228 protein-coding genes and 3 pseudogenes (1 of these 231 cut by a window edge) are annotated in these 224,942 nt (G+C 64.4%); 102 read left to right on the top strand and 129 right to left on the bottom strand.

Features of this window, described 5'->3' with window-relative positions:
- The 8 genes from HU230_RS11795 to HU230_RS11760 all read right to left on the bottom strand — a co-directional run.
- A protein-coding gene (locus tag HU230_RS11795; protein WP_224943211.1) for a hypothetical protein crosses the window boundary here: on the bottom strand, positions 1-163 show its 5' portion. Its footprint begins 83 nt before the window's first position; the window shows 163 of its 246 coding nt (coding positions 1-163); it begins with the start codon at positions 161-163; its stop codon lies beyond the left edge, outside the window.
- Between the two features lie 41 nt (positions 164-204).
- The gene (locus HU230_RS11790; RefSeq protein WP_176531522.1) at positions 205-381 is read right to left on the bottom strand and encodes a hypothetical protein; all 177 of its coding nucleotides are present in this window, start codon (positions 379-381) and stop codon (positions 205-207) included.
- A gap of 19 nt (positions 382-400) precedes the next feature.
- Entirely contained in the window at positions 401-883 is a 483-nt protein-coding gene (locus HU230_RS11785; protein WP_176531523.1) for a hypothetical protein, read from the bottom strand.
- A 3-nt stretch (positions 884-886) separates the two neighbouring features.
- On the bottom strand, positions 887-1,390 hold the full coding sequence (locus HU230_RS11780) for a lysozyme (protein WP_210284239.1): 504 nt from the start codon (positions 1,388-1,390) through the stop codon (positions 887-889).
- Positions 1,390-1,605: a hypothetical protein gene (locus HU230_RS11775; protein WP_176531525.1), complete on the bottom strand. Its 216-nt coding sequence runs from the start codon at positions 1,603-1,605 to the stop codon at positions 1,390-1,392. The genes HU230_RS11780 and HU230_RS11775 overlap by 1 nt, the downstream gene beginning before the upstream one ends.
- Positions 1,606-1,675: 70 nt before the next feature.
- Positions 1,676-2,824, bottom strand: coding sequence for an O-antigen ligase family protein (locus HU230_RS11770; RefSeq protein WP_176531526.1), 1,149 nt, complete (start codon positions 2,822-2,824; stop codon positions 1,676-1,678).
- A gap of 84 nt (positions 2,825-2,908) precedes the next feature.
- Entirely contained in the window at positions 2,909-3,913 is a 1,005-nt protein-coding gene (locus HU230_RS11765) for a phage tail protein (RefSeq protein ID WP_176531527.1), read from the bottom strand.
- Between the two features lie 3 nt (positions 3,914-3,916).
- Positions 3,917-4,504 (bottom strand): hypothetical protein, encoded by a 588-nt coding sequence (locus HU230_RS11760; protein ID WP_176531528.1) that lies wholly within the window; start codon positions 4,502-4,504, stop codon positions 3,917-3,919.
- On the opposite strand from HU230_RS11760, the gene HU230_RS11755 reads away from it, so the two are divergent.
- Positions 4,490-4,792 carry a hypothetical protein gene (locus HU230_RS11755; RefSeq protein ID WP_176531529.1) on the top strand — a complete coding sequence of 101 codons (303 nt, stop codon included), beginning with the start codon at positions 4,490-4,492 and terminating at the stop codon, positions 4,790-4,792. The genes HU230_RS11760 and HU230_RS11755 overlap by 15 nt on opposite strands.
- Here HU230_RS11755 and HU230_RS11750 read toward each other — a convergent pair.
- The 14 genes from HU230_RS11750 to HU230_RS11685 all read right to left on the bottom strand — a co-directional run bounded on the left by HU230_RS11750 (position 4,774) and on the right by HU230_RS11685 (position 20,213).
- Positions 4,774-8,100, bottom strand: a complete 3,327-nt coding sequence (locus HU230_RS11750) for a hypothetical protein (RefSeq protein WP_176531530.1) — start codon at positions 8,098-8,100, stop codon at positions 4,774-4,776. The genes HU230_RS11755 and HU230_RS11750 overlap by 19 nt on opposite strands.
- On the bottom strand, positions 8,101-9,615 hold the full coding sequence (locus HU230_RS11745; RefSeq protein ID WP_176531531.1) for a hypothetical protein: 1,515 nt from the start codon (positions 9,613-9,615) through the stop codon (positions 8,101-8,103).
- Positions 9,616-9,619: 4 nt separating this feature from the next.
- Positions 9,620-10,486 (bottom strand): tail fiber domain-containing protein, encoded by an 867-nt coding sequence (locus tag HU230_RS11740; protein ID WP_176531532.1) that lies wholly within the window; start codon positions 10,484-10,486, stop codon positions 9,620-9,622.
- Positions 10,486-10,809 (bottom strand): hypothetical protein, encoded by a 324-nt coding sequence (locus HU230_RS11735; RefSeq protein ID WP_224943210.1) that lies wholly within the window; start codon positions 10,807-10,809, stop codon positions 10,486-10,488. The genes HU230_RS11740 and HU230_RS11735 overlap by 1 nt, the downstream gene beginning before the upstream one ends.
- A 70-nt stretch (positions 10,810-10,879) precedes the next feature.
- Positions 10,880-11,188, bottom strand: a complete 309-nt coding sequence (locus tag HU230_RS11730; RefSeq protein WP_176531534.1) for a hypothetical protein — start codon at positions 11,186-11,188, stop codon at positions 10,880-10,882.
- On the bottom strand, positions 11,185-12,666 hold the full coding sequence (locus HU230_RS11725) for a hypothetical protein (protein ID WP_176531535.1): 1,482 nt from the start codon (positions 12,664-12,666) through the stop codon (positions 11,185-11,187). Before HU230_RS11725 ends, HU230_RS11730 begins: the two co-directional genes overlap by 4 nt.
- The gene (locus HU230_RS11720) at positions 12,666-13,295 is read right to left on the bottom strand and encodes a phage adaptor protein (RefSeq protein WP_176531536.1); all 630 of its coding nucleotides are present in this window, start codon (positions 13,293-13,295) and stop codon (positions 12,666-12,668) included. Before HU230_RS11720 ends, HU230_RS11725 begins: the two co-directional genes overlap by 1 nt.
- Before the next feature lie 100 nt (positions 13,296-13,395).
- Positions 13,396-13,815 carry a hypothetical protein gene (locus tag HU230_RS11715; protein WP_176531537.1) on the bottom strand — a complete coding sequence of 140 codons (420 nt, stop codon included), beginning with the start codon at positions 13,813-13,815 and terminating at the stop codon, positions 13,396-13,398.
- Positions 13,816-13,861: 46 nt separating this feature from the next.
- Positions 13,862-14,929, bottom strand: coding sequence for a N4-gp56 family major capsid protein (locus tag HU230_RS11710; RefSeq protein WP_176531538.1), 1,068 nt, complete (start codon positions 14,927-14,929; stop codon positions 13,862-13,864).
- A gap of 163 nt (positions 14,930-15,092) precedes the next feature.
- Positions 15,093-16,058 (bottom strand): hypothetical protein, encoded by a 966-nt coding sequence (locus HU230_RS11705; RefSeq protein ID WP_176531539.1) that lies wholly within the window; start codon positions 16,056-16,058, stop codon positions 15,093-15,095.
- A 75-nt stretch (positions 16,059-16,133) separates the two neighbouring features.
- On the bottom strand, positions 16,134-16,790 hold the full coding sequence (locus tag HU230_RS11700) for a hypothetical protein (RefSeq protein WP_176531540.1): 657 nt from the start codon (positions 16,788-16,790) through the stop codon (positions 16,134-16,136).
- A 10-nt stretch (positions 16,791-16,800) separates the two neighbouring features.
- On the bottom strand, positions 16,801-17,595 hold the full coding sequence (locus tag HU230_RS11695) for a hypothetical protein (RefSeq protein ID WP_176531541.1): 795 nt from the start codon (positions 17,593-17,595) through the stop codon (positions 16,801-16,803).
- Entirely contained in the window at positions 17,595-18,014 is a 420-nt protein-coding gene (locus HU230_RS11690) for a hypothetical protein (RefSeq protein ID WP_176531542.1), read from the bottom strand. The genes HU230_RS11695 and HU230_RS11690 overlap by 1 nt, the downstream gene beginning before the upstream one ends.
- Positions 18,015-20,213 carry a portal protein gene (locus HU230_RS11685; RefSeq protein WP_176531543.1) on the bottom strand — a complete coding sequence of 733 codons (2,199 nt, stop codon included), beginning with the start codon at positions 20,211-20,213 and terminating at the stop codon, positions 18,015-18,017.
- A gap of 131 nt (positions 20,214-20,344) precedes the next feature.
- Between HU230_RS11685 and HU230_RS11680 the strand changes: the two genes are divergently transcribed.
- A complete protein-coding gene (locus HU230_RS11680) occupies positions 20,345-21,082 on the top strand; it encodes a hypothetical protein (RefSeq protein WP_176531544.1) in 738 nt (245 codons plus the stop codon).
- 112 nt (positions 21,083-21,194) lie between these two features.
- On the opposite strand, the gene HU230_RS11675 is transcribed toward HU230_RS11680, so the two are convergent.
- From HU230_RS11675 to HU230_RS11615, 13 genes and pseudogenes are all read right to left on the bottom strand, one after another.
- Positions 21,195-22,187 carry an AbiTii domain-containing protein gene (locus tag HU230_RS11675; RefSeq protein ID WP_176531545.1) on the bottom strand — a complete coding sequence of 331 codons (993 nt, stop codon included), beginning with the start codon at positions 22,185-22,187 and terminating at the stop codon, positions 21,195-21,197.
- Between the two features lie 131 nt (positions 22,188-22,318).
- Positions 22,319-23,644 (bottom strand): PBSX family phage terminase large subunit, encoded by a 1,326-nt coding sequence (locus tag HU230_RS11670; protein WP_176531546.1) that lies wholly within the window; start codon positions 23,642-23,644, stop codon positions 22,319-22,321.
- Positions 23,645-23,763: 119 nt separating this feature from the next.
- Positions 23,764-24,237 carry a hypothetical protein gene (locus HU230_RS11665; protein ID WP_176531547.1) on the bottom strand — a complete coding sequence of 158 codons (474 nt, stop codon included), beginning with the start codon at positions 24,235-24,237 and terminating at the stop codon, positions 23,764-23,766.
- A 136-nt stretch (positions 24,238-24,373) separates the two neighbouring features.
- Positions 24,374-24,784: a terminase small subunit-like protein gene (locus tag HU230_RS11660; protein ID WP_210284240.1), complete on the bottom strand. Its 411-nt coding sequence runs from the start codon at positions 24,782-24,784 to the stop codon at positions 24,374-24,376.
- A 60-nt stretch (positions 24,785-24,844) separates the two neighbouring features.
- Complete coding sequence (locus HU230_RS11655) at positions 24,845-25,327, bottom strand: hypothetical protein (protein ID WP_176531549.1); 483 nt, start codon at positions 25,325-25,327, stop codon at positions 24,845-24,847.
- 73 nt (positions 25,328-25,400) lie between these two features.
- Positions 25,401-26,375: a hypothetical protein gene (locus HU230_RS11650; protein WP_176531550.1), complete on the bottom strand. Its 975-nt coding sequence runs from the start codon at positions 26,373-26,375 to the stop codon at positions 25,401-25,403.
- The gene (locus HU230_RS11645) at positions 26,372-26,569 is read right to left on the bottom strand and encodes a hypothetical protein (protein ID WP_176531551.1); all 198 of its coding nucleotides are present in this window, start codon (positions 26,567-26,569) and stop codon (positions 26,372-26,374) included. Before HU230_RS11645 ends, HU230_RS11650 begins: the two co-directional genes overlap by 4 nt.
- Positions 26,569-26,748, bottom strand: a complete 180-nt coding sequence (locus HU230_RS11640) for a hypothetical protein (protein WP_176531552.1) — start codon at positions 26,746-26,748, stop codon at positions 26,569-26,571. The genes HU230_RS11645 and HU230_RS11640 overlap by 1 nt, the downstream gene beginning before the upstream one ends.
- On the bottom strand, positions 26,745-26,984 hold the full coding sequence (locus HU230_RS11635) for a hypothetical protein (protein ID WP_176531553.1): 240 nt from the start codon (positions 26,982-26,984) through the stop codon (positions 26,745-26,747). Before HU230_RS11635 ends, HU230_RS11640 begins: the two co-directional genes overlap by 4 nt.
- A 53-nt stretch (positions 26,985-27,037) precedes the next feature.
- Positions 27,038-27,265: a hypothetical protein gene (locus HU230_RS11630; RefSeq protein ID WP_176531554.1), complete on the bottom strand. Its 228-nt coding sequence runs from the start codon at positions 27,263-27,265 to the stop codon at positions 27,038-27,040.
- A pseudogene (locus HU230_RS11625) lies at positions 27,262-27,582 on the bottom strand (helix-turn-helix domain-containing protein); the annotation flags it as partial. The pseudogene HU230_RS11625 and the gene HU230_RS11630, both read right to left, overlap by 4 nt.
- 264 nt (positions 27,583-27,846) lie before the next feature.
- On the bottom strand, positions 27,847-28,185 hold the full coding sequence (locus HU230_RS11620) for a hypothetical protein (protein WP_176531556.1): 339 nt from the start codon (positions 28,183-28,185) through the stop codon (positions 27,847-27,849).
- Positions 28,186-28,314: 129 nt separating this feature from the next.
- On the bottom strand, positions 28,315-28,488 hold the full coding sequence (locus HU230_RS11615) for a hypothetical protein (protein ID WP_176531557.1): 174 nt from the start codon (positions 28,486-28,488) through the stop codon (positions 28,315-28,317).
- Positions 28,489-28,574: 86 nt separating this feature from the next.
- On the opposite strand from HU230_RS11615, the gene HU230_RS11610 reads away from it, so the two are divergent.
- The 5 genes from HU230_RS11610 (at position 28,575) to HU230_RS11585 (ending at position 31,569) form a co-directional block, all read left to right on the top strand.
- Positions 28,575-28,751, top strand: coding sequence for a hypothetical protein (locus HU230_RS11610; RefSeq protein ID WP_176531558.1), 177 nt, complete (start codon positions 28,575-28,577; stop codon positions 28,749-28,751).
- A 107-nt stretch (positions 28,752-28,858) separates the two neighbouring features.
- Positions 28,859-29,566 carry a S24 family peptidase gene (locus HU230_RS11605; protein WP_176531559.1) on the top strand — a complete coding sequence of 236 codons (708 nt, stop codon included), beginning with the start codon at positions 28,859-28,861 and terminating at the stop codon, positions 29,564-29,566.
- Between the two features lie 65 nt (positions 29,567-29,631).
- Positions 29,632-30,351 (top strand): DUF433 domain-containing protein, encoded by a 720-nt coding sequence (locus tag HU230_RS11600; RefSeq protein ID WP_176531560.1) that lies wholly within the window; start codon positions 29,632-29,634, stop codon positions 30,349-30,351.
- On the top strand, positions 30,332-30,838 hold the full coding sequence (locus HU230_RS11595) for a PIN-like domain-containing protein (protein WP_176531561.1): 507 nt from the start codon (positions 30,332-30,334) through the stop codon (positions 30,836-30,838). Before HU230_RS11600 ends, HU230_RS11595 begins: the two co-directional genes overlap by 20 nt.
- 377 nt (positions 30,839-31,215) lie before the next feature.
- Positions 31,216-31,569 carry a hypothetical protein gene (locus HU230_RS11585; protein WP_176531563.1) on the top strand — a complete coding sequence of 118 codons (354 nt, stop codon included), beginning with the start codon at positions 31,216-31,218 and terminating at the stop codon, positions 31,567-31,569.
- Here the strand turns inward: HU230_RS11585 and HU230_RS11580 are convergent.
- Complete coding sequence (locus tag HU230_RS11580; protein WP_176531564.1) at positions 31,515-31,919, bottom strand: hypothetical protein; 405 nt, start codon at positions 31,917-31,919, stop codon at positions 31,515-31,517. The genes HU230_RS11585 and HU230_RS11580 overlap by 55 nt on opposite strands.
- Before the next feature lie 111 nt (positions 31,920-32,030).
- Here HU230_RS11580 and HU230_RS11575 point away from each other — a divergent pair, with 111 nt between their 5' ends.
- The 12 genes from HU230_RS11575 (at position 32,031) to HU230_RS11520 (ending at position 40,212) form a co-directional block, all read left to right on the top strand.
- A complete protein-coding gene (locus HU230_RS11575; protein WP_176531565.1) occupies positions 32,031-32,291 on the top strand; it encodes a hypothetical protein in 261 nt (86 codons plus the stop codon).
- Positions 32,291-32,608 (top strand): hypothetical protein, encoded by a 318-nt coding sequence (locus HU230_RS11570; RefSeq protein ID WP_176531566.1) that lies wholly within the window; start codon positions 32,291-32,293, stop codon positions 32,606-32,608. The genes HU230_RS11575 and HU230_RS11570 overlap by 1 nt, the downstream gene beginning before the upstream one ends.
- Positions 32,608-33,423 carry an ERF family protein gene (locus HU230_RS11565; RefSeq protein ID WP_176531567.1) on the top strand — a complete coding sequence of 272 codons (816 nt, stop codon included), beginning with the start codon at positions 32,608-32,610 and terminating at the stop codon, positions 33,421-33,423. The genes HU230_RS11570 and HU230_RS11565 overlap by 1 nt, the downstream gene beginning before the upstream one ends.
- 3 nt (positions 33,424-33,426) lie before the next feature.
- Positions 33,427-34,524, top strand: a complete 1,098-nt coding sequence (locus HU230_RS11560) for a coiled-coil domain-containing protein (RefSeq protein ID WP_176531568.1) — start codon at positions 33,427-33,429, stop codon at positions 34,522-34,524.
- A gap of 9 nt (positions 34,525-34,533) precedes the next feature.
- Positions 34,534-35,142 carry a lambda exonuclease family protein gene (locus HU230_RS11555; protein ID WP_176531569.1) on the top strand — a complete coding sequence of 203 codons (609 nt, stop codon included), beginning with the start codon at positions 34,534-34,536 and terminating at the stop codon, positions 35,140-35,142.
- Positions 35,139-35,543: a recombination protein NinB gene (locus HU230_RS11550; protein WP_176531570.1), complete on the top strand. Its 405-nt coding sequence runs from the start codon at positions 35,139-35,141 to the stop codon at positions 35,541-35,543. Before HU230_RS11555 ends, HU230_RS11550 begins: the two co-directional genes overlap by 4 nt.
- A complete protein-coding gene (locus HU230_RS11545) occupies positions 35,540-35,812 on the top strand; it encodes a hypothetical protein (RefSeq protein ID WP_176531571.1) in 273 nt (90 codons plus the stop codon). Before HU230_RS11550 ends, HU230_RS11545 begins: the two co-directional genes overlap by 4 nt.
- On the top strand, positions 35,809-36,201 hold the full coding sequence (locus tag HU230_RS11540) for an HNH endonuclease (protein WP_176531572.1): 393 nt from the start codon (positions 35,809-35,811) through the stop codon (positions 36,199-36,201). Before HU230_RS11545 ends, HU230_RS11540 begins: the two co-directional genes overlap by 4 nt.
- 3 nt (positions 36,202-36,204) lie before the next feature.
- Complete coding sequence (locus tag HU230_RS11535; protein WP_176531573.1) at positions 36,205-36,504, top strand: hypothetical protein; 300 nt, start codon at positions 36,205-36,207, stop codon at positions 36,502-36,504.
- A gap of 193 nt (positions 36,505-36,697) precedes the next feature.
- Positions 36,698-37,720 (top strand): tyrosine-type recombinase/integrase, encoded by a 1,023-nt coding sequence (locus HU230_RS11530; RefSeq protein WP_176531574.1) that lies wholly within the window; start codon positions 36,698-36,700, stop codon positions 37,718-37,720.
- A 181-nt stretch (positions 37,721-37,901) separates the two neighbouring features.
- Complete coding sequence (efp, locus tag HU230_RS11525) at positions 37,902-38,468, top strand: elongation factor P (RefSeq protein ID WP_173643398.1); 567 nt, start codon at positions 37,902-37,904, stop codon at positions 38,466-38,468.
- A 157-nt stretch (positions 38,469-38,625) separates the two neighbouring features.
- Positions 38,626-40,212: a M23 family peptidase gene (locus HU230_RS11520; protein ID WP_176531575.1), complete on the top strand. Its 1,587-nt coding sequence runs from the start codon at positions 38,626-38,628 to the stop codon at positions 40,210-40,212.
- 243 nt (positions 40,213-40,455) lie between these two features.
- Here HU230_RS11520 and HU230_RS11515 read toward each other — a convergent pair whose 3' ends face one another.
- From HU230_RS11515 to HU230_RS11500, 4 genes are all read right to left on the bottom strand, one after another.
- Positions 40,456-40,878 (bottom strand): chorismate mutase, encoded by a 423-nt coding sequence (locus HU230_RS11515; protein WP_176531576.1) that lies wholly within the window; start codon positions 40,876-40,878, stop codon positions 40,456-40,458.
- 113 nt (positions 40,879-40,991) lie between these two features.
- Positions 40,992-41,885 (bottom strand): dihydrodipicolinate synthase family protein, encoded by an 894-nt coding sequence (locus HU230_RS11510; RefSeq protein ID WP_176531577.1) that lies wholly within the window; start codon positions 41,883-41,885, stop codon positions 40,992-40,994.
- Positions 41,886-42,080: 195 nt separating this feature from the next.
- Positions 42,081-42,545 carry a cupin domain-containing protein gene (locus HU230_RS11505; protein ID WP_176531578.1) on the bottom strand — a complete coding sequence of 155 codons (465 nt, stop codon included), beginning with the start codon at positions 42,543-42,545 and terminating at the stop codon, positions 42,081-42,083.
- Positions 42,546-42,588: 43 nt separating this feature from the next.
- Positions 42,589-43,068 (bottom strand): carboxymuconolactone decarboxylase family protein, encoded by a 480-nt coding sequence (locus HU230_RS11500; RefSeq protein ID WP_176531579.1) that lies wholly within the window; start codon positions 43,066-43,068, stop codon positions 42,589-42,591.
- Between the two features lie 83 nt (positions 43,069-43,151).
- Here HU230_RS11500 and HU230_RS11495 point away from each other — a divergent pair, with 83 nt between their 5' ends.
- Both HU230_RS11495 and HU230_RS11490 read left to right on the top strand, forming a co-directional pair.
- Complete coding sequence (locus HU230_RS11495) at positions 43,152-43,724, top strand: MarR family winged helix-turn-helix transcriptional regulator (RefSeq protein WP_176531580.1); 573 nt, start codon at positions 43,152-43,154, stop codon at positions 43,722-43,724.
- A gap of 111 nt (positions 43,725-43,835) precedes the next feature.
- The gene (locus HU230_RS11490) at positions 43,836-45,071 is read left to right on the top strand and encodes a lytic murein transglycosylase (RefSeq protein ID WP_176531581.1); all 1,236 of its coding nucleotides are present in this window, start codon (positions 43,836-43,838) and stop codon (positions 45,069-45,071) included.
- 53 nt (positions 45,072-45,124) lie between these two features.
- Here HU230_RS11490 and HU230_RS11485 read toward each other — a convergent pair whose 3' ends face one another.
- The 8 genes from HU230_RS11485 to HU230_RS11450 form a co-directional block, all read right to left on the bottom strand.
- Positions 45,125-45,616, bottom strand: coding sequence for a DUF6714 family protein (locus HU230_RS11485; protein ID WP_176531582.1), 492 nt, complete (start codon positions 45,614-45,616; stop codon positions 45,125-45,127).
- Positions 45,617-45,638: 22 nt separating this feature from the next.
- Positions 45,639-46,448 (bottom strand): SDR family NAD(P)-dependent oxidoreductase, encoded by an 810-nt coding sequence (locus HU230_RS11480; protein WP_176531583.1) that lies wholly within the window; start codon positions 46,446-46,448, stop codon positions 45,639-45,641.
- 18 nt (positions 46,449-46,466) lie between these two features.
- Positions 46,467-48,308: a single-stranded-DNA-specific exonuclease RecJ gene (recJ, locus tag HU230_RS11475; protein ID WP_176531584.1), complete on the bottom strand. Its 1,842-nt coding sequence runs from the start codon at positions 48,306-48,308 to the stop codon at positions 46,467-46,469.
- Between the two features lie 154 nt (positions 48,309-48,462).
- Positions 48,463-49,182, bottom strand: a complete 720-nt coding sequence (locus HU230_RS11470) for a haloacid dehalogenase type II (RefSeq protein ID WP_176531585.1) — start codon at positions 49,180-49,182, stop codon at positions 48,463-48,465.
- 133 nt (positions 49,183-49,315) lie between these two features.
- Positions 49,316-50,314, bottom strand: coding sequence for a class II fructose-bisphosphatase (gene glpX / locus HU230_RS11465; RefSeq protein ID WP_092113864.1), 999 nt, complete (start codon positions 50,312-50,314; stop codon positions 49,316-49,318).
- Between the two features lie 80 nt (positions 50,315-50,394).
- Positions 50,395-51,714, bottom strand: coding sequence for a homoserine dehydrogenase (locus HU230_RS11460; protein ID WP_176531586.1), 1,320 nt, complete (start codon positions 51,712-51,714; stop codon positions 50,395-50,397).
- A 38-nt stretch (positions 51,715-51,752) separates the two neighbouring features.
- Positions 51,753-52,973: an LL-diaminopimelate aminotransferase gene (locus HU230_RS11455; RefSeq protein WP_092113857.1), complete on the bottom strand. Its 1,221-nt coding sequence runs from the start codon at positions 52,971-52,973 to the stop codon at positions 51,753-51,755.
- A gap of 215 nt (positions 52,974-53,188) precedes the next feature.
- On the bottom strand, positions 53,189-53,476 hold the full coding sequence (locus HU230_RS11450; protein WP_176535054.1) for a hypothetical protein: 288 nt from the start codon (positions 53,474-53,476) through the stop codon (positions 53,189-53,191).
- Between the two features lie 292 nt (positions 53,477-53,768).
- Here HU230_RS11450 and HU230_RS11445 point away from each other — a divergent pair, with 292 nt between their 5' ends.
- Both HU230_RS11445 and HU230_RS11440 read left to right on the top strand, forming a co-directional pair.
- Entirely contained in the window at positions 53,769-55,577 is a 1,809-nt protein-coding gene (locus HU230_RS11445; protein WP_176531587.1) for a PHA/PHB synthase family protein, read from the top strand.
- 91 nt (positions 55,578-55,668) lie between these two features.
- Positions 55,669-56,067: an MAPEG family protein gene (locus HU230_RS11440; RefSeq protein ID WP_176531588.1), complete on the top strand. Its 399-nt coding sequence runs from the start codon at positions 55,669-55,671 to the stop codon at positions 56,065-56,067.
- A 112-nt stretch (positions 56,068-56,179) separates the two neighbouring features.
- Here the strand turns inward: HU230_RS11440 and argC (HU230_RS11435) are convergent, their stop codons facing one another.
- From argC (HU230_RS11435) to HU230_RS11410, 6 genes are all read right to left on the bottom strand, one after another.
- Complete coding sequence (gene argC, locus HU230_RS11435; protein ID WP_176531589.1) at positions 56,180-57,157, bottom strand: N-acetyl-gamma-glutamyl-phosphate reductase; 978 nt, start codon at positions 57,155-57,157, stop codon at positions 56,180-56,182.
- A 34-nt stretch (positions 57,158-57,191) separates the two neighbouring features.
- On the bottom strand, positions 57,192-57,785 hold the full coding sequence (locus tag HU230_RS11430) for a class I SAM-dependent methyltransferase (RefSeq protein ID WP_176531590.1): 594 nt from the start codon (positions 57,783-57,785) through the stop codon (positions 57,192-57,194).
- Between the two features lie 16 nt (positions 57,786-57,801).
- Positions 57,802-58,782, bottom strand: coding sequence for an N-acetyl-gamma-glutamyl-phosphate reductase (argC, locus tag HU230_RS11425; protein ID WP_176531591.1), 981 nt, complete (start codon positions 58,780-58,782; stop codon positions 57,802-57,804).
- Complete coding sequence (locus tag HU230_RS11420) at positions 58,779-59,459, bottom strand: FMN-binding negative transcriptional regulator (protein ID WP_176531592.1); 681 nt, start codon at positions 59,457-59,459, stop codon at positions 58,779-58,781. Before HU230_RS11420 ends, argC (HU230_RS11425) begins: the two co-directional genes overlap by 4 nt.
- A 221-nt stretch (positions 59,460-59,680) precedes the next feature.
- Positions 59,681-60,670: an MBL fold metallo-hydrolase gene (locus HU230_RS11415; protein WP_176531593.1), complete on the bottom strand. Its 990-nt coding sequence runs from the start codon at positions 60,668-60,670 to the stop codon at positions 59,681-59,683.
- A gap of 153 nt (positions 60,671-60,823) precedes the next feature.
- Positions 60,824-61,354 (bottom strand): DedA family protein, encoded by a 531-nt coding sequence (locus HU230_RS11410; RefSeq protein ID WP_176531594.1) that lies wholly within the window; start codon positions 61,352-61,354, stop codon positions 60,824-60,826.
- A 188-nt stretch (positions 61,355-61,542) separates the two neighbouring features.
- On the opposite strand from HU230_RS11410, the gene HU230_RS11405 reads away from it, so the two are divergent.
- From HU230_RS11405 to HU230_RS11390, 4 genes are all read left to right on the top strand, one after another.
- The gene (locus HU230_RS11405; RefSeq protein ID WP_176531595.1) at positions 61,543-61,911 is read left to right on the top strand and encodes a hypothetical protein; all 369 of its coding nucleotides are present in this window, start codon (positions 61,543-61,545) and stop codon (positions 61,909-61,911) included.
- A gap of 128 nt (positions 61,912-62,039) precedes the next feature.
- On the top strand, positions 62,040-64,100 hold the full coding sequence (parE, locus tag HU230_RS11400; protein WP_176531596.1) for a DNA topoisomerase IV subunit B: 2,061 nt from the start codon (positions 62,040-62,042) through the stop codon (positions 64,098-64,100).
- Between the two features lie 227 nt (positions 64,101-64,327).
- Positions 64,328-65,119, top strand: coding sequence for an outer membrane protein (locus tag HU230_RS11395; protein ID WP_176531597.1), 792 nt, complete (start codon positions 64,328-64,330; stop codon positions 65,117-65,119).
- Between the two features lie 199 nt (positions 65,120-65,318).
- On the top strand, positions 65,319-66,089 hold the full coding sequence (locus HU230_RS11390) for a glucose 1-dehydrogenase (RefSeq protein ID WP_176531598.1): 771 nt from the start codon (positions 65,319-65,321) through the stop codon (positions 66,087-66,089).
- 74 nt (positions 66,090-66,163) lie between these two features.
- On the opposite strand, the gene HU230_RS11385 is transcribed toward HU230_RS11390, so the two are convergent.
- The 3 genes from HU230_RS11385 to HU230_RS11375 form a co-directional block, all read right to left on the bottom strand.
- The gene (locus HU230_RS11385) at positions 66,164-66,940 is read right to left on the bottom strand and encodes an outer membrane protein (protein WP_176531599.1); all 777 of its coding nucleotides are present in this window, start codon (positions 66,938-66,940) and stop codon (positions 66,164-66,166) included.
- Between the two features lie 198 nt (positions 66,941-67,138).
- The gene (locus HU230_RS11380) at positions 67,139-68,383 is read right to left on the bottom strand and encodes an FAD-dependent oxidoreductase (RefSeq protein WP_210284242.1); all 1,245 of its coding nucleotides are present in this window, start codon (positions 68,381-68,383) and stop codon (positions 67,139-67,141) included.
- Positions 68,384-68,444: 61 nt separating this feature from the next.
- A complete protein-coding gene (locus HU230_RS11375) occupies positions 68,445-69,941 on the bottom strand; it encodes a caspase family protein (RefSeq protein ID WP_176531600.1) in 1,497 nt (498 codons plus the stop codon).
- A 249-nt stretch (positions 69,942-70,190) separates the two neighbouring features.
- On the opposite strand from HU230_RS11375, the gene HU230_RS11370 reads away from it, so the two are divergent.
- From HU230_RS11370 to HU230_RS11360, 3 genes are all read left to right on the top strand, one after another.
- Positions 70,191-71,144 carry a helix-turn-helix transcriptional regulator gene (locus tag HU230_RS11370; protein ID WP_176531601.1) on the top strand — a complete coding sequence of 318 codons (954 nt, stop codon included), beginning with the start codon at positions 70,191-70,193 and terminating at the stop codon, positions 71,142-71,144.
- Positions 71,145-71,595: 451 nt separating this feature from the next.
- Entirely contained in the window at positions 71,596-73,089 is a 1,494-nt protein-coding gene (locus HU230_RS11365; protein WP_176531602.1) for a DEAD/DEAH box helicase, read from the top strand.
- A gap of 317 nt (positions 73,090-73,406) precedes the next feature.
- A complete protein-coding gene (locus HU230_RS11360; protein ID WP_176531603.1) occupies positions 73,407-74,474 on the top strand; it encodes a GGDEF domain-containing protein in 1,068 nt (355 codons plus the stop codon).
- 156 nt (positions 74,475-74,630) lie between these two features.
- Here HU230_RS11360 and HU230_RS11355 read toward each other — a convergent pair whose 3' ends face one another.
- The 8 genes from HU230_RS11355 to HU230_RS11320 form a co-directional block, all read right to left on the bottom strand.
- Positions 74,631-75,098, bottom strand: a complete 468-nt coding sequence (locus HU230_RS11355; RefSeq protein WP_176531604.1) for a TfoX/Sxy family protein — start codon at positions 75,096-75,098, stop codon at positions 74,631-74,633.
- Positions 75,099-75,248: 150 nt separating this feature from the next.
- Entirely contained in the window at positions 75,249-75,638 is a 390-nt protein-coding gene (locus tag HU230_RS11350) for a HesB/IscA family protein (RefSeq protein ID WP_092113811.1), read from the bottom strand.
- A 64-nt stretch (positions 75,639-75,702) separates the two neighbouring features.
- Positions 75,703-76,074: an SUF system Fe-S cluster assembly protein gene (locus HU230_RS11345; RefSeq protein WP_028342143.1), complete on the bottom strand. Its 372-nt coding sequence runs from the start codon at positions 76,072-76,074 to the stop codon at positions 75,703-75,705.
- Positions 76,071-77,318 (bottom strand): cysteine desulfurase, encoded by a 1,248-nt coding sequence (locus tag HU230_RS11340; RefSeq protein ID WP_176531605.1) that lies wholly within the window; start codon positions 77,316-77,318, stop codon positions 76,071-76,073. Before HU230_RS11340 ends, HU230_RS11345 begins: the two co-directional genes overlap by 4 nt.
- Positions 77,315-78,637, bottom strand: a complete 1,323-nt coding sequence (gene sufD / locus HU230_RS11335) for a Fe-S cluster assembly protein SufD (protein ID WP_176531606.1) — start codon at positions 78,635-78,637, stop codon at positions 77,315-77,317. Before sufD ends, HU230_RS11340 begins: the two co-directional genes overlap by 4 nt.
- 17 nt (positions 78,638-78,654) lie before the next feature.
- A complete protein-coding gene (sufC, locus tag HU230_RS11330) occupies positions 78,655-79,407 on the bottom strand; it encodes a Fe-S cluster assembly ATPase SufC (protein WP_176531607.1) in 753 nt (250 codons plus the stop codon).
- Between the two features lie 58 nt (positions 79,408-79,465).
- The gene (sufB, locus tag HU230_RS11325; RefSeq protein ID WP_176531608.1) at positions 79,466-80,962 is read right to left on the bottom strand and encodes a Fe-S cluster assembly protein SufB; all 1,497 of its coding nucleotides are present in this window, start codon (positions 80,960-80,962) and stop codon (positions 79,466-79,468) included.
- A gap of 96 nt (positions 80,963-81,058) precedes the next feature.
- On the bottom strand, positions 81,059-82,216 hold the full coding sequence (locus HU230_RS11320) for a cysteine desulfurase family protein (protein ID WP_176531609.1): 1,158 nt from the start codon (positions 82,214-82,216) through the stop codon (positions 81,059-81,061).
- 463 nt (positions 82,217-82,679) lie between these two features.
- On the opposite strand from HU230_RS11320, the gene HU230_RS11315 reads away from it, so the two are divergent.
- Complete coding sequence (locus tag HU230_RS11315; protein ID WP_016843213.1) at positions 82,680-83,327, top strand: alpha/beta hydrolase; 648 nt, start codon at positions 82,680-82,682, stop codon at positions 83,325-83,327.
- A gap of 145 nt (positions 83,328-83,472) precedes the next feature.
- On the opposite strand, the gene HU230_RS11310 is transcribed toward HU230_RS11315, so the two are convergent.
- From HU230_RS11310 to HU230_RS11300, 3 genes are all read right to left on the bottom strand, one after another.
- Entirely contained in the window at positions 83,473-83,802 is a 330-nt protein-coding gene (locus tag HU230_RS11310; RefSeq protein WP_176531610.1) for a DMT family transporter, read from the bottom strand.
- A 3-nt stretch (positions 83,803-83,805) separates the two neighbouring features.
- Positions 83,806-84,483: a glutathione S-transferase family protein gene (locus HU230_RS11305; RefSeq protein WP_176531611.1), complete on the bottom strand. Its 678-nt coding sequence runs from the start codon at positions 84,481-84,483 to the stop codon at positions 83,806-83,808.
- An 82-nt stretch (positions 84,484-84,565) separates the two neighbouring features.
- Entirely contained in the window at positions 84,566-85,669 is a 1,104-nt protein-coding gene (locus HU230_RS11300; protein ID WP_176531612.1) for an anhydro-N-acetylmuramic acid kinase, read from the bottom strand.
- A gap of 152 nt (positions 85,670-85,821) precedes the next feature.
- Here HU230_RS11300 and tyrS point away from each other — a divergent pair, with 152 nt between their 5' ends.
- A complete protein-coding gene (gene tyrS, locus HU230_RS11295) occupies positions 85,822-87,075 on the top strand; it encodes a tyrosine--tRNA ligase (protein WP_176531613.1) in 1,254 nt (417 codons plus the stop codon).
- 56 nt (positions 87,076-87,131) lie between these two features.
- Entirely contained in the window at positions 87,132-88,379 is a 1,248-nt protein-coding gene (locus HU230_RS11290; RefSeq protein ID WP_176531614.1) for an MFS transporter, read from the top strand.
- Between the two features lie 12 nt (positions 88,380-88,391).
- On the opposite strand, the gene HU230_RS11285 is transcribed toward HU230_RS11290, so the two are convergent.
- The 3 genes from HU230_RS11285 to HU230_RS11275 form a co-directional block, all read right to left on the bottom strand.
- A protein-coding gene (locus HU230_RS11285; RefSeq protein ID WP_176529724.1) for an IS630 family transposase occupies positions 88,392-89,343 on the bottom strand; the annotation gives its coding sequence in 2 pieces (ribosomal slippage) (positions 88,392-89,004 and positions 89,003-89,343; 954 coding nt in all).
- Positions 89,344-89,761: 418 nt separating this feature from the next.
- Complete coding sequence (locus HU230_RS11280) at positions 89,762-90,988, bottom strand: IS91 family transposase (RefSeq protein ID WP_176528572.1); 1,227 nt, start codon at positions 90,986-90,988, stop codon at positions 89,762-89,764.
- A 20-nt stretch (positions 90,989-91,008) separates the two neighbouring features.
- Positions 91,009-91,869: a tyrosine-type recombinase/integrase gene (locus HU230_RS11275; protein ID WP_029085027.1), complete on the bottom strand. Its 861-nt coding sequence runs from the start codon at positions 91,867-91,869 to the stop codon at positions 91,009-91,011.
- A gap of 236 nt (positions 91,870-92,105) precedes the next feature.
- Here HU230_RS11275 and HU230_RS11270 point away from each other — a divergent pair, with 236 nt between their 5' ends.
- A complete protein-coding gene (locus HU230_RS11270) occupies positions 92,106-92,909 on the top strand; it encodes a helix-turn-helix domain-containing protein (RefSeq protein WP_176531615.1) in 804 nt (267 codons plus the stop codon).
- 10 nt (positions 92,910-92,919) lie between these two features.
- Here HU230_RS11270 and HU230_RS11265 read toward each other — a convergent pair whose 3' ends face one another.
- A complete protein-coding gene (locus HU230_RS11265; protein ID WP_176528443.1) occupies positions 92,920-93,348 on the bottom strand; it encodes a hypothetical protein in 429 nt (142 codons plus the stop codon).
- Between HU230_RS11265 and HU230_RS44060 the strand changes: the two genes are divergently transcribed.
- Both HU230_RS44060 and HU230_RS11260 read left to right on the top strand, forming a co-directional pair.
- Positions 93,347-93,463, top strand: a complete 117-nt coding sequence (locus tag HU230_RS44060) for a hypothetical protein (protein WP_420840855.1) — start codon at positions 93,347-93,349, stop codon at positions 93,461-93,463. The two genes, HU230_RS11265 and HU230_RS44060, sit on opposite strands and share 2 nt — an antisense overlap.
- Before the next feature lie 24 nt (positions 93,464-93,487).
- Positions 93,488-94,114: a cupin domain-containing protein gene (locus tag HU230_RS11260; protein ID WP_224943209.1), complete on the top strand. Its 627-nt coding sequence runs from the start codon at positions 93,488-93,490 to the stop codon at positions 94,112-94,114.
- Between the two features lie 68 nt (positions 94,115-94,182).
- Here the strand turns inward: HU230_RS11260 and HU230_RS11255 are convergent, their stop codons facing one another.
- Positions 94,183-95,937 (bottom strand): hypothetical protein, encoded by a 1,755-nt coding sequence (locus HU230_RS11255; RefSeq protein WP_176531617.1) that lies wholly within the window; start codon positions 95,935-95,937, stop codon positions 94,183-94,185.
- Positions 95,938-96,080: 143 nt separating this feature from the next.
- Between HU230_RS11255 and HU230_RS11250 the strand changes: the two are divergent.
- Positions 96,081-96,273 (top strand): annotated as a pseudogene (locus tag HU230_RS11250) (MFS transporter); the annotation flags it as partial.
- 250 nt (positions 96,274-96,523) lie between these two features.
- The gene (locus HU230_RS11245) at positions 96,524-96,859 is read left to right on the top strand and encodes a c-type cytochrome (protein ID WP_224924408.1); all 336 of its coding nucleotides are present in this window, start codon (positions 96,524-96,526) and stop codon (positions 96,857-96,859) included.
- 1,281 nt (positions 96,860-98,140) lie between these two features.
- On the opposite strand, the gene HU230_RS11240 is transcribed toward HU230_RS11245, so the two are convergent.
- Positions 98,141-101,845, bottom strand: coding sequence for a YhdP family protein (locus HU230_RS11240; RefSeq protein WP_176531618.1), 3,705 nt, complete (start codon positions 101,843-101,845; stop codon positions 98,141-98,143).
- 226 nt (positions 101,846-102,071) lie between these two features.
- Here HU230_RS11240 and HU230_RS11235 point away from each other — a divergent pair, with 226 nt between their 5' ends.
- The 4 genes and pseudogenes from HU230_RS11235 to HU230_RS11225 all read left to right on the top strand — a co-directional run.
- Positions 102,072-102,806 carry a peroxiredoxin gene (locus HU230_RS11235; RefSeq protein ID WP_176535058.1) on the top strand — a complete coding sequence of 245 codons (735 nt, stop codon included), beginning with the start codon at positions 102,072-102,074 and terminating at the stop codon, positions 102,804-102,806.
- A gap of 99 nt (positions 102,807-102,905) precedes the next feature.
- On the top strand, positions 102,906-104,255 hold the full coding sequence (locus HU230_RS11230) for a M23 family metallopeptidase (RefSeq protein WP_176531619.1): 1,350 nt from the start codon (positions 102,906-102,908) through the stop codon (positions 104,253-104,255).
- Positions 104,256-104,374: 119 nt separating this feature from the next.
- Positions 104,375-104,929, top strand: coding sequence for a putative immunity protein (locus HU230_RS44055; RefSeq protein WP_420831810.1), 555 nt, complete (start codon positions 104,375-104,377; stop codon positions 104,927-104,929).
- 177 nt (positions 104,930-105,106) lie between these two features.
- Positions 105,107-105,518: pseudogene (locus HU230_RS11225) on the top strand (IS5 family transposase); the annotation flags it as partial.
- 113 nt (positions 105,519-105,631) lie between these two features.
- Here HU230_RS11225 and HU230_RS11220 read toward each other — a convergent pair.
- Both HU230_RS11220 and HU230_RS11215 read right to left on the bottom strand, forming a co-directional pair.
- A complete protein-coding gene (locus HU230_RS11220; protein ID WP_176531620.1) occupies positions 105,632-106,876 on the bottom strand; it encodes a DUF5666 domain-containing protein in 1,245 nt (414 codons plus the stop codon).
- Positions 106,873-107,748 carry a DUF6502 family protein gene (locus HU230_RS11215; protein WP_176531621.1) on the bottom strand — a complete coding sequence of 292 codons (876 nt, stop codon included), beginning with the start codon at positions 107,746-107,748 and terminating at the stop codon, positions 106,873-106,875. Before HU230_RS11215 ends, HU230_RS11220 begins: the two co-directional genes overlap by 4 nt.
- A 176-nt stretch (positions 107,749-107,924) precedes the next feature.
- On the opposite strand from HU230_RS11215, the gene HU230_RS11210 reads away from it, so the two are divergent.
- The 6 genes from HU230_RS11210 to HU230_RS11185 all read left to right on the top strand — a co-directional run bounded on the left by HU230_RS11210 (position 107,925) and on the right by HU230_RS11185 (position 114,161).
- Positions 107,925-108,359, top strand: a complete 435-nt coding sequence (locus tag HU230_RS11210; protein ID WP_176531622.1) for a hypothetical protein — start codon at positions 107,925-107,927, stop codon at positions 108,357-108,359.
- Positions 108,360-108,554: 195 nt separating this feature from the next.
- Entirely contained in the window at positions 108,555-108,722 is a 168-nt protein-coding gene (locus HU230_RS11205; RefSeq protein WP_176531623.1) for a hypothetical protein, read from the top strand.
- A 17-nt stretch (positions 108,723-108,739) separates the two neighbouring features.
- The gene (locus HU230_RS11200) at positions 108,740-110,677 is read left to right on the top strand and encodes a glycosyltransferase (RefSeq protein ID WP_224943208.1); all 1,938 of its coding nucleotides are present in this window, start codon (positions 108,740-108,742) and stop codon (positions 110,675-110,677) included.
- A 4-nt stretch (positions 110,678-110,681) separates the two neighbouring features.
- Positions 110,682-111,422, top strand: a complete 741-nt coding sequence (locus HU230_RS11195) for an ABC transporter ATP-binding protein (RefSeq protein ID WP_176531625.1) — start codon at positions 110,682-110,684, stop codon at positions 111,420-111,422.
- Positions 111,419-112,831 carry a glycosyltransferase family 4 protein gene (locus HU230_RS11190; RefSeq protein ID WP_176531626.1) on the top strand — a complete coding sequence of 471 codons (1,413 nt, stop codon included), beginning with the start codon at positions 111,419-111,421 and terminating at the stop codon, positions 112,829-112,831. The genes HU230_RS11195 and HU230_RS11190 overlap by 4 nt, the downstream gene beginning before the upstream one ends.
- Positions 112,832-112,838: 7 nt before the next feature.
- Positions 112,839-114,161, top strand: coding sequence for an O-antigen ligase family protein (locus HU230_RS11185; RefSeq protein ID WP_176531627.1), 1,323 nt, complete (start codon positions 112,839-112,841; stop codon positions 114,159-114,161).
- Between the two features lie 211 nt (positions 114,162-114,372).
- Here the strand turns inward: HU230_RS11185 and HU230_RS11180 are convergent, their stop codons facing one another.
- Positions 114,373-115,608 (bottom strand): ABC transporter substrate-binding protein, encoded by a 1,236-nt coding sequence (locus HU230_RS11180; RefSeq protein ID WP_176531628.1) that lies wholly within the window; start codon positions 115,606-115,608, stop codon positions 114,373-114,375.
- Between the two features lie 159 nt (positions 115,609-115,767).
- On the opposite strand from HU230_RS11180, the gene HU230_RS11175 reads away from it, so the two are divergent.
- Positions 115,768-117,921 (top strand): carbamoyltransferase C-terminal domain-containing protein, encoded by a 2,154-nt coding sequence (locus HU230_RS11175; protein ID WP_176531629.1) that lies wholly within the window; start codon positions 115,768-115,770, stop codon positions 117,919-117,921.
- Here HU230_RS11175 and HU230_RS11170 read toward each other — a convergent pair.
- The 5 genes from HU230_RS11170 to HU230_RS11150 all read right to left on the bottom strand — a co-directional run bounded on the left by HU230_RS11170 (position 117,881) and on the right by HU230_RS11150 (position 125,118).
- Positions 117,881-118,816, bottom strand: a complete 936-nt coding sequence (locus HU230_RS11170; protein WP_176531630.1) for a DMT family transporter — start codon at positions 118,814-118,816, stop codon at positions 117,881-117,883. The two genes, HU230_RS11175 and HU230_RS11170, sit on opposite strands and share 41 nt — an antisense overlap.
- A gap of 84 nt (positions 118,817-118,900) precedes the next feature.
- Positions 118,901-119,770 carry an NAD(P)-dependent oxidoreductase gene (locus HU230_RS11165; protein WP_176531631.1) on the bottom strand — a complete coding sequence of 290 codons (870 nt, stop codon included), beginning with the start codon at positions 119,768-119,770 and terminating at the stop codon, positions 118,901-118,903.
- A 3-nt stretch (positions 119,771-119,773) separates the two neighbouring features.
- A protein-coding gene (gene prfB / locus HU230_RS11160) for a peptide chain release factor 2 (protein ID WP_173643340.1) occupies positions 119,774-120,905 on the bottom strand; the annotation gives its coding sequence in 2 pieces (ribosomal slippage) (positions 119,774-120,835 and positions 120,837-120,905; 1,131 coding nt in all).
- Positions 120,906-121,011: 106 nt separating this feature from the next.
- Positions 121,012-123,513: a penicillin-binding protein 1A gene (locus HU230_RS11155; RefSeq protein ID WP_176531632.1), complete on the bottom strand. Its 2,502-nt coding sequence runs from the start codon at positions 123,511-123,513 to the stop codon at positions 121,012-121,014.
- A gap of 279 nt (positions 123,514-123,792) precedes the next feature.
- Complete coding sequence (locus HU230_RS11150; protein WP_176531633.1) at positions 123,793-125,118, bottom strand: N-acetylmuramoyl-L-alanine amidase; 1,326 nt, start codon at positions 125,116-125,118, stop codon at positions 123,793-123,795.
- Positions 125,119-125,823: 705 nt separating this feature from the next.
- Here HU230_RS11150 and HU230_RS11145 point away from each other — a divergent pair.
- Positions 125,824-129,042, top strand: coding sequence for an Rne/Rng family ribonuclease (locus HU230_RS11145; protein WP_176531634.1), 3,219 nt, complete (start codon positions 125,824-125,826; stop codon positions 129,040-129,042).
- Between the two features lie 105 nt (positions 129,043-129,147).
- A complete protein-coding gene (locus HU230_RS11140) occupies positions 129,148-130,380 on the top strand; it encodes an NAD(P)/FAD-dependent oxidoreductase (protein WP_176531635.1) in 1,233 nt (410 codons plus the stop codon).
- Between the two features lie 209 nt (positions 130,381-130,589).
- Here the strand turns inward: HU230_RS11140 and HU230_RS11135 are convergent, their stop codons facing one another.
- Together HU230_RS11135 and HU230_RS11130 are read right to left on the bottom strand one after the other, a co-directional pair.
- The gene (locus tag HU230_RS11135) at positions 130,590-131,924 is read right to left on the bottom strand and encodes a dicarboxylate/amino acid:cation symporter (protein ID WP_176531636.1); all 1,335 of its coding nucleotides are present in this window, start codon (positions 131,922-131,924) and stop codon (positions 130,590-130,592) included.
- A 185-nt stretch (positions 131,925-132,109) separates the two neighbouring features.
- The gene (locus HU230_RS11130) at positions 132,110-133,297 is read right to left on the bottom strand and encodes a pyridoxal phosphate-dependent aminotransferase (RefSeq protein WP_176531637.1); all 1,188 of its coding nucleotides are present in this window, start codon (positions 133,295-133,297) and stop codon (positions 132,110-132,112) included.
- 226 nt (positions 133,298-133,523) lie between these two features.
- On the opposite strand from HU230_RS11130, the gene HU230_RS11125 reads away from it, so the two are divergent.
- The 11 genes from HU230_RS11125 to HU230_RS11075 all read left to right on the top strand — a co-directional run bounded on the left by HU230_RS11125 (position 133,524) and on the right by HU230_RS11075 (position 144,522).
- Positions 133,524-134,945: a M48 family metalloprotease gene (locus HU230_RS11125; RefSeq protein WP_176531638.1), complete on the top strand. Its 1,422-nt coding sequence runs from the start codon at positions 133,524-133,526 to the stop codon at positions 134,943-134,945.
- A gap of 86 nt (positions 134,946-135,031) precedes the next feature.
- On the top strand, positions 135,032-135,799 hold the full coding sequence (locus HU230_RS11120; protein WP_176531639.1) for a DsbA family protein: 768 nt from the start codon (positions 135,032-135,034) through the stop codon (positions 135,797-135,799).
- 133 nt (positions 135,800-135,932) lie between these two features.
- Positions 135,933-136,877 (top strand): hypothetical protein, encoded by a 945-nt coding sequence (locus tag HU230_RS11115; protein WP_176531640.1) that lies wholly within the window; start codon positions 135,933-135,935, stop codon positions 136,875-136,877.
- Between the two features lie 125 nt (positions 136,878-137,002).
- Positions 137,003-137,848: a DUF1236 domain-containing protein gene (locus tag HU230_RS11110; protein ID WP_176531641.1), complete on the top strand. Its 846-nt coding sequence runs from the start codon at positions 137,003-137,005 to the stop codon at positions 137,846-137,848.
- 297 nt (positions 137,849-138,145) lie between these two features.
- Positions 138,146-138,607: a type II 3-dehydroquinate dehydratase gene (aroQ, locus tag HU230_RS11105; RefSeq protein ID WP_176531642.1), complete on the top strand. Its 462-nt coding sequence runs from the start codon at positions 138,146-138,148 to the stop codon at positions 138,605-138,607.
- Between the two features lie 52 nt (positions 138,608-138,659).
- On the top strand, positions 138,660-139,145 hold the full coding sequence (gene accB, locus HU230_RS11100; protein ID WP_176531643.1) for an acetyl-CoA carboxylase biotin carboxyl carrier protein: 486 nt from the start codon (positions 138,660-138,662) through the stop codon (positions 139,143-139,145).
- A 24-nt stretch (positions 139,146-139,169) separates the two neighbouring features.
- Positions 139,170-140,528, top strand: coding sequence for an acetyl-CoA carboxylase biotin carboxylase subunit (gene accC / locus HU230_RS11095; RefSeq protein WP_176531644.1), 1,359 nt, complete (start codon positions 139,170-139,172; stop codon positions 140,526-140,528).
- Between the two features lie 100 nt (positions 140,529-140,628).
- The gene (locus HU230_RS11090; RefSeq protein WP_176531645.1) at positions 140,629-142,167 is read left to right on the top strand and encodes a sensor histidine kinase; all 1,539 of its coding nucleotides are present in this window, start codon (positions 140,629-140,631) and stop codon (positions 142,165-142,167) included.
- The gene (locus HU230_RS11085) at positions 142,164-142,604 is read left to right on the top strand and encodes a response regulator (protein ID WP_176531646.1); all 441 of its coding nucleotides are present in this window, start codon (positions 142,164-142,166) and stop codon (positions 142,602-142,604) included. The genes HU230_RS11090 and HU230_RS11085 overlap by 4 nt, the downstream gene beginning before the upstream one ends.
- Positions 142,601-143,692, top strand: a complete 1,092-nt coding sequence (locus HU230_RS11080) for a sensor histidine kinase (protein WP_176531647.1) — start codon at positions 142,601-142,603, stop codon at positions 143,690-143,692. The genes HU230_RS11085 and HU230_RS11080 overlap by 4 nt, the downstream gene beginning before the upstream one ends.
- A 152-nt stretch (positions 143,693-143,844) precedes the next feature.
- Complete coding sequence (locus HU230_RS11075; protein WP_176531648.1) at positions 143,845-144,522, top strand: hypothetical protein; 678 nt, start codon at positions 143,845-143,847, stop codon at positions 144,520-144,522.
- A gap of 12 nt (positions 144,523-144,534) precedes the next feature.
- Here HU230_RS11075 and HU230_RS11070 read toward each other — a convergent pair.
- From HU230_RS11070 to HU230_RS11035, 8 genes are all read right to left on the bottom strand, one after another.
- Positions 144,535-145,486, bottom strand: a protein-coding gene (locus HU230_RS11070; RefSeq protein ID WP_176528729.1) for an IS630 family transposase whose coding sequence is annotated in 2 segments (ribosomal slippage) — positions 144,535-145,147 and positions 145,146-145,486 — 954 coding nt in all. Because the reading frame shifts where the segments join, the coding sequence is not laid out codon by codon here.
- 119 nt (positions 145,487-145,605) lie between these two features.
- A complete protein-coding gene (locus HU230_RS11065) occupies positions 145,606-145,944 on the bottom strand; it encodes a BA14K family protein (protein WP_224943207.1) in 339 nt (112 codons plus the stop codon).
- A gap of 11 nt (positions 145,945-145,955) precedes the next feature.
- Positions 145,956-146,267 (bottom strand): hypothetical protein, encoded by a 312-nt coding sequence (locus HU230_RS11060; protein ID WP_176531650.1) that lies wholly within the window; start codon positions 146,265-146,267, stop codon positions 145,956-145,958.
- An 8-nt stretch (positions 146,268-146,275) separates the two neighbouring features.
- Entirely contained in the window at positions 146,276-147,763 is a 1,488-nt protein-coding gene (locus tag HU230_RS11055; protein WP_210284244.1) for an efflux transporter outer membrane subunit, read from the bottom strand.
- Positions 147,764-151,048, bottom strand: coding sequence for an efflux RND transporter permease subunit (locus tag HU230_RS11050; protein ID WP_176531651.1), 3,285 nt, complete (start codon positions 151,046-151,048; stop codon positions 147,764-147,766).
- A gap of 3 nt (positions 151,049-151,051) precedes the next feature.
- Positions 151,052-154,159 carry an MdtB/MuxB family multidrug efflux RND transporter permease subunit gene (locus HU230_RS11045; protein WP_176531652.1) on the bottom strand — a complete coding sequence of 1,036 codons (3,108 nt, stop codon included), beginning with the start codon at positions 154,157-154,159 and terminating at the stop codon, positions 151,052-151,054.
- Positions 154,156-155,430, bottom strand: coding sequence for an MdtA/MuxA family multidrug efflux RND transporter periplasmic adaptor subunit (locus tag HU230_RS11040; RefSeq protein ID WP_224943206.1), 1,275 nt, complete (start codon positions 155,428-155,430; stop codon positions 154,156-154,158). The genes HU230_RS11045 and HU230_RS11040 overlap by 4 nt, the downstream gene beginning before the upstream one ends.
- Before the next feature lie 268 nt (positions 155,431-155,698).
- Positions 155,699-157,144, bottom strand: coding sequence for a DASS family sodium-coupled anion symporter (locus HU230_RS11035; RefSeq protein WP_176531653.1), 1,446 nt, complete (start codon positions 157,142-157,144; stop codon positions 155,699-155,701).
- A 216-nt stretch (positions 157,145-157,360) separates the two neighbouring features.
- On the opposite strand from HU230_RS11035, the gene aat reads away from it, so the two are divergent.
- Entirely contained in the window at positions 157,361-158,041 is a 681-nt protein-coding gene (aat, locus tag HU230_RS11030) for a leucyl/phenylalanyl-tRNA--protein transferase (protein WP_176531654.1), read from the top strand.
- 62 nt (positions 158,042-158,103) lie between these two features.
- On the opposite strand, the gene HU230_RS11025 is transcribed toward aat, so the two are convergent.
- A complete protein-coding gene (locus tag HU230_RS11025) occupies positions 158,104-159,117 on the bottom strand; it encodes a DUF2155 domain-containing protein (protein WP_176531655.1) in 1,014 nt (337 codons plus the stop codon).
- A gap of 256 nt (positions 159,118-159,373) precedes the next feature.
- Between HU230_RS11025 and HU230_RS11020 the strand changes: the two genes are divergently transcribed.
- The 5 genes from HU230_RS11020 to HU230_RS11000 all read left to right on the top strand — a co-directional run bounded on the left by HU230_RS11020 (position 159,374) and on the right by HU230_RS11000 (position 164,789).
- Positions 159,374-160,153 (top strand): SDR family NAD(P)-dependent oxidoreductase, encoded by a 780-nt coding sequence (locus tag HU230_RS11020; protein ID WP_176531656.1) that lies wholly within the window; start codon positions 159,374-159,376, stop codon positions 160,151-160,153.
- Positions 160,154-160,189: 36 nt separating this feature from the next.
- On the top strand, positions 160,190-161,131 hold the full coding sequence (locus HU230_RS11015) for an alpha/beta hydrolase (RefSeq protein ID WP_176531657.1): 942 nt from the start codon (positions 160,190-160,192) through the stop codon (positions 161,129-161,131).
- Positions 161,131-162,366: a cation:proton antiporter gene (locus HU230_RS11010; RefSeq protein WP_176531658.1), complete on the top strand. Its 1,236-nt coding sequence runs from the start codon at positions 161,131-161,133 to the stop codon at positions 162,364-162,366. The genes HU230_RS11015 and HU230_RS11010 overlap by 1 nt, the downstream gene beginning before the upstream one ends.
- Before the next feature lie 431 nt (positions 162,367-162,797).
- On the top strand, positions 162,798-164,159 hold the full coding sequence (gene nhaA, locus HU230_RS11005; RefSeq protein ID WP_176535061.1) for a Na+/H+ antiporter NhaA: 1,362 nt from the start codon (positions 162,798-162,800) through the stop codon (positions 164,157-164,159).
- 195 nt (positions 164,160-164,354) lie between these two features.
- A complete protein-coding gene (locus HU230_RS11000; protein WP_224943205.1) occupies positions 164,355-164,789 on the top strand; it encodes a hypothetical protein in 435 nt (144 codons plus the stop codon).
- A gap of 700 nt (positions 164,790-165,489) precedes the next feature.
- Here HU230_RS11000 and HU230_RS10995 read toward each other — a convergent pair.
- On the bottom strand, positions 165,490-166,428 hold the full coding sequence (locus HU230_RS10995) for a GlxA family transcriptional regulator (RefSeq protein WP_176531659.1): 939 nt from the start codon (positions 166,426-166,428) through the stop codon (positions 165,490-165,492).
- A 129-nt stretch (positions 166,429-166,557) separates the two neighbouring features.
- Here HU230_RS10995 and HU230_RS10990 point away from each other — a divergent pair, with 129 nt between their 5' ends.
- Positions 166,558-167,244 (top strand): DJ-1/PfpI family protein, encoded by a 687-nt coding sequence (locus HU230_RS10990; protein WP_176531660.1) that lies wholly within the window; start codon positions 166,558-166,560, stop codon positions 167,242-167,244.
- Between the two features lie 356 nt (positions 167,245-167,600).
- Here the strand turns inward: HU230_RS10990 and HU230_RS10985 are convergent, their stop codons facing one another.
- A complete protein-coding gene (locus tag HU230_RS10985) occupies positions 167,601-168,011 on the bottom strand; it encodes an NADH:ubiquinone oxidoreductase subunit NDUFA12 (RefSeq protein ID WP_176531661.1) in 411 nt (136 codons plus the stop codon).
- A 263-nt stretch (positions 168,012-168,274) separates the two neighbouring features.
- Between HU230_RS10985 and HU230_RS10980 the strand changes: the two genes are divergently transcribed.
- On the top strand, positions 168,275-168,862 hold the full coding sequence (locus tag HU230_RS10980) for a BA14K family protein (RefSeq protein ID WP_176531662.1): 588 nt from the start codon (positions 168,275-168,277) through the stop codon (positions 168,860-168,862).
- 63 nt (positions 168,863-168,925) lie between these two features.
- On the opposite strand, the gene HU230_RS10975 is transcribed toward HU230_RS10980, so the two are convergent.
- Positions 168,926-169,801, bottom strand: coding sequence for a DMT family transporter (locus tag HU230_RS10975; RefSeq protein WP_176531663.1), 876 nt, complete (start codon positions 169,799-169,801; stop codon positions 168,926-168,928).
- Between the two features lie 180 nt (positions 169,802-169,981).
- On the opposite strand from HU230_RS10975, the gene HU230_RS10970 reads away from it, so the two are divergent.
- Both HU230_RS10970 and HU230_RS10965 read left to right on the top strand, forming a co-directional pair.
- Complete coding sequence (locus HU230_RS10970) at positions 169,982-170,386, top strand: response regulator (protein WP_176531664.1); 405 nt, start codon at positions 169,982-169,984, stop codon at positions 170,384-170,386.
- Positions 170,387-170,405: 19 nt separating this feature from the next.
- A complete protein-coding gene (locus tag HU230_RS10965; RefSeq protein WP_176531665.1) occupies positions 170,406-172,643 on the top strand; it encodes a CHASE3 domain-containing protein in 2,238 nt (745 codons plus the stop codon).
- A 130-nt stretch (positions 172,644-172,773) separates the two neighbouring features.
- Here HU230_RS10965 and HU230_RS10960 read toward each other — a convergent pair whose 3' ends face one another.
- Entirely contained in the window at positions 172,774-173,667 is an 894-nt protein-coding gene (locus tag HU230_RS10960; RefSeq protein WP_176531666.1) for a DMT family transporter, read from the bottom strand.
- An 832-nt stretch (positions 173,668-174,499) separates the two neighbouring features.
- On the opposite strand from HU230_RS10960, the gene HU230_RS10955 reads away from it, so the two are divergent.
- The 4 genes from HU230_RS10955 (at position 174,500) to HU230_RS10940 (ending at position 180,227) form a co-directional block, all read left to right on the top strand.
- On the top strand, positions 174,500-178,276 hold the full coding sequence (locus HU230_RS10955) for a vitamin B12-dependent ribonucleotide reductase (RefSeq protein ID WP_176531667.1): 3,777 nt from the start codon (positions 174,500-174,502) through the stop codon (positions 178,274-178,276).
- An 11-nt stretch (positions 178,277-178,287) separates the two neighbouring features.
- On the top strand, positions 178,288-178,950 hold the full coding sequence (locus HU230_RS10950) for an ImmA/IrrE family metallo-endopeptidase (RefSeq protein WP_176531668.1): 663 nt from the start codon (positions 178,288-178,290) through the stop codon (positions 178,948-178,950).
- Between the two features lie 249 nt (positions 178,951-179,199).
- Positions 179,200-179,568: a helix-turn-helix domain-containing protein gene (locus tag HU230_RS10945; protein ID WP_176531669.1), complete on the top strand. Its 369-nt coding sequence runs from the start codon at positions 179,200-179,202 to the stop codon at positions 179,566-179,568.
- 221 nt (positions 179,569-179,789) lie between these two features.
- Complete coding sequence (locus HU230_RS10940) at positions 179,790-180,227, top strand: hypothetical protein (protein ID WP_166202962.1); 438 nt, start codon at positions 179,790-179,792, stop codon at positions 180,225-180,227.
- Here HU230_RS10940 and tnpC read toward each other — a convergent pair whose 3' ends face one another.
- The 3 genes from tnpC to tnpA all read right to left on the bottom strand — a co-directional run bounded on the left by tnpC (position 180,228) and on the right by tnpA (position 182,659).
- A complete protein-coding gene (gene tnpC, locus HU230_RS10935; RefSeq protein ID WP_176535063.1) occupies positions 180,228-181,811 on the bottom strand; it encodes an IS66 family transposase in 1,584 nt (527 codons plus the stop codon).
- Positions 181,812-181,910: 99 nt separating this feature from the next.
- Entirely contained in the window at positions 181,911-182,261 is a 351-nt protein-coding gene (gene tnpB / locus HU230_RS10930) for an IS66 family insertion sequence element accessory protein TnpB (protein ID WP_166202960.1), read from the bottom strand.
- Positions 182,258-182,659, bottom strand: coding sequence for an IS66-like element accessory protein TnpA (tnpA, locus tag HU230_RS44050; protein ID WP_166202958.1), 402 nt, complete (start codon positions 182,657-182,659; stop codon positions 182,258-182,260). Before tnpA ends, tnpB begins: the two co-directional genes overlap by 4 nt.
- Before the next feature lie 219 nt (positions 182,660-182,878).
- On the opposite strand from tnpA, the gene HU230_RS44045 reads away from it, so the two are divergent.
- Positions 182,879-183,325, top strand: a complete 447-nt coding sequence (locus HU230_RS44045; protein WP_224944139.1) for an ImmA/IrrE family metallo-endopeptidase — start codon at positions 182,879-182,881, stop codon at positions 183,323-183,325.
- Between the two features lie 50 nt (positions 183,326-183,375).
- On the opposite strand, the gene panD is transcribed toward HU230_RS44045, so the two are convergent.
- The 4 genes from panD to HU230_RS10905 all read right to left on the bottom strand — a co-directional run bounded on the left by panD (position 183,376) and on the right by HU230_RS10905 (position 185,907).
- Entirely contained in the window at positions 183,376-183,765 is a 390-nt protein-coding gene (panD, locus tag HU230_RS10920; protein ID WP_176531671.1) for an aspartate 1-decarboxylase, read from the bottom strand.
- Positions 183,766-184,197: 432 nt separating this feature from the next.
- A complete protein-coding gene (locus HU230_RS10915; protein ID WP_224943202.1) occupies positions 184,198-184,476 on the bottom strand; it encodes a lysozyme inhibitor LprI family protein in 279 nt (92 codons plus the stop codon).
- A 342-nt stretch (positions 184,477-184,818) separates the two neighbouring features.
- Positions 184,819-185,223 (bottom strand): carboxymuconolactone decarboxylase family protein, encoded by a 405-nt coding sequence (locus tag HU230_RS10910; RefSeq protein ID WP_176531672.1) that lies wholly within the window; start codon positions 185,221-185,223, stop codon positions 184,819-184,821.
- Between the two features lie 411 nt (positions 185,224-185,634).
- A complete protein-coding gene (locus HU230_RS10905; RefSeq protein WP_176531673.1) occupies positions 185,635-185,907 on the bottom strand; it encodes a DUF2312 domain-containing protein in 273 nt (90 codons plus the stop codon).
- A 205-nt stretch (positions 185,908-186,112) separates the two neighbouring features.
- On the opposite strand from HU230_RS10905, the gene HU230_RS10900 reads away from it, so the two are divergent.
- Positions 186,113-186,298, top strand: a complete 186-nt coding sequence (locus tag HU230_RS10900; protein ID WP_176531674.1) for a hypothetical protein — start codon at positions 186,113-186,115, stop codon at positions 186,296-186,298.
- Positions 186,299-186,349: 51 nt separating this feature from the next.
- Here HU230_RS10900 and HU230_RS10895 read toward each other — a convergent pair whose 3' ends face one another.
- The gene (locus HU230_RS10895) at positions 186,350-187,474 is read right to left on the bottom strand and encodes a metallophosphoesterase (protein WP_176535065.1); all 1,125 of its coding nucleotides are present in this window, start codon (positions 187,472-187,474) and stop codon (positions 186,350-186,352) included.
- Between the two features lie 168 nt (positions 187,475-187,642).
- Positions 187,643-188,221: a hypothetical protein gene (locus HU230_RS10890; protein WP_176531675.1), complete on the bottom strand. Its 579-nt coding sequence runs from the start codon at positions 188,219-188,221 to the stop codon at positions 187,643-187,645.
- Positions 188,222-188,434: 213 nt separating this feature from the next.
- On the opposite strand from HU230_RS10890, the gene HU230_RS10885 reads away from it, so the two are divergent.
- Complete coding sequence (locus HU230_RS10885) at positions 188,435-189,331, top strand: alkaline phytoceramidase (protein ID WP_176531676.1); 897 nt, start codon at positions 188,435-188,437, stop codon at positions 189,329-189,331.
- A 269-nt stretch (positions 189,332-189,600) separates the two neighbouring features.
- Complete coding sequence (locus HU230_RS10880) at positions 189,601-190,602, top strand: LLM class flavin-dependent oxidoreductase (RefSeq protein WP_176531677.1); 1,002 nt, start codon at positions 189,601-189,603, stop codon at positions 190,600-190,602.
- Positions 190,603-190,614: 12 nt separating this feature from the next.
- On the opposite strand, the gene HU230_RS10875 is transcribed toward HU230_RS10880, so the two are convergent.
- A complete protein-coding gene (locus HU230_RS10875; protein WP_176531678.1) occupies positions 190,615-191,526 on the bottom strand; it encodes a MarR family transcriptional regulator in 912 nt (303 codons plus the stop codon).
- 166 nt (positions 191,527-191,692) lie between these two features.
- On the opposite strand from HU230_RS10875, the gene HU230_RS10870 reads away from it, so the two are divergent.
- On the top strand, positions 191,693-192,409 hold the full coding sequence (locus tag HU230_RS10870) for a carbonic anhydrase (protein WP_176535066.1): 717 nt from the start codon (positions 191,693-191,695) through the stop codon (positions 192,407-192,409).
- 154 nt (positions 192,410-192,563) lie between these two features.
- Positions 192,564-192,914 carry a zinc ribbon domain-containing protein YjdM gene (locus tag HU230_RS10865; protein ID WP_176531679.1) on the top strand — a complete coding sequence of 117 codons (351 nt, stop codon included), beginning with the start codon at positions 192,564-192,566 and terminating at the stop codon, positions 192,912-192,914.
- Positions 192,915-192,934: 20 nt separating this feature from the next.
- Here HU230_RS10865 and HU230_RS10860 read toward each other — a convergent pair whose 3' ends face one another.
- The 5 genes from HU230_RS10860 to HU230_RS10840 form a co-directional block, all read right to left on the bottom strand.
- Complete coding sequence (locus HU230_RS10860) at positions 192,935-193,246, bottom strand: putative quinol monooxygenase (RefSeq protein ID WP_176531680.1); 312 nt, start codon at positions 193,244-193,246, stop codon at positions 192,935-192,937.
- Positions 193,247-193,387: 141 nt separating this feature from the next.
- A complete protein-coding gene (locus tag HU230_RS10855) occupies positions 193,388-194,671 on the bottom strand; it encodes a cystathionine gamma-synthase family protein (protein ID WP_176531681.1) in 1,284 nt (427 codons plus the stop codon).
- Positions 194,672-194,914: 243 nt separating this feature from the next.
- Positions 194,915-195,175, bottom strand: a complete 261-nt coding sequence (locus tag HU230_RS10850; RefSeq protein WP_176531682.1) for a PepSY domain-containing protein — start codon at positions 195,173-195,175, stop codon at positions 194,915-194,917.
- A gap of 129 nt (positions 195,176-195,304) precedes the next feature.
- A complete protein-coding gene (locus tag HU230_RS10845; protein ID WP_176531683.1) occupies positions 195,305-196,054 on the bottom strand; it encodes an ROK family protein in 750 nt (249 codons plus the stop codon).
- 462 nt (positions 196,055-196,516) lie between these two features.
- A complete protein-coding gene (locus tag HU230_RS10840; RefSeq protein ID WP_176531684.1) occupies positions 196,517-197,455 on the bottom strand; it encodes a LysR family transcriptional regulator in 939 nt (312 codons plus the stop codon).
- A 115-nt stretch (positions 197,456-197,570) separates the two neighbouring features.
- On the opposite strand from HU230_RS10840, the gene HU230_RS10835 reads away from it, so the two are divergent.
- Complete coding sequence (locus HU230_RS10835) at positions 197,571-198,371, top strand: alpha/beta fold hydrolase (protein WP_176531685.1); 801 nt, start codon at positions 197,571-197,573, stop codon at positions 198,369-198,371.
- 168 nt (positions 198,372-198,539) lie between these two features.
- Here the strand turns inward: HU230_RS10835 and HU230_RS10830 are convergent, their stop codons facing one another.
- Both HU230_RS10830 and HU230_RS10825 read right to left on the bottom strand, forming a co-directional pair.
- Complete coding sequence (locus tag HU230_RS10830; protein WP_176531686.1) at positions 198,540-199,208, bottom strand: FMN-binding negative transcriptional regulator; 669 nt, start codon at positions 199,206-199,208, stop codon at positions 198,540-198,542.
- Between the two features lie 85 nt (positions 199,209-199,293).
- Positions 199,294-199,536: a hypothetical protein gene (locus tag HU230_RS10825; protein ID WP_176531687.1), complete on the bottom strand. Its 243-nt coding sequence runs from the start codon at positions 199,534-199,536 to the stop codon at positions 199,294-199,296.
- Positions 199,537-200,166: 630 nt separating this feature from the next.
- Between HU230_RS10825 and HU230_RS10820 the strand changes: the two genes are divergently transcribed.
- From HU230_RS10820 to HU230_RS10790, 7 genes are all read left to right on the top strand, one after another.
- Positions 200,167-200,340 carry a hypothetical protein gene (locus HU230_RS10820; protein WP_166204622.1) on the top strand — a complete coding sequence of 58 codons (174 nt, stop codon included), beginning with the start codon at positions 200,167-200,169 and terminating at the stop codon, positions 200,338-200,340.
- Positions 200,341-200,350: 10 nt separating this feature from the next.
- The gene (gene pdxY, locus HU230_RS10815) at positions 200,351-201,223 is read left to right on the top strand and encodes a pyridoxal kinase PdxY (RefSeq protein WP_176531688.1); all 873 of its coding nucleotides are present in this window, start codon (positions 200,351-200,353) and stop codon (positions 201,221-201,223) included.
- Between the two features lie 16 nt (positions 201,224-201,239).
- On the top strand, positions 201,240-201,866 hold the full coding sequence (locus HU230_RS10810; RefSeq protein ID WP_176531689.1) for a LysE family translocator: 627 nt from the start codon (positions 201,240-201,242) through the stop codon (positions 201,864-201,866).
- Positions 201,866-202,210, top strand: a complete 345-nt coding sequence (locus HU230_RS10805) for a tRNA-binding protein (RefSeq protein WP_176531690.1) — start codon at positions 201,866-201,868, stop codon at positions 202,208-202,210. Before HU230_RS10810 ends, HU230_RS10805 begins: the two co-directional genes overlap by 1 nt.
- 231 nt (positions 202,211-202,441) lie before the next feature.
- Positions 202,442-202,582: a hypothetical protein gene (locus HU230_RS10800; protein WP_224943199.1), complete on the top strand. Its 141-nt coding sequence runs from the start codon at positions 202,442-202,444 to the stop codon at positions 202,580-202,582.
- A 9-nt stretch (positions 202,583-202,591) separates the two neighbouring features.
- Positions 202,592-202,765, top strand: coding sequence for a hypothetical protein (locus HU230_RS10795; RefSeq protein WP_176531691.1), 174 nt, complete (start codon positions 202,592-202,594; stop codon positions 202,763-202,765).
- Between the two features lie 322 nt (positions 202,766-203,087).
- Entirely contained in the window at positions 203,088-203,324 is a 237-nt protein-coding gene (locus HU230_RS10790; RefSeq protein WP_092113629.1) for a hypothetical protein, read from the top strand.
- A 115-nt stretch (positions 203,325-203,439) separates the two neighbouring features.
- Here HU230_RS10790 and HU230_RS10785 read toward each other — a convergent pair whose 3' ends face one another.
- Both HU230_RS10785 and HU230_RS10780 read right to left on the bottom strand, forming a co-directional pair.
- Complete coding sequence (locus HU230_RS10785) at positions 203,440-203,961, bottom strand: DUF1993 domain-containing protein (protein WP_176531692.1); 522 nt, start codon at positions 203,959-203,961, stop codon at positions 203,440-203,442.
- A gap of 153 nt (positions 203,962-204,114) precedes the next feature.
- The gene (locus HU230_RS10780; protein WP_092125583.1) at positions 204,115-204,300 is read right to left on the bottom strand and encodes a hypothetical protein; all 186 of its coding nucleotides are present in this window, start codon (positions 204,298-204,300) and stop codon (positions 204,115-204,117) included.
- 191 nt (positions 204,301-204,491) lie between these two features.
- Between HU230_RS10780 and HU230_RS10775 the strand changes: the two genes are divergently transcribed.
- On the top strand, positions 204,492-205,220 hold the full coding sequence (locus HU230_RS10775; protein ID WP_176535067.1) for a class I SAM-dependent methyltransferase: 729 nt from the start codon (positions 204,492-204,494) through the stop codon (positions 205,218-205,220).
- A gap of 64 nt (positions 205,221-205,284) precedes the next feature.
- Here the strand turns inward: HU230_RS10775 and HU230_RS10770 are convergent, their stop codons facing one another.
- Positions 205,285-205,464 (bottom strand): hypothetical protein, encoded by a 180-nt coding sequence (locus tag HU230_RS10770; protein WP_176528444.1) that lies wholly within the window; start codon positions 205,462-205,464, stop codon positions 205,285-205,287.
- 436 nt (positions 205,465-205,900) lie between these two features.
- Positions 205,901-206,482 carry a septal ring lytic transglycosylase RlpA family protein gene (locus HU230_RS10765; protein ID WP_176531693.1) on the bottom strand — a complete coding sequence of 194 codons (582 nt, stop codon included), beginning with the start codon at positions 206,480-206,482 and terminating at the stop codon, positions 205,901-205,903.
- Between the two features lie 377 nt (positions 206,483-206,859).
- Here HU230_RS10765 and HU230_RS10760 point away from each other — a divergent pair, with 377 nt between their 5' ends.
- A complete protein-coding gene (locus HU230_RS10760; RefSeq protein WP_176531694.1) occupies positions 206,860-207,927 on the top strand; it encodes a hypothetical protein in 1,068 nt (355 codons plus the stop codon).
- Between the two features lie 64 nt (positions 207,928-207,991).
- Here the strand turns inward: HU230_RS10760 and HU230_RS10755 are convergent, their stop codons facing one another.
- Positions 207,992-208,621, bottom strand: coding sequence for a L,D-transpeptidase (locus HU230_RS10755; protein WP_224943196.1), 630 nt, complete (start codon positions 208,619-208,621; stop codon positions 207,992-207,994).
- 176 nt (positions 208,622-208,797) lie between these two features.
- Here HU230_RS10755 and HU230_RS10750 point away from each other — a divergent pair, with 176 nt between their 5' ends.
- Positions 208,798-209,178 carry a hypothetical protein gene (locus HU230_RS10750; protein ID WP_176531695.1) on the top strand — a complete coding sequence of 127 codons (381 nt, stop codon included), beginning with the start codon at positions 208,798-208,800 and terminating at the stop codon, positions 209,176-209,178.
- Between the two features lie 12 nt (positions 209,179-209,190).
- On the opposite strand, the gene HU230_RS10745 is transcribed toward HU230_RS10750, so the two are convergent.
- Together HU230_RS10745 and HU230_RS10740 are read right to left on the bottom strand one after the other, a co-directional pair.
- Positions 209,191-209,973: an SDR family NAD(P)-dependent oxidoreductase gene (locus HU230_RS10745; RefSeq protein ID WP_176531696.1), complete on the bottom strand. Its 783-nt coding sequence runs from the start codon at positions 209,971-209,973 to the stop codon at positions 209,191-209,193.
- Positions 209,974-210,006: 33 nt separating this feature from the next.
- Positions 210,007-210,597: an NADPH-dependent FMN reductase gene (locus HU230_RS10740; RefSeq protein ID WP_176531697.1), complete on the bottom strand. Its 591-nt coding sequence runs from the start codon at positions 210,595-210,597 to the stop codon at positions 210,007-210,009.
- Positions 210,598-210,776: 179 nt separating this feature from the next.
- On the opposite strand from HU230_RS10740, the gene HU230_RS10735 reads away from it, so the two are divergent.
- On the top strand, positions 210,777-211,031 hold the full coding sequence (locus HU230_RS10735; RefSeq protein ID WP_176531698.1) for a hypothetical protein: 255 nt from the start codon (positions 210,777-210,779) through the stop codon (positions 211,029-211,031).
- A gap of 620 nt (positions 211,032-211,651) precedes the next feature.
- Entirely contained in the window at positions 211,652-213,733 is a 2,082-nt protein-coding gene (locus HU230_RS10730) for a methyl-accepting chemotaxis protein (RefSeq protein WP_176531699.1), read from the top strand.
- Between the two features lie 155 nt (positions 213,734-213,888).
- Here HU230_RS10730 and HU230_RS10725 read toward each other — a convergent pair whose 3' ends face one another.
- Entirely contained in the window at positions 213,889-215,052 is a 1,164-nt protein-coding gene (locus HU230_RS10725; RefSeq protein WP_176531700.1) for an acyl-CoA dehydrogenase family protein, read from the bottom strand.
- A 268-nt stretch (positions 215,053-215,320) separates the two neighbouring features.
- Positions 215,321-215,998, bottom strand: a complete 678-nt coding sequence (locus HU230_RS10720) for a nitroreductase (RefSeq protein WP_176531701.1) — start codon at positions 215,996-215,998, stop codon at positions 215,321-215,323.
- Positions 215,999-216,148: 150 nt separating this feature from the next.
- On the opposite strand from HU230_RS10720, the gene HU230_RS10715 reads away from it, so the two are divergent.
- On the top strand, positions 216,149-216,397 hold the full coding sequence (locus HU230_RS10715; RefSeq protein ID WP_076860250.1) for a hypothetical protein: 249 nt from the start codon (positions 216,149-216,151) through the stop codon (positions 216,395-216,397).
- Between the two features lie 103 nt (positions 216,398-216,500).
- Here HU230_RS10715 and HU230_RS10710 read toward each other — a convergent pair whose 3' ends face one another.
- The 3 genes from HU230_RS10710 to HU230_RS10700 all read right to left on the bottom strand — a co-directional run bounded on the left by HU230_RS10710 (position 216,501) and on the right by HU230_RS10700 (position 218,101).
- Positions 216,501-216,746 carry a PilZ domain-containing protein gene (locus tag HU230_RS10710; protein ID WP_171947549.1) on the bottom strand — a complete coding sequence of 82 codons (246 nt, stop codon included), beginning with the start codon at positions 216,744-216,746 and terminating at the stop codon, positions 216,501-216,503.
- Between the two features lie 70 nt (positions 216,747-216,816).
- Positions 216,817-217,788: an AraC family transcriptional regulator gene (locus HU230_RS10705; protein ID WP_224943193.1), complete on the bottom strand. Its 972-nt coding sequence runs from the start codon at positions 217,786-217,788 to the stop codon at positions 216,817-216,819.
- Complete coding sequence (locus tag HU230_RS10700; RefSeq protein ID WP_176531702.1) at positions 217,748-218,101, bottom strand: hypothetical protein; 354 nt, start codon at positions 218,099-218,101, stop codon at positions 217,748-217,750. The genes HU230_RS10705 and HU230_RS10700 overlap by 41 nt, the downstream gene beginning before the upstream one ends.
- Between HU230_RS10700 and HU230_RS10695 the strand changes: the two genes are divergently transcribed.
- Genes HU230_RS10695 through HU230_RS10685 form a run of 3 tightly spaced genes read left to right on the top strand, consistent with a single transcriptional unit; the run spans position 218,091 to position 219,350 of the window.
- Entirely contained in the window at positions 218,091-218,804 is a 714-nt protein-coding gene (locus HU230_RS10695; RefSeq protein WP_176531703.1) for a DUF2336 domain-containing protein, read from the top strand. The two genes, HU230_RS10700 and HU230_RS10695, sit on opposite strands and share 11 nt — an antisense overlap.
- Before the next feature lie 8 nt (positions 218,805-218,812).
- A complete protein-coding gene (locus tag HU230_RS10690; RefSeq protein WP_176531704.1) occupies positions 218,813-219,148 on the top strand; it encodes a PilZ domain-containing protein in 336 nt (111 codons plus the stop codon).
- A gap of 10 nt (positions 219,149-219,158) precedes the next feature.
- Positions 219,159-219,350 (top strand): hypothetical protein, encoded by a 192-nt coding sequence (locus HU230_RS10685; protein WP_224943190.1) that lies wholly within the window; start codon positions 219,159-219,161, stop codon positions 219,348-219,350.
- A gap of 25 nt (positions 219,351-219,375) precedes the next feature.
- Here the strand turns inward: HU230_RS10685 and HU230_RS10680 are convergent, their stop codons facing one another.
- Both HU230_RS10680 and HU230_RS10675 read right to left on the bottom strand, forming a co-directional pair.
- Positions 219,376-220,251 (bottom strand): MBL fold metallo-hydrolase, encoded by an 876-nt coding sequence (locus HU230_RS10680; RefSeq protein ID WP_176531706.1) that lies wholly within the window; start codon positions 220,249-220,251, stop codon positions 219,376-219,378.
- Positions 220,252-220,377: 126 nt separating this feature from the next.
- Complete coding sequence (locus tag HU230_RS10675; RefSeq protein ID WP_176531707.1) at positions 220,378-220,674, bottom strand: HU family DNA-binding protein; 297 nt, start codon at positions 220,672-220,674, stop codon at positions 220,378-220,380.
- A gap of 301 nt (positions 220,675-220,975) precedes the next feature.
- On the opposite strand from HU230_RS10675, the gene HU230_RS10670 reads away from it, so the two are divergent.
- Both HU230_RS10670 and HU230_RS10665 read left to right on the top strand, forming a co-directional pair.
- Positions 220,976-221,950, top strand: a complete 975-nt coding sequence (locus HU230_RS10670; protein ID WP_176531708.1) for a glycerophosphodiester phosphodiesterase family protein — start codon at positions 220,976-220,978, stop codon at positions 221,948-221,950.
- Positions 221,951-222,028: 78 nt separating this feature from the next.
- Positions 222,029-222,661 (top strand): DapH/DapD/GlmU-related protein, encoded by a 633-nt coding sequence (locus HU230_RS10665; protein ID WP_176531709.1) that lies wholly within the window; start codon positions 222,029-222,031, stop codon positions 222,659-222,661.
- A 1-nt stretch (position 222,662) separates the two neighbouring features.
- Here HU230_RS10665 and HU230_RS10660 read toward each other — a convergent pair whose 3' ends face one another.
- Entirely contained in the window at positions 222,663-224,285 is a 1,623-nt protein-coding gene (locus tag HU230_RS10660; protein ID WP_176531710.1) for an ABC-F family ATP-binding cassette domain-containing protein, read from the bottom strand.
- A 160-nt stretch (positions 224,286-224,445) separates the two neighbouring features.
- On the opposite strand from HU230_RS10660, the gene HU230_RS10655 reads away from it, so the two are divergent.
- The gene (locus HU230_RS10655; RefSeq protein WP_176531711.1) at positions 224,446-224,889 is read left to right on the top strand and encodes a DMT family transporter; all 444 of its coding nucleotides are present in this window, start codon (positions 224,446-224,448) and stop codon (positions 224,887-224,889) included.
- Positions 224,890-224,942: the final 53 nt, after the last annotated feature.

Genomic DNA, 224,942 nt, shown 5'->3' with positions numbered 1-224,942 from the left:
TCACGGCCGCGCCGAGCACGCCAGCAATGATCACGTTCCGAACGTGGCGCATCCCGTAGTGGATGTTACGGAGCGTCGCGAACTGGTTTTGAACGGAGATCGGGTCTTTCGTATCGAGCCCGAGCGTTAGAAACGTTTCTGAAACGGCCTCTTTCGCGGCCATCTTCGCAATCTTCTCAAGATCGGTGTGCGTCGTTGGCGGCATCACCGAGCCCCGTAGCTGCGGCGAACGCCGTCATACCAGGCGGGCACCGCGCCGAGCCGCGCTTGCAGCTCGATCGCGTACGAAGTCGTTAGCTCGAGCATCGCCCGCGCGTCCTTGTCCTTGCAGCCCGCGACGCCGCGCCAGGGGAAACGGCACTGCGTATCGAGGTACGGCACCGGCGGCGCTTTCGTGAGCTTATCGGGTGCCGGCGGCAGATCGCGCCGCACTTCCGGAGGCGGCGGTAGATCCTCGCGCGGCGCCGTCGCGCACCCTGCCAAAAGGATCAAACTTGCAACGGTCGTCAGCCTCAAGCTGTCCGATATAATCAACGTCCGCCTCATATTGTGCCCGTGCCCCTTCGGCGATTGCATCCGCGCGCGCAGCCTCATCAGCGCGTGATTTCCGTGAATTTTCCAAGTCGGCCTGCTGCGCTGCGATCGTTGCCCGCAGGCTTTTCGCCTCTTCGCGCTCATCGGAGACGCGAAAGCCGATCATGAAAAACAGGAGCGCAGCGACCAGGACGGACACCAGCCGGGCAACCGCGACGTAGGGCGCGAGCTGCGCGGAATACCGCAGCAGCGGGAAATGCCCGATGACGAAAGCCACGATGAAAACGAGCCCGTCGAGCCCGAGCGCGAAATATGACGTTGCAACATCCCAGAAGAGATCGCCGAACAAGGCTCAATCCTCCCGAAGACACCAGGGCCGCTCACCCCACATCGCATCGGTGCGGCGGTTGTAGAGGCCCTGCAGGAATTTGCCGTTTGCGGTGACGTACTTCACCATTGCGTCGCAGGCCTCTTTCACCCGGCCGGCGTTCAAATCGCGCGCGATCGACGTCCCGCAGATCTTGCCCGGCCCGAGATTGACGGCAAACGAGGCGATAGCCGCCTGACGGTGCGGCGGCATGGTCGGCAGCGACGGGACGCAAACCACCACCTTGTCGGCGTAGCGCTCCGCGACGTGCGAAAGCTCTTCCTGGCATTGCTCCTTGGTGAACTTCATGCCCACCTTGAGCCAAGGCCAATCGTAGTTCGTGATACCGCCGCAGACCGTGACGACGCCGGGCGGATCGAACGGCAGGTGAACCGCCGTCAGGTTCATGCCCTCCCAATGCGACACCAGCACGCCGGCGAGCACGGCGCCGGCGGCTGACAGTCCGACATGCTTTCGCGTAACGGCCATCACTGAGCCCCCGGGCGCTTGAGGTAAACCGCAACGCCGTTTGCGACCGACAGCAGGACGCCGCCGACGATGTAGGTTCCGGACGGAAGGGCGTCGGAAAGGTGCGGCCAGATCAGCAGGAGGCCGCCCACGGCGCTCCAGAACACGGCCTGTTCAATCGCGATGCGCCGACCATGCCGGCGGCGATATGCGTTGATGTTGCTGACCAGCTTCACATGGCACCCCTTTCCGAACGAGGAATTCCCGATCGGAAAAGGGCTACCGCGGCGCAGTTAGTGGATGTTTTTACTGGGCGGTCTGGACCGCCCGATACTCAGCGTCGGCGACGGGCGCCGTGGCGGGACGGGAAGCAAATTGAACGGCATACCCGACGAAGAATAGAAGGGCCCCGTCACGACTGATGCGGCCGTACGCCATCGAAATGGCAAGCTCGAACAAAAGCCCGGTCAATACAAACGGCGAGCGCACCGCCAGACTGCCAAAAATCAGCACGGCGAAAGCCGCGCCGCCTACCCAGCCGAACTCAATGACAGCCTGCAGGATCGAATTGTGGACTTCCGTAGCCTGCACGCAAGAATGGCTCATAAAAGCGTCCAAGCCGCGGCCAAACCATCCAGAAGATGGCAGCAGCCCGAACGCATCAACGTAGAGCTGCTTGCGAATTCCAATTGAGCTATCGCCATCACAGCCGGCAGCGCCCACCAGTTGTTGAAGGTATGCTAATGTGGTGTGCCAACGGACGACGAGCCCGAGTATCGCAAACGCAAGAAGCACGGCCCCGCAGAACATCACAGGGCGTGAAATTTTCGATGATCGGCCGAGAACAATAGCGACCGTCATTGCCACAAAGGCAAATCGCACCTGCGAGGCCGCAAAGATCATGAGCGAGATCGAACACAGCCCAAGTATGATTACCGCCTCAGCTCGGCTTAGCCTTCCGTTTATGGCTGCAAACAACAAGAATGCTGCGCATGTCATGAACTGAACGGGCGCAGCGTCGAATTTGTCGAACAGGAGCGGCTTCCCATGGCGGTCGTTCCACTGCACAATCAGCGCGTTCGCGACTAAGATGCTTCCGACCACCAGGACCAGCAACAAGGGCGCACGGAACCAACGATCGGGGGTTTCCAGTGGAAATGTTCGCCCGGCCACGTAAGCCCCAAGGGAGAGGCCGAGCAGAACGTACTCTTTCAGAGGCGCCGTTAACCCGTTACCCCAGGTTGAGCACCCAATCGCGGCTGCAAAAACAAGGAACGCGAGATCCGCCGGGAGCAGCGTCAACCCGCGCCAATTGCCGCTCATCAGCAGCAAAGCCAACGCCCCGATCATATAGACGGCTGAGACCCCGGAACCTGCCCCAAAACCATGAGCTAGCACCAAGATCGGCAACTGCCCCAGAAACAGAGCGAGAAAAATCCAATTCAACCGCGACATTTCAAAACTTGACCGCAATATTCCGAAACTCAACTAAAGGTTTAAGTTCGGCCAAGTCAATCGCTTCTTTGGTTGATAGGTGTCCTAGATAATCCTGATGATGTAGTTGCAGACGATCGACGGCTGGACGTTCAGATGCGAGCTGCCGCCGGTATTATTCGACGTCACCGCTACAGCGCCCGGAGCGAGGTTGCCACTTGCCGCGACTTGGCTAAGCGCGCCCCCCGAGCCCGGGTCTGCGGCCGTAACCTGCGTCCCGCCCGCTGCTGCCGACCCCTGATTGACGCCGTTCACAACCTTTTGGTTGGTGGTGACGTTAACTCCGATCGCGCTCGGGTTTACCGACGTAATCACCGGGATCTGGGTGGCAGTCAACGTAACACTTTCCAAACCACCAACGCCGCTGATACCGACCGAGTTGAACCCAGCTCCACTAATCCGGCCAGCGCCGGCATCAGCTGCAACAGAGGCGCGCCCGCGCTTGTCGGGCAAATTGAACGTGGTCGAACCATCACCTCCGCCGAAAGTCGTTCCGACCAGCGAAAAGAGCGACGCATAGGTAGTGCGAGAAACGGCCTGCCCGATCGGAAAAGCGAATGCGCTGTTCGGCGCCGAAAAGCCCCAATAGTCCATGCCAGCCGCAAGCGGAATGTTGTACGGGTTTCCCATGAACCCGCGAAGATAGAACGCCCCATCCGTGTTGTTGTAGAGGGCAACGTAGGGCGTCCCTTGGATGAGCACGCCTTGAAGCAACTCGGACCCGGGCGACGTGCGCAGCGGCTTCGCTCCGAGGGCATCGACGTTGAGGGTTACGGTTGCGCCGTTCGTCGCGTGAGGCGTGAATGCGATGGCGACGCCGTCCATGTGCGCGAAGCTATCAAAGCCCTGATAGCTCGAGACCGCGTAGGCATTCTGCGTCCCGGTAGTGATAATCGCGCCGGCCATGTCGTCGCGGTACTTCGCCGCAGCGGCCATCATGCCGCGCGTGCCGTCGTTCAGCGCCGAGGGCGCCATACCCTCTGGAAACGGGCAAGTGCTATCGGCCGTCGCATTCGCCCCTGCGGTACGGCTCCACTTCCAAAACGTCATTCCTCATCCCCTAAACGAAAACGGCGCGAGCTTTAGGCCGTAGACGTTAGGGCGTGCCGGCAAGAGATTTGTAACCTGCGGGACTGCCGTGAGCTGCGCGAGGTTCACCGCTGGCGCGGCCGATCCCGAGCCAGTGATTTGCACCGCCGGCGACGATTGAGCCGGCGCCGCCGGCGCGGCGGATGCTTGCGCGCCGGCGGGAGCGGCGGCCGGGCTCGGGCTGGCCACCGCCGGCCCAGCCATCGACATGGGCGCCGTACCCTTCCCGCCCATCTTGCGGTCTGCCCAGGCGGCAAGATCGCCGGCCGACATGTTGGCGACGAACGGATTTGCCTTGACCACCTTGGCGCCGAGCACCGCGCCGGCCGGTGTCGACGGGTCGGCGCTCAAGATCCCGACCGCCCCTTGAGGCCCGGCAAAATGCGCGAGGTATTGCGTTCCGGGCGTGACAGGAAGTCCGGCACCCTTTAGAATCCCGCCATTGTCAGCGGCGTATGCCGCCGTCATTTCGCGAGAGAGGGCCGGGTCTGTCTTGAGCGCTAGCAGTTCATCGCGTGAGCCGGTGAGGTCCGGCCGATGCTTCGCCAGCATGTCAAGCCAGGTGCCGTCGATGAATTGCCCGGGCCCTGCCGCGGAAGAATTCGGGTTTCGCGCGTTCGCGTCGCCGCCGCTTTCAACGCCAACAATCTGATTAACGAGGTCCATTTGCGCCCCAGATTACTTGCCTGCATCGCTCTTTTTGCCGTCGTCATGACCGGCGTACGGTTCGCCGCTCACGGCATTGTCGACAACTTCGGTATCATCGGCGCGTTAGCGACAATTGGCGCCATGATCTTTGCCGCGCATCTGGTCGACCAGCGTCAGCGCGAGCGCCCGTGATTGATCGCCGGTAGCGAGCCTTGAGAGAGTAGTCCCGCACCTCGCGCAAACCGCGGATCCACCGCGCGCCGCGGCTGCTCGCCGAAAAACAGCTCCGTAGCCTTGCGCGCCTGGTTCGCGTTCGCGAGCTTGCCCAAACCCTTGTCGACGCCGAGCGCCACAGCCGCGCCAGGAAGGCCGCCAGCGTTGAAGCCGAGCAGCGGCAGCAGCGACGATCGCGCACCATTCGCGATCCTTGCCAGCATCGGCGCCGTGCCCGACGGGTTCGTGGTGCCCTTGACGGGGATCATCTGCTTGTAGACGGCCGCAAGCTGTTTCATCAGCGCGCGTTCCTGGTCGGTGTAGAGCACGCCGGCGAGCTGCGAGCCCGAGCCGTTCAAGAATTCATGCAGCCGTTGCGACAGCGCTTGCGCCTCGTACTGAATTTTCCCCTCGCCGGCGTTCGTGAGCTTTTCCCACACGCCCTGACGTAGCGACGTCCAGCCTTCCGGCGAGAGCCGCTGTTTCAGCGCCGAGGCGATCAGCGGCGCGTTGACGCCGTTGCCCTTCCCGGTCGCGCCCATCAGGTCGTTGATGATCTTGTTAGCCGAGGCCGGCGGCCCGCCATCGGCGCCGCTGTAACGCCGCAGAACCGCAGCGACCGCGCCAGGTTCGGCCGGCTTTGGCGCGAGGCCGGCGAGCCGGTCGGCATAGCGGCCGAGCGAGGCGCGTTCCGCCGGCGACAGCACCGTTTGCGCGAGCAAGCGGCCTTTGCCGTCCAGGAAGGTGCGAATTCGCTCCGCGGCTACTTCCGGCTCGCCCGCGCGCAGATGCGCGAAAAGGCCCTGCTTATAGGCGCCGAATTCCGCCGAGTTGCGGCCGAAAATGCTTTCGATCCGCTGGGCAATCTGCACCGGCATTTGACCGCCCGGCGAGCTCGCCGAACCATAGGCCAGCTTGGCAACCTCGTCCGGCGTTGCGCGCGTGTCGGAGAATTTCCCCAGAATTTTTTCAACCGCCGCGCCGATCGTGTCGCCAGGACCGCGCTTTGCAAATTTCGCCTTGTAGTCCGCGAACGCGGCGCGCGCCTCTTGCTGCATCTTCAAGACCGCCGGCCCGTCGCCAGAGAACTTGCCTTCGGCGAGCATCTTTTCTACCCGCGCGTCGAATTGATCGCGGATATGCTCCAGCGCGTGGAGATCCGAGCCCGAGCCCCCGCCGAGCATGGCGCGGCGCGCGTCGCCGTACAGCGTCGAAATCTGCTTTCGGACCTGTTCGACGTCCCGCATGGTGAAGCCCGAGCCGGCCTCTTGCGGCGCCGCCGCGGCCGGCGCCCGATCGCCCGGGAAGTCCGCGGGGCGCATCGCAGCGCGCGCAGCGTCCTCTTGCTCCAGTTGGTGAAAAGCGTGCTCTACCGCGTCATCGGCGCCCATGCCCCGCTCTGACATCAATTTGACGGCGCGTTGCCTGACCTCGCCGCCCAATTCACCATGACCGGCGGCGTTTAGATCGTCCTCGAGGCCGCGCATGTGCGCGTCAAATTCGTGCTGTTCGCGCTCCGATCGCGCGACGGCCTCGCGCTTGCCGATGTGGCCCTCGAACCCGGCCGGATAGCGCTTTTGGCCGCGCATTTCCGCGTCGATCGCGTCGAGCAGATCGCTAACGGTCGACGTTCCGTTGTGGTTGCCGCTGAGATAGCCGGCCTCTTCCGCGGCCTCGCGCGCGTAATCGAGCGGCCAGCCGCCTTGCCGAACCAGCTTGCGGCGCCCGACGCCCTCGACGTTGACGGTATGACCCTCGCCGCCGATCGCCGCCAACTCAGCATCAGGCCCCAAACCGCCCTTTGACGCGATGAATTCGAGCAGGCTTTGCGCCTTTGGCGCCGCGGGAGCGGGCGCCGCCGGCGCGACCGCCGTTTTCTGCCGATCGTAGGCCGTCGCGACGTTATCGCCGAACTTCGCGCGGATGTCGGCGACGTCTTGCGCGTGCGTCGGCGAGACGCCGGGCAAATCGCGAGGCTGTCCCGGCGCCACGCCGTTCAAATGCTCATCAATGACGCGAAGCGCGTTCAGCGACTTCGGCGTGTTGGTCTGGTCGAGCGATACCGCCGCCGAGCGCAAGCCCTGTTGAACGTCGTTGCCGAAACCGCCGGCCGAGCCCGGCGCAAATTCACCCGGCGCAGCATCGACCGCCGCATATTTCCCGCGATAGTCCGCCTTTGCAGCGTCGCGCGCCGCCGCCATGCGTTCGGAGAGCACTTCGCCAGCGTCGATCGGCGAGGCCGCGCGCGACTGCCCATCAGGCGCCAGGGACCGCGCCATATCGGCGCCTTGCTGCGCCGGCGACATCGGCCCGGCGTGCACGCCAGCTGCAGCCGCTTGCTGCGCCTGTTCCTGCGCGATCAATTCGGCGGCGATCCGCTCCGCGGCCTCCTGTGGCGTAGCGCGCGCCGCGGCGCCAGTCAGATCGAGGCCGGCGGCGATTTGGTCGCTCGCCTGCCCTACCCGCTCGTCTTGAAGTTCCTTGAACGACTGCGCGCGCTGCTGGGCCGGCTCGCCGCGGCCGCCGCGAAGCAAAACCTGCTCTTCCGCCGAAAGAGCAGGATTTTGCGTGATTTGGGACTGCGACAGCGGCACATCGACGCCGCCGACATTGACGACGTTCCGAGGCGTCACCACCGCCGGGTTGAAGCGATCGGCGACCGCGGCAACCACCTTGCCGACGCCCTTCCCGACCGGGCCGGCCGCGCCGCCGATGATGCCGCCAACACCGGCCGCCGGCGCAATATCCTCGCCGCGCACCGCGGCATCAGCGCCAGAAAGAGCAGCGCCGGAAATTGCGCCATTCGTCGCCATCTGCCGCAGGGTGCCCGTAACTCCGAACGCCTTTGGAGCCATCGTGACCGCCGGCGCCATCGAGGCCAGACCGCCGGCGAGTTGGGCGGCCGTGTCAACAACCGGGTGCTCTGCCCCGAATTTCTTGTCCGCGCCGTCCTGGTCGCGCAGCGAATGCGCGTAACGCTCCCGAAACGTTTCCTCCGGGAGTTGGTCCTTTTCATCAAAGAACCGATTGAGCAGCGGCGCGAGCGCGGCGTTCGTCGCCGCATCGAGCTTGTTCAGCGCACCACCCAGGATCGGGACGCCGGTCGCGGCCGAGCGCGCGACGTTGTTGAGCGTGACGGGAGCCGCCGGCGGTTCGGCCGGCGCCGGCGCCTTCGCGCCGATCGAGGAAGCGATTTCCTCGACGGTCGCGTTTTGCTGGTCCGGCGAGAGCTTCAAGAACTCATCGCCAACCGTCACCGACTTGTCGCCGATCGTGAGAACAGCCATTTAGTTCACGCTCCAGGGAACACCGCTTGAGGTCTTGCCGCTCGCCGCCGGCGCCGCCGCAGTCGGCGGCTTGTAGCCAGGCCCGGCCGCGCGCTGCATTTGCTGGATTGCCGCGGCGCGCATCTGCGCCTTTTGCTGCACCACCGCCGGCGCGTCGCCAGGCTGCGGGAACATTTCCTTTTCGTAGCGCTCGAACTCGCTCTTGTTGATCGCCGCGCCGCTTTCCTGCCGCAGCATGGCGGTGATGAAAGCCGAGGCCGCGGTTTTGTACTTCTGATAATCGGTCGATTGCAGGTAGTTGCCGGCGAACGGGATCTCGCCCGCGATCTTTTGCCCCGCGCTCAAGCCCTGATTTTGCAGGCCACCCAAAATGCCTTCCGCCTGCTGCATGCGCGCGGCGAACGACGACGCCTTGGCCTGCGCCTCCGTGGCTTTGCCCGTCGCAGCATCCGCCGCCGTCTCGGACACCCGCTTGATGAACTCCTTGCGATTGACGCCCGGCGGGATCTGGATCGGCTTGCCGTCCGGACCGGTGACAATATCGCTCGCGCCGCCGCCCGCAGGCGCGCCGGCGATCGGCCGCAGCGTGCCGTCCACCTGGTTTTGCTGCATGAACTGCTTGCGGCCGTCGCCATCCTCGCCGACCTGGACCACGGACCACTTATCCTTGCCGTAATATTGGTCAATCAGCGCCTTCATGACAGCGGGATTACCGAGCGCGGCGCGCACTTCCGGGACCGTGGCGCCCTTGGCAATGAGCGCCTGCCCGGTCGCGTTCAGTTTGCCTTGCGCAATCGCGGTAGGGTCGGTTTCCTGCCCGGTGATCAGCGCGCCGGCGCCGCCGGCGAGCGCACCAATCGGGCCAGACGACAGATTGCCGAGGAAACCGCGCGTTGCCTTCATGAACCGATCGCCGAGGCCAGAGCCAGCACCGGCGAGCGAGAACGGCGCCGCGGCCGGCGCAGCGGGAGCAGCTGCGATCGGCGCGCGCGCAGCGGGAGCAGCTGCGATCGGCGCGCGCGCAGCGGGAGCAGCTGCCGGCGCGCCTTCCTCGTCGTCCGCCGAGGCAGCGGCGGGAGCCGGCGCACCACCCCGGAATGCCGGCATTTGGTAATTGCCGACCGGGATATAGTCATCCGGCGCGCGGTTTCGCGACGATGCATCCGTGGGAGCAGCAGCGGCGACAGGTGGCGCGGCCGGCGGCGGCGCAACGATCTGCGACGGCTTGACAACGTTCGAGCCAGGCCCGGCAAAGCTGAACGGCACGGCACCCTTGCCGAAACCATCGGCCGGCGCGGTCGGCGTCGGCTGCTGCCGCGAGAACGGATCAACAGGAGGCGTCGGCAGCGCAAACGCGGAAGGATCGACGCCGAGGCCGCCATAGGCCGCCGCATCGGTCGCGTTCGGCGCCTGTCCGGTCGCAACCGGCAGCGTGCCATAAAGCGGCGAAGGATACAGCGCACTAAAGGGCGACACGCCCGATTGCCCCGTGAGAAGGTCGAGAAGCCCCGGCATTCAGTTAGCTCCCAAAAGAAATGTTGCCCTTCGGCCAAAGCGAGCCGAGACCGCTCGCGATCGTCGCGAACTGCTGTGCACCCGACATCTGGCTTTCGGTGTTGGACGTGCCGTTTTGCGTGCCGAACTGAGCGGCGACCGGCGCGACGGCGCCAAGCAACGTCGTGAGCTGCGAGGCCGGAATTCCGAACCGCTGGGCTTCCGCCGCGAGCGTGGCGTTTGCGCCCCAGTTCTGGCTGTCGAGCGCCGTTCCGGCCGTGCCTACACCGTTGGTGAAGTTCTGATTTGCCGTCGCATTGTTGGCGTTCAGAATGCCGTAGGTCGTGTTGCCGGCGCCGTAGAGCGTGTTCGCGGCGTTGAGCGCGTTGGTCGTGTCCGTGTTGTACTGTTGCGCGATCACCGGGGCGATACCCGAGGCGACGCCGCGGCCGAGCGCCTGCGCGTTGCCCGGCGAGCCGTCGCGGCCGGCCGCGGCCCATGCCCCGTTCGTCTGGTTAGTGACGTCCGTGGTGATTTGGTCGAGCTGGGCTTTCAGCGCGGGATTGTTGCCGATGTTCGCGCCACTCGCGGTCTGCCCGACGATGCCGTTTTGCAGCATCCCGAGGTTCGACTTGATCGCAGCATCGTTTTTCGTCGCGCCGCCGCCATTGAGCAGCCCGAGCGTTCCGGACGTCATCGGCGAAGCAAACGGGTTATTGTTCGCGTTCGCCTCGATCGTGTTGAGCGCGCCGGTCTGTGCCGGCGTGGCGCTACCGGCAGAGCCGGCCAGGTTGGTCAGGCCACCGAGCAGGCCCGACAGTGCGCCAGATGCGCCGCTATACGGCGACAGCGACGACGATTGGGTGGTGGTGCTGCTGCTCTTGCCGCCCATCAGAGCGCCCTTTCCATGACGATGTTCGACACGTGGTAGTTTTTCAGCACGCGCGCCCAGCCGGCGCGGCCCATCAGCCGCAGCCGTTTGGCGCCTTCCGCCCTCGCCCAATCCTCGATTTGCTCGAGCAGCGGCACCCAACGTTCCCGGTTTTCGCCGCCGAGCGCGGTAATCAGGCAGACCAAATGCCGATCGGTTCGCGTCAGGAGCGTAATCGCCGCGGCCTCGATCTTTTCGCCGTCACAGGCCAGCCAGAGCAGCCCATCCCCCTCGAGGACATCACGCGCAATGTCGGCGGTGTGGCTGAGATCGGTGCGCAGCACCGCGCGTCCAAGCATCGCCTCGACACGCGGCCAGATTTCATGGACGCGCTGCGGCGGGACGCAAATGAGATCAGCCAAGGCAGACATAAAAGAACGTGCGATCCGTTTGAGCGTTGTTGGCGTGCGAGATCGTGAAAGACTGCTTGCCGACAGTCCCCACGAACGTTCCCGACAATGCCGCCGCGGCGTTAGCAGTTCGTGGAAAGAGGAAAACCGCGCTCCCCGGCGCGCAGTTGCTCGCGGAGACCGTCGTCGACGTCGCCCCGCTGGCGAGCGTCACCGAGCCCGTCGCGTTTGAGCGCCCGTTCGCCAATTGCTGGAGCGAGATCGCGTATTTCGAAAGGTCGCGCTCGTTGGTATCGGGGAGAAAAACGGTCATCGCTTGCCCTTCGCGGCCAGGTCGACCGGCTCAACGCCGTTGATGAACGTCCAAACCGTGCCCGCGGGGATCCGGCACCGGAAGCGGCTGTAACGGGTGTCAACCAGCGTGTTGCAGATGCCCGTCACGGCATTCACCAGGCGTTCAACGCCGGCCTGCACGGCCGCTTGCAGGTTTTCGCGGCGCGACGCCGAGCCATAGACCGCCGGCGCGTCGGAGACCGGCCGAAAACCGATCTTGAGCTTTACCCGGCGCCCATCGGTCCCCTGTTCGGCGGTCTCAAGCGTCGCCTCGAGGTTCGGGCCGCGGAAAAACGATGCCTTGTGATCGGTCGAGAACGCGGCCAGCTCCGGAACTATCACCGTCGACAGGCTGTCGAAGGACTGGACGATTGCGTCCAGGTTCGACCCGATGAGCGTATCGACCGCCTCGAGCGTGATGCCAGGCTGCGCCATCTTGAAAAGAAACTCACCCGAGATTTGCAGCGGCGTGAACTTGTCCAACACCTGGTCGTAGCAAAGCGCCTTGTCGAACTGGTTCACAACGCCATTGACCGACTTGTAAGCCCAGATGACGCGCGAACTGCGCGGATCTGCGAAGCCTTGGAAGAGCTGCGGATTGGTCGCGTCGAGGTCGGTTGAAAATGTGCGGTCGACGCGCTCGCGGCCGATCGGCACAGGCACTCCGCCGGGGTCGATGCGGTGGAAACCCTTCAGCGAGTAGAAGAAGATGCTCGAGCCCGAGCGCACAAGGCTCCCGGGCCCATAGATGCCGAGCCCTTCGGAGATCTTCTGGATTTGGAACACGCGCGGATCGCCCGGCAGGTAAATCATGCGCCGGATGATGTTGTCTTGGAGGATGACACCGGTTTCGCCGCCGGCGATGCCGCGGCAAAAGCCACCATCGGCGAGGTCTTGGAGATCAGCGGAGTTGATGCCAGGCGTCCACGAATTCGGGCCGTTCACATCATTGAGGCCTGACCATTGAACCCGGTTCGGGTTTGTCAGGAGGCCGCCGAGCACCACAAACCGGCCCACGACGTCGATATAGCGCGCCTGTGGCGGATTGCCGGCGAGGTTCGCGAAGGCCGTCGAGCTGGAAATGTCGAAAACCTGCGGAACGACGTTCGCTTGAACAGCGATCACCAGGTTGTTGAACTGGACAAACTGCCAATTATCGTTGGCCGAGATCGCAGCATAGGGACCACCGGCGAGCGACACCTTGGAAAACCCATAAGTGGTGTTGTTCATCAACCAAAGATCGGACGCCGTAGCCGCGAACACGACAACGGAGCCATCCGTTTTGTAGGCGGCGAACGCGCCGCGGCACTGCGCGCCGAGCGCCTGAGAGAGCGCCGTGAGGCTCGGAAACGGTCCGTAGCCGTCGCCGCGCGGCACCACATTGAGCACGTTGCGGCCGGTCTGCGCCTCGTAGTCGCCGAGATCGGGCTTATATTCTCCGAACGGGACAACGGGCATCAGAAATCCGTCCCTTGGATCTTGCCCGTCACTGTGCGCGCCGAGGTCTCATAATCGAGCTTGCCCTTGTAGGCCGGGATTTGGAGCTGCATGCGCTGCATCCCGTCCGTGTCCTCGATGACGTTGGTGTAGAGCAGCAATTTCGCGTGCGCCCGGATGAGCTGTTCGGCGTCATTCGTCCATGCGTTGCTGTCCGTATCCGCCGAGAGCGTCGCCAGGCTGTAATGCATGTGCGGCCGGATCGTGTAGACCGCGATCGGGATCGGCCACAGCATGATTTGGCCGTCGATGTAGGTGAAAACGTTCGGCTTGCCGGGCCCCGTGTTGTTGCCCTGCAGCCACTCGAACTCGTCCGGCTCGAGCCGCTCGAGATCGAACGTCGACACCGTGTCCCGCAAGAACAGGTGGTCAATCCGGATGATGTTGGGGATTTGTGCGAGGTCGGAGCCGGTATAGGCAACCTGCCCTATGACGGTCGGAAACGTCAGTGAGCGCGTGACGTTGAAATAGAAGCGATCACTTTCGTAGTTTTTGATCGCGTCGCCGATTGCGTCCTTGATTTGGCTTCCGAGATCGTCGCGCGTCAGATCGCCCGCGATCCTGGTTTGGAGGTCCAAATAGCTCGCCATAGTCCACCGCCGGGCGCTGATAGATGACAGGAGACGGAAGCGGCGCCGGCTCGTTGAGAACCAGCGCCGCGCCCGCGTAGTGCAGCCAAACGTCCACCGATCAGAGATCGTTGTTCGGAATGTACTTGATGACGATGGTTGCCTGACCGGCGGTCGCCGCGGCGCCGGTCTGGGTGTACTGGACGAACACCGGAGTATCGGCGGCGATCGGGCCGAGCATGGCGCCGGTCGGCGGGATATTCTGGGTCAGGCCGGTAGCGCCTTCGTTCGCCGCCGCACCGCTGATGATGTCGGCATTGGCGCCCGCAGCCGAGCCCACCGTCAAGACGTTGGTGGTGGCGGCGTTGAAGGCCGTACCGACGTGAATATCCGTGCCGATGATAAGCGCACCGGCCGGGAGCGTCTGTTTCCGGACGCCGGCAGCAATGCCGACATCGTTGAAGTTCACCGCGAACCGAAGATAGTGAACCATCTGCGCGGCGTTCCTGCGGGCAGTGGTGCCCAGGGTGTTGGTCGTCATGTCGCCAAGCCTTGTTTAAGTTTCGGGAAAGGTGGTACCGCCGCGCTTAGTGCGCGACGGCGTAGGTGGTGGCGACCAGGGCCGCGAAGTCGTTGCCGTTGAAAACGCTCTTCTTGATGCCCCACACGGTCTGGGCGGAAACACCAAGCTCGCGCTCGTAATCGAACAGCTCTTCCACCCACTTGAAGTGGGAGCCCTTCGAAAACTCCTTGCCGAAGCCGACCGCAGCCGCCTGTGCACCGCAGAACACGGCCCGGCGGGTGCTGGTCTGCTGCACGCCGGCGTTGGAAATGCCCATCGGCAGTCGGTTCCATTTGTGCAGCACGACGTTGTTGTACTCGCCGAGCGCGCCGGTATAGATCGGCGACTTGGAGCCGATGCCGCCGGCAAGCGCGGCCTTCTGGATGTCGAGCCACTGACCGGCGCCGGCGTCGGTGCGCAAGTCCGTCACCTGGTAGTCGTGCAGGAACATGACGAACTTCTTCTCGCCGCCAACCATGATCGGACGGACGAGCGGCGAAGCTACGCCGGCACGCTCCACCAAGGCGTCGATGATGCCGAGCTTGAACGTCTTGGTGTTGTCGCCGTTGATGGTCGCGTCGTCAGTCGCGCCGCCGCCGCGATAGATGTTGGTCGGCGCCGTGATCGCGTTGTTGCCGGTGAACCGGGGATCCACAACCAGGGTATTGCCGGCAAGATGGTTCGCCATGCAGGTATCGAAGCGATCGGAAAACCAATCGTTGAGACCGTCCTTGCTCTCGCTGCGCAGGTTGAAGGGCACGCGCTGGGCGTCGATCGTGTTCTTGTTGCGAACGCGGACCGCATGCGCCAGCTCGTTGATCTTGAACTTGTCCGAATAGGTGGACAGCGCCTCTTCGTTGCCCTGCAGGGTCTGGCCCTCGGTGGTGCCATCGCCCTTGAGCTGGACGCGCAGGCCGATCGTCAGCTCATCGCCGGCCGACTTTTCGAAGTCGGTCTTGAGCTGGATCATGTTGGACGATGCCTCGCCCATGAACTTGCCAAAATACGTCTGCTTGAGCGCTTCGACGTTGAGCTTTTTCGCCCAAAGCTTGTTGGAAAGAGTGTCGTTGATACCATACGAGGTGGTGGACATTTCGATGCCTCAGAAAGGGGTTTCTCGGTGCTGGGTTTTGACCGCGAGCCGCCGCGATCGAGCGCAACACCGAGATTTCCCGCCTTCGGTGGAGGCGTGGCGCGATGACGGGCGCCACTCGAAAACGGATTGAGGCTCCGCGGGCCTTCTCACGCGGGCGGTATCAGCCGCCCATCAAACGCTTTGCCTTCGCCGGGTTCTTCGCGGTCCAGGCCTCGAATTCTTCCATCGGCATCGCAATCAAAGCCTCCGCAGTCATATCCGCGTCGCCTGCGTTGCCGCCGGTACTGGACAGGCTCTTGTTGGCCGCCTGCCCTCGCTCGATTGCGTCGAGCTTTTCCGCGCCCTTGCCCTTGGAGGGATCGGCCGCGGCCGCCTTGTAGCCTCGCTGCTTCGCCAGCGAATACAGCATCTCGGCCGGGCTCTTGCCCTTGGAGAACGCCATTTCCGCGATGGCCGCCTCATCAGCGATCAAAGCCTGATGCAGCGCCTCCGGAGTGTCGTACCCGATCGCCTGCAACTCGGCTGCACGCGACTGTAGGAGGAAGTCATAAGCGGTTCGATAATCCGCGTTCGACCTCTGAAACGTTTCCGCATCGTCGCGGTAACGTTTCACGAAATCGGTTTGCGCCGCTGCATCCTCCTTGGCCTTCTTGTCGGCCGCGGCCTGGTCATCAAGCCGCTTCTGCATCTGGGCGACGGTCTCGCCCACATGCTTCACCGCGCCGAAAATATCCTCCTCGGGCGTCGGAGGCGCTGCGGGCTGCTCGGTACCGGGATCGGCGCCGGCCAGCTTGAGCCGGTCGATGATCGCGAACTTTCCTTTCAGTTCGGCGAGCTGCTGCTGCGTCTCGCGAAACTGCCGGTCGATCTCCTTGCGGGCCTTCTTCTCTTCCAGGAAGGTCGCGAGCGGGACGTGATCGTTCTTCGGCGCGCCGTCGCCGGGCTTGGCCTCACCACCGGCGGGCTTTCCCTCGCCGCCTTCGCCACCGCCAGCGGCGCCGCCAGCATCGGACCCGCCGCCATCGCCGGTCGGTATTTCCTTTTCGCCGCCGCTTGAGAAAAAAGCTTCTTCGTCCGCCGAGAGTGAGGGGCCGCCACTACCTTCCGTCGTTTCGAAATCGGTCATTGGTCGCTTTCTGGCGGTGCTGCCGCCACAGAGAACACGGAAACGCCGTGCGCGCGGATCAAGCGTTAACCGCGCCTAGCAAGCGAGAAGTAACAACGCCTCTTCATCACGCCGTTTTTTCTGTGCAGCCGCAGCCGTCATTTGGGCCGCCATGCGCTCGCGCTCGACCGCGCGCATATCCACCGCCGGCGCCGGCGGCGCGACCAGCGGCCGCCCGATCGGCTGGAAACGAGGCCGCGAACGGCGGTCGATCGGAACACCGGGATTGCGCGTGATCCGCTGGAGCTGGCGCGCGCGCTCCATTTCCTCGAGGTAATGGCCGATGCCGCCTTGCTGGACGTCATAGTCAAAGCCGGTCCGGATCAGCGGCGCATCGTTGCCCGTCCAGGTGAACGCGCCCGGGTCTGCATCCTCGACCACGGGTTCATTGGCGGCGTTGCCGGTAAGCGTGAAGGCGCCAGGCGCCGCGCCAAATGACGTTCCGAACGTCGCCGCCTTGAGCGAGAGCGCAAAGGCGCCCGGCGCCGCGGTTTCCGTGATCTTGCCACCCGCGGCAACGCCGGCCAGCACATAGCCGCCGACCGTGACGGCCTCTGACAGCTTGAACGTGGCGGCGACCCCGACGAGCGCGAAGCTGCCAGTTGCCGCCGGCAGGCTGATGTTGACCGGGCTGGCCTGCCTGACTTGCCCGAGGGCGAGGCGCCCTACCGCGTCGAAGCCGAGAAGGGACATGCTTTATCCCTTAGAGAACTGTGCCCATGATCCACGTCCAAGTGGTATTACCCTTGAACGTAGCCGTTCCGGACGTCGTGTTCACCTGACAGAAAAGCTCGTAATAGTCGGTGCCGTTGGCGCTATCCGTCATGCTGATCGATCCAACGCCATCGTTGGCCAAACCCGTGTCTATGAAACCGCCCCTGAACGCGACCCCATTCTTGTAGATAACGGCCGTGATTGGCGTTCCTGCCGGCCACGTTCCCGTCACCCAGACCGACGCATCGATGAGAACTATGCCTGCTGGCGGCGTCCACCTGCTATTGGTGACGGCATCAAACGTGTTGTCGACGTCGTAGAGCTTGGTGCCGAACGTGACCTTGGTGTAGGTTCCTGATGCAACACCAGTTTGGTCGGTGCCGTTCTTGTGGGCTGAAAATGCCCCTGCTGAAAGGTTTGACCGCGCCTTAGCCTTCTGCGCCACCGTTAGCGACATCGCGGCATTGAACAAAAGCAAATCCTCGGCGAGCGCGACAACCGCGACTTGCGGCGCGGCCGAGAAGTTGATTTTCGCGGTCGTTCCTGCGGAGTTGAAAAGCACCGTCGTTCGAGACAGCACGCCGGTTCCAGTGTTGTAGGCACCGAAACCAACCTCCCATTGCGAAAGGTCCGCGCTCTCGGCCCGGTAGCTGTAGATCGCACCATTGACCGCGCCCGCAGCCGCCGGCGACTGATAGCCGGTGACCGGGGTCGAATAGGTCCAATCCGTAGTACCGCCCGCGGTCGGATTGAAACGGCAGACGTCGAGAAATGAGCTTGCCATCAGGTGAGCGTCAGCGCGCCGTTAGTGGTGTCGAGCTGAACGGTGAAGCTGTTGCCGTTGGTCAAGTTGACCTCCGCGCCATAGTCCCACCATCCGATCAGGTTTCCGTTGACCGGCGTGGAGTTGTAGAGTGCGGCATACCGGAACTGCGCGATGTTTCCGCCGGCCGCGGTGAACAGGACCGGCTGCAAGACGAGCTTCCAGACGCCGGCCGCCTGCGTCCAAGACGTGAAGGACGCCGCGCCGCCGCCGGCGGTGTAGCCATTCCCCGCTGCGATTTCCGTCAGGTTGGCTTTGACCGTGTTCGTTGCGACCGGCGCAACGTCGGTAAGCAGGATCTTGAGCGCGTCGGCAGTCAGGTTGTGCACCTTGCTGCCGAGATCGCCCATGAAAACGTTGAACTTGTTGAAAGCGGCCATTTAGTTGGTCCCTACGGGTGCGATGCCGACGATTTCGCCGGTCTGCGGATCGCGGATCAGCTTTTTCGGCGTGTTGAGCGCGGTAGCGAGCGTGTTCATGTCGCGCCGCATTTCCTGCATGAAGGCCATGATCAGCGCTGCGGTCTCACCGCCGCCCGAGCCGGGCACCGGCTGGCCGGTCGCTGGGTCGACCGTGGGAGGCGCGGTCAAAGCCTTGAGCATGGCGCTATGCTGCGCCTCCTGCGCGGCGAGCTGCATCTTTGCCGCGCTTTCCTGCTGCATGGTCTGGACTTTGGCGTCCGAGGCGGCCTTGTCGTTGGCGATTTTCGCCTGCGCCTTGTCGTTCTCAAGCTTCAATTCCGCGTCGCGCTTCTGTTGCTCCGGATCGGGCTGCTGCTGGGACTGCTGGATGCTGTCCGAGATCGCCTTTTGCGCCGAGGTCGGCAGCGGCGAATACTTGAGCAGCGCGAGCCAGGTTGCCGGCGGCAGCATCTTGCCGATGACGGGCAACAGCTGTTGCAGCATCGACCAGGTCGCCTCTTTCTGGTTCGCCGACGTCGGGCTTTCGTCAACGATGACGTCATACTGCGACGCGCCGGTAGTCGCCTGTTGCTTGACGAGCGGCACATATTGCGCGTTTTCCTCGCCCTCGATCTTGATAAGGCGGCCGTCCGAAAGGTAATGCTCGATCAGGTACAGCATCAGCCGGCCCTGTGACTTGCGGTACCGGCGCAGGCTGTCAAACAGCGGTTGCAAGATGGTCAGTGCGGATTGCTTGCGCTGGAGATCGAGACTGGCCGCCTGCCCGGCAGCGCTCTGCATGCCGAGAATTTCGACGTTGACGCCCGAGACGTCGCGGAGCGAGGTGACGGCATACTGCATCAGTTCGAACGACGATTGCGGGAACTGAGACGTCGGTTTTTGAACGAATTTCGGGCTCGATCCGAGCGCGCCAGGCTTGAGGAACGTCACCGTGTCCTGTTTCGCCCAGGACGCCTCACCGTCCGCGTCGTTGTCGAAGAACTGGCCGCGCTCGACCGCCACGCCGCCCTTTGCGGTCGTATTCATGATGTGCATGGTCTGCGACATCCACTTGTTCGACCAGCGCGCCGGATCCTTCATGGCGCGGACCAGGCCGAAGAACGTGTTTTTGTTTCGGTCCCGCTTGCCGGTCATGCACTGGAACGAGAAATGGCCTTCGCAGGGCGCGTCGCCGATCTCGAGCAGCACCGAGCCAAGATAGGCCTGCCGGTAGACCTTCCGCGTCGACTTGGTGAAGCGCAGCGAGCCGCCGGCGAGCTTCGCCTTGGCGCTCAAATCCTCAAACTCGTCCTTATCCAGCGTCAGGATCTTCTCGCCGGTCGGGTCGGTCGGATCCAACACCAGATAGACCGGGACGCGCTCCCACCACTGCGCGCGCACCATCGTCACGCCGTCGCCGCTATCCTCGCCGTCGCCGGTGCTGTCCTTGTTATAGAACCGATTGTCGTTTTCGTGCGGCTTGCCCTCGTCCTTGGCGCCGACGTCATCGATCCATGAAGCGTTGTAATCCGCGTCCTCGAACGGCCGATCGGGATCGCCCGGGCAAAGCGCCCTCGCCTCATCCAGCGGCACACCGCGGCGGATGTGGAAAACCCGACGCATGTCGCGCAGGTTTCGCTTGGACGCGCCGCTATCCCACACCATTTCGAGCGGGTCGCGCCGCTCAATCTTGGGATCGCCCTCGGGATTGTCCTCATAGTCGAGGAGGGTTTCGGTCCAGCCCATGCCGCAAACAACCATGTCGCGGAAGGCGTCGCTTTCCTCGTCCTCAGCGTCGCACTGTTGCCGGAACCACTTCGCCGCCGACGTCAGCAGCTCGTTGACCTGTACATCACCCTCGGTGCGCGGCAGGAACTGGACTTCCTGCCTGTTGCCGACCTCTTGGCCGGCGACGCTATCGACCACGGGCCCAACGCGGTTGAAAATGACGATCGGGCGCTTTGCATCCTGCAGAATCGCCTTGTCATCTTCCGTTAGCTGCTCGCCGGCCTCAAAGTCGAAATCCTCGCGGGCCGCCGTGCGCCAGGCCGTTTGGCCCTTGCTGTTGAAGTCGGTTTTGCACCACTTTTGGAGCTTGGAGAAGATGCCGTCAGCATCGGTCGGCGCCTCCCGCTCGTCCTTTTCGCCCGGCCCGTAGCCGCCCGCGTCGTTCAGCATCAAAGTTCATCCGTCCGGATTGAATTTTGGTGGTACCACGCGCTCGGAAATGTTTTGTCTTGTCCCTGGGCCTGCTCCCGCTAGAATTGTGCTGATACGATCGTTCTTCGAACAATTGCAAGGGTACATTAATGCCGCTCGACCTCGGCCCATCTCGCATCAAAATTAGTGCGGCACGCGACAATATCGCTCGCTTTAAGGAAAAGACGAATCCGCTCTCCAAGGAATTTTATGAGATCTTGACTATCGAGATGTGGACATCGATCAACACGCGGACAATCGACCTGAACTATCAGCCCAAAGAGGCCATTTCCGAAAGGCTCGCGAGCATCGTCGGCGACGCACTAGGAAATCTTCGGAGCGCCCTCGACTTCGCGGCGGTTCGCATTGTCGAGCCCGGTACGAAAGTTTATTTCCCGGTCGCCCCTCGAAAAGACCTTGCTAGCCACACCAGCATAGCGCCGATAGACGCGAAACTGTCCGGCTTCAAAGATTTGCTTTTAGGGGAGATAAGGCCAGAAGGTGGCGCGAACGAGCCGCTATGGGATCTTCTCGGCAAAGCCAACAACGATAACAAGCATTCCGATTTCATCCCAACCGTCGCGATGGTGATGGTGAAAAATATCAACATTAAGCAGGGCACCAACACACTCAAGAATTGCAGTGTGGAAGGGAACGCCGCGTCTCCAATTAGACTAGTCAGGTCACTCTCTCACATTGAATATAGCTCCGACTGCAGTGCAATTGTGGACACAAAATTCGGACCCGGGACGTCGGTGCCGAACGCGGCTGTAGTAGAGACTCTGGATCGAGCCGTCTCTATGGTCGATGACGCCTTAACCAAAGTCGGTAAGTTGGCGAACGGCTAGGTTAGACACTTTGCCAAGAGCCACCGCCCGAGCTGGAGCGGCGCCCGTAGCGCTCCCGCGGAGGCGGCGCGCCGGCCGGCCGGCCGATCGAAGCGAATGCGCATCAGCGGCACTAACCGGCTGCGGTCGTCGCAGATGCGATCTCGCCGATAAAAAGGTAAGTATGGATCACTGCAAGCCGAGCTTCTTGCTCGGATACATCAACATGCACACCTTTGCACGTCTTGTCGTAGATCGCGTCCAACCGGGCCGCCAGATGCTCTAGGCCTGCGGTTACGACTGCTTGCGAACTATCTCGATGCGTAAGGTCGGCCAAATACGCCAATAGGCGGTTCTTGTATTGCTCCTGCCCCACTTTGCGAGCCTTTCCGCTCGCGTCCTTCCAATCCTCCGTCGTAGCTGGATAGAGCGAGTCGGCCACCGTCATCAGCAGACGCCGACAGGTCGTGAGAGCGGCCGTGCGAGACTCCGTAGAGTTGTCGGCCATCCGTTCGTTGATTGCAATCAGCTGTTCAGCCGCCTTAGGACAGTACGCCCGCACGAAATTGTCGACGTCGCGCCGCGCCGTCTCGAATATGTCTTGCGCGACATCTCCCAATTCTATGGCCAGGAACGCATCGGTGGCGTAGCTATGAATCGAAGATTTAACTGAGCTCAAAAGAGCTCTGTCATGGCGATATCCGTTTATCAGGGACTGCTCGATTTTACGTTGTCCAGCCAGAAAGTCTCCGGTGGCCCGGGCGACCAGGTAGTTTTCCATAGGCTGATTACTTTGCATGAGACTGCCCATGGTGCGCAGCCGAGCATCGCCGGTTCGGCAGCGAGCGTCCATCTCCGGTAGGCTCGTGGTGTAATATTTGTCGTCCGAGGTAATTCGGCCCCCACCTCGCACGTACTTCTCACAGGTACCGAGGCTAGAAAAGACGAACCCAGAGGGATATCCTGTCATTTCAAATTCCAGCCATCGCTGGGCATCGGCATCCCGCATGAGGCGAGCCAGGCGCTTAGCTTTCATAAGCGTGCCCTCTACCTCTCCCGTTCCGCCTTCCAAGTCGTCAAGCAGTGTCGAGGCGACACGTTTCAACTCGGCCAATTTATCTGACATAATATGTCTCGCGGATCGGAACGGGAATCTTGCCAAGTAATCAGTTCACGCCTGGACTGCAAGACCTTGCAGTGCCCAACCCTAGATCGTACACAACTAGGCCGAGGCCGTTCCGGTCTAGAAGATATGCTCTAGACACTCTGCCATGACCCGCCACCCGAGCTACGGCCCCGATCACGGTAACGTTCGCGCGGCGACGCTGCGCCGGCCGGCTGATCGTAATGAATGCACATTAGCCCAAAGCCATCAGCGCCGTGCGAACTCCAATCGTGATTTGGCCCGAGCCCGATGTTACGCTCATCGTTTGATTTCTTCTCATGGTACCAGCCGAGCGCGTCGCGGCCCGGCTCAGTGGTGTCAGCATTGAAGAATAACCGCGGGAAAAGCCGCCGGCCGGTCTCAATGCGCGCCGAGGCCGCGCCGGCGCCCTGGTTCGGGATCACCAGCACGTCAAACCCGGCTTCCCGGATCGCGCTTTCATAGGACGTCGCGAAAACCTTGTCCCCATGCGCGCCGTCGTGCGGCAAGATCACCCAGGCGTTGCCGTACCCGCGGGAGCGCATCCAGTCGATATGGACCGATAACGGCTGGCCCTGCGCCTCGTAGTAGTCCAGGACGTTGATTTTCTGCCCGACGAATTGAGCAATCCAGATCGCCACAGCGTCGGCGCGCGCGCCGGTCCCGCCGATGTCGAAATAGGCCCGCGTCTGCATGAGCGGGTCGCGCGGGACGAACGTAATCCGGCCCTGCTCTTTCGCCTCGAGCAGCCCTTTGGCGTAGTACGCGCCCTCGACCACAGTCCGGAAACCACCGTTCCAGACCCAATCGTATTGATCGGGCCGGTTTTTCTGGTCATCAAGCCGCGTGGTGTTGAGGATCTTCGGGAAGAACGGGTTATCCCGCCAGTTCAACTCAATGATTTTCGAGCCATCAGGCGGGTTTTCGCGGAAACGCTTGTGCGTCGCGCTCTTCTTGCGATCGGGATTCCAGGTGACCCAGATTTCGGCGCCCTCTTCGCGCACGGTCGGAATGGTGACGGTCCAAGCGTTGTCCGAGACCGGTTCGGCCTCATCGACCCAAAGCAGCAGGATCTTCGCTTTGGACTTGATGCTGTCCAGATTGTGCCGAAGGCCGGCGAACACGAAATAAATCCGCCGACATTTGGTCCGGATGTAGGTCTCACCGACATCGAAGAAGGCAGCAAGGAACGGCTCAGAAGCGATCGCGGCCTTCACCTCCGCGAACGAGCTGTCAGCCAGCGAATTCATGAACTCGCGACCGCAAAGAATGATGCCTTCGCGGCCTTCCGTTGCCCACATCATCGCGCGCACGGCCGCCATCTTTGCAAACGAGCGCGTTTTCGCCGAGCCGCGGCCACCATAGGCGCCGCGGTACATGGCCTCGCCGGTGAATACAGGAACGAGCTTGGGAGGCAGGAGGATTTGAGCCGCGGTCATGCGAAACGTTTATGAAACGTCAGAGGAAACGTTTCAGTCCGACAGAACCCAGAGGCAAAGCGCGATGAACGCCAGCCCCGGGCACTCGTTGAGGAAGCACAACAACGCCATAAACAGCATCACGCGCCCTCCAGGAACGCCACGCGGCGCTCGCGGATCTCTTCCCGCGCGCCAGGCGTCGGCATCGGAGACGGAGACGGCGCCGCGATCGGCGCTGCTGCGGGCGGCGGCTCGCGGCCTTCCATCATCGCGCGGAGCCTCGCCTTGTCGGCACGGGCGAGAGACCAGCCCCCGGCGCCCCATTCGGTGTGGACCACGATCCCGACTTTCTCGAGCGCGGCGCGCACTTTCACCATCTGCACGTCGATCAGCTTCATTTCCGGCTTGTCGCACTCAGGCCGAGCGCCAAAGAGCACCGTGAACATCGCCTCGCGGCCGGCAACGGCACGCTTGAGCATGAAGCCGACCATTTCGCATTGCTGCGGTGTGGCATCGAGCACCGTCAACAGCCGCGAAACGTCGTCGTTGCCGACGCCTAGCAGCGCCTCAAGCTCTTGTACGCGATCCTGCAACTGTTGTTCGGTAGAACTCAAATCATCCCCCTTATGTCAGTCCGCCGGAAACTGCCGGCTCAGCGTCACCCAAAAAAGTAGATGGCCGCCACAGCGGCACCGATCAGGATCAGGTAAGCCCAGATAAGGCACCCGCCGGCATGAGGCCCAACGTTCATCAGCCTTCCCCTATGTTCGAGGGGAACGGCGCCGCGACCAGCTCAATGCGGCTGATTTCCTGCTTAATCGGTCCGCCATCCGCGCCGGTGACTTCCGTGGTCAGCTTGTCGCCGTACTTCTTCGGAGACATGCGAGCCATCAGCCATTTTCGGGTATCGACCTTGAGCCGAGACCGGGCGACGAATTCAGCGTTGACCTTGACGGACCCGTCCTCGCCCTCGATCACATCACCGCTGGCATCGTCCGAGATTTGAAGGATTTCTTCCTCCATGACCGTCGAACGAGCGTCTATCGCGCGCGCGTATTGCTCCACAAAGGCCTTGTCCTTGGAAAGCCAGAGGAAAACGGTAGAGAGGCCGGGCATTTCCTCATCCCGGCAGATCGAGCGCAGACTTTCGCCCTCAGCCATGCGAGCACAGATCAGAGTGGCCAGTTCCGGATTGAAGTCAGTAGGACGTCCCATAGGGTCTTACTCGCCCCCAAGGTTGTTGGCGTACTGGCCCATGATGGATTTGAACTCATCGGTTTGAGCCGCGATCGTGTTGGCTACCGCTCCGACACCCGTTGCAACGGTCTGACGTTGGTCCGCCAGGTTCGAGCGCAGGATTTCGAGCTGCGCCGCGTGGATCTGGCCCATCAATTTGACGTGCTCGTCCATCATGGCTTTGACGGTTTGGCCTACGGATGCGGGATTGCTCGCGCTCATGGCGGCTTGTTCCTGTGGTGCGGCCGGCGAAGCTACCGGCGCGGGTTTGTCGGGGATCAGCGAGACCGGCGGCAGCTTGATCGCGTTTCGGATCGCGGCCTCTATTTCGTTGTCCGAGGCCGAGGCGTCGACCGCCGCGGTATAGGCACCCCACGAAAGCAGGATGCGACCGGCCTCAAGCCGCATTGTCAGCGTCTCGATGCCAGGAATGTCCGACATGCGGACCTTCAAATCAGCGATGCTCATGTCTCTAGCAATCTCCCGGCTGCGTTAATGCGCCTAGCGAAAAGCAAACGGTTTTAAGATTTCTCGGGATAACTCACGCTGCGACTACCTCGAGCCGGCGACCATCTGGCGCTAACCCGTACTTCGCGAGCAGTTCGGCGGATGCACGACAGCCCGGGAGATCCGGCGACGGTCCAGCGTGGCGCGACCAGAACCCATTTTTGGCGAACATCCTCACGGCGTCCTCGATCGGCATTTCATGCGCGGCCTCGCCGCCGATCGTTTGGAGCGCAAAGACCGCTGCATGATCCGACCAGCGCTGTTGATTGAGCCAGGTGCAGGCTTGCGGAATGAACCGCGTTCCGACGTTGCCGCGCGCCTGCTCATCGTTTGCCAGCTTGCGGGCCGCAGCGATTAGCATCGCCGGGTCTAGCCCGGTTTTCACCAGCGAGTTGAACCGGGTTTCCGCCGGCTTGCGCGGGTTCGGACCATCCCGGCGAGGATAGGCCTGCCAGAACTCATCGAAGCGCGAGGGCTCAGAGCTGCGCTTGGCCGCTATCGCTTCCTCAAGGTCGATTTGCTTTGGCTCGCTCGCCGAGCGGTCGACAGACCGAGAGCTTTGTTCTGTTCTGCTCTGCTCTGTTCTGTTCTGGGGCGTTACAGAAACGTTTCCACCGCCGTTACCTGAAACGTTTCCGGCAACGTTCCCCGGCGCATCGAATGCCGCGGCCTCTTCCGCCTCTCGTTTTAGCCTTTCGCGATGCTCGCGAACGCGGACCGTCGAGCTATCGGACTTGTACTGCCGACCCTCCCAATTGTGTGGAGCATAGGCGCCGGGCTCTGTCTCATCGAGCAAGCCGGCGGCGCACAGCTGGCGCACCGACGCCCCGGCATCATCGTCCGACATGCGCAGCGCGAACGCGATATCAGCGACCGGCGGCAACCTGCCCTTGTTCCGTGAAGCCAGGCATAGGAACGCCACCCAGCGCCAGCGCATCGCCTCCGGAAGCCGCATCACCTTGGGATCGTTGATGACGTCCCCATACATCCGAAACCAAGGATTGCTCACCCGGCCGCCCCTTCCCGTGTCATGTTGAACAGCGTGCAGCCGAGGCTTTCCCCGACCCTGACCGGCACGCATGCAATTCGATTTCGAGCCGCCATCTGGTCGGCAAGCTCGCGCGAGGCCCAGACAGTGCCGCACGCACCCATCAGCGGCCGATAGACGTTGACCCAGACAGTTTCAGGCGCAGCCGCGGTCATCAGCGCCCCGCGTCGCGCAGGGCCGCGAGTCGGTTCGCCACGTAGCTTTCGGGCTTGTCGACCGATCGGGCGATGTGCGCCGTGTCGAATTGCTTCTGCGCCCACATCGACAGAATGCGATCATCGAGCGCCGCGACCACGTCAGCAGGCGCAAACAGTCTGTTTTTGACAATGGTCACTCGTCTAGCCTTTCGCGCAGTTCAAAGAAGCCCTTGGCTTCCGGATGGATTTGGAGGAACCAGCGCGCAAGCGGCGCAGTCCAATGATCGTTGCAGCGGAAAGCGCGATTGCCGCGCTCAATCCGTTCATGCCAGCGGATCCGATGCAGGATCGCGTCCGCCGAATATCGGTCATAGCCAACGTTGCGGACCTCGAGCGCCAGGCGCTCGAATTGGGTGCAGACGTCGAGTGGCACGCCTTCCGGATAGAACGGTGAACGCGCCATCAGCTCGAGTAAGGGCTCATCACTCAAGCGGCAGGCCCCCGCGTCAGACGCAGCCGGCCGCGGCCCTTGCCGGCGGGATTGTAGAACTCGACCAGACCGACAGCGGCGAGCGCGTTCCAGGTCGATCGCATGAACGGCGCAAGCTCGCCGGCGGCGAGCAGCACGCCGTTTCGGTCAAAGCAGCCATCCCCGTTGCGTTCGGAGAGCCAGCGGAGCGCTTCGCGTTGGGAGTGGGTAAGCTGCGGTCTCAATTGCAATACTCCAGCTCTTCGCGGAGCGACCGCACGAGATCGGCAGTTTCGACGTCAAAGCAGTTCGGGTGCTTCGGATCCTCGCCGAGCAGGCGCCGAATTTTCCAGACCGCATGCAAGACCGTTGTGTGATCCTTGCCCCCGAACCGACGCCCGATTTCCGGCGTGCTCCGACCGGTCAACACCTTCGCGAGATACATCGCGACTTGCCGAGCGTGGACCAATGGAGCGTTGCGGCGCTCGCCGAGGAATTCCGCCAGCGTCATCCCGACGCGATCGCAGACAGCAACCTGGATATCCCGGATAGTCAGCGGCTTGACCAACGTCGCGCCCTCGATGGAAAACCAGGGCTCTTTCATCGGCGGGAAGTTCAGCGGCGCAGCCGCGGCCACCGGCGCAGCGTGGATCGGCGCGGGCTTGACCGGTGCAGGCCTCGGGCGCGCCGCCTCGAGAGCTGCCCGGAGCTTGGATGCCGCGAGTTCAGCGGCCCTTGTCTCGATCGAAGCCCGAAACGCTGCGCGCCGACGATGGGCGCGCAATGCCGTTTCAGTTGGTTGGTAAGCCGGGGCGGCTGCGCTCATTTAGCCCCCGTTCTGGCGAACCAAAGCCTTAGCCTGCACCACAGGATCCGATGCAGCGCCGCACGCCGCCTCGGTGATCGCAATTTCATGCTTGAGCATCCTCAATTGACGTTGGCACTCGGCCTGGTAGGCCGCCTTGAGGCGCATGTACGCGGTAACGCCGATGTCCTTGAGCTGAGATCGCCGATAGCGAAGCCGCCACAGAACCCCGTATTCCACCCCGTACTCACGCTCTATCGAACGCATCGCGCGCTCGGTGTCTCCAGGACCTCGAACACGCATTTTCGTAAGGTCTCTCGACCACTTGACCGCTTCATCCAGATACGCAGACCGCGGCATTTGCTTTCGCCTCCAAAACAATTTGCACACTTGCAAAAGGCGTCATGTTGCACTTCCGGCATGACGAACCCGGACAACGAGAACGACCCCTTCCCCTTCCAGCAGCTCGCGGTTTTCGCCGCGCGCGTGCTAGCTCCCCAGAACCAAAAGCAGAGCGACGACGTTGAGCGCGATCGAAGCGAGCCACGTCCCGACGAACAGAAGGCCGAACAGCACCGCGCCCACGTCGATCAGAGCTTGCGCCGCATTGCCGCGTTTGAACGACGCGCTCGTGGGTTGAAACGTTGGTGAAACGTTGCGCATCAGGCGGCGTCCCGCGCTACGGGAACGGCGGGCCGCTCAACCAAATCGGGCCAAGCAACGCCAGGCGCCCAATTCCGCGAGAACCAGTGCAAGATTTCGTCGTACTTGCGGACGGTGAAGCTGCGACCGCTATCGTGCATCTGCGAGAAGAACCGGCTGTCATTGACGACAATCCGGCCCAGGGTCGTAAGCTTGATATTTCGCTGCCTCGCGTATGCATCGGCACACGCCAACAGCTTTTTTTTGCAAACTTGTTCGAATGATTGCTGCATCACCCAAACAGGATAGTGGAATAAATCCTACTCTACAAGGGGATTTAGTGGGATTGTTTCCATTTGGAAAATCCTACCCTAAGTGGGATAATTTCCACATGAAGGACAAGGACTTAAAACCTGATATGCGTGCGCGGATGGCAGCTAGGCTCGCCGAGCTGGACCGTTCGCCGATCACGGCCGCGGCAAATGTTGGGCTCGAACGCACCTACATTCGCGACTTCATCAACGGGAAAAAGGCATCCATTCGCTCGGATAAGCACGAGCAAGTTGCCCGCGCCCTTGATTGGACGGTCGCGGACCTTTTGGGCGCGGGAACTTCGCCAATCAAGGTCACGCCAGGGTTTACGGCCGCCTTCGCCGAGCCGTCCCCGAGCACCTTTGTTCCCGGCAATCAGCTCGTTGGGGTTCGCGATTTCCCGATCTACGCCGCCGCACACGGTGGCGAAGGCTTCATGATTGTTCATACCGACGTGATGGAATGGGTAAAGCGGCCGGTGATCCTGGAGGGCGTTCCGGATAGCTACGGCGTTCTTGTTGTGGGCGAATCTATGGTACCGGCCTATCGGCCCGGCGATATGGCGCTAGTGCACCCTCGCCGACCACCCGAGCGGGACACAGACGTTATCCTGTACGATCACGATCCACGCACCGGCGACGCAAAATCGATGATCAAGCGTCTTGTAGGGTTCAATGATCGCAGCCTTAAACTCGAGCAATACAATCCGGCCAAGACGTTCTCGGAACATCGTGCGGATTGGCCGATCTGCCATCAGGTGGTGGGGATGTATAAGGGGCGACGCTAGGCCATACCCGTGACAACGTTTTTTGCGATAGTGTCTGATTAGAGGTTGGCGAGTACCCTTCGATCATGACCATGCATGTGAACCTGGACTGGCGGAAAGCAGGTGACATCGGCCTGTACACCGTCCCTATGGCGGCGCGCATTCTCCATGAAGAAGGGGGCCGCATTCGATCTTGGATCAACGGCGTCGGGAACAGCGATGCTCCGCCTATCATTCACCGTCAATTGCCTATGATTGGCGGCAAGACGGTGCTCGGCTTCCTCGATTTAATCGAAGCGCGATTCATAAAGCACTTCAAGGATCTCAGACTTTCCTCGCAGACGATCCGGAAAATCGCGGAGCGGCTGCGCGAGAGGCACGACACGGACCACCCTTTCGCGACCAACAAGGCTTTTCGGACGGATGGCAAAACGATCTTGATGGAAATCGCCGAGGAAGAAGAAAAGAAGATTTTGAACCTGCTCAACGACAACTTCGAAATGGAAGCCGTTGTTGAGCCCTCACTTTTCGACAGCATTCTTTATGCCGATGATCTCGCCTATCGCTGGCACCCGAGCCCAGTTCAACATCCGCGTGTCGTGCTCGATCCCAACTTCGCTTTCGGGCGTCCCGTGCTGGAAGGCATCTGGATCCCGACCGACACACTGATGGCAGCTTACAGCGCTGAGGGTGAGAGTGCTGCCGTTGCGGAGGATTTCGAGATTGCCGAGGAAGACGTTCTTGAAGCCGTTGCCTATGAGGGGAGCTTAGCCGCTTCACCGCCAATTGAAAATAAAACTGGATGAGTGCATCGCTAACCGTGTCGCTCAAGCGATAATTGCCTTCACCGGCAATCGAGAGGGATACGAGGTCTCTTATATCAGGCACGGAGATGGCTCGCCTGATCCTGATTGGATTCGTAAGTTTGCGGAGGACGGCGGTACTGCGATAGTTTCGGGCGATCACAATATCCTGCAGCATTGGCCGAACTTGGTTGCGTACACTGAATCCGGCCTGGTCTCATTTTTTCCGCCGAAAGAGTACGAACACCTGAAAGGTTTCGGTCGCGCTGCCTTCCTGATCCGCTGGTGGCCGGCTATCATCGAAAAGCTGAAGCTGTCTCAATCAGGTGATCGTTGGCGCCTCCCAATGAATTGGACGGCGATCGAGCATTCGAAGATGGTCGGTATTAAGGATCCCCGCGTTGATGACACTCCGGCGCCTCCCGACATCGCCAAGATGACACAGGATGAACTTGATCTATCACCGCACGCGCCCGCTTCACCCGAATAGATCGTCTGGCACCTGACCAAAGATACGAATGATCTTCGCGTCTTCGAAGTCGCCGGTTGACAGGTCACCCGTTCGACTGAACGCAATGGCCCCGCCCCTCCTTGCCAAGCTTTCGGCCGGCGGATCGCAGCCAATTCGCTCTGGGCCTGCTGCGGCAGGCCGGCGACAAGATGGCCACCCTTTGTCAGCTCAAACGGCTGAGCTACGTAATACGTCGTTGTACTCATAACGACTGCACTCCCCTTTTTGGTTTGGAAGATCGTGCCCCGTCGATAAGAACAAATCAAGAACTTCTAGAGGGGGCTTTTTTCCACTTTCCTATTATATAGTGGGATTTCTTCCACTATCTTGTTTCCCATCAGCACGGGGAAACGCCGATGTCCTACTACTCACCGAACCCACACTTTGCGCCCGACGATTTCAGCGCCGATCGCGAAAAGCTCGAGCGCGTCGAGGCCGAAGCCGGTTGGTATTTCAATTCCGCGACCAAGCAGCAGCAGGCCCGTTTCACGGACCGCATGTCCGCCGCATTTGCCTACAGGGGCTCGCCGCGCTGGGAGCGCGAGCGCGAAGCCGCCCAGAAGGAATTCACCGAAACCACCGCCGGCGCTTCCGCGCTATGCGCCGAGACCGTGCGCGAGCTGATGGAGACCGGCGAGGTTTCGGAAGCCCTCTCCTATCGCTGGGATGAGCTGGCGGTTGCCGGCGCAATGGCACAGGCCGCGGAGTAACCCTCATGAAACACTTTCGTTTTGACGTCCGCTGCATCGACGGTCGGCTTTTCCAGCACATCGCGCAACACGATGATCCCGATTTCGAGCGCGACATCGGCCGTTGCGAAGAATGCGAGGGTGCCGGCTGCGAACGCCTGCACCGCGAAGCCGCCGAGAAGAAGGTAGGCGACAAGATCGTATGCACCCACGTTTTCCCGCCGATCCCGGATCGCCGTTACGATTGGTGCGCGACGCGCGACAGCGACGAGCCCGACGACAACGGGCACATGTTCCAGGGTTTCGGCCGCACCGCGCAGGATGCAATTGACGATCTTGTGGCCGTCATCGAGGACGCGCGGGGCTGACATGATCCAGTTTCTTCGCCGTCACGGCTGCGACGCATCCGATATCCGCGACTTGTTCGTGATCGCCGCTTTCATCGGCGCCCTGTGCGTTTGGGCTGCGATCGGAGCCGGCGCGTGAACAACTCTCAAGGCCACGCCCTCGAGGTCGGCACGCTCGCGATGTTCGATCGCTTGCCCACGCCGGCCAGGCGAGCAATCGCCGGCGCCCGGTTCGATTGGGCGCTTGGCGAATGGCTGTCCGACTGGACGGCCGGAAAGATCAGTGCCCGCGGCCTCGCCGTGAAAATTCAGGCCGTCGACAAGGTGGCATCCGCTTCAGAGCGCGCCGCGACGTGGGGGCCCGATTACCCGATTTTGAAAGGTGAGCTTCCGTAATGGCAATCACGTTTGGCGACCGCCTCATTGACGCGGGTTACCACGACATCACCCCGGAGCAAGAGCGGGAGATTGACGACGCTCGGCACGCCGCCGAGGCCAACGCCGCCCGCAACAAGCGGATTGAAGGTTACGCCTCATGGCTCGCCGACGACGTGGACGGCCTGATTAGCGCCGTCGCGCCGCGCGACGCCGCGCCCTGCCAGCACTCGACCGCCATTCTCGCCGAGGCCCGCGCCGCTGTTGCGCTCGCCTTGTCGAAGATCGACCTCGCCATTGCGAGGGACAAAGAAGCCCACAGCCAGGAGGCCGCATAATGTCTGCCGAACCGCTCCCCGCCGACAACATCAAGCCGCTTGCGACGCGCCGCCCGCGCGCCGTGGCGACCGTCACCCAGCCTATGGACATTGTTCGCGCCGCGCTGGAGACCGGCAACGTCGAAATGTACCGCGAGGCCGTCGCGCTCGCGAAGGAAATGGATGCTCTCGCCGCCCGCAAGGCGTTTGACGTGGCAATGGCCGAGGCGAAGGCCGAAATCCCGGTTATCAGGAAGAACCGCCGGGTTGGGTTCGAGAGCCGCAAGGCCGGCGCCGCGCGCACCGACTACGCGCATGAGGATCTTGCCGAGATCGCCCGCACCGTCGACCCGATCTTGGGCCGGTTCGGCCTCTCGTATCGCTTCCGCGTTTCGTCCAAGCTCAACGAGCCGGTTTCGGTGACATGCGTCCTATCGCACCGTGATGGGCATTTTGAGGAAACGACGCTGCACGCCGGCCGCGATGAGAGCGGCAACAAGAACCACATCCAGGGCGTCGGCTCGACCGTCACTTATTTGCAGCGCTACACGCTCAAGGCCGCGCTTGGCCTCGCGGCCGCCGAGGATGACGACGGCCACGCCAGCGACCGGCCGGCCGAGGAAGCCGCATACACGCCGCCGGCCGGATCGATCACCCAGGACCAGGCGGACTACATCCGCGAAGCGCTGGAAGAGAAGGGCGCGAGCGTAACGGCGTTTCTCGGATGGGCCGCGAGCAAGGGCCATTTGAACGGCCGTCAGCGGAAAATCGAGGAACTGCCCGCCGCCAGCTATCCCGCCTGCATCAACGCCATTGCGAATTTCAAGAAGGCCTGACCCATGAACGCGATCGTAACCCTCGACAGCATTTTGGAGCCGTCACAGGCCATCACCCCCGCCGCCCTGTTCGGCACCGGGCAGATTGAAACCATCGTTTCGGCGATCGAGAGCCAGGTACGCGCCGAGGCCTACGACATCGCCACGCCGGAAGGCCGCGAGCGCATCAAGTCGGTTGCGTACAAGATTGCCCGGTCAAAAACGACGCTGGACGAGATCGGCAAGGAGCACGTTGCCGAGATCAAGGCGCAGTCCGCCGCCATCGACAAGGAGCGCAAGACGCTTCGCGATCGGCTCGACGCCCTCAAGGAGGAAGTGCGCAAGCCGGTCACCGATTGGGAGGAAGCCGAGGCGAACCGCACCAACGGCCACGAAAGCGCGATTGTCGCCGTGATCGAGGCCGCGCGTCAGGCGTCCGGCAAGCCGGCAAGCCTCATCCGTGAACTGGTTGTGATCGTTGAAGGCTACTCCGCGCGCGACTGGCAGGAATTCAAGGAACGTGCGGACGCGGCCATTGCCGAGGCGCTGGCGACGCTCAACCAGGCGCTCGCCGCCGCTGCGAAGGTGGAGGCCGAGCGCGCCGAACTGGAAGCGCTGCGCGCCGAGGCCGAAGCCCTGCGCGCCGAGAAGGCCGCCCGCGAGGTTGCCGAGGCCGAGGAACGCCGCCTTGTCGAGCAGCGTGCCGCGGCCGAGCGAGAGGCCGCAGCCGCGATCGAACGCGAGAAGGCCCGCGCCGAGCAGGCGAAGCGCGACCAGGAGGCCGCCGTTGCCCGCGCCGTCGAGCAGGAGCGCGAGCGCGCCGAAAGGGCCCGCATCGAGGCCGAGCAGCGCGCCGAGCGCGAGAAGGCCGAGGCGATCGAGGCCTTGCACCGCCGGCAAGAGCAGGAAGTCGCAGCCGCCGCAGCGAAGAAGGCCGCCGAGGAAGCCGCCGAGCGCAGGCGCCAGGAAAACACCCGGCACCGGAACAAGGTCCACGCGCAGATCGCGGCCGACTTCATGGGCAACGCGCACCCGATGAACCCCGTCACCCAGGAAGTCGCCGACATCCTGATTGACCTCATCACCCGCGGCAAAATCCGCAATCTCTCAATCACCTACTGAGGCCGCCCCGTGCAGATTATCAACGTCGAGCAGAATTCCCCCGAGTGGTTCGAAACGCGCCGCGGCATCCCGACCGCCTCGCAATTCAAGTCGATCCTTGCCAAGGGCGAAGGCAAGACCCGCCGCAGCTACATGCTGAAACTCGCCGGCGAGATCATCAGCGGCGAGAAGATGGAGAGCTTCTCCAACGACTACACCGAGCGCGGGCACGAATTCGAGCCGATCTTGCGCGACCTCTATTGCTTTGAGACCGGCGCGCAGCTCGAGCGCGTCGGGTTCATCCGAAACGGCCGCGTCGGTTGCTCGCCGGATAGCCTGATCGGCCCCGATGGCGGCTTGGAGATTAAGAGCCAGTCCCCGCACCTGTTGATTGAAACGATCCTCAAGGACGAATTCCCGCCCGAGCACAAGGCCCAGGTGCAGGGAACGCTCTGGGTCACCGGCCGCCAATGGTGGGACATCGCCGTAGGCTACAAGGGCATGCCGCTGTTCCGGAAGCGCGCGTTCCGGGACGAAAAATACATCCAGAGCCTCGCAACCGAAGTCGACCGGTTCAACGCCGAGCTTGACGCGGTGGTGGCGCAGATCCGCCGGCATGGCGAGGCCGTCGCAGCATGAGCGGCCGCGCCCTTCTTGTCCTCTCGTCCCGCCAGATCCGGGAGAAGGCCATTGACTGGATCATGCGCCTTCCCCCGGGAACGCGCGTCGAGTTCAAGGAGCCGCAGCGCACGCTTGAGCAGAACGACCGCATGTGGGCGATGCTGACCGACATCGCCCGCCAATGCACCCTCAACGGCCGCCGCTGGTCGACTGATCAGTGGAAGGTGATTTTCCTGCATGAGCTGGGCCGCGAAGCGCAATTCATCCCGTCGCTGACGGGCAGCTTCATTCCCTACGGGCAGTCCAGCTCTGACCTCGGCGTCAAGGAAATGTCCGACCTCATCGAAAGCATGTTCGCCTACGGCGCCGAGAACGGCGTTCGCTGGAGCGATCCGAAATTGCAGGAGAACGCCGCTTGACCGACACCGGGCAACTGACGTTCACGACGCTGGGCGGCGAAACCGTCACCGTGAAGAAGCGCGGCAAGCACTACATCCAGCCGCGTGGCTATATCCAGCGGCCAGGCACCGGCCCGGCCGGCGAGACGTGCGGCACCTGCGAGCACATCACCAAGAGCCGCCATTTCGCCAAATGCGAGCTTTCGCGCGGTCGCTGGACCCGGGGCCGCGGCACCGACATTTTGGTGAAGGCGCCGGCTTGTCGCCGCTGGGAGGCCGCGAGCGAATGAGCCGCACAGTCGCCGAGTGGATCGGAAAGACCGACGACAGCCGGCCGCCGCCGCATGTCCGACTGCGCATTTTCGAGCGCCACGGCGGCCGCTGCCACTTTTCAGACCGCCGCATCATGCCGGGCGACCATTGGGACGTCGACCACGTTAAGGCGCTCATCAATGGTGGCGAGAACCGCGAAAGCAATATGGCGCCGATCCTGCGCGGGAAGCCGCACAAGGAGAAAACGGCCCAGGACGTCGCCGAGAAATCCCGGAATTACCGGAAGCGCGCAAAGCACGTCGGCGCGCTGCCGCCGTCGCGCCAGAAGATCCAGAGCCGCGGTTTCGCGAAGGCGCCGGCCAAGTGCACGGCATCATCACCAATCGAAAAATGGAGGGGTTTCTAGAGTATGGGCGACATCCTCAGCGACAGCATAAGGACAGCGCGCAAGGCTTGCCCGTGCGATCAGTGCCACCGTCAAATCAAGATCGGCGAGCGCTACCGGCGCCAGGTCCACACATTCGATGGGCTTTGCACCTATCGAGCACATGAGGATTGCGACGCCGCCTCGCAGGAGCTGCACAAGCTCGCGGACCTCTATCCGGACGAGGGATATTGCCTCGCCGAGTACGCCGACGAGGACAAGGCCTTTTTGGTGGAGAAGTACCCGGCGGTTGCCGCTCGTTTCTGGCCCGAGGTGGCAGTATGAAGCGCGTTGCGCCGGCCGAGATCGGCGACGAGACCCCGATCACGCTGCGGGAAGCCTGCGAACTGGCTTTCCGTGGCATCATAACAGAGGCCAGCTTGCGCGCCGAGCACGCCCGCGGGATGCTTGAAATCTTCCGGGTTGGCAAGCAAGACTTTACTACCCTCCGTTTTGTCCGGGAAATGCAGGAAAGAAAATGCCGCGCCCAAAGTCCGGCCCTCGCCTCTGGCTCGACCCCGAGCGCGAAACCTTCACCGTCATCGACGGCCGAAAAACAGTCCGCACGGGCTGCGGCAAGAGCGAGCTTCAAGCAGCTCAAGACTTCCTCGCGGCGTACCTCGCAGCTAACCACAGCATAGCCGCCGGCAGCGATCCGCTCATTGCGGACATGCTCAAGGTCTATTCCGACGAGTGGTTGACCGGCAAACCGTCCGCCGCGTCCGTGGCGGCCGATATGGTCAACCTTGAGGAATGGTGGGGCGGCAAGCCAGCGAGCGCCATCACCCCGGAGAACTGCAAGCTCTACATTGCACACCGCAGCGCACCGACCATATGCCGGCGGGAAATCGGGATGCTGCACGCAGCGGCGATCTATTGGCACAAGAAGAGCGGCAAGGGCCCGCTCCGAGCGCTCCCGATCGTTGCGAAGCCGCCGACGCCACAGAAGCGAACGCGCTGGCTCACCAGGTCGGAGGCCGCCCAATTCCTCTGGCATGGCGTCCGGCGGCTCAATCCCGGACAGCGCAAGCGCCTGTTCCGGTTTTTCATCATCGGGTGGTACACAGGAACCCGCCACACGGCCATAGGCCGCACGTCCTGGAAGATGGCGGACCTGGAAACCGGCATCATGCAGAGGCGCCCTGACGGCCTCGCGGAGACGAAGAAGCGGACGCCGCCAGTACGGGCCGGTCGGCGGCTTTTATCGCACCTGCGCCGCTGGCGCCGGCTCGATGGGCCCAAGGCAAAGTACATCATGGAATACGGCGGCCGGCCGGTCCTCGACCACGGCGAAGGCTGGCGCGCCGCTCGCAAACTGGCCGGGCTATCGAAGGACGTCACCCCGCACACCTTGCGGCACTCCCGGGCCACCCACATGATGCGCCAGCGCGTCGACCCGTGGCAGGCCGCCCGATCCCTTGGAATGAGCCTTGAAATGCTCCAAACGACCTATGGGCACCACCATCCGGACTGGCAATCCGACGCTGCAGAAGCTAAGTGAAGGCGGCCAAAAACCGGGTAGACTTACCATAGGTTTACCCGTGGAAATCTAAGGGCTTGCGATGTAACGGGAATTGGACAACCCCGTCCAAATCAGTATGTTGCAGCCCGAAATCGCCGCCACGGCCGAGGGGCTGCCGGTCCGGTTTGCGCCCCCGCTTCTCAAATTCAGGAAAACACCTTTGAAAGTCATCGCCAGTTCCATCCGCAAGGGCAACATCATCGAGCAGGATGGCAAGCTCTATGTGGTCCTCTCCGCCGAAAACATTCATCCCGGCAAGGGCACCCCCGTCAGCCAGATCGAAATGCGCCGCATCGGCGACGGCGTGAAGGTGTCGGAGCGCTACAAGACCACCGACCAGGTCGAGAAGGCCACCGTCGAGGATCATAACTACAACTACCTCTATGAGGACGCCGACGGCTTCCACTTCATGAACAACGACAACTACGATCAGGTCCAGGTCTCCAAGGAGATCGTCGGTTCGTCTGCGCCGTATTTGCAGGAGAACATGACCGTGAAGCTGTCGATGCACGAGGGCAATCCAGTCGCGATCCAGCTGCCCCAGCGCGTGACGCTCGAAGTGGTCGAGACCGAGCCCGTCACCAAGGGCCAGACCGCCTCGTCGTCGTACAAGCCCGCGATGCTGTCCAACGGCATCCGCACTGGCGTGCCGCCGCACGTTTCCACCGGCACGCGCATCGTCGTGATGACCGAGGACGGCTCCTACGTTGAACGCGCCAAGGATTGAGCGGCCAAGGATTGAGGGGCCAGGCGCGGTGACGGTTGCAATAAAGCATCATCGCGCATCAGGTTGTTGTTTAACCTCAAACTTTCCGGAAAACTGCTACACACTTTTCCGGAACTTGCTCTAATCTCTCGCGATCAGACATGACCCGGGGAGTGCAGTGAACAGGAAGGTCGTCAGCTTCTTCAGTTGCTGGCTGGCAGCCCTGCTCTTGCCTCCTCCCGGCGCTCATGCCGACGAATTCCGGACGCCTTCGATCTCGGCCATGCGGGTCGAATGGCGCTCGGCGCTCGACCAGCTCCGGCAAGAGATCACCACCCGCCCGGCCATCGCCGCCAGCTTCACATTCGCCGGACAGCGCCGCGTTCCCGCCACCGATCCGCGCGCGACGCCCGCGCTGGTGCAGCTGAACGCAGCGACATCGCCGCTCTTCCCCGGCATTGCGCGCAGTCCGATCCCGGTGCTGCTGCCTTTCGACCCCGCAAGCTATCTCGACGCACGACAGAGCGGCGCACCGGACAGCCTGCCGGTCGCACGCTACCAGGCCGACTTCCGCGCGGCCGATGTCTTCCATGCCGGCGCGTCCGGCTATGACGCGGTGTTCTCGCTCGACCCGGGCGCCGGCGACGGCATGCCGCCGCGGACCTTTGCCAAACCGGTCGAGGTCCAGATCTCGGGCTCGATCCTGGTCTACGACCTCGCCGACCGGCTCGGCGGCAAGGGCGAGCCGGTCAAGACGCTGGCCGCGCAGTTTCCGGACCTGCGCCGCTTCATCCGCGAAGGCTACTTGCGCTACGCTTTCACCCGCTTCGGGATTCCCTATGTCGTCTCGATCCAGTGCCTCGACAGCGCGCCGCGGCCGAAGCGGCTCGCCTGCCGCGAGGCCTATCCGGTGGCCGAGCGGTTCCTGAAGGCGTTGCGCATCGCCGGCGGGCAACCGTCGCGACCGCGCAGCGACATCGCCTCCGACCTCGCCGAGCGGCCGATCGCGCAATCGGCGGACTTCACCTACCGCCCGAGCGGCGACATCGTCCCGGGCAGCGGCAGACGCAAGCAGCAGGGCGGCCACGCCGACTTCACGGTCTACTCGCAGATCCGCTTTCCGCTTGAGAAAGCGCCGGCCTTCGCGCACTCGCAATCCTTCGCAAGGCGCAAGGCGGGCGCGACCGTCGACGAGTATCCCTGGCAGGACAATTTCTGCGAGGCGCGCAGCTTCGAGGTCGGCCAATGCGCCAGCGGCTACGGCCATCAGGGCCAGGATATCAGGCCGGGCGCGTGTCCGGCCGACAGCAAGGACGGTTGCGATCCCAGACAGCAGGCGGTCGTCGCGGTGCGCGACAGTATCGTGATCCGCTCGACGCAGCAGCAGGCCGCGACATTGCAGGTCAACACAAGCACCGAGCACGTCCGTTTCCGCTACATGCACATGAACCCGTCCGTGATGGATGCCGACGGCCTGCTCAACGGACGCCGCCTCAGCGAGGGCGAGAAGATCGGCGTGGTCTCGAACTATCTCGACCATCCCAACGGCACGTCACGGCATCTGCATTTCGACGTGCAGTTGTTCACGCGCGACGGCTGGCTCTGGGTCAATCCCTACACCACGCTGGTGTCGGCCTATGAGCGGCTGATCCGCGGTCGCGGCCGCGAGATCGGACCGGAGCCCGGACCTGCGGCCGCGGTGGCGCACGCACTGCCCGACGACGTCGTGCATCGCATCGACACCCAGGAAGGCGGCGGCAATTAGGGCGAGCGACGCGGACACCGGTTCGAGGCGCACGGCCAAAATATCGAAAACAACCCCATGCAAAGTAGCCGGCGGCTGCCGTCATCAGGCACGACAACTTGACACGTCGGGCAAATCAGCGGCATTATTCCATTATTCCGAAATCGTGCAAACGCCGTTCGCCCTTGGGGCCATGGCGCTCCGTGCCACATCGGTCGCGTCATTGCGCGGATTGGGAAGCTGCACCGTGTTCCGATAGGCCGCCTATTTCTTCCAGGGCGCATCGCCGCGTGCGGCGGCATCCGCGAAGATGCCCTGCTCGTAGTCGATGAAAGCGCGGACCATTGCGCGATAGGCGGCTTCCGCAACCTTGGGCGACAGTCTGTCCGCTTCCGCAAGCGCCATCGCCTTCTTCACCACCGCCTCGGCGCGTTCCGGCGCTTCGACCTGCGCGGGGTTGGCCTTGAAGCGGGCGGCCTCATGGACGTAGCGGCCGCGCTCGGCCATCAGGCGCACGATCTCGCGGTCGAGCCGGTCGATATTGCTGCGCACCTCGCCAAGCGTCTTGCAGCAGGCGCCGTGGTCGACGGTGGGACTGCCCCACAACGCCGGCGCATTGGTCACAGGCTCCTCTGCCCACGCCACCGCAGGAACCAGAAGCGTCAACAGAACCACCGGCAATCGCATCGAACGGCTCCCAGTCAGCGAGCACCACGGGCGATTGTTAAGCTGATTTTACGCGCGGATGGAAGCCAGGATGGCGATGGAACCGAATTCCATCGCGAACCTGATTGATGCGATCAACCGATCTCCATTCCAGCCAACACCTCACTGACCTTCTTCTGGGCGTCCGGGGGCAATGGCAGGATCGGACGCGGAGGCTCGGCCGCGCAGGTCCCCCTGAGGTTGGCGATCGCGTAGGCGACCCGCAGGCTCGAAAATGTCTTGAACAGCTGCCAGACCGGTTGCAGACGCGCATCAAGCTGCCGTGCCCGGGCCGCATCTCCACTTTCCACGGCACGGACGATGTCAACGCAGACCTTGGGGAGAATTCCCGCGAGAACGCTGTACCAGGTCTCGCCACCCGCGAGCAGCGCTTCGGTGCAGTTCCAGTCGGCGCTGTAACCCAACGAGAAGACGCTCGGCACGACAGCCCGCAATTCGGCAATGTGGCCCGGCACCGTCGAAGCATCCAACGCCGGGCTTTTCACGGCGATGATCCCTTCCAGGCAACTGAGGCGACCGACCAGGGCCGGCGTGAATCGAAAATGCGTCGTGCCCGGATTGTCGTAGATGCAGATCGGCAATCCACTTTCACGCGCCACCGTTTGAAAGTGCTCGAAGACCTCATCATCGGTCAGCGGCGTATAGGACACCGGCGCCAGCAGGCCTGCCGCCGCGCCAGCATCCCGCGCATCCTGCGCAAGCTTCACCGCATCATCGGTGCGCAGCGCGCCGACACCGACCAGGATCGGCGTCTTGCCACCTGCCAGGGCGGCAGCCACCTGCACGGCACGCCGCCGCTCATCGCGGCTGAAATACGGATATGAGCCGGTGCTTCCGAGCAGCCCGATCGAATCCACCTTCGCCGCAATTAAGGGCTCCAGCAATGCGCGAAGCGCTCCCGCATCGACCTCCCCATCTCGATTCGAGGGCGTGATCGGGAAGGCGGAAAGCCCATTGAGATTGACCATCGGTTGCTCCTGTTCGGTGACCGCCGCGCGAGCGGGGAAATCGCATTGCGGTCGTCACCGCCGCGCCATCAATCACCGCGCCCAATTCCGCTTGCAAGGTCCAGTTTGCTGCGGACTTCACAGCAAACTGGTCCAATGCTTGAGGACGCGCGCGACCTGCGGAATTGGGCCGGCGTCGATCGGAATTGCCGGCGGCTATTCCAGCATCGTGGTCAGCTGCGCGCCTTCGTCCGCGACGAACACCGCGATCAGTTCCGCCGGCTCCGTGGTGCTGGCATTGGCCGAGACCATGTGGGTCTCGACCGGTCCGCCGCCGAGCTGGGAGCGGATCTCGCCCTTGGTGATGTAGGCCGTCACCGAGCCGGAATGGCGATGCGGCGGCGTGAAGCCGCCGGGCCCGTAGAATACGCGCACCACCGTGACGCGCTTGCCTGGCACGTTGGGCAACGCATGCGAGGTGATGATTTCGACCTTGTCGAGCGGCGATGCCGCATTGGCGCGCGCGCAGAGCGGCGCGATCACCGCGGAGATCGCATCCATCGGGGTCGGCAGCGCCTTGCCGATCACGAAGGCGCAGGCCAGTCCCGCGACCACGGCCAGCGAAACCGGCCGCGGCGGCCGCGCGAATGGAAGAGAGGGTGTCATCGTCATCGAGCTCATCGTTCGTCTCCCCTGGTCAGTTGCCGTTTCTTCGGTCTCGGCGTTACGAAGCCGCTGCGTCCGCCTTCTGCCGACGCGGCGGCGGGGTCCAGCGATAGGCGGCGCCGAACCGGTTCCAGACATTGATCGATGCGATCGCCGAAGTCAGATAGGTCAGCTCCTGCTCGGAGAATTCAGCGGTGACCGCGGCATAGATTTCGTCGCTGACGCCGTTCGGCATGGTCGTCAGCGCTTCGGTCCAGGCCAGCGCCGCGCGCTCGCGCGCCGAGAACTGCGGCGCCTCGCGCCACACCACGACGAGGTTCAGCTTGTCTGTGGGCACGCCGAGGCTCTCGCCTTGCAGGATGTGATACTGCACGCAGAAGGCGCAGCCGTTGATCTGCGAGGCGCGCAGCTTGACGAGCTCCAGCAGCTGCTTGTCGAGGCCAGCCTTGGCGGCAAACTGCCCGAGCGCGCGGACGGCGGCGAACACGTCAGGGGCGAGCTTCTCGAAGTCGGTGTATTCCTTACGGGCATGTGACATTGGCCTGGCCTCATGTTATCAGTGTACTGACATATTATCAGAGCTCTGATATTGGACAAGACGCGGACATTGGCGGCGGCAACATGGCGGGAATGCAGAAACGCGGGAAATCAGCTGCCGCCGAGCGGCGGCCGACGGGGAAACGGGCGACTGGCAAGGTTGCGATCGGGCCGGGATCGGCCGCAGACACCGTACTCGCCTCCCCGATCCCGCCGCCCGGCGAAGGCAAGCGCGGCGAACGGGGCTATCTCGCCTATCTGCTGCGCCAGGCGCATGCGGCCTCGCGGCTGTCGATGGAGCGCGCGCTCGCGCAGCTCGGCGTCACCTCGCCGCAATTCGTGGTGCTCACCATGCTGAAGGCCTATCCGGGCCTCTCGGGCGCCGATCTGGCGCGGGTGGCATTGCTGACGCCGCAGACCGTCAGCGTAATCATCCGCAACCTCGAGCGCGACGGCGCGATCCGCAAAACGCCGCACCCCGTCCACGGCCGGGTGCTGCAATGGACGCTGACCAGCCATGGAACCGCGCTGCTGGAGAAATGCCGCCATATCGCACAGGCCCAGGAGCGCCGGCTCGCCGCCAGCCTCGATGGCAAGTCAGAGCAAATTGTCCGGCAATGGCTGTCAAAAATCGCCACAGATTTGCAGGATACCTAGAGCATGCCCCGGAAAAGTGGGAACCGGTTTTCCAAAAAGGGCATGCTCAAATAATGCTCCTGCGGCGGCGTGGCTTTTGGCTCACCCGATCGGCGCCGCTACAGTGGCCCTATGAAACAGCCTGATTCTTTGAAATCCCCTGCCCGCCGCGCCGTCCTGAAGGCGGCGCTCGCGGCAGGCGTAACACTCGGCACTCCGCTCGACGCACTGGCGGCGTCCCCTCCGGGCTTCGACCAATGGCGCGACAATTTTCGTGCCCGCGCGTTGGCAAAAGGCATTTCGGAGGCGACCTGGAATCGCTGCATGGGTCGGGTCGAGCCCGACATGAGCGTGTTCAGGCAGATGCGCAACCAGCCTGAATTCCACGAGCAGATCTGGCAGTACATCAACCGCCGCGTCTCGGACTGGCGCGTCATCCACGGCCGCGAGGCGCTGAAGAAGAACGAGGCGCTGTTCGCCCGGATCGAGCGCGACTTCGGCGTCGAACGCGGCACGCTGCTCGCACTGTGGGGCGTTGAATCGGCCTATGGCGATCCGCTGGTGCAGCAGAACCATATGACGCCGGTGTTTCCCTCGCTCGCCGCGCTCGCCTGGAACGAGCCGCGCCGCAAGGCCTATTGGGAAACCGAGCTGATCAACGCGATGAAGATCGTGCAGCGCGGCTGGAGCACGCCGGAGGAGATGAACGGCTCTTGGGCCGGCGCGATGGGCCATTCGCAGTGGATGCCGGAAGTCTGGCTCAATGTCGGCTTCGACTATGACGGTGACGGCAAGGTCTCGCCGTTCGGCCGCCCCGACGACGCGCTCGGCTCGACCGCGAAATATCTCGTCAATCGGGGCAAGTGGCGTCGCGGCGAGCACTGGGGCTACGAGGTTCGCGCACCGGGCGGCGGCGCCGGCGGCAGCCGCACCTACGCGGCCTGGGCCGGCGCCGGCGTCGTCAGGGCCGACGGCCAGCCGTTTCCGCAGCCGAACGCGTCGGCGCAGCTCTGGATCCCGGTCGCGGGCGGCCCGGCCTTGCTGCTCGGCCCGAACTTCAATTCGGTGAAGAGCTACAATCCGTCGATGAACTACGCGCTGGCGATCTGCCATCTCGGCGACCGCTGTCTCGGCGGACCGCCCTTCATCCAGCCGTTCCCGGGGTCGGAGCGCGCGCTGACGCTCGCCGAGGTGCAGGAGATGCAGACGCGACTGACCAAGGCCGGCTTCGACACCGGCGGCACCGACGGCCGCGTCGGCAACGACACCATGCAGGCGATCAAGGATTTCCAGACCAAGACCGGCCTGTTGCCCGCCGACGGTTACGGCGGGCTCAAGGTGCTGGCGCGGCTAAGGCAAGGCGGGTAGTTCAAGCAACGACGGCATCGTCGGGACAAACGTCGCATGTGGGCACCGTCACCCTAGCCGGACCAAACTTTCTCGGCGTACTCCAATAGATGCTGATTTGCGGAGCCCACCTCGTCCCAAAGCGAATGCCGGACGGACGCAAGAAATGTCGAAAGTGCTGCCCGCTGAGGCGATGAAGCACCTGCCGAGAACTCAGACCACCAAGGTCCTCGCGGGACGTGACTTTTATTGTGGGGAATCATCGCCCCTAGCGCGAACTCGATAAATTCAGGCTCTCGAAATCCTCCCACGATTATCGAAGGCAAATAATACATGAAGGTCGTCGGTTCGAGATAACTTCTGCTGACGGCAGGCGACGCTCCCGTCATTCTCCAGTCCATGAGCGTCACGTCTGTCCACCGGCGACCCGATATTCTGTTCTCGAGCTCCTGTGGAATGTCGTAACCAAGTGAGACTTCTCCGCTCGCCCAAAAGAAACGATTGGGCAACGGCTCCACGGGGAAGGCCATCTCGATGGCACGCAGGAACTCCACGCCGTCGGTCATGGCCCCCTCCGAGTTGGATGGTCTACGCCGTCCGCACCACGCCGCCGGCATTCATGCCGCCGTCGATGACAAGCTCGGAGCCGGTGACGTAGCGCGATGCGTCCGAAGCGAGGTAGAGCACGCCCTGCGCGATCTCGATCGCCTGGCCGGCGCGGCCGAGCGGCGTGGCGAACCTTGCGCGCTCCTCCGGATCGATCGGCGCGTTCTGGCCGGCGCCCGTCGCGCCGGTCGGGATCTTGCCCCAGATCGGCGTGTCGATGATGCCGGGATGCACGGAGTTGACGCGGATGCCGTCGTTCACCTGCGCGCATTCCATCGCGATCGACTTGGCGAACAGCCGCACCGCGCCCTTGGTCGCGCTGTAGCCGGAGAGCGTCGCCGCACCGCGCAGGCCTGCCAGCGACGACATCATGATGATCGAGCCGCCGCCATGCCTGCGCATCAGCGGCAGGGAATGCTTCACCGACAGGAATACGCCATCGATATTGATGGCGGTCTGCCGGCGCCAGTCCGCGAGCGACATCTCGACAATCGAGGGCGCCCCGATGCCGATGCCGGCGTTGGAGACCATGATATCGAGGCGGCCATAGCGCTTGCCGATATCGGCGAGGACCTCGATCCAGCGCTCCTCGCTGGTGACATCCTGCGGCAGGAAGATCACCTCGCGACCAGCCTTCTTGAGCCGCGCGGCGAGCTCGGGTCCCCTCAACTCGTCGATGTCGGTCGCAACAACCGTCGCGCCTTCCTGCGCGAACAATTCGACGATCGCCTCGCCGATACCCGACGCGCCGCCGGTCACCAACGCGACCTTGCCTTCAACCTGTCCTGCCATGTCCACTCCCAACGTTTCTTATTTGATCACCGTCGGGCCCTGATCCGGTACCGCGACGTCGAGCACACGGAATTGCACACGTTCGGTGCCTTGCCAACGGTCGACTGCAAGAGAGCCCGCCACGTGCAATTGCTGGCCGCGATTTTGCGTCAAGGCGCTGCCGAGCTTCTGTCCGACCGAGCGGAATGCGATACCGTTGACGATGGAACCGTCGCCGGACTTGAAGCGCAGCCGCAGATGCGCCTGCCCGACCTCGTCGGCATAGACTAGCTGATGCGACGGCAGCGCGATCACCGGCTCGGGATTGGCGGCACCGAACGGACCTGCGCGATTGAGCGTCGCGGCGAATTCCGGCGTCACCGCGCGCGCAGTGACGGCGCCATCGATGAACAGCTCGTTCTCGTGACGCGAGTTGGCGACGTCGGCCGCCAGCGCGCTCTCCATGTAGGCGCGGAATTCGGCGAGCTTCTCCTTGCGCAGCGTGACGCCGGCTGCCATTGCGTGCCCGCCGCCTTTCATCAACAGGCCGTCATGCACCGCCTGCCGCACGGCCTTGCCGATATCGACGCCGCCGATCGAGCGGCCCGATCCGGTGCCGATGCCGCCCGGCTCGAGCGCGATCGCAAAGGCCGGCCGCGCGAACTTCTCCTTCAGACGCGCTGCGACCAGCCCGACCACGCCGGGATGCCAGCCTTCCGCCGCGGTGACGATCACCGCGCCCTTGTCCTCGAGCCCGAGCGAGGCCAGCGCTTCGGCTTCGGCCTGCGCCTCGGCCGCCTGCTCGATCACCCGCCGTTCGGCATTGAGGCGATCGAGCTCGGCCGCGATCCGCGCGGCCTCCGAGACATCGCCTTCGAGCAGCAGCCGCACGCCGAGATCGGCACGCCCGATGCGGCCTCCGGCATTGATGCGGGGGCCCAGCATGAAGCCGAGATGCCAGGCCTCCGGCGGGCCATTGAGCCGCGCCACATCCATCAGCGCGGTGTGGCCGACATGGTCGCGGCGGCGCATCGCGATCAGGCCCTTGGCGACAAAGGCCCGGTTCAGCCCGATCAGCGGCGCGACGTCGGCAACGGTGCCGAGCGCGACGTGATGCAGCACGCTGAGCAGGTCGGGCTCCGGCATCTCGCGGGTCCAGAAGCCGCGCTGGCGCAGCTCGCGGTTCACGGCGACCAATGTGACGAACACCAGGCCGACGGCCGCGAGATGGCCGAGCCCCGAGAGATCGTCGGGCCGGTTCGGATTCACCAGCGCGTCGACCTCGGGCAACTCATCGCCGGTCTGGTGATGATCGATCACCACGACCGACATGCCGAGCTGCTTGGCTTCCGCCAGCGGCTCGATGCTGGTGGTGCCGCAATCGACCGTGACGAGCAGCGTCGCACCCTTTGCCGCGAGGGCGCGGACGGCGTCGACGTTTGGCCCGTAGCCCTCGAAAATGCGGTCGGGAATGTGGATCAGCGGATCCAGCCCGCAATGGCGCAGATGCCAGGTCAGCAGCGCCGCCGAGGTCGCGCCGTCGACGTCGTAGTCGCCAAAGATCGCGACCTTCTCGCCGCGCGCAGCGGCATCCGCGATCCGCTTGGCAGCGGTCTCCATCTCCGTGACCGTGTGGGGATCAGGCATCAGCTTGCGAATGGTCGGGTCGAGGAAGTCGGCAACCTCGTCGATCGCGACGCCGCGCCCGGCCAGCACACGCGCCAGCATTTCCGGCAGATTGTGCCGCTGCACGATCGCGAGCGCCCGCGCCGCCCCGCGCGCGTCCAGCCGGTCGCGCCAGAGTTTTCCGGTCAGCGACCGCGCCACGCCGAGGAACGCCTGTGGCGCCTCGACGGGCAGTGCGGATGCGTGGAGCGTCATGATCCCTTCTGGAGCCAGAGCGTTTTCGAGCGAAGTGGGCAGCGGTTCGCGTGACGGCAACACGTCAAAACAAATCTAGGGCGTCGGCTCTGACCCAATCAGAACCGACGCTTCGGGCAGGAATCGTAGCGCTTCAATGAATAGCAGACCAGTTCTAGCAGCCCATCCGGGTGGCGATTTCCCCGAAATCCTTGGCCACAATGTCCCACGCGCCGGTGGCCTCGAAATCGACTTTCTGCAGCGGGCCGTATTCGGTCGGCCGCGCGACGAACGCCGTCTTCAGGCCGTGCTTTTGCGCGTGCTTGAGATCGTAATTATGCGCGGCAACCATCATCACCTGCTCCGGCGGCAGGCAGAGCAGCTTTGCCGCGCCGAGATAGGTTTCCGGGTCCGGCTTGTAGTGCTCGAACAGTTCCGCCGACATCACGAGGTCCCAGGGCAGGCCTGCGAACTTCGCCATGTTGGTCAGCAGCGCGACGTTGCCGTTCGACAGCGGCGAGATGATGTATTTGGTCTTCAGCCGGGTCAGGCCGGCGACGCTGTCGGGCCACCCGTGCAGGCGATGCCAGCCCAGCGTCAGGTGCTGCAGGTCGGCCTCGGTGAGACCCTTGATGTCGAATTGCGCGACCAGCTTCTCCAGCGAGCGGCGGTGCAGCACGTCGAGGATAACGTAGCCGTTCTGCGGATTCTTGCGCACCTCGTCCATCGAGGCCGCATAGACCGCGCGCCAGCCGTCGACCAGCGCAGTCCAGTCGGCCTTGATGCCGCGCGTCTCAGCCCATTTGGTGAAGTCGTTGATCAGGCTGGTGCGCCAGTCGACCACGGTCCCGAACACGTCGAACACCAGTGCCTTGACTCCGGAAAGATCGGACATGGGTGCCTCCCCTTTTTCTTGTTGTTGTTTATCCCGTCGTTCCGGGATGGTGCGAAGCACCACACCCGGAACCTCGAGATTCCGGGCTCGCGCTTCGCGCGCCCCGGAATGACGACCACTGTTGGGCTCGTTCTCAGTCCAGGTGGAACTTCTCCAACTGCCGGTGCTCGGCCTTGATGTAGCGCACGGTGCCGGTGACCGAGCGCATCACAACGGTCTCGGTCTCGATCACGTCCTTCTTGAACTTCACGCCTGAGAGCAGCGAGCCGGTGGTGACGCCGGTGGCGGCGAACAGGCAGTCGCCCCTCGCCAGATCCTCGATGCCGTAGATCATCTTCGGATCGGTGACGCCCATCTTGTGCGCGCGCTCGCGCTTCTCCTCGGTGTCGAGGATCAGGCGGCACTGCATCTGGCCGCCGATGCAGCGCAGCGCGACCGCTGCCAGCACGCCCTCGGGCGCGCCGCCGGTGCCGATATACATGTCGACGCCGGTCTCATCGGGCTTGGCGCAGTGGATGACGCCGGCGACGTCACCGTCGGTGATCAGCTGCACGGCAGCGCCGGTCGAGCGCACGCCGTTGATGATGTCGGCATGGCGCGGACGGTCGAGCACCAGCACGTTGATGGCGCTGGGATCGACGCCCTTGGCTTTGGCGAGCCGGCGGACGTTGTCGGCCGGCGGCGCGTCGAGCTCGATCACGTTCTTGGCGTAGCCCGGGCCGATCGCGATCTTCTGCATGTAGACGTCGGGTGCGTGCAGCAGCGTTCCGCCGTCGGCCATCGCCATGGTGGCGATCGAGCCCGGCATGTTCTTGGCGCACAGCGTGGTGCCTTCGAGCGGGTCGACGGCGATATCGACTTTCGGGCCGGCGTTGAGCCCAACCTTCTCGCCGATGAACAGCATCGGCGCCTCGTCGCGCTCGCCCTCGCCGATCACGATGGTGCCCTCGATCGGCAGCTTGTTGAGCTCGCGCCGCATCGCGTCGACCGCAGCCTTGTCTGCGGCCTTTTCCTGGCCGTGGCCGCGCAGCCGCGCGGCCGACACCGCCGCGCGCTCCGTCACGCGCACGATTTCGAGCGTCAGGATGCGCTCGAGCAGCATCTGCGGCGGAACGGAAATATGGGTCGACATCGGCGTACTCCTTAAAGCCTCGGGGACAGGCCAGCCTGCCCGCATCAATCGTCTCACGCCCGACCCGTTCAGGTCATGCGTTAGTTTTTCTCGATCCGGATCACCTGCGGCCGGCCGCTGATGACCTTATCGCGCTGCACTGCGGCCAGCGCACGATGCACCGCATCCTCGCTGGTCGCGTAGGTAATCAGAATGACCGGGACCGGTGAAGGTTTTTTGGCCGCACCGTTCACATCGACGCCATCCGGATGCCGTTGCACGATGGACTCCAGAGATATCTTCTGTTCCGCGAGCCGGGTGGCGATTGTTGCGGCAGTGCCTGCAAGATCGCGCGCCATCAGGCGGATATAGTAGCCACCCTCGTGACGTTCCATCGGCGCCTTGGTGGTGTCGCGCAACCGCTCCACCGGACGCCCGAACGGCTTGGCACGAATGCCGCGGGCGACGTCGGCGATGTCGGCGACCACGGCCGAGGCGGTCGCGCCGCCGCCGGCGCCGGGCCCGACCAGCGTGATCGGCGGAATCCCCTCGCCGTCGATCGCCACCGCGTTGGTGACGCCCATCACCTGCGCGATCGACGATGATTTCGGCACCATGGTCGGGTGCACGCGCTGCTCAATGCCCTTTGCCGTGCGCACGGCGACGCCGAGCAGCTTGACGCGGTAGCCGAGTTCCGCGGCGGCCTTGAGATCTTCCGGCGTGATCGAGGAAATGCCTTCGACATAGACCGCGCTTTCGGCGACCTTGGTTCCGAAGGCGAGGCTCGCCAGGATCGCAAGCTTCTGCGCGGTGTCGTGACCATCGACGTCGAATGACGGGTTGGCTTCCGCATAGCCGAGCCGCTGGGCGTCCTTCAGGCATTCCTCGAACGACAAACCCTCCTGCTCCATCCGGGTCAGGATGTAGTTGCAGGTGCCGTTGAGGATGCCGTAGACGCGGTTGATGCTGGTGCCGGCGAGGCCCTCGCGCAGCGTCTTGATGACCGGGATCGCCGCACCGACCGCCGCCTCGAAATTCAGCGCGCCGCCGTGCTTCTCGGCGGCAGCGGCAAGCCGCAGCCCGTGCTTGGCGATCAGCGCCTTGTTGGCTGTCACGACCGACTTGCCGGCCTTCAGCGCGGTCTCGATCGCGGAGAGAGCGGGATCGCCGGCGCCGCCCATCAACTCGACGAAGCAGTCGATATTGGGATCTTCGGCCAGTGCCTGCGGGCTCTTCGCCCAGGCGATGCCGCGCAGGTCGAGGCCGCGCTTCTTGACTTTCGAGCGCGCGGTGACGGCGACGACGCGGATGCCACGGCCGCTGCGCTCGGCCAGCGCCCGTCCTTGCGTTTCGATGAGGCGGACGACATCGGCACCGACGGTGCCGAGCCCCGCTATGCCCACGTTCAGGGGTGCGACCATGGATTTAAGGGACCTGGAGATTAAGCAACCTGGAAGGATTAGCGCCGGTTGGCGAGAGGAACGACGTTGTGCAACGTTTCGATGCCGCTTTCAAGGAAGCGGCGTACGCCGCGCGCGGCTTGCCGGATGCGCTGCTCGTTCTCCACCATCGCGATACGGACATAGCCTTCGCCATGCTCGCCGAACGCGACGCCCGGCGACACCACGACGCCGGATTTCTCCACCATCAGGGTCGCGAACTGCATGCTGCCGACCGCCTCGAACGCCTTGGGCAGCGGCGCCCAGGCGAACATCGAGGCCTGCGGCGGCGGAATGTCCCAGCCGGCGCGGCCAAATGACTCAACCAGCGCGTCGCGGCGCTTGCGGTAAGTGTCGCGCATCTCGCGGATGCAGTCGTCGGGGCCGTTCAGCGCGGCGGTGGCCGCCACCTGGACCGGCGTGAAGGCGCCGTAATCGAGATAGGATTTGACCCGCGCCAGTGCCGCGATGATGCGCTCATTGCCGACTGCGAAGCCCATGCGCCAGCCGGCCATCGAGAACGTCTTCGACATCGAGGTGAATTCGACGGTGACGTCGAGCGCACCGGGGACTTGCAGCACCGACGGCGGCGGATTGTTCTCGTCGAAATAGACTTCCGCGTAGGCCAGATCGGACAGGATGAAGATGTCGTGCTTCTTCGCGAACGCGACCAGATCCTTGTAGAAGTCGAGGTCCGCGACATAGGCGGTCGGGTTCGACGGATAGCAGACGATCAGCGCGATCGGCTTCGGAATCGAATGCTGGATCGCCCGTTCGACCGCCTCGAAGAACTGCGGCGTCGGCTCCGACGGCACCGAGCGAATCACGCCGCCCGCCATCAGGAAGCCGAACGCATGGATCGGGTAGCTCGGGTTCGGGCACAGCACGACATCGCCGGGCGCGGTGATCGCCTGCGCAACGTTGGCAAACCCCTCCTTCGAGCCGAGCGTCGCAACCACCTGGGTATCGGGGTTCAGCTTGACGCCGAAGCGGCGCCCATAATAGGCGGCCTGGGCCTTGCGCAGGCCGTTGATGCCACGGGAGGCCGAGTAGCGGTCGGTCCGCGGCTTGCCCAGCGTCTCCTTGAGCTTCTCGATGACGTGGGGCGGGGTCGGCAGATCCGGGTTCCCCATGCCCATGTCGATGATGTCGGCCCCGGCATTGCGCGCGGCCGCCTTGGCCTGGTTGACCTTTTCAAAGACGTAAGGCGGCAGACGGCGAATGCGGTAAAAATCTTCCATGGGACCCTTGCTCCGACAACCGCAATGCCAGAATCGTCCCCCTTGGTTGACTTGCGGAAGCCGGCTCGGCCTCTTACAGAAATCGCACTGAATCAATGATTTAGAGCGAATTCAGGCGCACGGTCTGGGGACAGCGGCCGGATCTGCGGTTGAATTGGGTTTCTTTTAGCACGGACGCCGGGCGGCGCCAGCGCTGATCGGCCAATCTCGCGCGCTCACTTCCCGCTTTGGGCTGCCGTCGCGGCCTGAGCCTGTGCCTGGCGATCACGCGCGGCAACCAGCTCCTGCTCGATCTTGGCCTGATCCGCCGGCTTGATCGTCGGATCGGCGCGATCGGGCGGAATATCGTGCACCGGGAGGTAGCCGTTGGCATCCTTTTGCCGCGCCGGCGCATCGGCCGGCATAGCCATATCGGCGATCGTGCTCGAGCACCCGCTCAGCGCCAGCATCGACGCGAGCAGCGCTGCGGCCGCGAGCCCCCTGTTCATTCGATCGATCGGCATGCGCCGAATTGTCCCCAACAAGCTAGCGCGCACGTCGCACATTGCCGACCCGGGTCGTACTGGTACGAGCCTTGCAGCGTCCCTGCTGCATTAATCCTGGCTTTAGCCGTTTCAAACCATTGTCGCCCGAAACGCGTAAAGCGTGAACAACAAATGCGACCCCTGAGGCTTCAATATGACGGAACAGAGATTTTTTATCGCACCGCAACAGAGCGAAACATCGGCTTTTGACTGATTCTCGTTGCCGCACCGCGCGATGACGCCCTCCAAACGACGCTATATGGTGCCTCAGATGAGCAACGTCAGTACCGACACCCAAGCCGCCCCGAAATTCAACGCCGAAGCCTTCGCCATGAACATCGCGCGAGCGATGGAGAGCAGCGGCCAAGCGCTGGCAGCCTATCTCAAGCCGCGCCAGACCGGGGAAGTCCGCGACAAGCCGCCGAACGAGCTCGGCGAGGTCATCAAGACCTTCAGCGTGATCGCCGAATACTGGCTGGCCGACAAGGAGCGCGCCTCCTCGCTGCAGATGCAGCTCGGCAAGGACTACCTCGATCTCTGGGGATCGGCCGTGCGCCGCATGGCCGGCGAAGCCGACGCCAAGCCGGCGATCGCGCCGGCCCCGCGCGACAAGCGCTTCCAGGATCCGGAGTGGAAGTCGAATCAGTTCTTCGACTTCATCCTCCAGCTTTATCTGCTGACCGCGAAGTGGGCGCAGCAGCTGGTCCACGACGCCGACGGAATCGATCCGCATACCCGCAAGAAGGCCGAATTCTACGTCCAGCAGATCACCAACGCGCTGGCGCCGTCGAATTTCGTGCTGACCAACCCGGAAGTGCTGCGCGCCACGGTCGAGACCAATGGCGACAATCTGGTCCGAGGCATGAAGATGCTGGCCGAGGATATCGAGGCCGGCCACGGCACGCTGCGGATCCGCCAGTCCGATTCGAGCAACCTCGAGGTCGGCGTCAACATGGCGACGACGCCAGGCAAGGTGATCTACCAGAACGAGCTGATGCAGCTGATCCAGTATTCGCCGGCGACGGAGAACGTGCTGCGCACGCCACTCCTGATCGTGCCGCCATGGATCAACAAGTTCTACATCCTCGATCTGCGCCCCGAGAAATCCTACGTCAAATGGTGCGTCGACCAGGGCATCACGGTGTTCGTGATCTCCTGGGTCAATCCGGACAAGGAGCTCGGCAAGAAGACCTGGGCCGATTATATGGCCGAAGGCCCGCTCACGGCGATGGACGTGATCGAGAAGGTCACCGGCGAGATGAAGGTGCACACTGCCGGCTATTGCGTCGGCGGCACCATGCTCGCCTCGACACTGGCCTACCTTGCCGAGAAGCGCCGCCAGCGCGTGACGTCGGCGACGTTCTTTGCCGCGCAGGTCGACTTCACCCACGCCGGCGACCTGCTGGTGTTCGTCGACGAGGACCAGATCTCGGCGCTGGAACGCGACATGCAGGAATCCGGCGTGCTCGAGGGCAGCAAGATGGCGATGGCCTTCAACATGCTGCGCTCGAACGACCTGATCTGGTCGTATGTCGTGAACAATTATCTGAAGGGCCAGCCGCCCTCCTCGTTCGACCTGCTGCACTGGAATTCGGACGCGACGAGGATGCCGTCGTCGAACCATTCCTACTATCTGCGCAACTGCTATCTGGAGAACCGGCTGTCGACCGGCACGATGGTGCTCGACAACACGCTGCTCGATCTGTCGAAGGTGAAGGTGCCGGTCTACAACCTCGCCGCACGCGAGGATCACATCGCGCCGGCGGAATCGGTGCTCTACGGTTCGCAGTTCTTCGGCGGCCCGGTGAGATACGTGCTGTCCGGCTCCGGCCACATCGCCGGCGTTGTCAATCCGCCCGCCTCGAAGAAGTACCAGTACTGGACCAACGACAACATCAAGGACATGAAGCTCGCCGACTGGCTGAAGGGCGCCGAGGAACACAAGGGATCGTGGTGGCCCGACTGGCGCGACTGGCTGGAAAGCCATGATCCGGAGACGGTGCCGGCGCGCATTGTGGGCTCGAACGGGGTGTCCGTGCTCGAGGACGCTCCGGGCAGCTATGTCCGCGTCCGCGCGTAGCGCCAAGTCTTCGCGTAGCGCCAGGTCTTCCGCTCAGCTATAAACAGATGGTCCCGACGGTCGGGAATCGAATTCACGTGAGGGGGAGACGATGACGCGCGAACTGTTCTGGCTGTCGCTGACGGTGATCCTGACCGGGCTGCTGTGGATTCCCTACATCATCAACCGCTGCCAGGTGCGCGGCCTCTCCGGCGCCATGGCCAACCCATCGCGCAACGACAAGCCGCACGCGGAATGGGCCAACCGGCTGATGTTCGCCCATGACAACGCGGTCGAAAATCTCGTGATCTTCGCGCCGCTGGTCTTGATCCTCAACGCGGCCGACTATTCCACCAAATGGACCGTGCTGGCCTGCGCCGTCTATTTCTGGGCCCGCGTCGCGCATCTGATCGTCTACACGCTCGGCCTGCCGGTGTTCCGCACGTTGGCCTTCACGGTCGGCTTCCTCGCGCAGGCGGTGCTGGCGCTCGCGATCTTCAAGGCTCTCTGAACCGCAAATTCCCGCCGGTCGCGGCACAGCCGCGCCGGCGGAAGCTAGGGTCGGAACTCATTTCTTTGAGATAGAAGGCAAACGACGGGACAGCACGGACTCGCAAACGATCTCACGGCCAAACGGGTACGCCGTCCAGTCCTGCGGTTTCTGGCAGGCCGCAGATCAGGTTCGCATTCTGCACGGCTTGGCCGGCCGCTCCCTTGCCGAGATTGTCGACCACGCCCATCGCGATCACCAAGTTGCGCTCTGGATCGGCCGCAAAACTAACGAACGCGAGGTTCGAGCCGGTAGCCCATTTGGTCTGCGGCGGCTTGTCGGTCACGCGGACGAACGCCCGCCCTGCGTAGAAGCGCCGGGCGGCGTCCAGGCACTGGCCCGTGGTGACGCGGCCACGGCAATAAATGGTGGCAAGTACGCCGCGGGTCATCGGCACCAAGTGCGGCGTGAACACGAGCCCGGCCGCGCTACCGCCACTCAGCCGTTCGATCGTCTTGGCTATCTCGGGCATGTGGACGTGCTTGAGCAGACCGTAGGGCAGCAAGTTCTCGTTGCTCTCGGCGTAGCCGAACTTGCTGTCGGCACCGCCCCGGCCGGCGCCGGAGATGCCGGTCTTGACGTCGATCACGATGTTGCCAGGCTCGATCAGCTTGTTGACCAATAGCGGCGCCAGCGCGTTCAGCGTCGCCGCGGGGAAGCAGCCGGGGTTGGCAACGCGGGTCTGCCCCTCGATCTCGGCCGGCCAGACGTCGGCCAAGCCGTACGCCCAACCCTCGACGTAGCGGTGGTCGCCGCCGATGTCGACGATCTTCACGTCCTTGGGGACGCGCGCCAGCGCCTCACCCGAGGCGCCCGTGGGCAGCGAGGCGAACAGCACGTCGAGCTTCGGCAGGGTCACAGGGTCCCACTTCTCGATCACCAGCTCGGAGAGCTTCGCCGGCACACCGGGGAAGCGGTCCACCAATCGGCTGCCGGCGCTGCCCTCGCCCGCGGCGTAGATGAGCTCGAAAGACGGGTGGCTCGCGACCAGGCGCATTGCCTCGCCGCCGCCAAAACCGCTGATCCCGACAATGCCGACGCGAATGCTCATGGTGGTGTCCTACTGCCGGAGTGAGCGAACAGGTTTAGTCTTGGCCCTTGCGCGCGACGACATGCAGCATCGTAGCGGGCGCTTCATCAAAGCTCTTGATCTCGCTGGTGTCGGACGACAGCTCCGTCCATCGCCCGGCGGACGCGTATGTCGCCTGCAGCCATTCCGGCGAGGGGTAGTTGTAGTAGCGGCCGATGCTGTCGCGGCCATCGCCATGGCCGATCTTGTAGCTCGCGTAGAAGATGCCGCCGGGTTTCAGCGCACGATGGATGCGGCCGAGGATGCCGGCCAATTCGTCGCGCGGCACATGCAGCAGGCACGCACTGGCCCAGACGCCGTCATAGGTGTCGAGATCCTCGAGTTCGTCGAACAGCATCGCCTCGACGGGATGGTTGATGCGCCGCGCGGCGACTTCAGCCATTTCCGGTGAACCGTCGGTCGCACGCAGCACGAAGCCTTCGGCGAGCATGACAGCGGCATGATTGCCGGCACCGCAGCCGAGCTCGAGAATCGCGCCGCCCGGAGGCAGCAGCTTGAGGAAGCCGATCAGCCGGGTGGACGGCGCTTTCGCCCACCCGGCATAGGCCTCGGCATTGCGCCGATAGAATTGCAGCGTGGCGTCATCCACGATGCGCACCTCGCCGTCAGCTGTCGGGAAGCCCGAGCATCAGCCGCATGTTCTGCACCGCGGCACCCGAGGCGCCCTTGCCCAGATTGTCGAGCCGGGCAACCAGCACCGCCTGATGGTGCTTGTCGCTGGCGAACACATAGAGCTCGAGCTGGTTGGTCTCGTTGAGTGCCTCCGGCTCGATCCGCCCGCCCTTGGCGGCCTCGTTCTGCAGCGGCATCGCCGAGACGTATTTGCTGCCGGCGTACCACTTCGCCAGTACGGCCTGCAGGTCAGCGCCGGTCGGCTTGCCCGGCAGCGTGTCGAGCTGCAGCGGCACCGAGACCAGCATGCCCTGCCGGTAGTTGCCGACCGACGGGATGAAGATCGGCCGCCGCGTCAGATGCGAGTAAAGCTGCATCTCCGGCAGGTGCTTGTGCTCGAAGCCGAGGCCATAGAGCTCGAAGGCCGGCGCGGAGCCGTCCTCGAAGCTTGCGATCATCGACTTGCCGCCGCCCGAATAGCCGCTCACCGCGTTGACGGTGACGGGATAATCCGCCGGCAGCAGGCCGGCATCGACGATCGGCCGCAGCAGCGCGATCGCACCGGTCGGATAGCAGCCCGGATTGGAGACCTTCTGCGCGTTGCTAATCTTGTCGGCCTGGTCGGGCGCGAGCTCCGCGAAACCGTAGGCCCAGTCGGGCGCGACGCGATAGGCGGTCGACGCATCGAGCACCTTCGGCGCCGAATTGCCCATCGTGTCGATCAGCGCAACCGTTTCCTTGGCGGCATCGTCAGGCAGGCAGAGGATCACGAGATCCACCTCCTCCATCAGCGCACGCTTGGCGCCTGCATCCTTCCGCTTGTCGTCGGCGATGTGCTTCACCGCGACGTCGCCGATCGCGTGCAGCCGCTCCTGGATGCCGAGGCCGGTGGTGCCGGACGCCCCGTCGACGAACACGGTGGCCTTGGTCGCACCGCTCTTGGTTTTCGGCTGATTGGTGTCCGTGACGGTCATGGCATGCTCCTTTCGAGCTCGTTCGTTTCGATAGCAAAGACATCCGGCCGCGCCTGCCGCATCAGATGCGCGATCTGTTGCGCGCCGGCATCCGCCTGCGCGGCAAGGTGACCTGCGACCGCCGCGTAGTCGGTCTCGGATTTGTGCTGGTTCAGCTTGAAGCTGCCCTCCACCTCTTCCACCGTCATCTCAAGGCCCACGATCGCCTTCTTCATGGCATCGAGCCGCGCGGCTGTCATCTTGCCTGACGTCCAGTTACTTGAAGTCCCGGGCTTCTTCGGCGACAGCCGATCCTCGAACTTGGCGCTCAGCGTGTCGATCTGAACGGCGAGTTCCTCGCCCGTCAGCGCCCGCACCGGCCCGGTCAGATGCACGGCCTGATAGAGCCAGGTCGGCACCTGATCGGGCGACACATACCAGTCCGGCGACACATAGGCATCCGCGCCGGTCACGGCCAGCAGCCAAGGGCCCCCGTGTGCCAGCTTTACCAGCGGATTGTGACGGGCAACATGAAGCAGCGCCCGCGGCGTGCCGTCGGCGGCGTAGCTCAAATAGAACGGCAGCGCGGAGGCGATCGGCTTGCCGCCGTCCCACGCGCAAGCGATGCCGAAACCGCGCGCTTCCGCAAAGCCGAGGCTCGCGGCGCGGTCAGGCTTGAAGGGCGGTGGCGTATACATGGTCGAAACTCCTGCGTGACGAAGGAGCCGCCAGATCGAACCGCGTGTCTTTTTTCAGGAGAGCGCCGCGGGAGGAGATCCGGCGGCAGAGGCGATGGTCTTAAACGCGAGCGACCGCCCATACCGCGAGAATGCGGCGGCGGCGGGCGATGATGATGGTCGCGGCGTTAATCATGGGCGCGGCTATAAGGCCGCGCCCGTTTTGCGTCAAGGAAAACCGTTCAGATCGCCGGATTCCACGGCGCCGGCACGACGCGGTAGCCGTTGCCGTCCTTGACCACGTTGCCGAGGCCCGGGAACGGATAGTGATAACCCTGCACCTGGAGCCGCTCTGCAACCACCATGTCGTAGATGCGGCGGCGGGTCTTCTCCGCGACGTCGCCGTCCTGGTCGAAGAACGCATGCCAGCCGGGATTGGCCGCGAACAGGTTGGGATTGTTGGTGACGTCGGACTGGATGAAGACCTTGTCCGCCCCCGAAGCCAGCACGTAGGAAGTGTGGCCCGGCGTGTGGCCGACGGTCTCGACCGAGGTCAGCCCCGGCGCGATCTCCTTGCCCCACTCGTAGGGCGTGACCTTCTTCTTCAGGCCGGCCTCGAAGATATTGCGGTTGTTCTTGAACAGGCCCTGCATGCGGCCGGCCGGCGCCCGGCTCATCTCGCCGTCGTCCATCCAGAACTTCCATTCGGTCGCCGGCACCAGCACTTCGGCATTCGGGAACGCCGGCGTGCCTTCGGCCGTCAGCAGGCCGTTCACGTGGTCGGTATGGAAGTGCGAGATCACGACCATGTCGACATTCTTCGGGTCGAAGCCGGCCGCGACGAAATTGTCGGCGAACTGGCCACTGGCGCCCTTTGTGCTGGCTTTCGCCAGCGCGCCATTGCCGGTGTCGATCACGACCAGCTTGCCGCCGGTGTTGAGCACGAGCGGCGCGTACCAGATCGACACCAAGTCGCGCGGCATGAAGGCCTTCTCCAGGGCCGCGTTGACATCGTCCCGCTTCGCGTTCGGGATGAAGGAATCTTCCAGCTTGAAGACATTCTTGCCGTCGGACACCGCGGTGACCAGGATGTCGCCGACCTTGTAGCGATAGAAGCCCGGCGCCTGCTTGTCGGCGGCGGGCGCGGCGGCTACCGCGGGAACAGCAGGCAACAACGGTGCGGCGGCGATGCCGGCAGCGCCTGCGAGAGCGTGACGTCGTGTCAAGTCCATCTGATGTCCTCCCAATGAAACGTTGATGCGCCCGGCGGAGCCACGTCTGCCGCGGTGAGTTTTGCTCAGCGTTTTGACAGTCGTGCGAAGACGGTTGTGCAAGCAATTGTTCTTCCGCCTAACCCCTGCATCGCGGCGATATTCCTGAAGTCGTTACACCGCCCGCCACATCCACTCGACGACCTGGCCGATAACGTCGCCGAACAGCAGCAGCGCTGCCGACCAGACCAGGGCGGAGACGAAATTGGCGATCTGGAATTGCCAGTACGACATCTCGAAAATGCCGGCGGCAAGCGGCACCGAGGCCCGCAGCGGGCCGAAGAAGCGGCCGATGAAGATGCTGGGCACGCCCCAGGATTTCACGAAGGCCTCGCCGCGCGGCAGAATCTCTGGATAGCGCGACAGCGGCCACATCTGGGCGACGTGCTCCTTGTAGCGATAGCCGAACCAGTAGGAGACCCAGTCGCCGAGTGCGGCCCCGATGCCGCCCGCGATCCAGATCGGCCAGAAACTGATCCCGCTGACGCCGATCAGGGCGCCGATCGCGACCAGCGCACCCCAGGCGGGCACCAGCAACGAGATGAAGGCGAGCGATTCAGCGAACGCCAGCAGCATGACGATCGGAGCGGCCCAAGCCTGGTGATGGCGGACGAATTCGGCCAGGGCCCGCGCAAAGTCTTCCATCTCGTCGAGTGCCCTCCGCTGCGTTGAAAACTGAATGAACCTTTGTAGCGGCACACAGCCTAAGAACAGGTAAGCCAGCCCATTGCGTGACATCAAGTCACAAAGGCGGGGATCAAACGTGATTTCCGGTAAGGCCCCTGCGGTCCGGGCTGGCTGGCACCTCCCTCATAAGAAAAAGGAATCACTGGATGATCGGGTCACTGATGATGTGCGTCGGCGTTCTCGTCTTGTTGTTCGGAATGCTCGCGGGCATCGTTATGGGTATCCAGCACGACTTCACGTTGGGGCCGGCGCATGCCCATCTCAATCTCGTCGGCGGCGTGCTGCTGTTCCTGTTCGGCCTGTACTACCGGCTGGTGCCGGCGGCAGGAACCATGTTGCTCGCCAGGATCCAGGGCTGGCTGCATATCGTCGGCGGCATCCTGTTTCCGGCCGGCGTGGCCGCGGTGTTGCTGAAGGGTCCCGCGTTCGAGGCGGCGCCGATCGTGGGATCGCTGATGGTGGTCGCCGCCATGGCCCTGTTCACGGTCGTTGTATTCCGCACCTCGCGGGCGTAATCGCAGGCTCCTATCTACACAGGCGGCCGGGCCCTAACGGTGCGGCCGCCCCCATTTGGCAGCCCATCCGTGGCATAGTCAGAGCAACCGATTCGCTGCGCCCAGACCGCCGCGCCACTTGAAGAACCATGTCCAAACCACTGAAATCGAACGCCAAAAGTAAATCTGCCGACGATCTGTTCGGCGTTCCGGAGCCGAAGGGTCGCGCCCCGGCGAAGGCTGCTTCCCGGCCCACAGGAAGCGCCGAAGCCGGCTATACGGCGGCTGATATCGAGGTGCTGGAAGGGCTGGAACCGGTCCGCCGGCGGCCCGGCATGTATATCGGCGGCACCGACGAAAAGGCGCTGCACCACCTGTTCGCCGAGGTGATCGACAACTGCATGGACGAGGCCCTCGCCGGCCACGCCACCTTCATCGACGTGGAGTTGACCACCGACGGCTTCCTGACCGTGACCGACAATGGCCGCGGCATTCCGGTCGATCCGCATCCGAAATTCCCGAAGAAGTCGGCGCTCGAAGTCATCATGTGCACGCTGCATTCGGGCGGCAAGTTCGACTCCAAGGTCTACGAGACCTCGGGCGGTCTGCACGGTGTCGGCGTCTCCGTGGTCAATGCCCTCTCCTCACGGCTCGAGGTCGAGGTCGCGCGCAGCGGGCAGCTGCACCGCATGACCTTCGAGCGCGGCCATCCCAAGGGCAAACTCGAAGACCTCGGCAAGATCAACAACCGCCGCGGCACGCGCATCCGCTTCAAACCGGACACCGATATTTTCGGCGCCAAGGCGGCCTTCAAGCCGCAGCGTCTGTTCAAGATGACGCGCTCGAAGGCGTATCTGTTCGGCGGCGTCGAAATCCGCTGGCGCTGCGACCAGGAGCTGCTGAAAGGCGTTGAAGACGTCCCGGCGGAAGCCAAGTTTCACTTCCCTGGCGGCCTGAAGGACTATCTGGCGGCGGCGATCCATGCCGACACGCTGGTGCATCAGGATATCTTCTCCGGCAAGTCCGGCCGCAGCGGCGCGCATGGCGCCTGCGAATGGGCGGTGGCCTGGACGGCCGATGCCGACGGCTTCCTGTCGTCCTACACCAACACGGTGCCGACGCCCGATGGCGGCACGCATGAATCCGGCCTGCGCAGCGCGCTGCTGCGCGGCCTGAAGGACCACGCCGAGCGCGCCGGTCAGGGCAAGCGCGCGGCCTCCATCACTTCGGAAGATGTGATGGTGGGCGCGGCCGTGATGCTCTCGGTGTTCGTGCGCGAGCCTGAATTCCAGGGCCAAACCAAGGACCGCCTCGCCACCGCCGAAGCGCAGCGCATCGTCGAACAGGCGATGAAGGACCCGTTCGACCACTGGCTGTCAGGCAATCCGAACCAGGCCAACCGGCTGCTCGACTTCGTGATCGATCGCGCCGAGGAACGGCTGCGCCGCCGCCAGGAAAAGGAAACCGCGCGCAAGACCGCCGGCAAGAAGCTGCGTCTTCCCGGCAAGCTTGCGGATTGCTCCGATGCCGGCACCGAAGGCTCCGAACTCTTCATCGTCGAAGGCGACTCGGCCGGCGGCAGCGCCAAGCAGGCACGCGATCGCAAGACGCAGGCCGTGCTGCCGCTGCGTGGCAAGATCCTCAACGTCGCCTCTGCCGGCAAGGACAAGCTGACCGCCAACGCGCAGCTCTCCGATCTCGTGCAGGCGATCGGCAGCGGCACGCTCGCGCACTACCGCGAAGAGGACTTGCGCTATCAGCGCATCATCATCATGACCGACGCTGACGTCGACGGCGCGCACATCGCATCGCTCCTGATCACCTTCTTCTACCGGCAGATGCCGCGGCTGATCGACGAGGGGCACCTCTATCTGGCGGTGCCGCCGCTCTACAAATTGAAGCACGGCACCAAGTCGGTTTACGCCCGCGACGACGCCCACAAGGAAGAGTTGCTCAAGAGCGAATTCAACGCCAATGCCAAGGTCGAGGTGAATCGCTTCAAGGGCCTCGGCGAGATGATGCCGGCGCAGCTGAAGGAGACCACGATGGATCCGGCCAAGCGCACGCTGCTTCGCGTGGTGCTGCTTGCCGACGATCGCGAGGGCACTGCCGACTCGGTCGAGCGGCTGATGGGCACCAAGGCGGAAGCCCGCTTCGCCTTCATCTCCGACAAGGCCGAATTCGCGAGCGACGATCTGCTCGACGTTTAGGGTCCAACCAACTGATTTGAAATGGTTTTCCGGTCGCCCTCAGATTGGGGCGGCGTTTTCATTCGCCCTTTCGGAGAGTGCCTGCGGTTTCGTTTTCGGGCGGTTGTGTCTCACCCGCAACAGCATTTCCGGCGGAACCACGTATAGTCCAGACATGAGTTTCGGGAATCGGTGCGATCGCGCTCCCGTCAGCGACCCGATCGAACGCTAAAGTCGAGGATTTGGATATGAAGAAGATTTTGCTCGCTCTGACCGCGGTTGCTGCGATGACGGGTACCGCGTCGGCTGCTGACTTGGCCGCCCGCCCCTACACCAAGGCTCCGGCCCCGATCGCAGTGGCGCCGAGCTGGACCGGCTTCTACATCTTCGGCGGCGGCGGCGGCGGCGTCTGGGACGCTGACACCGGCGTTCAGTCGACCGTCACGGGCGCACCGATCCTCGGCTTCAACCAGCGCCAGGGTGGCGACGGCTGGTACGGCACCGTCGGTGCCGGCTATGACTGGCAGACCGCCAACAGCTGGGTGATCGGCGTGTTCGCCGACGGCCAGTTCGGCAGCCTGAAGGGCACGATCCAGGATCAGGGCCTCGGAATCGCCGGCAACATCAAGAACGACTACAGCTGGGCCGCCGGTGCGCGCCTCGGTTATCTGGTCGCTCCGAACGTTCTGTCCTACGTCAACGCCGGCTATTCCAACTCGCACTGGAAGGGCACCACGCTGTTCAACACCGCCACTGCTCTCCCGGTGGGTGGACACACCGACGGCTTCGATCGCAGCGGCTGGTTCGTCGGCGGCGGTGTCGAGAACAACCTGAACATCTTCGGCATCACCGCGCCGGGCTGGTTCATGAAGACCGAGTACCGTGCTGCCTACTACGACAGCAAGAACATCTCGGAACTCGCCGACGTCACCAACATCTCGAACGGCCGCGACATCACCTTCAAGCCGCTCGTCCAGACCATCAGCACCTCGCTGGTCTACCGCTTCAACTGGACCGGTCCGGTCGTCGCCAAGTACTGAGCTGAGTACTGATCCCTGCTGACATAGCAGACGAAAAGCCCCGGCATTGTCCGGGGCTTTTTTGTTGCCTGAACACCTTCAAGAACAATCTCGCGCGAACGCCTCGCGGTGCAGGGCCGACCGGCCGCGCCCGATCTGGTCAGCGCCGTGGCGATCGGGCACTCTCGCGACCGGATTCAAACCACAGCGGACAACAACAATGAAAAACGGACAGTTTGATCTCTCTGGCCGGGTCGCGATCGTCACCGGCGGCAATGGCGGCATCGGGCTCGGGATGGCGCGCGGCCTGGCGGATGCCGGCGCGGCGGTTGCCGTGGTCGGCCGCAACGAGGCGAAATCGAAAGCCGCCGTCGAGGATCTCGGCAAGCGCGGCGTCAAGGCGATCGCGGTGGCAACCGACGTCACCGACAAGGCCGCGGTCACCGCGATGGTCGAGCGGGTCACCGGCGAGCTCGGCCGGATCGACATCCTCGTCAACAACGCCGGCATGAGCATCCGCAAGCCGCCGCACGAGCTCGAGCTCGACGAGTGGAGCAAGGTGATCGACACCAACCTCACCAGCGCCTTCCTGTGCTCGAAGGCGGCCTATCCGTCGCTCAAGGCCTCGGGCCACGGCAAGATCATCAATATCGGCTCGATGATGTCGATCTTCGGCGCGAGCTTCGCTGCGGCCTATGCTGCAAGCAAGGGCGGCATCGTGCAGTACACCCGCGCCTGCGCCAACGCCTGGGCCCCCGACAACATCCAGGTCAACGCCATCCTTCCCGGCTGGATCGACACCGATCTGACGAAGGGCGCGCGCGAGCAGGTCGCCGGGCTGCATGAACGCGTGCTCGCACGCACGCCGGCGGCCCGCTGGGGAGCCATCGACGACTTCGCGGGCATCGCCGTGTTCCTGGCCTCGCCGGCGTCGGACTTCATCACCGGCACCGCGATCCCCGTCGACGGCGGCTATTCGGTGATGGCCTGAAAACACAGGATCCATGAAACACAGGAGCCCCGGCATTTGCCGGGGCTCCTGCATCCTGTTCGCCTCAGTGTCGTTCAGTAGCGCGCGATGACCGGCGCGTCGAACTTGTAGTTCATCCGCACCACCGCCCATTGGATGTCGCGCGGCTTGGCGTCGAACGTGTAGGTGCCCGCGGCGGTGCCGGCGAGCTGATAGGTCTGACGCTCGAAGGCCGCGTAGTTGTATTCGACGCCGATGGTCCAGTTGCGGGTGATGCCGTATTCCCAGCCGGCGCCGACCGTCCAGCCGCTGGCCCAATGGGTCTGGCTGCCGGAGCCGGTTGACGGCGGAAGGTTGTCGACGACGGACAGGCGGTTGTTCACGCCAGCATAGCCGCCCTTGAAATAGAGCAGGTTGTTCTGGATCGCGTAGCCGGCACGACCGACGATCGTTGCCATGGCGTTCGACCGCCAACTGAATTGATCGTCGCGGCCGACGCCGAACACCGTGTTGGTGACGCGGCCGGAATTGTCGAGCCCGGTGATCGTGCCCTCGACGCCGAACACGAAGTTGTTGGCCTGCCAGTTGTAGCCGATCTGACCGCCACCCATGAAGCCCGAGCCACGCTGCCGAAAGCCCTGGCCGGGCGCGAGATCGCCGAACGCCGTCGTGTTCGCGCTGTTGACCCACTGCTCGTTGGTCCAGGCGCCGCCGAGATGGCCGCCAATGTAGAAGCCGGACCAGTTGTAGACCGTTTCCACATAGGCCGGCGCCTTGGTGTACGGACGGGCGGCAAGGTCGGCGGCCGACGCACCACCGACGCCGAGCGCCGTGGTCACGGTCAGCGCGGCAATGAATTTGGCATGAGACATGGTGGCATCCCCAAATTGTCTGATGGAGACGAGCTTTCCCAGAGAGACCCTTACCAAAAGCAAACCGCGGGAACCGGGCGCGCAGAATCCATGTGCGCCGGTTGCGAATCATGTCTGTCTGTTGCAATCACGCAACTTCTAACGGCTCCTTTAAGGAGCTGTTATCCTTGAAAATTCCCTTCCTGCGCGCGACGCCTGTCAGCCCGCCGCCGGCGAGTGCACGTGCTCCGGCCGCACCCCGATCGCGACAAGACGCGCCGTCAGCCCTTGTAGCCAGGGCATCGCGGTGATCAACCGCAACGCGAGCGGCACCGGCTGATCGCCACCCTTCAGCGCGGTGCTGATGATGTTGTTCTGCGCGATTACCTGCATGCGTTGCGTCACCCGCACCGGGAATTCGCGGCGACGCCGCACCGCATCGAGTTCGTCCTCCGACGGACAGCCTTGTACGAGCTTCGCCGCCAGGATGTTGGCGGTCGCGACTGCGTCCTGTACCGCGAGGTTGACGCCGACGCCGCCGATCGGCGACATCGCGTGCGCGGCGTCGCCGATACAGAGCAGGCCAGGACGGGTCCAGCGCGTCAGGCGATTGATCGCAACCGTAAGCAGCTTGACGTCGTCAAAACTCTTCACGTCGGCAATGCCGGCCTTGAGGATCGGCGCGAGCCGCAGCACATCGTCGAGCAGCGCCGGCAATCCCCTCGCCTTCACGGCCTCGTATTGTCCCTTGGCGATCACATAGGCGCATTGCCAATAGTCGCCGCGATCAAACGTCACCATCATCTTGCCGTCGTCGATGCGGGCGAACAGATTCTCGGTCTCGTCCCGACGCCGCCCGACGCGAAACCACAGCACGTCCATCGGCGCGCCGATCTCCTCGACGTCGAGGCCGGCATGCTCGCGCACGATCGAATGGCGGCCGTCGCAGCCGATCGTGAGATCAGCCTCGATCTCGATGGGGCCATCAGGCGTTTTCACGCGGACGCCTGCAACAGCGTCGCCGCGCCGGATCAGGTCGGTTGCCTCGGCGCTCATCAAAACCTGCAGCGAGGGGAAACGCTTGCCGCTCTCGCGCAGAAAGCTGAGGAAGTCCCACTGCGGCATCATCGCGATGAAAGGATATTTGACGCTGAGGCGGCTGAGGTCGGCGATCCGCACCGAGGTGCCGCCGAACATCCCCTCGAGCTTCTGGATGTCCTGGTGCGGCAGCTTCAGGAAGCCGTCGATCAGGCCGAGCTCGTCCATCACCTGCAGGGTCGACGGATGCACCGTATCGCCGCGGAAGTCGCGGAAGAAATCGGCGTGCTTCTCCAGCACCACGACATCGATCCCGGCGCGTCCGAGCAGATAGCCGAGCATCATGCCGGCCGGCCCGCCGCCGACGACGCAGCAGCGCACCTTCATCCGACGCGTCTTCGCCGTTGCCGGATTGCCTGCATCCATGATGCCGTCCTTATCGCTGCCTCGCCGACTGTAACGCAGACCGGATGACAAGGATGCTGTGCTATCGCCTGAACGTCTTGATTTCCGACACGCTGCCGTCGCGATAGGTCAGCTCCACCGAGACCGATTTGGTCTGCGGCGCGAGCTTCAGATAGGGCTGAGCGTCGGACGGGATCGCGCTCGGATCGCGCTGATTGCAGGGCGGCATCTTCAACACCTTGTCCGGCACCGCAGTGTCGATGCCGATCCGCACCTCGCGGATCGCACAGCGATACGACATCAGGTGCGTATAGTAGACGAGCAGCCCGTTGAACTCGCGGAACGACAGCCAGCTCGTCGCGGTCATGTCGAGGATCTTGCGCTGGTCGCGGATCAGCGCGGCGTCGGGATCGAACTTGATCGGGAATGGCCCCTGCATCTCGCCCTGCGTATCGACATAGCGAAGCTCGATCGTGGCCGCCGGCGCATCGGCCGGCAGCTCGATCGATGGATTGGGCACCCGCTTGCGCGTACGCGGATCGAGCGTGTCCATGAAGCCGGTTTCGCGGAAATCGCCGCTGTCGCCGATCCGCCAGGAGATGCCGAGCGTCGGATCGGCGATCGAGAACACGACGGTCCAGCCGCCATTGTGCCGCGAGAAGCTCGCGATCGGCGCGTTGATCGAGTCCTCCTTCGGCAGCTTCGGTACCGAGACCGGCGGCAGCGCGGCCACCTGCTGCGGCGGAGCCGACGGCTTGGCCGCCTCGGCCTGCCCCTTGGCGATCCCGTTCAGGAAGACGTCGTCCACCATCTGGTCGAAATAGACCGGGATCTGCTTGTGCTTCACGGTCTCGGCCATCTCGCTGACCAGGCGCCGCGTACGCTGGGCAACCTGCACCAGATTTTCACCGGGCTGCAGCAGCTCCCTGGCAAAGGTTCGCGTGAACACCGAATTGGGATTGGCGTCGTCGTTCGAGAGCCGGTCGAGCGCGGTCTGACGCGGCCCCGCCGAAAACACCGAGAACACGCCTTCGGGCAGCTGCGTCATCGGCGCGAGGCCACCGCCGCCGGCAACGGCGCGCGTGCCGGCGCGCTCGAACGGATTGTTGCGGCAGGCGTCGAACACCAGGATCGAGGTCCGCGCCTTCTTGTTCTGCAACCGCTCGATGATGCGGTCGGCGAGAACCGAAGCGTCGCGCACCAGCTCCTCCTGCCCCTCGGTGGCGGCCGGCACGTCGGTCGGCAGCAGGAAATTCTGACCCGCGATCTCAAAGCCGTGACCGGCATAGAAGAAGAACGCGGTGTCGCCGGGTTCTACGGCGCGGTCGAAAGCGAGCAGCGTCTCGGAGAACGCCTGCCGGTTCAAATTCTCCGCCACCATGACGTTGAAACCGAGCTGCTTCAGCGTGTCGCCCATGGTGCGGGCGTCGTTGACCGCCTTCTGCAGTTTGGGCACGTTCCTGTAATCATTGTTGCCGATCACCAGCGCGACGCGCCTTTCAGCCTGGGCGGGCGCCGCCGACGCGATAAATGCGACCGCCAACAGGGCCGCTGAAAGTCTCGAAAGCCAGCTCTTCATCCCAATTCCCGCCTGCACGACAAGTGCGCCGCTCGTGCGACCGCCGCCTAATAGTCGGATCAGCCGTTTGGCCGGTTCAAGGCCGACGCCGGATGGCCGTTGTGACCGCCCCATGGCGTGCCTCTCGGCCACCATGGGGCGTCCCGTCCGTCCCAGGTCAAGTTTCTTTTTACGACCCGCGTGATAGATTCCAGCTTCCATCCGGCGCGAGCTATCCGCACGTCCCAAGGGCATTCCAGGGGCTTTTCCGTGTACACATGGTCCACTGAGCAAGTCGATCCCCGGGATCGCTTCGACTATTGGCGCGAGGTGCGCGCCAAAGGGTTGTTCGGCGTCACCGCGGAACTAGAACCCGAGCAACGCCGCGACTTCTTCGGCGAATTCTCGCTGCGCCAGCTCGGCGATGCCGGGCTGGTCGAGCTGCGTGCCTCGCCCTACCGCGTCGAGCGGCGCGCCGGCGACATCGCAGACGCGCGCAGCGACAGCCTGTGCATCTACCAGCAACTCGGCGGTGGCGGCTGGTTCGGCGGCGCGCGGCTCGATGAATTCGCGGTGCGCGACGGCATGTTCGCGACCAGCTATTCGGACCTGCCCTATCGCACCGTTCCGCTGCACGATGACGGCTTCCACCTGCGCATCATCAAGATCCCGGTGACGAACATCGTCCCACCGGGTGCCGAGCTCGGCGAACTGGTCCCGAGGCCCATGCAGGATGAGACCGCGCTGCGGCCCCTGCTGGAATCCTGCTTCCGCGACCTCGTCGAAGGCCATGACGCCACCGCGGCGGACACGGCCCCGATGGTGCAGGCGCTCGCCCACATCGCGCTGATCGAGCGCGGCATCATGCGGCCAAAGAGCCGGCTCGCACAGCAGGCCCTGCGAAGCGCCCATCTGTCGCTGGCTCGCCGCCTGATCCGGCGGCATCTCGCGAACGCGGCGCTGACGCCAACCCTGATTGCCGGCCTGCTCGGCATCTCGGTGCGTCACCTGCACATCCTGTTCGAGGAGACTGAGATGAGCTTCTCGGAGACCGTCACCGCGCTTCGGCTCGCGCAAAGCCGCCGCCTGCTCCGCGAGCAGTCCGGGCAGACGATCGCCGAGGTCGCGTTTGCCTGCGGCTTCGAGAGTCTCGCGACGTTCTACCGCCTCTTCAATGCATCCGAATCGATGACCCCGGGCGATTACAGGGCGCGGCCGGCCTGAGCGCGCGGAGAGCGGTAATCCCGGCTGACCGGCTCAACCGCGCTCTTGCGGGTTACTAAGGCGCCGCCATCCCGTAAGCCGGATTCGCGCCAGCCCGAGGGTCTGACGCTCGGCGAGTACCGGGTGAAAACAGCGCGGACGCCTCCTCGGAGGCCTTGCTATCAGACACGGGGCCAGTGATTCATTTGACCGCCAAATGACGGAAGCGGCGCTTATTTTGGCGAAAACGTTAAGCTTTTTCGGCTATCGGCTGGTTCCAAGATTGACTTTACCGCTTTCGCCCCTATGTTGCGGGCAACGCGGCCCTCGGATCGAAACGCGATTCGTCAGGTTTGCCGTCCGTCAGCGTTAGCCAGAGCCCCCGAGCTTTATAGAAAAGCGAGCCGTTTCGGGGCCGAACGCGACAGCCTTTTACCTGCGATGCCGAACGGCGGTTTCGACCAGAGGCTCAATGTCTTTTTCCAATCTAGGCCTGTCCGATAAGGTCCTCGCCGCAGTTGCGGCCACCGGTTACACCACCCCCACTCCCATCCAGGAACAGGCAATCCCGCACGTCCTCGCCCGGCGCGACGTCCTCGGCATTGCCCAGACAGGCACCGGCAAGACCGCTGCCTTCGTTCTCCCGATGCTCACCCTTCTCGAGAAGGGCCGCGCGCGGGCACGCATGCCGCGCACCCTGATCCTCGAGCCGACCCGCGAGCTTGCCGCGCAGGTGAAGGAGCAGTTCGACAAATACGGCGCCGGCCAGAAATTGAACGTGGCGCTGCTGATCGGCGGCGTCTCGTTCGGCGACCAGGACTCCAAGCTGATGCGCGGCGTCGACGTCCTGATCGCAACGCCCGGCCGCCTGCTCGACCATACCGAACGCGGCGGATTGCTGCTCACCGGCGTCGAGCTGCTGGTGATCGACGAAGCCGACCGCATGCTCGACATGGGGTTCATTCCCGACATCGAACGCATCTGCAAGCTCGTGCCGTTCACGCGGCAGACCCTGTTCTTCACCGCGACGATGCCCCCGGAGATCAGCCGCATCACCGAGGCCTTCCTGCACAATCCTGCGCGGATCGAAGTCTCCAAACCCGCAACCACCGCCGTCACCGTCACGCAATTGCAGGTCCCGGCCGGTCGCGAGGCGCATGACAAGCGCGAGATCCTCCGCCGGCTGCTGCGGGACGCCAAGGACCTCAACAACGCGATTATCTTCTGCAATCGCAAGCGCGAAGTCGCCGTCCTTCACAAGTCACTCCAGAAGCACGGCTTCAGTGTCGGCGCCCTCCACGGCGATATGGATCAGTCCGCCCGCACCGCGGCGCTGGATCAATTCCGCAAGGGCGAGATTCCGTTGCTCGTCGCCTCCGACGTCGCCGCCCGTGGCCTCGATATTCCCGCGGTGAGCCACGTCTTCAATTTCGACGTGCCGCACCACCCCGATGATTACGTCCACCGCATCGGCCGCACCGGCCGCGCCGGACGCACCGGTACCGCGATCTCCATCGTCACATCGCTCGACAGCAAGTCGATGACGGCGATCGAGAAGCTGATCGGCCAGGCGATCCCGCGCGCCGAGGGCGACTTCACCGTTCACAGCGAAGCCTCGGACGACGACGCCGCGCCGCGCCGCGCGCGCGGCCGCGAAGGTTCGCGCGACGGTACCCGTGGCGGCCGCAAGCCGCGACGTGAACGCGAGCCGCGTCACGGTGAACGCGAAGCGCGTCACGGTGAACGCGAGCCGCGTCAGGACCAGGAGCCCCGCCAGGAGCGTGCAGCCAAGCCGGAGCGCGAACCGCGCCACGGCCGCGGCACCTCGCCCCGGGCCACCCCGTCGCACGTGCCGTCGATCGGGCGTGCCGAGCCATCGCGGCCGCAGCGCGAGGTGGACCACGAGCCCGCCGATCATTCGCACCTGCCCGCTTTCCTGCTGCGGCCTGTGCGCGCACGCGCCTAAGGCCGGCTCCGATGCCGCCGCGCCAGCGGCGGTTTTTCCCGGCAGCCGCGTCGCCGCGGGCGACCGACGCACACGCTGATCCCTCGCGTTTGAAGCAAATGCGCGCAGTTTTCGCGGCGCAATGGCGAGCAAGCGAAAAAGCTTGCGAAAGCCGAGCCCGACCCACGCCGGAATCGAGCTCGTATGACATTAGTCGCGGCGAAATCCCCGTAGTTCCACTGTTTACCTTGCCTTCATTCTCGTCCCGTACCTTCGCGCCAATAATTTAGTCATTGCTGCCGGGCATGACCGGCATCGCGTGTATTAAGGACGTGACAGTGGTCAAGCTACTGGACGAACACGAACGTACGTTGGCCTTTGCCGAAGTTGCGCTTGGTCAGATCCGCTCGCTTCGCCAGACCGCCGTGCCGCGCAACTACGAAATCTGGTACGTCTACGCGACCGGATACAACGCACCGCTCAACAAGGTCATCAACGAGACGCTGGCGCGAAGCGGCAAGCTCTCTGAATCCGACCTCGAGCAGATCTACGAAACCTACCTTTCGCACATCAAGACCTCGGACCGCATCGACAAGGTCGGCGCGCGCGTCATCGGCGAGATCGACGCCGTCATGCGGCTGATCACCGATGCGCTCGGCGTGTCCGCGACTTACGACGCGAGCCTCGTCGGCGCCAGCGACCGCCTCTCGACCGCGACCACGCGCGACCAGATCAAGAGCATCGTCGAGGGGCTGGCCAAATCGACGCGCGAGATGCGCGAGACCAATCAGGCATTGGAGAACCGGCTCGCGCTATCGAAGTCGGAGATCAGCGACCTGCAACACAGCCTTGAGGCGATCCGCGCCGAGAGCCTGACCGATCCGCTCACCGGCCTCGGCAACCGGAAATATTTCGACCGCTCGATCGACATGGCTGTGCAGGCCGCATTGGCCAGCGGCGAGCCGCTGTCGCTGCTGATGTTCGACATCGATCACTTCAAGTCGTTCAACGATTCCTACGGCCATCTCACCGGCGATCAGGTGCTGCGGCTGGTGGCACAAACGCTGAAGCAGACCATCAAGGGCCAGGACATCACCGCCCGCTATGGCGGCGAGGAATTCGCGGTGGTGCTGCCGAACACTGCGCTGCGCCAGGCGCTGACAGTCGCCGACCACATCCGCCGTGCCGTGATGGCCAAGGAGCTGAAGAAGAAGTCGACAGGCGAGATCCTCGGCCGTGTCACGATCTCGGTCGGCGTCTCCATACTGAAGCCGGTCGACGACACGGATTCCCTGATCGAGCGCGCCGACGCCTGCCTCTATGCCGCCAAGCGCGCCGGCCGCAACCGCGTGATCTGCGAAGCCGACCCGGAATACAGCGCCGAGACCCAGACCCGCGTAGCGTGACCGGTCCGCGTTCTTCTCCCCGCCGTCATTGCGAGCGAAGCGAAGCAATCCATCTGCCCGCAAATGCGAATAGATGGATTGCTTCGTCGCTTCAGCGCAAAATTGCCTTACAATTTTGTCGCGAGCTCCTGGCAATGACGTAGATGCATTTGGCCCTCAGGACGACGGCCGTTTCCTCGGCACGCGCTTCTTCTGAGCCGTGGACGACTTTGCGGTGATCTTCGTTCCCGCTGTCTTCTTCGCCGCGGCCTTCTTCACCGGCGTCTTCGACTTCGGCGCGGCCGGTCGTTTCCTCGGCCGCTTGCGCAGCGCGGCGCGCTGGGCGGCACCGAGCGCCGAGCGTGCCCAGACCGCGAGCTCCTCGGCATCGTCGAACAACCGAGCCGGCAGCTGCCAGTACGAGTTCACCGTCACCGTCTTGGCGCGCGTCTGGTACTGGAACGGCCCGCAGCCTTCGGCCTCGAATTGCGGGATGGTCTCCTCATCGGCGCGGAAGTAGAGCCCGGCGCGCAGCGCGAGCGCGAAATTAGTACCGTCAGCGGAGATGCCGTAACCGGAGAACATCCGGCGCAGCGTGACCGGGCCGAAATCGGCGAACAGGTCGGTCAGGAATTCGCGGTCCATATGCCCACCATTGTTCCAGCGCAGCCAAACGCGCCAGCCGCAGCCTGTTGGCAGCGCAGTATGGTCGACGACGGCGTCAACATGCAACGATGGTAGGTATAGGATCCAAAACGCGAGCGCGATTGCGCGCTCGCGAGGGCGCAGCGGCGATCAGACCGTCGCCGGCTTGAGCTGCACCGACTCGCCGCAACCGCAGGCGGAGACCTGATTCGGGTTGTTAAACACGAACTGGGCCTGCATCCTGTCGGCCACGTAGTCCATCTCGGTGCCAAGCAGGAACAGCACGGCCTTCGGATCGACCAGGATCTTCACGCCCTTGTCCTCGACCACTTCGTCGGTCGGACGGATCTCATGGGCGTATTCGACGGTGTAGGATTGTCCGGCGCAGCCGCCATTCTTGATGCCGACCCGCAGGCCGACGATCTCGGAATCGGCGCGCTTGGTCAGCTCGGTGATCCGGTCCGCCGCGGCATCGGTCAGTCTCATGACCTGCGGGCGCGGCCGCTTCGGCTTGGCTGGGGTCGGTGAGGCTTGTGTCATGTCATCCATGTGGTCAGTCCCAGCGACAATTCAATCTCGAGCTTAGGTTCAATCCCCTAACTCATCACCACATATTGAGGACGAGGCGCGCCTCGTCCGACATCCGGTCCGGCGTCCAGGCCGGATCCCACACCAGATTGACGTTGACGACGCCGACGCCGGGGACGCTGGCAACCGCGTTCTCGACCATCTGCGGCAACTCGCCGGCTGCCGGGCAGTTCGGGGTGGTCAGCGTCATCAGGATGTCGACCGAGCGGTCATCCTTGAGGTCGACCTTGTAGATCAGGCCGAGCTCGTAGATGTCGGCCGGGATTTCCGGGTCGAACACCGTCTTCAGCGCCGCGACGATCTCGCCGCTCATGCGCTCGGTCTCCTCCGCCGGCAGCGCCGAGGTGGTTTCCATGGTGGCCGTCTTGACTTCGGCTGTATCGGTCATGCGAACAATTCCCGCGCCTTGATCAGCGCTTGCGCCAGATGGTCGACTTCTTCCCTTGTATTATACATCCCGAAGGATGCGCGGCAGGTGGCCGTGACGTTGAACCGCTCTAAAAGCGGCATCACGCAATGGGTGCCGGCACGCACCGCAATGCCCTGCCGGTCGATCACAGTCGCGACATCGTGGGGATGCGCGCCCTTCATCTCGAAGGAGATCACCGGCCCCTTGTTGCGGGCGGTTCCGATCACGCGCAGCGAGTTAATCTCGCGCAAGCGGTCTTGCGCATAGGTCAGCAGCTCATGCTCATGCGCGGCGATCCGCTCCTTGCCGATCGAATTGACGTAGTCGATCGCAGCACCCAGCCCGATCGCCTCGACGATCGGCGGCGTCCCCGCCTCGAACTTGTGCGGCGGATCGCCATAGGTGACCCAGTCCTTGGCCACTTCACGGATCATCTCGCCGCCGCCGTTGAACGGCCGCATCGCCACCAGATGCTCGTGCTTGGCGTAGAGCGCGCCGATGCCGGTCGGCCCGTACACCTTGTGGCCGGTAAAGGCGTAGAAATCGCAATCGAGGTCCTGGACGTCGATCGGCAGATGCACCGCGCCTTGCGCGCCGTCGACCAGCACCGGAATGCCGCGGGCGTGCGCGAGCCGGACCACCTCCTTGACCGGAACCAGGGTGCCGAGCGCGTTCGACATCTGGGTGATCGCGACGATCTTGGTGCGCGGGCTCAGGAGCTTCTCGAACTCCTCGATCAGGAAATTGCCCTCGTCGTCGACCGGCGCCCACTTGATCACGGCACCATGGCGCTCCCGGAGGAAGTGCCACGGCACGATGTTGGAGTGGTGCTCCATGATCGAGAGGACGATCTCGTCGCCCTCCTTGATGTTCACCCCGCCCCAGGACGACGCCACCAGGTTGATCGCCTCGGTGACGTTGCGGGTGAAGACGATCTCTTCAGTGCGGCGGGCGTTGATGAACTGCGCGACCTTGCCGCGGGCGCCCTCATAAGCCTCAGTCGCGGCATTGGCGAGGTAATGCAGGCCGCGATGCACGTTGGCGTATTCGCTCTTGTAGGCCTCGGTCATGCGGTCGAGCACCGCATTCGGCTTCTGCGCCGAGGCCGCGTTGTCGAGATAGACCAGCGGCTTGCCATAGATCTGCATGGCGAGCGCCGGGAAATCCTGCCGCACCAGGGCGACGTCGTAGGAACCGTTGGCGACCGCCTTGTGCATGCTCACGCCCTCGCCTGAAGCCAGCGCTGCGCGGTGGCAATTGCGACCTCGCGCAACGCGTCGCTGGCAATCGTCTCGATCGCCTCGCCGACAAAGGCCTGGATCAGAAGCGCCTGCGCTTCCTTCTCGGGCAGTCCGCGGGCGCGCATGTAGAACAGCAGGCTCTCGTCGAGCGCACCGGTGGTCGCACCATGGCCGCAGGTGACGTCGTCGGCGAAGATCTCGAGCTCGGGCTTGTTGTCGGCTTCCGCGTCGTCGGACAGCAGCAGCGCGCGGGTCATCATCTTGGCGTCGGTCTTCTGGGCGTCGGGACGGACGATGATGCGGCCCTGGAACACGGAATGGGCACGGTCGTCGACGACGGCACGGAAGATCTCGCGGCTCGCGCAGTGCGGCACCGCATGATCCACGAACAGCGTGGTGTCGGCGTGCTGCTTGCCGTTGATCAGATTGACGCCGTTGGTCTCGACATTGGAGCCTTCGCCGGCGCAGGTGACCGTCAACTGATAGCGGCTGACATGACCGCCCGAGGTCAGACCGAACGTGTTGAAATGGGCGTGCGCGCCAAGCGTCACCGTCGCCGAGGAAATGTTGAAGGCATCGACGCTGTCTTCGACCAGACGCACATGATCGAGCCGCGCATTGTCGCCGATCGCGACAATCAGCCCATCATGGGTCTGGTAAGCCTTGGCGCCCTCGCCGGCGAGATAGCTCTCCACCAGCGTCACGCCGGTATCGCGGCCGAGCCGGAGCAGCGAGCGCGTGAACATCGCAGCCGGCGTCGCGCCGGATGCAACGTGGACGATGTGCAGCGGCTGGGCCAGCACCGTGCCATTGGCGATGTCGATAACGACGCCATCGGTCGCCATTGCGCCGTTCAGCGCAATCATCGGATTGGACGTGTCTGACGCAAAGGCCTGCGCGGAAAGCGCGTCCTCGCCGGCATCGAGCACCTCGCGCAGCGGGCGGATGCTCAGTCCCTTATCGAGATTACCGAGGTCGGAGAGGTCGGGCGCGAACGCGCCATCGACCAGCACCAGGCGGCGTACGCCGTCGATCGCCCGCAGCTTGACCGCAGCAGCAGCACGCCCCAGCGCCGCCGCATCCGGCGCAGGGGCCAGCGGCAGCACCTCGCGCATCAGCGCGCGCAGGTCGGTATATTTCCAGTCCTCGATCCGGCGATGCGGCAGACCAAGGCGCTCATAAGCCTCGAACGCCTCGCGGCGCTGATCGGCGATCTTGCCCTTGCCCGGCAGACGGTCGCGCGCAACGGCGAAAGCATCGCCCAGCGCGCGCCCGGTCTCGGTCTTTGCAACAACGTTCATCTGAGAACCCGCATTTGTCAGGCAGCGTCTTCGAACTGCGCGTAGCCGGACTCTTCCAGCTCCAGCGCCAGTTCCTTGCCGCCGCTCTTCACCACCCGGCCCTTCGACATCACGTGCACGAAATCGGGCACGATGTAGTTGAGCAGCCGCTGATAGTGGGTGATGACGACCATCGCGCGCTCCGGCGAGCGCAGTGCATTGACGCCGTCGGCGGCGATCCGCAGCGCGTCGATGTCGAGGCCGGAATCCATTTCGTCGAGGATGCAGACGGCCGGCTCGAACAGCGCCATCTGCAAGATCTCGTTGCGCTTCTTCTCGCCGCCGGAGAAGCCGACGTTGACGCCGCGCTTCAGCATGTCCTGCGGGATGCTCAACGACTTCGCCACTTCGCGGACCTTCTTGAGGAAGGCCGGCGACGAAATCTCATCCTCGCCGCGCGCCTTGCGCTGGGCGTTGAGCGCCGCATGGAGGAAATTCCAGGTGGTCACGCCGGGGATTTCCACCGGATACTGGAACGCCAGGAACACGCCCTTGGCGGCGCGCTCATTGGGCGCCATCTCCAGGAGGTCTTCGCCCTTGAACAGGATTTGGCCGCCGGTGACTTCATAGCCGGGCTTGCCGGCGATGACGTGGGAGAGCGTCGATTTGCCGGAACCGTTCGGCCCCATGATCGCGTGCACCTCGCCCGGGTTCACCGTGAGCGACAGCCCGTGGAGGATCTCGCGCTCCTCGACACGAACCTGCAGATCTTTCACTTCAAGCAGAGACATCTGATTTTTCCTGAGCATCATCCGCAAGGCGCGTTGGCCGCGCCGTTAGCGGGATGGATTAGCCAACCGAACCTTCAAGGCTGATGGAGATCAGCTTCTGCGCTTCCACCGCGAACTCCATCGGCAGTTGCTGCAGCACGTCCTTCACGAAGCCGTTGACGACGAGGCCGACGGCTTCCTCCTGCGAGAGCCCGCGCTGGATGCAGTAGAACAGCACGTCCTCGGAAATCTTCGACGTCGTCGCCTCATGCTCGAACGTCGCCGAGGAATTCTTGGCCTCGACATAGGGCACGGTGTGCGCGCCGCATTTGTCGCCGATCAGGAGCGAGTCGCAGGCGGTGTAGTTGCGCGCGCCGGTGGCTTTGCGGTGCGCGCTGACGAGGCCGCGATAGGTGTTCTGCGACTTGCCGGCGGCGATGCCCTTGGAGATGATCCGGCTCGACGTGTTCTTGCCGAGATGAATCATCTTGGTGCCGCTATCGACCTGCTGAAAACCGTTCGAGATCGCGATCGAGTAGAACTCGCCGCTCGAATTGTCGCCGCGCAGGATGCAGCTCGGATACTTCCAGGTGATCGCCGAACCGGTCTCGACCTGGGTCCAGGAGATTTTGGAATTCCAGCCGCGGCAGTCGCCACGCTTGGTGACGAAATTGTAGATGCCGCCCTTGCCTTCCGAATTGCCGGGGTACCAGTTTTGCACCGTCGAATACTTGATCTCGGCGTCATCGAGCGTGACGAGCTCGACCACGGCCGCGTGCAGCTGGTTCTCGTCGCGCTGCGGCGCGGTGCAGCCTTCGAGATAGGAGACGTAGGAGCCCTTGTCGGCGATGATCAGCGTGCGCTCGAACTGGCCGGTGTTGCGCTCGTTGATGCGGAAATAGGTCGACAGCTCCATCGGGCAACGCACGCCCGGCGGCACGTAGACGAACGAGCCGTCGGAGAACACCGCCGAGTTCAGCGTAGCGAAGTAATTGTCCGAGGTCGGCACCACGGTGCCGAGATATTTCTGCACCAGCTCGGGATGCTCGCGGATCGCCTCTGAGATCGGCATGAAGATCACGCCGGCGGCCTTCAGCTCCTTCTGGAAGGTGGTTGCGACCGACACCGAATCGAACACGGCATCGACCGCGATCTTGCGATTGGCCGACGGCGGGCCGCCGGGCGGCGGCTCGACGCCCTCGAGAACGGCGACTTCGCGGAGCGGGATGCCGAGCTTCTCATAGGTCTTGAGAATTTCCGGATCGATCTCGTCGATCGAGGACAGCGTTTTCTTCGGCTTCGGCGCCGAATAATAATAAAGATCCTGATAGTCGATCTTCGGATAGTTGACGCGCGCCCAAGTCGGCTCGGTCATGGTCAGCCAGCGGCGATACGCCTCCAGACGCCATTCCAGCATCCAGGCCGGTTCATTCTTCTTTGCAGAGATGAAGCGGACGGTGTCTTCCGACAGGCCTTTCGGGGCCTTGTCGGACTCGATCAGCGTCTCAAATCCATAACGATACTGGTCGACGTCGATGCGCCGGACGCGCTCGACCGTCTCTTGTACAGCAGGCATTCAATCCTCCGCTCGCGGTTTCAAGGACCGCGGTGGATCTCAAGTTCCGAAGTCTCTTACGATGCTTTGAAGACGAAATCACCCGCTTAGAACTGTTCAAGCTGTGTTTCGTCGCGCTCCCTTAACTAAGGTATCGGCGAGCTTTCGCCAAGCCTTGAGGGCCAAATCCACGTCTGTCTCCGTGGTAGACCAGCCAAGACTGAGCCGCACCGCTCCCTGGGACACCTCTTGACGGTATCCCATTGCCTCCAGGACGTGGGACGGCTGGACCTTGCCCGACGAGCAAGCGGAACCGGAAGACACCGCTACCCCCGCCAGGTCGAATCCGATGACCGCCGTTTCGGCCTTCATGCCGGGCGCCGTGAACAGAACGGTATTCGGCAACCGCTCTACGTTATCGGAGAAGACCACCACGTCCGGCGTCTGCCGCAGCCCGTGCTCGAGCCGGTCGCGCAGTCCCCTGACGCCGGCGGCGTCGGCCTTCAGCGCCACCATCGCGGCCTTCGCGGCCGCACCAAAGCCGGCAATCCCTGCGACGTTCTCGGTCCCTGCCCGTCGTCCGAGCTCCTGCCCGCCGCCGCGCAGGAACGCCTCCAGTCCTTCGACGCCTTCGGCAAGCACCAGTGCGCCTGCGCCCTTCGGTCCACCGATCTTGTGCGCCGACAGCGTCACCAGATCGGCCTGGGTCGAGGCGAGATCGAACGGAATCTTGCCGAACGCCTGGATCGCATCGACATGCGCCAGGCCACCGGCCGCGTGGACGATCTCGGCGACGTCAGCCACCGGCTGGATGGCGCCGGTCTCGTTGTTCGCCAGCATCACCGAGACCAATGCGGGCGCACCGTCGGCCAGCAGCGCACGCAGATGATCGAGATCGATCACCCCGGCGCGCGTGACATTGATCGCGAGGGTGGCCTCACGCGCAAACCGTCCGCCCGCGAGGACAGACGCATGCTCGATCGCGGACACCAGGAGCCGGCTGACCGGCGCGCCTGCACCGCGGCGCAGTCCCGGCGTCAATGCGAGCGCATTGGCTTCGGTCCCGCCGGAGAGAAACACGACGTCCTGCGGCCGGCCGCCGACCGCATTCGCCACCGCATTGCGGGCATCCTCGACCAGCCGGCGCGCGCGGCGTCCCTCGCTGTGCACCGAGGACGGATTGCCGCTCAATTCCCATGCAGCAGCCATCGCCGCCTTTGCCTCCTGGCGAAGTGGCGTTGTGGCATTCCAGTCGAGATAGACGCGATCGGCCATCGAGCTTGTCCGCGGCAACCACCGTGGTTGCGGCCTTCCATTGCGACATAACGACAGTCGGGCAGCGAGACCAGATCAGAGTCACCAATGCGGGAGATTTTTCACGCTCGGCCGGGAGTCCCATCGTGTTGCCTGGCAAGACATCTGCCTGCGCGCCGCGCGCGATAGCAATATGACAAACCAAAACTTCAGGTAGCCAACGAGCAATTCGGCGTGTTGATCCGGGTCGCCGCCGACGCGCCGGCTGCGCACGCGTCACGGAGCGGATTAGCCTCTGCCAAGCGGCACAATTTCCTTGATTTTTGCCCCTTGCGTCATGCTAGAAGGCCTTCCAGCGTGCCGCCCGGCGGCGCCTGCGCTGATTTCATCATGAGCCGCTCTGCTCGCGCCCGTCGCCGAAGATGGCTCCAACCGGTTGATTGATCGACGTCAATCAAGGGAACGCGTCAATCAAGGGAACACAATGCCTGAAGTCATTTTCACCGGCCCTGCTGGCCGTCTCGAGGGCCGCTATCACCCGGCCAAGCAGAAGAACGCGCCGATTGCGATGATCCTGCATCCGCATCCGCAGTTCCACGGCACGATGAACCACCAGATCGTCTACCAGTGCTATTACGCGTTCGCGCATCGCGGCTTCTCGGTGCTGCGCTTCAACTTCCGTGGCGTCGGTCGCAGCCAGGGCTCGTTCGATCACGGCACCGGCGAATTGTCCGATGCCGCGAGCGCGCTCGACTGGGCGCAGGCGATCAATCCGGAGGCGCGCGCTTGCTGGGTTGCGGGTTTCTCGTTCGGCGCATGGATCGGCATGCAGCTTCTGATGCGCCGGCCGGAGGTCGAGGGATTCATCTCGATCGCGCCACCCGCCAATCTCTACGACTTCTCGTTTCTCGCGCCCTGCCCGTCGTCGGGCCTGATCGTACACGGCGACAAGGATGCCGTGGTGCCGCCCAAGGACGTCAACACGCTGGTCGAGAAGCTGAAGACGCAGAAGGGCATCGTGATCGACCAGCAGGTCATCCCCGGCGCCAACCACTTCTTCGACGGCAAGCTCGAGCCGCTGATGGAGACGGTGACCGGCTATCTGGACATGCGCCTCGCCAACGTGCGCTGAGCGACGCCGCTCTGGTAGCCCGGATGGAGCCAACGGGTCGCGCGAACGCGCGCCCGATGACAGGCTCCGCGAAATCCGGGACCACTGCCTCCGCGGTTAGACCTGCCCCGGATTGCGCTTCGCTCCATCCGGGCTACGAAGCCACCTACTCCGGCGCGAATTTCAGTGCGGCGATGCCGACCAGCACCAGTGCGATCCCGGCGACCTTCATCGGGTTCAAGGCTTCGTTGAACAGCAACACGCCCATGGTCAGCGTGCCGACCGCGCCGATGCCGGTCCATACCGTGTAGGCGATGCCGACGCCGAGCACCTGCAACGCGCGCCCGAGCAGGAACACGAACGCGGCGAGCAGTGCGAGCGAGACCAGCGTCCAGCCGAGGCGCGTATAACCTTCGGCATATTTCATCGAGATGGCCCAGCCGACGTCGAGAAGACCGGCAACGACCAGCGCGATCCAGGCAATGGAGTGCGACATGGCTTACGCGGCAAGCTTCAGCATGTGCGCGCGGTGGCCGACCAGGAACGCATGCAGCAGCGCGGGATAATCAGGTGAAACGGCGCTGCGCACGCTCGGCCGCTGCGCCAGCGCACTGCGCCAGGCGCGAAGTTTTGGCGTGTGGGTGAAAACGGCGAGATCGGTCAGCTGGTCGAACAGATCGAAATAGCGGAAGACCGGCGCGAACACCGCATCCACCAGGCTGAACCTGTCGCCCGCGAAGAACGGACCCGCGCCGAGCGCAGCCTCCACGCGCGCGAACTTTGCGGCGACCGCCTGCCGCTTGCTCTCGAAGGTCGCGGCATCGGTCGCAGTCTCGAGCCCCCAGAGGTCGCCGAGAATGGCCGAGCCGAACTCCATCCAGGCGCGATGCTCGGCGCGCGTCAGCGCGTTCTCGGGATGCAGCTTGGCGCCACCTTGCGTCTCCTCGATGTACTCACAGATCACGTTGCTCTCGAACAGCGCGACTTCCTTGCCGTCGTCGCCGGTCACGACCAGCACCGGCACCTTGCCGAGCGGCGAGATCTTCAGGAACCAGTCGGGCTTGTTGGCGAGATCGATATCGATCCGCTCGAACGGCACGCCCTTCTCATGCAGCGCGATCACCGCGCGTTGCACATAGGGACAGAGCTTGTGGCTGATCAGCTTCAGGGCGGCCATGACGAACCTCGCGTTCAATGCAACTGCATCGAATTAAATGCTGCGGCATGGAACTGTCAAGGTAGATGCATTTGCATCTAAATCACGGTCGCGCGATGATGCCCCCGGTCATCGGGATCGGCACCCCCGTGGTGGCGGGGTAGCTCAGCGGCAGCCCCTTCATGCCGCGCGCGGCAAGGAAGCCGAAGGCCTGCGCCTCGATCGCGTCCGCCGCCCAGCCAAGCGCCTCGGCGGGCTCGACGGTTGCCGGCGCCAGGCGCTCGCGCAGCATCCGCATCATCGTGAGGTTGGAGGCGCCGCCGCCGCAGATGATCCAGCTCTTCGGCCGTTTCGGCAGCAGCGGCACGACGCGGGCGATCGCGGCAGCCGTGAAAGCGGTCAGCGTCGCCGCGCCATCGGCCGGCGCCACGGCACCGAGCTTCAGGCCGGCGAAGTCGTTGCGGTCGAGCGATTTCGGCGGTGGCAGCGCGAAGAACGGCAGCTTGAGCGCCCGTGCGATCCAGGCTTCGTCCGGTTTGCCCAGCGCCGCGAACTTGCCGGCGGTGTCGAACGGCTGATGCATCTGGCGGAACATGAAGTCGTCGAGCAGCGCATTGCCGGGCCCGGTGTCGCAGGCGATCAGCGTGTCGGTTCCGTCGATATAGGTGATGTTGGAGACGCCGCCGATATTGACCACGACGGTCGGCCCCTCGCGGTTCAGCGATTGCGCCAGCGCACGGTGGTAGACCGGCACGAGCGGAGCACCCTGCCCGCCGGCCTCGACGTCGGCGGCGCGGAAATCATGCATCACCGGAATGTGGATCGCTTTGGCGAGCGCCAGGGCATCGCCGATCTGGACCGTCAACCTCCGCTCGGGGCGATGCAGCACGGTCTGGCCATGGAACCCGACGATGTCGATGTCCTGGGCGGAGATCCGGGTCTGCGCCATGAAGCTGGCGACCGCCTCGGCATGGGCTGACGTGACAACCTGCTCGGCCTGCCGCAATATCCCCGGCCGGGCGTCGCGCTGTGTCAGATGGACGGCCTCGGTGAGCGCCTGGCGCAGCAGGCTGCGCTCGCTGTCGGTATAGGGGCGATAGCCCGTCGGCCCGAAGGCCTTGATCTGGCGGCCGTCGGTCTCGATCAGTGCCACGTCGACCCCGTCGAGCGAGGTCCCGCTCATCAGACCGAGTGCCGTTAACATCATTGTGGAAGCGCCCCAGCCGGGAACCCCCGGCTTGTCTCAAACAAGTACATCCTATAATGCCACTGCGCGTCCGCCTGCGGCAGCCTCAAGCATCAAGGTTCCGCAAATAGACGCAAAAACCGTAAAACAAGAATGATCTGGCTCGCCGACAAATGACTGCATTTAAATCGGATTTCCTGAACACTCTACAGGAACGCGGCTTCGTCCACCAGTGCTCCGATTTCGAGGGCCTCGACGCGCTTGCCGCGAAGGGCGAGGCGACCGCCTATGTCGGCTATGACTGCACCGCGCCGTCGCTGCACATCGGCAACTTCCTCACCATGATGATGCTGTACTGGCTGCAACAGAGCGGCAACAAGCCGATAACATTGATGGGCGGCGGCACCACGATGGTCGGCGACCCCTCCGGCAAGGACGAGACGCGCGCGATGCGCACGGTCGCAGAGATTGAAGCCAACAAGGCCTCGATCCGCGGCGTGTTCGCCAAGGTGCTGCGCTATGGCAATGGGCCTTCCGACGCCATCATGCTGGACAACGCCGAGTGGCTGACCAAGCTGAACTGGATCGAGATGCTGCGCGACATCGGCCGGCATTTCTCGGTCAACCGCATGCTGACGATGGATTCGGTGCGGCTCCGGCTCGAGCGCGAGCAGGAGATGAGCTTCATCGAATTCAACTACATGGTCTGCCAGGCCTACGACTTCGTCGAGCTGTCGCGCCGCGCCGGCTGCCGGCTGCAAATGGGCGGCTCCGATCAGTGGGGCAACATCGTCAATGGCGTCGATCTCGGCCGCCGCATGGGCTCGCCGCAACTGTTCGCACTGACCACGCCGTTGCTGACCACCGCCTCCGGCGACAAGATGGGCAAGACCGCCAAGGGCGCGGTGTGGCTCAACGCCGACCAGTTCTCGCCGTACGACTTCTGGCAGTATTGGCGCAATGTCGAGGACGCCGACGTCGTCAAATTCCTCAAGCTGTTCACGATCCTGCCGATGAGCGAGATCGGCAAGCTCGCGGCGCTCGGTGGCAGCGAGATCAACGAAGCCAAGAAGGTGTTGGCGACCGAGGCCACCGCCCTGCTCCATGGCCGCGACGCGGCCAGTGAAGCCGCCGAGACCGCGCGCCGGACCTTCGAGGAAGGCGCGCTGGCCGAAACCCTGCCGACGGTGGAAATTCCGCGCGGCGAATTTGAAGCCGGCGTCGGCGTGCTGGCCGCCTTCGTCAAGGCCGAGCTCGTCGCGTCCAACGGCGAAGCGCGGCGGCAGATCAAGGGCGGCGGCCTGCGCGTCAACGACGCCGCTGTCACCGACGAGAAGATGCTGCTGACGCCGGCCAATCTCACGCCGGAAGGCGTCGTCAAGCTGTCGCTCGGCAAGAAGCGGCACGTCCTGCTGAAGCCTGCATAGGCGCATTCGCATTTGTCGGTTGTAGGGAGTGCGGAAAGCGCGCTCCTTGCTTTCCGATGGATCAGACCACGCCTCCGAATGACACGCTTGCAGCGCCGGCGAAACAGTCGCGCGTCGCGCTGAACGTGCTCGCGCTCTGCTTCGTGCTGTCGGTGCTCGGGCGCGGTCTCAGCGACAGCTTCACGGTCTTCCTCAAACCGATCTCGGAAAATTTCGGCTGGGACCGCGCCTCTGTCGTGTCGGTCTATTCGCTGACCTGGCTCGCCAGCGGCCTCACCGCGCCCCTGGTCGGGCGCCTGTTCGACCGCTCCGGTCCGCGCGTGGTCTATGCGCTGGGCCTGTCGCTGCTCGGCTGCGCATTCCTGATCGCCTCGCGCGCCGAGCAGCTCTGGCAATTCCAGCTCAGCGTCGGCCTCTGTGTCGGCTTCGGCACCGCGCTGATCGGCAACGTCTCGAACTCGATCCTGCTCGGCCGCTGGTTCGGGCCAAAGCTGCCGACCGCCATGGCCGTGATGTATTCGGCGACCGGCGCCGGCCTCTTGGTGCTGCTGCCGCTGTCGCAGGTGCTGATCGACCGCATCGGCTGGCGCGAGGCCTATCAGGTGTTCGGCGTCAGTGCGCTCAGCCTGCTTGTCCCGCTGGTCTTCCTGCCGTGGCGGCTGCTCGCCGGCGGATCGCCACACATCGTGAAGAAGGCTCAAGCCGGCCTCGCCGAAGAAGGCTGGACGTTGCTGGCCGCGATGCGCCACCATGCCTTCTGGGCGCTGTTCTCGACCTTCTTCTTCACCGCGGTTGCGATGTATGCACTGACGGCGCAGATCGTCGCCTACCTGATCGATGTTGGCTTCCCGCCGCTGCAGGCCGCGACCGCCTGGGGCTTCTCCGGCGTCGCGCTGTTCGTCGGCATGCTCGGCGTGTCCACGCTTGACGGCATCATCGGCCGCCGTCCCAGCGTGCTGTTCAGCTACGGCGTCTCGATCGTCGGCATCATCCTGCTCTGGCTGTTGCAGTGGTATCCGAACTACTGGCTGCTGACCGGCTTCATCATCTCCTTCGGCAGCATGATCGGCTCGCGCGGCCCGCTGATCACCGCGACCGCGCTGAAAATCTTCCGCGGCGAGCGCGTCGGCACGATCTACGGGACGATCATGATCGGCAGCGGCCTCGGCTCGGCGCTTGGCTCCTGGGGCGGCGGCCTGATCCATGATTGGACCCACAGCTACAATCCGCTGATCGCCTTCGCCCTCGTCAATGTCGTGCTCGGCCTGATCCCGTTCCTGGTGGTGCCGGCGCTGCGGCGCTAGAGCAGATTCTGATCAGACACGGTCATAACCGGCTGCGGCGAAGAAGTTCAGGCACTTTTGGGCGGTGAAGGCGGTCAGGGCGGTGGCAATAGCGTTGTCCAAAGCCTCGATTGATCTGGCGGCGGCCTTTCGAAGTGCGGCTTTGAGCTTGGCGAAGGCCATTTCGATCGGATTGAGGTCGGGCGAATAAGGCGGCAAATAGAGGAGCTGGGCGCCCACGGCATCGATTGCGATGCCGACCTCGGCGCGCTTGTGTGCTGCGAGATTGTCCATCACCACGATGTCGCCGGGCCTGAGTGTCGGCACGAGGACTTGCGTCACGTAAGCCTCGAACGCCAGACCATCCATGGGACCGTCAAGGACCATCGGCGCAGTCATGCCGGTCGCTCTGAGCGCGCCGACGAAGGTCGTCGTCTTCCAATGACCATGCGGGAGCGCTGCGACACAGCGCTGGCCGTACGGCGAGCGGCCATAGCGCCGCGCCATCTTGGTCGAGGCTCCCGTCTCGTCGATAAACACCAACCGATGGATGCCGATCTCAGGCTGAGATGCCTTCCACGCCGCGCGTTCAGCGGCCACGTCCGGCCGATCCTGCTCGCTGGCGTGCGATGTTTTTTTTGAACGTGATGTTGCGGCGATCGAAGAATCGCCAGACCACGCTCGGCACGAAACGCTCGCCGTGGACTTTGAGGAGATGGTCAGCGATCTCGGCCAGCGTCATGTCAGGCGTAGCCTTGACCAGGGAGAGGATCTCCGCAGCATGACCCTCGATCCGAGCTGAACGTCTGTCTCCGCCCTGCGCTCCCGCCTCACAAGCGCCGGTGCTGCGCCATTCGTTGACCAGTTCGATCGCTGTCGATGGCGCTACGCCGAACCGGCCGGCGGCGCCCCGACAGCTCATGCCTTCCTCTTCCACAGCCCGAATAATGCGAAGGCGAAGGTCCGGCGAGAGCGGCTTAGCCATGGGGGCTGGCCTCCATCACCAGCCCTCAGGGTGAATCACGATTTGCCTCACAAGGGAATCTGGAGGGTTCTGTGAGGTCGCGCTCACGCGAGGGCGCGGCAGGCGCTTATGACGCGACCTCATTGAAGCCGGATTGAACGAAGGCGCGGGAGGCTATTCGCGGTTTTGCAGCTATGGGGATTGTTCGAGATCGCCATGCCCGATCTGCTGGCTCGGCGCGTGAGGCAGAGACACAGGAGTGCGCATCCTGGAAGAGTTGAGATCAGACGCGCTTCGCCTGAGATCGCGATAGGCCTTTTGCTGCATCGGACGGTTGTTGTCGCGCAGTGTGACAGCACGGATTCGACATCGTCCGCGATGATCGAGACGCTGGGAGCGAAATGACGAATGATGATCGTCGTGCACGACATGACTTGGCTCACGATGTGTCGCATCGGAACGGTGATGTTCGAGGGCTGGGGCGTCTGAAGCTATGTCGAAAGCGCTCAATGATGCGCATGACGCCACCACAATCGGGACAGGCAGGAACCTCGGCCCGGGTTTGAGCCTCCGAATCCACAGGCGACGGCTGGCCATCGTTTGGGGCTGTTCGCTCATGATCGAGAAGTTCGCGGCAAAGGGCGAGCTTGGCAGCGCGATGGCGGTTGGCCATGAAGCCGAAGTGGCGGATGCGGTGGAAGCCGTCAGGCAGCGTATGAAGCAGGAAACGGCGAATGAACTCATCGGGCTTGAGATTCATGATCTTTGTCGCGCTGTTTTGGCGATAGTCCTTCCATGAGAAGGCGACATGATCGTCGTCGAGTGCGACGAGCCGGCTGTTGGCGATCGCGACGCGATGGGTGTAGCGGCCGAGATAGGCCAGGACCTGTGCGGGTCCGCCGAAGGGCCGTTTGGCGTAAACAACCCAGTTGATGCGTCGCATGGCGTCGAGGTGGGCCGCAAAGGCAGCCGGCTCGGCCAGAGCTCCGAGATCGCCGAAGAAACGCAAGGCACCGGAGTTGAAGGCTGCCGACAGACGTTTGAGAAAAAGTGTGCGAAATAGTCTGGACAACGGTTTGACGGCCAGGAAGAAGTTCGGTCGGCAAGCGGTCCAGCGCGCGCCATCGGGCGAGAGGCCGCCACCCGGAACGACGCAATGGACGTGGGGATGATGCATCAGCGTCTGTCCCCAGGTGTGGAGGACGGCGACGCCGCCGATCGCACCGCCGAGCCGGCGTGGATTGGCGGCGAGCGTCGTCATCGCCTCGGCGGCAGCCTTGAACAGGATGGCATAGACGACGGCCTTGTTCTGGAAAGCGATCGCGGCGATCGGTGCGGGAAGTGTAAAGACGACGTGGAAATAGGGAACCGGAAGCAGGTCGGCTTGACGCGCGGCGAGCCACGCGGCTCGGGCTCTCCCCTGACACTTCGGACAGTGCCGATTGCGGCAGGAATTATAGGCAACGCGTGTCGTGCCGCAGTCGTCGCAAGCCTGCATGTGGCCGCCGAGCGCCTCGGTCCGGCACGCAACGATCGCGCTCATCACGCGCCGCTCGACCCGCCCCAGATGACCGGCATGTACACGGCGATAGGCGTCGCCATGCCGGCACAGAATATCGGCAATCTCGATGGCGGGCCTGTTGGAGCGGATGTCGGAGCGGGTCATGACCCGCATCCCGCTGCGGGTCATCCAGGTGGCGTCACCTCCAGCGACAGGCGATCGAGCGGGCTCTGCGTCGCTCGGATCGTATCGGTGGCGACCTGCGTGTAGCGCGCTGTCGACGACAAATTATTGTGCCCGAGCAAGACCTGGATGATCCGGATATCGGTTCCGTTCTCGAGAAGATGTGTCGCGAAGCTGTGGCGCAGCGTGTGCAGCGTGACGCGCTTGGTCAGGCCCGCAGCCTTCACCGCCGACCGGCAGGCGGCATGCAGCACGGTCTGATCGATCGGATGATCTTCGTCACGACCAGGGAACAGATAAAGCCGCGGCCGGGCGAGCCGCCAGTAGGTGCGCAGGATGCCCAGCAGCTGGGGCGACAGCATCACGTTGCGATCCTTCGCGCCCTTGCCGTGGCGCACCTGGATGACGCCGCGGGCGCTGTCGATGTCTTCGATCCGCAGTCCCGCAACCTCCGAGGCCCTGAGCCCGGCCGCATAGGCGGTGGTGAGCGCGGCGCGGCTCTTCAGGCTCGATACCGCTTCAAGAAACTGAACCACTTCGTCGGCGCTGAGAACGACCGGCAGCTTGCGCGGTTCTCGCGCATAGGGAATGCGCTCTGGGATGAGCGCCTCGCCGAGCGTGACGCCGTAGAAAAACCGTAGCGCACAGACGATCTGGTTCAGCGCCGGCCATGAGATGCCGGTCGAGACCAAATGCACCTGGAAGGCGCGGACGTCTTCCAGCTCTAACCGGTCAGGCGATCGGCCAAAATAGCGGCTGAACTTCGAAACCGCGCTGATGTAGGATCTTTGCGTCGCCGGCGACAGATTGCGGACGGTCATGTCTTCGATCATGCGGCGGCGAAGAGGGCTCAAATCGGCCATCTCGATACTCCTGTCTGAGGGGGTGGGCTCCAACACCCACATCCTCTCAGCCAGGAGGCGATCTATGCCACCTTGCCCCCTACGCCGCGGCAGCGGCTTAGTTCAATCCCTTCCGATTCCGCCAGGTCAGAAAATGCTCTAGTGCTCCGTTCGGAGCACACGCGGCAACTGCGCCGACAAGACAGATATTGTCGCAAGTCCCGGGTCGATCTAGGCTTCCGCCGCCGAGGTCCTCGATGGATATCAAGCGGGCGCTACCCCATCCCAAACTTCGCGGCGTCCTGCGCTCGTTCGAGGAACGGCGCGTGGAATTGGGGAGCGCCGTGCTGGCCTGGCCCGTCGCCGCACGGCCGCATCAGATCCTGGATATCCATCTGGCTGAACCATATCGCGTGCGCATCGACGGCGGCCGGCTCAGCACGACGCCAGATGTGGGTGTGGTTGGACCGCAGACCTATCGTCGCGCGCATGTCTGCCTGTCAGGCTCAGTCCATGTCTTCAACATTCTCTTTCAACCGCCCGGCTTGAACCGGTTGGTTGGGATCGACATGACCACTTTGGTCAACCAGGATCCGGCAGCCTCGGACGTTCTCGGCAAATCCGCCACGTCACTCGGCGATTCCGTGCGCATGGCGCCGGACTTCGATCTGCGCCTCGCCGCGGTCGAACGCTGGGTCGAGGCGATGCTCGAGAAGCGCGGCCCCGACTGCACGATCGCCGCCACATCACGCCGGATGATCGCCGTCCGGGGCCGTACGCGGATCGAGGACCTCGTTGCAAATTCCGGCCTCAGCACCAGCCAGTTCCAGCGTCGTTTCGCGACGCAGGTCGGAATGACGCCAAAGCTGTTTGCGCGAACGATCCGGTTCGACAGGGCGCTGGTCGCCCGCCGCGATGCCCCGAACCGGTCCTGGACCGACATTGTCCACGAACTCGGCTATTTCGATCAGGCCCATTTCATCCGCGAATGCCACGCTTTCGCCGGCTTGCCGCCCAGCAGCCTCATCGGCGACTGGGACAACGTCTTTTTCCCCGGCTGATGACCAAAATTTACAAGCGCCTTCGCCGGCGCTTCCCGCAAGGTCTGCCCTGGAGGCCGGCATGGCAGCGAGAATGACGCGGCGCGAATTCGGCGTCGTTGCGATTGGCATCGCGGTCGCCGGCCCGAGAGCTGGAGCGATGAACATGTCGACCAATCTGGAGCGCTTCAAGGCCATCGTCGAGCGCGGCTCTTCTCACGGCGACCTGACAGTCGCGGACGAAGTTTGCGCCGAGACGCTGATCGAGCATGAGTATCTGTCGAAAACGGATATTCCCGGCCCACAAATCCTGAAAGCGCAGATCGAGGACGCGCGGCGCAGCATCAAGGACTTGAAGCTCACGATCGAAGCGATCGTGAACGCGCGATACGGTGTGGGCGCGAAGCAAGGCAACGGGCGTCGACCCGCGCTCGGGAAAACCTGTTTCCATCGATGTCATGGACATCTGCCGATTTGCCGACGGCAGGCTCGTCGAACATTGGGGCGTGCCCGACCGGTTCGCGCTGCTTCATCAGATTGGCGCGCTACCGCCTCCGCCGCAAGGCCGGCCCTAGCGGGAAGCCGAGACGGCGACGAGAATGACGCCACGCGCGTTTGGCATCACGGCCGGCATCGCGGTCGCCATTGCCGGGCCGACAACCGGAGCGATGGACATGCCGACGAATCCGGATCCCTCCAGGAAGGACAACATGGTATCGCCGCGAATACTCGGCCCGCAAGATGGTCATCTCGCAATTCTCGGCGGTACCAGCGCCCGATTCATGATTGAAGAGGACGACGCCGGTGGGCGCTTCGCCCTTGTCGAACATCCGATGCAGCCGCGCGCTTTGGCAGCGCCCATGCACCGGCATCATCACGAGGACGAGTACAGCTTCGTCCTCGAGGGCCGCATCGGGGCGTTGCTCGGCGATACCGTCGCGATCGGCAATCCGGGAGACCTGATCTTCAAGCCGCGCGAGCAGTGGCACACGTTCTGGAATGCCGGGGACACGCCCGCCCGCGTATTGGAGATCATTTCACCGGCCGGCTTCGAGAACTATTTCCGTGAGCTCGGAGCAGAGTTGAGCAACGGTCCCCCTGATCCGCAGCGGCTGGCGACGCTCTGCGCGCGCTATGCACTCGACATGGATATGAGCAGCGTCCCCGGTCTGATCCAGCGCTTCGGGGTTCGCTTTCCAGGAGAGCCATCGCCCGCGCCGCAATGATTTGGCATGGTCGGCGGCCTCTCCCCACAGGCACGTGGAGAGAGGCCGAAGGCTGTGACGTCTTTCGTTCAATCGGTGTCGCGGCAATCGTCGCTGCGGTGGTCACGGCCACAGGAGCCGCGGTCATGGGCCTCCTCCCGGCCATCGCCGGTGCCCGGCGTGAACGACACGCCACGCAGCGCCTCGCCGGCGTTCGCGGTACGCAGCGTGACAAAGCGTTCGCCGGCCGGCAGCGTGGCCGCGGACAGCTTGTCGGTGATCATCACGAGCTTGTTCGGATCGGCACCCTGGTCGCCGCTGCCGCTCACCGTGGAGGTGATCGCCCAGATCGACACGCTGCCGTCGCGATTGACGCGGCCGGTGATGTTGCGCAGGCCGTCGGTCGCCGGCGACCACGGCTTGCCGGTCGCGGCGTTGTTGCCGGTCGGATAGCCCTGCACCGTGTAGGGGACGCCGAGGTCAAGTCCCGCCTGCAAGGTGTAGACCTGCTTCCACGCGCCGGCATTGCTGTCGAGCACCCACTTCTGCAATCCGGCTGATGTCTGCGCCTTGGCAGCAGTATAGCTGTTCGATGTCGGGTCGAATGTCGCGGTGCCGTTGCCTTCGTCGGCGACGTAGAGTGTATTCGCGTCGGCGAACCAGATGCCGAACGGGAACGCGGTCGTGCTCTTGAGCGCAGTCGGGAAACCACTCAGCACGCACATGTTATAGGGCGTGACGCCCTGCCCCGCCAACTTCGAGCCATCGTAGAAGATCTGCGTCGTCGGCAGCGACGCAGACGGAGCCGGCAGGCCGACGCCGTTCGGGCACGCCTTCGGACTGCCGTTGGCGGCGTTGCCGGTGGTGTCGATGAAGTAGACGGTGTTGATTCCGTTCCCGCCGCTGCCCTTGGTCGTGTAGATCACGTTGTTGAACACGGTGAGGCCGCGGAAATTGGTGTCCTTGCCGATCTTGTCGGCCTTCTGGCCGAGTTCGGTGATGTTGAAGCTGCCGAGCGGGAAAGGTCCGCCCGGGTCCGCCTGCCGCGCGAGCGGCGCGTCGGCCTCTCTCGCGATCTGCATGCCGGCGCCCGTGATGACGCCCGCAGGCTGCGGGTTGCCGCCATTGCCCGCGTTGCCGGCGGTGTAGAACACACCGGCACCATGCCGATCGTTGAAGATCGCAGCGCGGCCGTTGTTGCCGCTATAGCCGTTCACCTTGGTGAAGTGGAAGCGACCGTTCTCGTCGACTTCAGCGACCAGGCGATAATAGGTGCCGGGCACCGGATTGGTCGGATCGATGACGTCAGGGGTGTTGGAGTTCGACACGTCGATGGCGCCGATCGGAGCGAGATAGCCCATGAAGGTCACGCTGCGATGATCGAGCGACAGATTGAGCGCCAGCTCGGACTTTGACGAGAAGCTGGTGACCATCTGGTCCTTGTTTTGGGACACACCGCGCTGGGCGCTGTTCGGCACCTCGAGCGACTGCAAATGTCTGCCGTCGAGACGCAGTTCGTCGAGCAAGATTTTCGCAGTCAGGCCGAACGAGCCGTCGACACCGTCGTTGTTGAACACGGTCGGATAGGTGCCGTCCGCCGTGGCGGTCACGCAATTGGGCGACACGCAGTTCGGCGGCAACTGGGTCACGCCGGGCGTGATGGTGACGGCGTTGTTGACGAACACCGCACGGCTCAACAACAGATGACCTGGCCGGAAATGAACGTCATCGCCGTCGGCGTGCGCAAGACTGCCGGCCAGCGCCGTGGAGGCGAGCAGCGTCAATGCAAGAACCGGCCGAGACAGCGGAAGCCCCACAGGCGGGCGCAATCCTTTGGCGATCATTGCTTTTCTCCCAATGTAAGATTTTTTCAGAAAGTGAGGGCGGCGTAGCCGCCCGCCATGGCGGCGGTCGGCGCGCGCAATCTGCGGGCGGACTGTTACGGGCGTGCGACAATCGACCGCACGTTCACTGCGGCATCTCACGTCGGCGCATCGGCACGACCTACCGCGCCATCATGATCGGCAGCGCCCCGGGCTCTCGGCTCTGGCCATGGCTCCTGGGGCGGCGGCCTGATCCATGACTGGACCCACAGCTACAATCCGCTGATCGCCTTCGCGCTCGTCAATGTCGTGCTCGGCCTGATCCCGTTCCTGGTGGTACCGGCGCTGCGGCGCTGACTGCGGCAAACCCAAGTTTGGCAAGCTATGGAGAAGCCGCCAGTTTAGGCGGCCGAAAGCCAATGTAGGCGCATGCAAAAGGCACCAAAGTGATCGACCGCCGATGGAGCTTAGGGAATTCTCCGGAGTGACTCGGCGCGTCTGGCAAACTATGCCTAGATCTTCTCTCGCGGCCGCAGCGGGAGCCTCGCTGAGAACCTCGCGATGCTGGGATGACAGGATGATGCGACAAAACGGTGGAAAGACTGCGATGAAGCGTTTCTTGCTGATACTGACAATAGGTCTCTTGTGGAACGCCTTCGCCCACGCGCGAGCTGAGGAGCAACGGAGGGGCAAAGACATGTTGCAAAAGCTATGCGCCGGCTGCCATGCCATTGGCAGGACCGGCGCGAGCCCGAACAGGCTGGCGCCACCCTTTCGCAGCTTTAGTGAAACCAAACTCTACGACAGCGACTTCTTGCAACGACTGCAGGACGGCTATAGCAGCATTCATCCCTCCATGCCGACCTTCCGCTTCAACAAGGAGGATGCTGAGGAGGTCGTCAGCTATCTGAAGTCAATTCAGGAGCCATCCAAGCCGAAATAGCACCTATCGATCTCGCGGGAGCGCTGGGCGCCACATGGGCACGCGAGCACAAACGTTTGGACTTTGAAGCCGCCAGAGTCGGAGCGACTGATACGACGTCGGCCCATTGCTGACATTGCCGCCTAAACACACCATGTCCGCTTTGTGCCCGAGGCGGACGTTTGGCACACAGCTTCACCAAAGTTTTTCATTGGCTACGGGTTTGATCTCCGTCAACAGAAGCGGCCGCCAAGGGTCTAAACAGACAATGCGTAGACCCCCTACGCATCCCCACCCTGGAGCCGTCAGCTTCCCCAAGGCTGACGGCTTTCTCTTATCGGAAGCTCGCTCCCGATCGTCCTCGCGCGGAACATTGACCGAGAAGGCTGATCATACTCGATGCGGGAATGGTGCTCATTAGTGCGAGCGCTTGTTCTGAATCAATATGCTCCAAAAACAGAGGCCTAGCATTTCAACAAGCATTTGCCGAACGGCACAAGCGGGAGCCGTTCCGGCGATTGTGTTAGGGGCCCCGATCACCCCGTCCAGGCCTCGTTGAGCACGGCAACCCGTCACAAAAAGTCTTTGGCGGGGCCGTGTTCCTTTTGCCTCAAACGGGCCGCCAGACGCTCTCATGGTAAACTGAAGGAGATCAATAATGTCACGTCGAAGTATTATTTCGGTCGCAGCATCCATCATCATTGGCATCGGATGCATTGCGACCATTTCAACTGAGGCCTCCGCATATCGCGGCGGGGTTGGTCGCGCTGGCGTCCACCGCGGCGGCGTCTACCACGGTGGTGCTTACCGCGGTGCAGCAGTACGCCGGGGAGTTGCGGTCGGCGTCGGAGCTGCTGCAGTCGGAGCCGCTGCCTATGGCGCATCGCGCGCCTATCGCTGCGGTTACTATCCCTATCCACCCTGCTACTAGCACCGGTGCAAATCCCGGCCCTTCAGGGCCGGGGCGCTGGCGCTAGAGCAACAGCCCGTCGACATGGTCAAGCGCATATTACTAGGCGGCGGACGACAGGAGGCCCGGCAGCTTACCGAACGTCGATTGTACCGTCTGAGACGGCACCAATCTTTGCCCTGAGAGATCGGCCGACAAGACGTGTACGTGATCTACGGCGGCTCATTTGAGAACGCGACTGCAATTGCGTGTGCGAGGTGGCTTGGCCCCGGAAGCCATCGTTCGAAACGAGAGATGCGAAGCGACTGAAGCCAAATCCGCTTCGGGTCGAAAACGACGACGAGAGCGAGCGCGCGATCTCCACCTGCAGCGGACGTTGATGAGCGCGTGTCCTAATTGTTCGTCGTCGGCAGATCGTTGGGGCCGTACTGCTTGAACTCGAAGATCTTGCGCGTCAGGCCGGGCGCCAGTGCCGAGATCGGGTTGACGCGCAGCACCGGCTGGCTCGGCGTGCCGACCACTTCATAGGTCACGCCGATCAGGCCTTCGTTGCTGCCGGCGCCGAGGAAAATCCCGAAGAACGGGATCTGGCCGAACATGTTGTTCAGCCCGTACATCGGAATGAAGGTGCCGTTCATCCGCACCTGATTGCCGACATAGTCGATGCTGCCTTCGATCGTCGCGCCGATGCTCGGTCCCTTGACCACGCCGTTGCGGATCGAAAGCTGGCCGCTCTGGCGCGTGAACTCGGCGCGCAGCGCGTCGAACCCGATGCCGTTCTGGGTGCTGACCGGCCCGCCGGCGACGGCGCGGTCGAGCTGGGTTTCGCCCTTCACCGAGAAGCCGGTGATGTTGATGAGGCCTTCCCTCGGGCTCGGCTCGGGGATCGGCGGCTCCATCGCCAGCGTGAGCTGGCCGCCGACCACCTTCGAATAGGTGTCGATGAAGCGCAGGAACGCGCCGGCGTCGCCGGTTTGCAGGTAGATCACCTCGCGGCCCTGCTGGCGGCCGCGCATATCGACGCTGACGGGAGTATCGCGGCCGACCCTGCCGCTCAGCGTGAACGCCTTGAAGAACCCGTTGCGGCGCGAGATCTTGGAGTCGACGCCGCGCAGCGCCTCGCCGTTGAACCCGGCCACCGCGCCGAGCTTCAGATCGACATCGAAATCGGTCGTCTTGGTCTTGCTCTTGGGATCGCTGTCGCGGCCGGAGATCGCCGATTTCAGGAAGCCGCGGCCATCGAACACGTCGCCGCGCATCGTCACCTTGATCACGCCGTCGGGACCGCGATCGGCCCGCAGCGATGTCTTGTCGCCGTCCGACGGCGCATAGGTCGGGAAGTTCGCATTCATCAGGTCGCCGTTCTGGTCGACCTCAAGCGCGCCCTTGATCGAGACGCCGCTGCCTTCGATCGAGATATCCTCGAACCGCGTCGACTGCCCCTTCGGCACCACGTTGAAAGTCGCCTTGCCGGCCCTGCCCTGCGCCTTGACCCATCCGGGCAGGATGTTGTCGAGCTTGAGCTGGGTCAGGTCGGCCTCGACGCCCATCTTGGTGGTGGGATTGTCGCCGCTGCCGATCTTGCCGCTCAGCTTGATCGGGATCGCGCCCGACACTGCGGGGCCGAGATCAAGCCCGAGGCGCGCGCGGCTCGCGTCATCCAGCGTTGCCTGCAGCTTGACGTCGGCATCACCGTCGGCCGGCTTGCGGTAGTCGAGCGAGGCCGCCTGCCCGTTGATCTTGACGTCGCCCTTGACCTGGAAGCCGGCGTTGCTCGCAATCACCTTCAGCGTGTTGGCCTCGAGCTTCTGGTTCATGACCAGCTTGTCGACGGCAACGCCGGAGATGTCGGCGGTGACGGAATATTGCGTGTCGGCCTTGGTCAGTCCGCCCGTCACCGGCATGCCGAGATTGATCGTGGCCGTGACGTTGCCTTTGCTGGCGTTGGGATCGATCGGCGGACCGGAGAGATCGCTGAGCCGGTCGGATGCGAGGATCTCGGCGGCGGCCGGCACCGGACAGTCGACCCGGAACTTGACCTTCGACGGCGACGGTTTCGGCGCCATGTCCGGCACCTCGAAGCTGAAATCCGACAGCGTGATCTTGCGGCCTGCCGGCGTGTCGGCGATGCCCTGGTTGATGGTCACCGTCGCGGTGCGGCCGGTGACCCTGGCTTTCAGATCCGCGTCATGCACTGCGGGCATCTGATCCACCGGGCGCACCGTGACACCCGAGGCGACGATGTTGACCGAGAGACCGTCATCCGGGATCGGTGGTCCCTTGCGCGACAGATTATGTACCGGCGAATTGACGCCGACATCGATGCGCTGGAGCGTGCCGCGGTCGATCCGCTCGAGTACCCATTCACGCACCTCGGGCACGATGATGATCGGCCACATCCGCTTCAGCGCGGAGGCCGACATCGGGGTGCCGGCGAAGCCGAGTTGCAACCGCGGCTCGCCGGAATAGTCGATGCTGCCGGTGCCGGCGACGCCGATCTCGCCATTGGAGATGTCGGCCTGGGTCAGCAGCACCCGCTTCTTCTCGGTGTCGAACCGGAAGCCGACGTTGATGCGATTGAAGATCAGCGGCGGTTCATTCTTATCGGCGCCGGCCAGCACGATGGTGCCCCCCGACAGGCCCGCCTGCCAGTCGGTGACGTTGTCGTTCGGCGGCTCGAGATGGCCGAGCAGCGTGATGCGGTTGGCGCCCGAGACGATCTTGATCGGCGCCAGCAGCACGCGGCGCCCCGAATCCCACTCGACGCTCATCTCGGCCGAATCGACCGGCATCGGGTAGTCGGGCGTGTCGGTGTCGATGATGTTGCCGGCGCCGACATTGACCTTGCCGCGAAAATAGGTCGGCAGGCCGTCGCGGCCGAGCTCGCCCTTCATCTCGCCCGACAGCGGCAGGTCGGCGGTGTAGGTGAGATCCTTGGTCCGCATCGCGAGCAGGATGTTGCGGGTGGAGACCTTGTCGGCCTTGATGTCGACCGAGCGCACGCCGTTCTGCTGCGGTCCAACCAGGACACGGACCGACCAGGGCTTTGCGCCGTCCTCGCCGAAGCTGAGCGCAACCCCGCCGCCGCTCGGGCGCCGCAGGCTCAGGCTGATATTCTCAAAGCTCCATTTGTTGCCGCGCTGCTGGTCGTCGACGACGAGATTGCCGTTCTTCAGGCCGATCTCGTTGAGGTTCTGACCGTCGAGGCCGGTCATGCTGAGGCTATCGAGCCAGTCGAGGCCGGCGAGCAGCCCACTCTGGGCCGAATCGGGTGCAGACGCCGAGGGCCCGGAGGCAATCGGAGGCAATGCAACCGGTGGCGGCGGCGCAGCGGTCGTCGGCCGCGGGAATGTTGGCGGCAGCCCCGCCTCCCGCTTGGATGCAACGCCGGTGGCGAGCGGTTTTGCGGTGTCGCCGGCGGACACAGTGACATTGCCGTCGGGCGTGATGCGCACCGACAGTTCCGCATCGACCAGATTGAGGCTCTCCGCCCGCAACTGGCCCATCAGCAATGCCGTTCCCGACAAGCGCACTTCGGCTTTCGGCGCGCTGGCAACGACCGCGTGGTCGCGGTCGCGGACGATGATGTCACGGATGCGTACCGCGATCCTGATGCGGCCGGCGCGCTCGATCTGCGTTCCGCCGACCTCGACCGTGTTGCCGTGACCGATATTCTCCTCGATCGCCGCGGCCAGCCATGGCGTCGCCAAATCGAGATTGATCGGACCGGCGCCGAGCCGCCACCACAATGCGCCGAAGCAGGTCGCGAACATCACGACCAGCACCACGAGCACGAGCCCGATGCGACGGATCCAGCGCTCGCCGTGCAGCCAGCGCTGCATGCCGGAACAGAAATCGGTGAAACGATGCAGGTTGGGGTTGGAACGCGCCAGCAATTGCCGCGCACGGTTGCCCGCCGCCTCATCCTGCTCGTCCCACGCGGCGTCGTCTTCCCATTGCGAGAAGTCAGTCCCGGCGCGCGGATTTGGACCCTGCGGCGACGTGTTCCTTGCCATTGCCTCTCGGTGCTGACGGCGAAGCTGATCGCCGCCATAGGGGCGCCCGTCGACTGTTATCGAGCGCTCCCTTGCCGGCATCGCCGCCTATCCTCGCCTAATCATGTTACTCGCCGACGGCCCCGGAACGGACCAAAACAACCAATCAAAAGCCAATTCAGCAAGCGGACGGGTAACGCGTCGAATTCCTTGTCACCATACTCCGTGGCCATCAAACTTGCCCAGCAGCCGATGCGAATCCGGCCGCTGCGAATGAGACCGCAATACCCCAATGGTTGAGCTTCGGAAAGCGACGAAAGGAAGGCGTATGTCCAAGAAAACGCGCAAGAAATCCTCCAACACAACCGGAAAGCGGGTCGCAACAAAGGTTGCGCGCGCCGCAGGCGCAAGCACTGGGAAGTCCGCGACGAAAACCCGCACAACGGTTGCGAAGAAGGCCGCGGCCAAGAAAGCAACAAAGGCGAAGGCCAAGACCACCACCAAGACCGCAACGGGTGTTCAAGGCAAAGCCTCGCACAAGGCCGCATCGAAACCGTTAAAGCCTGCGCCGGCCGCGACCGTGACCAGGTCGTCCTCCGTCACACTCGCTGAGGGCGCCGCGGCACCAGCGTTTGACCTGCCGCGCGACGGCGGAGGCAGCGTTTCACTGAGGGATTTTGCCGGCAAGAAGCTGGTGCTGTTCTTCTATCCCCGCGCCGACACCCCCGGCTGCACCAGGGAGGCGATCGACTTCACGCGGCTCAAGAATGAGTTCGTGGCTTCAGGTGCCGAGGTGGTCGGCATTTCCGCCGATACGGTTAAGGCGCAGGAGTCATTTCGAGACAAACACCAGCTGTCGTTGCCGCTGGTCTCGGACCCGGCTCATCAGATGCTGGAGGCGTATGGCGCCTGGGGCGAAAAATCCATGTATGGCAGGACCTTCATGGGAATTATTCGCACCACGGTTCTGGTCGATTCCAGTGGAAAAGTCGCGCGGATCTGGCGTCATGTGAAGGTCGACGGCCATGCCGAAGCGGTATTGGAGGCCGCCCGATCGCTCTGACCGGAGGGTTCCGTTTCCTGAAAATTAACCATGGCGGGCTCAAATCGGCCCCGCAGATTAGCCGTACGGAGCTTGGTCCGACCGGCCGCGGGAGTACCGATGTCGAGCCGGTCCGGTCATCACCAGAAACACCATCATCCGCAAGACCATGGCCGGTCGCCGGCGCGCCGTCCGGTGGCCCAGCATGCCGCACAGACGGCGGCCGCCTCCGGCGAGGGTTATACGCTGGTCCATGCCGGCAAGCAGGTCCGGTTCGGACCGGTGGTGTTCTGGATCGCGGTCGGCACCGTGGTCCTGCTCGGCATGTGGTCGGCGGCGACTGCGACGTATTTCGCGTTCCGTGACGACGTCCTGACCCGGTTGATCGCGCGCCAGGCCGAGATGCAATACGCCTATGAGGACCGCATCTCGGAGCTGCGCGCCAAGGTTGACCGCACCACCAGCCGCCAGCTGCTCGATCAGGAACAGTTCGACCAGAAGCTCGACCAGATCATGAAGCGGCAGTCGGCGCTGGAATCACGCGCCACCGCGCTCGGCGCGATGCCTGATGTTGCGACCACCGGATCGATCAAGCCGCAGGGCCGCGCCGACGCCGCGCCGTCATCCGGTACGCCGAAGCCCTCCCCGATCAGCGACACCGTGATCTTCGTGGCGCCGCCGGATCGCGAGGCGCGGCTGGAATCGCGCGCGCCGCTGATCGCCAAGGCGCAGCCGAACCAGTTCGCCAAGGCCCAGGGCGTCGACAACGTCCTGGTCCGTCTGCAAACCTCGCTCGACCAGGTCGAGCGGCGCCAGGTCGCAGCACTCTCCTCGGTCGAGGACGGCATCGAATCGCGGGTGCGCCGGATGCGCGGCGTGATCTCCGATCTCGGCCTCAACATGGCGCAGCTCGAAGCCGCGACGCCGCGCTCCGGCATGGGGGGCCCCTATGTGCCGGTGAAGCTCGCGCCCGACGCCGGCGCGTTCGAGCGCCAGCTCTACCGCATCAACATCAACCGCGCGCAGATGCAGCGCCTGAACCAGACGCTGGCGCTGGTGCCTTATCGCAAGCCCGTGGTCGGCGAGGTCGAATTCACCAGCGGCTTCGGCGTTCGCTCCGATCCCTTCCTCGGCCGTCCGGCGATGCACACCGGGCTCGACTTCCGCGCCGCGCAGGGCGATCCGGTGCGCGTCACCGCCAACGGCAAGGTGGTGTCGGCGGGCTGGGCCGGCGGCTACGGCCGCATGGTCGAGGTCGATCACGGCAATGGGCTGTCGACCCGCTACGGCCATCTCTCCGAGATCGGCGTCAAGGTCGGTGAATACGTCAAGATCGGCCAGGTGATCGGCGCCGTCGGTTCGACCGGACGTTCCACCGGTCCGCATCTGCACTACGAGACCCGCATCGACGGCGAAGCGGTCGATCCGCAGAAATTCCTCCGCGCCGGCGTCCGACTCAGCGCGGGCTAGGCCGTGAACTCATAAATCGGGAACGACCGAGATTGCTGGGACTGTCGGCTTTTGGGTCACGTAGACCGCAAAGCGGTCATATTTGACTGAATGGTTGAGTTTCATTTTTAGAGTCTGAGATGGCGAAATCTTCGCAGGCATTGAGCGAATCCGACCGGCGACTTGTCGCTGCATGGGCCGCCGACTGTGCTGAACGAGTTCTGCGGATTTTTGAAGCTGAAAGGCCGACTGACGGTCGCCCTCGCGCTGCTATCGCCCGGACCCGAGCGTACTCCCGCGGGGAGTTGGACACCGCCGTAGAAATTCGCCAACGGTTTATGGGCGGCGGCGCTGCTAAAGAGGTGAAGTCTCCCGCAGCCGCAGCCGCCGCCAGAGCTGCGGGTCAAGCTGCCGCCGTTTGCCACATGGGTGCACACGCCTTGGGCGCCGCAGCGTATGCCGTTAAAGCCGCCAGCTTAGCGTCTCCCGACCGGCCACGAGCCGCCGATGACGAGGTTCGCTGGCAGCTCATGCATATGAAAGCGGAGGTGCGGACTGCACTGCGAGCGCTTCCACGTGTAGGCGAAGACCGTTCGGGTCCCTTAGGGCCAGGGCTCCTCGCCTCAGGCCAACTAGGCATCATAATCCGTGACCTTCAGGCCGGCCTTTCCCTGCCGGACCAAAAGCCAGATTGAGCAAAAGATCTAGCACTAAGCGCCCGTTCGGTCCGCTAAGAAAGCGTGGCTCTATTAGTGTTGACCTACGCCGGGCTACCGCTGTTGCGCTTCCCGGTTCGGCGGCAAATGCCGGACGTGGGGGCGTTTGCTGACTTGCCGCTTTCATATCGCGCCGAACTCTGATTCAAGCTCAATATGAGCCGATATGATCTGACCGACTTCGAATGGCGCGTGATCACGCCGCTGCTGCCCAACAAGCCGAGAGGCGCGCCCCACGTCGATGATCGGCGCGTGCTGAACGGCATTTTTGGTGCTTCGATCGGGAACACCATGACGCGACCTACCAGAACGCTATGGACCGCGTACCATCTGTTACAACCGCATTGTGCGATGGCGGAAGGCCGGCGTATGGGACCGACTGATAGCGTCCATCAGCGCCGCGCATAGTGGTAACATCCAGATGATCAGCACCTCCGTTCGTGCCCATCAGCAGGCTGCAATGGCAAAAGGAGGTGCAGATCATTGTCTCGGTCGATCACGCGGCGGGCTCACGACCAAGATCCACGTCGTCGTCGACGCTCACGGCCTCCCGATCCGGCTCTCGATCCGCAGAAATTCCTCCGCGCCGGCGTCCGGCTCAGCGCGGGCTAGCTCAATCTCGCAACGATTGATCTGAACATCGGCGCAAGCGGCCTCGCTTGCGCCGATCTCGTTTGCGGCTCAGCGGCGGCCGCCGCCGCCCATGCCGCCGGGCGGCCCGCCACCACCGAATCCGCCGCCGGGCCCGAACGGACCACCACCGCCACCGGGGCCGAATGGCCCGCCGGGCGAGCCGACGCCGCCCGGACCGGGGCCGGTCGTTCCGCCGTTCAGGGGATCGGGCGCAGGACCGGCACCACCTGGCGGCCCGCCGCCGGGCGCACCAGACGGCCCACCAGGGCTGCCGCCGGGGCCGCCGCCACCAGGCGCACCGCGCCCGCCCAGTCCGGATCCATGTCCCGGCCCGGAGCCACCGCCGCCGGAGCCGCGGCCCGGCGTGCCGGGGCTCCTCACCGACGAGCCCGGAAATCTAGTGACCGATTGCACCGACTCGACCCGCAGCTCGCGCGTCCCCGACAGCTGCGCGTTGACGACCACGCGCGTATCGGCGGCCGGCCAAAAGCGCGAGTGGTCGCGCGCGACGAAGCCGGAGCCGAGCTGCAGGTCATTGCCGACCCGCCGCACATAGGCCTCGATCAAGAGCCGCTTGGCGCCGGTGAGATCGGAGAAGTCATCGGCGCGGCTGCGCGAGACCTGCATCACGCCCTGCGCGACATGCCCTTCCGCCTGCACGCGCTGACCGACCAAAGCCGCATCGACGCCGCTGAGCTTGAGCTCGCCGATCCGGAACGCTCCGTTGCGGTCGCGCTCGAGTGGTCCTGCGACGCGCATCGCAGCGTCATGGCGCTCCTGCACCAGGCTTGCGACGACGACGCCATCGGTGCGGCGCAGCCCGAACACGGCGACATGCGCGCCGACCTTCAGCCAGCTCTCGCGGCCGCTCCACGCGACCTTCTGGCCGAGCACCGTCAGCTCGCCCGATTTCACCTGCTCGACCGGCCCTGTCACTTCGCTCGCCACGTCGATGCGCCTGGTCGACAGCGTGCCGCCGGCATCGCGCTCTGCCACCACGCGCGCGAGCTGGCCGATCCGCAGCGCTTTGGCGTTCGCCGCCTCGCCGTCGATCCGGACCGCCACATCGGCCGCATAGGCGACGCGCTCGCCGTTGACGTAGATCGAGCCGAACCGCTGGATCACGCCGACAATGCCGGTGCCACCGATGCCCTGGTCGGAGCCAGTGATCCCGGTGCCGCCGATACCCTGATCGTTGCCGCGCTTCTTGACCTGCGCGCCCGCGAGCGAGGTTCCACCGAGCCAGAAGCCGATCAGCAGCGCGCGGCGGGAAATGACGGGCGGACTTTTCACGACGCACCGCCTTCGTCGGCATCATCATCGACCGGACCGTCGGGGCCCTCGCGATAGATGTAGATGCCGAAATTCCAGCGGTAGTCGCCGCCCTTGTCCTTGGCCAAGGCGCGATTGGCCTCGCGGTTGGCGACCTTCAGCGCCTCCATCGCGAGCTCGCGCGAGCGGCCCTCGAGTCGTTTTGCCAGCTTGGCCGACAGCCCGTCGTAATGTACCGCGCGTTCAAGGAAGCGCGGTGTCGCCGACGACACGTTCATCTCGGCGGCCGCGACATGGTCGTGCAGGTTACGCCCGAGATAATGCCATTTACGATCGTCGTCGCCATGTGGGACGAAGGCCTCCTCGACCAGCATGATCTCGTCGTCGTCATTGATGGTGACGAGCTTGCGGTCGAGCCATTCGTCGAGCACGGCGCGCGGCCGCACGTCCTTGGTGATCGATTCGACCAGGGTCTCGAACGACGGCGCGCCGCCATCGGCGGTGCGCGGCAACGGCAGCGGATCGCCCTTGGCGTCGGTAAATTCGGGCGCCGCCAGCCAGCGCGCGATGATCGCGCTGGTGCGCGACAGCGTCGCCGGCACCGCATTGACCGGCGCGCCCGCGCCGCGCAGCCGGGCGACCTCCTTGCGGTGGATGCCGGTCAAGAGGCTGACGCGGCTATCGGTCTGCTCCTTGCCCTCGAGCGCGAAGTCGTGCTCGGCGACGTTGACATAGAGCTCGCGCAACAGCTGGGTCAGCGCCGGAAATGTCATGCCGCCGCGGACGCAAAGCCGCACCAGCGGGCGCAGCATCCGCGCCAGCGGCGCGTGCAGCTTCGCGGCGGCGATCGGCGCAGACGATCCCGGCTTCGGCTTCGGGGGCTTGGCATTCATGCCTAACTTTTAGCCGTCCGCTGCGTGGGACACAATCCCACCGTTTTGCCCCACCCCCCGCTTGACGTGTGACATTTTCCCACTTATGGGAAATAAAATCACATCCGGACACGACGCGCTTGCCGGCGTGAGTGTCGGGGTGCGGAGGCACTGCCGCCATCGCCACGGACCGTTCCATGACGCCTGCCCGATTCGACCTTGTGATCGCGGAAGCCTGCCGGATCGCCCAGGTTCCCTACGAGGAGTTCGTGTCGACGGTGATGGCAGGCGGCTATCCCTGCCTGCCGGGCGTGGTGCCCGGCTCGCCGCGCCGCTTCGGCGAAACTGATCTGCTGGCGCTGTACATCTATGGCCGCCTGCTCGCCTTCGGCTTCGGCGGCCTGCGCGCCGGCGAATATGCCAGCCGCGCGCATGCCGGCCTCACCGCCGAGCCACGGGCGAACTCGGTCTCGATCGCGCTGACATCGGATGGCGGCAAGCGCGTCGTCATCGAGCAGGATCTGCAGCGGCCCGCAGCCGCGATGCTGCCCGAGTGGATCCATTTCGACATCCCCGCCATCAGGCGCCAGTTGCAGCCATCGACGGCCGGCAGCACGGCCGAGCCGGCCTGACACCCCGCCAGCGCTGCAGACTTACTCGCCTTGCGCCGTCGCGGCGCGATCCCGCCGCCATGCGCTCCGATGCCTCCTGCCAAAAAAGTTGTCCCCCGCCACACGTGGGACATAATCCCACATTTTGGTCCGACGCCATTGACGTGTGAAATTTTCCCACGTATCCAATATCCATTCAGCAGGGAATCCGACGCAATGCCTCTTCGTTCGTCGCGCGAACCCGTTCGGTTCGCCACTACACTCCGTTTCACGCCGCAGGCGCCTTGTGGCCCGATCGAGCCGGTGTTTCCGGCGCTGCTGCGCTCGCTGGTGTTCGCCGCCGCGCTGGCGCTGCCGTTCGTTGTCGCCCTGTTCGCCGCATGATCCGGATCGAGCCGCCCATGATTGGTTTGAACGCGCCGGCCCGGCGTCCGTCGGTGCTCCACATCTTCAAGGTCTACTACCCCGATCTGTTCGGCGGCACGCTGACCGTGATCCGTGACATCTGCGCCTCGCTGCAGGACACCTTCAACGCCGCCGTGCTGGTCTGCTCGCGCTCCGGCGGCGAGCGGCAGATCGTGGTCAATGACGTTGCCGTCGAGCGTGTGCACTCGTTCGGCGACGTGCTGTCGCTGCCGGCGGCGCCGACTTATCCGTGGCGGCTGTGGCGCCGCATTGCCGCGCACGATCTGCTGGCGCTGCACGCGCCCTTCCCGCTCGCCGACCTCGTGTTCGCGTTCGGGCTCGGCCGCGCGCGTCCGCTGGTGGTGCACTGGCACGCCGACATCGTCTCGCACGCAGCCTTGCGTTTCCTGGTCGAGCCGATGATGCGGCGAACCTTGCGGCGTGCCGCCGCGATCATCGTCTCCGATCCGGTGCTGATCAAAACCACGCCGCTGCTGCGGGAATTCGCGGACAAGTGCCACGCCGTTCCGTTCGGCGTCGATGTCGAGAAGTATGACCGGCCCGCCGCGCAGGCCGACGACGTCAACGCCCGCGGCCGCCTCGTCCTCGCCTGCGGCCGGCTGGTGCCCTACAAGGGTTTTGACGTGCTGGTGCGCGCCGCCCATGCCCGCAATTTCGTGGTCTGGATCGTCGGCGAGGGCCGCGAGCGCGGCAATCTCGAACAGCTGATCCGCGACTACGGCTTTCAGGACCGCGTCCGCCTGCTCGGCTCGGTGTCCGAGAGCGAACGCGTCAAGCTGACGCGCATCGCCGACGTCTTCGTGATGCCGTCGGTGACCAATGCGGAGACCTTCGGGCTGGCCCAACTCGAGGCGATGGCGGCGAGCCGCCCGATCGTCAACACCGCGCTCGACACCGGCGTTCCGCATGTCGCCCGCGACGGCCTCGAGGCCATCACCGTGCCGCCCGGCGATCCCGCAGCCCTCGCCGACGCCATCGAGACGCTGATCAACGATCCCGAGCGGCGGCGCCGTATGGGCCAGGCCGCGCGCCATCGTGCGATGACGAAATACTCAACCACAGCCTTCAAGGAGGGAGTAGAGACGGTGTACCGCAAGGTCGTGACCGAACAAGCCGCAAAGGACGCAGGGTCACTAGCCCCAGCCCCGCGCCCCCGAACGGCCGGTCTCGTCGGCGCGATCCAGATCGCGGCAGCGCTGGCCTGGTCAGACGTCCGCCATCGCTACGTCCGCTCCCTCCTTGGACCCTTCTGGATGTCGATCCAGATGGCGATCATGGTGGCCGTGCTCGGCTCGGTCATCGGCCATCTCTCCAACGCCAGCGCGGTGGCGCGGCTGCCGATGCTGGCGGCGAGCCTCACCGCGTGGACCTTCCTCAACAGCGTCGTGCTCGACGCCACCACCGCGCTGCAGGGCTCGGCCAGCCTGATCAAGGATCGCGCGCTGCCGCCGGTGATCTTCCTGCTGCAATGTACCTTCCGGCAGGCGCTGTTCGCGGCTCACAACGCGGTCGTGCCGCTGGTCCTGTGGCTCGTGCTGACGCCGCGGGATGTCGGCGGCGCCATCGCCGCCCTGCCCGGCCTCGCCCTGTTCGTCATCTGCACGCTCGGCGTCAGCCTCGTGCTCGGCGCGCTGGCGACGCGCTACCGGGACATCAAGCCGATCATCGAGTCCTCGCTGACGCTGGCCTTCCTGGCTTCGCCGATCATCTGGACGCCTGAGATGATCGATCGCGGCTCCACGGTGATGCGGCTCAATCCGCTGACGCATCTGTTCGCAGTCTGGCGCGACCCGCTGGCATCAGGCCATGTCGCGATGCCGAGCGTGGTCTACGTGCTGGCCTGCCTTGCTGCGCTCGCGGTCGCCGCGACCGTGACGGTCGCTCAATTGCGCAAAGCGGCATTCTGGATCTAGCAACATGGCAAGCATCGACCTCCGCGACGTCTGCCTCGATTATCCGCTGTACGGCGCCTACGACTTTTCGCTGAAGCGCCGCCTGCTCGGCCGCCTGTTCCGCCAGACCAGCGAGATGCGCACCATCCGCGCAATCGACAACATCTCGATCGAGGCAAAGGCCGGCGCCCGCATCGGCCTCGCCGGGCCGAACGGCTCCGGCAAGTCCACTTTGCTGCGGCTGATCGCCGGCGTGTTCCCGGCAACCAGCGGCCGGGTCGAGATATCAGGCAACATCGTGCCGCTGCTTGGCCTCGGTGCCGGCGTCAATCTCGATTTCGTCGCCGCCGACAATATCAACCTGCTGCTGCGGATCTCCGGCCGCAAGCCGACGCCGGCGATCCTGGACGAGATCTGGGCGTTCACAGAGCTCGAGGCACGCATGCAGCGGCTGCCGCTGCGCATGTTCTCGTCGGGTATGCTGATGCGCGTGCTGTTCGCGACCGCGACCGCCTTTCCCGCCGATATCCTGCTGCTCGACGAATGGCTCAGCGTGGTCGACGAGAATTTCTCGGCCAAGGCCGAGCAGCGGCTGCGCAAGATGGTCGAGGCCGCGGCGATCGTGGTGATCGCCTCGCACGACCAGGGGCTGCTGCGTCGAACCTGCAACCGCATCATCAATCTCGATCACGGCCGCATCACCAGCACCGTTGCGCTGGATCCGCCCGTCCCGCATCACCTCGAGCTTAGAGAAATAACCGCATGACAAAGATCCTGGTCGTCAGCGAGGCGCTCGGCGAACCCAACCACAAGCGCGGCATCTTCCATTTCACGCGTGAACTGATCCGCTCGCTGGCCGGCGACGGTCATGAGCTGACCTTGCTGGTCGAGACCACGCGCCGCTACCGCAAGCTGCGCCAGCGCCAGCAGCGCACAAGGCTGCTGCCCGACGGTTCGCGACTGATCGAGCTGCTCGCGCTCTATCGTTTCCTCGACGAGGCCGACATGAATGCGCCTGTGATGCGCAGCAGCGGCGGCCTGCGCCGCACCGTCGACTGGTTCCGCGGCAAGCTGCGCGCCGCGACCTCGCCGGAATTCGCGGTCAGCTTCCTGCGCGCGATCCATATGCTGCCGGCCGGCGTCAGCCTGATCGAGAACCATGCCGACGGCCTCGAATACATCCCGACCGACCTGCGCCATCTCAAGCTGTTCGGCGACTTCCTGCTCGAGCCCGGCTTCTACAGCTATCAGGACACCTCGGCGCTGCTGCGGCTGCCGCCGCCGCGGGTCGATGCGCGCGGCTACGACGTCATCCTCGTCGACACGCCGATGCGGGTCGCGATCCAGCGCAAGCGCGGCGCCAAGGTGATCTGCGTCGTGCATGACCTGTTGCCGCTGACCGACCTCAAGCTCAGCGACGTCGCAACGCGGCTGTTCCTGTCCCGACTATTCACCAGCCTGCAGCAAGCCGATGAACTCGCCTTCGTCTCGCATTACAGCCTCGGCCGGTTCCGCGCTTTGCTTCCGCAGTTCGCGCATCTGCCGGCGCGGGTGGTCTATCCCCGCACCAGGTTCGATGCACAGGCGCTGCCGGTGGGTGCGCCGAGCGGACGACCGTACTTCGTCGTGATCGTCTCCGCCGAGCCGCGCAAGAACCTCGCCGCGGTCATCCGCGCCTTCCGCAAGCTGCCCCAGGCCGACCTCGTCGTGATCGGCTATACTGGAGCGCCCAGCCTGACCCGCAATGCGCCGTCCAACGTCCGCTTTTCCGGCTATGTCGAGGAGCATGAGAAGGCCGCTCTCACTGCCGATTCCCATGGCCTGATCATGCCGAGCCTCGCCGAAGGCTTCGGCGTGCCGATCATCGAAGCGCTGGCCGCGAACACGCCGGTGCTGTGCTCCGACATTGCCGTGTTCCGCGAAGTTGCTGGTGAACTCGCCGATTACTTCGACCCGTTCTCGATCGAGTCCATCGGCGCCTCGGTCACCCGGGTTCTGGCTGAGCAAGAGCAATGGCGGAACAAGATCCGCGCGCGCCGGACCGAGCTTGCCGAGCGCTTCGGCCACCACACCCAGGCGCGCGACCTGCTGTCGCATCGGGTCGCCACGGAAACCGTGACCTCCGTGCCCACGCCGTCAGCCACAATGGCCGCATTCAACGGCGCCACCGTGTAACCCGGTCATGGCCAGCGACTCCCACGCGATCGACGTCACCATCGAGCCCGTACCGCGGTGGCGTGATCGCGTCCGTGTCTGGTCCGGCTCAGCCGCCTATGTCCGCGCGACCGACGCTCTGATCGCACTGGCCGCCGCCTCGCTGCCATGGTCGACCACTGCGCTCGCCGTCTTCATGCTGCTGTGGCTTATCGCTGTGATCCCGATCATCGACTGGGAACAGTTCATTCTTGACCTCGCACAGCCGGCCTTTGCACTGCCGATCGCGCTGGTCGCGCTCGCATTGATGGGCCTGGCGTGGTCTGAGACGAGTTGGGCCGAACGGCTGCAAGGCATCAAGCCGCTCAGCAAGCTGCTGCTGCTGCCGTTCCTGCTCAGCTATTTCCAGCGCTCGCAGCGCAGGCTCTGGGTGTTCGCCGCCTTCCTGGTGTCGTGCACGCTGCTGATGTTCCTGTCCTGGATCGTGCTGGCGTTGCCGCAGCTCAAGCTTGCGCACACCGCCTCCGGCGGCGTGCCGGTCAAGAACTACCTCGACCAGAGCCAGGAATTCACGCTGTGTGCCTTCTCGCTGGCGCTGCCGGCGTTGACGGCGATGCGGGCCAGGCAATGGCGCATCGCAGCCGGCGCCATCGCGCTGATGCTGCTGTTCATCGTCAACATGCTCTACGTTGTCTCGGCGCGGACCGCGCTGGTCACCATGCCGGTCTTGCTGGTCCTGTTCGCCTCGCTGCATCTGTCCCGCCGCGCCACGCGGCTGCTGTTCGCCGCTGTCGCACTGGCAAGCCTGCTGGTGTGGGCGACGTCACCCTATCTGCGTCAACGCATCGCCGACGTCGGCATCGAGTATCGCGCCCACGATACGTCCGGGATCGCCTCCACCGCGCAGCGCCTGACCTATTGGCGGAAGTCGGTGAAGTTCATCACCGAGGCGCCGCTAATCGGGCACGGCACCGGCGCGATCAAGCACTTGTTCATGCTGGATGCCGCCGGACAAACTGGCCTCGACGCCGAGGTGATCAACAACCCGCACAACCAGACCCTCAATGTCGCCATCCAGTGGGGGCTCATCGGCGTCCTGCTGCTGTACGCGATGTGGACCAGCCATGTCAGGCTGTTCGCCGGCCGCGATCTCGTGAGCTGGATCGGGCTCGCCATCGTCGTGCAGAACATCACGAGCTCGCTGCTGAATTCGCATCTGTCCGATTTTCACGAGGGCTGGATGTACGTGATCGGCGTCGGCGTCGCCGGCGGCATGGCGCTGCGCGCCCGCCGGCCGGAGAAGCTCCTGGCAGGCACCGCAGCGGCACGCGAGCTGAAACGAATTACGTAGCGAGAATGCTAAGCTGCGTCTCCAACTTCAACTGTCATCGCCCGGCTCGACCGGGCGATCCAGTACGCCGCGGCCCCTCGGCTCAAGCACGACCGTCTCTGGAATACTGGATTCACCCGCATGCGCGGGTGATGACATCTGGCGTTGGGATACGCCTGGGGCGACAGCAGTGTTTGCTGCGTCAGCAGCGCCTCAATGACCAGCCAACCGCCTACCGCGTCGCGTCGTGCCCGACCTCGCCCGTGATGACGTCGCCGAACAGCTCCCAGGCCTCGCCGTTGAACCGCATCAATTGCATCTGCTCGATCGGGTAGTAGTCGTCGGGCGAGGTGTTGACCATGATGCCCGGCAGCATCAGGTCGGAGTGGAAGTTCTTCAAATTGGCGGCCTGCTTCATGACGTTCTCGCGCGTGAGATTGTCGCCGCACTGCTTCAGCACCTGCACCATGGCCTCCGACTGCACATAGCCATAGACGTTGTTGAAATTGGCCTTGTCCCCCTCAGGATAGTATTTGTCCATAAAGCCGCGCCACTTCACGACCGCGGGGTCCTTGTCCCAGGTTGGGTCGGTCGGATCCTTCAGGTATTGGGTCGAGATGATGCCTTTGGCATATTCGAGCCCCGCCGGCTTCAGCACCGAGGCGACCGTGGTCGCGGTGTTGGCGAGGAAGAATTTCGGCTTCCAGCCAAGCTCGCCCACTTTCCGGATCGCCTGCGCCGATCCCTTCGGCGCCGCCCAGGAGAAGAAGATGTCTGCGCCGGAATCGTGCAGCGCGACGATCTGCGAATCGATCGAAGGATCGGAGACCTCGTAGGACTTGTCGGCGATGATCATGCCCGCCTTGTCGCCGAGCCCGTCCTTCAGGCCCTTGAACTGATCCTTGCCGGCGTCGTCATTCTGCCAGAACACCGCGATCTTGCTGTCGGGGTATTTGTCGCGAATGTATTTCGCATAGATGCGCCCCTCGCTCTGGTAGTTGGGCTGAAAGCCCATCGTCCAGGGGAAGTTCTTGGGGTCGCCGAATTTCGTGCCGCCGGACGCAACGAACAATTGCGGCACCTTCTTGGCATTCATGTATTTCATGATTGCCGAATTCGACGGCGTGCCGAGTGCCTGGAAGATGAGCAGCACCTCGTCGCTCTCGACCAGCTTGCGCGCCTGCTCGATCGCTTTCGGCGGCGAATAGGCATCGTCGTAGCTGATGAAGGTGATCTTGCGGCCATTGATGCCGCCCTGCTCGTTGATCATCTTGAAGAACGCGGCCTCTGTCTTGCCGATCACGCCGTAGGACGACGCCGGGCCGCTATACGGCATGATGTTGCCGATCTTGATTTCGCCATCACTTGCGCCGGGATCGTATTTCTTCTGCGCGGTGGCCGAGGTCGTGATCAATGCGGCACTTGCGAAGGCCACGATCGCGCCAATATATCCAGAACGAGCCGGCATCGTTTTCTCCCCGATTTTTGTCGTGGTTTTGACGGCAAGTCTCGCAAGAGACGCATGTGCTGGCAAGCGCTGGGTTTTTCCGTTGGGCGAAACGGCATTGTTGCCTGGCGCTATTTATGATTGAAGTCGACGTGGGGATCACGAGTCGAGGCGTTCTGATTGCGTAAACCGGACATTCGTACCGGTCCGCGGCATCCGCGTATTGCGGCCGCGGGCTATGAGATCACGCGCCGCCTCAGCGAACGTGCATTGGCGAAGCGTGGCCTGCACAAGGCCAACGGCGAGTTCGCGCAGCGCACGATCGCCTCGATCCGCGAGAAGCTGCAGCGCGGCGAGACCGTCTATATCGCCGGCCTCGCCTGCCCCGGCACCCACAACACCGGCGTCGCGCTGGTCGAGGTCACCCAGAAGGACGGACCGCGCCTGATCGTCAACAACGAGGAAGAGCGCTTTTCCGGAAACAAACACACCAACGAGTTTCCGCAACACGCGCTCGAAGACATGCGCAAGGTGTTGCAACGGATGGGCCGCGACGTCGGCGACATCGCGGCCTTCGTCACCACCTGGGATTATCCGGCGCTGATGGCGATGCTGATCCGCACCTCGCTCGAGGAAGCGCCGGCCAGCATCAAATTGCTCCGCGCGCCGATCGCGCCGGCGATCAACCTGCGCCAGATGGACCAGGTGCGGCGCATCGCGCGCAGGCTCGGCAAGATGTACGGGCTTGGCGAACAGCTGCCGCTGATCTGCATGCCGCATCATGACAATCATGCCTGGTACTCGTTCACCGCATCGCCGTTCGCCGGTGTGCGCGAGCGTGTCGCGATTGCGGTGCTCGACGGCACCGGCGACGTCGGCTCGATTTCGCTCTATGTCGCCGAGAACGGCGAGATGAAGCGGCTCTATTGCAATGAGAGCCTGTTCGACTCGCTCGGCGCCTTCTACACCGTGATCTCGTCGAGCCAGGGCGGCTGGACCTGGCTCTCCAGCGAGGGCCGCTACATGGGCGCCGCCGCCTGGGGCGACATGAACCGCGCCACCAATCCCTACTATCAACGCCTGAAGGCGGTGCTGCAACTCGGGCGCAATGGCAGCGTGCAGCTCAATCGCGCGATGGCCAATTGGTACGCCGACCCCGCCGATAATCCCTATCATCAGCCGCTGATCGATATTCTCGGCCAGCCGCTGCGGCCCGACCAGCTCTGGAATCCCGACGCCGTGCTGCGCGTCGAGGACATCAATCACCGCGCCGACACCAAGGACCGCGTCGACAAGGCGGCCGCGACGCAATTGGTGTTCGAGGACGCGATGATCCATGTCATCGATCATCTCCTGCGCATCACCGGCACCGACCGCCTGGTGCTGACCGGCGGCGTAGCGCTGAACGCGCTCGGCAACATGCGGCTGCTCGAGCACTTTGACGAGGCCTGGTTCGAACGCGCCCAGCAGCGCAAGACGCGGCTGCATATGTGGGTGCCGCCGGTGCCCGGCGATCCCGGCGTGCCGATCGGCGCGGCCTGGCTGTTCGCGCATATGGCGGGCGCCGCGCGCGGTGCGCCGCTGTCGCACGCCTTCTATTGCGGCCTGCCGCCCTCGAACGCCGACATCGCCGCGGCGCTGCGCGCCGACGACGTCGCCTCGACCGAGATCGGCAATGTCGCGACATCAGAAGGGCGCGATGCGGTCGCCGATCTGATGGCTTCCATGGTGGCGCAAGGCGGCGTGATCGCGATCTATCAGGGCGCGGCCGAAACCGGCCCGCGCGCGCTCGGCCATCGCTCGATCCTCGCCAACCCCTGCGACCCCGAGGTGCGCGAGCGGCTCAACGAGCGCGTCAAGTACCGCGAGGCGATCCGCCCGCTGGCGCCGATGGCGACCCTGCAGGCCGCGCGCGACTATTTCGAGCTGGAAGACGGCGCGTCCGACGACGACTACAACGCCTACAACTACATGGTGCTCACGGCGCACTCGAAGCCGGAGGCACGCGCGAAGATTCCCGCCGTGGTGCATGCCGACGGCACCGGCCGCATCCAGATCGTGCGCGAGGCCGACGATCCCCTCACCTACGCTTACCTGAAGGCGCTCGGCCGCCATATCGGCGTCGAGATGTCGGTCAACACGTCGTTCAACGTCGCGGGCCCGATCGCGCAGACGCCGGCGCAGGCGATGGACACGCTGCGCCGCTCCAGGGGGCTCGACGCCGTGGTGCTGGTCGCCGACGACGGCACCGCCTCTGCCGCCTGGCACGGCGGCGAGCGCGACAGCGGCCGCTTCACCGGCTGGTATGCGGCGTGGAAACAGGCGCGCGGCTGAACCAGGTCAAGACGCGCCCGTCGATCAAGAGCAGTGCGCTGGCGATCACGAGCGCGCCGATCACCTCGCGCGGCGCGACCGGCTCGCCGAGGACGAAGAAGCCGAGCAGCATCGCGGTGACCGGAAGCAGCAGCGTCACCAGCATCACATTGGTCGCGCCGGAGCGCTGCAGGATCTGAAAGAACACGATATAGGCCAGCGCCGTCGACAGCGCCGCGAGCCCGAGCACGGCGAGCCACGTGGTCAGATGCGGCATCGGCAGCAGCCAGGGTCGCTCGGCCATACCGGCGACGACCGCCATCATCACGCTGGAGGCCATCATCTGGAACGTCGCCGTGCCCAGCGGCGGCACGCGCTGCGGCAGCCGCCGCCCGACCAGCGCCGCGATGCCGTAGCTGAAGGCGCCAGCGAGGCACAGCAGGATGCCGATGCCCTGCCCGCTCTCGAAGCCGAGCGCATCACCATGCAGGATCGCGACCCCGATCAGTCCGACTACCACGCCCGCCACGCGGCGCGCCTGCAGCCGCTCCTCGCCGGCCATCGCCATCACGACCACCGCAAACAGCGGCGTCGTCGCATTGAGGATCGAGGCCAGCCCGCTCGAAATATAAGTCTGCCCGAACACGATCAGCGAGAACGGCAGCGCGTTGTTGAACAGCCCCATCGCGGCGAACGGCGCCCAACCAGCAAGGCCACGCGGGAACTCGATCTTCCGGGCGCGCAGCAGCGGCAGCAGGATGAGCGCGCCGAGCACAACGCGCAGCAGCACCAGGGTCAGCGGCGGCAATTCGCGCAGGATCACGCCGTTGAAGAAGAACGAGCCGCCCCACAGCACCGACAGAAAGCCGAGCAGCCCCCAGTCGCGGCGATCGATCCTGTTGTCGGCGGAAGGCATGGCGGGCACTCATCTACGCAGGCGCAGATGCCTAGCCGGGCGCGGCGTCGCTGGCCACCCGATTTCCGTGAATGGCGGCTCTGCCTATTTCGGCCGCGACACGATCTCGATCATCTGGCCCTCGTCGGCATCGGGCGCATGGGCCTTGGCCTTGTCGTAGGCGGTGAGCGCGGCGCGGCTCACGGGCACGCCGGGCAGCAGCGTCTCGGCGAGACGCACGGCGTAGTCGGCATCCTTGTGGCGCAGCGCCGCCGTGAATGACGCACCGGAGAAGTTGCGGTCGATCATCCGCTTGCTGAGGCGGATCACCTGCGGGCTCGCGATCGCACCGGTCGCCAGCGCCTCGGCGACCAATTGCATGTCGAGGCCGGCCTGCTCGGCGATCGCGACGCCCTCGGCGAGGCTTGCGATCTGCACCGCACCGATCAGATTGTTGATCAGCTTGAAGACAGTGCCGGTGCCGACTGCGCCGAAATGGCGGATCGTGCTGCCAATCGGCGCGAGGAACGGCCGTGCCTTCTCGAGATCAGCGGCATCGGCGCCCACCAGCAACGTCAGCTTGCCCGCGGCCGCCGCTTCGGGGAGCCCGGTGACCGGACAATCGATGTAGATCAGGCCGCGGCTGTGCAGCTCGCGCGCCATATCGAGCGTGTGCTGATACGAGACCGTGGAACATTCGATCGCGAGCGTGCCGGCCTTCATGGTGGCAGCGGCGCCGTCCCGGGTCAGCCAGACGGCGCGCGATGCCTCGTCGTCGGCGACCATGGTCACGACCGCATCGGCGTCGATCGCGGCGTCCTCCGGCGAAGTCGCCCACAGCGCGCCGCGCGCGATCAAATCGTCGGCCTTGGCCTTGCTCCGGTTCCACACCGCGACGGTGAAGCCGGCATCGAGGTAACGGCCGGCCATGCCGTGGCCCATGCGTCCCAATCCGATGAAAGCGACGCGCGGCATGGGCTAATCCACATCCTCGACGGAGCCGGGCCCGGTGCCGAAGGCACGCTGCGCCAGCGTCGCCGCCATGAATTCATCGAGATCGCCGTCGAGCACCCCGGAGGTGTCGGAGGTCTGCACACCGGTGCGCAAATCCTTCACCATCTGGTAGGGCTGCAGCACATAGGAGCGGATCTGGTGACCCCAGCCGATCTCGGTCTTGGCCGCCTGATCGGCGGCGGCCTGCTCCTCGCGCTTCTTCAGCTCCATCTCATAAAGCCGCGCGCGCAGCATGTCCCAGGCCTGCGCCCGATTCTTGTGCTGGGAGCGGCCGGCCTGGCAGACCACCGCGATGCCGGTCGGGATGTGCGTCAGGCGCACCGCCGACTCGGTCTTGTTGACGTGCTGACCACCGGCGCCGCCCGACCGCATCGTGTCGGTGCGAACATCGGACTCCTTGATCTCGATCTTGATGCTGTCGTCGATCACCGGGAAAATCTGCACCGACGAAAACGACGTGTGCCGCCGCGCGTTGGAATCGAACGGCGAGATGCGCACCAGGCGATGCACGCCGGCCTCGGTCTTCAACCAGCCATAGGCATTATGGCCGGAGATCTGGATGGTGGCGGACTTGATGCCGGCCTCTTCGCCCTGCGACTCCTCGAGGAACTCGATCTTGAAGCCGTGCTTCTCCGCCCAGCGCGTGTACATGCGCAGCAGCATCTGCGCCCAGTCCTGGCTCTCGGTGCCGCCGGCGCCGGCATGGACTTCGAGGTAGGAATCGAACTTGTCGGCCTCGCCCGAGAGCAGCGCTTCCAGCTCGCGCCGGGCGACCTCTTTCTTGAGGTCCTTGAGCGCTTTCTCGGCCTCGGCGACCACGGCCGCATCGTTCTCGGCCTCGCCGAGCTCGATCATGCCGATATTGTCCTCGAGCTCGCGCTCGACCTTGCCGATGCCGGAGAGCGCGTCCTCCAGCGAGGTGCGCTCCTGCATCAGCCGCTGGGCCTTCTGGGGATCGTTCCAGAGATTGGGGTCTTCAGCGAGCTTGTTCAGCTCAGCGAGGCGTGCCGTCGATTGTTCGACGTCAAAGATGCCTCCTCAGCAGCCCGACTGACTGCTTGATCTCTTCAACAAGGCGTTCGATTTCCGCGCGCATGGTCTTTCAGGTGTTGGTGAAAAAGCTTGCCGGGGATGTAGCGACCGGCGTGGCAAAGCGCAATCGGCTTGGCCACGCTATCCCGGCGATTTGGATTGGCCAACCGCTAGTACAGTCCCCCGGTTCCCGGCCGCATGAAGAAGCCGCCATCCGGCTGTCCGCCACTCTGCGACGGCTGCGGGCCGGGTGCAGGACCGCGGCCATCGGCATCGGCGACACCGATGACCGAGTAATTGTCCGGCGGCGCGGTGCCCGGCTTGAAGGCTTCGAGAATGGTGTTGCCGCTATCGCCTGGGCCGGCACGCATGCCGGTCTTGGCATCGACGCGGATCAGCTTGATGCCGGCCGGAACCTTGAACGGGGTCGGCGGCTTGTCGGCGAGCGCAAGCTTGAGGAAGTCGCGGGCAATCGGCGCCGCCACGTGACCGCCGGTGGCGGTGCGGCCGAGATTGCGCGGTTTGTCGTAACCCATGTAGACGCCGACCGCGAGATCCGGCGAGAAGCCGACGAACCAGACGTCCTTCTCATCGTTGGTGGTGCCGGTCTTGCCGGCGATCGGCTTGCCGACCTCCTTCACGACGGTCGCGGTGCCGCGCTGGACCACGCCTTCCATCATCTCGGTGATCTGGTAGGCCGTCATCGGATCGAGCACCTGCTCGCGGCGGTCGACGAGCTGCGGCTCCGGCTGGCTCTTCCAGCCGCCGGGCGCGTCGCAGCCGCGGCATTCGCGGGTGTCGTGCTTGAAGATGGTATGGCCGTAGCGGTCCTGGATGCGATCGATCAGCGTCGGCTTCACGCGACGGCCGCCGTTGGCGAACATCGAATACGCCGTGACCATGCGCATGACGGTCGTTTCACCGGCACCCAGCGCGTACGACAGGTAGTTCGGCAATTCGTCATAGACACCGAAGCGCTTGGCATACTCGCCGACCAGCGGCATGCCGATGTCCTGCGCGAGCCGCACCGTCACAGTGTTGAGCGAGCGCTGCAGCGCGTTGCGCAGCGTGGTCGGGCCGTAATACTTGCCGGTCGAATAGTTCTCCGGACGCCACACGCCGGCGCCCTGCCCCTGATCGATCTCGATCGGCGCGTCGATCACCGTGGTTGACGGCGTATAGCCGTTGTCCAGCGCCGACGAGTACACGATCGGCTTGAACGACGAGCCGGGCTGCCGGTAGGCCTGCGTCGCACGGTTGAACTGGCTCTGGTCGAACGAGAAGCCGCCGACCATCGCGAGCACGCGGCCGGTCCACGGATCCATCGCCACCATGGCGCCGGAGACCTCAGGCAGTTGCCGCAGGCGATACTGGCCTTCGACGGCGTTGCCGTCCTTGGTCACCAGCGGGTCGGCATAGATCACGTCGCCGGGCTGCAGCACCTGCGAGACCGCGGTCGGCGCCTTGCCCTTGGTCTTGGCCCAGCGCACGCCGTCCATCGTGATGATGCCGGTCTGCCGTTCCTTGCTGACCGCGCCGCCGAGCTCGCGGCCGGGCTGGAAGCCGATCCGCGCCGATTGATCGCTGGTCTCGAGCACGACCGCCATCCGCCACGGCGAGATGTCGGAGAGCGATTTGACGTCGGCAAGCTTGACGCCCCAGTCGCCGGACACGTCGAGCTTCTGCGGCGCGCCGCGCCAGCCCTGCGCCTCATCGTAATTGACGAGGCCGGCGACCATGGTCTTGCGCGCCATCACCTGGATCTTGGGATCGAGCGTGGTGCGAACCGACAGGCCACCCTCGTAAAGCTTCTTTTCGCCGTAGCGCTCGAAGATGTCGCGGCGGACTTCCTCGGCGAAATACTCGCCGGCGAAGATGTGCGCACCGTTCGAACGGCTGGTGACGTTGAGCGGGTCCTTGCGCGCCTTGTCGGCGTCGGCCTGCTTGATCCAGCCGTTCTCCAGCAGGCGGTCGATCACGTAGTTGCGGCGCTCGATCGCGCGGTCACGGTTGCGGACCGGATGCAGCGCGGCCGGCGCCTTCGGCAGCGCAGCGAGATAGGACGCTTCGGCGATCGTCAGCTCGTTGACCGACTTGTCGAAGTAGACCAGCGACGCCGCCGCGATGCCGTAGGCGCCGAGCCCGAGATAGATTTCGTTGAGGTAGAGCTCGAGGATGCGGTCCTTGGAATAGGCGCGCTCGATGCGCATCGCCAGCAGGGCTTCCTTGATCTTGCGCGCGAACGAGACTTCGTTCGTCAGCAGGAAGTTCTTGGCGACCTGCTGGGTAATGGTCGAGGCACCCTGCGGGCGGCGGTTGGAGCCGTAGTTCTGCGCGTAGAGGATCGCAGCGCGCGCCATGCCCTGATAGTCGATGCCGCCGTGCTCGTAGAAGTTCTTGTCTTCGGCGGCGAGGAACGCGTTGATCACGAGCTTCGGCACGGCCTGGATCGGCAGATAAAGCCGGCGCTCCTTGGAGTATTCGCCGAGTAGCGCGCCGTCGGCGGCGTGCACCCGGGTCATCACCGGCGGCTCATAGTCCTGGAGCTGCGAGTAGTCGGGCAGATCCTTGGAGAAATGCCAGATGGCGCCAGCGACGGCGGCGACACCGACCAGGAACACGACGGTTCCGGCGGCGAACAAGAAACCCATGAACCGCACGAGCAGGCGCATTATCGACGTTCCGTTCCTACCCTCCGGCGCTCAATCGTCAGGAGCGCCTGTCCAAAAGTGCGAAGCCTCACACAACGAAGGCTTACATAGCGAGGCCTTTGCATCGAGGCCTTTACATCAAAGCCTTGGCCCAGCGAGCCGCCTTGCGCACGCGAATATACAACAGCCGCCGTACAATATGGTCGATTCTGCGGACCTGCGGTCCTTTGTCTATAGCGTCGCCGCTGTGGCCAAACTAGGGCTTCCGGGCAACGGCCCCGGCTTTTCAGGCGGCCAATTTCACTTTGCCGGTCCGGCGGTTGCCAGCCGTTTGGAGAAGAACGTGTCGATCGCCTGGACCATCGATCCGACGGCCTTGTTGCGCCAGTTCTCGGAGACCAGATGCTCGAGGTCGCCCCTGTTGGAGACATAGCCGATCTCCACCAGAACGGACGGCACGTCGGGCGCCTTGAGCACCCGGAAGCCGGCCGATTTCAGCGGATGCTTGTGCATCCGCACCGTGGACTTCATCTCGTCCATCAGCAGACGGGCGAAGCGGTTGGAGAAGGTCTTGGTCTCGCGCTGCGCGAGGTCGATCAGGATGTCGGCGACCTCGGTCGGCTCGTCGGTCAGGTTCACGCCTGCGATCGCGTCGGCCTTGTTCTCCGCTTCCGCCAGCCGCTCGGCCTCGGCGTCGGACGCCTTGTCGGACACGGTGTAGATCGTGGCGCCCTGGGCGTCGCCCTCGCGGCGCGGCAAGGCATCGGCGTGGACCGAGACAAACAGCGCCGCGGATTGCGAGCGCGCGATCTTCACCCGGTCGTTGAGCGGGATGAAGGTGTCGTCGGACCGGGTCATGACCACCCGATATTTACCCGACTTCTCGATCCGGTCGCGCAGGGCAAGGCCAAAGCCCAGCACCAGGTTCTTCTCGGTCTGGTCGCCGGACTGGGTGCCGTTGTCGATGCCGCCATGACCGGGATCGATCACGATCAGCGGGCGGGAGTCGGTGGTCGCAACCGGTGGCAGCGCCGCCGTGGTGACGGCCGGAATGGTCGCCGTGGTGGCTTCGGAAATCGACGGCTTCAATTCGGGCCGGCCCTCCGGCGCGAGCGACCGCATGAAGCTGGTGCGATCGACCTGCTCGAAATCCAGCACCAGCCGCGGCGGCTGGCCGTTGGCGGCATCGAGCACGTAGGAATTGGCGATCTTCACCGGGCCGGTCATGTCGAACACGATCCGGGAGCCGCCGGGCATCACCAGGCCATAGCGGAACGCCTTCACCAATCCCCGCGCCGCCGAGCCGGTGCCGGCAGCGAGCTGGAAATTGACCTGCGGGATATCGACCACGACACGGTAGGGATCGGCCAACGGGAAGGCGCGAAACTCGATCTTGCGGTCGAGATCGAGGATGAAACGGGTCTGCTTGTCGTCGCCGGCAAGCCTGGCGCCGGATGCGACCGGGAAATTCGGCGCACTGGCAGCGAAAGCACCTACGGCCTGCGCCGGCTGGCTGTCCTGTGGTCCTTCGGCCGCGCTCGGGGCGCTGGCCACGCCAAGCGCCAATGCTGCAGCGCACAACAGCCCGCATCCCAGGAAAACAAGGTGTTTTGCGCGGTTCTCCACCCGATTCGGAGCCTCCCAGCTGCTTCTTACCGCATTAGAACCACACGGTTAATCGCACCCTAATGGCGCGCGGGCGAAAAGAGCCGAGTGTTGCGGCGGCGTGACGCTTCCCTTGCACGCGGCGGGCAATCCACGTATGTACGGAGTGCTGACGGCTAGTACTCCCGGTTGTGTCGCGTTCAGCCTCTCGGTGCAACGGTGGAACCTTCCAAATCGAAGATCCCGCCGTGTTTTTCCGGTCCCTCCCCAGCCAGCGCCGCGCGCGGCTGACACGGAGAGGCGGATTCAAGCCCGAGCGGCGTCCGGTCCCAGACACACTCCCTCGCCAGAGGGACGGTTTGAGACACGGCGTAACCGATTATCCGGCCCCTTGGGGCCTCGATATGCGATGGCCGGCAGGCGCTTCGGCGCCAGGCGAGGCCTTCAGCAAAAGATACGGCGGTCAATTTCGCCGCCAACATGTTTAGACGGGCCGACGCTTAATGCGCCAGACTGCATTGCCGACCAGGATCTCCCGAATGATCGCGCTGACGCGAGGTGAAAACTTCGCCCGTCGCATCATCCCGGTGGGTTCCCGTCCGGCGCTGCGCCGCGAGACGCGTTTTGGCCTTCCCCTCACCCCCGAATCAGGTGGACCGTCGCGTCACCGGGCGGCGCAATTTGCGCCTGCCATGATCCGCGCCCGCCGCCGTCAAGAGCTCCAAAATGCCCAACAAGATGTTGATCGATGCCACCCACCCGGAAGAGACCCGGGTCGTCGTGGTCCGTGGCAATCGCGTCGAAGAGTTTGATTTCGAGACCGCCCAGCGCAAACAACTGCGCGGCAACATTTACCTCGCCAAGGTTACGCGCGTAGAGCCGTCGCTGCAGGCTGCCTTCATCGAGTATGGCGGCAACCGGCACGGCTTCCTGGCCTTCAGCGAAATCCATCCCGACTACTATCAGATCCCGGTCGCCGATCGTCAGGCGCTGATCGAAGCCGACGAGCGCGCCCATCGCGAGGCCGAGGAAGAGCACGAGAACCGCGGCCATCGCCGCCGGTCGCGCCATCGCAATGCCCGCCGCCGCGGCCATGGCGACCGCGTCCAGAGCGAGGTGATCGAGGGTGCAGGCGACGCGCAGGCGCTGCCGGCAGCCGAGGCTCACGAACATCCCGTCGATACCGGGCATCATGAACACGATGCCGGGCATCACGAGCACGGCGTGGCCGCCTATGAGGGTCACGAGCATGAGGCGCATGATCATGCGCATCACGACGACGAGCATCACCATGAGCATGAGCATCACCATGACCATGGTCACGACGATCATGGCCACGATGATCACGATCATGACCACCATGACCATGATCAGGCGCACGATCACGACCACGCCCCCGTAGCGAGCGAGGCGCAGGCCGCCGACGCCCCGTCCGACCCCGTCGTCGCGGTGGTCGAAGCCTCCGTTGCGTCGGCTGCGCCGGAATTCGTCGAGGCCGCCGAGGTCAATCATGAGCCCGAGCGGACCCATGAGGAGCAGGTCGCGGAAAACGCCGCGCATGCCGACGACGCGCCGCATGTGGCTGCCGACGAAGTCCACGCCGCGGCCGATGAGCACGGCGTCGCCGAATACGCAACGCTTGCGGACGGAGCCGCGCCCGAGGCTCGGCATGGCGATGATGCCGGCGAAGACGACGACGAGGATGACGGCGAGGAAGGCGAGGAAGAGGATGTCGTCGAGTCCGTCGGCGGCGACGACGTGCTCGAGGAGGTTCCGGAGCGCGCGTTCCGCCCCCGTCGCCAATACAAGATCCAGGAAGTGATCAAGCGCCGGCAGGTGATGCTGGTGCAGGTCGTCAAGGAAGAGCGCGGCAACAAGGGCGCCGCGCTGACCACCTATCTGTCGCTCGCCGGCCGTTATGCCGTGCTGATGCCCAACACCGCGCGTGGCGGCGGCATCAGCCGCAAGATCACCTCCGCCCAGGACCGCTCGCGGCTGAAGGAAGTGGTGCAGGACCTCGACGTGCCCGAGGGCATGGGGATCATCCTGCGTACCGCCGGCGCCTCCCGCAGCAAGCCGGAGATCAAGCGCGACTTCGAGTACCTGATCCGGATGTGGGAGACGGTGCGCGACCTGACCCTGAAGTCGCAGGCGCCGACCCTGGTCTACGAGGAAGGCTCGCTGATCAAGCGCTCGCTGCGCGACCTCTACAACAAGGAAATCGACGAGATTCAGGTGGCGGGCGAAGCGGGCTACCGCGAAGCGCGCGACTTCATGAAGATGCTGATGCCGGCCAATGTGCGCGCGGTGAAGCAATATCGCGACGGCCAGCCGTTGTTCTCGCGCATGGGCGTCGAAAGCCAGCTCGACGCAATGTTCTCGCCGACCGTGCAGTTGCGCTCCGGCGGCTACATCGTGATCAACCAGACCGAGGCGCTGGTCTCGATCGACGTCAACTCCGGTCGCGCCACGCGCGAACACCATATCGAGGACACCGCGCTCAAGACCAATCTGGAAGCCGCGGAAGAGGTTGCGCGTCAATTGCGTTTGCGCGACCTCGCGGGCCTGATCGTCATCGACTTCATCGACATGGACGAGAAGCGCAACAACCGCGCGGTCGAGCGCAAGCTGTCCGACTGCCTGCGCCAGGACCGTGCGCGGATCCAGGTCGGCCGCATCTCGCATTTCGGCCTCTTGGAAATGTCGCGCCAGCGCATCCGCGCCAGCATGCTGGAGAACTCGACCGAGCCCTGCCCGCAATGCGGCGGAAGCGGTCACGTCCGCTCGGTCTCGTCGGTGGCGCTGCAGCTCCTGCGCGGCATCGAGGAAATCCTGATGAAGGGCGCGACCCACAATCTGGTGGTCCGCACCCGCACCGACGTCGCGCTCTACGTGCTCAACCACAAGCGCGGCCATCTGCGCGACCTCGAGGAATCCTTCCGAGTCTCGCTGTCGGTCGTCGCCGACGCCACCGTGCACGGCCAGCAATCCTACGTCATCGATCGCGGCGAGCAGGTGCATACGCTCGAAGCCGCCAAGGCGCTGCTTGCCGCGCAAGCTGCCGCTGCGCCGGCGCAGGTCGATGAGGCGGATGACGAGGAAGAACTGTTCGAATACGAGGCCGAGATCGAGACCGACGAGACCGAAGGGCTCGTCGACGACCGGGCGGGCGGCGAGGAAGCAGGCGCCGCTGAGGGCGAAGGCGACGGCCAGCGCCGCAAGCGCCGCCGTCGGCGCCGCGGCCGTGGAGGCGCCAACGAGGCGCGTGACGGTGTTCAGCCGCCGCGCGAGGACGGCGATCTGATGCATGTCCTGCCCGATGGCACCGAGGTGGTTGCCGCGGGCGAAGCCGAAGGCGATGAGGACGAAGGCGACGAAGCCCAGGGCGCTGCCCGCGACGACCAGGCCGGCAACGGCGATCGCCGCCCGCGGCGCCGCGGACGCCGTGGCGGCCGCCGCCGGCGCGGCACTGGCGGACCCGATGACGGTCTTGCCGGATCGATCTCCGATGAGCTGAGCCCGGTGGCAGCACCTGAAGCCGCGGACGCAGTCGCCGATTTCGATAGCCACGACGCGGAGCCGGCCCCCTCGCTCGTGCAGCCCGAGCTGTTTGCACAGCCGACGGAATGGCAGCCGATCGAGGCCGTGCCGGTTGAGGCGATCACGGTGCCCGAACCCGAACCCGTTGCAGCACCTGCCGCCGAGGACACAGCCGAAAGCGACCGCGCGCAGCGGCGCCGCTCGACGGTGCGCGAAAAGGTCAGCTTCGCATCGAGCCCGCAACCCGAGACGACACCGGCGCTGGCTCAGAGCCCGGCGGAGGAACCTGCCCCCGCCCCTGAACCCGCAGCCTCTGCCTCGCAGTCCGCACCGGACGCCACCACGGCCGAGGCTCCGGCCCGCAAGGGCTGGTGGTCGCGCCGCTTCGGCGGCGGCGGCAACTAGCACCACCTGGAAGTCAAAACGCCCGGTTCACGCCGGGCGTTTTTATTGGACAGGCCATCCGTTCGTCAGACGCGGCGTGACGGAGCCTGACGGAGACGGATCCCAATGCAAAGCGCGATCGTTCTTGGCGGCGGCATGGTGGGTGTCAGCACGGCGCTGCACCTGCAACGCCGCGGCTGGTCGGTGACGCTCGTCGACCGCAAGGAACCGGGCCGCGAAACCAGCTACGGCAATGCCGGCATCATTCAGAGCGAGGCGGTGCGGCCCTATCCGATGCCGCGCGATCCGGCCACGCTCGCCAGGATCGCGATGGGGCGCACCAACGACGTACGCTATCGCCTGGCATCGTTGCCCCGGCACGCCGGTCCGCTGCTGCGCTATTGGTGGAACTCGACGCCCGAGCGGCACCGCGAAGCCACCATCGCCTGGGCGCGCCTGATCGCCTACGCCGCGGCCGAGCACGACACGCTGATCCGCGATGCGCATGCCGACAATCTGATCCGCCGCGCCGGCTATCGCCTGCTGCATCGCGACCCGGCGGCCCTGGAGCAGGCGATCGCAGTCGCCGAAGAGAACCGGCGTGATTTCGGCGTGCAGTTTCGCGTGCTTGACGGCAGCGAGCTCGCCAAGGCGGAGCCATTGCTGCGCGACGACCTCCCCGGTGCCATTCACTGGCTCGGGCCCTGGACCGTGTCGGACCCCGGCGGTCTGGTTTCGGCCTATGCCGGATTGTTCGAGCGTCTCGGCGGAACGCTGCTGCGCGGCGACGCGCAGACGCTGACGGAGACCGCAACCGGCTGGTCGGTCGACACCACCGGCGGCCGGATCGATGCCGCCCATGTCGTCGTGACGCTCGGGCCGTGGTCACCGCAATTGCTGCGCAAGTTCGGCTACCGGATCCCGCTGGTGCGCAAGCGCGGCTACCATATGCACTATCAGGGCGGCCGCTCGCTCGACCTGCCGCTGGTCGACACAGCGAATGGATATGCGATGGCGCCCATGGCCAAGGGGATCCGCATCACGACCGGCGCAGAGCTGACCAGTCCGGATGCGCCGGCGACGCCGATCCAGCTTGGCCATGCCGAGGCGGCCGCACGCGAGCTGATCGAGATCGGCGGCCGTGTCGAGCCCGAGCCGTGGTTCGGCACCCGCCCCTGCACTACCGACATGCTGCCGGTGCTCGGGCCTGCGCCGCGCCATCGCGGGCTATGGGTGAATTTCGGTCACGGCCATCAGGGCTTTACGCTCGGCCCGGCGACGGCACGGGTGCTGGCCGAAACGATGAACGGCGAGGCATCCTCCGTGGACACCTCGCCGTATCGGCTGGACCGGTTCTAAAGCGTGACGAGATCAGGTCGAATTGGATCGGCAGCGGAGGTTCACCTCTCCCTTGGGAGAGGTCGGCGCGTAGCGCCGGGCGAGGCGTTACGGTCTCTCGTGAGAGCTGCGTCCCCTCACCCGATTTGCTTCGCAAATCGACCTCTCCCCAATGGGGAGAGGTGAAGCGAGCTCGTCGCCAAAGCTCTTCGATCCAAGTTCATGTTGGATCAGTCCGTCGTCAGCGCGGTCTCCATGTCGGTCGGGTCGATCTGCCGGGAAAGGTTGGCATTGAGCTTGTCGCGGTCGAGTTCGCCCTCCCACCAGGCGACGATCACGCAGGCGACGCCGTTGCCGCACAGATTGGTCAGCGCGCGGCATTCGCTCATGAACTTGTCGATGCCGAGCACGATCGCCATGCCCGGCACCAGCCGCGGATCGACCACCGCAAGGGTCGCCGCCAGCGTGATGAACCCCGCGCCGGTGATGCCGGAGGCACCCTTCGAGGTCAGCATCGCCACCACCAGGATCGTGAGCTGCTGGCTGAACGAGAGATCGTAGCCCAGCGCCTGCGCGATGAACAACGTCGCCAGCGTCATGTAGATGTTGGTGCCGTCGAGGTTGAACGAATAGCCCGTGGGCACCACGAGACCGACCACCGACTTCGAGCAGCCGAGACGTTCGAGCTTCTCCATCAATGACGGCAGCGCGCTCTCGGAGGACGAGGTGCCGAGCACGATCAGGAGCTCGTCCTTGATGTAGGCCAGGAACCTGAAGATCGAGAACCCGGCGATCCGCGCGATGATGCCGAGCACCACGAGGACGAACAGCGCGGCGGTCAGATAGAACGTCGCAATCAGCCCCATCAGATTGAGGATCGCGCCGGTGCCGAACTTGCCGATGGTAAAGGCCATCGCGCCGAACGCACCGATCGGCGCCGCCCGCATCACGATCGAGATCACGCCGAACACCGCATGCGCAGCGTCGTCGATGAACGAGCGGATGGTGTGGCCGCGCTCGCCGAGGCCCATGATCGCAAAGCCGAACAGCACCGAGAACAGCAGCACCTGCAGGATCTCGCCCTGCGCGAAGGCGCCCACCACGGTGTCCGGAATGATGTGCAGCACGAAGTCGACGCTCTTCTGCGCCTCCGCCTGCTTGGCATAGCCGGCAACCGCCTGCGCGTTCGCCGCCGCATTGCCGAAGCCCGCGCCCGGCTTCACGATATTGCCGATGAGCAATCCGATCACCAGCGCGAAGGTCGAGACCACCTCGAAATAGACCAGCGCCTTGACGCCGATGCGGCCGACCTTCTTGGCATCCTGGATGTGGGCGATGCCGGACACCACGGTGCAGAAGATGATCGGCGCGATCACCATCTTGATCAGCTTGATGAAGCCGTCGCCGAGCGCCTTGATCCACTCGTTGGTGGCAATGCCGGGCCACAACCAGCCGACTAGCGCGCCGAGCACGATCGCGATCAGAACCTGGACGTAGAGAATCTTGTACCACGGCTTGCTACCGGCAGACGCCGGTGAAGCCGTGGCAACGGTTGCCGCTGCCATGTGTCACTCCCCCTCAGAAATGGCGGAAATAGCCAAGATCAACTTGGCCGTTCAAGTCAAATGGAACTGTGTCGGCCCTGCCGTTTATCCGCGGCGATCTGTCGCGTGCTGCTCCGCCGAAACCGGGGCCAGCGCTTGCGAGACCGATCCAACCGACAAGACCGAGGGCTCTCGAAGATTGCGGGCTATTTAAGCCAATGCGCGATCCGCGCAACTGCTTCCTGCATCTCCGCCGCGGAACGCGCATAGGAAAATCGGATGAAGGCGCGGCCGTGGATCGGATCGAAATCGATGCCCGGGGTCGCTGCGACATGCGCCTTCTCGAGCATCTCGCTGGCGAAGGCGAAGCTGTCGGCGGTGAAGTCGGAGACGTCGGCGTAGAGATAGAACGCGCCGTCGGCCGGCAGGAACTTGGTCAGCCCGGCCTTGGGCAGGCCTTCGATCAGGATGCGGCGGTTCTCCTGATAGCCGCGCTTGATCGCCTCCATCTCCTCGCGACCCTCGAAGGCCGCCTCGGCGGCGATCTGCGACAAGGTCGGCACCGAAATCGACAGGTTCTGCTGCAGCCGCTCGATCGGCCGCACCAGCACGTCGGGCTCCACCATCCAGCCGACGCGCCAGCCGGTCATGCAGAAGTACTTCGAGAACGAGTTGATCACGAGCGCGTTCGGCGACAGTTCCGCCGCCGTCACCGCAGGAAATGCGTAGTCGAGGCCGTGATAGATCTCGTCGGAGATGAAGCGGATGCCCGCGCTGTCGGCGGCGGCCATCAGGTTCAACAGCGCCTCGCGCGACATCATCGTGCCGGTCGGATTCGCAGGGCTGCCGACCAGCACGCCCTTCAGCGGCGCCTTGCGATGGGCGGCCAGCAGCGCCTCCCCGGTCAGCGCATGACGGGTGTCGCCGGAGGTCTCGATCAGCACCGGCTCGCAGCCGAGCGCGGTCAGGATGTGCCGGTAAGGCGGATAGCCCGGCACGGTGACGGCGACCCGGTCGCCCGGCTCGAACATCGCAAGAAACGCCAGGATGAACCCGCCCGACGAGCCCGTGGTGACGATGATGCGCTCAGCATCGACCGCACAGTTATACGTGTCGCGGTAGTGCCGGGCGATGCGCGCGCGCAGACTGGGAATGCCGAGCGCCGAGGTGTAGTCGATCCGCCCGCCGCCAAGCGCGGCCTGTGCGGCTGCGACCGCCGGCTTCGGCGCACCCTCGGCGGGCTGCCCCACCTCCATGTGGATGACATGGCCGCCCGCGGCCTCGATTCGCGCCGCCGCGGCCATCACGTCCATCACCATGAACGGTGGAACATCGCTCCGGCCGGACGCTGTCAAAAGGCTGCTCACACGGTCTCTCGCTGTCGCTTCACGCATGGATTTCTGCTATTGCACGGCCGCTGCCGAATTCGGGTTCCGATACCGGCGACCGCCCCAGACTGGCCGCATTCGGTGGCTCCTTATAACGCTTTCAGGCCAAGTGCATACCCGGTTCGCGTGAAGAAGAACTGCAAAAACAACAGACTGTGCCACGCGCCTGATCCTTCCGGGTCGGGAACCGGACCTTGCCGCGGCGCGGCCAGACATCGCCGATAGATCGCCCATGCTGTTTCGCCACGCGCTTCGCGCCAGGACCCTCAAGCCTTCTGCGTTCAAGTTCACCGCATTGCTGACCGCGGTTGCACTCGCCGTTGGCCCCGTCGTCCCTGCGCGGGCCCAGCAGAAGGGCCCGCCGGTGCTGCGCGACACCGAGTCCGAGCAGCTGCTGCGCGAATATACCAGGCCGATCCTGCGCGCCGCCGGTCTCGAGAAGCAGAACATCCAGATCGTGATCATCAACGAGGGCTCGTTCAACGCCTTCGTTGCCGACGGCCGCCGCATCTTCGTCAATTACGGCGCGCTGCTGCAATCGGAGACGCCGAACCAGATCATCGGCGTGCTGGCGCATGAAACCGGCCATCTGGCCGGCGGTCATCTTGCCAAGATGCGCGAGCAGCTCGCGCAGGCGCAGACCCAGATGATCATCGCGATGCTGCTCGGCGTCGGTGCGTTGGCCGCAGGCGCTGCGGGCGGCGGCGTTGGGAACGGCCTCTCCAGCGCCGGCGCCGCTGCGATCTCGGCGCCGCAGTCGGTCATTCAGCGCACGCTGCTCTCCTATCAGCGCCAGCAGGAGGAAAACGCCGACCGCGCCGGCGTCAAGTTCCTGAACGCGACCGGCCAGTCCGCCAAGGGCATGTACGAGACGTTCAAGCGCTTCACCGACGAGAGCCTGTTCGCCGCGCGCGGTGCCGACCCCTATCTGCAATCGCACCCGATGCCAGTCGACCGCGTCTCCGCGCTGGAGGACCTGGCGCGATCGAGCCCCTATTGGGACAAGAAGGACGATCCGGCGCTGCAGCTGCGTCACGACATGATGCGCGCCAAGATCTCGGGCTTCATGGAGCGTCAGGACACCGTTTACCGCCGCTATCCGCTGTCCAACACCAGCCTGCCGGCGCGTTATGCGCGCGCGATCACCACCTATCTGCACGGCGATCTGCGTTCGGCGATCGCGCAGATCGACGGCTTGATCCAGGTCCAGCCCAACAATCCCTATTTCTACGAATTGCGCGGCCAGGCGCTGCTCGAAGGCGGCCGGCCGGCGGAGGCCATCGCGCCGTTGCGCCGCGCGGTGCAGCTCTCCGGCAGCTCGCCGCTGATCGAGATGCTGCTCGGCCAGGCGCTGGTCGCCTCCGACAACAAGGCCTACACCGACGATGCGATCAACATGCTGCGCGCCGCCGTGGCGCGCGAGCCCGAGGCGCCGCTCGGCTATACCCAGCTCGCGATGGCCTATGGCCGCAAGGGCGACTATGCCCAGGCCGACCTTGCCTCGGCGCAGGCCGCCTATCTCCGCGGCGACAACAAGACCGCCCGCGAACTGGCGTCGCGCGCCAAGACGCGGTTTGCGATCGGCACGCCCGGCTGGGTCAAAGCTGACGACATTGTGAGCGCCAAGCCGATGCCGGGTCAGAAAAACAACTAGAAATAAACCGTAGTTCCATACAACGATCACCGAAACCGGCCCGCGGCCCTGCCGTATTTCGGGCCACCTCGAACAAGGATTTTGCCATGCCAGCGCTTCGTTTTCTCGCCCCTGCCCTGCTCGCGCTCGGCATTTGCGCCGCGCCGCTGACGGCGTCCGCGCAGAGCTTCAACGACACCCAGCGCGGCGACATCGAGACCATCGTGCGCAACTACCTGATCGCGCACCCCGAGGTGCTCGAGGAGGCGATGAACGAGCTCAGCAAGCGGCAGGCCGCCGCCGAAGCCGAGAAGCACGAGCAGAGCGTCGCCAAGAACGCGGACACGATCTTCAACTCGCCGCGCGGCGTCATGCTCGGCAACAAGGACGGCGACGTCACCTTCGTCGAGTTCTTCGATTACAATTGCGGCTACTGCAAGCGCGCGATGTCCGACATGCTCGACCTGATGAAGTCGGATCCGAAGCTGAAGGTCGTGCTGAAGGAATTCCCGGTGCTGAGCCAGGGCTCGGTCGAGGCCGCGCAGGTCGCGGTCGCCGTGCGCATGCAGGATCCGACCGGCAAGAAGTATCTCGAGTTTCACCAGAAGCTGCTCGGCGGCCGCGGCGCCGCCGACAAGGCGCGCGCGCTGGCGGTCGCCAAGGAGGTCGGTCTCGACATGACCAAGCTCGAGAAGGACATGGCAAGCCCCGAGGTGAAGGCGACCATCGAGGAGAATTTCCGCCTCGCCGAATCCATGGGCATGAACGGCACGCCGAGCTACGTGATCGGCAAGCAGGTCGTGATCGGCGCGGTCGGTGTCGACGGTCTCAAGGAGAAGATCGGCCTTGCCCGCTGCGGCAAGGCGACCTGCTGATCGTCGCTTCGACAGCGCTCATCCATCCAGAAAAATCCGGCTGCCTGGCAGCCGGATTTTTTATTTGCGGCACCGAACCGCTTCCGCGCTGGCCGCAACCAAGGGGCATCACCAACAACGGAAGCCGCGCGCCATGCCCCTGGCCCCGCCAACCCTTGCTCCACCAACCCTTGGCTACGATCTCACGCTCCTGAAGACAGCGCCACAGCGTGGCACCGACCACGATCATGGCTGGTGCTACGGCCTGCCACCGGGCATTCGCACCGAGCAATGGCCGCTCAGTCCCCATGACGGCTTTCCGATGCAGCACTGCTTCACGCTGCGCGTCCCGGCGCAGTATCGCGCCAAGGGTGACGCCTATGTCGCGCTCGCCATGTTCGCCGATCAGCAATATGACGAACCCGTCGAGATCGACGCGGTCGCGCAATATCTCGCGGCAGAGACCATCGCGCGTCCATCCGATCCCAATCTGCTGCCGTACTTCGCCTATCGGCAGAACCGTCATCCGATGGAGTTTCGGATGAAGGACATCATCGACCACAATTTCGCGGCGATCTGGTTCACGGAGACCGAGTTCGCAGGACCGCTGTGCCGGCCGCCGGAGCTTGCCGGCAATCCGTTGCTGGAAGCCAATTTGCCTCCGCGCTGGCTCGTGAAGGGCGCGGCGCGCACGGCGTTCGACGTCAACGTCGGCCGCACCCGCACCGACGAGCTAGAGAAGACATACTGGTACCGCCTGTTCGGCGGCATCCCCGAGGCCGGGCACCACGCCTACGGCATCGGCCTCGCGCCGCGCGACGACGATCCCAATATCGGCAAGCCGCCGCGCGATCATCTGCTGCACAAGGGCGAGCTCGGCGACTACGTCGCACCCTATGGCGAGCAAGGCAGTGCACGCGGTCTTGAGCGGTTGCGCGGCCGCAACCATCTCGGCGGCACGATGTTTCCGAACCAGTGGACGCCGAAATACAGCGCGACCTATCTCGAGATCGAAGAGCATTTCGGCGGGTTCAATTTCGGCGGCGGCAACGGCCAGCTCGATCTTGCGAGCATGGAGTTCGACTGGGCCTGCGGTTGAAACGCAAATTGTTCATCGCGCATTCACACAAGAAACAAACTGCAAGGAACCGCAAATCAACAGGAACATCGCACATCCTCTCCCGTTGTCGGCGCGGGCAATGCTGAATAACGAGGAGGAATATGATGACTAACCGCTTTCTGATTTCGGTCGCTGCGGCGGCCCTGATCGCCGGTACCGGTTTCGCGAATGCACAGGGCGCTGGCGGCGCCAACAAGGAGACCGGGGCCGGCGGCGGCGCGACCGTGCAGCACAGCGCACCGTCCGGTGGCGCATCGTCGGGCACCATGCAGCGCGATACCGGCGGCATGAAGGGTTCCGAGCACTCCACGACCGGTCAGTCTTCTTCAGGCATGAAGGATGACGCATCGGGCATGAAGGGCGCCGAGTCCGAAAAGTCCGGCCCGGCCACCAAGGGCGCCCAGGAGAATACGCAGAAGTCGAAGGGGATGAGCTCGGAGAACGATGCGACCAAGGGCGCCAAGGAAGGCTCGAAGGACATGAAGGCCGAAGGCCGCGACAAGAGCGGCAACATGAGGGCCGAGGAGCATGACAAGAGCGGCAAGATGAACAACGCCGCCGAGAGCCGTGAGAAGAACGGCGCCACCACCAACCAGAACGCTCAGACCAAGAGCCCGACCGACACCAACCGCGCCCAGACCAACGACACGAGCCGCACCCAGACCACGACCGGCAACGCGGCAACGTCGGCCACCGCGGCTCCGCCGGCCGAGAAGCGCACCCAGATCTCGACCGCGATCAGGTCGGAGCATGTGACCGAAACCACCAACGTGAACTTCAACGTGGCGGTCGGCACCCGCGTCCCGGCTGACGTGCACTTCTATCCGGTGCCGGAGCGCGTGGTAACGATCTACCCGCAGTGGCGCGGTTACGAGTTCATCCTGGTCCACGGCCGCTACATCATCGTGCAGCCGGAGACCCACGAGATCGTCTACATCATCGAGGGCTGACCTCGGCCTCGGCGCGAGGGTGCCTTGACGGGCCCTCGCCTCGATCTCAACCCCGCCCCTCAGGGGCGGGGTTTTGCATGCGGCTGCACCCCGCAGTCGCCGGTGGATGGCTGGCCGGAGCAAAGCCGAGGGGCGACTTCCGCCAGATTTGGTTAATCAGCAATTTCCGTAGGTTACGGCAGCTATCTAACAGAGCGGAGGAAGCTGTTGAAGACGTTCCGATTTCACCTAAAGACTTCCCCTGCGGCCGGTTGTTACCTATAACCCGGCCCACTTTCCCCTTCGGAACCCATGGAAATGGCTGCTGCCGGAACGATCTATGTGCTGAACGGCCCGAACCTCAACCTGTTGGGGACGCGCGAGCCGGAGACGTACGGCCATGCCACCCTCGCCGACGTCGAGAAGCTGTGCGCGGACACCGCGCGCCAGTTCGGGTTGACCGCCGATTGCCGGCAGTCCAACCGCGAGGGCGAACTGATCGACTTCATCCATGAGGCCCACACCAAGAAGGCGGTCGGCATCATCATCAACGCCGGCGGCTACTCTCATACCTCGATCGCGCTGCATGACGCACTGGTTGCGGTCAAGATCCCCGCCGTCGAGGTCCATGTCAGCAACATCCACGCCCGCGAGAGCTTCCGGGACCACTCGTTCACTGCTAAAGCCGCCTTCGCGTCACTTTGCGGCTTCGGCATCGACGGCTACCGGCTTGCGATCATCGGCCTCGCCACCAGGATCGGTGCGAAGGCAAAGACTTAATCGTCAATCCTGACGTTCCCCGTCACCAGACAGAGATTTCGGATCAAACAACATGGCGCGCCAGCCAGACGACAAATCAGCCGCAAAGCCCAAGAACGACTCCAAGAACGACGACAGCGTTCTCATTCGCGAGCTCGCGCTGCTGCTTGCTGAGACCAACCTCACCGAGATCGAGATCGAGCGCGCCGGCCTGCGCGTCCGGGTCGCGCGCAATATCAGCATCGCCGCCTCCGTGCCATCAGCCGTGCATGCGGTTGCCGCCCCGGTGGCAGTGCCGGCTGCCGCCACCGACATGGCAAAGCACCCGGGTGTCGTGCCCTCGCCGATGGTCGGCACCGCCTATTGGGCTCCGGAACCTGGCGCCAAGCCGTTCATTGAAGTCGGCACCAAGGTCACGGCCGGCCAGACCCTTCTGATCATCGAGGCGATGAAGACGATGAACCAGATTCCGTCGCCGCGCGCGGGCACCGTGACGCAGATCCTCGTCGAGGACGGCCAGCCGGTCGAATTCGGCGAGCCGCTCGTCATCATTGAATAGCTTCCGTCAACGTCAGGCGCTGCGATGTTCGACAAGATCCTCATAGCCAATCGCGGCGAGATCGCGCTTCGCGTGCTCCGGGCGTGCAAGGAGCTCGGCATCTCCACCGTCGCGGTGCATTCGACCGCCGACGCCGACGCCATGCATGTGCGCCTCGCCGACGAGAGCGTCTGCATCGGGCCGCCGCCGTCGAAGGATTCCTATCTCAACATCCCGGCGCTGCTGGCCGCCTGCGAGATCACCGGCGCCGACGCCGTGCATCCCGGCTACGGCTTCCTGTCCGAGAATGCCCGCTTCGCCGAGATCCTCGCCGACCACAATCTGGGTTTCATCGGGCCGAAGGCCGAGCACATCCGCCTGATGGGCGACAAGATCGAAGCCAAGAAGACCGCCAAGCGCCTCGGCATCCCCGTGGTGCCCGGCTCGGACGGCGCAGTGACGGCGGACGACGATGCCATGGCGATCGCCAGGGAGATCGGCTTCCCGGTGCTGGTGAAGGCAGCGGCCGGCGGCGGCGGCCGTGGCATGAAGGTCGCCCACACCGAGGCCGACCTCGCGCTAGCGCTGACGACCGCGGCCAATGAGGCCAAGTCGGCATTCGGCGACGCCTCGGTCTACCTGGAGAAATACCTGCAGAAGCCGCGCCACATCGAGATCCAGATTCTCGGCGACGGCCGCGGCGGCGCCATCCATCTCGGCGAGCGTGACTGCTCGCTGCAGCGCCGTCACCAGAAGGTCTGGGAGGAAGGCCCCTCGCCCGTGCTTGGGGCGGCCGCGCGCGCCAGGATCGGCGAGACCTGCGCCAAGGCGATGCGGGACATGAAGTATCTCGGCGTCGGCACCATCGAATTCCTCTACGAGGACGGCGAGTTCTATTTCATCGAAATGAACACGCGCATCCAGGTCGAGCATCCCGTCACCGAAAGCATCACCGACATCGATCTGGTGCTCGAGCAGATCCGGATTGCCGCCGGCGGCGAGCTTCCGGCCAAGCAGAGCGACATCGCGATCATCGGCCACGCCATCGAGTGCCGCATCAATGCGGAGAACCCGCAGACCTTCCGTCCCTCGCCCGGACGGATCACGCAATTCCATGCGCCTGGCGGTCTCGGCGTGCGGATCGATTCCGCCGTCTATCAGGGCTACGTGATTCCGCCCTATTACGACTCGCTGGTCGGCAAGCTGATTGTGCACGGCAAGACACGCGGCGAATGCCTGATGCGCCTGCGCCGGGCGCTGGACGAGATGGTGGTCGACGGCATCGAGACGACGCTGCCGCTGTTCCGCGCACTGGTGCGCGAGCCCGATATCATCGAGGGCGATTATCACATCCACTGGCTGGAGCAGTATCTCGCCGGCCAGCCGTCCGATACCCCGAAATAGTTTGGAACTTTGTGGAACCCAGCGCCCCGCTCAAACGTACTAAAGGGTTGTTGGCTTTCCACGGGGACGCATTGAATCCCACTCTCGCGAAGAGACCGTCGTGACACCAGTTTCACGACGCCGGTCCACGTTACAGATCCTGCTGCTCTCGGCGGGATTTTTCGTGCTGGTCGCGGTCAGCGTGGCGTCTGTCCTGCTGGTCAACAAGGCGCGCGAGGACAACGCCTTAGTCGTCCACACGGTCGAGGTGGAGGGCCAGGTTGCCAATCTGCTGCTTGACGTCAGGCGCGCAGAAAGCGCGACCAGGGCGTATCTGCTGACGTCAGCACCACAATACCTGTCCGAGTACCAGTCGGCCGCGGCAGCGCTCCCGGCCGCGCTCGGCCATCTCCAGATGATGACCGTCGATAATCCGGCGCAGGTCGCCAATGCCGCGAAGCTCAAGGCCGCCGTCGAGCAACGGCTGGCCGAGTTCGCCCTCAGCATCGAGCGCGCCGACAACAACGATGCCGCGACCAGCGTCGACATTCTGCGCAAGGGCACCTCGGCCGATGCATTGGAGGCGATCGCCCGGATCGGCCGCGACATGCGCACCGAGGAGGATCGGCTGCTGGCGGCGCGCACCGCGACCGCGGACAGGACCCAAGTGCTGGCCTCCTCGGTCACCATCGCCGGCTCCTGCATGGTGCTGGCGCTCGCCGCCCTCTCGCTCGTGCTGCTGCGGCAATCGTCGCGGGCGCGCGGCGAGGCCGAGGCCAGGCTGCGCGACAGCAACGTCAATCTCGAAACCATCGTCGACGAACGGACCGCCGACCTGCGCGAGGCCAACGAGGAAATCCAGCGCTTCGCCTATATCGTCAGCCACGACCTGCGCTCGCCGCTGGTCAACATCATGGGCTTCACCAGCGAGCTGGAGGAATTGCGCGGCGACATCTTCAAGCGCATCGCCACGCTCAATCGCACCGCATCGCTGGCGCCGGCGATGGAAGACGCGACCGACGTGGCCGAGCCCGAGCTTGAAGGCTCCGACAAGCAGCTATCCGACGATTTCAGCGAATCGCTCGGCTTCATCAAATCGTCGATCGCAAAGATGGACCGCCTGATCAGCGCGATCCTCAATCTCACCCGCGAGGGCCGCCGCGAGTTCAAGCTGGAGCGGATCGACGTCCGCGAGCTGATCGACGGCATCGTCAAGACGGTCGCGCATCAGGCGGCCGAGGCCAATGCGACCGTCGAGGTCGGCGCTTTGCCGAATATCGTCAGCGACCGCCTCGCGCTGGAGCAGATCTTCTCCAACCTGATCGACAATGCACTCAAGTACCTCAAGGACGGCGTCCCCGGCGAGATTTCGATCGAGGGCCGCACCAAGCTGGGCTTTGCGATCTTCGAGGTCGCGGACAATGGCCGCGGCATCGATCCCAAGGACCACCAGCGCATCTTCGATCTGTTCCGCCGTGCCGGAACCCAGGACAAGCCCGGTCAGGGTATCGGGCTTGCCCATGTCCGCGCACTTGTGCGCAGACTGGGCGGGACCATGTCGGTAGCATCGGAACTTCACAACGGCAGCACGTTCACGATCACGCTGCCCATCAATTGGTCAGGCAAGAACTCAGGCAAGAACCGGGATAAGGAATCATGAGCGATCCAGTCACCATCATCATGATCGAGGACGACGAGGGCCATGCCCGCCTGATTGAGCGGAATATCCGGCGCTCAGGTGTCAACAATGAGATCGTCCCGTTCACCAACGGTACAGAGGCCGTGCACTACCTGTTCGGCAAGGATGGCAGCGCGGTCGAGCGCAAGGGCCAGGCCCTGCTCATCCTGCTTGATCTCAATCTGCCCGACATGACCGGCATCGATATTCTGAAGCGGGTCAAGGAAAACAAGCATCTCAAGGCTACGCCGGTGGTCGTGCTGACCACGACCGACGACTCCCAGGAGATCAAACGTTGCTACGAACTCGGCTGCAACGTCTACATCACCAAGCCGGTGAACTACGAAAGCTTTGCCAACGCCATTCGCCAGCTTGGCCTGTTCTTTTCCGTGATTCAGGTGCCGCCAGCTTCGATATGACCAGCGCAACGACGACACTGCTCTATATCGACGACGACGCGGCGCTGGCGCGCCTGGTCGAACGCGGGCTGACGCGCGCGGGCTACAAGGTCGTGCACGCCGCAAGCGGCCAGGAAGGCCTCGACCGGCTCGCCCAGGGCGGCATCGACGTCGTCGCGCTCGACCAGTACATGCCTGGCCTCGATGGGCTGGAGACGCTGGAGCAGATCCTCAAGATCGCCGACGCACCGCCGGTGGTGTTCGTCACCGCCTCGCAGGATTCGGCGATTGCCGTTACCGCGCTGAAGGCCGGCGCGGCGGACTATCTGGTTAAGGATGTCAGGGGCGAATTCATCCCCCTGCTCCAGGTCGCGGTGAACGGCGCGGTCCGGCGGGCCGCAATCCAGAAGGCGCGCGACGAGGCCGAGGCCGAGGTGCACGCCTCGCGCGACCGCTACGCCGCGCTCGCCGCCGAGCGCGAGGTTCTGCTTCGCGAGGTCAACCATCGTGTCGGCAATTCGCTGCAGATCATTGCCTCGCTGCTGCATCTGCAAGCCAATTCCTCGACCCAGCAGGATGTCAAGGCGGCGCTCACCAATGCGATGGGCCGCGTCGCCGCCGTCGCGCAGGTGCATCGCCGCCTCTACACCTCGCACGACTTCAAGACGGTGATGCTCAACCAGTATCTCGAGGCACTGCTCGAGGATCTCAGGCGATCGGCCGAAGGCAACAAGATGTCGCGGCTGACGCTGAAGGCCGACCCGGTCGAGATCGATCCCGACCGTGCGGTCGCGATCGGCATCATCGTCAACGAACTGGTGATGAACGCCGTGAAATACGCCTATCCCGACGGCGCCGGCCCGATCCATGTCGAGCTGAAGCCGCACGCGGACGATTTGCAGCTTGCGATCAGCGACGAAGGCGTGGGTTTCTCCGACAAGGCCGATCCACGCGGCACCGGCATGGGCCAGCGCATCGTCGCGGCGATGGCCGTCAAACTCGACGCCAGCGTCGAGCGCGACCCAGGCCACAACGGCACCCGCTTCGTGGTGCGGTTCGCCCGCGTCACCCCGGCGCCGGCGAAATCGACAAGCGTTGCCGCCAGTTAGACCGCTTCCGCCGGCGGATTGATCGATTTTTCGCGTTGGCCTTAACGGCCGCGTCACCCTGTTGTTCGATCGCAGCCGCTTGCCCTGACCGGTTAAGACAAATCTGGGCGTTGTTTGCCATGCTTTTCCCCCAGCTTGGCAGGAACGGCACGATGTTCGAGCGCAGGGTGGTTTTTGGAAAGAAGCAGGCGACGTCGGGCGATCTCAAGGAGCCCTTGCGTCCGGCACCGGGTGCCGACGGCGCGGCACCCGCCTTTCACAGGAGGCAGTGGGAAGATCCGCGGATCGGGCCGATGCTGCGCGATGCGGGGTTCGCGCCCGACGACGCAGCCAGCATCGTGCCGACGGCGGACAATCGCCTCGCCGTGTTTGCTGCGGCCAATCAACGGCTGCAGGAGCGCACCGAGAGTTTCAACCGTGACATGACGGCGCGCCACGGCTACTGCCATGCGTTGCCGTTCCTGGTCATCGACCACAAGATCTGGGACGGGCCGCATGGCGCGTTTCTCTACACGCAGATGGATCTGATCGGCTACGACGAGTGGAACGTGATCATGCTGGCGGAAGATCCGCAGACCACGGAAGCATGCGGCCTGGCAGGCCATCCCGGCTTCCTTCCGGCGGTGACGCAGCTCATGACCGAGCATGTGATCGCGTGGGAGGCGCAGCACAACGCCTTGCTCAAGACGTTCGGAATCACCGCGAGCGGCGGCCGCGACATCTCGCGCGAGCAATACGAGATGGAAAAGGACACGCTGCGCAGGGAAATTATCGACAAGGCCGGCTGGATGAAGCTGCGCATCATCGACGACCTTCTGCGCAAGAGCTAGAGCAGATTCTGATCAGACACGGTCATAACCGGCTGCGGCGAAGAAGTTCAGGCACTCTTGGGCGGTGAAGGCGGTCAGGGCGGTGGCAATAGCGTTGTCCAAAGCCTCGATTGATCTGGCGGCGGCCTTTCGAAGTGCGGCTTTGAGCTTGGCGAAGGCCATTTCGATCGGATTGAGGTCGGGCGAATAAGGCGGCAAATAGAGGAGCTGGGCGCCCACGGCATCGATTGCGATGCCGACCTCGGCGCGCTTGTGTGCTGCGAGATTGTCCATCACCACGATGTCGCCGGGCCTGAGTGTCGGCACGAGGACTTGCGTCACGTAAGCCTCGAACGCCAGACCATCCATGGGACCGTCAAGGACCATCGGCGCAGTCATGCCGGTCGCTCTGAGCGCGCCGACGAAGGTCGTCGTCTTCCAATGACCATGCGGGAGCGCTGCGACACAGCGCTGGCCGTACGGCGAGCGGCCATAGCGCCGCGCCATCTTGGTCGAGGCTCCCGTCTCGTCGATAAACACCAACCGATGGATGCCGATCTCAGGCTGAGATGCCTTCCACGCCGCGCGTTCAGCGGCCACGTCCGGCCGATCCTGCTCGCTGGCGTGCGATGTTTTTTTTGAACGTGATGTTGCGGCGATCGAAGAATCGCCAGACCACGCTCGGCACGAAACGCTCGCCGTGGACTTTGAGGAGATGGTCAGCGATCTCGGCCAGCGTCATGTCAGGCGTAGCCTTGACCAGGGAGAGGATCTCCGCAGCATGACCCTCGATCCGAGCTGAACGTCTGTCTCCGCCCTGCGCTCCCGCCTCACAAGCGCCGGTGCTGCGCCATTCGTTGACCAGTTCGATCGCTGTCGATGGCGCTACGCCGAACCGGCCGGCGGCGCCCCGACAGCTCATGCCTTCCTCTTCCACAGCCCGAATAATGCGAAGGCGAAGGTCCGGCGAGAGCGGCTTAGCCATGGGGGCTGGCCTCCATCACCAGCCCTCAGGGTGAATCACGATTTGCCTCACAAGGGAATCCCTTCCGATTCCGCCAGGTCAGAAAATGCTCTAGAAGCGCCTTCCGCTCCCGAACAATCTCAATCAGGCCGATCGCGGTGCCGCCGCGTGTGATGCGGACGGCAATCCTGACATGGCGCGCCGAAGATCACCTGCGACGGATAGGGCCGCGCCGAGTGCCACGGCGTCGAGCCGAACAGGCCTGCCGCGCCGAAGCCCGCACTGAAGGGATCGGCGGCGAAGCTGCCCGGAAAGGAGCCGTTGCTGCGGAAATCGCGGTCGTCATTCCTGCCGTCGAAATACGCACCGCCGGTGCTGCCGTAACGCAGCGGCCGTTGCGGCGCCAAGTTTTGAGCCGAGACAGCGGCCGTGCCGAGCGCGATGGCGGCGCAGGCGATCAGTGCTCTGATGGCGGTCATGGCCAAGCCCCTCATTGCGGAATGGTCCCCCAATCGCCCTTCCAGGCGATCAGGCGTCCCTTGCCGAATTGCAGATAGAGCCCGTCGCTGCGCCTCGACAGCACGCTGCCCCTGACATTGGGCAGCGCGACGAACAATTCATTGCCCGGCGTGCCGCGAACATAGTTCAGGGGAACGCCGAGCGACTGGCTGGCCTGGTCGGCACTCATGCCGAAGGCGAGCGGAACGCTGTTGGGTGGCCGCTGCTGCGCACGGGCAATGCCGGCCGGCGCGCCGAGTGCGATGACAAGGGTAACGACGAGCAGTGTGATGAACCGCTGCATGACCGACCTCATGGCACTGCCGCCGCGAGCGTGCCGGCCGGCGTCCAGCCGCCGCCGAGCGCCTGGAACAGGCTGCTCGCCGCCAGCAGCTTGTTGAGCCGCACCGTCACAAGGTTGAGTTCGGCCGTGAACAGCGTCTGCTGTGTCTGCAGCACTGTGATGAGATTGACCGTGCCGCCGCGCAGCTGCGTCTCGGAGACCTCGAACGCCTTGCGCGAGCTCGCCACCACGTCGGACTGCAGCCGCTCCTGCAGCGTATACTGCTGCAACGCGATCAGCGCCTTCTCGACATCGGCGAAGGCCGACAGCACCGCCTTGCGATAGGCCTGCAGGTTTTGCAATTGCTGGCCCTTGGCGAGCTTGAGCTGGCTCTCCAGCAGGAAGCCGTCGAACAGCGGCTGGGTCAGCCCGGCGGCGAGCGTGTAGTACCAGGCGCCCGGCGCGAACAGCGAGGCGAGCGCCGCGCTCTGGAAGCCCGTGGTGCCGGTCAGCTGGATCTGCGGGAAGAACGCCGCCCGCGCCGCGTCGACGCTGAAATTGGAGGCCGCGAGCTGCGCCTCGGCCTGACGGACGTCAGGCCGCTGGTAGAGCAATTCCGACGGCATCCCCGGCGTGATGCGCGGCACCGAGATCTGCGTGGTGCTGCCGCCGCGCACCGAGAAATCAGCCGGTGCGCGCGCCACCAAGAGGGCAAGCGCGGCGGTGTTTTGCCCCAGCGTCACCTCGAGCGGCGGGATCGCCGCGCGTTGCGTGGCGACCAGCGCCTCCTGCTGCGACAGGTCGAGCTGCGAGGCGGTGCCGCCGGCGAACTGCGACTTGATCAAGGCCAGGATGCGCTCGGCCGCCGCCAGATTGCGCCGGGTCGCCTTGATCTGGTCCTGCGCCGCCAGCACCTGGAAATAGGTGTTGGCCACCGCCGCCATCGTGGTCAGCGCGACCACCTCGCGATTGTAGCGGGCGACCGTCGCGCTCTCCTCCGAGGCCGACAACGTCGCGCGGTTCTTGCCCCAGAAATCGACGATATAGCTCGCGCTCAGCCCAAGGCTGTACTGCGAGAACGTACCGCTGCTCCCGCCGAGCAACGAACTCGATCCCGTCGCGACCTTCTGACGCTCGGCATTCGCCGATCCCGAGATCGACGGCAGCAGCGCGGCGCCGGACACGCCGGCCTGCGCGTCGGCCTGCACGATCTGGGCGATCGCCACCGCGATATCGAGATTGTAGAGCTGCGCGGATTCCATCAGCCCGGTCAGCTCGGGCGAACGGAAACCGCGCCACCAGGCCAGCGCAGGAACGGCGGCGTCGGCATCGCCCTTGGCCGCGGCGCGATAGCTCGCCGGCACTTCGAGACTGAGCTCGGGTTTCTCCGCCCCGGGGATGCAGCCGGTCAGGCCAAGGCTCAGACCAAGGCTGAGGCCGCCGAACGCCGCCACGCGCCGAAACCGGACCGGTTTTCGCAATATTCGAAGACTAAGCAACGCTGCACCTGTCGGCATTTACTCGCCCGGTTGAAGTGAGGAGCCCGGCATCCGGATGGCGCCGCCGCCGCGGACGCGCAGGGCCCACAAGCGGAACCGGTCGAGATAGAGGTAGATGACCGGCGTCGTGTAGAGCGTCAGGACCTGGCTCAGGATCAGACCGCCGACGATGGCGATGCCGAGCGGCTGCCGCAGCTCGCCGCCGTCGCCCATCCCGATGGCGAGCGGCACGGCGCCGAGCAGCGCGGCCATCGTCGTCATCATGATGGGACGGAAGCGCAGCAGGCATGCCTCCTTGATCGCCTCGAGCGGCTCCAGCCCGCGCCTGCGTTCCGCGTCCAGCGCAAAGTCGATCATCATGATGGCGTTCTTCTTCACAATGCCGATCAGCAGGATGACGCCGATCAGCGCCATGATACTGAACTCGGTCTTGAATGCCATCAGCGCCAGCAAGGCACCCACACCTGCCGAAGGCAGTGTGGACAAGATGGTCAGCGGATGGACATAGCTCTCATAGAGCACGCCCAGCACGATGTAGATCGTGACGATCGCGGCCAGGATCAGGAACGGCTGGTTGCTGAGCGAATCCTGGAACGCCTTGGCGGAGCCCTGGAATGTGCCGCGGATCGTGGCCGGGACGCCGATCCGGTTCATGGTCGCCTCGATGCTGCTGACCGCGGTGCTCAGCGACACGTTCGGCGGCAGGTTGAACGAGATGGTGTTGGCGACCAGGAGGCCCTGGTGATTGACCGCAAGCGGCGTCGCGCCCTGCTTGAACGCCGCCACCGCCGACAGCGGGATCATGGTCTCGCTGCTGGTCGAGACGGCCGACCCGGTCGAGGCCACGCCCTTCCCGGTCGAGCCGATCGAATTGGTCGCCTGGTTGCGCGCGGCCTGGGCATTGGCCGAACTGGCCGCGCTCGAGGTTCCCGGCGCCACCACGGTGCCGGCCACCGCGTTGGTCGATTGCGAGCCGCCGACCGAACCGCCCGACGTGCTGATGTAGACGTCCTTCAGCGTCTCGGGGTTCTGCCAGTAGCGCGGCGCGACCTCCATGATGACGTGGTACTGGTTGCGCGCGACATAGATCGTCGACACCTGACGCTGGCCGAAGGCGTCGTAGAGGGTGTTGTCGATCTGGCTCACGGTGATGCCGAGCCGGGCCGCGGCGTCGCGGTCGATCACGAGATCGGATTCCAGCCCCTTGTTCTGCTGGTCGCTGTTGACGTCGGCAAGGTTCGGATCGCGCTGCAGGGCCGCAGCGATCTTCGGCGTCCAGTCGTTGAGCTCCTCGAGCGTCGAGCCCTGCAGCGTGTACTGATACTGCGCGTTCGAGGCCCTGCCCCCGACCCTGATGTCCTGCACCGCCTGCAGGAACAGGCTCGCGCCGGGCACCACCGCCATCTCCCGGCGCAGGCGTGAAATCACGCCGTCGGCGCCGATCTTGCGCTGGTCGAGCGGACGCAGCGAGACGAACACGAAGCCGGAATTGGTCTGGCCGCCGCCGGTGAAGCCGACCACCGTCTCCACCGCCGGATCGCGCTTGATGATGCCGACGAACTGCGCGAGCTTCTGCTGCATCAGCTGGAACGACACGCTCTGGTCGGCCTGGATCGAGCCGACCAGCCGCCCGGTGTCCTGTTGCGGGAAGAAGCCCTTCGGGATCACGTCGTAGAGATAGAAGTTGAGGCCGAACACCGCCGCCAGGATCAGCATCACCGACAGCGGATGCTGCAGCGCCGCGGTCAGCGTCCTGCGGTAGAAGTTCAGCATCGCCTCGAAGAAGCGCTCGCTGGCCCAATAGAGCCGGCCGTGGCCACCGCGGTCCGGCTTGAGCAGCACCGCGCACATCATCGGGGTGGTCGCCAGCGAGACCGCGAGCGAGATCAGGATCGAGATCGAGATCGTCATCGCGAATTCGCGGAACAGCCGCCCGACGATGCCGGCCATCAGCAGGATCGGAATGAACACCGCGATCAGCGAGATACTCATCGACAGCACGGTGAAGCCGACCTCGTTGGCGCCCTTCAGCGCCGCCTCGAGCGGGCTCAGGCCCTCCTCGATGTAGCGGGTGACGTTCTCCAGCACGACGATGGCGTCGTCGACCACGAAGCCGGTCGCGACCGTCAGCGCCATCAGCGACAGATTGTCGAGGCTGTAGCCGATCAGGTACATCGCCCCGAAGGTTGCGACCAGCGACACCGAGACCGCCACCACCGGAATCAAGGTGGCGCGCAAATTGCGCAGGAACGCGAACACCACGATGATGACGAGCATTACTGCCAGAACCAGCGTCCGCTCGACGTCGCGGAGCGAGGTGCGGATGGTTGTCGAGCGATCCACCGCCAAGCCGATGTCGATCGCCGGCGAAATCGAGGCCTGCAACTGCGGCATCAGCCCCTTCACCAGGTCGACGGTACTGATGATGTTGGCGTTCGGCTGGCGGTAGAGGATGAGCAGCACCGCCGGCTTGCCGTTGGCAAGCCCGGCATTGCGCAGGTTCTCGACGCCGTCGGCCACCTCGCCGACGTCGGAGAGGTGAACCGGCGCGCCATTGCGATAGGCCACGATCAGCGATCTGTAGTCGTCGGCCTTGTTGGCCTGGTCGTTGGCGTAGACCTGGTAGCGCTGGTCGCCGACATCGATGCCGCCCTTGGGGCTGTGGGCGTTGGCGCTCGACAGCGCCGCGCGGACGTCTTCGAGACCGATACCGTATTTGTAGAGCGTCTGCGGGATCAGATCGACGCGCACGGCAGGCAGCGAGCTGCCGCCCACCACGACCTCGCCGATACCCTCGACCTGCGACAGCTTCTGCGCCAGCACCGTGGAGGCGGCATCGTAGAGATCGCCACGCGTCAGCGTGTCCGATGTCAGCGTCAGGATCAGGATCGGCGCGTCGGCCGGGTTGACCTTGCGGTAGGTCGGATTGCTGCGCAGGCTGGTCGGCAGATCGGCCCGCGCCGCATTGATTGCGGCCTGCACGTCCCGCGCCGCGCCGTTGATGTCGCGGTTCAGCCCGAACTGCAGCGTGATCCGGGTCGAGCCGACCGAGCTCGACGACGTCATCTCCGTCACATCGGCGATCTGGCCGAGATGCCGCTCAAGCGGGCTGGCGACCGTGGTCGCGACATCCTGCGGGCTGGCGCCGGGCAGCGTCGCCTGCACCGAGATGGTCGGAAAATCCACCTGCGGCAGCGGCGACACCGGCAGCTTGAAGAACGCCACAATGCCGGCCGCCGCAAGCCCGAACGTCAACAGCGTGGTTGCGACCGGCCGGCGGATAAAGGGCGTTGACGGATCCATGGCTCAACGCGACCCGCTCGCCTCGCCGACCTCGTCCGCCCGCCCGGCAAACCGCAGCGCCAGGCGATCGAACCAGAGATAGATCACCGGCGTCGTGAACAGGGTCAGCATCTGGCTCACCAGCAGGCCGCCGACGATCGAGATGCCGAGCGGATGCCGGAGCTCGGAGCCGGCGCCGCTGCCGAGCATCAGCGGCAGCGCGCCGAGCACCGCTGCCATCGTCGTCATGATGATCGGCCGGAACCGCAACAGGCAGGCCTGATAGATCGCCTCCCGCGGCGGCTTGCCCTCGTTGCGCTCGGCATCGAGCGCAAAGTCGATCATCATGATCGCATTCTTCTTCACGATGCCGATCAGCAGGATGATGCCGATGATCGCGATGATGGTGAGATCCTGGCCGGCCATCATCAGCGCCAGCAGCGCGCCGATGCCGGCCGACGGCAGCGTCGACAGGATCGTCAGCGGATGGATGAAGCTCTCATAGAGCACGCCCAGCACGATATAGACCGTGATGATCGCGGCCAGGATCAGGAACAGCTGGTTGGAGAGCGAGGACTGGAACGCCAGCGCCGCGCCCTGGAAGCTCGTGATCATGCCGAGCGGCTGGTTGATTTCGGCCTGCGCCTGCTTGATCGCGGTGACCGCGCCGCCGAGCGAGGCGCCCGGGGCCAGGTTGAACGAGACGGTTGCCGACGGAAACTGGCCGAGATGCGAGACCTGCAGCGGTGCGGTCTCCACCCGCATCCTGGCCATCACCGACAGCGGTACCGGCGTCGAGCCCACCGATGACGGCAGATAGATCGACGACAGCGAATCCAGCGAGTTCTGCAGCGACGGATCGGCCTCGAGGATGACGCGATACTGGTTCGAATTGGTGAAGACGGTGGAGACGATGCGCTGGCCGTAGGAATCATACAGTGCGTTGTCGATCGTCGCCGGCGTGATGCCGAACCGCGCGGCCTGGTCGCGGTCGATGTCGACGAACACCGAAAGTCCCTGCGCGGAGATGTCGCTGGTGACGTCGCTGAGCTCCGGCAATTCCCTGAGCTTGTCGACCAGCTTCGGCGTCCATTCCGCAAGCTCGTTCGGATCGGCGTCCTGCAGGATGAACTGGTACTGCGTCCGGCTCACCGTGCCTTCGATGGTGAGGTCCTGGACCGGCTGCATGTAGAGCGTGATGCCGGTCAGCGCCGCGGTGCTCGCCTTGATCCGGTCCATCACCGTCGAAACGCCGGCCTTGCGCTGCTCATGCGGCTTCAGGTTGATCAGGATGCGGCCGCTGTTGAGCGTGGTGTTGGTGCCGTCGACGCCGATGAAGGACGACAGGCTCTCGACATCAGGGTCCTTCAGGATCGCGCTGGCGAGCCGCTGCTGCCGCTCGGCCATCGCCGCATAGGACACCGATTGCGGCGCCTCCGAGATCGCCTGGATCACGCCGGTGTCCTGGACGGGAAAGAAGCCCTTGGGGATGACGACATAGAGCAGCGCCGTGAGACCAAAGGTGGCGAGCGCGATCAACAGAACGAACGTCTGGCGATCCAGCACCCAGTTGAGCATCCGGGCGTAGATGGCGATGACATAGTCGAAGCCTTCCCGGCTGAGCCGCTGGAAGGTGTTCTCGCGCGTCATGCTCTCCGGCTTCAGGAGTTTCGCGCAGGCCATCGGCACCAGCGTCAGCGACACCACGGCGGAGATCAGAATCGTGACCGACAGCGTGATGGCGAATTCGCGGAACAGCCGGCCGACCACGTCGCCCATGAACAGCAGCGGGATCAGCACCGCGATCAGCGACACCGTCAGCGAGATGATGGTGAAGCCGATCTGCTCGGAGCCGCGCAGCGCCGCCTCGAGTGGAGATTCGCCCTCCTCGATATAGCGCGAGATGTTCTCGATCACGACGATGGCGTCGTCGACCACGAAGCCGGTCGCGATCGTCAGCGCCATCAGCGACAGATTGTTCAGGCTGAAGCCGAACAGATACATCGCCCCCAGCGTGCCGACCAGCGAGAGCGGCACCGACAGGCTCGGGATCAGCGTGGCGCGGGTCGAGCGCAGGAACACGAAGATGACCAGCACGACCAGCACCACCGCAAGCGCCAGCTCGTACTCGACGTCGCGGACCGAGGCCCGGATCGTGACGGTCCGGTCGGTCAGGATGTTGAGATCGATCGCGGCCGGCAGCGTGGCCTGCAGCTGCGGCAACAGGTCCTTGATGCCCTGGACCACAGAGATCACGTTGGCGCCGGGCTGGCGCTGGATGTTGAGGATGATCGCCTGGGTTTCGTTCATCCAGGCGCCGAGCTTGTCGTTCTGCGCGCCGTCGACGACGTTGCCGACGTCGCTGAGGCGAACCGGCGAGCCGTTCTTGTAGGCGATGATCAGCGAACGGTAGTCGCTGGCATTGCGGATCTGGTCGTTGGCATTGATGGTGTAGGCCCGCATCGCGCCGTCGAAATTGCCCTTCGGCGTGTTGACGTTGGCGTTGCCGAGCGTGGTGCGGAGATCGTCGATGTTCAGCCCATAGGCCGCAAGCTTGCGGATGTCGGCCTGGATCCGCACCGCGGGCCGCTGGCCGCCGCTGATGCTGACGAGGCCGACGCCGGGGAGCTGCGAGATCTTCTGCGCCAGCCGCGTGTCGACGAAATCCTGCACCTGCGTCAGCGGCATGGTCTTCGAAGTCAGGCCCAGCGTCAGGATCGGCGCGTCAGCCGGATTGACCTTGGCGTAGATCGGCGGCGCCGGCAGGTCCGACGGCAAGAGATTGCCCGCGGCGTTGATCGCGGCCTGCACCTCCTGCTCGGCGACGTCGAGCGAGATCGACAGGCCGAACTGCAGCGTGATCACGGACGAGCCGGCCGAACTCACCGAGCTCATCTGGTTCAGATTCGGCATCTGGCCGAATTGCACCTCGAGCGGCGCCGTCACCGACGACGTCATCACGTCGGGGCTGGCGCCCGGATAGAAGGTCTGCACTTGAATGGTCGGATAATCGACCTCAGGCAGCGCCGCGACGGGGAGGAATCTGAACGCCAGCATGCCCGACAGCATGATGGCGATCATCATCAGGGTCGTCGCCACCGGCCGCAGGATGAATGGCCGCGACGGGTTCATTTCGTCTGCCCGTCCGCAGCACCCTTGTGGTTGCCGCCTCCCGCCTTGTCGGGATCGGCGCCACCCTTGCTATCTGCATTGCTATCTGCCTTGGTGTCTCCCTTGCCGTCACCCTTGACGGCCCCATTCGCCGCGCCGCTCGCCGTCCCCTTGGCTGCACCGGCCGGGCTCGCGGCATCGGCAGGCGAGCGCACCACCACCTTGGCGCCCTCGCGCAGCTTGTCGGCGCCGTCGATCACGATGCGATCGCCGGGCACAAGCCCCGAGAGCACCTCGACACGGTCGCCGTCGGTGACGCCGATCTTGACCGGCCGCACCGAGACCGTGCTGTCGGCGTTGACGAGATAGACGAAGGTGCCGGGGACGCCGCGCTGGATGCCGGCGGTTGACATCGTCGTGGCATCCTTGTGGGTGTCGAGCAGCAGGCGGATGTTGACGAACTGGTTCGGATACAGCGTACGCTTGTCGTTCTCGAACTGGGCGCGCAGCTTGATCGTGCCGGTGGTCGCATCGATCTGGCTGTCGAAGGTCTGCAGCGATCCCTCGGCGAGCTTGTTGGCGCCGCTGCGGTCATAGGCCGCCGCCGGCAGCACCGCGCCCTCCTTCAACCGCTTCGCGACCGCCTGCAGATTGTCCTCCGGCAGCGTGAACAGCACGCTGATCGGCTCGAGCTGCGTGATCACGACAAGGCCGTTGGTGTCGCCCGCCGTCACGTAATTGCCGAGGTCGACCTGGCGCAGTCCGACCCGCCCGTTGATCGGCGAGACGATGCGACAATATTGCAGATTTACCTCGGCCGATTTCACCGACGCACGGTCGGCCTCGACTGTGCCCTGATACTGCGCGACCAGCGCGACCTGGGTATCGAGCTGCTGATGCGGCACCGCGTTCTGCGCGGCGAGGTTCTGATAGCGGGTGAGATCGACCTGGGCGCCCTTCAGCTGCGCTTCGTCGCGGGCGAGCTGTCCCTTGGCCTGCGCCAGCGTCGCCTCGTAGGGACGCGAATCGATCTCGGCGATCAGGTCGCCCTTCTTGACCTCATCGCCCTCCTTGAAATCGATCTTCATCAGGTAGCCGCTGATCTGGCTTCTGATCGTCACGGTCGCGAGCGACGTCACGGTGCCGAGCGCATTCAGGCTGACGCCGATATCGCCCTTGCCGACGGCCTCCGGCACGATCGACATCGGCCCGGCGTTGCGCCCGCCGCCGGCATGCGGCGGCGCGGCCTGCTGCCGCGTCCACCAGACGATGCCGGCAAGCACCGCCAGCACGACACACCCTGTCAGAAACCCTCGCCCGCGCGACGGGCGCCTGGTTTGCTCGGGCGCCACGATAGACGGGTGCTTGATATGCTGGTCCATAACTTGCCCACGAAGAAACACGAATGAGCCGGTGCGGCTCTATGTGTCCCCTGAAATCCGCGCGCGCCACATTCGAGGAAGCATTTTGGACGCTTCCGTCAGACAAAGCGCGTTAAGAATCGGAAAGGAAAGTCCTCCTTCCCGATCGGCCGCTATTTCTCGCTGGATTGTGGCTATTTTACCCGATCATCTGTAGCCAGGGCAACACGATCAGCAACAATCCGGCAAAGTAGATTACGCCGAAGATCAGCCCGAACTTCCAGAAGTCGCCTTTGCCGATATAGCCGCTGCCGTAATACATCGGCGCCGGTCCCGTGGCGTAGGGCGAGATCACCCCCATCAGCCCGAGCGAATAGACGCACAGCAGCATCAGGGTCTGCACCGACAGGCCGGGAATGCTGGAGCCGACCGCGAGCACCACCGGCAGCACGGCGGCGGTATGCGAGGTGATGCTCGAGAAGAAATAGTGGATCCAGAAGAAGAATGTGACGAGCAGGATCATCCCGACCATCGGCGACGTGCCGGAGAGCGGCTTCGCATAACCCTCGGCCACCCATTTGATGAAGCCGATCTCGTTGAGACCAGACGACAGCGTGAGCAGCGAGGTGAAATAGAAAAAGACCTCCCACGCGCTCTTCTCCGCGACGATGTCCTCGAACGCGATCACGCCTGTGAGCAGCATCAGCGAGATCACGACGAACACCACCGTGGTCGCGTTGATGAAGTTCGAGCCGAGCAGCGGCACGCTGATATTGGGGTTGGAGCCGCAGATCCACAGGAACATCGCGAGCAGCACCAGCACCGCCATGACCCATTCGTGCCGCGACGGCGGCCCCATCTTGGCGAGCTCGCCCTCGCTCCAAGTCACGATCTCCGGGCTGGCCTTGATCTCCGGCCGGCAGACGGCGTAGCTCAGCAGCGGCACCAGCAGCAGCAGAAGGATACCGAGCGGCGCGAAGCCGATGAACCATTGCGACCAGCCGACCTCGATATTGACGAGCTTCTTGGCGATCGAGAGCGCGGCGGCGTTCGGCGCCAGCGCGGTCAGAAACAGCGAGCTGGTGACGGCCGTGGTCGCAAACGCGGTCCACATCACGAAGGTGCCGATCCTGCCCGCGGTCGGACCGGGCTCGGAGCCGTAGATGCGCGGGATGTTGCTGACGATCGGATAGATGGTGCCGCCCGAGCGTGCGGTGTTGGAGGGCGTCGCCGGCGCCAGCACCAGATCGGAGAACGCCACCGCATAGCCGAGCCCAATGGTGCGGCGGCCGAGCCCGCGCACCAAGAGCAGCGCCAGCCGGCGGCCGAGCCCGCTCTTGCGGTAGCCGATCGAAAACACGAAGGCGCCGACGATCAGCCACACCGTGCTCTCGGAAAAGCCGGCGAGCATCCAGCGCAGCGACTTGTTCGGGTCGGGCTCGACATAACCGCCGACCCCGGCGACCGTCAGGCCGATCAGGCCGACCGCGCCGACCGGCATCGATTCGAGGATCAGCCCGGTGATGACCGCGGCGAACACCGCAAAATAGTGCCACTGATTGGCGTTCAGCCCTGATGGCACCGGGACCAGATAGATCACCAGCCAGACCAGCAACGGCGCAAACGTCCGCCATGACGATTTCATGCAGCGTCCCCCCTCACCTGTGTTGATTGTCGGGCGCCATGTCCCGGGCGGCGGCGCCATCTTTTTGCGGCAATGTAGCATGGCCGCGCAGTCCGTCTCGGGAAACTGCGGCGGAATGGCGCGGCTTGTGGAGGAACCGGCGCGTTTCGTCAACACGTCGCGACCCCGTGGCAGGCCCCATCGCAAGACCGCCCGCGCTTTGCTATCTTCGCCGGCATGACCTCACGCGACTCCGCCTCCTCCGAGATCACGCCCGAGGTGCTGCTGCGCGCCTATGCCTGCGGCATCTTCCCGATGGCGGAGAGCGCCGACGATCCGACGCTGTTCTGGGTCGAGCCGGAATTGCGCGGCGTGATTCCATTCGACGGCTTCCGTGTCGCCTCCCGCCTGGCGCGCACCGTGCGCTCGGATGTGTTCACCGTCACCGTCGATACCGCGTTCAAGGCCGTGATCGCCGGTTGCGCGGCGCCGCAGCCCGGCCGTGACGACACCTGGATCAACAAGCGCATCCGCGATCTCTATGTCGGGCTGCACGCGTCAGGCCATTGCCACAGCGTCGAGGTCTGGCAGGACGACATTCTGGTCGGCGGCCTCTACGGCGTCAGCCTCGGCCGCGCCTTCTTCGGCGAAAGCATGTTTCACACCGCGCGCGACGCGTCGAAGGTCGCGCTGGTGCATCTGGTGGCGCGGCTGATCGCGGGCGGGTTCGAATTGCTCGACACGCAGTATGTGACCGAGCATCTGAAGACATTCGGCGCGGTGGAGATTTCGCGCCGCCGCTATCGGGCGCTGCTCGACAAGGCGATCTCAGGCGCGCCTGCGGATTTCCGCAAGCTCGACACCACGCAACCGGTCAAGGGTGCCGACGCGCTGGCGATCATCGCCGCGCGCAATTGATGTATGACTGCGCCGTAGCATGTAGTCCGGATGAAGCGCCAATCCGCGCGACGTGACCGAGACTAGTTCCCGAACAATCCGCCGAACAGTCCGCCCGGCCGCTGCTGCTGGGGCGGCGGAGGTGGCGGCTGCTGCTGGTATTGCGGCAGCGGCTGCGGCGGCGGACGCGGCGCGGCCTGCTTCGGCGGCGCACGCTTCTGGGCCGGCGGCGGAGGCGGCGTCGGCGCCTTCGGCGGATCGGGCGCGGCGGTCACGATGGTCTGGTCCGGCCCTTTGCAGTCGGTCAGCCAGATGTCGTAGATCGGATGCTCGACGCCATGCAGGCCGGGGCTCGCCGCGAACATCCAGCCCGAGAAGATCCGCTTCACCTCGCCCTGCAGCGTGATCTCGTCGACCTCGACAAAGGCGTCGGTGTTGGCGGCTTCCGTCGACGGCCTGGTGTAGCAGGCATCGGTCTTCACCCGCAGTGCGCCGAACTGCACGGTCTCGCCGATATCCTCGTCGAAATTGATGATGCGTCCGGTGATCTTGTCGAGGCCGGAGAAGCTCGCCTTCTTGTTGGTGATCTTGGTCGACGGCGGCTCCTGCACGACCTCATCGCCCGGCTGCAACGCGGCAGGCGTCTGCGGCGGGGTGCCCTGTGGCGCGCCCTGCGGCGTCCCCTTGGGCTGACGCTGCCCCGGCGGCAGGCCAGGCAGCGGATTGGCACCGGGCGGTGTGTTGGCAACGGCGGGGCCGCCGGGCTGCGGCGGCTGTACGGCAACGCCGGGCGGAGCGACCGTGCTACCTGGCGGCGGCGCCAAAGGCTGCGACTGCACGCTGCCGGGCGGCGGCACCGCCTGGCCCGGCGGCAACGCCCGCGGCTGCGTCGGCAACAGGCGCCCGCGCGGCAGTTCCGGCACTTCCTCGTCGTCGTCGCTGGGAGGCGCCGCCTGGCCACGCGGAATCGAGCCGGGCGGACGCGGCGCGGGATCGGAGAAAATCGTTCCGATCTGCGCGCGCGCGGGCGGCGCAAGCGAGATGGTTGAGGCGGCAACCAAGGCCGCAAAGCCAGTCAGGGCAATGGTTCGAAGCATCTCGCGGGCTTTAAAGGGCGAATCGGGCTCGCGACAGTTTACCTTGATATCGGCCGCTCGCAGGCCACCGGTTAACACGCCGAATACGGCGGGGAAAGGGCGCGCGGACGCCCGTCCCCGGCCCTCCGCCAGGCACTGGTCACCCTCTGGTCACTCCTGGGAACACGTGTGATAGTCGTCACGCTGAAGGCGCGCGGCACCGCGTGAAAACCAGGAAAATCCGGATCGAACCGGACCAGCCAGAGGAAACCCAAACATGCCAGATCGCATCAGGCTCGACGGCCGGGTTGCCGTCGTCACCGGGGCTGCCGGCGTCATAGGAACCGCCACGCTCCAACTGCTTGCAGAGCGCGGGGCGCGGATCGTCGCGGTCGACCGCAAGGAGGCCGACCTCAGCGCCGCCATCAAGGACCTGCCCGCCTCGGCCGAGGCCCTCGCGATCGCCGCCGACGTCACCGATGAGGACGAGGTCAAGGACTATGTCCGTACCGCCGTGGACCGCTTCGGCACCATCGACGCCTTCTACAACAACGCCGGCATCGAGGGCGACATCAGGCCGATCCCGGAATATTCGCTGGAGAGCTTTCGCCGGGTGCTCGACGTCAATGTCGTCGGCGTCTTCCTCGGCATGAAATATGTGCTGCCGGTGATGCTGAAGCAGAACAAGGGCAGCATCATCAACACCGCCTCGATCGCCGGCCTGATGGGATCGCCGATGATCGCGGTCTACAGCGCCAGCAAGCATGCCGTGATCGGGCTGACCAAGAGCGCGGCCTGGGAATGCAGCGGCACCGGCGTGCGGGTCAATTGCGTCTGCCCCGGCATGATCGAGAGCCGGATGCTGAACACCATCCTGCAGGGCCGTTCCGGCGGCAACGCGCCGCCGCCGGTCGAGAAGATCGTCGACCGCATCCCGGCACGCCGGCTCGGCCTCGCGAGCGAGGTCGCATCGATCGTCGCTTTCCTCGCTTCCGACGAGGCGAGCTACGTCTCCGGCTCCGCCTACACCGTCGACGGCGGCCGCACCGCCGCCTGACGCTCTAGTTCAGCATCACAAGAAGGTTTGTCGTCTATGCCCGTCGTTCTCGATCCCGATGCCGCCGCCGTCTACAAAGCTTTCCAGGAGGCCGGCCGCCCCGCCTATGAATCGCTGACCGCACCGGAAGCGCGCGAATATTATCGGGCCGCCCGCATCGTCTCCAATCCCGAGCCGCCGGCGCTTGATTCAAGCAACGAGCTTGCGATCCCGGCGCCGCACGGCGCGATCCCGGCCCGCATCTACACGCCGAAGACGCTGCGCAAGACAGACGGGCTCGTGCCGTGCCTGATGTTCTTCCATGGCGGCGGCTGGGTGATCGGCGATCTCGATACCCATGAGGTAGTTTGCCAGAAGCTTGCCCATGAGGGCGAGCTGATCGTGATCTCAGTCGATTACCGGCTCGCGCCCGAGCACCGCTTCCCTGCCGCGGTGGACGACGCCGTCACCGCGACCAAATGGGTCGCCGCCAATGCTCGGGATCTCGGCATCGATGCTTCGCGCCTGATCGTCGGCGGCGACAGCGCCGGCGGCAACCTCGCGGCCGTGGTTGCCCTCACCGCCCGCGACGGCGGACCGAAGCTCGCCGCCCAGCTGCTGGTCTATCCCGCGACCGATTTCTCGCGGAAGCATCCCTCGCACCGCGAGCCCGAGACCAGCATCCTCTTGACGCATTCGGTGATCGGCTGGTTCGGCAACCACTATCTCGGCGACGCCGACCACAGCGACTGGCGCGCCTCGCCCGCGCGCGCGAAAGACTTTGCCGGATTGCCGCCGGCCTATGTGCTGACCGCGGGCGCCGATCCGCTGCGCGACGAAGGCGACGAGTATGCGACATTCCTCAGGGATGCCGGCGTGCCCTTGACCTACCGGCATTTCCCCGGCCAGTTCCATGGCTTCTTCACCATGGGCAAACTGCTCAACCAGGCCAATGTCGCGGTGACCGAGATCAGCGCCTGGCTGAAGGCACAGGGCTAGTGTCCTCCTCGATCGAAATCGCCAGGCACACGCTGCTCTCCTGCGGTCTGGTCCTGGCGATCGGTACAGTCGCGGCGCTCTTCGCCCAGAAGGTCAGGATTCCCGACGTCGCGGTATTCCTCATCGTCGGCATCCTGATCGGCCCGCATGCCCTTGGACTTGTCGATATCGCAGCCGATTCCGCGCTGAACCAGATCATTCTGCTGTTCGGCGCAAGCTACATCCTGTTCGACGGCGGTGCGACGCTGCGGCTCGCCGTGCTGAAACAGGTCTGGATCACGATCGCAGTGATCGCGACGGCGGGCGTCGTGATCACTGCGACCATCACGGGACTGGCGGCCAAATTCATTCTGAGCGTTCCCGCGGTCGTGGCGTTCCTGCTCGCGGCAACGCTCGCCTCGACCGATCCGGCGACACTCGTACCGATCTTCCGCCAGGTTCGCATCAGGGACCGTGTTGCGCAGACCGTGATGAGCGAGTCCGCGTTCAACGACGCCGTGGGGGCAATCATCACCTTCAGCTTTCTGGGGATGGCGACAGGCAGCGCGTTCTCGCTCTCCGCCACCTTGTTCGAGCTGGTGACGCATTCCGCCATCGGTATCGTCGCCGGCATCATGCTGGGTTATCTCGCGGCATTGTTGATCGCTCACGAGAAGTGGGCATTCCTTGCTGAATACGCGCCGGTGGTGACCGTCGTCGCCGTCATCAGCGCCTATTTCGCCGCCGAGGGCATGCACGCATCCGGCTTCATGGCCGTGTTCGTGTTCGGCATCATGCTCGGCAACAAGGAACGTTTCGGGTTCCAGATGGAGCCGGGCGAAGCGCAGAAGCTCGATGAGTTCGTGCTGACCACGGCCTTCATTCTGCGTCTGTTCATTTTCATTCTGCTGGGTGCTCAAGTCAATTTTGCCCTGATGCAGCAGTATTGGATTGGTGGCGTGGCAGTCACGCTGGTGTTGATGTTTCTTGCGCGCCCCGCGACCGTCTTCCTGTGTGCGCTGCCCGACCGTCGCGCGCGCTGGAGTTTCGCGGAACTGCTGTTCATGTGCTGGACCCGCGAAACAGGCGTCATCCCCGCCGCGCTCGCCGGCCTCATGCTCGGCATGAAGGCGCCGGGAGCGGAGATGATCGCCTCCGTCACCTTCGTCGCGATCCTGACCACCATCCTGATCCAGGCCTCCACCACGCGCTGGCTTGCCTCGAAGCTCGGGCTGCTGGAAGCCGACCAGGGCTGACACTTATTCCGCGCCTATAACGCGCCTCCGCCGTTCGTCTCGCATTCCTATGCGGTCGCTCTGATATTCGATCAGGTGATCAGCGCAGCTTTCGCGCGCATGGGAGATCCCTCCCGGATTGGTGCTGCCATGCCACAAGACAACGATCGGAACCCGTATTCTCTGCCGGCGTGCATCGCGGTCCTGTTGATCTTCGGTGCCGCAACCCAACTCGGCGCGCTCACAACCTGGCTCTGACCGCCAGCCTCGGGCAGGATGTCGTAAGCACCATGTTCCGGGTTCTGCTGCCGGCGATATGCCAAACAGTCGCAGGCCCGAGAACAGGGTTGCCCTATGCCTGTCGCCGTGCAAAACGAGCAGTGGGTGTTAGCTGCATGCCGCAGTGACAGGTAAAGCGATGGTCGGGCCACCACGCGGACTGCGTGCGCCCGATGGATCACCGACTGCCCGCCCAGGACCTGCCGCGAGCCCAACGACTTGCCGAGCAGGCGTTCGCCACGCTCCAGCGCTTCCTGCACGTCGAAGCCGTCAGCGGCGGCGTACTGCTGGCTGCGGCAGCCGCTGCAATGATCTGGGCCAACTCTGCTTTCGCCGACAGCTATCACGCGCTCTGGCACCAGCAGCTCTCGATCGGGTTTGGCGGCTTCGTCAGCTCCCGATCGCTGCATTTCTGGATCAACGAAGGGCTGATGACGATTTTCTTCCTCGTCGTCGGCATGGAGATTCGGCGCGAGATACATGAAGGCGCGCTGAGCAGATTCGACCAGGCGATGCTGCCCGTGATCGCGGCAGCCGGCGGCGTCATCGCCCCGGCACTCATCTACATTGGCCTGAATGCCGATCCCGTGCGCGGCCAGGGCTGGGCCGTACCGACGGCAACGGACATCGCCTTTGCCGTGGGCGCGCTCGCTTTGCTGGGACGATCGATCCCGGTCAATCTACGGGTGTTCCTGCTGGCGCTCGCGATCATCGACGACGTCATCGCGGTGTTGATCATTGCCTTCGTCTACTCCGGCGGACTGGAGCTGAGCGGGTTTGTCGTGGCGGCGCTCGGCATTCTGATGGTCGTCGGGCTTCAGCGGATCGGCGTCGGCTCCGCCCTCGCCTACGTTCCGGCGGGCGCACTGGTCTGGACCGGGCTGCTGATGAGCGGAGCGCATCCGACCCTTGCCGGTGTCGTGCTCGGCCTGATGACCCCGGTGCGGCCGATGCCGCTGCGGGAGCCGCCCCTGCAAATGGTGTCGCGCGTGGTCGCGGAGTTGCGCGACGGCGATGCGGCCTGGAAGGATATCCATCGCCTCAGGTCACGGCGCCGTGCGCTCCACGTCGCGCATCGCGAGATGTTGCCACCCGTCGTGCGCGTGCAGACGGCGCTGCATGGCTGGGTCGCCTTCGGCATCATGCCCTTGTTCGCGTTGGCGAACGCCGGCATCAGCCTGACAGCTTCCGGCCTCGCTGCCGGACCTCAATCCGTGATGCTGGGCGTGGGGCTTGCCCTTGCCTTGGGAAAACCGGTCGGTGTGGTCGGTGCCACCTGGCTCGCGGTCAAGTCGGGGCGCTGTCGGCTCGCACCCGGCATGACGTGGGGCGGCGTCTGCCTCATCGGCCTGTTGGCCGGAATCGGTTTCACCATGTCGATTTTCACCGCCATGCTCGCCTTCCCCGACGAGGCGTTGCTCAACGCGGCAAAGCTGGGCGTGCTCGGGGGCTCGCTCGCCGCGGCGCTGCTTGGGCTCGGTTGGGGCGCGGCCTACGCGCGTCGTCAGCGCAAAGGGGCAACGGCGCACCCCTGACGCTTCGCGGACGGCAAACGAACCCGATCCCCCGACGCCTCGCTACCCCACGCGCGATGCCCGGCGCAGCGATTGTGGCGTGGGATTCGTCGTGCTGCGACGCACAATCGGACTGCTTCAAACTTGTGGAAAAGCGAGACAAATCCGTTGACATTGCTAAACTCCATTCGCCGTAACAACTTATGGAGCGTTCGCATGAGTGTTAGTGCAGAAGTCCTCGCCCGCGCCCCGATGGAAACGACCGAGGGCGAAATCGACACGGTGAGTACGCATCGCCCACGCGGCAATATTCGGCCTCTCTCGCCGATGCCGGACTACGTCGAGCACCGCAACGGCGTCAACGAGGTGGGCAAGCTATCGGCCGAGGCGGTCGTGCGCGAATACGAAGCGGCCGTGAAAGAGATCGAGGCCCTTGGAACGGAACTGCAATTGGCCGCCAAGAACTGCGAGGTCATGGTGGCGGGTGTCCACGACATGATCGCGGAAATCAAGGAGTTCGCCGCGGGCTACCGCGATCAGGGCAAGCGTTTTTTCCTGCAGATCGAAGCCGTCTCGTTGATGACCACGGAGGTCAGGAACACCTGCGAAGCACTCAAGAAGAAGATCGCGACCGACACATTGAGCAACTGATATTTCGGCTCGGGCACGTTTCGCGCTCAGCCATCCGTGGATTTTCAGCGTGTGTGTAAGGTGAATCGCTGCGCTATTCCGGCGCGGCGGAACCGTTAGTTCTATTCGCGACCAAGTCGTTTGAGATCAAGTCGTTCAAACTCGAGTCATTCAACATCCGGCCCGCTTCGGCGGGGCCTTCGTGCTGCGGTAAACTCTGTGCGCGGCGTGTCCGCGAATGCGTCGGTGACCGGCTTAACGCACGTCAGGTGCGCGCTCAGCCATGTCCGTTGCCGGCGGCAAAGCTGAAATCGGGGACCAGCGGTCGCTGAAATCCCTGGCCGGGAGCGCGTCCGCGTCGGAGACGACAACGCCCTCGGTCCGGGGCAGGTGCGACCTGATCGTCGCGGCGGTTGCAGTGACAGCCAGCAGGGCGACAGCCACGAACCCGGTAATCGTTCGATGCTTTGTCATGTAGAACCTCCTCGGGTCCCCAACGCCCACCTCACGTGGGTCACAGGAACCGTCGCGCCGGTTCATCAGTGCGACGACAGCATGGATCGTGTGAAATCGGACAATGAGCTTGTCCCAAACTCAAATTGCTTCTGCCGGCAGCCGGTGAGCTTGGCGGCGGTCGCTCATCGGCAGCTCTGTTCGCTTCGTCGCTGGAACGATCGCCCTTCTTTCCAGCAACGCGCCGGAGTTTCCGCAAGTCGACGAGCTACTCCGCGCGCGATGCCCGGCGCAGCGATTGCGGCGGCTGGCCGAAGGCGCGGATGAAGGCGCGGCGCATCCGCTCGGGATCGCGGAAGCCGGTGATCTCGGCGACGCGCTCGATCGCCTCGCCCGACGACTGCACGCGTTGCCGCGCGACTTCGATCCTCAACCGTTCGACCGCTTTCGATGGCGTGGTGCCGGTCTCCGCGATGAAGGCGCGGGTGAAATGCCGCGAGCTCATCCCGGCCTTGTCGGCGAGGTCCTCGACCGTCAGCGGCGCATCGAGATGCTCGCGCGCCCAGGCGAGCAGCGGCCCGAACCGGCCGTTCGGCGCCTTCAATTCCAGCAGCGAGGAAAACTGCGACTGCCCGCCGCTGCGCCGATGATACAGCACGAGCTGCCGCGCGGTGCTCTGCGCGACCTCGTCGCCGTAGTCTTCGGTGATCATGGCGAGTGCGAGGTCGATGCCGGCGGTGATTCCGGCCGAGCTCCAGATGTTGCCGTCGCGGACGAAGATCTGGTCCGGCTCGAGCTTGACCTTCGGATAGGTCTTCACGAAATGCGGCGTGCGCTGCCAATGCGTGGTGGCGCGGCGGCCGTCGAGCAGGCCGGCCTCGGCCAGCACATAGGCGCCCGAGCAGACGCTGGCGACGCGGATGCCGCGGCTCGCCATCCGCCGCACGAATGACAGCGTGATCGGACAGGTCGCCGGCGTGCGCACGCCGTTGCCGCCCGCGACGATCAGCGTTGTGATCGCCGCCGACGGCTTGAGGCCGCGCGCCAGCATCTCGACGCCGGACGAAGAGCGCACCGGCCCGGCCTTCACCGCGATCGTCTTGATCGCCGGCGGGTTGTTGGCGAAGCGCGCCGCGATCTCGAACGCCGCGATTGGGCCGGCCGCATCGAGCAGCTGGAAGTCGGGAAAGATCAGGATGCCTATCATCTGCCAAATCCTCGCAATGCCGAATGCCCGGAGATGGCGTCGACGTCCGAAAACGAGGGAATTACGCCATTTAAGACATGAGGCCACCATGGCATCGTGGTTTCGTCAAGCGCTATTTGGAGACCTCCGATGTCCGAACCCCTGCAGATTGGATTGCTCGTCTTCCCGAAGGTGACCCAGCTCGACCTGACCGGTCCGTTGCAGGTGTTCTCCTCGGTTCCCGGCGCCAATGTGCATCTGATCTGGAAACGGATCGAACCAGTTCCGACCGACTCCGTCATGGTCCTGACGCCGACCACGACCTTTGCCGACTGCCCGCAGCTCGACGTGATCTGCGTGCCCGGCGGGTTCGGCACCGACGACATGGTCGGCGACGCGGAGGTGCTCGCCTTCCTGCGCAAGCAGGCCGAGGGAGCGAAATACGTCACGTCGGTCTGCACGGGCTCGCTGGTGCTCGGCGCCGCCGGTCTGCTGAAGGGTTATCGCGCCACCACGCATTGGAGTGCGATCGATTTCCTGGCGGGCTTCGGAGCCATCCCGACCAAGACGCGCGTCTGCGTCGACCGCAACCGTTTCACCGGCGGCGGCGTCACCGCCGGCATCGATTTCGCGCTGACGCTGGTGTCCGAGCTCGTCGATCGCAAGACCGCGGAAGCGATCCAGCTCAGGCTCGAATACAACCCGGCCCCGCCGTTCAATGCCGGCTCGCCCGATACCGCACCGGCCGAGATCCTCGCCTTCATGAAGGAGCGGATGGGACCGGCACATGCGCGCCGGGGCGAATTGATGAGCCGCGCTGCGGCACGGCTGTCCTGACCCGATCGTGAGACAAAGAAAAAGGCCGCCCGGTTTCCCGAGCGGCCCTTCCTGTCTCACGGCAGCCTCACATTTGCGGGCGATTTCAGGACGTCTGCACCGGGGGCCTATCTCCCGGCCGCATCCAACTCGGAGGCCGCTGCACATCGGGACAGTCGCGATCTGGAGCCCGATCCGACGCGATGGTCTCCCATCTCCGTAGGATGGCTTCATTGAGCCGCGAAGACATGCCCGGCGCAAGCGGCCAGCATGGGATGCGGCGCACCTGTCCCCGCTGTTACCGTTGTCCACAGGCGCGCGTGCGCTGCACGCGCGGCGTTACGCACACGCTCGGCAGAAACAACAATGCGTGAAGCTCAGCTTCCGGGCGTCCAGGCGTGATAGTCGCCGGTCGCCTTGGGGCGGCGGCCGCTCGCCAGCGTCGAGCCGGACGGACGGTAAGCCTGCGCGGTGCCGGTCATGTTCGGAAGATGCGGCTTTTCCCATTCCCGCGGCGCGTACGTCTCCTCGGTCGGGGGCACATCAACCGTGTGATGCAGCCAGCCGTGCCAGCCGGCCGGGATCCGGGACGCTTCGGCATAGCCGTTATAGACCACCCAGCGGCGCTCGAAATGCAGCGTCGGATCGATCTCGCCGCCCTTGGTCCGGTAGTAGCGATTGCCCTGCTCGTCCTCGCCGACCAGCTCGCCGTAGCGCGAGGTCCACAATTGCGTGCCAAAGGTCTGGCCGTTCCACCAGGTGAAGAATTTCAGCAGGAATTGTTTCATGCGTGGCCGGTCGGTTCGAGGCAGTCCGGCTCTGATGCCACCTGAATCTCCAAATGTCCAGCCGCCGCCAAGGTAGCCCGGCACTCCCGGAATAGGCCGGGTGACGGGCCCTTTGGCGACCAAATGACGCGGTCACGGGGAGTTTTGTTCACCCGCCATACATGCGCCGCCGGTCAAGCAAAGATGACGGACAATCAATGTCGAGCGCAGGAACGTCCGACCACAGAGATGGTTAGACATTGTCCGATTCAATGGAGTCCAAAATGATCAATATGAAGGTTCTGAGCACCGCCGCGGCGCTGGCGCTTGCGCTGCCGTTGGCTGTGGCGCCGACCGTCTCGTTCGCCCAGTCTGCCGCACAGATGGGCGCGATGGGCGGTGGCGGTGGTGCGCGCGGCGGCGGCGGTGGCGGTGGCGGTGGCCATGTCGGCGGCGGCGGCGGCGGTGGTGGCTTTGGCGGCGGCCGTGGTGCTGCGATGGGCGGCGGGGGCGGTGGCTGGCATGGCGGTGGTGGCGGCGGCCAGTGGGCCGGTGGCGGCGGCGGTGGTTGGCGCGGCGGCGGTGGCGGCTGGCACGGCGGTTATCACCGTGGCGGCGGCGGCTTCTGGCCGGGCGCGGTTGCGGGCGCAGTCGTCGGCGGAGCGCTCGCCTCGGGCGCGTATTACGGCGGTTATGGCCCCGGATACGGCTATTATGACGACAGCTACGGCTATTACGACGACAGTGCGCCTGTCGCCGTGGAGGCCGCCCCGGGCGGCGACGCGAGCTACTGCGCGCAGCGCTACAGGTCGTACGACCCGGGTTCGGGCACCTATCTCGGCTTTGACGGCCTGCGGCACCCCTGCCCGTAACGCCTCAATGCCTGAGTTGGCGAAGGGCGGCGGCAACGCCGCCCTTTTTCATGTGTGCAAGTCTCATGTCCGCAACGCCACCGCGACGGCTGCGAACGTCACCACGAGCGCCGCGATGTCGCTCGTGCTGAGTGGCTCGCGAAGCATGGCCGCGGCCGCCAGCACGCCGACGACAGGCACCAGCAGCGTGCCGATCGACGCGGTCGCCGCGGGCAGCCGCTCCAGCGCCGCGAACCAGCAGACATAGCAAAGGCAGAACTGGATCAGCGTCATGTAGATCATCGACGCCCAGCCGAACTGCGACAGCGCAGCAAGCTGCGGCTGCTCGATCAGGACGCCGGCGATCGCGAGCTGCCAGGCCGCGAGCGACAGCGGCGGCATTGCGAGCTTGAAGAACTTGGTCAGCACCGTGCCAAGCCCGACGCAGAGCGCGCCCGCGAGCGCGAACAGGATGCCCGGCAACTTGCCGAGGCTCGCGTCAAGACCGCCACCGCCGATCAGTGCGGCGATGCCGGCAAGCGCCACGCCAAGCGCGAGCGCACGCGGCAGCGACACGCGCTCGCCGAGCACCGGCCAGGCCACCAGCGCGACCCACACCGGAATCGAGATCCCGAGCACGGCTGCCTCGCTGGCCCGCAGCCAGATCAGCGCCAAGCCCATCGACGCGACCCAGCCGCCGATCGAAAGCGTCGACACCAGCGCAAGCCGCGTCCACATGCCGTCAGGTACGCGCAGCGGTTGTCCGCGTGCGACCGCCACCAGACCGAGTGCGATCGCGCCGACCACGCCGCAGAGCCCGCGCGACGACAGCGGCGGCCACTCCGTGAGAAGGAACTTCATGATCGGGAAATTGAGACCCCAGCCGGTCGATGCGACCACCAGGAATCCGAGGCCGAGCGGTGACAGCGGGGCGCGGCCTGCAACTGGAACTGGGGTCATGGACCCGTCGTAATGTGGGCGGACAAATGCAAGTGATGGTATCAGGGCTAGCTGGAAATCTGCTTGTCAGCAAACACCATATGCATTCTATGATACAGACTTTCCGTCGAGGTTCCGCCTTAATCGGCAGACGGGCCAAGCGAGTCGCCGGCACGCGAGGCCGCAGATAGAGGATGCATCGTGCCGAGCGTTCTCGTGGTCGATGACGACCCGATGGTGTGCGTCGCCATCGAGGTGTGCCTGCAGCGCCAGGGCTTCGACGTCACCGTCGCGGATGGCGGTGAAGCGGGCATGCGCGCGCTGGACAAAGCGTCGTTCGACGTCATGCTGGTCGACGTCTTCATGCCGCATATGCGCGGTTTCGAGGCGATCCGCGTCTTCCACGAGCGCGCGCCCGATATTCCCGTGATCGCGATGTCCGGCTATGCCTTCGCCAATGCCGACCGTGCGCCGGATTTCCTGCGGATGACGATCGAACTCGGCGCGTCAGCCTGCCTGCGCAAGCCGTTTACCCCGCAGGCGCTGATTGCCGCCGTTAACGAATGTCTTGCGAAGTCCGCTCCTTCTGCTCGTCTTTCCAAATAATTGCTCGTACTAATCGTCGATGGCTTCCCAGCGTCTCATCCTCGGCAGCGGCCTTGCGATCCTCCTCGTCATCAGCGCGGCGTCGATCGGGCTGGATGTCAAGTCGCGCAGCGAGATTGATTCGGTCGATCACGCACTCGCCATCCTCAAGCGCATTTCGGATGCGCGTTCGCTGCCGCGCGGCGTCGAGAGCGCGGCGCGCGGGTTCGCGCTGACGGGCGATGCCTCCTTCGCCGACGAGTTTCGCGAGCAGAGCACCACCCTCACCGCCGCCTTCGACGATTTGATGGCTGCGTTGAAGTCGGCCCCGGACGAGGCGCAACTGATCGCGGGGACCAAGGGACAGGTCGAGCGCGCCATTGCGCTCGGTGCCGAACTGATCAGGTTGCGCACGGCGGGCGACACGGCCGGCGCCGCGGCGCTGATCTCCGCGGGCGAGAGCCGCGCGCTGATGGACAAGGTCGGTGCGGCGCTCGACCGCCTGGTCACCGAGGAGCGCCGCCTGCTCGGGATTCGCACCGAACAGTCGAAGACCAATGGCCGGCTGTTGCTGGCGGTCGACCTTGCCGGCGTGGTGATGATCCTGCTGCTCGCGGTCGCACTGACGCTGGCGGCCCGGCGCGCCAGCCGCGAACTGCAGGGCGCGCTCAGCGCCACCAAGGCGACCAACCTGTCGCTCGAAGGCAAGGTGGCCGAACGCACCAAGGATCTCGGCGCCGCGCTCGAAGAGCTCCGCCGTTCGACCTCGGTGATGGAAACCACGTTCCGCAGCATGGCGGAGGCGGTGCTTGTCATCGACACCAGCGGCACCGTGCTGCTCTCGAACCCGGCCGCCGAGAAGATGCTGCGCTACAAGCCGGGCATGACGGTCCGCCAGCTGCGCGACCTCAGCAACGTCTTCGAGGCCGACGGCGTCACGCCGATGCGGGCCGACGACATGCCGTCGGCCAGGGCGCTGCGCGGCGAGGAATTCGACGGGCTGGAATTCGTCGCCAAGCCGGTCCGTGGCGCCCCTCCGATTCACCTCGTGGTGTCGGGCCGGCCGTTGCGCGACGACGACAGCACCATCACCGGCGCGGCGCTGATCTATCACGACATCACCGCCTCGCGCGAAACCGAGCACAAGCTGCAGCAGGCGCAGAAGCTCGACGCCATCGGCAAGTTGACCGGCGGCGTCGCGCACGACTTCAACAACATGCTGACGGTCATCACCGGCACCACCGAGACGCTGGTCGACAGCCTGCGCAGCCAGCCGACGCTTGCGCAAACCGCCGAGCTGATCGACCGCGCCGCCGAGCGGTGCCGCGAGCTGATCCAGCATCTGCTCGCGTTCGCCCGCCGCCAGCCGCTGGAGCCGCGCACCGTCGACATCAACGGCACCGTGGTCGATATCGCCAAGCTGCTGCGGCCGACGCTGGGCGAGCAGATCGAGATCGATCAGGTGCTCGCGCCCGATGTCGCCAGCGTTCATATCGATCCGTCGCAGCTTGCCAATTCGCTGCTCAACATGGCGATCAACTCCCGCGACGCGATGCCGAACGGCGGCAAGCTGTTGTTCGAGACCAGCAACATCGTGCTCGACGACGCCTATGCGGCTGTTAATCCCGACATCACGCCGGGCCGTTACGTGCTGCTCGCGGTCAGCGACACCGGCACCGGCATGTCGCACGCAGTGCAGGACAAGGTGTTCGAGCCGTTCTTCACCACCAAGGAGGTCGGCAAGGGCTCCGGCCTCGGCATGAGCATGGTCTACGGCTTCGTCAAGCAGTCCGGCGGCCATATCAAGATCTACAGCGAGGAAGGCCACGGCACCACGATCAAGCTCTATCTGCCCCCTGCCCGCGGCCAGGTCGAGGTGGAGGCGCCTGCGCCGGAGCCGGTGCGGCGCGGCAGCGAAGTCATCCTGGTCGTCGAAGACGACCAGCTGGTGCGCAACTACGTGGTCACACAGCTCGGCGCCCTCGGCTACAAGACCATTGCCGTGCCCGACGCCCGCGCCGCGCTGGCGCTGGTCGACAAGGGCGAGAAGTTCGACCTCTTGTTCACCGACGTCATCATGCCCGGCGGCATGAACGGCCGCCAGCTCGCAGACGAAGTGAGAAAGCGGCGGCCCGGCCTCAAGGTGCTCTACACCTCGGGCTATACCGAGAACGCGATCGTGCATCACGGCCGCCTCGACGAAGGCGTGCTGCTGCTGGCAAAACCTTATCGCAAGGCGCAGCTCGCCAGCATGCTGCAGCAGGCGCTCGGCGAGTGACGTGAGACCGCTCTCTGCCCTCTCCTCCGTCATTGCGAGCGAAGCGAAGCAATCCATTTCGCCACGTGTCGCGGCAATGGATTGCCGCGGCGCTCCGCGCCTCGCAATGACGGGCTGAAGGAGAAGGGACTTACCTCGTCGCCAGCGCGACGCCGGCCAGCGTGAACAGCAGTGCTGTGATCTGGGTCGGCCCGAGCGGCTCGTGCAGCGCGACGGCGGAGGCAATCACGCCGATCACAGGCACCGCCATGGTGCCGATCGCCGCCACCGAGGCCGGCAGCCGGGCGAGCGCGGCAAACCACGCGACATAGGCGACGCAGAACTGGATCAGCGTCGAATAGACCAGCAGCCACCAGCCGACCGTCGTGACGCGATCGAGATGCGTGGTCTCGATCAGGAGGCCGATGATCGCGATCGGCACGCAGCCGAGGCCGATCTGCCAGGCCGCGGCCGGGATCGGCGGCATCACCAGCGGGTATTTCTTCGCCAGCACGGTGCCGAGCGCAAAGCCGAACGCGCCGCCGAGCGCCATGATGATTCCCGGCAGCTTGTCCTTGCTCGCGGAAATCCCGTTGCCGCCCATGATCGCGGCAAGGCCGGCGAATGCCATCACGAGCGCAATGGTCCGAAGCCACGTCGGCCGCTCGCCGAGCACCGGCCAGGCCAGCAGCGAGGCCCAGACCGGCATGGTGTAGGCAATCAATGCGGTCTCGCTCGCCGGCAGCCACAACAGCGCGAGCCCCATCAGCACCATCCAGCCGGAGACGTTGAGCGCCGCATACAGCACGAGGCGCGGCCACAGCCGGGCCTCGACATGCAGGCTCTGCGCCCGGAGCAGCGCGAGGGCGGCCAGCAGCACGGCGCCGATCACGCCGGTGGTGCCGCGCAGGGTCAGCGGCGGCAGCTCGCTGAGCAGGAACTTGGTGGACGGCCAGTTGAACCCCCAGCCCACCGAGGTGATGGCGAGGAACATCAGGCCGGCGGGCGCAAGGCGCGGCCGCGTGGAAGGCTTCTGGTCTGTCATGGAACCCGGCAAGGGTGTGAACAGGATGTGAGTCGGCCGCAGCTTGCCCGCGATTTTGTCGCCCGACCATCACGCCTCTGACATGCCTGATCCATACTTTGCCCGTAGGCCTACGTGAGTCCCCAAAATTCAATCCGCCACGGCGAATAAAATCTTCGCCTGTGAACAGCGGGGCGAACCTCCAATCCACAGGCGGAGCGAATTTTTTTGGCTTGGGAATCCCTGAGGACTCACCGATAGTTGGCTCGATCACAGGCGCGGCACCGACCCCTGTTATCCCCCTCCTTCCACCATATTTAGTGCTTGATTCAGAAACTCGTACTAGTCCTTGACGGGTGCAACGGACATGGCCTAGCTTTCAACCTGTTCGGCGCGAGTGTGTTTGGGTCCCCGCCGGTCGCTCCCACAAGGGTTCCAAAATGACCACTCCGCCAGGCCTTCGGGCCGCGGGTGAAGGGCTTGTCTGCCCTGATTTTGGGCCGAGTCCTTTGGGCTAGGTTCGGAACGACAGAACGGGCCGAGAAGGACCGGAAACAGAGGCCGTAACCGGCCCGCGAGAAGCGTACGCGTGACGTGTCGCGTGAGCGTTTGGGGCGTTGAATGCATGACCCGGAGGACCCGAAACATCGGTGTCCGCCCGGGATCATGCCGCCGCCAGGGCCGGGTCAAACCGGCGCCGAGCGGATGAGAGAAACAGGCCGGGTCCACCGGCTGAGCTGCGGATGACGGGAGGCGTGCTGACGCGTGTTCCCTGATGTCCGCGAACGGATAACATTCCGGCAACCTGCGGAGAAAACGTGGGACCGGGCAGAAGAAGAGACGGGGCTCGACCATGCGAATCGAACGACGCAACACCACCAGCGGACAATCCCCCTATGCCGGGATCAATTTCCGCCTGACCACATCTGAGATCCGCAACCCGGACGGCTCGGTCGTGTTCCGTGCCGAGAACGTCGAGGTTCCGGAATTCTGGTCGCAGGTCGCCTCCGACGTGCTGGCGCAGAAGTATTTCCGCAAAGCGGGCGTCGCCGCGCGCCTGAAGAAGGTCGAGGAAGAGACCGTGCCGTCCTGGCTGTGGCGCTCGGTGCCGGACACCGAGGCGCTCGCCACCCTGCCCGAGAACGAGCGCATCGTCGGCGAGACCAGCGCCAAGCAGGTGTTCGATCGCCTCGCCGGCTGCTGGACCTATTGGGGCTGGAAGGGCGGCTACTTCTCCACCGAGGAAGATGCCCTCGCCTTCTTCGACGAGCTTCGCTTCCAGCTCGCCAAGCAGATGGTCGCGCCGAATTCGCCGCAGTGGTTCAACACCGGGCTGCACTGGGCCTACGGCGTCGATGGCCCCGGCCAGGGCCACTACTATGTCGACTGGAAGACCGGCAAGCTCACAAAATCGAAGTCGGCCTATGAGCATCCGCAGCCGCATGCCTGCTTCATCCAGGGCGTCGGCGACGACCTCGTCAACGAGGGCGGCATCATGGACCTCTGGGTGCGCGAGGCGCGCCTGTTCAAGTATGGCTCCGGCACCGGCTCCAACTTCTCGAGCCTGCGCGGCGAAGGCGAAAAGCTCTCCGGCGGCGGCCGCTCGTCCGGCCTGATGAGCTTCCTCAAGATCGGCGACCGTGCCGCGGGCGCGATCAAGTCGGGCGGCACCACCCGCCGCGCCGCCAAGATGGTCGTGGTCGATGCCGACCATCCCGATATCGAGACCTATATCGACTGGAAGGTGAAGGAGGAGCAGAAGGTGGCCGCCCTCGTCACCGGCTCCAAGATCAACCAGAAGCATCTCAAGGCCGTGATGAAGGCCTGCGTGAACTGCGAAGGCAGTGGCGACGACTGCTTCGATCCCGAGAAGAACCCGGCACTCCGCCGCGAGATCAAGCTCGCGCGCCGCAGCCTGGTGCCCGACAACTACATCAAGCGCGTCATCCAGTTCGCCAAGCAGGGCTACAAGGACATCCAGTTCGACATCTACGACACCGACTGGGATTCCGAGGCGTACCTCACCGTCTCCGGCCAGAACTCCAACAACTCGGTGTCGCTGAAGGATGACTTCCTCCGCGCGGTCGAGACCGACGGCGACTGGAACCTGATCGGCCGCACCACGAAGAAGGTGACGAAGACGCTGAAGGCGCGCGACCTCTGGGAGAAGATCGGCTACGCCGCCTGGGCCTCCGCCGATCCCGGCCTGCACTTCAACACCACGATGAACGACTGGCACACCTGCAAGGCGTCCGGCGACATCCGCGCCTCCAATCCGTGCTCGGAATACATGTTCCTGGACGACACGGCGTGCAACCTGGCCTCCGCCAATCTGCTGACGTTCTACAGCTCGACCACCAAGCGGTTCGACATCGAGTCCTACGAGCACCTCTGCCGGCTCTGGACCATCGTGCTCGAAATCTCCGTCATGATGGCCCAGTTCCCGTCGAAGGCGATCGCCGAGCTGTCCTACGAGTTCCGCACCCTCGGCCTCGGCTTCGCCAATATCGGCGGCCTGCTGATGACCATGGGCCTGCCCTATGACAGCAAGGAAGGCCGTTCGCTCTGCGGCGCGCTGACCGCCGTGATGACCGGCATCTCCTACAAGACCTCGGCCGAGATGGCGGCCGAACTCGGCACCTTCCCGGGCTACAAGAAGAACGCCGCCCACATGCTGCGCGTGATCCGCAACCACCGCCGCGCCGCGCACGGCGAAAGCCGCGGCTATGAGGCGCTCGCCGTCAATCCGGTGGCGCTCGACCACGACTCCTGCCCGCAGGCCGACATCGTCGCGCATGCCAAGCTGGCGTGGGATGACGCGCTGGCGCTCGGCGAGGTCAACGGCTATCGCAACGCGCAAGTCACCGTCGTGGCGCCGACCGGCACCATCGGCCTGGTGATGGATTGCGACACCACCGGCATCGAGCCTGATTTCGCGCTGGTGAAGTTCAAGAAGCTCGCCGGCGGCGGCTACTTCAAGATCATCAACCAGGCGGTGCCGGCGGCCTTGCGCGCGCTCGGCTATCGCGAGAGCGAGATCGCGGAGATCGAGGCCTACGCCGTCGGCCACGGCTCGCTGTCGAATGCGCCTGGGATCAACGCCTCGACCCTGAAGGCCAAGGGCTTCACCGACGAAGCCATTGCCAAGGTGGAAAAGGCGCTGCCGACCGCGTTCGACATCAAGTTCGCCTTCAACAAGTGGACCTTCGGCGAGGATTTCATTCGCGATACGCTCGGCATCGGCTCCGAGGCCATCGCCGCGCCTGGCTTCGACCTGCTCGCGGCGGTCGGCTTCACCAAGCGCGAGATCGAGGCCGCCAACGTCCACATCTGCGGCGCGATGACGGTCGAAGGTGCCCCGCATCTGAAGGCCGAGCACTATCCGGTGTTCGACTGCGCCAACCCCTGCGGCAAGATCGGCAAGCGTTATCTCTCGGTCGAGAGCCACATCCGGATGATGGCGGCCTCGCAGCCGTTCATCTCGGGCGCGATCTCCAAGACCATCAACATGCCGAACGACGCCACGGTGGAGGACTGCAAGTCCGCCTACCTCTTGTCGTGGAAGTTGGCGCTGAAGGCCAACGCGCTCTACCGCGACGGCTCGAAGCTGTCGCAGCCGCTCAACTCGCAGCTCATCGCCGACGATGAGGACGAGGACGATGCGGTGGAAGCGCTCTACGAGAAGCCGATGGCGGCGCGTGCCGCCCAGGTCTCGGAGAAGATCGTCGAGAAGCTGGTCGAGCGCATCATCGTGATGCGCGAGCGCGAGAAGATGCCGGATCGCCGCAAGGGTTACACCCAGAAGGCTGTGGTCGGCGGCCACAAGGTCTATCTCCGCACCGGCGAATATGACGACGGCCGGCTCGGCGAGATCTTCATCGACATGCACAAGGAAGGCGCGGCGCTGCGCTCCTTCATCAACAATTTTGCGATCGCGGTCTCGCTCGGTCTGCAATACGGCGTGCCGCTGGAAGAATATGTCGACGCCTTCACCTTCACCCGCTTCGAGCCCGCAGGTCCGGTGCAGGGCAACGACTCGATCAAGTACGCGACCTCGATCCTCGACTACGTCTTCCGCGAGCTCGCGGTGAGCTACATGAGCCGCTTCGACCTCGCCCATGTCGATCCGAACGAGTCTGGCTTCGACGCGCTCGGCAAGGGCGTCGAGGAAGGTAAGGAGCCGGATGGGACCCCCGCCCACCAGGCGACCAAGTACGTGTCGAAGGGCCTGACCCGTTCGCGCACCGACAACCTCGTCGTCATGCGCGGCGGCTCGGCCGCAGTCAGCGGCAACACCGACAACGCGCCTGCCGGCGGCAGCCGCGTCACCGCATTGGGTTCGTCCGATGCGGGTCCTCGGATGGCCTTCTCTTCACCCGAAAACAGGGCTGAGGCGGCCATAGAAGGAGCTGTCGCCTTGAAGCAGGAAGTGCAGACAGACCTTTCTCCAGCAGAACGATTAGAAGCCCTGCAGTGGAGCAAAGCGCCCAGCAAGGCCGAGCGCCGCGCTGAAGCGAAAGCAAAAGGTTACGAAGGCGAGATGTGCTCAGAGTGCGGCAACTTCACCTTGGTACGTAACGGCACTTGTATGAAGTGCGATACTTGCGGGTCCACGACGGGCTGCTCTTAGCGGAGGGTTGAGTGGCACGAGATCACCGAGTCCGCATTAAATCGCGGGAGACCATCGCAGAAATTGCGATGGCTTGGTGGAGGATTGCACCCAAGAGCGGCCACTCCTTCAACATCTGTGATTTCGTGCTCCGCCAACTTTGCGAACACTCCAGCACTAAGGGTCGACCGCTAGAGCTGGATATATACGAACGCAGTGATGGCGGTGACGATCCCGCGTACGTTACATTCAAACCTCTCACCCTTCACGTCGACAAGAAGGTGTGGGAGGATGCAAACCTAGGTAAAGGCTATGCCCGATACATCGTGGCGCACGAGATCGGGCATATTGTGCTCCATGACGAGTTTGCAGCTGCCTTCTCCGACGAAGAGGCAGCGCAACTCAAATACCTACAGGATGAAGAGTCCGGCGAATGGCAGGCGAACGTCTTCGCGGGCTACTTCCTGGTGCCGGATCATGTCGCACTGAAGTTCAAAGACATTGAGGTCATCGCCGGCTTGTGTGTAGTTGACGATGACGTGGCGGATAAGCGCCTGCGTGAAGCTATGGCCGTGAAGATTACCCTGAATCCCTTCTACGAAGGCGAGATCTGTGCCTCCTGTGGCAACTTCACTCTGTTGCGCAAGGGAATCTACCTGAGCTGTGACACCTGCGGCACGATTGCTGGAAGCTAACCAACAGGAGGCATTGATGGCCAGGCAACCGGGCTTAGATGGACGTCACCGCGACGCGGACGGACAGATTCGCCACAAGAACGGCAATACGCGCGTTGACTCCTTGCGCGAGACATACGGTGACAGCTTTGCGAAGGGGCGTCGAGGCGACATGAAGCTAGAAACCCTTCTCGATCGCGAGCATGCAAGTTCATTGAGCGAGTATCTAAAGAGATAGTCATTAGATCATTCTAGGGTCGGGAGCTTCCCATGACATCCGTCCTCAGTCGATTCGGGCAGCGCTGCAGGGACTTGCGCATTTCTCGCGGTCTCACCATGGGTGATCAGGCAAAACATATCGGCTGCTCCGTCAATGAGATTTCATTGATTGAGTGCGGCTCGCGGACCCCGTCCGAGAAATATCTAGAAGGCTTCCGTATTTGGATGAAGCTGGATGACGAAGACTTTCAAGAACTAAAGAAGAAGATCCGCTCGAACGTCGTTGAGTTAAACCGCGTAAAGAGCTTGGGAGAGCATGGCCGCTCCATGCGGCTTTTTAGAAAGATCAGCAAAATGAACCCGGAAGAAATCCGGGCGTTCAACAGGCCGCCTGACAGTGGGGCTCGAAATGAACGATGACCACAAAGTACCTCCTCGATCTGCCCTACAGATCGCGGCAACTGCCTTAGCATGGCGCGAGGCGCTCGGAGTCCCCGATCAATGGTGAGCGTCACGAGAGGATCACGGGTGCCAGGGCTTGACTTGCGCGGAATGCTCTGGATAGCGCGGTCGGGATGATTGACGCCGCCGGCGCGCGGTGATGGGTTGATCCCGGTTCGGAGCGGGCAACGGGGATCAGAATGACCAGCGAGTCGCAGCTGCGCGAGAAGCTTCGGAAGATCGAGGCGTTGTTCGTGGGGGCCGGAACTGCTGGTGAGCGCCTTGCAGCGGAAGCCGCGCTGCAGCGGGTGCGGGCCCGGGTCGAGGAACTTGCTCGCCACGATCCACCGATCGAACAGCAATTCTCACTTCCCGACCAGTGGTCTCGGCACCTGTTTCTGGCGCTTTGCCGCCGATATGGGCTGCGGCCGTTTCGTTATCGCCGACAGCGACGTAACACGGTGATGGTCCGTGCGTCACGGGGCTTCGTTGATAGAGTCCTGCTGCCCGAGTTCACCGAGCTGGAGGGTGCTCTGCAAGTGTATCTGCACGAGGTAACGCTGCGCGTGATCCGCGAAGAGATCTACGACGACGCCAGCGATGCGCAGGAAGTTCCCGACGCCGTGCCGTCGAACTGATCAAGCGGCGAGCTTTGGCTCCGAACCATCGCGCTCGGCTTTCCAATTCCACGGCAGCAGCGTGTTCAGCTGATTGATCTTGGTACGTCCGGAGACGATGCGCTCGAGAACATCAGTAAGATAGTGCCGTGGGTCGATGTCGTGAAGCTTTGCGGAGTTGATGAGTGATGCGAGAGTGGCCCAGGTTTCGGCGCCGCCCTCACTGCCTGCGAACAGATAGTTTTTCTTTCCCAGCCCGATCGGCTTGATGCTGCGTTCGACCGTATTGCTGTCGATCTCGATGCGCCCATCATCGATGAATCGCGTCAGGCCATCCCAATGGTTGAGGGTGTAGCGGATCGCCTTGCCAAGGCCGGATTTCTTTGAGACTTCCAGCAGTCGCGCCTCGAGCCAGGGCTTGAAGTCCTCGATCAGCGGTCTGGTGTCGGATTGTCGCACCGCAGCTCGCTGCGTCGCCGGCAAACCGCGAATGCGATCCTCAATGGCGTAGAACATCGCGATCCGCTGCAGCGCTTCCGCGGCAATCGGCGATTTCGTCGCGATGTGGACGTCCCAGAACTTCCGCCGCGCATGCGCGAAGCAGAACGCCAGTTGCACCAGACGGCCGCCGTTTTTAATCAGCCCCTTGTACCCGGCGTAGCCGTCGACCTGCAGGATGCCGTCGTAGTCTCCAAACAGCTGCCTGGCGCGGATTGCCTTGCGATCCTCGGCGAACACGTAGACTACTGCCGGCGGCGCCGGGCCGCCCCACGGGCGGTCGTCGGTGGCGATCGCCCAGAACTGGCAGACTTTGGTTCTGCCACGGCCGGGATCGAGAACTGGCAGCGGCGTCTCGTCGGCAAACAGCCGCGGGTAGGACATCACTGCGCGGCGCAACAGCGCGTGAAGCGGCTTCAGCCACCAGGCGACGCGGCCCATCCACGAGGCCAGCGTTTGCCGGTCGAGCGTGATGCCTTGGGCGGCAAACATCTGTTCCTGGCGATACAGCGGCAGCTGGTAGCCGTATTTCATCACCGCGACGTGGGCCAGCAAGGCTTCCGTCACCATTCCACCGTCGATCGCCTGGGCCGGCGCGGGTGCCTGCAGAACACCCTGGCGGCATCCCCGGCAGCCGTACCGTGGACGCATGATGCGCTTGACCCGGTACTGCATCGGAATGACGTCGAAGGCTTCCTTGACGGTCTCCCCGATCTTGTGCAGCTGCTCGCCGCAGCAAGGGCAGATGTGGCTCTCGATATCGATCACGACATCGATGCGCGGCAAATGCTCCGGAAGCTTCCCCCGGTTGCGTCGCGCCGGTCGCTTTCCACGGCCCTCCGCTCCGTCAGGCAGCCTGCCTCCGGTCACGTCGTCGTTGGCGGCGGCACGAACCGCCTGTGCCCTGATGGTGAAGAGAGACAGCTGTCCGATATCCAGTGTCTCGGAGCGCGGACCGAAGATCGTGCGCTTGTACTGGGACAGGATCATCAGGAGCTTGTCGTTCTCCTGGATCGCAGCGTCGCGTTGGGCGATCGCTGCATCACGCTCGGTCGCCAGCGTGCTGCATTCCTCCGACAACGCCGCAAGCCGTGACGATAGCGTCATCACGGCTTGTCGGAGCAATGCTGGATCGGAAGGCAAATCACTCATGCAGAGCGATTCTACAACAACTCCGCATGAGTGACGAACGACTCTTGATAATGATCAACCAGCTCGCATCGGCTGATCCACAACTCGCATCGGCACACGCTTCCAGTCCGAGCCATCGAGCAGCACCGAGAGCTGAGCATGAGATAGCGACATGACGCCTTCCTTGATCGGCGGCCAGGTGAACTGCCCCTCGATTCTTTTGTAGTAAAGGACAAGGCCGCTTCCATCCCAAGTCAGGATCTTCACGCGATCTCGGCGCTTGGAGCGGAAGACATAAAGTCCGCCGTCGAACGGATCGGCTCCAAAGGCCTCGCTCACCAGCATCGCCAGCGAGTCCATGCCGCGGCGGAAATCGACCGGCTGCGTCGCAATCCAGATCGACAACCCAGCTCGAAGCCCGATCATCGACCAACCGTCCCGACCGCCGCCAGCACCTCGCACAGTGCCTCCCGGTCCACTGTCCCCCTGACACGGATGCGAATCGCGCCGACCTCGATCTCGATCGCCGCCTGCTCCTCACTCGGGCGCCCACAGCCGGTGATCGCGACCGGCACAAAGCCAGGTGGCATGCCTCTGTCCCCGCGCTCCGCGACCTGCGCCCGCGTAGCCTGGCGACGCCAGAGAAACAACAGGCTTGGACTGATGTCGTGTCGCCGCGCCACTGCGGACACGCTTGCACCCGGCGCAAAACTCTCCGCAACAATCGCCGCCTTCGCATCGGTCGACCAGCGCCGACGTCGGCCCGTCCCGGTGATGATCTCGACACGCTGCAGCGTGTCGGCGCCGTGTTCGAGGATAGGCATATGCCTATCCTTATCGCTATCCTTACGACTATCCTTTGACATTGTGACCTCGCGACACACCATTCCGCGAGATCTTCCTAGCCGACCAGATCAACCCTCAGCGCGTGGTCTCCGCATGACGCTCACGATCAATGGGCACCCGACCTGATTAGATTGCTCGAAGTAAGTCTACCAAAGATCGTGAAGAACTTTGCGTTGGTGGTACGCACTGACGACGAAATGGGGGACGCAGAGGCCTACACGGAATTCGACCCACCGCACATTGCGGTCCGCGGATCGGTCTACGCACTTGCACAGCGTCACGATGGTCGGAGTCGAATGACTTTTGCCCATGAATTAGGGCATCTTGTGATGCACCCTGGAGCCGCAAAACTTCGGTCAGAGAGCGTCAGAAGGTCAGCCACACCGATCCGGATATTTGAGAGCGCCGAGTGGCAAGCCAGAAAGTTCGCATCGCTATTTCTGGTACCCGATCATATCGCGATTCAGTTCGAAAGCGCGCGTCAGTTGGCTGAATGCTGCAAGGTTAGTGATCAGGCGGCCCAAATTCGATTTAACGAAACAGCGCTTCTAAGGAAGGCTAAGCCGCTCCCGGATTGCGTTCAGCAAGCTGTAAACGCGCTTGGACAGACGACGGACAAGAAATCCCTTCGTCCGGTAGACTAGGCAGCTTCGCCAACCCGCCCTACGCGGTTGAACGACGCGGCGAGCTTGACCTACGCCTCAGCCAACACAACACCAGACGACACACCACCCGCCTCCACCCGCCGGTTCTTCTCGTCCACGATCACCACGCGTGGCCGAAACCTGCGCGCCTCCTCGGCATCGAAGCCGGCATAGGCGACGATGATCACCTTGTCGCCGGCCATGGCGAGGCGCGCGGCGGCGCCGTTGAGGCCGATGGTGCCGGAGCCCGCGGGCGCCTCGATCACATAGGTCGAGAACCGCGCGCCGGTGTCGATGTTGTAGATGTCGACGCGCTCGTTGATCAGGAAGCCGGCGGCCTCGATCAGGTTGCGGTCGATCGAGATCGATCCCTCGTAATGCAAGTCCGCTTCGGTGACGCGCGCACGATGAATCTTGCCCTTCATCAAAGTCACTTGCATCGAGGCTATCCTGTATCGTTGCATCGGAATTTTCCGAGCCCGCCAATACGGACCGCGTGGCTCGCGGTCAACATGCGTCACGCGACCGGCACGCCTCGGGTGTGGCCCTGCGCGGTAGGTTTGTTCTGAGATCGCGGATTGCCTTGGTCGGAACGCGCTACGGGTCGCAGCACTCCTGGAATAATTGCGCTGCAGTTCGCCTTTCAGGGAGCATGGTATTATTCTCGCCATAGATTGCCAAGCACCGCACGCGAGGCGGATCAGCCGACCACCTCCGCCGTCGTGCGACGAATGAAGGTGCTAGGCGTAATCCGCCACTCTCTGCAATCCGGTCGGCAGGTTACGCTTCACGGACCCGCCCTACTCGCTATCCTCGTGTAGCCCGGATGAGCCAACGGGTCGCGCGAACGCGCGCCCGATGGCTCATGCGGGCTACTGGTTGGCACGCCTTTCAAGAAGCAGCGTGCGGTCGGTGATGTCCTTCAATTCGAACGCCTGGGAGTCGAGGAACGCGACGGACCCGTTGTCGGGGTCGGCGGCGAGGCGATGGGTTTCGCTGAGATGATGCTTCAGCCAGGCCCGCTGCTCGGTCTGCAATTGCGCGTGCGCCTCGCCCTTCGACTTGGCGAGAAGAACCTGATAGGCGCTGTTGAGCCTGGTGTCCCACTTGTCGATTTCGGCCTTGCCGCAATCGAGCATCTTCGTCGACACCCCTGCACGCATCATACTCGGTGCCTTGCTGCGCGCGGGCCGACAAGGTCCCGAGCACGAGCATGGCCGCAGCAATGACAAGCCTTCGCGAAAGCATTACCACGTCCAAATCACCCTGCCCGCGTCTTTCGACAACCATCGCCGCACAAAAGCGTCCGAAATGAGATCAAGCAAACGATGCAGCGGCTATCTGGCGGGGCTGCTCATCACGCGTAAGGCGGATCAGCCAATGGGTCGCGCGAACGCGCGCCCGATGACGGGCTCCGCGATATCCGGCAGCGACGCGCACGTCGCAAGGTCAATCCCGCATATCACTTCGCTCATGCGGGCGACTTGCCAAGGCTATTTCGATGCGGTCAGTCTATCGACTTCCTGTTGGAGTTTCTGAAGGTCGTAACCCGCGCCTTGCAGCATCGTGCTGTTGAAACGGACCAGCGCGGCGGTTGCAACGGCCTCCTTGATTTGAGCATCGGTCGCACCAGCGGCTTTCGCCAATTTGGTGTGACCGTAAACGCAATAGACGCACGGAATTTGTGCTGCCACACCGAGCGCAATGAGTTGCTTGGTTTTCGCGTCCAAAGCTCCCTTGGGATTCATCACAGCCAGCTGTTCGTCCCAATGCGGCTTCAGGACCTGCTCAGGAAGTGTCTGCTTCAAATATTCAGGAGCCTCCTGAGCGCTGACGCTTGGTTCCGTTGCCAAGGCCAACAACAGCGCTAAACCGGCACTCGCTAGTAAGGTTCTCATGACTGATCTCCCTAAAGTATAATTTGCGCCGAGCAATCAAAGTCGCCGCATTGGCTGTGGCTCAGAACCACGCCAGCGGTTTGCAACGAGCCTGATTAGAGCAGGGAAATGCGACCGGCGAAATGGGATTCAGCGCTGCGTTTGCACAGCAGCAATCGCCGCTCATATCCGCTTTCGGTCCGGGGCGGCCCGCCTTGCCCAGGTCGGCTCACCTTCCGAAAGCGGACTTGCAGCCTTCAAAGCAAGCGCTGGGCGGAGAGCCTACCGGGTCCGCGCGTAGCGCGGCCCGATGACAGGCTCCGGCGTAATCCGCCGCTTCGCTGGCAGCGGTCGCGGCGGGTTGCGCTTCCGCCTTCGCTCAATGAGCTACCGCGGGCACGTCGCCAACCCGCCCCACTGCCTCCGCGGACATCAGGCCGCTTTCGCAGTCTTGTCTTCTGCCGGCGCGGTTTCCATGGCGCGCATGTAGAGATCGAGCAAGCTTTCACGCTCGTCGCGCTCGTCCTGGTCCTGCTTGCGCAGCTTGATGATCTCCTTGAGGATCCTCACGTCGAAACCTTCGCCCTTCGCCTCCGAGAAGACTTCCTTCTTCTGCTCGCTCAGTTCCGCCATTTCAGTGTCAAGGTTCTCGATCCGCTCGACGAAGGAACGAATTTTTCCGCCGGGAATGGTGATGTCGGACATGGTGCCTCCTGCTGAATGAGGTCGTGAAAATGAAAGCAAAGAGATGACCAATGTCTTAAGCCGCGCGCGCTCCGCGGCGTCTCACCTGCCGTCGGAAATGACCCGCTGCTGACCTTTGATGCCCGGGACATGCCGTTGTGACCTGCTATCATGGCAGCTTACTTGGGTGATTCAGCAACGGCCGCTCGCAACTTTACGAGGAACAATGTCCCAGTCTTTCAAAGTCGGCGATCTTGTCAGGAAGCGTGCCGGTTATGAGTATCCCGGCATTATCGTTTCAGTTTTTACGACTCGCGCCGGTGCAGTGCGTTACGTCGTGGAGGCCGATCATCCGGGATTTGCAGGGATGCTTCATATTTTCAATGGGGAGCAACTGCAGCCTCGCGCCTGACTTTCTCTTTCGGAATGCTTCATCGCGCGCCTCTTCACTTTCGCTGCTGGCTCACGCGCCGTCCGCCACCCGCAACGTGATCCGGGTCAATTCGGACGGGCGGCCGAGCCGCAAGGCAAAACCCGGCCATAGCGCGGTGCCGTTGTTGACGTAGAGCGTCATCCCGTCGACGTCGTAGCGGCCCGAGACGAAGCCGGCATTGGCGCGCGCGGCGAGGCGATCGATCCCCAGGATCATTCCGCCATGGGTGTGTCCGGAGAGTTGCAGGGCGACGCCGAGCGCGGCGGCGTTGCGGGCGTCGCTCGGCTGATGGTCGAGCAGGATGATGGGCGCGCCCTTGGGGGCGCCGTCGAGAACCGCGGCAAGGTCGCGGATCGAATGCCCCCGGTGGCGCGACGCGCGGTCGGTAATCCCCGCGATCACCAGACGGCCGCCGCCGCGCTCGAGAACGATGTGCCCGTTCTCGAGCGAGCGCAGGCCCAGCGCTTCGTAGTGCGCCATCCACCCGTCATAGCCGAAGATATATTCGTGATTGCCCGAGATCACGTAGACGCCGTCGGCGGCCACAAGATCCCGCAACGGCGCGATGTCGTTGCGCCGCGCATCAATGGTGCCGTCGATCAGATCGCCGGTGATCGCGATCAGGTCCACGCCGAGCTTGTTCGATCGCGCGACGACCTCGCGCGCCCACGGCGCAGGAAACAGCCGGCTGATGTGCAGATCGGTCAGTTGCAGGATGGTATAACCGTCGAACTGGCGCGGAAGCCCGCTTATGCCGACTTCGACATCCCTGAGCGGCGGAATGCGCATGGCCTGATGGACGCCGATCGCGGCGGCAACGGCCGCGAGCGCAGCAAGTGCATAGCGGACGCCGTCGGGCGCACCGACGAAGCCGCCGTGGACCAGGGCTGCGACCAATAGCCCAGCATCGAGCGCCAGTTGCAGCAGCGCCAGCAGCACGATCGCACCGAACGCCCAGTTGAAGAGCACGACCACCGGACGCGGAAACTCCGGCGAGAATTCCGATCCCGACGACCACCTGTTCCAGCGGTGAAACTGCAAGGCGGCCAGCACCAGCAACGCTGCGACGATCTTTGCCGGGAGCGGCCAGTCGAGCGGCCAGATGAAGCGGGCCAGGATCAGCAGGCTGGTCAGGCCAAAGATGAGTTGAGGAATGGGTCTCGCTCCGGATCGGATCGGTTAAGGCTGTGCTCAGCGAAGGTAGGGTGGATCGGACGCGGGCGTAAGCCGCCGATCAGCACATTTTCGGCATGTGGCGCTTCGCCAAGACGCGATGCGCGCAAGCCGCCCCTTTGTTATGGCGCAAACGCCGGAAGCGCCCGATCAGTCTTCGATATCGGCAATGCGCCTGAGCACGATCACGATGGCGAGGACCAAGCCAAACACGCCGCCGGCAACTCCGGCCAGACCAGAACCGAAGGCACCACTGACATCCCGGTCGGACAGAACGAACGCAACCACTTCAGCGACAAAGCCCATCCCCAGCGTCAGGGCGATGATGATTGCGACGGATTTGGAAAATTCGATCGCAAATCGAACTGCCATATCTTCCAACGCGTCGAGCGCGCGGGTCATACGACTGTTCGAGCGAAGCGCGCGCCGATGCGTTCCGATTGAGGCGCTGGCGGATGCATTGCCGACCAATCGGTTCGCACGGGGATTGTCGCCGGGATCATCGAGGGCTCTGATGTCCAGTTTGAGTTCTCGCCGCACAATCAGCGTGACAAACAGCGCAAGACATAAAAGTACGGCCAGGCCAGCGTAGATACTGAAGCTTCCCGCCAACACGATCAGAAAACCGCCGGCCCACCCAAACGCCTCGGCACAAACGTAAGCCACCGCCCACGTGACGGCATCGGCGAAGGACCGTTTTGCTTTAGGGACGAAATCCGCCAGCCTCATCGGTTGCCTTTCGACAGCCCCACGACCTGCACGATCAGCCACTCAATCCACCAAGATGTGGAGCGCCGGCCGCGGCGCGCAATCCTTCCGCACGCCGCTCCGGCTGAGATCGCAAAAGCCGCTGCAACGAAGCGGCCATTGCCGGGGGCTCAGATGGGCCTACCTCGCCCCTCAGGGATGGTCTGAAGCCCCTTCCGAAATAGAACTTGAACATTGCTCATTCCTCTGGTCATTATTGAACATTGTTCATTCTTCTTGGAGCCGACGATGCAAACGACCTTCCGGATGGACGGATTGACCGGGCCCGATCGGCCCGTGAAACCGTGGATGAAATTCGCCCCGACGATCATCACGATCGGAATCATTGCGGCATTCGCGGTGCACGGGCGTATCGCGCAGCCGCCCCACTACAATGATTTCGCCGACCACTCGGCCGTCTTCGGCCTCCCCCACGCAGGCGACGTGCTGTCCAACATCGGCTTCGCCCTGGTCGCGATCTCTGGCTGGCTAGCGCTGCGGCCCCACCGCGACAGCGACCGGCTCCGCGCCGGATGGCCGGGCTATCGCCTGTTCCTGATCGGGCTGTTGCTGACCGCGTTCGGCTCCGCGTTCTTTCACCTTGCTCCCGGCAACGACCGGCTGACCTGGGACATGCTGCCGATCGCGCTGGCCGGCGCCGGCCTTCTCATCGGCGTCCGCGGCGACACGCAACCGGAAGCGAAGACGAACATCGAGGCGATCGCCCTCGCGCTTTACGCCGCCGCCAGCGTCGCATGGTGGGTCACGACCGACAGGCACGGCGCGGGCGACCTGCGACCGTATCTATTGCTGCAGGTGCTCCCGCTCATCCTGATCCCGCTCTGGCAATCGATTCATCGCGCGCCGCGCGCCGACCGCATCGCCTTCGCCACTGCGATGGTGCTGTATGTGCTGGCCAAGGTCACTGAGGTGCTTGACCATCAGATCGCAAACACGCTTCAGTTCGTCAGCGGCCACACCCTGAAGCATCTGATCGCGACCGCGGCCACCTCCGCAATTGTCTGGGGCGTGACGCGACGCTTCGCCGGCGGTGGCCGGCGAACGGCGGGCGTCCGCACTATTTCGGAATAATGGAAATGTATCGCTGATTTGCCCGACGCGTCAAGTCGCTTTTCCGGGTGCCGGCGGCAACCTGCTCCTTTGCATGGGGTTGTTTTCGATATTTTGGGACTGCTGGCTTGCTTCGTCGGTATCAATACCTCGGTCGCATCCGGCAGATTGACCGGCACGCGGACAGTATCCATATGCATCTGCATGAACCGGCCGCCCGCGCCGTTTCGCATCCACCTGGACACAGCCAAATACCATCGGCTCCCCGTCCCCAGCATTCCGGAGTCGCCGTGGCCGCCCTCTCCATCCTTGACCTCGTCCGCGTCACCGAAGAGACCGACGCGCGCGGCGCGCTTTTCAATGCGCGCGATGTCGCTCGCCATGCCGAGGCGCTCGGCTATCGCCGCATCTGGGTGGCGGAGCATCACAACATGGCAGGCATCGCGAGCGCCGCGACGTCGGTGGTGATCGGGCATATCGCGGCGGGAACGAAGACCATCCGGGTCGGCGCCGGTGGCATCATGCTGCCGAACCATGCGCCCTACGTCATCGCCGAGCAGTTCGGCACGCTGGCGCGGCTGTTTCCGGACCGGATCGACCTCGGCCTCGGCCGTGCGCCGGGCACCGACCAGCTCACCCTGCGCGCGCTGCGCCGGACGCCGGAATCCGCCGAGAACTTTCCGCAGGACGTGCTCGAGGTGCAGGCCTTCCTCGCGGCGGCCGGTCCCAACCAGCGCATCCAGGCGGTGCCGGCCGCCGGCACCGACGTGCCGCTGTGGATTCTCGGATCGAGCAATTTCGGCGCGATGCTGGCCGGCGAGCTCGGCCTGCCCTACGCCTTCGCCTCGCACTTTGCCCCCGAGCTCCTGATCCAGGCGCTGCAGATCTATCGCGCGCGCTTCAAGCCGTCGGAGCAGCTCCAGCATCCCTACACCATGGTCGGCGTCAACATCATCGCCGCCGACACCGACGCGGAAGCGCGGCGGCTTGCCACCACGCAGCAGATGTCGTTCACCAACATCTTCCGCGGCGCGCGCGGCCTCAGCCAGCCGCCGATCGACGACATCGAGACCTACTGGTCGCCATCCGAGAAAGTCCAGGCGATGCGGATGCTCGCCCGCTCCATCATCGGCTCGCCCGAGACGGTGCGTGCCGGCATCGACGCGCTGGTCGCGGAGACCGGCGCCGACGAATTGATGATCGTGTCCGACGTCTACGATCACCAGAAGCGGCTGCGATCGTTCGAATTGATCGCCGAAACCGGCGGGATCGCGCCGCAATCCCAGCAGTAGGATCCTGCAGAATCACTTCGGCATGCCGGCTGAGGCGGCGATGATCCGGTAATGGGCCATCTGGCCCGCTGCCCATGTCTCGAACTCGCGCACCAGTTCGTCCGAGACGGCAACCGAGCGGCCTCTATGCGCCACCGTGAACCATCCGCGCCGCTCCGCCTCGGTCAGCAGATTGCCGATATGCTGGCGGGAGACCTGAAACCGCTCGGCCAGCACGGAATATGTCAGGGACAGCGCCGGTGGCGCGTGCGGCGAGAGCGCGGCGTAATGCGCGCCCATCACGGCGGCCAGCAGCGGATATCCGCAATCGTGCTCGGTGAAATGGACGATAGTGGCAAAGGGGGCGAACAGGATGTCGTTCGCCTGGAATCGTTCGACGGACAGACGGATCCAGTCGGCGAGCCGATCGTCGTCGCCACTGACGTCGGCGGCGATCTGCGCTGCCGGCGGAAGGATGCGTTCGGCCGCATCGAGGAACGCCAACGGCGAGCGCGCGATCTCCCGCAACAGCGCGGAGGATGGCCGCAAGCAGATGGCGCGCCGGTCGCTGGCATGCCGTTCGGCGACGACATAGCCGCCGTGCCGGAGCGCATTGACGAACCCGGCGATCTGCCGGGCGCTTGCCGGCGCCGTCCGTTGCAGGGCAGTCAGCGTGGGTGGCTCACCGCCGACGCGGCGCCAGCGCGCGTAATTTCCGATCAGGGTGAAGCAGACGATGTAGCGCAGCTTCTGGGCGAACACCTTGTTCACCGGCCAGGGCACGGCCGGCGGCCGCGTCATCGCTTCGCAATACTGCGCCAGCGCGGCGCGAAATCCCCCCATTTGAATCAATTGTCTTGCAAGCGTCCACGTGTCGGTCGCGGCATATGCGCGGACCGACGGGTAGAGAATGTCGTCTCCGTGATCGTGTGGTGCGCTGGCCATGCGAATCCCTGCAAAGTTTGGACTTTGCAGCCGCCTCGCGCCCGGAGCAATAATCGAGCGCTCGATATTCCGGAATGCGCGGCGAACCGGGTCGATGCACATCCGGTCCGGCGAGGCCGATGTCCCGCACCATCTTCAGGCGCGCAAGCTCACAAGGGGGCTCATCATGTGTAACGACTGTTTCCATATGCCTCGGCTGTCCCGTCGCAGCCTGCTGTGGGGCGGCGCGGCGTTCGCGAGCGCTGCGGCCCTGTCGCTGCGGGACGTTTCGGCGCAATCGGCCGCGCCGCAGAACGCGATCTCGCCGGACGAGGCGCTGAAGCGGTTGATGGACGGCAACGCCCGCTATGCCGCGAACACCTCTGCCAACAAGGACTATTCGGCCGGGCGCGCCGCGCGCACCACCGCCCAATATCCCTTCGCCGCCATCCTGAGCTGCGCCGATTCGCGCGTTGCCCCCGAACTCGCTTTCGACCAGGCGCCGGGCGACCTGTTCGTCGTGCGCGTCGCCGGAAACTTCGTCAACGACGATGGCCTTGCCAGCCTCGAATACACGGTGAAGTTCCTGAACACACCGCTGGTCATGGTGCTCGGCCATACCAACTGCGGCGCGGTCGACGCGGCCATCAAGGTGCTCAAGGACAAGGTCACGCTGCCGGGCCATCTGCCGCAGTTGATTCACGAGATCAAGCCGGCGGTCGAAGCCGCCAAGAAGAACAAGCCGGATGACCTGCTGGCGGCCGCAATCACGGAGAATATCCGCCGTGGCGTTCGCCGGCTCGAAACGGCAAGGCCGATCCTGTCCAACTTCGTGCAATCAGGAAAATTGAAGGTGGTCGGGGCGACCTATGATCTGGCAACCGGCAAGATCTCGCCGGTTTGACACCGCGCAGCCGGCGTCAGCAGCGACAAGCCAAGCTGCCCTGCCCGGGCGGACCTCCGCGTCTGCCTCCGCCAGGCTTCCGGTTGCCTTTTTTCGCTTGCTTTGCCGGGACATGACCCTACGGTGCCCTCGCCACAAGGGGATGAGACCGGCGATGGACGCCTCAACGAACTGCCCGAAATGCAATTCCGAGCATGCCTATCAGGATGGCGCTCTCTGGGTCTGTCCGGAATGCGCCCATGAATGGAGTGCCGATGCGGCGGCTGCTGCCGAGACTGCCCAGGAAGCCGGCGTACGTGATGCGCACGGCAACCAGCTGACCGATGGCGACAGTGTCGTCGTGATCAAGGACCTCAAGGTCAAGGGCTCGTCGTCGGTCATCAAGGGTGGCACCAAGGTCCGGAACATCCGCCTCACCGAGGGGAGCGATGGACACAACATCGCCTGCAAGATCGATGGCATCGGCGCGATGAACCTGAAGTCGGAGTTCGTGAAGAAGGCCTAGCGAGCGCAATACCGAGCGGATCAGCCGACCACCCGCCCTACGCTCGCAATCTCGTTCGCCGACACCAAGATCACATCGCCGTCGAGGATAGGCTTCGCCACATCGAAGAACTGCGCCACGGCCGGCGAATTGTTGTGCCGGTCCATGGCCGCCTGATCAAGGTATCGCTCGTAGGTCGCGAACACGCAGGGATCCGATGCATCCTGCGACACGTGGTAGCCGACAATGGATGGCTCGTTGGCCCGGACATGCTCGACAACATCGAGCAATGCCTGCCGCATTGTCGCTTCGTGCCCTCTCTTCGCCCGGATGACCGCCGTGATCGTCAACATGCGCCTCTCCAAAAATACGTAGGGCGGATTAACCGACTACGTCCGCCGTAACTCAACGAGCAAAGGCGGAAGGCAAAATCCGCCGTTTCTCGCGTCAGTGTCGGCGGGTTACGCTTACGCTAACTCGCCCGACGCATTTGCTCACACCCTGCTCAATGCCTGCGCGATGTCGGCGACCAGATCGGACGGATGCTCGATCCCGATCGAGAGCCGGATCGTCGTATCCAGCACCCCGATCTTCTTCCTGATGTCGGCCGGCACGCCGGAATGCGTCATCGTCGCAGGCAAGCTCGCGAGTGACTCGGTGCCGCCGAGACTCACCGCGAGCTTGAATATTTGCAAGCTGTTGAGGAATTTCTCCGCCGCGGCCTGCCCGCCGACGATGTCGAACGAGAAGGTCGAGCCGGCGCCAGAGCTTTGGCTTGCGAACACACGCCCCGCCGGCGACGCCGCGTCGTGATGGCCGAGATAATGCACCTCGGCCACCTTGGGATGGTCGCGCAAATAGTCGGCGACGATGCGCGCATTGCGGTCGGCCTTCTCCATGCGCAGGCTGAGCGTTTCCAGCGATCGGCTGATCATCCAGCAGGAATGCGGATCGAGCTGGGTGCCGATCGCGCCGCGCAGCGCCTTGACGTCCTTCATCAGCTTCTTCGAGCCGAGCGCCGCGCCCGCGATCAGGTCGGAATGGCCGCCGACATATTTGGTCAGCGAGTACAGCGAGAGGTCAGCGCCGTGCTCGATCGGGCGCTGAAACACCGGCCCGAGCAGCGTGTTGTCGCAGGCGATGATCGGGGTAAAACCCTGCGCCTTGCCGATCGCGTCGGCGACGCGCCTGACAAGCGCGATATCGACCTGGCCGTTGGTCGGATTGGCCGGCGTCTCGATGAAGATCATCGCGACGCGGCCCTTCTTCATGGCCTCGTCGGCAGCAGCGCGGACGATGGTCTCGTCGAGGCCGTCGGCAAAGCCGACGGCTTGAATCGAGAACCCCGCCAGCGTCCTGCTGAACAGCGTCTCCGTGCCGCCATAAAGCGGCTGCGAGTGCAGGATGACGTCGCCGGGCCGCGCGAAAGCCAGCACCGTGGTCGAGATCGCCGACATGCCGGAGGAGAACAGCGCGCAGCTCTCGGTGCGCTCATAGATCGCGAGCCGGTCCTCGACGATCTCGCTGTTCGGATGATTGAAACGCGAATAGACCAGTCCCGCCCCCATGCCTTCCGGAGGCTCGCGCCGGCCCGAGACGAAGTCGAAAAAGTCCTTGCCGTCCTCGGCGGTCCTGAACACGAAGGTCGAGGTCAAAAATACCGGCGGCTTGACGGCGCCCTCCGACAGCTGCGGATCGTAGCCGTAGTTCAGCATCTGGGTTTCCGGATGCAGCAGGTGGTTGCCGATGTGGGTTCTGGACGGAAACGGTTTGACCACGGCCAGTCTCCTTGTCTCGAGGGATCGCCGCATCGGCTGATCCATAAGAATCTGCCGCAAGCATACTCCACCTTTGTGCCATTCCGCCAAAACACTGCGTCGAACACTCTGGATAACGGACGGCCGGCGTGCGCCCTGCGCCGCCGGCCGTCCGAAAACCGTAACCCACGTCGTACGTTCGCGATGTCACCTACCTGATGACATCAGGACCGATCGCCGGCGCTCACGCTGCGGTGAATACGGCTACCAGCTGCGATCCACATTGCGCACCTCGCCGGTCCGCGCATCGACATCGACCTGCATCCAGCGGCCGAGCCGGTCACGGCCCTCGACTTCCCACTCGTCGCCGAGGAACTGGGTGTTGGACACCGTCACGATGCCGAGATTGGTCGCGACGTCGAGGGCTGCCTCCATCGAGATCTGGCTGCCGGAATCATAGGCCATCGCCGGCGTCGCCGCGCCGATCGCCAACGCCGCAATGGCGGGAATAATCAAGCTTCGCATCAGTCACTCCTCATGGAACGGGATGTCATGCCGCATAAAACGAGCGGCGCACCCAATCAGTTCCGGCAACAGGGGTGACGAGCAGCGCGAAACTTCGGCAGTTGCGGCAATTTGGTGGCGGTTCCAGTTTCACCGACGCGCACCGAGCGTCTTGCGCGTTGCCCTCTTCCACATCCGGAAGCCACCCTCGAATGCGTTGGCGTTGTCGCCGAACCTCACGTTCGGCGGCGGGTTGTCGACCTTGTCGGCATTGCCGCCGCCGAGCACGATGTAGTCGGGCTCCAGCGCCGCGGATAGCCGCGCAATGACGTCGTCGACGCTCTTGCGCCATTTCTTCCGGCCGCGCCGCTCGAGGCCGGCGGCGCCGACGTAATCCTCGAACGTCTCGTCCCTGTGGTAAGGCAAATGACCGAGCTCCATCGGCTCGTAAACGCCCTCCACGATCATCGCCGAGCCAAGCCCGGTGCCGAGGCCGAGAAACAGCATCCGCCCGCCCTGATAGCTGCCGATCGCCTGCATCAGCGCATCGTTGACCACCTTCACGGGCCGGCCGAACGCGCTGTGAAAATCAAAACCGGCCCAGCCGCGGCCGAGATTGTGCGGCTCCGCCAGCGGACGGTTGTGGACCACCGGGCCGGGATAGCCGATCGAGATCACGTGATAGGACCAGTCCCTGGTCAGCGCCTTGACCTGCCGCACCATCTCGGTGGCGGACAAAGTTGGACCTGACTCGAATTCGCGCTTGATGCGCTCCTTGTCGGTCATGACCTTCACATGCGTGCCACCAATGTCGATCGCCAGCACCGTCCGGCGCGACGCGGGCTTTTTCGCCTTCTTGCCTGTCTTCCTGCTTGTCCTCTTGCCTGTCTTCTTGGCCATCGGTGCGATCTCTCTTGTGGGCACCGAGTGGAGCAGAGAAACGCATCGCGCGCGACAGCTCCGTTCTGCATCTGACTCCAGTTTGTTCGCGAGGAACGAATCGGAATCGAGAAAATCGGCGCGGCCCAGGCCCTAACAAAACGTATGTACCCGACGTGTCCGAGCGGCTAATGTTGTCCCGAGATGGGATAATTGCTCCCGGCATGGAATATCTCCGCGCATTTCGATGCCCAATGCGGTCGATCGCTTCACCGATCAAGCGACGATTCACACCACGGCCGTGTTCCCCATCCGACTCCAGTTTGTTCGCGAGGAACGAATCGGAATCGAAAAATCAGCGCGAAGCGATTCTTAACAACGCGTTTGCGTAAACTTGCTGCGGATGCGCTCTTGACGCGGATCAGTGCAAGCGTAATCCGCCCTCGCTCGACATCGTCGTGCCGGCGCGCTACGGCTCGCGCGTCATCGGCGACGCTTCGCGCGCATCCGTTGGCTACCCCGCCCTGCGCGCCGCGTGAGCGGCCACGCTTCAAGGTGAAGCCAAAGCGCTTCCGCGACAGGTCCGTGCGCATGCTGCCGATGGCGGATTGCCGCGAGACTTTCCTCGCGACCCGGAAAATTCGGGCCCGCGATGCTGACCAGTCGGCCATCCCTGAGCTCATCCTCGATCAGCCACGCCGGCAGATGGCCCCAGGCGAGACGATGCAGGATCAGCTCCTTCTTCATCATCTGATCCGGCACGGTACAGCGATGGGCGCCGTCGATCAGGAAGAAGCTTTCCGACGACGATCGCCGCGCCGTGTCACGGATCACGCACTGCGTGAAGGGGCGCATCTGCTCCGGCGTGATCTTCTTCGTCCAAGCGAATGGCAAAAACCCGGGAGCGACAACCGGCACCATGGCCGTGGTTGAGAGCTCGATCCGTTCGAAGCGCGGATCGGACGGGTCCGCGCGATGAAACACGAGGTCGGCGTTATCATCGATCAAGCGCTCGAGAGGCCCCCCGACAGCCTCATATTCCAAATGCAGGCGCGTGTTGGGATATTTGGCAAAGAATCCCGAGAGCATTTGCAGGACGGACGGCCGCGGGCAGAGGTCACCGATGACGACACGCAGCACAACCTCTTCGCCGCCGACAAGCTGGTCCGCATAGGTCTGCAGCAGATCGAGTTCGCGCAGCGTCAACCGCGCGCGCTCATGAAACGTCCGCCCTGCCTCCGTCAGCCCGACGCGGTACCCGCTGCGGTCGAACAGTGTGAGGCCGAGCTGCTGCTCGAGGCGGGCGACCGCCGCGAACACCGACGGGTGCGAGCGGTTCAGGGCGGCGCCGGCGGCCTGGAAGCTCCCGTTGGTCGCGACGGCATCGAAGCAGCGCAAGTCGTGGAGCTTGATCCGATCCATTGTCCAAAATTCCTACAGAGATTTATCAATCTTAGTAATTTTCTCTGCCGGGCGCGAGCCCTAGCCTGGCGCGACGCGAAGCCGTCGGCTTCGACCAAGAGAAGGGATTGACGAAATGGGCGGCGATCAACACTTCACGACGGCGGACGGCTGCCGGATTGCGTACCGGATCGATGGCGCCGACGATCGGCCGGTGCTCGCGCTCTCGAACTCGATCGCCACCAACCTGCACATGTGGGACCGCTCAGTGCCGACCCTCAGCCGGTCCTTTCGCCTGCTCCGCTACGACACCCGCGGTCACGGGAGCTCGGACGCGCCGGTGGGCGCCTATTCGATAGACCGGCTCGGCCGCGACGTGGTCGAACTGCTCGACGCCCTCGAGATCGATCGCGCACATTTCCTCGGCCTGTCGCTTGGCGGTTTCATCGGGCAGTGGCTCGGTATCTTCGCGCCTGAACACATCGATCGCCTGATCCTCTCGAACACCGCGTCCTATCTTGCGTCAGAGCTGCCGTTCGACGACCAGATCCGCGCCGTGCTGGCCGCTCCGGATATGAACGCAATCGCAGACGGCTTCATGCGCAACTGGTTTCCCGCAACGATGCTGGCTGCGCCGAACGAGATTGTCGACGAATTCCGCGGCATGGTGCGCGCCACCCCGGCGCGCGGCCTCGCCGGCTGTTACGCCGCACTGCGCGATGTTGATCTTCGCCGCATCATCTCGCTGATCGCGGCGCCGACCCTGGTCATCGGCGGTGAGAGCGACACCGTCACGCGGGCCAGTCACAGCGAGGCGATCGCGGCGACGATCCCCGATGCGAAGCTCGTTCTGCTGCCCGGCGTTCACATCCTCTATGTCGAGCAGGCGGATCGATTCAACGATGAGGTCGCGAGCTTCCTGCAGGGCGCACCCTAACTGTTCTCCATCCGACTCCATTTTGTTCGCAAAGAACGAATCGGAATCGGACAAATCGGCGCGGCGCAAATCTTAACAACACGTTTGCGGCCTCCACACCAATCGACTTTGTACGGCGGATCAGCGCAAGCGTAATCCGCCATCGGTCCGCAACACCGGAGCGGCGGGTTACGCTTCGCTGACCCGCCCCACGCACCGTCCATCCTCATACGCAAGCTCCGGCCGCAGCGCGCGCATCTTCTCCGCAAGCCTGTGGCTTGAGGTCTCCTCCGCATGCGCGAGCCGGTTGACGAGCGCGACATAGTCCGCATCGCTCTTGTGCTGGTTGAGCTTCGACTGGCCCTCGATCTGGTCGACGACGATATCGATCACCCGGATCCCTGCCAGCATCTGTTCGCGCTTGCCGGGCTCCATCTGCGTGAGGTCCCACGGCTGCTTCGGCAACCGCGCCTCGGAGACCGCGAGCAGCGCGTCGCCGTGGCCGCGGTTCTCCCCGTGATCGCGCAGATGCGCAACGCCCGACAGGTGCACCGCCTCATAGAGCCAGGTGGAGACGTTATCGCGCGAGACGTACCAGTCGTTCGAGATGTAGGCGTCGTCACCGGAGACGATCAGCAGAAAACGCCTGATATCGTCGGCGAGCTCGACCAGCGGATTCTTCGCGGTGAGATGGATCTGCACGATCACGCGATCGTCGCGCCGCGCGATCACGAACGGCACATGGGATGCCCGCGGGCCGCGCGCATCGGCGGCGACGATGGCGCCAAAGCCGCGCGCCGCCGCAAAGGCCAGCGCGTGGTCGTCCTCGATGCGAAATTGGGGACGGAGGATGTGCATGGCGGCGGCGCTCGCGGCTGGAGGGAGACGACCCAGCGAAGCTAGCGCAACTTTTGCCGGAGATCACCGCCATGCACCGTCCGGCTCAGCAGATCATGGCATTGTCGCCGTGATCGCAGACGCCGCCGGGCTGATCCCGGGGCAGCGTTTCGAACTCGCCGTAGCGCGGCACGGCCATGCGCGGCGGTCCGCCGCCCCAGCGGCCGGCGGCCGCGGCATGTCCCTTCACGAACGCGGATGGGCCGGCCGGGACTTCGCGCGCCATGGCCGATGTCGTCAGCATGCCGAGGGCGAGCAAGCCGGCCGCGACGTGTTTGATCGTGGTCATCGAGCATCTCCTGCTGGATTCAACAGGATGGGACCATCTCGCCGGCCTGCTGAAGCATTTTCGCTGCTACCATGACGGGCGGCACGACCGGATTATTCCGCGACGACGCAGCGAATTTGCCTGTCCTGCGGCTCGGTCCGACACATTCGATTGATCGAAGCGTGACCGCCGGGACCGGAGGCCCGGGCGACCGCAACCGAGTTGGCCTGCGCGCAAGTCAAATCCGGTGCGAGAGCTGCGACAAAACAACCCGGACCGGCAAATCAGCAAGAACGTCAAGCCCGCACTAAGAAAATATTCCGCTTGGCGCTTGCACCCGGCTTTCCCTGCGCCCTCCGTTCGAGAGAGGGCGAAACGAAAGGCAAGACTCGAACAAATCGTGTCGCGAGAATGCCGATGAGTGCTGCGCTCTATCCCCGTAATCCTGAGGTGCGAGCCTCCTCGGCGAGCCTCGAAGGACGAATCGGCCAGAGTGGGGCCGCACATCCTTCGAGGCTCGCTCCGCTCGCACCTCAGGATGACGGTCGCATAGAGCATCGCGAAGCTCGAAGGCTGACATCCGCCGTTGAACTCGCGCCAACTCGCGGGTTACGCTGTCGCCAATCACGCCCTCTCGCTGGAAGGATCACCATGAACGGCAATCGATATTATGGCGTCCGCGTCGAGGGCGCGAAATACGGCGTGGGGTTCGGCTCGGCGCTGGCGATTGCGATCTCCTACACCAACAACCATTCGATCCTGTGGGCGATCATCCACGGTATCCTGGGCTGGCTCTACGTGATCTACGCCGCGCTGTTCGGGTAATGCGGACGACATGACCGTCATCTCGATCCAGTCACAGGTCGCCTGGGGCCATGTCGGCAACAGCGCTGCCACCTTTCCGATCCAGCTGCACGGTATCGACGTCGTCGCGGTGCCGACCACGCTGCTCAGCAACCGGCCGGGCTATCCGACCATCCGCGGACGGGTGCTCGATGTGCAGCTGGTCGCCGACCTGTTGCGCGGCATCGAGGAGCGCGGCGCGATCGAAAGCGCAAGCATGATCCTCTCAGGCTATCTCGGCTCGGCCGACATCGCGTTGGACGTCGCCGACTTCGTCGCCCGCGCAAAAGCGGAAAACCCGGCCCTGCTCTATTGCTGCGATCCCGTGCTCGGCGACCGTGATCGCGGCATGTTCGTGCGATCGGACATCCCGCCGCTGGTGCGCGATCAGCTCTGTCCGCTGGCCGACATCATCACGCCCAACCATTTCGAGTTCGAATTCCTCTGCGGCGCGCGCGTGACGACGACCGATGACGTCATCGCGCAGGCGAGCGCGCTGATGGCGCGGGGGCCTGCGACCATCGTCATCACCAGCGCCGAGCTTGCCGGCACGCCCGACGGCGAGATCGAGACGCTGGCGATCGAGCGCGTTCATTCCGACAAGACTTGCGCCTGGCGCGTGCGCACCCCGCGCGTGCCGATCAGCCCGTCCGGCACCGGGGACCTGTTTGCCGCGCTGTTCGTCGCCGCCCGCGTGCGTGGCCTGGCGACGCCGGAGGCGCTCAGCCATGCCGCGTCAGGCATCCACGGCGTGCTGGTGCGCACGGCGGAGCGAACAACCGAGGAAATGCGCATTGTCGAAAGCGCCGACGTGATGCTTGATCCGAAGCCACGCTTCGCGGCGGTCGCCATCCCTGCATCCTGACATCCGGACACGCTTCATGATCGACATCACCACCCTCCTCACCTACGCCGCCGTCGTGCTCGGCCTGTTTCTGATCCCGGGGCCGGCCGTGCTGCTCGTGCTCGCGCGTTCGATCACCGGCGGGCCGCGCGTCGGCGTCGCGACCGGGTTCGGCATCGCGCTCGGCGACCTCGTCCACACCGCCATGGCGACGTTCGGCCTGTCGGCCGTGCTGATGACCTCGGCGCTCGCGTTCACGATCGTCAAATATGCCGGCGTGATCTACCTGATCGTGCTCGGCGTCCGCGCCCTGTTCGAGAAGAATGACGACCTGCATTTGCCGGCATCGCAACCGGTCGATCCGCGGCGCGCGTTCCGGCAGGCGATCTGGGCGGAAATGCTCAACCCGAAGACCGCGCTGTTCTTCCTCGCCTTCCTGCCGCAATTCGTGCATCCGGGCCACGGCTCCGCCGTGGCGCAGTTCGCGACCCTCGGCCTGATCTTCGTCGCGATGAGCGCGGCCTACACCTCGCTGCTCGCGCTCGCCGCCGGCCAGATCAGCCCGTGGATCCGGCGGCATCGCCGCATCGGCCAGTGGCAGGGCCGCGTGGTCGGCACGATCTACATCGCGCTCGGCATCCGCCTCGCCTTTCAGGAGCGCTGATGTCGCCGCTCAAGCCGCAAGCCACCTACGACGACTTCGCCCGCCTCGATATCAGGATCGGCAAGGTGGTCGAGGTGCAGCCGTTTCCGCGCGCCCGCAACCCGTCCCTGAAGGTCGGCGTCGATGTCGGCGCCGGGCGGATCATGTGGTCGGGCGCGCAGATCACGAATTATGAGCCGGCGGCGCTGATCGGCTCGCTGGTCGTCTGCGTCTGCAATCTCGGGCCGAAGAACATTGCCGGTTTCACCTCGGAACTGCTGATCCTGGGCGCCAAGGATGCCGGCGGCCAGGTCATCGTCCTCGGCCCGCGCAGCGAGGTTGCGATCGGCGAGCCGATTTTCTGACGCCGCCCCCGATCACGGCCGCGTGATTCAAATCGTCTGGATTCCCCGTAGTTTACCGATGGGGGATCACCCGGATTCTAAGTGCCCGCGCGCGCTGCTATTCCAGCGCACGAGAATCGCTTCGGCATGGGAATCGGAAGATGTCCGCAGTTTTCTTTCACTGCTCCGACGACAAGCACGTCATCCTGGATCGCATCGGCGCCGCGATGGATTTTTCGGAGGTGCGGGTGCATGCGGAGCATGCTGGCGCGCAGCTTTGTCATGACACCGAGTGTGGAGGACTGGCGCAACTGGGCGGTCCACGTCACCGACGATATCGGTACCGAGATCTTCGAGCTGCCGTTCACCGCCGTCCTCGGCGAATTGCACTGAGGGCGTGCCATGAATTCGATGGAACTCGCCCTGCGGCCCTTGCGGCGCCACCTCACCCGCCTCGCTCAGCGCTGCGTCGCGCTGATCGAGGGCGTCATCGACCCCTATCGCCCCGAGCTGTATTACATGCGCGGGCCGGGTCCGAAATGCCGCGCCAGGCGGCAGGCCACGCTGCGCGACTAGTCCGAGGGCTTGAGCGACGAGAAAAGGCCGATGGGCGTTACGCCACCGGCCTTCTCCTGCGGCTGCCGGTTCCCGGAGTCCGGTTCCGCCGCAATTCCACCTGGTCCCAAGCTTGCGACGACAGTTTTAATCAAATCTTAACGGCACGGCGGTGAGCTGGATGACAGGACTCCTTCGCCGTGCTGCGCGTGTAGTCGTTCATCGTGCGTGGAGCGTTGCACATCGTTTTTGCGCCGATCGCCCGACGATTGTGCGCGATGCATCTTAGGGAACGCACGACTCAGTGTTACCCTGTGATGCAAACCGAAACGGAGAACTTCGGATGCCGTACTACACCTTCGATCTCGTGGTGGGGGACGAGTTCCGGAATCAAGGAACGATCATCCTCGAAGACATCAGCCTTGCCTCCGATCGCGCCGATCAGCTCGCCAACGAGCTGTCGCAGGTCAAGCCGGAGTTGAAGGCTCGCGGCTGCGCCGTGCGCGTCACCGACATCGACCGGCGCGAACTCTACCGGACGCCGCTCGATCCCGTGCCGCACTGGCGCAGGGCTGGCTAGCGTCGGCAGGCTTTGGACTCTGTTGACCGCGCCCGTCCGCGCGCGGTCTTGATCTTGCTGCGTGCGGGGCGGCCGGTGTTGCCGCCTCAGCAAGACCAGTTGGCGCGCGGCCCGATCACTTCTTCATGTTCAACCGGCCGATGAAGTCACGTTTGCCGAGCGGCGCGCCCTTGTGGCGGAGGATGTCGTAGGCGGTGGTCGAGTGGAAGAAGAAGTTCGGCAGCGAGAACGACATCAGGAATCCCTCGGCCGTGAACGGCATCGAGCGCTCGCCGAGCTTGAACATCACCTCGCGCCCGAGCAACGCGTTGACCGCGTCAGGTGTCAGGGCCGACAATTCGCTGAGCGCGTCCTTCACCAGCGCCTGCAGTGCGGCGTAATCCAGATCGGGCTTGCCGGACGGCGGGACGAACACGCCGTTCTTCGCAGCCTCCATCGCGCCGCGGGAATGATGCGCGAGCGAGACCACCTGAAAGCGGAACGGCAACATGTCCGGAAACAGCCGGGTCTCGACGATCTCGGCCGGATCGATGCCGTTGTCCTTGAAATGCGCGAGGCTCTTGTCGAGAAAGCCCGAGGCGGCGCCGAGGATCTGCAGATAGTTGGCAACGGTCGCGTCGTACAGTGAAAAGGTCATGGCGAATTCCCCCATATAGAAAATTTGTCTGATGCTTGCCGGAACAGAGTTCCCGGAATTTCCGGAGAAGGCAAGCAACCTTGGGGATTCGCAAGTCGAATGCTCCAGCGCGCAGCGCCGGATCATTCGATCAGGCATAGTGACTTCCGGCGGTCAGCTCTGATGCGGTCCGCGCATCATCTTCATGGCGTCCTCGATATGGCGCCATTCGCGGGCCTCTTCGGTCTCGCCCTTGCTCTCGCAGGCGATGGCGTTCTGCGCCGCCTCGGCAATCGCCTGCAGGCCGTGCTTCTCCAGCATCTGCCGCGCGATGGTGTGGATCTGCATCTCGGCTATCATGGCGCTCTCCTCTGCTGTCCGACGCCGCATGGACAGGGCGTGACCGCGCGTCCCGCGGACTGACTTCAAAACGGCCGAACGCCGCGTCTGGTTCCAGCATCCCGGCCGGCGCAACGGAATCAACCGTTTCCACGCGCCGCGGCGGCGGATACAGAGAGGCGGACCCTGCTCCTTCCCGAGTTGCCGTGACCATGGCGCAGAACATCTATGACGATCCCGGCTTCTTCGCCGGCTACAGCCAGTTGCCGCGGCAGGTCCGCGGACTACTTGGCGCGCCCGAATGGCCCGCGATCCGCGCCATGCTGCCCGACATCGCAGGCAAGCGCGCGGTCGATCTCGGCTGCGGCTTCGGCTGGGTGTCGCGCTGGATGCGCGAGCAAGGCGCCTCCGGCGTGCTCGGCGTCGACCTCTCGCAGAACATGATCGCGCGCGCCACGGCGATGACGCAGGATCCGGCCGTCACCTACGAGATCGCCGACCTCGAAACGCTGGAACTGCCGAAGGCCACGTTCGACCTCGCCTACAGCGCCCTCACCTTCCACTACATCAGGGACTTCGATCGCCTGGCGCGAATGCTGTATCGCACGCTCGTCCCGGAGGGGCACCTGGTCTTCACCATCGAGCATCCGATCTACATGGCCGCCACCCATCCCGGCTGGGGACAGGACCAGGACGGCCGCAAGACCTGGCCGGTCAACCGCTACTTCATCGAAGGCGAACGCCGGACCGACTGGTATGTGAAAGGCGTGCTGAAATATCACCGCACCATCGGCACCACGCTCAATGCGTTGATCGGCGCCGGCTTCACGCTTCGCCACGTCGAGGAATTCTCCCCGACGCGGGAGCAGATCAAGGCTGTACCCGAACTGGCCGACGAGCTGGAACGGCCGATGATGATGCTGGTGTCAGCGCAGCGCTAGCGCATGATCCGGAAAAGTGCGAAGCGGTTTTCCGAAAAGATCATGCGCAAACGGCAATAGAGCATCACGCCGCAAGCAGCTTGTCGAACTCCTCGGGCGGGTATGATTTTCCGTCCGTGTCGGTGATCACCACCTGCCATCCCTCGCTCGCCCAGACATTGGCGTTGGCGACGATGATGAAGGTGCTCTCCCGCTCGATCCTGACCGTTTCGTTCTCGCGTTCTGCGATCATCTTGTAGGCCAATGCTTGTCCCTCGCCGACTAGTACATTCGGCGGTGTGTTGGCAGCGGCGTTGGGCCGCAATTCGCCGGGAGCATGACCATTTGGTGGAAGCACTGGCGCCGGATACGGTAGAGAGCAACGTGCGGTCGCGGCTAGCTCAACCTACCCATCAAGGTCGGCATATCCGGAATGTGGTCTTGCCGCAGACGGCTCAGGCCCACCCTGTGAACGCACTCGGCGCGCATGCCTCGAAGAAAAACCCCGCCTCGGTGGGACGCCAAGGCGGGGAAGGTTCATTGGGTTGAAATCCACGCGCCTGGAAAAGGAGAGCGCGGGAAGTAGCGGCATCAATTCTATTTGTTGCCAGCGTCCGGACAACAGGATTAAAGCGCGCGCAACACCGGGACTTTTTCCCGATCCGTCCGGCAAAAATCCCGAACCTGGCTTGCGACGCAGCTCACTGCACCACGTCGAGCCTGACATTCGCGACGCCCTTGCCGATCATGCCGAGCGACTGCGCGGCAGAATACGAGACGTCGACGATGCGCCCGGGAACGTAAGGCCCGCGGTCATTGACACGCACCGTGACCGAACGGCCGGTCTTGACGTCGGTGACGCGCAGCTTGGTGCCGAACGGCAATGTCGGATGCGCGGCGGTCAGTTCGCGCGCGTTGAACTTCTCGCCGCTCGCGGTCTCCTGCTCGTCGCTGTAGAAGCTCGCGACGCCCTGCGACGCGATCCTGGTCTCGCCGCCCTTGCGTGCGGCGTACGGCGTGTGCTTGCGCGCGGTTGCGACATGTGTGCGCGTCGCCGATGACGCAGCCCGCGTCGGCTCGGCCGACACCGACAGGCTCGCGAGCGCCTGCGAGCGCTGGCTGACGACGGAGGACTGCGCACAGGCCGCAAGCGACGCGGCGCCGATCACGATGGCGCAGAGCCGCAGCGGCTTTCGCGCACGAGCCAATGCAATTGCGGGCGCGGCACCGCGCGCGCTGCGTTTGACGTCGACGTACGAAATGACTGCATCGTCGCGTGACATGTTGCATCCCCAACTCGCGCCCCAGCCCAAGCCGAAAATCCAACAGCCGCATGGCCGAATCCAATCGGGGCGGAACGGTGGCGGAGCGCGGTCGGACGGGCCGCAGGCGACCCGATTTCCCCTCGGCTGTGGTGGATGCGCCACACAACCAGGGAGATTCACCCGGACATGCGACCCCGGAGCTTCGCCAGGCGCGCAGGTCGGCGACCGCCCCTCGGCTCCCAGTTTGGTTCCCGAAACTCCCCAACCTCTCCACCCTCTCGCCTTGCTTTGGTCAAACCGGACTGGAGTCGTGGGGCCAGGGCCAGGGGTCGATACAGAGCTCAAATTGCCGGCCGCCCATTTGCGGTTGACCTTGGACTGAAACGGGGACCGCCATGCAATCGACACTGAAAGACGCAGATCCGCACGATATTTTCGCGATCGAACCTAGCTTCACCGCAACCCGCCCGGACAATGCCGCCACCGCGCCGGCACCCGCCGCCAGGGGAGCGGCGGGGCAGCGCGAGCCTTGGTTCGGCCCGAGCCTCGCGCCCTCTTCCACGCCATCGGTCGCGCCCGTCGCCACGGTCGCCTCGGTGCCACCAGTGACGCCGATACCGGTGACGAGGCCGCCGGCCGCGCCGGAGTACAGCGCCGCAAGCCATGACGGCAGGCTGGACGACATCAGACTGGAACGCGCGCCGCGTCCCACCAACAAATGGGCGATCCGCGCCTTCTGGTTCGTGTTCGCGATCGCCGGCGCCATGGGCACCGCGGCGTGGCAACACTACGGCCATCGCGTCAAGCAAGTCGTGGCGGAGTACGTGCCCCAGGTCGAGGCCCTGACGTCGCTGCTGCCAGGCAAGGCCACTCCCGCTGCCGACCAGGCGAGCCCGCCGCCCGCGCAGGCGGCTGCCGCCGATCAGCCGGCTGAGGCCGCTCCGGCGGCTGCGCCACAGAACGTCGCTGCAGCGCAGCCAGCGGCGGCCGCAGCACCCGCTGCAGCGGCGGCGCCGGTTGCCCCGGCGGCACCAGCCGCAGCCGCACCTGACCAAACGCAATTGTTGCAGTCGATGGCACGCGATCTCGCGTCGATGGGACAGCAGATCGAGCAACTCAAGACCAGCATCGATCAGCTGAAGACGAGCCAGGATCAGTTGACGCAGCGGGTCGCAAGGACGACCGAGACCAGGGCCGTCGAACCGCGGCCCGTCGCGCCGCGCCCGCGTGCCGCGATCACGCCGCCCGCGACGGCGCCGCGCACGGCTGCTGCTCCGCCGCCGATCCGCCGGCCGGCACAGGCCTACATTCCGCCGCCGCCGGCATCAGCGGCACCGCTGCCGGCGCCCGTTGCAGCCGCACCGCAGGCTGTTGCGCCGCGGCCGGTGCAACCGCAGCAGTCCTCTGTTGTCGATGCTGATGATAACGGCCCCGTGGTTCGGCCGCCGATGCCGTTGCGCTAACGGGTGAAAGAAAAGGCGCCGATCGCGATGACGCAATCGGCGCCTTTGCACATGAATATGCGAATTACGCGCTCTGTCCTGGCGGCAGCACGACCACGGTCGCGCCCGGCTTGACGTGCTGGTAGAGATCGATGACGTCGGCGTTGTTCATACGGATACAGCCCGACGAGATCGCCTGCCCGATATATTCGGGCTGGTTGGTGCCGTGGATGCGGTAGAGCGTGTCCTTGTTGCCCTGGTAAAGATAGATGCCCCGGGCACCGAGCGGATTGGCCGGTCCGCCGGCGACACGCGCCGGATACGGTCCGAGCCGCTCCTGGATATCCTTGGTCGGAACCCAATCCGGCCATTCGGCGAGCCGGCCCACGGTGGCGACGCCGGAGAACGCCATCGCCTCTTCGCCGACGGCGACGCCGTAGCGGATCGCCTTGCCGCCGGGCAGCACGTAATAGAGGTAGCGCGCGTCGGTATCGACCAGGATCGAACCCGGCTGCTCCTTCCGCGTGTAATCGACAATGTGGCGCTGGAACTGATCCGGAATCTTGGCCTCCGCATAGGGCGGATGCGCCAGCAATTGCCGGTCGCGCGGCGTCATCGCGGCATCCGTCACCGGCGACAGCGTCGTCTGCATGCAGCCGCCAAGTGCGAGCGAACCCAACAGCACCGCAGCAAGCCCCAACTTCGACACGATCATTCTCCCCTGCGTCAAGTTGTGGCACTTGCTGCCGAAATCGTGCTGAAATCGTGGCAGCCCCGACTGGAACACGGCCGTTTGATCGGTTCCTTCCGCAAGTGTGTCCTTACGGTTGCAGTCGGTTCCCGCGGACGCTAGCCTTGCGCCAAAATGTCTAAAACATCGGGAGGAATTCGATGCGTTACGCTCTGCTGATCGGCGGCCTGATTTTCGCGGCAACACCGGCCCACGCCGATCCGCGCGCGGCCTATGTCACCATGGTGCTGCAGGCCTTTGCCGCCAAGGTCGAGTGCCCCGGCACCGATCTCGTCTATCAGGACCTCGTGCAGCGCGCGCAGGACATGCACCTGCCCGACGGCACCACCGAGCAGGTGCGCAAGGCGATCGCCTTCATGCATACCGGCGGCAAGATGGGCGAGAAGCAGGCCGACGACTTGATGACCGAAGTCGCGATCGCAACCCAGAGCACCGACCTCGACCAGCGCCGCGCCGGCAGCATGACGACCTGGTGCCAAGACCAGAAGACGCGGCTCGCGGGCTACATCAGGACCAAGTAGTAAACTTCGATCTCAATCGAGCTCCGGCGGCGCGAACCAGTTGGTCAGCGACAGGCCGCCGTCGACCACGATCGATGCGCCGGTGACGTAGCCGGAGAGCTTGTGCGAGAGCACGGCGAGCGCCATCGGCGCGAGATCGTCCGCCCGACCAAGCCGCCCGAGCGGAATGTGCTTGGCCAGCGCGGGATCCGCGACGAAGCCGCCGGCCGCGATCGCGCCGGGCACCAGCGCATTGACGCGGATGCCATAGCGGCCCCAGTTCTTGGCCAACTCCTTCACCAGCATCGCCATGCCGGCCTTCGCCGTCGAGTAATGCGGCAGGTTACGCGGCGTGCCCGCGTGCAGCGAGGTGAGCAGCAGGAACGAGCCAGGCTTCTTCGCCGCGATCAGCTTGCGCGCCAGTTCGCGCGACAGATGAAAGCCGGCACCGAGATTGACCGCGTGCATCTGCCGCCAGGTCTCTTCGTCGACCGCCATCGCATGATCCGCCTCGCGGCGCGGCGGCGAGGCGCTGTGGACGAAATGCGTCACCTGCCCGACCGTGGCTTGCGCATGCGCCAGCAGCGCGTCGCACGCCGCACGTTGCGCGAGATCGCCGACCCAGGGCACGGCAAGTTCGGGATGCGGGGCGGCCTTGATCGCCGCCAAGACCTTTTCCTCATGCAGGTCGGCGAACACCGTGCGCACACCTTCGCCGACCAGGGCCTGCGCGACCGCGCGGCCGATGCCGTTGCCGGCGCCGGTCACCAGGGCTGCCTCGCGCGCGGGATCGAAGGGCGATGTGAAGAGGCTCATGATGCCGATCTCCGAGGACGTGCAGGCCTGCACTCAGTATGGCGGCGCCTTGCGCGCCCGCTGTGCCTTGGCGGCTTCGATCCACCAAATGAAGTCGTCGGCAAAGCGCGGAAAGGCACGTTCGAGCGACTTGCCGCCCTCGCCGATCGGCTTGCCTTCGGCGGACAGGGTCTGCGCGATCGGCCCCGCACTGATCGTGCTCGACACCACCACCATGCCCATCTCCGACAGCGTGCCGTGCCAGGCGGTCGCGGCGCGCGCACCGGCAAAACGCCCGGCCGAGTAGCTCGCGATCGCCGCCGGACGCCAGAACCATTCCTCGAGGAAATGATCGGTCAGGTTCTTCAGCCCGGGCTGGATGCCCCAATTGTATTCGCCGGTGACGAACAGGAAGCCGTCGGCGGCGCGGATCTTTCCGGCGAGCGTTTCGAGCACGGCCGGCGCCTGCCCCTTGGGATGTTCCTTGTACATCCGGTCGAGCATCGGCAGGCCGACTTCCTTGGCATCGATCAACTCGACATCGTCGCCGCGGGCGCGAAGGCCGTCGACGACGAAATGCGCCAGGCGGATGCCCATGCGATCCGAACGATAGGAGCCGTAGAGAACGAGAATGCGGTGGGTCATGATGGCGCGATCCTACCACGGCGCTGCGACAGCCGTCCTGCCGCCGGCGCGCAGATATTAACGGGCATTCCGGCGCGTTTTCCCGGCATTAAGCAATTCGTCGCAGGTCGCTCGCCGCGGCCAAAAATCGCCAGATTTGTTTTCTGGATATGCATTTGCTTCGAGAAGGAGAACCCGACATGCGGATCGCAAAGCTGGTCTTCGCAGGCTCGCTCGCGGCCATCGCTGCCATTGCCACGCCAGCGCTGGCGAAGAGCGCCGAGTGGCAGAAGGCCGACGAGAAAGCCGCCACCACAACCAATTCGACCGGCTGCCAGGCCTACCAACAGGCCGCCGACGGCACCTGGAACCAGCTTCCCTGCGGCGAGGCCGGCACCGGCGGCGCGACCCAGCACCGCGCCGCGACCAAGGGCGCCGACGAAGACTCACGCTAGAGTCTCTGTGGGAACCGCTGCGCGTACGCCAATCGGCGGACACGGTATCGTACAGCTGTCGCCGCATTCCCGGTCTTAACCTTTCTCCTTACGGAGGGAGCCGGATGTTCAAACGAGTGGCAATCGCGATACTTGGGATTTCGCTCGCGCTTCCATTGAGACCATCGGAAGCTGCGGAGCAGCATCGCGGCGGCGACGCCGCGCTCGGCGTGTTGTCGGGCGGGATCATATTCGGCCCCATTGGCGCCGTCGCCGGCGCCGTCGTCGGCTACACGGCCGGACCTTCCATCTCTCACTCGCTCGGCGTCCGTAGCCATCAGACACATGCGCGGCGGACCAAATCCGTCAGACAGGCGCAGGCATCCACGAAGTATCGTCAACCCGCTCCGGACCGTCAGGCGGCACTCCCTGCGGCGGCGCCGGCACCGGCACCGCCGCCGCCTCCCCTCGAGACCGCAACGACAATGCCGCCGGTCCAGCCGCTGGAATAGGCGACGGCCCAGCCGGAGTACCTCCGGTTGTTGCCGCTCGAGTGAAACGCTCGATCATAAACCCAAGCTTAATGCGCACCCGGTACGGTTGAGGCCTTCCCTCTTTCGTCAAGAAATGGCGCGCATCCCATGAAAATCGGTACTCTCCTGACGGCCGCGATCGTCTCTTTGTCCGCGGTCGGCGGCGGCCTGGCGGCCTATGTCGCGGCGACCAAGTACCAGACCATGGACAAGGTCTCGACCGCGCAGAGCCGGCTCGAGATCGTCCGCGCCGTCGGTGATATCCCGCGCTACATGAACCCCGAGCGTGGCTACGCCACCAACCTGTTGCTCGCTGGCGGTACGATCGATCCGAAGCAGATCGCCGAACTCGACCGTCAGCGCCAGCTGACCGACGGCGCGCTGGCCAAGGTCAACCAGGTGCGCGCCACCCTGCCGGGATCGCTCGACGATGGCGAGGCCGTCGCGCGCGAGATCGACGCGCTGAAGGTGAAGTTCGCCGGGCTGCGCGACGCCATCGCGACTGCAATCGCCGGTCCGGCCGATGCGCGCCGCGCCGCCGCCGGCAAGATCGTCGCCGACAATTCCGTGTTCAACGCCGGTGTCACCACGCTGCTCGACGAGCAGGTGCGCCGGCTCGCCGGCCTCGACGGCAATGCCTATCGCCAGGCCAGCTACGCCAACGTTGCCTGGATGCTGCGCGACACCGGCGGCCTCAATGCCAGCCTGCACAAGGCGCTGGTCGGCGCCAAGCGCGTCGCGACCGATCAGGAGAAGCTGGAACTTTACCGCTCGACCGGCCGCACCGAGCAGATCCTCTCGACCTTGCAGGAGTTGCGCAACAATCCGGCGACACCTGCCAACGTCATGACGGCGCTCGGCAAGATGCAGGCCGACTATGTCGAGCGCTTCGGCAAGGCGCTGAAGCTTGCCAAGGAAGGCGCCGTGACCGGCAAGTATGAGGTGGATCTCGACACCTACTATCCGGAATCGCAGATCGGCCTCGCCGCCATCATCACCGTACGCGAGGCATTCTACGAGAACGCCGAGCAGGTGCTTGCGAGCGCCTATTCGTCGGCGCGCTTCAGCTTCGTGATCGCAGTGACCGGGCTGCTCGCGGTCATTGCCGTCAGCGCCGGCCTCATCGTCGTGGTCCGCCGCCGCATCCTCAACCCGATCGCAGCCCTCACCGACCGAATGTCCTGCCTCGCCGCGGGCGACGTCGCCGAGGCGATCCCGGGCGCCGCGCGCAACGACGAGATCGGCGCGATGGCCGCCGCCGTCCAGGTGTTCAAGGACAACAGGATCGAAGCCGATCGCCTCGCGAGCGAGAAGGAAGCCGAGAACGACGTCAAGATGCGCCGCGCCCGCGTGCTCGACGATCTGACCCGCGCCTTCGAAGCCAAGGTCACCGAACTGGTCGGCGGATTGTCCGCGGCGTCCTCGGTGATGGAGGACACCGCGCAATCGATGTCCGCCACCGCGGCCGCCACCAACCGCCAGGCCGCGGTCGTTGCCGCGGCGTCGGATCAGACCTCGACCAATGTGCAGACGGTGGCGAGCGCGACCGAGGAACTGACCTCCTCGATCTCGGAGATCGCCCGCCAGGTCGCGACGTCGACCGAGATCGCCGCCCGTGCGGTCGACCATGCCCGTCGCACCGGCGACACCGCCCGCTCGCTGGCCGAGGGCGCCCAGAAGATCGGCGACGTCGTGACGCTGATCCAGAGCATCGCGGCGCAGACCAACCTGCTCGCGCTCAACGCCACCATCGAGGCGGCCCGCGCCGGCGAGGCCGGCCGCGGCTTTGCCGTCGTCGCTTCGGAAGTGAAGTCCCTGGCCGGCCAGACCGCGAAGGCGACCACGGAGATTTCCGAGCAGATCACCGCGATCCAGACCGCAAGCGACGACACCGTGACCGCGATCCGGAGCGTCGTCGACGTCATCACCGAGATCGACCAGATCGGCACTGCGATTGCCGCCGCGATCGAGGAACAGGGCTCAGCGACCAAGGAGATCTCGCGCAGCGTCCAGGAAGCCGCGCGCGGCACCCAGGAGGTCAACTCCAACATCTCCGGCGTGCAGCGCGCCGCCGACGACACCGGCGCGGCGGCAACCCAGGTGCTGGGCGCCGCCGAGCAACTCTCGACGCAGTCCAAGGACCTCGCCGGCCAGGTCAACCGCTTCCTCTCCGACGTGCGGGCGGCGTAGTCGACGGGCACGCTGCGATCACCGAGCGACAGGGCTCTGTCCGCGTCATTGCGAGGAGCGACAGCGACGAAGCAATCCATGCCCCAACTTGCGGCGCGATGGATTGCTTCGCTTGCGCTCGCAATGACGGGGGTGCCTGAAGGCTTTGCCGCCCTCTAGCCGCCGCGCAGGCCGAGCACGCGGCGGGCGATCGCCTGGCGATGGACCTCGCTCGGGCCTTCGTACACCCGCATCAGGCGGGCCTTCTGCCAGAGCGCGTTCAGCGGCAACTCCAGCGTCACGCCGAGTGCGCCGAGCGTCTGCATGGCGTGGTCGCAGGCCTCATAGGCCATCTCGGTCGCGAACACCTTGATCATCGAGGCCTCATGGCGGATGTCCTCGCCGCGGTCGGTCTTGTCGGCGGCCTCGCGCACCATCAGCCGGCAGGCATGCATGCGGGTGGAGATGTCGGCGATCCACCACTGGATCGCCTGGCGCTCGGCGAGCTTGACGCCGAACGTCTCGCGCTGCTTGGCGTGCTCGCACATCATGTCGAGCGCGCGCTTGGTGATGCCGACGCAGGTCGATCCCATCTCGAGCCGCCGCGTGCGCAGGCGCAGCTGCATCGGCGCATAGCCCTTGCCGACCTCGCCCAGCACCGAGTCCTTCGGGATGCGGCAGTCCTCGAACACGATCTCATAGGTCGAGCCGCCGCCGACCATCGGGATCTCGCGCTCGATGATGAAGCCCGCCGTGCCCTTCTCGACGATAAAGGAAGTGATGCCGCCCTGGCGCTGATCGTTGCCGACCCGCGCCATCACGATGATGAAGTCGGCGGCGCGCGCATTGCTGATCCATATCTTGCGGCCGTTCAGCACCCACTGCTCGCCTTCGAGCACCGCACGCGTCTTCATGGCCGCGGGATCGCCGCCGGCGCCGGGCTCGGAGATCGCGATCGCCGACGCCATCCGGCCCTCGATGTAAGGCTGCAAATATTTCTTCTTCTGCGCCTCGGTGCCGACCGCTTGCAGCATACGCAGGTTCGGCGAATCCGGCGGCAGCACGAACGGCACGCAGCTGCGGCCGAGCTCTTCATGCACCGCGGCCATTGTGCGCGTCGGCAAATCGTGGCCGCCGAGATCCTCGGGCGCATCGAGGCCCCAGAGGCCGAGTTCCTTCGAGACATCGCGCAGCCGCTTGCGCTGCTCTGCGGTGAGCTCGGGATGATCGCTGCCGGGCAGTTTCGACTTCAGATATTGCGGCTCGAGCGGGATGAGTTCGCGATCGACGAATCTCGCGACGGTCTCGCGGATCATGGCTGTCTGTTCGTCATCGCTCATCTGGGATTCCTCGCCTGTGCTGTTTCGCTTCACAAAACCAGTAGCGCATTTTTTGTCGGCACAAATAGCGGAAACGCGCGCTCGCGCTCACTGTCGCGCGAGGCTTTCATGGAGCGGAATTCAATATCCCGCGGCGCGGTCAGCACATGCGCAATTGCGCCGGACGCTCGGGCGCATCGAGCAACCGATCACGCAGCACAAGGTTATTGGCTGCAAGCAAGCGATCGACGATCAGATCGCCGATGCCCCCGCACTGGCCGCAGCCTTCCTAGTCGGCAAAGCCGACATAGCGGACAAAATCGCTGTTGGCCTCGCGGTCCGACCGCACCGCGTTGGCGGCAAAACTGCCGTCGGGATAGCCCATCGCGACGCAGGTCATGATCACCTGGTCTTCCGGGATATTGGCGACCTCGCGCACGATGTCGGAGCGCATGATCCCCTGGCCGTTGATCACGCTGCCGAGGCCACGATCCCAGGCTGCCAGGACGATGCCGTAGCAGAGCGCGCCGAGGTCGAAATGGCAGACCGCGCCGGGATCCAGGATCCGGTCATAGGCCAGCACCAGCGAGACCGGGGCATCGAACTGGCGGAAGCCGCGCAGCACCCAATCCTGCCGCATCGGCTTGTCGTCGCGGGCAATCCCCATGGCGCCGAACAGCTTCTTGGCGATGTCGACCTGACGGCCGCGGTGCACGCCCTGATACTCGCCATGGCTGATGATGTCGCGCTTGGCCTTGGCGCCGGCGATCATCTCCTCCATGTTGCGGCGGCGCACTTCTTCCAGCGGCGCCCCGGTCAGGACATGGACGTGCCAGGGCTGGGTGTTCATCGAGGACGGCGCGCGCTTGGCCACCTCGATGATCTCCTCGACGGTCGCCCGGGACACCGGCTGCTTCTTGAACCCGCGCACGCTTTTGCGTGTCTGTACCAGCGTCTCGAATTCCATTCCGCGTTTCCCCCATTTTGTTCCGCGCTGCACACGGAAATTTCTCACGGCAATCCGGGTATTTTATAGACAAATTCGGCTGTGGGAACTTGATCGGGCCAAGAATCCGATATCCAATCCGGCCACTGGTTTGGTTTAGGGAGAACCCAGATGAAGCGGATTTTCTTGGCGGCCGTGATCGCGACCTTTGCCGCCGGTTCGGCATTTGCACAGGACGCCTCCTGCGAGACGAAAGCCGTCGGCAAGGACGGCAAGCCGCTGGCCGGCGCGGCCAAGACCTCGTTCATGAAGAAGTGCACGATGGATACCTGCGAGACCAAGGCGGTCGGCTCCGACGGCAAGAAGCTCGCCGGCGCGGCCAAGACCTCGTTCATGAAGAAGTGCCAGAGCGGCGCCTGAGCCTATCGGCGGCGCTTATTTAGCCCCCTCAATCGACAGACTTCATCGGGACTCAATCGGGTCGCGCAGGGCGCGCGGCCCGAACCGCTGTTGATCGGCGTCCTCAGAACGAGACGCCGACCCGGACGCCCTTGCTCCAGACCCGCCGGCAACGCTTCCGGGTGTTGCCGTGAAACATCTCGAAGCGTTCGGGCAACTGGACCGGCTTGGAGAATTCCAGGCAAGCCCCGCCGGCGGAATAGTCCACCAGCCGGCATTCGATCAGCGGCGCCTTCGGTTCGAGCTGGAGCTTGACCACGCTGGATACACATCCTGTCGGACGAACACGTGCAAATCGTCGGGGATGCATCAGCCCGCCTCTGGTGGAATCGTACCAACAGATTCCTCGGCGGCCGTTAAGAATCCGTTCAGGCGAATTGTTACGAATCATGTCTGCCGCCAGCCGGATCGGCGGGCGCGACGCCGGCACGGCGCGAGGCCGCCAGCGTCTCCGATGGCGCTTCCCCGAACTGCGACCGGTAGCTCCGCGAAAAATCGCTGAGGTGCCAGAACCCGTAGGCCAGCGCACAGGCCTTGACGCTGGGCGCTCCGGCGAGCAACTGCTGGCGCACCAGCCAGAGCCGGCGCAGCCGCAGATAGCGATGCAGGCTGACGCCCCGGTAGCGCTGGATCGCGTCATGCAGCGTGCGCACCGACACGCCGATCTGCCGGGCGAGTTCGCCGCTGTAGATCGGGTGAGCGACGTCGCCGGCCAGGATGGCGCGCGCGTCGTTGAAGACCTTGAACTGGCGCGTCGTGTTGGCCCGCGTCGCCCACTTGGCCGGCACGATCTCGGCGAACGCGTTGTCGATTGCGGCGAGCAGCGTCTCCTTGATCGACGCGCCCGTCGCGAACTCCGCAATCGTGACCTGGTCTGACGTGACGAGCAGAACCTGTCTCACCACTTCGCGCAGCCGATCCTGCGCGCGTTGAGAAATCTCGTGAATGCTGAAACGGAGCCCGGCACTCGGCCAGCCGCGGTCGACAATCTCGGGCGTGAACATCATAGAGACATATTGGCGGGGCGTCTCCTCCACGGAGGTGTAGAACGCGCCGCCGCCGCCAAGCACGATCACCGCACGATCGCGCTCGACGCCGTTGAACCGTATCGGAACGCCGTCATCCATCGTGAAGCCGACCGCGGTGGTCTGCCGCGCAAGCTGCGCGTCGACGATCCGCGGAAAGGACTGCGTGTAGTTGAGCTCGCATCCCGGCAAACTCAGGATGACCTGCTCGGCCGAAATCTTCCGCGCAAGTGGCGTGAAATCAACATCCAGATCTCGGATCGAACTCCGGAATGCATCAACATCGTCAAAACGAAAGACTCTCGGCACCAGCAATGGCGCCGTCAAATGACCGCTCCTGTGAAATGATCTCTAAAATTTGCATGCGGCGCTGCGCACAGCGCGCCGGCCGCATTGATAAACTCCGTGCACAAAATACGAATCGTCCAATGAGCTCAATCAGCAAAAATGCGGTGAACCGGACAATCTGGGAAAATAGCGCTGCTGCCGAATTTCGATAGTGTTTGCCGGGATATCCACCGTTGGGATCAGCCTCCACATCAATTTCTATACCCCTATTAAAGATTCGGGGAGCAGATTGACGTTGGGAACGATGATGTTCCCCGTCGCGGAACATTTTAGGGACCGCAATGACAGCCATTGCCTCGCCCGATCTTATTGCCAAGCTCGACCATGTCTTGAGAGCCGGTTCCCCAGACCTCCGCACGCGCATGCTGCAGGAGGTGGCCGGGCTGTTTCTCGACGACGCTCACCGCCTCAGCGAGCACCAGGTCGGGCTGTTCGACGACATCCTGATCCGTCTGATTGAGAGCGTCGAGCTGCGGACCCTGACCACGCTCAGCCGCTCGCTCGCCGACTTGCATCTGGTTCCGCGGGAGCTCGCCCGTCGCCTGGCCAACCATGACGATGCCGATATCGCCGCCCCGATCCTGCGAAAATGCGAGTGCATTCCGGACGCCGATCTGATCGACATTGCCTGGATGCGGGCCGAAGGACATCTCTGCGCCATCGCAGGACGCAAGGCCGTCAACCAGGAGCTCACGGACATTCTGCTGATGCGCGGCGACAGCAATGTGCTTCGCGCTCTCGCAGGCAATCCCGGCGCCGACATGACCAGCGCAGGCCTTGCCATGATGGTCGATGCCGCCGAGCGCGACGAGGACATCGCAGCCGCGTTGATCCCGCGCAAGGACCTGCCTCACCGCGTTCTTGCCGACCTCGTCATGCGATCCACGCCGCGCCAGCAAGCCCGGCTGCTCAAGAACGCGCGCCCCGAGATCCAGCACGCGATCCGCGCCGCCATCGATGCCGGTCTCGCTGCGAAACCCCTTCAGGCAGTGTGAGTGGCGTAATGACGTATGGTGACCGCAGGGCGGAGCGCGTCAAGCTTGAGACGCGCCATCCCGTCAATCTTATGGGGGTCGACGGCACGTGGCGGCGGAGCTGCATCCTGCTCGACGTCTCGCAAAGCGGTGCCCGGCTCGAGGTCGACGGAACGCTTGATGTGCTGAAGGCCCAGGAGTTCTTCCTGGTCTTGTCCTCGCGCGGACTGGCGTTCCGCCGCTGCGAACTGGTTCGTGTCGACGGCACCGAGATCGGCGTGCGATTCATCGAAGAACGAAGGCGAAAGGGACGTGCCGTCATTCCGAGATCAGGATTGGCGACAACCGGCCCGAGGGGAAGTTGACGACATGACCATGCAGAGAGCAACAAGCATCGCGGTATCGGCGGTCTCCGCCGCACCATTGCGCGGCACCATCGCAATCGACTGTGCCGGCAGCGTCGCGACGTTCGAGATCGACGAGGAACTCGCCCATCGCCTCTGCAGCGATCTCGAACGGTTTCTGACCCAGGTTCCGCGCCGGACCAGTGCGGCGCGGTCCGGCTGACATTGCCCCCGAACGCCCGCGCCGCCTACTCGCGCTTGAACCGATAGTCGAAGCGGTCGCCGTCCGCCTTGATCAGGCCGACCGTGGGGGCCGGAAAATGGATCGGCAGGATCAGCGTGTCGGTCCCGGCAACGGAGGCAAAGAACTTTCGCCGCGACACCGCCGATTGCTTCGGGTCCCAATCGGGCTTGGCCGACCACTCCGGCTCGCGGCACTGGATCGCGTGGTGCATCAGATCGCCGGCGACCACGGCACGCTGCCCTTTCGAGAAGATGTTGACGCAGCAATGGCAAGGCGAATGGCCCGGGGTCGGCGTCAGCGTGACGGTGTCGTCTAGCGCATAATCGTCGTCGACCAGGAGCGCCTGCCCGGCTTCGACGATCGGCAGGCAATTGTCGCGAAACACCGTGCCGGGCGGATTGGCGCCCTTGGCGTTCTCGGCCTCCCAGGCGGCATACTCGCCCTTGTGGAAGACGTATTTCGCGTTCGGGAAGGTCGGCACCCAGCGGCCGTCGCGCAGCGTGGTGTTCCAGCCAGTGTGATCGATATGCAGATGGGTGCAGAACACGTAATCGATCTGCTCAAAGGAGACGCCGAGCGCGAACAGCTCGTTGCGCCAGCGCTCCTTGCCCGGGAAATCGAACGGCGGCGGGTGTCCCTTGTCCTCGCCGGTGCAGGTGTCGACCAGGATGGTGTAGCGCGGCGTCCGCACCACAAAGGTCTGATAGGTGATCAACATCATGCCGCGCGCGGCGTCGAAGACCTCCGGCTCCATGGTCTTCAGGTGATGCTTGAACACATCGTCGTCATAGGCCGGGAAGAAATCCTGCGGCCGCCGCCACGGCCCCTCGCGCTCGATCACCGCGTCGATCGTGATGTCGCCGATCCTGATCTGCTTCATGCCGCTTCGCTCCCGCTTTTTGAGAAGCGTAGCGGGCGATGCTGAGCCGGACAAGCCGGACACAGCGCGGCAGGCCATGCGCCGTTGCATTGCTTGCGCGCGTGGCTTGCCGCAAAACCGTAGTCTTTAAACAGCGTCCTTGGCGACCTTGAGAGGCGACGCCTTGACCGACTTGCTGGCCGGCTTCGCTGCAAATTCCATCGGCTCTTTCGTGAAAGGATTGACACCGCTGCGAGCTTCCGTGGCAGGCTTATGCACGACAGACATTTTCACAAAGCCAGGAATGACGAACTCGCCGGATTCGTTCAGCTCCTTGTAGCCAACAGTCGCCATATGCTCGATGACGGTCCTCACGTCGTTCTTCGATATCTGCGTGCCCTCGGCAATCGCGTCGATCAATTGATTCCTCGTCATCTTGGCCATGCTGAAATCCTCTGAATTTGGGGGGGGCGCGCGAGCTACGATGTAACTCTGTCCAGAATGTGGTAAAGCCACGCAGCGCGCATCTTGTTCATGCCAACGGTCATGAAGTCACCGGGCTTAGAACCTATCGAGGCCTGAAACGCAAGCATGCGAATCGCAATACCTTCGATAGCGCAACAATCCGCAGTGTATATTTCTCGACCCGGTTAGCGCCTTGATTCCACGCGCGGACTTGCTCAGCCGCAAATCGACCAGAAACGCCTCCTACCCGGAGCGACCATCCAGCAGGGACACGAGTCGCTTGGGCAGGAAATTGAAATACGCGGCAGCGGCAATCGTTGCCGTCACCGCCGGCATCTACCTCAACAACAGCAGCCTTCTCGCAACCCGCGCCGGCGGCAAGCCGGTGCTGCTCGCCCATCGCGGCATCGCGCAACGCTTCGACGAACGCGACCTCAGGAACGACACCTGCACCGCGGCGCGCATGCAGCCGCCCACCCATGACTATCTCGAGAACACGATCCGCTCGATGCAGGCGAGCTTCGATCGAGGCGCCGATATCGTCGAGTTTGACGTTCATCCGACGACCGACGGCGAATTCGCGGTGTTTCACGACTGGACGGTCGATTGCCGGACCGACGGCCAGGGCGTCACCCGCGAACAGCCGATGGCACGGCTGAAGATGCTCGATATCGGCTATGGCTACACCGCCGATGGCGGCAAGACCTTTCCATTCCGCGGCAAGGGCATCGGGTTGATGCCATCGCTGGACGAGGTGCTCACGACCTTTCCGGATCGCCGGTTCCTGATCAACGTCAAGAGCCGCGATCCCTCCGAGGGCGAGAAGCTCGCGGCGGCCTTGAATCGGCTTCCCACCGAGCGACGCAAGCTGATCATGGTCTATGGCGGCGACGATCCGGTCGAGGCGATCCGGCGTCTTGCGCCGGGGACGCGGACGATCTCGCGCGCAGCGATCAAGAACTGCCTCGTTCGCTATCTCGGCTATGGCTGGACCGGCATCGTGCCGGATGCCTGCCGCAACGCCATCGTGCTGGTGCCGATCAACTACGCGCCATGGCTATGGGGATGGCCGGACCGTTTCCTCAACCGCATGGCGGCGGCAAACAGCGTGGTGTTCGTGCTCGGCCCCTATCAGGGCGGCGAATTCTCGACCGGGGTCGACGATGCCGAGCTATTCCGGCGCCTGCCCGAGAACTATTCCGGCGGCATCTGGACCAACGAGATCGAGACCATCGCCCGCCTCACCGGCCGGTAGTCCGGCGTCTCCTGTCATCTCGCCGTAATAGAAATCGTGCGACTGAAGCCGCCGCTCGCCGCATCGAGGACAAACCTTATGACCGAACCGAAGCCTTCCCTCCCCAAGCTTGCCGAAACCGTCATCGAGCCGACGGTCAAGCTGCGGGAGGTCAAAGTCGGCCGTTGCTGCGAAGTCCTCGGCGACACCGCGATCGAATACACCGAGCTCGGCGATTACTCCTACCTCGGCAGCGGCTGCATCGTCGCTGACGCCCAGATCGGCCGGTTCTGCGCGATCGCGGCGCAAGTCAGGATCGGCGCGCCCAATCATCCGATCGAGCGTCCCTCGCAGCATCGCTTCACCTACTGCCCTGAATACTACTCGGCCACAGCCGAGCGCGATCATGGCTTCTTCAGCGAGCGTCGCGCCGACCGCGTCGTGATCGGCAACGACGTCTGGATCGGCCACGGCGTGATCGTGCTGCCCGGCGTCACCGTCGGAGACGGCGCGGTGCTCGCGGCCGGTGCAGTGGTCTCGCGCGATGTCGCGCCCTACACCATCGTTGGCGGCGTGCCGGCCCGGCCGATCAAGGAGCGGTTCAACCGCAAGATCGCGGCCGAGCTGTCGCGGATCGCCTGGTGGAACTGGCCACCCGAAACCATCTGGGAGCGGCTACCGGAATTCCAGTCCGGCGACGTCGAGGCGTTCTGCGCACGGTGGAAAACGTGAGCTAACTCCGCAACCCCGGCGCTTCCTGCCCGGTGCGCGCGACGTATTCGGTGTAGCCGCCGCCATATTGATGGATACCATCAGGCGTCAGTTCCAGCACGCGGTTGGAGAGCGCGGCGAGGAAGTGCCGGTCGTGGGACACGAACAGCATGGTGCCCTCGAACTCGGAGAGCGCATTGATCAGCATCTCCTTGGTGGCGAGATCGAGATGGTTGGTCGGCTCGTCCAGCACCAGGAAGTTCGGCGGATCGAACAGCATCTTGGCCATCACGAGCCGCGCCTTCTCGCCGCCCGAGAGCACCCGGCACTTCTTCTCGACGTCGTCACCCGAGAAGCCGAAGCAGCCGGCGAGCGCGCGCAACGAGCCCTGCCCGGCTTGCGGAAATGCGTCCTCCAGCGACTGGAACACGGTGCGCTCGCCGTCGAGCAGGTCCATCGCGTGCTGGGCGAAATAGCCCATCTTGACGCTACCGCCGACCGCGACCGCGCCGTCGTCGGGCTCGGTTGAACCGGCAACCAGCTTCAGCAGCGTCGACTTGCCGGCGCCGTTGATGCCCATCACGCACCAGCGCTCCCGGCGGCGGATCATGAAGTCGAGGCCGTCATAGATGCGCTTGCTGCCATAGGCCTTGTGGACATTCTTCAGGCTGACGACATCCTCGCCCGAACGCGGCGCCGGCTGGAATTCGAACGCCACGGTCTGCCGCCGTCGCGGCGGCTCGACCCGCTCGATCTTGTCGAGCTTCTTGACCCGGCTTTGCACTTGAGCTGCGTGCGAGGCGCGCGCCTTGAAACGCTCGATGAACTTGATCTCCTTGGCAAGCATCGCCTGCTGCCGCTCGAACTGCGCCTGCTGCTGCTTGTCGGAGAGCGCGCGCTGCTGTTCGTAGAACTCGTAATTGCCGGAATAGGTGGTGAGCTGGCCGCCGTCGATCTCGACCACCTTGTTGATGATGCGGTTGATGAACTCGCGGTCATGCGAGGTCATCAGCAGCGCGCCCTCATAGCCCTTCAGGAACTGCTCCAGCCAGATCAGGCTTTCCAGATCGAGATGGTTGCTCGGCTCGTCGAGCAGCATGACGTCGGGACGCATCAGAAGAATACGCGCCAGCGCGACGCGCATCTTCCAGCCGCCGGAGAGTTTGCCGACGTCGCCGTCCATCATCTCCTGGCTGAAGCCGAGACCGGACAGCGCCTCGCGCGCGCGGCCGTCGAGCGCGTAGCCGTCGAGCTCCTCGAACTGGTGCTGCACCTCGCCATAGCGCGCGATAATGTCGTCCATCTCATCGGCCTTGTCGGGGTCGGCCATCGCGGCCTCCAGTTCCCGAAGCTCGGCTGCCACCACGCTGACGGGGCCCGCCCCATCCATCACCTCGGCGACTGCGCTGCGGCCGGACATTTCGCCGACATCCTGGCTGAAATAGCCGATCGAGATGCCGCGATCGAGCGAGACCTGGCCTTCATCGGGGATTTCCCGGCCCGAGATCATCCGGAACAGCGTGGTCTTGCCGGCGCCGTTCGGGCCGACAAGCCCGATCTTCTCGCCCTTCTGGAGCGCCGCGGAGGCTTCGATGAAGAGGATCTGGTGGCCGACTTGCTTGGAGACGTTATCGAGGCGGATCATGCTCTCATACTGGGAATTGAGGGTTTGCGGCCTCTTATTCGATCTGGGACGTGGGTGGAAGCCCAATCCTTAGGGTTTCGCGCCGTGCTTTACGCATGCCACGAACGTTGCCGATCGAATATGACATTAAATACTTCAGCGACCGGTTTTGGGGCGTCACATGCAAGTCTGGTTTCTCTATCTGCTCGCGCTCGGCGCCGGCATCGCCGTGGCTGTTCAACAGGTCCTGAACGGCAACCTCCGGTCCGCCCTGAACTCGCCGGCCTGGGCCGGGCTCGTCAGCTATCTCGGCGGTTTCGTGACGATGGCGGTCGTACTGGTCGCGACACGAGAGCCGGTGCCGTCGTGGAAACTGGTATCGGCTGTGCCGTGGTGGGCCTGGAGCGGCGGCATCCTCGGCGGCGTTTTCATCCTGCTGATGATCCTGCTGCTGCCGTCGCTCGGCGCCGCGGCCTTGCTGGCGCTGGTGGTCGCGGGTCAGATGACCGCAGGCATCGCGATGGACCATTTTGGCGTGTTCGGGCTGGCGCAGCATCCCGTGTCGATTTCACGACTGGCCGGCATCGCGCTGATCATCGGCGGCGTGCTTCTGATCAAGGATTGAGGCCATCGACAAGCCGGTCGATGCGATTGATTCCCTGAATGAGAAAGCTCCGC

The sequence above is a fragment of the Bradyrhizobium quebecense genome (assembly GCF_013373795.3).
Taxonomy (GTDB): domain Bacteria; phylum Pseudomonadota; class Alphaproteobacteria; order Rhizobiales; family Xanthobacteraceae; genus Bradyrhizobium; species Bradyrhizobium quebecense.
This window is presented reverse-complemented; position numbering and strand designations above follow the sequence as displayed.

Excerpts from the sequence above, each read along its gene's own strand:
- HU230_RS11500 (WP_176531579.1), bottom strand. The coding sequence starts at position 43,068 with ATGTCACATGCCCGTAAGGAATACACCGACTTCGAGAAGCTCGCCCCT.
- HU230_RS11020 (WP_176531656.1), top strand. The coding sequence starts at position 159,374 with ATGCCAGATCGCATCAGGCTCGACGGCCGGGTTGCCGTCGTCACCGGG.
- HU230_RS10875 (WP_176531678.1), bottom strand. The coding sequence starts at position 191,526 with ATGGCCAGCGCACCACACGATCACGGAGACGACATTCTCTACCCGTCG.
- HU230_RS11515 (WP_176531576.1), bottom strand. The coding sequence starts at position 40,878 with ATGCGATTGCCGGTGGTTCTGTTGACGCTTCTGGTTCCTGCGGTGGCG.
- tnpA (WP_166202958.1), bottom strand. The coding sequence starts at position 182,659 with ATGCCTATCCTCGAACACGGCGCCGACACGCTGCAGCGTGTCGAGATC.
- HU230_RS11115 (WP_176531640.1), top strand. The coding sequence starts at position 135,933 with ATGCCCCTGGCCCCGCCAACCCTTGCTCCACCAACCCTTGGCTACGAT.
- HU230_RS11185 (WP_176531627.1), top strand. The coding sequence starts at position 112,839 with ATGGCCAGCGACTCCCACGCGATCGACGTCACCATCGAGCCCGTACCG.
- HU230_RS10820 (WP_166204622.1), top strand. The coding sequence starts at position 200,167 with ATGAACGGCAATCGATATTATGGCGTCCGCGTCGAGGGCGCGAAATAC.
- HU230_RS11480 (WP_176531583.1), bottom strand. The coding sequence starts at position 46,448 with ATGGCAGGACAGGTTGAAGGCAAGGTCGCGTTGGTGACCGGCGGCGCG.
- argC (WP_176531589.1), bottom strand. The coding sequence starts at position 57,157 with ATGAGCATTCGCGTCGGCATTGTCGGGATCAGCGGTTTTGGCGGCGGC.
- HU230_RS11695 (WP_176531541.1), bottom strand. The coding sequence starts at position 17,595 with ATGGCAAGCTCATTTCTCGACGTCTGCCGTTTCAATCCGACCGCGGGC.
- HU230_RS11255 (WP_176531617.1), bottom strand. The coding sequence starts at position 95,937 with ATGATCGCCAAAGGATTGCGCCCGCCTGTGGGGCTTCCGCTGTCTCGG.
- HU230_RS10710 (WP_171947549.1), bottom strand. The coding sequence starts at position 216,746 with ATGCATCCCCGACGATTTGCACGTGTTCGTCCGACAGGATGTGTATCC.
- HU230_RS11505 (WP_176531578.1), bottom strand. The coding sequence starts at position 42,545 with ATGAGCTCGATGACGATGACACCCTCTCTTCCATTCGCGCGGCCGCCG.
- HU230_RS11380 (WP_210284242.1), bottom strand. The coding sequence starts at position 68,383 with ATGGATGCAGGCAATCCGGCAACGGCGAAGACGCGTCGGATGAAGGTG.
- accB (WP_176531643.1), top strand. The coding sequence starts at position 138,660 with ATGGCGCGCCAGCCAGACGACAAATCAGCCGCAAAGCCCAAGAACGAC.
- HU230_RS11390 (WP_176531598.1), top strand. The coding sequence starts at position 65,319 with ATGAAAAACGGACAGTTTGATCTCTCTGGCCGGGTCGCGATCGTCACC.
- HU230_RS10890 (WP_176531675.1), bottom strand. The coding sequence starts at position 188,221 with ATGAGGCTGGCGGATTTCGTCCCTAAAGCAAAACGGTCCTTCGCCGAT.
- HU230_RS11750 (WP_176531530.1), bottom strand. The coding sequence starts at position 8,100 with ATGGCTGTTCTCACGATCGGCGACAAGTCGGTGACGGTTGGCGATGAG.
- HU230_RS10805 (WP_176531690.1), top strand. The coding sequence starts at position 201,866 with ATGTCGCCGCTCAAGCCGCAAGCCACCTACGACGACTTCGCCCGCCTC.
- HU230_RS11780 (WP_210284239.1), bottom strand. The coding sequence starts at position 1,390 with ATGGCCGTTACGCGAAAGCATGTCGGACTGTCAGCCGCCGGCGCCGTG.
- HU230_RS11580 (WP_176531564.1), bottom strand. The coding sequence starts at position 31,919 with ATGTCAGCCCCGCGCGTCCTCGATGACGGCCACAAGATCGTCAATTGC.
- tnpB (WP_166202960.1), bottom strand. The coding sequence starts at position 182,261 with ATGATCGGGCTTCGAGCTGGGTTGTCGATCTGGATTGCGACGCAGCCG.
- HU230_RS11420 (WP_176531592.1), bottom strand. The coding sequence starts at position 59,459 with ATGTATACGCCACCGCCCTTCAAGCCTGACCGCGCCGCGAGCCTCGGC.
- HU230_RS11565 (WP_176531567.1), top strand. The coding sequence starts at position 32,608 with ATGTCTGCCGAACCGCTCCCCGCCGACAACATCAAGCCGCTTGCGACG.
- HU230_RS10765 (WP_176531693.1), bottom strand. The coding sequence starts at position 206,482 with ATGTCACGCGACGATGCAGTCATTTCGTACGTCGACGTCAAACGCAGC.
- HU230_RS11540 (WP_176531572.1), top strand. The coding sequence starts at position 35,809 with ATGAGCCGCACAGTCGCCGAGTGGATCGGAAAGACCGACGACAGCCGG.
- HU230_RS11120 (WP_176531639.1), top strand. The coding sequence starts at position 135,032 with ATGCCAGCGCTTCGTTTTCTCGCCCCTGCCCTGCTCGCGCTCGGCATT.
- HU230_RS11300 (WP_176531612.1), bottom strand. The coding sequence starts at position 85,669 with ATGATGTTAACGGCACTCGGTCTGATGAGCGGGACCTCGCTCGACGGG.
- recJ (WP_176531584.1), bottom strand. The coding sequence starts at position 48,308 with ATGACGCTCCACGCATCCGCACTGCCCGTCGAGGCGCCACAGGCGTTC.
- HU230_RS11025 (WP_176531655.1), bottom strand. The coding sequence starts at position 159,117 with ATGCTTCGAACCATTGCCCTGACTGGCTTTGCGGCCTTGGTTGCCGCC.
- HU230_RS11290 (WP_176531614.1), top strand. The coding sequence starts at position 87,132 with ATGGATCAGACCACGCCTCCGAATGACACGCTTGCAGCGCCGGCGAAA.
- HU230_RS11720 (WP_176531536.1), bottom strand. The coding sequence starts at position 13,295 with ATGGCGAGCTATTTGGACCTCCAAACCAGGATCGCGGGCGATCTGACG.
- HU230_RS11055 (WP_210284244.1), bottom strand. The coding sequence starts at position 147,763 with ATGCCGACAGGTGCAGCGTTGCTTAGTCTTCGAATATTGCGAAAACCG.
- HU230_RS11415 (WP_176531593.1), bottom strand. The coding sequence starts at position 60,670 with ATGGACTTGACACGACGTCACGCTCTCGCAGGCGCTGCCGGCATCGCC.
- HU230_RS10960 (WP_176531666.1), bottom strand. The coding sequence starts at position 173,667 with ATGACAGACCAGAAGCCTTCCACGCGGCCGCGCCTTGCGCCCGCCGGC.
- HU230_RS11240 (WP_176531618.1), bottom strand. The coding sequence starts at position 101,845 with ATGCCGGCAAGGGAGCGCTCGATAACAGTCGACGGGCGCCCCTATGGC.
- HU230_RS11280 (WP_176528572.1), bottom strand. The coding sequence starts at position 90,988 with ATGACCCGCTCCGACATCCGCTCCAACAGGCCCGCCATCGAGATTGCC.
- HU230_RS11275 (WP_029085027.1), bottom strand. The coding sequence starts at position 91,869 with ATGGCCGATTTGAGCCCTCTTCGCCGCCGCATGATCGAAGACATGACC.
- HU230_RS10830 (WP_176531686.1), bottom strand. The coding sequence starts at position 199,208 with ATGCACATCCTCCGTCCCCAATTTCGCATCGAGGACGACCACGCGCTG.
- HU230_RS10695 (WP_176531703.1), top strand. The coding sequence starts at position 218,091 with ATGACAGCCATTGCCTCGCCCGATCTTATTGCCAAGCTCGACCATGTC.
- HU230_RS10865 (WP_176531679.1), top strand. The coding sequence starts at position 192,564 with ATGGACGCCTCAACGAACTGCCCGAAATGCAATTCCGAGCATGCCTAT.
- HU230_RS11755 (WP_176531529.1), top strand. The coding sequence starts at position 4,490 with ATGCTTCGCCAGCATGTCAAGCCAGGTGCCGTCGATGAATTGCCCGGG.
- HU230_RS10660 (WP_176531710.1), bottom strand. The coding sequence starts at position 224,285 with ATGATCCGCCTCGATAACGTCTCCAAGCAAGTCGGCCACCAGATCCTC.
- HU230_RS10690 (WP_176531704.1), top strand. The coding sequence starts at position 218,813 with ATGACGTATGGTGACCGCAGGGCGGAGCGCGTCAAGCTTGAGACGCGC.
- HU230_RS11305 (WP_176531611.1), bottom strand. The coding sequence starts at position 84,483 with ATGGCCGCCCTGAAGCTGATCAGCCACAAGCTCTGTCCCTATGTGCAA.
- HU230_RS10725 (WP_176531700.1), bottom strand. The coding sequence starts at position 215,052 with ATGAGCGATGACGAACAGACAGCCATGATCCGCGAGACCGTCGCGAGA.
- sufD (WP_176531606.1), bottom strand. The coding sequence starts at position 78,637 with ATGAACGTTGTTGCAAAGACCGAGACCGGGCGCGCGCTGGGCGATGCT.
- HU230_RS11345 (WP_028342143.1), bottom strand. The coding sequence starts at position 76,074 with ATGACCGATACAGCCGAAGTCAAGACGGCCACCATGGAAACCACCTCG.
- HU230_RS10870 (WP_176535066.1), top strand. The coding sequence starts at position 191,693 with ATGTGTAACGACTGTTTCCATATGCCTCGGCTGTCCCGTCGCAGCCTG.
- HU230_RS11645 (WP_176531551.1), bottom strand. The coding sequence starts at position 26,569 with ATGACCGCGGCTGCGCCTGAAACTGTCTGGGTCAACGTCTATCGGCCG.
- HU230_RS11470 (WP_176531585.1), bottom strand. The coding sequence starts at position 49,182 with ATGTCCGATCTTTCCGGAGTCAAGGCACTGGTGTTCGACGTGTTCGGG.
- HU230_RS11200 (WP_224943208.1), top strand. The coding sequence starts at position 108,740 with ATGATTGGTTTGAACGCGCCGGCCCGGCGTCCGTCGGTGCTCCACATC.
- HU230_RS11355 (WP_176531604.1), bottom strand. The coding sequence starts at position 75,098 with ATGGACCGCGAATTCCTGACCGACCTGTTCGCCGATTTCGGCCCGGTC.
- HU230_RS10700 (WP_176531702.1), bottom strand. The coding sequence starts at position 218,101 with ATGGCTGTCATTGCGGTCCCTAAAATGTTCCGCGACGGGGAACATCAT.
- sufB (WP_176531608.1), bottom strand. The coding sequence starts at position 80,962 with ATGCCTGCTGTACAAGAGACGGTCGAGCGCGTCCGGCGCATCGACGTC.
- glpX (WP_092113864.1), bottom strand. The coding sequence starts at position 50,314 with ATGTCGACCCATATTTCCGTTCCGCCGCAGATGCTGCTCGAGCGCATC.
- HU230_RS11740 (WP_176531532.1), bottom strand. The coding sequence starts at position 10,486 with ATGGGCGGCAAGAGCAGCAGCACCACCACCCAATCGTCGTCGCTGTCG.
- HU230_RS10715 (WP_076860250.1), top strand. The coding sequence starts at position 216,149 with ATGAAGCGGATTTTCTTGGCGGCCGTGATCGCGACCTTTGCCGCCGGT.
- HU230_RS11510 (WP_176531577.1), bottom strand. The coding sequence starts at position 41,885 with ATGGTCAATCTCAATGGGCTTTCCGCCTTCCCGATCACGCCCTCGAAT.
- HU230_RS11190 (WP_176531626.1), top strand. The coding sequence starts at position 111,419 with ATGACAAAGATCCTGGTCGTCAGCGAGGCGCTCGGCGAACCCAACCAC.
- HU230_RS11710 (WP_176531538.1), bottom strand. The coding sequence starts at position 14,929 with ATGTCCACCACCTCGTATGGTATCAACGACACTCTTTCCAACAAGCTT.
- HU230_RS11320 (WP_176531609.1), bottom strand. The coding sequence starts at position 82,216 with ATGGCCGATCGCGTCTATCTCGACTGGAATGCCACAACGCCACTTCGC.
- HU230_RS11685 (WP_176531543.1), bottom strand. The coding sequence starts at position 20,213 with ATGCTGAACGACGCGGGCGGCTACGGGCCGGGCGAAAAGGACGAGCGG.
- HU230_RS11365 (WP_176531602.1), top strand. The coding sequence starts at position 71,596 with ATGTCTTTTTCCAATCTAGGCCTGTCCGATAAGGTCCTCGCCGCAGTT.
- HU230_RS11410 (WP_176531594.1), bottom strand. The coding sequence starts at position 61,354 with ATGGAAGACTTTGCGCGGGCCCTGGCCGAATTCGTCCGCCATCACCAG.
- HU230_RS11605 (WP_176531559.1), top strand. The coding sequence starts at position 28,859 with ATGAAGGACAAGGACTTAAAACCTGATATGCGTGCGCGGATGGCAGCT.
- HU230_RS10790 (WP_092113629.1), top strand. The coding sequence starts at position 203,088 with ATGCCGTACTACACCTTCGATCTCGTGGTGGGGGACGAGTTCCGGAAT.
- HU230_RS11485 (WP_176531582.1), bottom strand. The coding sequence starts at position 45,616 with ATGACCGACGGCGTGGAGTTCCTGCGTGCCATCGAGATGGCCTTCCCC.
- HU230_RS10900 (WP_176531674.1), top strand. The coding sequence starts at position 186,113 with ATGTCCCAGTCTTTCAAAGTCGGCGATCTTGTCAGGAAGCGTGCCGGT.
- HU230_RS10795 (WP_176531691.1), top strand. The coding sequence starts at position 202,592 with ATGAATTCGATGGAACTCGCCCTGCGGCCCTTGCGGCGCCACCTCACC.
- aat (WP_176531654.1), top strand. The coding sequence starts at position 157,361 with ATGACCTCACGCGACTCCGCCTCCTCCGAGATCACGCCCGAGGTGCTG.
- HU230_RS11670 (WP_176531546.1), bottom strand. The coding sequence starts at position 23,644 with ATGACCGCGGCTCAAATCCTCCTGCCTCCCAAGCTCGTTCCTGTATTC.
- HU230_RS11585 (WP_176531563.1), top strand. The coding sequence starts at position 31,216 with ATGTCCTACTACTCACCGAACCCACACTTTGCGCCCGACGATTTCAGC.
- HU230_RS10740 (WP_176531697.1), bottom strand. The coding sequence starts at position 210,597 with ATGACCCACCGCATTCTCGTTCTCTACGGCTCCTATCGTTCGGATCGC.
- HU230_RS11550 (WP_176531570.1), top strand. The coding sequence starts at position 35,139 with ATGAGCGGCCGCGCCCTTCTTGTCCTCTCGTCCCGCCAGATCCGGGAG.
- HU230_RS10975 (WP_176531663.1), bottom strand. The coding sequence starts at position 169,801 with ATGACCCCAGTTCCAGTTGCAGGCCGCGCCCCGCTGTCACCGCTCGGC.
- HU230_RS11145 (WP_176531634.1), top strand. The coding sequence starts at position 125,824 with ATGCCCAACAAGATGTTGATCGATGCCACCCACCCGGAAGAGACCCGG.
- HU230_RS11050 (WP_176531651.1), bottom strand. The coding sequence starts at position 151,048 with ATGGATCCGTCAACGCCCTTTATCCGCCGGCCGGTCGCAACCACGCTG.
- HU230_RS11065 (WP_224943207.1), bottom strand. The coding sequence starts at position 145,944 with ATGACCGCCATCAGAGCACTGATCGCCTGCGCCGCCATCGCGCTCGGC.
- HU230_RS11405 (WP_176531595.1), top strand. The coding sequence starts at position 61,543 with ATGATCGGGTCACTGATGATGTGCGTCGGCGTTCTCGTCTTGTTGTTC.
- tnpC (WP_176535063.1), bottom strand. The coding sequence starts at position 181,811 with ATGACGCTATCGTCACGGCTTGCGGCGTTGTCGGAGGAATGCAGCACG.
- HU230_RS11180 (WP_176531628.1), bottom strand. The coding sequence starts at position 115,608 with ATGCCGGCTCGTTCTGGATATATTGGCGCGATCGTGGCCTTCGCAAGT.
- HU230_RS11760 (WP_176531528.1), bottom strand. The coding sequence starts at position 4,504 with ATGCTGGCGAAGCATCGGCCGGACCTCACCGGCTCACGCGATGAACTG.
- HU230_RS11045 (WP_176531652.1), bottom strand. The coding sequence starts at position 154,159 with ATGAACCCGTCGCGGCCATTCATCCTGCGGCCGGTGGCGACGACCCTG.
- HU230_RS11310 (WP_176531610.1), bottom strand. The coding sequence starts at position 83,802 with ATGTCGCACTCCATTGCCTGGATCGCGCTGGTCGTTGCCGGTCTTCTC.
- HU230_RS11235 (WP_176535058.1), top strand. The coding sequence starts at position 102,072 with ATGTCCAAGAAAACGCGCAAGAAATCCTCCAACACAACCGGAAAGCGG.
- HU230_RS11155 (WP_176531632.1), bottom strand. The coding sequence starts at position 123,513 with ATGCGCCTGCTCGTGCGGTTCATGGGTTTCTTGTTCGCCGCCGGAACC.
- aroQ (WP_176531642.1), top strand. The coding sequence starts at position 138,146 with ATGGCTGCTGCCGGAACGATCTATGTGCTGAACGGCCCGAACCTCAAC.
- HU230_RS11600 (WP_176531560.1), top strand. The coding sequence starts at position 29,632 with ATGACCATGCATGTGAACCTGGACTGGCGGAAAGCAGGTGACATCGGC.
- HU230_RS10730 (WP_176531699.1), top strand. The coding sequence starts at position 211,652 with ATGAAAATCGGTACTCTCCTGACGGCCGCGATCGTCTCTTTGTCCGCG.
- HU230_RS11455 (WP_092113857.1), bottom strand. The coding sequence starts at position 52,973 with ATGGAAGATTTTTACCGCATTCGCCGTCTGCCGCCTTACGTCTTTGAA.
- HU230_RS11260 (WP_224943209.1), top strand. The coding sequence starts at position 93,488 with ATGACGCCACGCGCGTTTGGCATCACGGCCGGCATCGCGGTCGCCATT.
- HU230_RS10840 (WP_176531684.1), bottom strand. The coding sequence starts at position 197,455 with ATGGATCGGATCAAGCTCCACGACTTGCGCTGCTTCGATGCCGTCGCG.
- HU230_RS10675 (WP_176531707.1), bottom strand. The coding sequence starts at position 220,674 with ATGGCCAAGATGACGAGGAATCAATTGATCGACGCGATTGCCGAGGGC.
- HU230_RS10835 (WP_176531685.1), top strand. The coding sequence starts at position 197,571 with ATGGGCGGCGATCAACACTTCACGACGGCGGACGGCTGCCGGATTGCG.
- HU230_RS10750 (WP_176531695.1), top strand. The coding sequence starts at position 208,798 with ATGCGTTACGCTCTGCTGATCGGCGGCCTGATTTTCGCGGCAACACCG.
- HU230_RS11165 (WP_176531631.1), bottom strand. The coding sequence starts at position 119,770 with ATGCCGCGCGTCGCTTTCATCGGATTGGGACGCATGGGCCACGGCATG.
- HU230_RS11495 (WP_176531580.1), top strand. The coding sequence starts at position 43,152 with ATGGCGGGAATGCAGAAACGCGGGAAATCAGCTGCCGCCGAGCGGCGG.
- HU230_RS11560 (WP_176531568.1), top strand. The coding sequence starts at position 33,427 with ATGAACGCGATCGTAACCCTCGACAGCATTTTGGAGCCGTCACAGGCC.
- HU230_RS10810 (WP_176531689.1), top strand. The coding sequence starts at position 201,240 with ATGATCGACATCACCACCCTCCTCACCTACGCCGCCGTCGTGCTCGGC.
- HU230_RS11535 (WP_176531573.1), top strand. The coding sequence starts at position 36,205 with ATGGGCGACATCCTCAGCGACAGCATAAGGACAGCGCGCAAGGCTTGC.
- HU230_RS11170 (WP_176531630.1), bottom strand. The coding sequence starts at position 118,816 with ATGCCTTCCGCCGACAACAGGATCGATCGCCGCGACTGGGGGCTGCTC.
- sufC (WP_176531607.1), bottom strand. The coding sequence starts at position 79,407 with ATGTCTCTGCTTGAAGTGAAAGATCTGCAGGTTCGTGTCGAGGAGCGC.
- HU230_RS11765 (WP_176531527.1), bottom strand. The coding sequence starts at position 3,913 with ATGACGTTTTGGAAGTGGAGCCGTACCGCAGGGGCGAATGCGACGGCC.
- HU230_RS11725 (WP_176531535.1), bottom strand. The coding sequence starts at position 12,666 with ATGCCCGTTGTCCCGTTCGGAGAATATAAGCCCGATCTCGGCGACTAC.
- HU230_RS44045 (WP_224944139.1), top strand. The coding sequence starts at position 182,879 with ATGGGGGACGCAGAGGCCTACACGGAATTCGACCCACCGCACATTGCG.
- HU230_RS10945 (WP_176531669.1), top strand. The coding sequence starts at position 179,200 with ATGACATCCGTCCTCAGTCGATTCGGGCAGCGCTGCAGGGACTTGCGC.
- HU230_RS11350 (WP_092113811.1), bottom strand. The coding sequence starts at position 75,638 with ATGACACAAGCCTCACCGACCCCAGCCAAGCCGAAGCGGCCGCGCCCG.
- HU230_RS11745 (WP_176531531.1), bottom strand. The coding sequence starts at position 9,615 with ATGCCGGGGCTTCTCGACCTTCTCACGGGGCAATCGGGCGTGTCGCCC.
- panD (WP_176531671.1), bottom strand. The coding sequence starts at position 183,765 with ATGCAAGTGACTTTGATGAAGGGCAAGATTCATCGTGCGCGCGTCACC.
- HU230_RS11690 (WP_176531542.1), bottom strand. The coding sequence starts at position 18,014 with ATGGCCGCTTTCAACAAGTTCAACGTTTTCATGGGCGATCTCGGCAGC.
- HU230_RS44060 (WP_420840855.1), top strand. The coding sequence starts at position 93,347 with ATGGACATCTGCCGATTTGCCGACGGCAGGCTCGTCGAACATTGGGGC.
- HU230_RS11770 (WP_176531526.1), bottom strand. The coding sequence starts at position 2,824 with ATGTCGCGGTTGAATTGGATTTTTCTCGCTCTGTTTCTGGGGCAGTTG.
- HU230_RS11210 (WP_176531622.1), top strand. The coding sequence starts at position 107,925 with ATGACGCCTGCCCGATTCGACCTTGTGATCGCGGAAGCCTGCCGGATC.
- HU230_RS10825 (WP_176531687.1), bottom strand. The coding sequence starts at position 199,536 with ATGACCACGATCAAACACGTCGCGGCCGGCTTGCTCGCCCTCGGCATG.
- HU230_RS11075 (WP_176531648.1), top strand. The coding sequence starts at position 143,845 with ATGTTCGAGCGCAGGGTGGTTTTTGGAAAGAAGCAGGCGACGTCGGGC.
- HU230_RS11395 (WP_176531597.1), top strand. The coding sequence starts at position 64,328 with ATGAAGAAGATTTTGCTCGCTCTGACCGCGGTTGCTGCGATGACGGGT.
- HU230_RS11675 (WP_176531545.1), bottom strand. The coding sequence starts at position 22,187 with ATGTCAGATAAATTGGCCGAGTTGAAACGTGTCGCCTCGACACTGCTT.
- HU230_RS11315 (WP_016843213.1), top strand. The coding sequence starts at position 82,680 with ATGCCTGAAGTCATTTTCACCGGCCCTGCTGGCCGTCTCGAGGGCCGC.
- HU230_RS11205 (WP_176531623.1), top strand. The coding sequence starts at position 108,555 with ATGCCTCTTCGTTCGTCGCGCGAACCCGTTCGGTTCGCCACTACACTC.
- HU230_RS44055 (WP_420831810.1), top strand. The coding sequence starts at position 104,375 with ATGGCGAAATCTTCGCAGGCATTGAGCGAATCCGACCGGCGACTTGTC.
- HU230_RS10760 (WP_176531694.1), top strand. The coding sequence starts at position 206,860 with ATGCAATCGACACTGAAAGACGCAGATCCGCACGATATTTTCGCGATC.
- HU230_RS11655 (WP_176531549.1), bottom strand. The coding sequence starts at position 25,327 with ATGAGCATCGCTGATTTGAAGGTCCGCATGTCGGACATTCCTGGCATC.
- HU230_RS10910 (WP_176531672.1), bottom strand. The coding sequence starts at position 185,223 with ATGAGAACCTTACTAGCGAGTGCCGGTTTAGCGCTGTTGTTGGCCTTG.
- HU230_RS10665 (WP_176531709.1), top strand. The coding sequence starts at position 222,029 with ATGACCGAACCGAAGCCTTCCCTCCCCAAGCTTGCCGAAACCGTCATC.
- HU230_RS10720 (WP_176531701.1), bottom strand. The coding sequence starts at position 215,998 with ATGGAATTCGAGACGCTGGTACAGACACGCAAAAGCGTGCGCGGGTTC.
- HU230_RS11660 (WP_210284240.1), bottom strand. The coding sequence starts at position 24,784 with ATGGCTGAGGGCGAAAGTCTGCGCTCGATCTGCCGGGATGAGGAAATG.
- HU230_RS10780 (WP_092125583.1), bottom strand. The coding sequence starts at position 204,300 with ATGATAGCCGAGATGCAGATCCACACCATCGCGCGGCAGATGCTGGAG.
- HU230_RS10985 (WP_176531661.1), bottom strand. The coding sequence starts at position 168,011 with ATGAAACAATTCCTGCTGAAATTCTTCACCTGGTGGAACGGCCAGACC.
- HU230_RS10785 (WP_176531692.1), bottom strand. The coding sequence starts at position 203,961 with ATGACCTTTTCACTGTACGACGCGACCGTTGCCAACTATCTGCAGATC.
- HU230_RS11125 (WP_176531638.1), top strand. The coding sequence starts at position 133,524 with ATGCTGTTTCGCCACGCGCTTCGCGCCAGGACCCTCAAGCCTTCTGCG.
- HU230_RS11060 (WP_176531650.1), bottom strand. The coding sequence starts at position 146,267 with ATGCAGCGGTTCATCACACTGCTCGTCGTTACCCTTGTCATCGCACTC.
- HU230_RS11730 (WP_176531534.1), bottom strand. The coding sequence starts at position 11,188 with ATGACCGTTTTTCTCCCCGATACCAACGAGCGCGACCTTTCGAAATAC.
- HU230_RS11215 (WP_176531621.1), bottom strand. The coding sequence starts at position 107,748 with ATGAATGCCAAGCCCCCGAAGCCGAAGCCGGGATCGTCTGCGCCGATC.
- HU230_RS11000 (WP_224943205.1), top strand. The coding sequence starts at position 164,355 with ATGAGTGTTAGTGCAGAAGTCCTCGCCCGCGCCCCGATGGAAACGACC.
- HU230_RS11620 (WP_176531556.1), bottom strand. The coding sequence starts at position 28,185 with ATGCCGCGGTCTGCGTATCTGGATGAAGCGGTCAAGTGGTCGAGAGAC.
- HU230_RS11490 (WP_176531581.1), top strand. The coding sequence starts at position 43,836 with ATGAAACAGCCTGATTCTTTGAAATCCCCTGCCCGCCGCGCCGTCCTG.
- tyrS (WP_176531613.1), top strand. The coding sequence starts at position 85,822 with ATGACTGCATTTAAATCGGATTTCCTGAACACTCTACAGGAACGCGGC.
- HU230_RS11375 (WP_176531600.1), bottom strand. The coding sequence starts at position 69,941 with ATGAAGAGCTGGCTTTCGAGACTTTCAGCGGCCCTGTTGGCGGTCGCA.
- HU230_RS10850 (WP_176531682.1), bottom strand. The coding sequence starts at position 195,175 with ATGCGAAGCTTGATTATTCCCGCCATTGCGGCGTTGGCGATCGGCGCG.
- HU230_RS10980 (WP_176531662.1), top strand. The coding sequence starts at position 168,275 with ATGATCAATATGAAGGTTCTGAGCACCGCCGCGGCGCTGGCGCTTGCG.
- HU230_RS11035 (WP_176531653.1), bottom strand. The coding sequence starts at position 157,144 with ATGAAATCGTCATGGCGGACGTTTGCGCCGTTGCTGGTCTGGCTGGTG.
- accC (WP_176531644.1), top strand. The coding sequence starts at position 139,170 with ATGTTCGACAAGATCCTCATAGCCAATCGCGGCGAGATCGCGCTTCGC.
- HU230_RS10905 (WP_176531673.1), bottom strand. The coding sequence starts at position 185,907 with ATGTCCGACATCACCATTCCCGGCGGAAAAATTCGTTCCTTCGTCGAG.
- HU230_RS10940 (WP_166202962.1), top strand. The coding sequence starts at position 179,790 with ATGACCAGCGAGTCGCAGCTGCGCGAGAAGCTTCGGAAGATCGAGGCG.
- HU230_RS11140 (WP_176531635.1), top strand. The coding sequence starts at position 129,148 with ATGCAAAGCGCGATCGTTCTTGGCGGCGGCATGGTGGGTGTCAGCACG.
- HU230_RS11245 (WP_224924408.1), top strand. The coding sequence starts at position 96,524 with ATGAAGCGTTTCTTGCTGATACTGACAATAGGTCTCTTGTGGAACGCC.
- HU230_RS10800 (WP_224943199.1), top strand. The coding sequence starts at position 202,442 with ATGCGGAGCATGCTGGCGCGCAGCTTTGTCATGACACCGAGTGTGGAG.
- HU230_RS10735 (WP_176531698.1), top strand. The coding sequence starts at position 210,777 with ATGCGGATCGCAAAGCTGGTCTTCGCAGGCTCGCTCGCGGCCATCGCT.
- nhaA (WP_176535061.1), top strand. The coding sequence starts at position 162,798 with ATGGATCACCGACTGCCCGCCCAGGACCTGCCGCGAGCCCAACGACTT.
- HU230_RS11615 (WP_176531557.1), bottom strand. The coding sequence starts at position 28,488 with ATGCGCAACGTTTCACCAACGTTTCAACCCACGAGCGCGTCGTTCAAA.
- HU230_RS10990 (WP_176531660.1), top strand. The coding sequence starts at position 166,558 with ATGTCCGAACCCCTGCAGATTGGATTGCTCGTCTTCCCGAAGGTGACC.
- HU230_RS11705 (WP_176531539.1), bottom strand. The coding sequence starts at position 16,058 with ATGACCGATTTCGAAACGACGGAAGGTAGTGGCGGCCCCTCACTCTCG.
- HU230_RS10995 (WP_176531659.1), bottom strand. The coding sequence starts at position 166,428 with ATGATAGGCATCCTGATCTTTCCCGACTTCCAGCTGCTCGATGCGGCC.
- HU230_RS11265 (WP_176528443.1), bottom strand. The coding sequence starts at position 93,348 with ATGACATCGATGGAAACAGGTTTTCCCGAGCGCGGGTCGACGCCCGTT.
- HU230_RS11135 (WP_176531636.1), bottom strand. The coding sequence starts at position 131,924 with ATGGCAGCGGCAACCGTTGCCACGGCTTCACCGGCGTCTGCCGGTAGC.
- pdxY (WP_176531688.1), top strand. The coding sequence starts at position 200,351 with ATGACCGTCATCTCGATCCAGTCACAGGTCGCCTGGGGCCATGTCGGC.
- HU230_RS11715 (WP_176531537.1), bottom strand. The coding sequence starts at position 13,815 with ATGACGACCAACACCCTGGGCACCACTGCCCGCAGGAACGCCGCGCAG.
- HU230_RS11530 (WP_176531574.1), top strand. The coding sequence starts at position 36,698 with ATGCCGCGCCCAAAGTCCGGCCCTCGCCTCTGGCTCGACCCCGAGCGC.
- HU230_RS11445 (WP_176531587.1), top strand. The coding sequence starts at position 53,769 with ATGAGCAACGTCAGTACCGACACCCAAGCCGCCCCGAAATTCAACGCC.
- HU230_RS11015 (WP_176531657.1), top strand. The coding sequence starts at position 160,190 with ATGCCCGTCGTTCTCGATCCCGATGCCGCCGCCGTCTACAAAGCTTTC.
- HU230_RS11110 (WP_176531641.1), top strand. The coding sequence starts at position 137,003 with ATGACTAACCGCTTTCTGATTTCGGTCGCTGCGGCGGCCCTGATCGCC.
- HU230_RS10755 (WP_224943196.1), bottom strand. The coding sequence starts at position 208,621 with ATGATCGTGTCGAAGTTGGGGCTTGCTGCGGTGCTGTTGGGTTCGCTC.
- HU230_RS10965 (WP_176531665.1), top strand. The coding sequence starts at position 170,406 with ATGGCTTCCCAGCGTCTCATCCTCGGCAGCGGCCTTGCGATCCTCCTC.
- HU230_RS11270 (WP_176531615.1), top strand. The coding sequence starts at position 92,106 with ATGGATATCAAGCGGGCGCTACCCCATCCCAAACTTCGCGGCGTCCTG.
- HU230_RS11385 (WP_176531599.1), bottom strand. The coding sequence starts at position 66,940 with ATGTCTCATGCCAAATTCATTGCCGCGCTGACCGTGACCACGGCGCTC.
- HU230_RS11230 (WP_176531619.1), top strand. The coding sequence starts at position 102,906 with ATGTCGAGCCGGTCCGGTCATCACCAGAAACACCATCATCCGCAAGAC.
- HU230_RS11440 (WP_176531588.1), top strand. The coding sequence starts at position 55,669 with ATGACGCGCGAACTGTTCTGGCTGTCGCTGACGGTGATCCTGACCGGG.
- HU230_RS10680 (WP_176531706.1), bottom strand. The coding sequence starts at position 220,251 with ATGAAGCAGATCAGGATCGGCGACATCACGATCGACGCGGTGATCGAG.
- HU230_RS10655 (WP_176531711.1), top strand. The coding sequence starts at position 224,446 with ATGCAAGTCTGGTTTCTCTATCTGCTCGCGCTCGGCGCCGGCATCGCC.
- HU230_RS10775 (WP_176535067.1), top strand. The coding sequence starts at position 204,492 with ATGGCGCAGAACATCTATGACGATCCCGGCTTCTTCGCCGGCTACAGC.
- HU230_RS11450 (WP_176535054.1), bottom strand. The coding sequence starts at position 53,476 with ATGCCGATCGATCGAATGAACAGGGGGCTCGCGGCCGCAGCGCTGCTC.
- argC (WP_176531591.1), bottom strand. The coding sequence starts at position 58,782 with ATGACCGTCACGGACACCAATCAGCCGAAAACCAAGAGCGGTGCGACC.
- HU230_RS11460 (WP_176531586.1), bottom strand. The coding sequence starts at position 51,714 with ATGGTCGCACCCCTGAACGTGGGCATAGCGGGGCTCGGCACCGTCGGT.
- parE (WP_176531596.1), top strand. The coding sequence starts at position 62,040 with ATGTCCAAACCACTGAAATCGAACGCCAAAAGTAAATCTGCCGACGAT.
- HU230_RS11700 (WP_176531540.1), bottom strand. The coding sequence starts at position 16,790 with ATGTCCCTTCTCGGCTTCGACGCGGTAGGGCGCCTCGCCCTCGGGCAA.
- HU230_RS11195 (WP_176531625.1), top strand. The coding sequence starts at position 110,682 with ATGGCAAGCATCGACCTCCGCGACGTCTGCCTCGATTATCCGCTGTAC.
- HU230_RS11570 (WP_176531566.1), top strand. The coding sequence starts at position 32,291 with ATGGCAATCACGTTTGGCGACCGCCTCATTGACGCGGGTTACCACGAC.
- HU230_RS10955 (WP_176531667.1), top strand. The coding sequence starts at position 174,500 with ATGCGAATCGAACGACGCAACACCACCAGCGGACAATCCCCCTATGCC.
- HU230_RS10845 (WP_176531683.1), bottom strand. The coding sequence starts at position 196,054 with ATGGCCAAGAAGACAGGCAAGAGGACAAGCAGGAAGACAGGCAAGAAG.
- HU230_RS11080 (WP_176531647.1), top strand. The coding sequence starts at position 142,601 with ATGACCAGCGCAACGACGACACTGCTCTATATCGACGACGACGCGGCG.
- HU230_RS10745 (WP_176531696.1), bottom strand. The coding sequence starts at position 209,973 with ATGAGCCTCTTCACATCGCCCTTCGATCCCGCGCGCGAGGCAGCCCTG.
- HU230_RS11680 (WP_176531544.1), top strand. The coding sequence starts at position 20,345 with ATGCCGCTCGACCTCGGCCCATCTCGCATCAAAATTAGTGCGGCACGC.
- HU230_RS10860 (WP_176531680.1), bottom strand. The coding sequence starts at position 193,246 with ATGTTGACGATCACGGCGGTCATCCGGGCGAAGAGAGGGCACGAAGCG.
- HU230_RS10685 (WP_224943190.1), top strand. The coding sequence starts at position 219,159 with ATGCAGAGAGCAACAAGCATCGCGGTATCGGCGGTCTCCGCCGCACCA.
- HU230_RS11085 (WP_176531646.1), top strand. The coding sequence starts at position 142,164 with ATGAGCGATCCAGTCACCATCATCATGATCGAGGACGACGAGGGCCAT.
- HU230_RS11130 (WP_176531637.1), bottom strand. The coding sequence starts at position 133,297 with ATGCGTGAAGCGACAGCGAGAGACCGTGTGAGCAGCCTTTTGACAGCG.